Genomic DNA, 227732 nt, shown 5'->3' on the forward strand with positions numbered 1-227732 from the left:
ATCGTGCCGTGGTCACCGTGGTCCATGGCGACAGGATATGACCTGGTGTTTCCGGTCAGACGGCCTGGGTGGCCGCAGCGACGCGTTCGGTGCGCAGGGCGTCGTACCAGCGGTCGTCGACCGGGGGAAGGCTGGGCACGTCCAGGTGGAGGCGCAGCAGCAGATCGGCGATCTGGGGGTTGCGGGCCATCACCGGGCCGTGCATGTAGGTGCCGAAGATGGTGTCGCGCCAGGCGCCCTCGGTGCCGTCGCCGGTGCCGTTCCCGTTGCCGAAGCGAACCTTCGCGAAGGGGCGCACCCCGGGGCCGAGCTGCGTGACGCCCTGGTGGTTCTCGAAGCCGGTCAGCTGGGGCAGCCCGAGGCGTTCGTCGACGTCGCCGAGGACGTCGCCGACGCAGCGGGCTCCGGTGCCGCGGACGCTGATGACGTCGAGGAGGCCGAGGCCGGCTTCGCGCTCGCCGAGGTCGTTGATGAACTCGCGGCCCAGGATCTGGTAGCCGGCGCAGACGGAGAAGATGATCGCGCCGGATTCGGCGGCCTTGGTGAGGCCGCCGTCGCGGCGCAGGCGTTCGGCGGCCAGGCGCTGGGGGCGGTCCTCGCCGCCGCCGATGAGGTAGATGTCGCCGGTGGTGGGGACGGGCTGGTCGGAGCGGACGTCGACGCGTTCGACGGTGAGTCCGCGCTGGCGGGCCCGGCGTTCGACGACCAGGACGTTCCCCTGGTCGCCGTAGGTGCTGAGCAGGTCGGGGTAGACCCAGACCAGGCGCAGGCTTGAGGCGGTCATGGTGTGCTGGCCTTCCTTGGTGTCTGTCCGGTGTCAGTTGCCGACGACGCGGCGCAGGTCCTGGAACGCCGTGTAGTTGGCGATCGCCTCGATGCGGCCGGGGGGCAGGCTGCGGATGGCTTCGGCGGCGGTCTCGTAGACCTGGAAGTTCTGGCCGGCGACCTCCAGGCGTACGGCCAGGTCCAGGCGGCGGTCGCCGATGACGGCGATGGGGTGGCCGCTGAGCCGGGTGTAATCGACGTCCCACAGCCAGGAGGTGTCGGTGCCGTCGGCGCCACGGGCGTTGACGCCGAGGATGACGGGGGCGGGGGCCGGGTCGATGAGGGAGAAGGTTTCCAGCCAGCCGGCGGGGTTCTTGGCGAGCAGGAGCCGGATGTCGCGGCCCTCGTACTGGACGACGTCGTAGCGGCCGGCGACGGCGGCCACGGACTGCATGCGCTGGAGGGCGACCTGGGGGGAGATCCCGAAGGTGGCGGCGACGGCGGCGGCGGAGGTGGCGTTGGCCTTGTTGGCGCGGCCGGGGAGCTGGAGCTGGATGGGCCAGGAGGCGCCGTGCGGGTCGAGGACGCTGTCGCCGGACAGCACCCAGGTGGGGGTGGGGCGGCCGAAGCCGCAGCCGGCGCACTTCCAGTTGGTGTCGTCGGGGCGCTGGAGCACGCCGCCGCACGAGGGGCAGGACCAGGCGTCGTCCTTCCATGCCTGGCCGGCGGCGACCCATACGACGTTGGGGGACGAGGACGCGGCCCACACGATGAGGGGGTCGTCCGCGTTGGCGATGATGGTGGCCTTGCTGCCCTGGAGTCCTTCGCGCCAGTGCTCGGCCATCATGCGGGTCTCGGCGGCGCGGTCGAGCTGGTCGCGGGAGAGGTTGAGCAGGGCGATCGCTTTGGGGTTGACGTCCTGGGCGACGGTGATGAGGTACTTCTCGTCGACCTCCAGGGCTCCGAAGCGGGCGTCGGCGCCGCCGGAGAGGGCGGAGGTGATCCCGGCGGGCATGTTGGCGCCGAGGGCGTTGGAGACGACTTCGCCGCCAGCGCGCAGGGCCTCGGCGACCAGTCGGGTGGTGGTGGTTTTGCCGTTGGTCGCGGAGATCAGGACCACGTCCAGATGTCCGGCGAGCCGGGACAGCAGTTCGGGGTCGAATTTCAGGGCTACGCGCCCACCGATCACCGATCCGCTTCCGCGGCCGGCGGCGCGCGATACGGCGGCTGCTGCCTTGCCCGCCGTCACGGCCAGCCTGGCCCGTGGTGACAGCGGCGTGCTCTCTGACATCGTCCTGGCTCCTCCTTGCCCTAGACCGATGACCAGCCTATCGAGGTCTGTGGCGGGGCTCGCACCGCATCCGGTCAAGTGTGCGGCGTGGCGGGTGGGTTCTCGGTGCACTGGGTGGCTTTCACCCGTTTGCCCGGATGAAGTGATCATTACCATTTGTGGGCTTTAGGCTAATGGCAGTGAAGGGAGTGCTGGTGATTCTGTCGGTTTCCTGGGTGGTTCTGCTCGCGGTGCTGATGCTGGTGTTTTTCCGTAAGGACGGGCTGAAGCCGGTGCACGCGGTGGTGTGCGCGCTGTTCGGTTTCTATCTGTCGGGGACGGTGATCGCGCCGAGTATTACGGCGGGGGGTCAGTCGCTGGCTTCGCTGCTGGGGGGTCTGTCGCTGTAGGGGCGGCGGGGCGGGTCAGGTCGGGAGGACGGTGTGGGGGTCGTCGAGGATGGGCTGCCAGGCGAGCTCGGCGGCGCCCACCAGGCTGTTGTGGTCGAGGGTGCAGGGCTGGATGGTGGCGTTGCTGTCCTTGCCCCACAGGCTGTGGTCGCGGACGGCGGCGCGCAGCCGGGCGGGGGCGGCCTCCAGGAGCCATCGGTGCAGGCCGCCGAGGATGATGCGGTCGGGGTTGAGGATGTTGACGAGGCCGGCCAGGCCCTGGCCGAGGCGGTCGGTGACGGCGTGGGTGGCGGCGCGTACGGCGGGGTCGGTGCGGTATTCGGTGTGGATCAGGTCGCGGGCCTGGTCGAGGAGGGAGCCTTCGGGTCCCGGGGTGCGGCCGGCGGCGTCGAGGAGGGCGAGGGGGTCGGTTTCGACGTCGAGACAGCCTCGGCTGCCGCACTGGCAGGGGCGGCCGGCGGGGTCGACGGTGAGGTGGCCGACTTCGAGGGCGAGTCCGGCGCTTCCGGTGTGCAGGCGGCCGTCCAGGACGAGGGCGCCGCCGACGCCGCGGTGGCCGGTGGCGACGCACAGCAGGTGGCGGGCGCCGTGGCCGGCGCCGTGCCGGTGTTCGGCGAGGGCTCCGAGGTTGACGTCGTTTCCGCAGTGGCCGTCGTGGGCGAGTCCGGCGTCGGCCAGGCAGCGGTTGAAGATGTCGCGGACCGGGGCGCCGACGGGCCAGGCCAGGTGCAGGGGGCCGCGGGCGGTGCCCTCGGGTTCGGCGACGGCCGAGGGGACGGCGAGTCCGGCGCCGACGCAGCGCCGGCCGCTGGTGGCGAGGAGTTCGGCGCCGGCGGCGACGAGTTCGCCGATGACCTGGGCGGGGTCGGCGTCCACGGTCTGGCAGGCGGGGGTGGTGGCGACGATGGTGCCGCCCAGGGCGACGAGGGCGGCGCGGTAGCCGTCGGCGTGTACTTGGGCGGCGAGCACGACGGGGCCGTTGTCGGCGACGGACAGCCGGTGGGAGGGGCGGCCCTGGGCGCCGGCGGGGGCGCCGGGGCGGGCGTCGACGGTGATCAGTCCGAGGGTCTGGAGTTCGGCGGCGACGGCGCCGGCGGTGGCGCGGGTGACGCCGAGTTCGGTGGTGAGGACGGCGCGGGTGGGGGCGCGGCCGGTGTGGACGAGCTGGAGGGCGGGGCCGAGCGCGTTGCGGCCGCGTTCCAGCCTTGTACGAGAGCGGGTCACGTCCCTATTCTGACTTTGTGCCATCGATGAACAAATTCAGGGCCGGGTCGGTTCGCGGAATCGGCCGTGCGGGCGGCGGGGATCGGGCGGCGGATCCGGCGCTGCGCCAACTGCGGTACGCGCTCACGGCGTTCTTCGCGGTGGATGGTTTTGTGTTCGCGGGCTGGGTGGTGCGGATCCCGGCGGTGAAGGAGCAGACGGGGGCGTCGGCGAGCGCGCTGGGGCTCGCGCTGCTGGGGGTGTCGGCGGGCGCGGTGGTGACGATGACGCTGACGGGGCGGTTGTGTCAGCGGCTGGGGAATCATCCGGTGACGGTGGCCGCGGCGTTGCTGCTGTCGTTGAGTGTGGTGCTGCCCGCGCATGCTCATTCGGCGGTGGCGCTGGGGGTGATGCTGCTGGTGTTCGGGGCGGGGTTCGGGGGCATGAATGTGGCGGTGAACAGTGCGGCGGTGGATCTGGTCGCGGCGCTGGGGCGGCCGGTGATGCCCGGTTTTCACGCGGCGTTCTCGCTGGGCGGGATGGTGGGCGCGGGGGCCGGGGGGCTGGTTGCGGGGTCGTTGTCGCCGGCCTGGCATCTGTCGGCTCTGTCGCTGACCGGCGTGCTGGTGACGGTGGTGGCGGGGCGTACGCTGCTGGCGCATCCGGCGCCGCGCGCGCCGGAGTCGGCGGCGGAGACCGGGCCGGTGGAGCGGGGCGGGGCGGCGGCGGATGGCCGGGTGGGGTGGCTGGTCGTGGTGCTGGGGGTGGTGGCGGCGTGCACGGCGTACGGGGAGGGCGCGCTGGCCGACTGGAGCGCGCTGCATCTGCGGGAGACGCTGCTGGCGAGCGAGGGGCTGGCGGCGGCCGGGTATGCGGTGTTCGCGCTGGCGATGACGGTGGGGCGGCTGTCGGGCACGTGGCTGCTGCTGCGGCTGGGGCAGACCCGGGCGATGGTGGCGGGTGGCTCGGTGGCGGCGGCGGGGATGCTGGTGGCGGCGCTGGCGCCGTCGGTGTGGCCGGCGCTGGTGGGTTTTGTGGTGACGGGTCTGGGGCTGGCGAACATCTTTCCGGTGGCGATCGGTCAGGCGGGTTCGCTGGCGGGGCCGCGTGGGGTGGCGGCGGCGTCGACGGTGGGGTACGGCGGGATGCTGCTGGGTCCGGTGGCGATCGGGTTTCTCGCCGAGTGGTTCTCGCTGGCGGCGGCCCTGACCTCGGTGGCGGTGCTGTCGGCGACGGCGGCGGTCATCGCGTACGGGATGCGGGGCTCCGCGCCGGCGGTTCCCTGACCGGCGCGGGGGCCGGGCGGGTTCGCGGGCGGGGCGGCGGGGCCGGGCACCCACCGTGGCGGGCTCCGTGCCGGGTGGGTGCCCGTCGTACGGGCGGGTGCGGTGGTTATTCCTTGCGGGGCGGGGCGTCGGCGGGGCCGGCCGGTTCGGTGTCGGGGCCGGGCGCGGGGTCGGTGCGGTCCAGGGCGGCCAGGGCGCGGCGGGCGGCGGGGTGGTTGCGGACGATGCCGGCCAGGGTGGTGGAGCCGCGGGTGATCTGGGCGAACGCGTTCCAGGCGGGGCGGAAGCCGATGAGGGCGGTGTGCAGCAGCCGGTGGCGGGGGCCGAAGATGCCGATCATGCGGCGGCCGACGCCCATTTCGGCGCCGAGGCCGGACTTGATGGCGAAGGTGTAGTTGAGGGCCTGGCGGCGGGCGTCCACGGCGTCGGCCGCGTCCGCGATCCGGACGGCCCACTGGCCGGCGAGGCGGCCGGAGCGCAGGGCGAAGGAGATGCCTTCGCGGGTCCACGGCTCCAGCAGGCCGGCGGCGTCGCCGCAGACCAGGACGCGGCCCCGGGAGAGCGGGGAGTCGTCGCCACGGCAGCGGGTGAGATGGCCGGAGGAGATGGCGGGTTCGAAGCCGGACAGGCCGAGCCGGGCGGTGAAGTCCTCCAGGTAGCGGCGGGTGGCGGCGCCGTCGCCCCGGGCGGAGATGACGCCGACGGTGAGGGTGTCGCCCTTGGGGAAGACCCAGCCGTACGAGCCGGGCAGCGGGCCCCAGTCGATCAGGGCGCGGCCGGCCCAGTCGGCGGCGACCTCGGGCGGGACCGGGATCTCGGCTTCCAGGCCGAGGTCGACGGATTCGAGGCGGACTCCGACGTGGGCTCCTATCCGGCTGGCGCTGCCGTCGGCGCCGACGACGGAGCGGGCCAGGATCGTCTCGCCGCCGGCCAGGATGACGGCGACGGTGCGCCGGTCGGGGACGGCGGGGCCGTGCTGTTCGACGCGGGAGACGGCGGCCTTGGTGCGCAGTTCGGCGCCGGCCCGGAGGGCGGCGTCGACGAGGCGCTGGTCGAATTCGGCGCGGTTGACGAGGCCGAAGAGCATCCGCTTGGAGCGGCGGGTGCGGGAGAGTTTGCCGTTGAGGGAGAAGGTGACGGCGTGCACGCGGTCGAGCAGGGGCAGTTCGAAGCCGGGGGGCAGGGCGTCGCGGGTGGGGCCGATGATGCCGCCGCCGCAGGTCTTGTAGCGGGGTAGTTCGGCCTTCTCCAGGAGCAGTACCCGCCGCCCGGCTTCGGCGGCGGCGCGGGCGGCGGAGGCTCCGCCGGGGCCGGCTCCGACGACGACGACGTCCCACACCACTGTGTTCTGGGCTCCGCTCTCGCTGCTCACGCTGTCCGCTGCTCCCGCTGCCTGTCCGTTCCGTCCTCGGGTTGGCATCCTACGGTCCCGGGTGCGGGGTGGATCGCTGTGGGATGATCGGCTGTCATTCCCGGTCAGGTTCGCGGCCCGGGCGTGCCGGGGTTGGTGCGCGGGTGGCGGCGCACAGCTCAAGGAGCTTTTTATGCAGCACTCTTCCCCCCTGTCGCAGTCGCCGTCGCCGTCCGGTTCGCATGCGGGCATCGCGGCGTCGGTGGCGGGGCTGATGCCCGCGGCGCGCGAGGAGCTGGCGCAGTTGGTGGCGTTCCGGTCGGTGGCCGATCCGGAGCAGTTCCCGGTGAGCGAGTGCGAGGGGGCGGCGCGGTGGGTGGCGGACGCGCTGCGCGCGGAGGGCTTCTCGGATGTGCGGCTGCTGGACACGCCGGACGGCACCCAGTCGGTGTACGGGCTGCTGCCCGGTCCGCAGGGGGCGCCGACGGTGCTGCTCTACGCGCATTACGACGTGCAGCCGCCGTTGGAGGTCAGTGCGTGGACCTCGCCGCCGTTCACCCTGACGGAGCGGGCGGGGCGCTGGTACGGGCGGGGGGCGGCGGACTGCAAGGGCGGGGTGCTGATGCATCTGCTGGCGCTGCGGGCGCTGGCGGCGAACGGTGGGGTGCCGGTGACGGTCAAGGTCATCGTGGAGGGTTCGGAGGAGCAGGGCACCGGTGGGCTTGAGCGGTACGCGGAGCAGCATCCGGAGCTGCTGGTGGCGGACGCGATCGTGATCGGGGACACGGGGAACGTGCGGGCCGGGGAGCCGACGGTGACGGCGGTGCTGCGCGGGATGTCGATGGTGCGGGTGCGGGTGGACACGCTGGAGGGGAATCTGCACTCGGGGGCGTTCGGCGGGGCGGCGCCGGACGCGCTGGCGGCGTTGATCCGGATGCTGGATTCGCTGCGGGCGGCGGATGGTTCGACGGTGGTGGACGGTCTGGACGGGTCGGGGGTGTGGCCGGGTACGGCGTACGCGGAGGATGCGTTCCGGGCGGATGCCGGGGTGTTGGAGGGGGTGGAGCTGATCGGGTCCGGGGCGGTGGCGGACCGGCTGTGGGCGCGGCCGGCGGTGACGGTGCTGGGGATCGACTGCCCGCCGGTGGTGGGGGCGACGCCGTCGGTGCAGGCCAGTGCGCGGGCGCTGGTGAGTCTGCGGGTGCCGCCGGGGGTGGACGCGGGTGAGGGGGCGCGGCTGCTGGCGGAGCATCTGCGGGCGCGGGCGCCGTGGGGTGCGCGGGTGAGTGTGGATCCGGCGGGTGAGGGCCAGGGGTTCATGGCGGACACCTCCTCCCCCGCGTACGCGGCGATGGCGGACGCGATGCGGGCCGCCTACGCGGGTGCGGAGATGGCGGTGGTGGGGCAGGGCGGTTCGATTCCGCTGACGGCGACGCTGGCGGGGCTGTACCCGGAGGCGGAGATTCTGCTGATCGGGCTGAGTGACGCGGCGGCGCGGATCCATGCGGTGGACGAGAGCGTGGATCCGCTGGAGTTGGAGCGGATGGCGGTGGCCGAGGCGCTGTTCGTCCAGGGGTACGCGGCTCAGGTGGCGGAGAAGGCTGCGGGGGCGTAGCGCGGTCGGGGTGCCGTCGTCGGGCCGGTCAGTGGTGCTGCTGGTGGGCCCGGCGGCGGTACAGGGCGATGGCGCCGGTGAGGGCGGCCAGGGTGAGGGCGGCGCCGGTGAGCAGGATGGGGGTGTGGTCGCGTTGGGAGCCGCCGGTGCCGGCCTGGGAGCCCAGGGTGGGGAGGGTGGTGGAGCTGGCGGTGGGGGTGGTGGTCGCTGGGGTGCTGCTGGGGCTTGGGGTGGGGGTGGGGGTGGGGCTTGGGGTGGCCGCGGCGGCGGCGGTGTTGTCGATGGTGAGGGTGGTGCGGCCGTTCTGGCTGCCGCAGGTGAAGGTGACGTCGAAGGTGGTGCCGGGGCGGGCGGCGGGGTTGACGGTGGTGCGGGCGCTCTGGGCCTGGCCGGGGGTGCCGAGGCTAATGGGGTCGAAGACGCCGGATTCGGCGTGGGCTTCGTCGCCGGTGCAGCCGGTGGCGGTGAGGGTGATGGTGCCGCCGGGCCGGACGGTCTGCGGGGAGATGCTGAAGGCGAAGGAGCCGTTGTCCTGGGCGGGGAGGGGGGCGGCTGCGCTGAGGGCTATAGCGGTGAGCGCGGTGACGGCGAGGGTGGTCAGTGGTGGGGTCATGGGGGCTCCCTGGCTGCGGTGACGGGTTTCCGGTGCCGTGTGGTGGGTGAGGCTAGGCGGGGTGCGGGGCGTTCGGCCATGCGGATGGGGTGAACGGGTCACGGGTGCGGCCGTTCGGGTCAGTGCGCGCCGGTGAGGGTGGCGTACGCGACGACGTTGCCGGTGTAGCCGGTGCCGGGGTGGTAGCTGCCGCCGCAGGTGAGGACGCGCAGTTCGGGGTGTCCGGTGGCGGCGTAGACGCGTTCGGGGAGGGCGTCCTTGTCGTACACGGCGATGTCGTAGACGGTGAAGTCGAGGGTGGTGCCGTCCTCGCGGGTGATGGTGATGGTCTCGCCGGTGGTGAGGGCGCCGAGGGTGTAGAAGACGGCGGGTCCGGCGGCGGTGTCGACGTGTCCGGTGAGCACGGCGGTGCCCTGGGCGCCGGGGGCGGGGGCGTCGGTGTACCAGCCGGCGAGGTGGCCGGCGTCGGGGGGTGGGGCCTGGAGCCAGCCGTCGGGGTCCAGGCCGACCGGGGTGATGGGGGCGTCGACGCCGAGGGCGGGGATGGTGACCCGGGTGGGGGTGGCGGCCGGCTGGGGCGGGTGGGCGGGCTGTGCGGTGCCGCTGTCGGTGCGGTGGTGGGGGGCGGGCTGGGGCGGGCCGCCGGCGCCGGTGGCCTGGTACATCAGCTGGAGGCCGAGGACCAGGGCGCAGCCGAGGGCGGCGGCGGCCAGCCGGGTGCCCCAGGTGTCGTGGTCGTGGGGCTGCTGCTGGGTGGATAGGTGCATGGCGGTTCACCGTTGGTGGGGGTCTCCCCCGGTGTGGGGCCGTCAGGCACACGGTAGGGCGCGGGTGGCGGGTTCGCGATTCGGCGGGGTGCGGGGTCAGTGGCCGACCGGGACACCGGCTTCCAGGTTGAGGGGGCGGCCCTGGGTGCGGGCGTGCAGGGCCCAGCGCAGGCGGTCGAGGCGGTTGGGGGAGAGCAGGGTCCGGGCTTCGTCCTCGGTGGTGAAGCGCCAGGCGCGCAGTTCGTCGGGGGGCAGTTGGATGGTGCGGATCTGGTCGGGGGTCAGCCGGCGGCCGTCGAAGAGCAGGCGCAGGCCGCCGGGGCGCGGGGGGTGTGGTGGTTCCCAGTCGACGATGAGGAGGTCGGGTGGGTGGGGCAGGCGCAGGCCGAGTTCTTCGGCGACTTCGCGGAGGGCGGCGCGGGCGGGTGGTTCGCCGGCTTCGACGATGCCGCCGGGGAATTCCCAGCCGGGTTTGTAGGTGGGGTCGACCAGGAGGAAGCGGTCCTGGTCGTCGAAGAGGAGCATGCCAGCGGCGAGGGTTTCGGCGCGGGGTGGCGGGGTCTGGACGATGGGGCAGGCGCCCTGGTCGCGGCTGATGGCGTCGGCGATGGCTTCGGCGGTGCGGCGGGGGGTGTGGTGGTGGGTGTCGATGGTGTGGGCGTCGTGGGTGAGCCAGGGCAGTGCGGTGGTGTAGTGGGGTAGTTGGGTGAGGTGCCAGCGGCGGGTGGAGTCGCCGTCGGTGGTGGCGAGGTGGTTGATCCGGGCGCGCAGGAACGTTTCTTCAAGGTGTAGCAGGAAGTGCCGTACCGCGATCCCCCGGGCGGCCAGGCCGCCGAAGATCTCGTCCCGGTGCTCCTGGTGCAGCAGGGTCATCGGGACGATGAGCGGCCCCGGGATCTCGGACAGCAGCGCGGCGGCGGTGTCCACCAGCAGCCGGCGCCAGGACGGCAGTTCGCTCACGTCGTCGACCTGGGCCAGCCGCTCCTTGGGGAGCGTGGCGCGCAGGCTGGCGCCGACCGGCTCCGGTTCGAAGAGCCGGCTGCCCGGCAGCAGGTCGGTCAGTTCGCGTGCGGCCGTGGTCTTGCCGGCACCGAATGCGCCGTTCAGCCAGATGATCACGGATCCCCCTCCTTTTTCGCCCGTGAGTCAGTTGCCCGCTTGTCCCGGTATCAAAAACGTGTCCGAGCCGCTGTGGCAGACGGCGGCGGCGCCGACCAGGCCCGCGTCGGTGCCCAGTTGGGCCGGGAGCACGTCGATGCCCCGGACGAAGGGCAAGGTGGCGTAGGTGTGAAGGGCCCGGCGCAGTGGGGTGAACAGCACCTCGCCGGCCTGGCTGACGCCGCCGCCGATGACGACGACGTCGAGTTCGACCAGGGTGGCGGTGGCGGCGATGCCGGCCGCGAGGGCGCGGGCGGAGCGTTCGAAGGCGGCCAGTGCCACGGGGTGTCCGGTGCGGGCGTCGGCCGCGACGGCGGTGGCGGTGGGTTCGGTGCCGGGGGCGGGTCGCCAGCCGGATTCGGTGGCCCAGCGGGCGATGTTGGTGCCGCTGGCGATGCGTTCGACGCAGCCGCGGCTGCCGCAGGGGCACGGGTCGCCGTCGAGGTCGACGCTGATGTGGCCGATGTGGCCCGCGTTTCCGGTGGGGCCCGGGCGGAGTCTGCCGTCCAGGATCAGTCCGCCGCCGACGCCGGTGGAGACCACCATGCACAGGGCGTTGTCGTGGTGGCGGGCGGCACCGCGCCAGTGTTCGCCGGCGGCGATGGCGGAGCCGTCGCCGAGCAGGGTGACCGGCAGGGCGCCGGTGGTCTCGCGGATGCCCGCCACGAGGGGGAAGTCGCGCCAGGCGGGGATGTTGACGGGGCTGACGGTGCCGGTGCGGGCGTCGACGGGGCCCGCGCTGCCGATGCCGATGGCGCGGACGCGGTGCCAGCGCTCGTCCGCCATCAAGGTGCTGAGCGTGCCGGTGACGGCGGCCAGTACCCGCCGGGCGTCCTCCCGGGCGGGGGTGGGGCGCTGGGCGCGGGCCAGCAGGGTGCCGTCGCCGTCCACGAGGGCCGCCGCGACTTTGGTGCCGCCGATGTCCACGGCTGCGACAAGATCCAGGTCCATGGGGTGGAAGCCTGTCCGGAACGGGGCGGGTTGTCCAGTGCGGGGCCGCTCTGGGGGCGGCGGGGAGCCTCGGTGCGGGTGTCCGCCTTGGGGCCGAGGGACGGCCCCAAGGCGGGGACGCAGACGGGGAGACGGGACCGGGAACCAGGCCGGAGACACGCCGGGCAGGACCGGCAAGGGATCGGAGGCCACCGGCCAGAGGCAGGAGCAGGACAGGAGTCGGGCCCCCGAGGCGCAGGCTGGGGGCAGGCCGGAGACACCCCAGGCACGGCTGGCAAGGGGTCGGCGGTCAGATGGGTACGGGTCAGACCGGAGGCGGGCCAGGGGCGGCCGGCAAAGGGCCGGAGGTCACCGGGCACGGGAGCGGGCCGGGGCCGGGGCGGGGGCGGGCCGGGTGGCCGGCGAGAGGCTGGCGGCCAGCCGAGCACGGGGCAGGCCAGGAGCGGGGGCGGGATGGAAGCCGGCAAGGGTCGGCGATCAGTCGGGTACGGGGACACACCAGGGGCGGGCCGGAGGCAGGTCAGGGTGGTCGGCAAGGGGGCGGGGGTCGGGGTGTTCCGGGGGGTTGTTTCGTGCTGGAGTCCGGGGTTGTTACGGGGTGGGGCGTCCCAGGGTGTGCAGGGTGGTGGGGTCGGCTCCCGTGGTGGTGGTGAGTTCGGTGGTGTCGATGGCGCCGCAGTGCCAGCCGCGCAGGAGGAAGCCGGCCAGGGCGCGGGCGGTGGCGGGTTCGTCGAGGACCGTGCCGTCGGTGTCGGCGGCCAGGTAGGCGGCCAGGCGGCGGGCGGCGGCGGGCAGTCCCTGGCGGTAGAAGGTGTAGACGGCGGCGTAGCGGGTGGGCAGGTGGCCGGGGTGCATGTCCCAGCCTTGGTAGTAGGCGCGGGCCAGGGAGCGGTGGACGAGGGCGTGGTGGTGGCGCCAGGCGTGGTGGACCTGGGTGGTGTCGCCGGTGGGCAGGAGGTTGGTGGAGCCGTCGGACAGCCGTACGCCGGTGCCGGCCGCGGCGGCTTGCATCACGGCTTTGGCGTGGTCGGCGGCGGGGTGGTCCAGGGCCTGGTGGGCGGCGCTGACGGAGCAGGCGGCGCTGTAGTCGAAGGTGCCGTAGTGCAGGGCCTCGACCCGGGTGGGGGCGGCGGCGATCAGGCGGGCGACGGTGGCGCGGCCGTCGGCGCCGATGATGGCCTGGGTGGTCTCGATCTGGATCTCGAAGGTGAGGCGGCCCGGGGGCAGTCCGGTGGCCTGCTCGAACGCTTCGCACAGCCGGGCCATGGCGGTGACCTGTTGGGGGTGGGAGACCTTGGGGAGGGTCAGGCGCAGTTCGGCGGGGAGCGGGCCGGCGTCCAGGAGGGCGCTGAGGAAGAGGTCGAGGGTGCGGATGGCCCGTTCGCGTACCGGTGCTTCCAGGCTTTTGAAGCGGATGCCGATGGAGGGCGGGGCGGTGCCGTGGCGCAGGGCGGTGGTGAGGTGGGTGGCGGCGCGCAGTGCGGTGGCGTCCTCTTCGGGGTCGGGGCGGTGGCCGTAGCCGTCCTCGAAGTCGATGCGGAGGTCTTCGACGGGCTCGTGGGCGAGTTTGGTGCGGACCCGGTGGTAGATGTCGGCGGCGAGGTGGTCGGGCAGGCCCAGGACGGCGGCGAAGGCGGCCGGGTCGGGGGCGTGTTGGTCCAGCAGGGCGAGGGCGGTGGTGCCCCAGGCCGGGGCGGTGCCGGGTTCGAAGCGGTCGGCGGGTACGTAGACGGTGTGGACGGGTTGCCGGGTGGTCGCTTCGCCGGGGTAGTGCCGGGCCAGGTGGGCGTCGACGCCGGCGAGGGCGGCGGCGATCTCGCGGCCGGTGGCGGCGGGGATGCTGGTACGGGCCTGGCTGTGGTCCATCGACGGCTCCTCCGGCCCGCTGTTCAACATTTCGTTGAACGAAGCTAACCGGCGCGGGCCGGGAAGACAACGGCGCCCGCCGTACGGCGGGCGCCGGGAGGCCGGGGCCGGGTCAGCTCTTGCGGGCCTTGATTTCCTCGGTGAGCTTGGGGAGTACCTCGAAGAGGTCGCCGACCACGCCGTAGTCGACGAGTTCGAAGATGGGGGCCTCGGAGTCCTTGTTGACCGCGACGATGGTCTTGGAGGTCTGCATGCCGGCCCGGTGCTGGATCGCGCCGGAGATGCCGGCGGCGATGTACAGCTGGGGGGAGACGCTCTTGCCGGTCTGGCCGACCTGGTGGGAGTGCGGGTACCAGCCGGCGTCGACGGCGGCGCGGGAGGCGCCGACGGCCGCGCCGAGGGAGTCGGCGAGGGCCTCGATGACGGCGAAGTTCTCGGCGCCGCCGACGCCGCGGCCACCGGAGACGACGATGGCCGCTTCGGTGAGCTCGGGGCGTCCGGTGGACTCGCGCGGGGTGCGGGAGGTGACCTTGGTGCCGGTGGCGGCGGCGCTGAAGGTCACGGTGAGGGGTTCGGCGGTGCCGGCGGCGGGGGCGACCTCGGGGGTGGCGGAGTTGGGCTTGACGGTGATGACCGGGGTGCCCTGGGTGACGCGGGAGGTGGTGGTGTAGGCGGCGGCGAAGACCGACTGGGTGGCGAGGGGGCCCTGGTCGTCGGTGGTCAGGTCGACGGCGTCGGTGATGATGCCGGAGCCGAGGCGTACCGCGAGCCTGGCGGCGATCTCCTTGCCCTCGGGTGAGGAGGGCAGCAGGACGGCGGCGGGGCGTACCGCTTCGTGGGCGGCCTGGAGGGCGTCGACCTTGGGGACGATGGCGTAGTCGGCGAACTCGGGGGCGTCGGCGGTCAGGACGCGGACGGCGCCGTGTTCGGCGAGTACGGGGAGGGCGGTGTCGGCGCCGGTGCCCAGGAAGACGGCGACGGGGTCGCCGAGGCGGCGGGCGAGGGTGAGCAGTTCGAGGGTGGGCTTGCGGACGGCGCCGTCGAGGTGGTCGACATGGACGAGGACTTCAGCCATGGTGATGTCTCCTGCGGAGGGTGCGTGCGGCGTGCGGTGGGGCGGGCGGCGGTCAGATGAACTTCTGGCCGGCGAGGAAGCCCGCGAGTCGCGCGGCGCCCTCGCCCTCGTCGGTGACGATCTCGCCCGCGGTGCGCGCCGGGCGCTCGGTGGCGGAGGTGACCTCGGTGCGGGCGCCGGTCAGGCCGACCTCGGCGGCGTCGAGGTCGAGGTCTTCCAGGTCCAGGGCTTCGACGGGCTTCTTCTTGGCGGCCATGATGCCCTTGAAGGAGGGGTAGCGGGCCTCGCCGGACTGGTCGGTGACGGAGACGACGGCGGGCAGCTGGGCGCTGAGGTGCTCGGTGGCGGTGTCGCCGTCGCGGCGGCCGGTGACGGTGCCGGCGGCCACGGTGAGTTCGGACAGCAGGGTGGCCTGGGGGACGGCGAGGCGTTCGGCGAGCATGGCGGGCAGGACGCCCATGGCGCCGTCGGTGGAGGCCATGCCGCAGATGACGAGGTCGTAGCCGATGTGCTCGATGGCCTTGGCCAGGACGAGGGAGGTGGCGAGCGCGTCGCTGCCGTGCAGGTCGTCGTCCTCGACGTGGACGGCCTTGTCGGCGCCCATGGACAGGGCCTTGCGCAGGGCGTCGGCGGCGTCCTCGGGGCCGACGGTGAGGACGGTGATCTCGGCTTCGTCTCCGGCCTCGCGGGTGCTCTCGGCGATCTGGAGGGCCTGTTCGACGGCGTATTCGTCGAGTTCGGACAGCAGGCCGTCGACGTCCTCGCGGTCCAGTGTCCAGTCTTCGGCGAAGTGCCGGTCACCGGTGGCGTCGGGCACGTACTTCACACAGACAACGATCCTCAGGCTCACGCCCGGCTCCTTAGATCACCCGGTTGTTACTGGTCAGTAAACCCAGCCTATATGCCGCCATCAAGCATGCCGCAATGTGACCTGCGCTACCCGCCGGTGCGGCCGGTGGCCGGTCCGCCCGGCGGCCCGCCCCCCGCGCCGCTCACCGCCTCGCCCAGCGCGGCGATGACGTCGGCCTTGCGGGGCAGCCCGGTCGCGCGGCGCACGGTGTGCCCGGCGGCGTCCAGGACCAGTACGGTGGGGGTGGCGGTGACGCGCAGGGCGCGGACGGTCTCCAGGTGGGCCTCGGCGTCGATCTCCAGATGGAGTACGCCGGGCACCATGGCGGCGACCTGTGCCAGGACACGTCGGGTGGCGGCGCAGGGCCGGCAGAAGGCGCTGGAGAAGTGCACCAGGGTGGCCCGCTCCCCCAGCGGTCCCGGGACGCCGAGCGCGGCGGCCGTCAGCGGCGGCCCGGGGTGCTCGCGGCCGTTCATCGTCACTCTCCGTCCGCTCAGGTCGATGGCCCGGGCTAGCCAATCACACCGGTATCGGGGCACTATCTGCGGATGCCGGAAGTTACGGCAGCGTAGGTTGTGCGCGGTCACCGCGATCGCACGAATGAAGGGTCCCGCATGGCAGAGCTCGTCTACCCGCCGGTCATCGCCGCCGCCAGGACGATGTTCAAGGCGCTCGATCTGCGCCTGGACGTCGTCGGCAGCGAGCATGTGCCGACCTCCGGGGGTGCCGTGCTGGTCAGTAACCACATCGGATATCTGGACTTTGTCTTCGCCGGGTTCGCGGCCAGGCCGTCCAAGCGGCTGGTGCGGTTCATGGCGAAGGACTCGGTGTTCCGGCACAAGGTCTCCGGCCCGCTGATGCGGGGCATGAAGCACATCCCGGTGGACCGCAAGCAGGGCGAGCACGCGTTCAACCACGCGCTCCAGTCGCTGCGGGCCGGGGAGATCGTGGGGATGTTCCCCGAGGCGACGATATCGACGTCGTTCACGCTGAAGAAGTTCAAGTCGGGCGCGGTACGGATGGCGCAGGAGGCCCAGGTGCCGCTGCTGCCGGTGGCGCTGTGGGGCACCCAGCGGGTGTGGACCAAGGGCCGCAAGCGGGATCTGCGCCGGCGGCACTATCCGGTGACGATCCGGATCGGGAAGCCGATGACGGCCGACCCCGGCGAGTCGCCGCTGTCGCTGACCGAGCGGCTGCGGGAGCGGGTGCAGGAACTGCTGGAGACGGCCCAGGCGGCGTATCCGGAGGGGCCGCGCGGCCCGGAGGACACGTGGTGGCTGCCGGCGCATCTGGGCGGTACGGCGCCGGCGCCGCGGCAGGCGTAGGAAGGTGCGCGCGCCTGCCCGGGCGGATGGCCCGGGCAGGCGGGTGGCGGGCGCGGCGGGGGTGCCGTTCGGCGGGCTCAGCGGGCCATTTCCTCGCGCAGGGCGGCCAGGAAGCCGTCGACGTCCCCCTCGGTGGTGTCGAAGGAGCACATCCAGCGAACGTCGCCGGCGGACTCGTCCCAGAAGTAGAAGCGGTAGCGCTTGCGCAGCCGGTCGCTGACCTCGCGCGGCAGCCGGGCGAAGACGGCGTTGGCCTGGACCGGGTGGAGGATCTCCACGCCGTCGACCTCGCGGACGCCGGCGGCCAGCTTGGCGGCCATGGCGTTGGCGTGCCGGGCGCTGCGCAGCCACAGGTCGCCGGCCAGCAGTGCCTCGAACTGGACGGACACGAAGCGCATCTTGGAGGCGAGCTGGAGGGACAGCTTGCGCAGGTGCCGCATGGCGCGCACCTTGTCCGGGGCGAGGACGACGACGGCCTCGCCGTACAGCAGGCCGTTCTTGGTGCCGCCGAAGGAGAGGACGTCGATGCCGGCGTCGGTGGTGAGGGCGCGCAGGGGGACGTCGAGGGCGGCGGCGGCGTTGGCGAGCCGGGCGCCGTCGAGGTGGACGGTCATGCCGCGCTCGTGGGCGTGGTCGGTGATGGCGCGCAGTTCGTCCGGGGTGTAGAGGGTGCCCAGTTCGGTGCTCTGGGCGAGCGAGACGACCTGGGGCATGGCGCGGTGTTCGTCGTCCCAGCCGTGTGCCTCGCGGTCGATGAGGGCGGGGGTGAGTTTGCCGTCGGGGGTGGGGACGGTGAGGAGTTTGATGCCGCCGACGCGTTCGGGGGCGCCGCCCTCGTCGACGTGGATGTGGGCGGTGTCGGCGGTGATGACGGCGCCCCAGCGGTCGGTGAGGGCCTGGAGGGCGACGACGTTGGCGCCGGTGCCGTTGAAGACCGGGTAGGTCTCGGCGCGGGGGCCGAAGTGGCCGCGCAGCACGTCCTGGAGGTGGCGGGTGTAGTCGTCGTCGCCGTAGGCGCCCTGGTGGCCGCCGTTGGCCAGCGCGAGGGCGGCGAGGATTTCGGGGTGGGTGCCGGCGTAGTTGTCGCTGGCGAAGCCGCGGACGGTGGGGTCGTGGTGGCGGCGGGCGTCGGTGCCGGTGTTATCGGTGTCGGTCGGTGTCACGGCTGGGGGGTGAGCCACTGGCGGGTTCCGTTCACTTCCTCGGTGGGCCGGCTCCATTGGCCGCTGATGGCCTCGGCGAGGTCGGTGACGTCGGTGAAGCCGGGGAATGTGGCGTCCGGGCGCTCGGCGCGCAGCGCGTCGTGCACCAGGGCCTTGACGATCAGGACGGTGGCGGCGGCCGGGGGCCGGCCGCTGTCGGTGGCGGCGCCGGCCTTGCGGAAGCCGTCGGCCAGGGCCAGGGTCCATGCCTCGGCGGCGGCCTTGGCGGCGGCGTAGGCGGCGTTTCCGGCGGTGGGGCGGGTGGCGCCGGCCGCGGAGACGAGGATGTAGCGGCCGTTGCCGCTGCGGGCCAGGGCGCCCTCGAAGGCGAGGGAGGTGTGCTGGACGGTACGGATCAGCAGGTTGTGCAGCACGTCCCAGTCGGCGAGATCGGTGTCGGCGAAGGAAGCCGAGCCTCGCCAGCCGCCGACGAGGTGCACCAGGCCGTCGACCCGCCCGTACTCCTTCTCGGTTCTGGCGGCCCACTGGCGGGCGGTGTCCAGGTGGAGGAGGTCGACGGTGTCGCCGGTGACGGTGGCTCCGCCGTGGGCGAAGCGGGCGGCGTCCACGGCCTGGGCGAGGCGCTGGGGGTCGGCGTCGGCGGCCACCACGGTGGCGCCGGCCCGGGCCAGGCGCAGCAGGGTGGCGGCGCCGGCCGGTCCGGCGGCGCCGGCGACGGCGACGACCGCGCCGTCCAGGGGTCCGGTGGGCTTCGCTGCGGTGGTGTCGGTCATCGTCCCTCGCCTCCTCGGTGCTCTTTCATCATGGCGCGGCGGCGGGTCAGGCCGCCTGCCGGGCGGGGGTGTCCGCGGTGATGCCCCGGGTGGATTCGATCACCTTGCGGAGCTTTTTGGCCAGCGCCTCGTAGAAGAGGCTGAGCGGGAACTCGTCGGGCAGGACGTCGTCGACGAGTTTGCGCGGGGGCTGGGTGAGGTCGAGGGCCTCGGGTCCCTTGGCCCAGGTGGAGCCGGGGTGCGGGGCGAGGTAGCCGGAGACCAGTTCGTACGCCTTGAACCAGTGGACGATCTTGGGGCGGTCGATGCCGAGCCGGTAGAGGGTCTCGATCTCCTCGCGCAGCCGGACGGTGAGTGCGCGGGCGTGGTCCCAGTCGATGTGCAGCCGGTTGTCGGTCCACCGGAGCGCGCCGTTCTGGTGGAGGTAGGCGAACAGCAACTGGCCGCCGAGGCCGTCGTAGTTGCGGTTGCGGGCGCCGGTGACGGGGAAGCGGAAGATGCGGTCCAGCAGGACGGCGTACTGGACGTCGCGGGCCTGCGGCAGGCCGTCGCGTTCCAGTTGGACGGCTTCGTGGAAGGCGGTGAGGTCGCAGCGCAGTTCCTCCAGGCCGTACATCCAGAAGGGCTGGCGCTGTTTGATCATGAAGGGGTCGAACGGGAGGTCGCCGTGGCTGTGGGTGCGGTCGTGGATCATGTCCCACAGGACGAAGGTGTGCTGGGTGCGTGCCTGGTCGGTGAGCAGGCCCTGGGCGTCCTCGGGGAGGGTGAGGCTGGTGACCTCGCCGGCGGCGGCGATGACCTTGCGGAAGCGGGCGGCTTCGCGGTCGCAGAAGATGCCGCCCCAGCTGAAGCGTTCGGGGGCCTCGCGGACGGCGATGGTCTCGGGGAACAGGACGGCGGAGTTGGTGTCGTAGCCGGGGGTGAAGTCCTCGAAGGTGATGCCGAGGAACATCGGGTTGTCGTAGCGGGTGCGTTCCAGTTCGGCGAGCCACTGCGGCCATACGACGCGGACCACGACGGCTTCGAGGTTGCGGTCGGGGTTGCCGTTCTGGGTGTACATGGGGAACAGCACCAGGTGCTGGAGGCCGTCGGCGCGGTGGGCGGCGGGGGTGAAGGCGAGCAGTGAGTCGAGGAAGTCGGGGGTGCCGAAGCCTTCGGCGGCCCAGCGGCGCAGGTCGGCCTCCAGGGCGCGGTGGTAGGCGGCGTCGTGCGGCAGCAGGGGGGAGAGCGCGCGCAGTTCGGTGACGACGCGGTCCACTTCGCGTTCGACGGCGGCGCGGGTGGGGGCGTCCTCGGCGTCGAAGTCGATGGATCCGTCGGATGCCTGGGCGGGCCGGATGGCTTCGACGGCCTGCTTGAGCCGGGGCCAGGCGGGGTGGTCCACGACGCGGGCGGCCGGGGTGGGCGGATACCCGTCGGCGGTGGTGGGGGCCAGGGTTTCCGGCATGATCACTCCTCCACAAAAGATCCTCGCGTACTCGAACCGTATCCGGGGAAGGTCTGTCGATCAAGCCGAGATTCCGGAAAATATGCGGTGCATGGACGTTTAATCCGAAGCTTTTCCTGTCCTTGGGGCGGTAGTACGGGTCTCGCGCGGTGTTCAGCCGGGCGTCACCGGGCGCCGCTACGGTGGCCCCATGTCACTCATGATCGTCGGGCACCGCGGGCTGATGGGCGCGGAGCCGGAGAACACCCTGCGATCCTTCGTCCGTGCCGAGCGGGAGGGCGTGGACGCCATCGAACTGGATCTGCATCTGAGCAAGGACGGCGCGCTGGTGGTGATGCACGACGCCGACGTGGACCGCACCACCGACGGCAGCGGGGCCATCGCCGACTTCACCGCCGACGCGCTGCGCGAGCTGGACGCCGGGCTCGGGGAGCGGGTGCCGCTCTTCGAGGAGGTGACCGAGGCGGTCACGCTGCCCTTGCAGGCGGAGATCAAGGACCCGGCGGCGGCGACGGCGCTGGCCGCGGTGATCACCGCACGCGGGCTGGCCGACCGGGTGCGGGTGATCTCCTTCCACGACGAGGCGCTGCGCACCGTACGCCGGCTGCTGCCCGAGCAGTCCATCGGGCTGGTCACGGGCCGCTCCACGGGCACCGCCGCCGGGCGGGCCCGGGAGCTGGGCGCGGACCTGGTCTCGGCGGAGCTGCCGCATCTCACCGAGGAAGCGGTGGCGGGGTGCCGGGCGGCGGGCATCGACGTGATCAGCTGGACGGTCAACACCGACGAGGACCTGGCACGGGTGCGGCGGCTGGGCCTGGACGGGGTGGTGACCGACCGGCTGGAGATCGTGACGGAGCTGCTCAGCCGCCGAGCGGCTTGACCAGCAGTTCGAACTCCAGGCCGGGGCGGCGCGGGATGCCGAAGCGCTCGTCGCCGTACGGGAACGGGGCGCGCTCCCCCGTCCTGGTGTAGCCGCGCCGCTCGTACCAGGCGATGAGGTCGGCGCGGGCGGAGATCACCTGCATCTCCATCCGCGCCACCCGCCAGGTGGCGCGGGCGGTCTCCTCGGCACGGGCCAGCACGGCCGCGCCGATGCCGGTGCCCTGGGCGGTGGGGCGCACGGCGAACATGCCGAAGTAGGCGGCGCCGGGGCTGTGGCCGTCGGGGGCGGGGCGGTGCTGGAGGTGGCAGCAGGCCAGCAGGGGCTCGGACGTGCCGCCGGCGGGGTTCGTGGGGTCCGCGGGGTCCGGGCGGCCGGCGGTCAGCACCAGGCCGGCGGGGTCGCGGATGGTCTCCCGTACGCCCTCGGGGTCGGTGCGCTGCCCGTCCAGCAGATCGGCCTCGGTGGTCCAGCCGGCGCGGCTGGCCTCGCCCCGGTAGGCGGATTCGACCAGGGCGACGAGGGCGGGCACATCGGCCTCGGTCGCCGTTTTGAAGACCAGTTCGGCTGCTGCTGTCACAGCGGACCATGGTACGCGCGCCGCGCCGCGCGCTCCCTCGCGCTTCCGTGCGCCGTGGTATTCGGGGCGGGCGCGGGCAGAAGCGGGGGGCGGACATCGGGAGGGGTGGGATGCACGAGGGGCCGGTGGTGGTGGGGTGGCTGTTGGTGGCGCTGTGCGGGGGCACCGGGCTGTACTGCCTCTACCGTGCCGGGGCGGGGCCGGGGCGGGGCGCCGGGCGGTCCGCCGGGGTCGAGGGGGCGATGGGCGTGGGCATGGCGGTGATGGCCGTGCCGGGGGTGGGAGCGGCGGCGCCGGGGCAGGCGTACGTGGTGTTCTTCGGGGTGCTGGCGGTGCGGGCCGCGCTGCTGCGGGCCCGGCCGGCGCATCGGGCGCACCATGTGGTGGAGGCGCTGGCCATGGTCCACATGGGCCTGGCGATGCTCGGGCCGGCGGGGGCCGGCGGGCACGGGGCGGGTGGGGTGCCGCTGCTGACCGGGGTGCTGGCGGGGTACTTCGCGCTGTACGCGCTGCGGACCGGGGCGCGGGTGGTGCCGGCCGCGGACCGTGCCGTATCCGGTGGCGGGGGCGGTGCGGAGCGGTCTCCCGAGGTGGCGCAGGGGTGCCGGGTGGCGCTGTCGCTGGGGATGCTGGTGATGCTGGTGTCCATGTGAGGCCCGTGGCAGGCGGACGGGGCCCGCCGGGGCTTCGTGGGGCAGGATCGGGGGCATGGCGATCACGGGTGTGCTTTTCGACTTCTCCGGGACTTTGATGCGGATCGAGCCGGCCGAGCGGTGGCTGCGCACGGTCCTGGGGCGGGCCGGGGTGGTGTTGCCGGCCGACGAGGTGGGCCGGCTCGCCGCCGCGCTGGAGGAGGCGGGGGCGCTGCCGGGTGGCGGGGCGCCGCGTGAGGTGCCCGCGGAGCTTGCGGGGCTGTGGCGGGAGCGGGACCGGGATCCGGCCGGTCACCGCGCGCTGTACACGGGGCTGGCGCGGCGGGTACCCCTGCCGCTGCCCGCGCTGTACGACGCGCTGTACGAGCGGCACATGGAGCCGGAGGCGTGGCGCCCGTACCCCGATACGGAGCGGGTGCTGGCCGGGCTGCGCGAGCGCGGGGTGCGGGTGGCGGTGGTGAGCAACATCGGCTGGGATCTGCGGCCGGTGCTGCGGGAGCACGGTCTGGCGCGGTATGTGGACACCTGTGTGCTGTCCTTCGAGCACCGCCTGGTGAAGCCGGATCCACGGCTGTTCGAGATCGCGTGTGCCGAGTTGGGCCTGCCGCCGCAGCGCACCGTGATGGTCGGGGACGACCCGCGGGCGGACGGGGGTGCGACGGCGGTGGGGTGCGCGCTGCATCTGGTGCGGCATCTGCCGGTTGCCGAGCGTCCCGACGATCTGCTGCCGGTGCTGGATCTGGTGGGCTGATGCCGGATGGTGGTATCGGGCGGTCCCCCGCGCCGCCCGATACCACCGGCCGGTGCCGGACAGGACTCCGCCGCCGGGGCGGAGGTCCGGCGTCCTCGCTGAGTATATTGGCTGTGAGCCAGTCAACGGGAGTCCAGCATGTCGCCTCGTCGCGCATCGGTCAATGAAGAGTTGCGCCGGCGCTCACGGGAACGGCTGCTCCAGGCGGCTGCGGAGCTGTTCGGGGAACATGGTTACGAGGCCACCACCTTGGGGGACATCGCTCAGCGGGCGGGTGCGGCCCGCGGCCTGGTGTCGTACTACTTTCCCGGGAAGCGGGAGTTGTTGCAGACGGCGGTGCACCGGCAGATGCATCTGGCGCTGGCCGCCGCGCTGGAGCGCGATCCGGTGCCCGGTGACGATGTGCGGGGCGGCCGGGAGTCGCTGGCGCGGGCGATCGACGCGATCCTGGGGCTGGCGGCCGAGCGGCCGGTGCTGATGCGGGCGCACATGGCGCATCTGTTGCAGCAGGAGGGGTTCGTCCAGTGTGCCGAGCAGCAGCGGCTCGCGGCGCTGCTGTCCCGGACGATGGTGCGGTACGGGGCGGCGGATCCGGAGACGGAGTACCGGATGCTGCGGGCGCTGCTGATGGGGGCGGTGGTGGCGATGCTGCTGCCGGGGGCGCCGATGCCGGGGCACCGGCTGCGGGCGGAGTTGTTCGGGCGGTACGGGCTGGGCTGGGAGCTGGGGTGCCCGCCGGGCGGGGGTCCGCCCGGCGGGGTGCTCATGTCAGCGCGTGGTGAGGGGGCTCACCAGTAGCTGGGCTGGGTCTGGGCGTTGAGTTCGGTGAGTTTGACGCCGCGCGCGCCGTTGGTGCGAGGGTCGTCGATGCGCAGAACGTCCAGGCCCTGCTGGTCGTTGGAGTAGATGTAGCCGTTGTAGTAGTAGGCGGACCAGGAGCCGCCGAAGGTGAGGGTGCCGGCGTTGACCGGCCCGCGGTCGAAGTAGCCGATTTCCCTCGGGTTGCCGGAGTCGGTGAACTCCCAGATGGACACGCCGCCCTGGTACCAGGACTGGACCATGATGTCGCGGCCTCGCACCGGGATGAGGGAGCCGTTGTGGGCGACGCAGTTCTCGGTGTCGGACTGGTGGCGCGGGATCTTGAAGTAGCTCTGGAACTCCAGCCGTCGCCCGTCGCCCCTGCCGGTGATGTGGTAAATGCCGTTGGCGCCGTACTCGTCGCCGATGCGGGCGTTGCAGGTGGCGGCACCGCCGCCGCCGAGTTCATCGGCGAAGACGACCTTCTTGCCGTCCTGGCTGAAGGTGGCCGAGTGCCAGAAGGCGAAGTGCTCGGCGTCCTGGACCCTGTCGATGACGCGCGGCTTGGCGGGCTGGGAGATGTCCATCAGGATCCCGTCGCCCATGCAGGCGCCGGCGGCGAGCTTGATCTTCGGGTAGACGGTGATGTCGTGGCAGCCGGAGGTGGCGCTGCCGCGCGGGCTGCCGGGGAAGCCGCCGTCGGGGAAGAGCACTTCGAACCTGGAGACCTCGGCGCGTTCGGGTGCGTCGCGCGGCACCTTCACGATGGAGATGCCGTTGTGGGGCGGCTGGCAGTCGGGGAAGGAGGCGTCGGGGTAGTACGAGGAGACGTAGAGGTAGATGTTCTTGCCGTCCGGCACCAGGGTGTTGGTGTGGGAGCCGCAGAACGTCTCGACGGCGGCGACGTACTTGGGGTTGCGCTTGTCGCTGATGTCGAAGATCCGGATGCCTTCCCAGGACTCCTTGATGGTGGCCGACTGGGCGACGCTGGTGCAGGAGTCGTCGCTGCGTGAGGAGTCGACGGACAGGAAGAGCAGGTTGCCGCTGACGGAGATGTCGCCCTGGCCGCCGGGGCACAGCACTTCGGCGACGATCCTGGGCTTGCTGGGGCGGGAGATGTCGTGGATGACGAAGCCGTCGTAGTTGCCGGCGAAGGCGTAGTCGCCCTGGAAGGAGATGTCCGAGTTGGTGGCCCGCAGCGCGTTCTTGGGCAGGTTGGCCACGTGGGTGACGTTGCGGCTGGTGACGATCTCGCCGACGCCGGGTATCTCGGCGGTGCCGTCGGTGGTTTCCGCGCCGCGGGGCTGGTCGGCGGTGATCTCCTGCGCTGCCGCGGGTTCGTCGCCGGCGTCGGGGGTGGCCAGGGCCGTTCCGCTGAGGGCGTAGGTGGCCAGCAGCCCGGTGAGGGCCGCCATGGTCACGCCGAGCCGCCTGCGTCGCACGCGGGGTCTGTGCAACGATGTCACTGGAATCCTCCCTGGATCCGTCCGGTGTTACGTGGGGTTGACCGGTTCACGGATCTCATCAGTATCTCGGTGTGCATGTACAGATCAATATGGGAAACAGATCATTCATCTTTCCGTATTGGCTGATGATGCACTCGCGCATCAGGAGGACTCTGTGTCAACTCTTCGCTTCCGCCGCCCTGTCGCGGCTGCCGCGTCCCTGGCCGCAGTGCTGGCCCTGACGGCGCTGACCGGCTGCACCGGCGGCGGGGCCGCCGCCGGCGACACCGGGAGCGGGGGCGAGGCGTCGGTGATCCAGCCGGGGCGGCCCGGCGAGGAGGCGCGGACCATCTCCCCGCAGGAGGCGCGCGAGGCCGCCGGCGAGGGCAGCGCGCCGAACGCCGCCGACCACGCCTTCATGACGATGATGATCGAGCACCACGAACAGGCCGTCGAGATGACCGGGCTCGCCGAGGAGTTCGCCGAGGAGGGCGCGGTACGGCGGATCGCCGGCCGGATCGCGGCCGGGCAGGAGCCGGAGATCGAGGCGATGCGGGCCTGGCTGCTGCGCAACCCGGACGCGGACGCGGACGCGGAGGCATCGGGCGGCGGGCACGGCGGGCACGGGGCGCACGGGGCGCAGATGCCCGGGATGGCGAGCGAGGCGGACCTGGCACGGCTGCGGGCGGCGCGCGGCGCCGAGTTCGACGCGCTCTTCCTTGAGCTGATGATCGCTCACCACGAGGGGGCGGTGATCATGGCGGCGGAGGTCTCCGCACAGGGCAATGACCGGACGGCACTGGAGATGGCGGCGGAGATCGGCGCCGCGCAGCGGGTGGAGATCGCCCGGATGGAGGCGATTCGCTAGGTCGTCTCTTTGGATTTTCGTGGATCAGGCCGCGTTGTCGGATGCGGTGCGTCGCGAGGCGCCGGGGTGTCCTTGGGGCGGTGTCCTTCGGGCAGTCCGGCAACGCGGCGCGGCTCCCCCGGACTTCGGCCGGGAGGTGCCCCCTGCGCCAGGCGACGCGGGCCAGGCGGGATTTGTCAGACAGGACCTAGCGGGCGCGTTCGCGGGCCGCTGCCGTCAGGACGGCGTCCAGGAGGCCGGGGAACAGCGCCTCCAGGTCGGCGCGGCGCAGGGCGTTCAGCTTGGCGGTGCCCCGGTAGGTCTGCTGGATCAGCCCCGCCTCGCGCAGCACCCGGAAGTGGTGGGTGGTGGTCGACTTGCTCACCGGCAGGTCGATGTCCGAGCAGGACAGTTCGGCGCCGGCCCCGGCGGCGGCGAGCTGGTGCAGGACGGACAGCCGCAGCGGGTCGGCGAGGGCCTGGAGCACCTGGTCGAGCCGGATCCGCTCGCGGTCGGGGTGCTCCAGGGTGCGGCCGACGGCGCCGGCGGGCGCGGGGGCGGGGCTCGGCGGGTTCATGCCCACATCATACGAGCGCCATCGTACTTTGATGGGCCTCGTACTACGATGGTCGCCGTACTACTGCCGTGCCTGTCCGCGCACCCTCTTGAGGAGCCTGCCGTGAGCGCCCTGTTCGAGCCTTTCACCCTGCGGTCGCTGACCCTGCCCAACCGCGTCTGGATGGCCCCGATGTGCCAGTACTCCGCCCCGGTCGCCGGGCCGGACACCGGCACCGCGCAGGACTGGCACCGGGTGCACTACGGCGCCCGGGCGGCCGGCGGCGCCGGGCTCGTCCTGCTGGAGGCCACCGCCGTCACCCCCGAGGGCCGGATCAGCCCGGCCGATCTGGGGCTGTGGAACGACCGCCAGGAGGCGGCCCTGCGCCCGCTGACCGCCTTCATCAAGGAACGCGGCGCGGTTCCCGGGATTCAGCTCGGACATGCCGGGCGGAAGGCGAGCGCCGACCGCCCCTGGCTCGGGGGCGGCCCGCTGGCGGCGGAGCGGGGCGGCTGGCAGCCGCTCGCCCCCTCCCCGCTGGCCTTCGACGAGCACTACCCGGTGCCCACCGAGCTGACCACCGGGCAGCTCGCGGAGATCACCGCCCGGTTCGCCGACGCGGCCCGGCGGGCGCTGGCGGCCGGCTTCGAGGTGGTCGAGGTGCACGGTGCGCACGGCTATCTGCTGGGTGAGTTCCTGTCCCCGTTCAGCAACCGGCGCACCGACGCGTACGGCGGCGACTTCGCGGGCCGTACCCGGTTCGCCCTGGAGGTGGTGGACGCGGTGCGCGCGGTGTGGCCGGCCCAGCTGCCGGTGTTCTTCCGGATCTCGGCGACCGACTGGCTGGAGCAGGGCGGCTGGGACGGGGAGGACACCGTACGGTTCGCCCGGCTGCTGCTCGAACACGGGGTGGATCTCCTGGACGTCTCCAGCGGCGGCAACGCGGCCGGGGCACGGATCCCCACCGGACCCGGCTACCAGGTGCCGTTCGCGGCCCAAGTGAAGGCCGGGACGGCCCTGCCGGTGGCCGCCGTGGGGCTGATCACCGAGCCCGAGCAGGCCGAGAAGATCCTGGTGAACGGGGAGGCCGACGCCGTACTGCTGGGCCGGGAGCTGCTGCGCGACCCGCACTGGGCGCACCGGGCGGCCCGCGCGCTGGGGGTGAGCCACCCTGGGGTGCCGCCGCAGTATCTGCGGGCGATGTGAACCCCTCGTACGGATGTACGGGGAGGTCCGGGTCCGGCACGGGCTGTCGGTGCCGGACAGTAGGGTAACGGACCGTGGCAGCACGACCGTTGAATGAGATTGTGGAAGCCGGCTGGGCCAAGGCCCTGGAACCGGTGGCCGACCGGATCGCCGCGATGGGCGATTTCCTGCGCGCGGAGATCGCCCAGGGGCGGACCTATCTGCCCGCCGGGCAGCATGTCCTGCGGGCCTTCAGCCAGCCGTTCGATGAGGTGCGGGTGCTCATCGTGGGCCAGGACCCGTATCCGACGCCCGGGCACGCGGTGGGGCTGAGCTTCTCGGTGGCTCCGGAGGTCCGGCCGCTGCCGGGCTCGCTGGAGAACATCTTCCGGGAACTGCACACCGATCTGGGCGCGCCCCGGCCCGCCAACGGCGATCTCACGCCCTGGACACGGCAGGGGGTGCTGCTGCTGAACCGGGCCCTGACCACGGCGCCGCGCAGCCCCGGCGCGCACCGCGGCAAGGGCTGGGAGGAGGTCACCGAGCAGGCCATCCGGGCGCTGGCGTCTCGCGGCACGCCGCTGGTGGCGATCCTGTGGGGCCGCGACGCCCGTAATCTGCGCCCGCTGCTGGGCGCGGTGCCGAGCGTGGAGTCGGCGCACCCCTCCCCCATGTCGGCGGACCGTGGCTTCTTCAACTCCCGGCCGTTCAGCCGGGCCAACGCGCTGCTGGCCGAGCAGGGCGCGCGGCCGGTGGACTGGACGCTGTCGTGAGCGGCCCCGCCGGGGGCTGGGTGCTGGGGGTGGACTCGGGCGGCTCCGGGCTGCGGATCGCGCTGGCCAAGGTGACCGGCGCCGGGGAGGTGGTGCCGGGCCCCCCGCCGGTCACGGACGGGCCGGTGCGCACCACCGGTTCGGGGATCGATGCCGAGCAGTTCCTCGAACGGGTGCTGCCGGCCGGCCGGGTGCTGCTGGAGCGGGCGGGGGCCGGGGCGGCGGCGCGGATCGCGGCGGTGTGCGTGGGCGCGGCGGGGATGGCCTCGTTGGGCGATGGGCTGCGGGAGCGGCTGCCGGGCGCGCTCGCGGCGGAGTTCGGGGTACGGCGCTGGGCGCTGGCGGCGGACGCGGTCACCGGGTATGCGGGGGCGCTGGGTGAACGGCCGGGCGTGGTGGTGGCGGCGGGCACCGGGATGATCGCGCTGGGCACCGACCTGAGCGGCTGGCGGCGGGCGGACGGCTGGGGCCATCTGCTGGGCGACGGTGGCGGCGGGGCCTGGATCGGGCAGCGCGGGCTGAGCGCGGCGCTGCGGGCGTTCGACGGGCGGGCCGGGGGCTCGGCGGTGCTGCTGGCGCGCGCGGAGCGGATGTTCGGGCCGGCCGGGGGGCTGCCGGGGGCGCTGTATCCCCGGGAGGACCGGGCGGCGGTGCTGGCGTCCTTCGCGCCGCAGGTGGCGGCGTGCGCCGGTGCGGACGAGGTGGCGGCCGGGATCATGGCGGCGGCGGCCGGGGAAATCGCCCGCTCGGCGGCGGCGGTGGCCCCGGCGGGCGGCGAGGTGGCGCTGACCGGGGGGCTGTTCCGGATCGGGGAGCCGCTGCTGGGGCCGCTGCGCGCGGAGCTGGGGCGGCTGCTGCCGCACTCCCGGCCGGTGGTGGCGGACGGGGACCCGCTGGCCGGGGCGCTGCTGATCGCGGCCCGGATCGCGGTCGGCGGGCTGCGGCTGCCATCCGATCGGGGGTTGCTGGTCCTGGGTTGACCGGGTCACACGCAGGCGCGGGATTTTTCCGGACAAACTCCAAGGGGGCGCCCCCGGCCGAACAGCCAAGCACATCAAGGCATTAACATGCGGCGACATGAGCTCCCCCACTGGGCACGGGACCGGCCTGCCCGTACGAATGCCGAGACCACGTCAGCCCGGACGTCACCGCCGCCCGGAGCCCGTCAGCGCGCCCGAGGGCGCGCCGGTGCTGGTGCTCGCGGTGCCCGGTACGCCGTCGGCGGCCGGCCGTGGCATCGCCGAGGAAGTGACCAGCATCGCCCGTTCCGAGCTGCCCGGGCTCGATGCCCGGGTGGGTTTTGTGGAGGGCGCCGACGAGGACGGGGAGTTCCCGTCGCTGCGCCAGGTGCTGGCGCGGGTGGCGGCCGAGCGTGATGACGCCGAGCAGCAGCCGGCGGCCGTGGTCGTACCGCTGCTGGCGGGGCCGGACAGTGCCCAGCTGCGCGGAATCCGGCAGGCGGTGCTCAGCAGTGGGTCCGGGGCCGAGCTGACGGATGTGCTGGGGCCGCATCCGCTGCTGGCCGAGGGCGTGCACGTGCGGCTGTCGGAGGCCGATCTGGCTCGCGCGGACCGGGCCCGGCTGTTCACGGTGGCGACCGCGGCGGACGGGATCATCCTGGCCACCGTGGGCGGCGAGGAGGCCGTGCAGGCGGCCGGGATCACCGGGATGCTGCTGTCGGCGCGGCTGGCGGTGCCGGTGCTGGCCGCGGCGCTGGACAAGGCGGGCTCGGTGGCGGATGTGGCGGCTCAGCTGATCGAGGCGGGTTCGCAGCAACTGGCGCTGGCGCCGTGCCTGATCGGGCCGGAGGTGCCGGACGGGCTGCTGGCGGCTGCGGCCGAGGAGGCGGGCTGTGCGATGGCCGAGCCGCTGGGCGCGTATCCGGCGATCGGCAGGCTCGTGCTGTCGGCGTACTCCGCCAAGCTCGGCATTCCGCTGCGGGACTCCCAGGGGGCCTCCGCGCTGTGAGGCGGGGCGGCGCGGCTGCCACACTGGTGCCATGACGATGGTGCGACCGGTCGCCGCTGCCCTGGTGTTCGATCTCGACGGCACGCTGGTGGACAGCGAGCCGCACTACTACGAGGCGAACCGCCGGGTGCTGGCCGGGCAGGGGGTGCGTGATTTCAGCTGGGAGCGGTACACGCGCTACATCGGCATCGGGGCGCTGGACGCGCTGGTGGCCCAGCGGGACCGGTACGGGATCGCCGCCCCGGCGCGGGAGTTGATGGCGGAGCAGGACCGGGTGTATCTGGAGCTGATCCGGGGCGGCATCCGGGTGTTTCCGCAGATGGCGCGGCTGGTGGAGCTGGCGTACGCGGCGGGGTTGCCGATGGCGGTGGCCTCCGGTTCGTCCCGGGTGGCGATCGACGCGGCGCTGGCGGGGAGCGCGGTGGGCGCGCTGCTGCCGGTGCGGGTGTCGGCCGATGAGGTGCCCCGGGGGAAGCCGGAGCCGGATGTGTTCCGGGCGGCGGCGCGGCGGCTGGGGGTGCCGGCCGAGGTGTGTGTGGTGGTGGAGGACGCGGCCCCGGGGGTGACGGCGGCGCTGCGGGCGGGGATGCGGTGTGTCGCGGTGCCTTCGGCGCTGCGGGCGCCGGACGAGCCGGTGTTCGCGGCGGCGGGGCTGTGTTTTCCCGGTGGTCAGAGCACTTTTGACGCCGACAAGACCCTGGAGTGGGTGCTGGCCGGCCGGTGAGCGGCCGGTGTGAGCCCCCGCCGCCGGAGGACCCGGGCCGCGTCCTTGTGGCCGCGGGCCGTGGCGGGTGCGACGGCTGCGTGGACGCGGGCCCCGCCCGGTCCGTGCCGGGCCGGGCGGGGGCGTTGGGGTATGGGGTATGGGTGACGGGGAGTCAGTCCGGTTCGCGCACGGTGATGGCGGCGGCCGGGCAGACGGCGGCGGCCTCCCGTACGGCGGGGCGCTGGGCGGTGTCCGGTTCGGCGGTGAGGAGTTCGACGATGCCGTCGTCCTCGCGCTGGTCGAAGACCTCGGGGGCGACCAGGACGCACTGGCCGGCGCCGCAGCACCGGGATTCGTCCACGCTGATCTTCATGCCGCCGCTGCCTCCCAGGCCACCGGGACTTCCCGCAGCCCGCCCACCAGCAGGCCCTCCACCCGGTGCAGTTCGCCGGCGGGGACGGCGAGACGGAGGGTGGGCAGTGTGCGGAGCAGGACCTCAAGGGTGACCTGGAGTTCGGTGCGGGCCAGGCTCTGGCCCAGGCAGGCGTGCGGTCCGGCGCCGAAGGTCAGATGGGGGTTGGGGCTGCGGGTCAGGTCCATCGACCCGGGGTCGGTGAACATCCGCTCGTCGCGGTTGGCGGCGGGCATGGAGCAGACGACGGTGGTGCCGCTGGGCAGCGGCGCGCCGTCGATCTCGATGTCCTCGGTGAGGTAACGGCGGATGCCGAAGCCGAGGTTGGCGTCGAAGCGCAGCGCCTCGTCGACGGCGGTGCGGACCAGGCCGGGATCGGCGAGCAGTTGTTCCCAGCGGGTGCGGTCGGCCAGCAGCAGGGCGATCATCTTGCCGATCATGTTGGCGGTCGTCTCGTGTCCGGCGACGAGCAGTCCCATGCCGGTGGCGACCAGTTCGTCGTCGGACAGGCCGCCGTCGTCCTCGGTGCGGCCGTCGCGGATCAGCATGCCGAGCAGGTCGTCGCCGGGGTCGGCTCGTACGGCCGCGAGGTGGGCGGTCATGTACCGGGTGAACTCGGCCTGGGAGGTCCGGGATTGTTCGGCCGTGTAGCGGGTGACGTTGAGGAAGGCGTCGGACCAGTGGGAGAACCGGTCCCGGTCGGCCGCCGGTACGCCGAGGATGTCGCAGATCACGAAGACCGGCAGCGGGAAGCCGAGGGCGGCCTTGAGGTCGGCGGGGTGGCCGTTCTTGACCATGGTGTCGACGAGGGCTTCGGCCGTGGCGACCATGCCGGGGCGCAGCGCGGTCATGCGTTTGGCGGTGAAGTATTTGCCGACCCGGCGCCGCCAGCGCTGGTGGTCCTCGCCGCGGTCGGGGATGGCCAGTGCGCCGGTGTCTCCGTCTGCGGCGGGGCCGCCGGCGCCCTCGGGGGCGACCCTGGCGGCGCCGGGGTCGGTGGCGCCGGGGCGGGTGAAGCGGGGGTCGGACAGGACGCTTTTGACGTGCTCGTAGCGGGTCAGATAGGCGGCCTTGTCACCGCTGGGGAGTTCGGCGGTGGCCACCGGACAGCCGCGCCGCAGGGCTTCCCAGGCGGCGGGCGCCTCCAGGGGGGTGTCGCCGGTCAGCGGCAGCCGTACGGTCTGTTCCTGTTGATCCGTCATGGGGGGGGCTCCTCCGTACGTGGTGGGGAGCGAACGCGATCCGGCCCGGGCAGGCGTTCACGGTACGCAACGGTATCGACACTGTGCATGATGCATCAAGAGTGCATGATGCACTTCTCGTGCATGGCGCATTTTCGCCGTAAGGTGGTCGCCACACAGTCGTTCGGACCACGGGGGGAGGCCGGCGTGGATGCCCGTCGGGCGGGGGAAGAGATCGAACGGGAGATGCTGATCCTGACGCGCCACCGGGAGATGGGCACCCCGCGCGGGGTGCGGGCCGGGGCGGCGCTGGACCGTAGCGCGTATGTGCTGCTCAGCCGGCTGGAGGCCCAGGGCCCGATGTCGATACCGGAGTTCGTGGACGCCTTCGGCCTGGCCGCCTCCACCTTCACCCGGCAGACCTCGGCGCTGCTGAGCCACGGGCTGGTGGAGCGGAGCCTGGATCCGGACGGCGGGACGGCCAGGAAGTTCCGGGTCACCGCGGAGGGCCGGGCCAAGCTGGCCGCGCAGCGCGAGGAGATCATCGGCGGGCTGGCGGCGGTGCTGGCCGACTGGCCGCCGGAGCGGCTGTCCCGGTTCATCGACGATCTGCGCCGGTTCAACACGGACATCGAACACCGCACCGGCCGCCCCTGGCCGCGTACCTCCTAGAGGGAGCCGCCCGCGCGGTGGGTGCGGATGATCAGGTAGATCAGGTACGGGGCGCCCAGCACGCCGGTGATCACGCCCACCGGGTAGCGGGTGCCGAAGGCGAACTGGCCGCAGAAATCGGCGACCAGTACCAGGAGCGCGCCCACCAGGGCGGAGGGCAGCAGCAGCGATCCGCCCGGGCCGACCAGGCGGGCCGCGATGGGTCCGGACAGGAAGGCGACGAAGGCGATCGGTCCGGCGGCGGCGGTGGCGAAGGCGATGAGGCCGACCGCGGCGACGATGGCGAGGATCCTGGTCCGTTCGACCCGTACGCCGAGCGCGGCGGCGGTGTCGTCGCCCAACTGCATCGTGGACAGGGCGCGGGTGTGGCCCAGCAGGAGGGGGCCCAGGACGGCCAGGGCGATCAGGACCGGTACCACCTCCGTCCAGGACGAGCCGTTGAGGCTGCCGGTCAGCCAGCGCATCGCCTCCTGGAGGTCCCACTCCCCCGCCCGGCTGAGGATGTAGGCGGTCATGCTCTCCAGCATGGCGGCGATGCCGATGCCGATCAGGATGAGCCGGGAGCCGGCCACCCCGTCCTTGAAGGACAGGGTGTAGACGGCGAGGGCGACCACCAGGCCGCCGGCGATGGCGAAGACGGAGACCCCGACCTCGCTGAGGGAGAGGACCACGATCGCGAAGGCGGCGGCGGCGCTCGCCCCGGAGCTGATGCCGATGATGTCGGGGCTGGCGAGGGGGTTGCGCAGCATGGTCTGGAAGGTGACGCCGGCCAGGCCGAAACAGGTGCCGACGAGCACGGCGAGCACCGCCCGGGGCAGCCGGAGGCGGCCGACGGTGAAGGAGGCGCCGGGTACCTGTTCGCCGAGGATCACCTTGATGACCGCGCCGGGCGGGTAGAAGGTCTGGCCGAACATCAAGGTGATGGCGAAGGCGGTGACCACGAGCGCCGCCAGGGCGGCGATGATGACGCGCCGCCGGTTCGCGCGGCGGGTCCGGCCCTCGGCCATGGCCAAAAGGGTCACAGGGCTCGTACTTTCTGTCGGCGGACGATGTAGATGAAGAACGGGGCGCCGAGCAGGGCGGTGATGATGCCGACGTCGATCTCGGAGGGGCGGTTGACGATCCGGCCGACGACATCGGCGGCGGTCAGCAGTGCCGCGCCGAGCAGCGCGGACAGCGGCAGCAGCCAGCGGTGGTCCACGCCCACCAGCAGGCGGCACATGTGGGGCACCACCAGGCCGACGAAGGCGATGGGGCCGGCCACGGCGGTGGCGGCGCCGCACAGCAGCACGGCTCCGACGGCGGCTGCTGCCCGGGTGAGCGCGACCTTCTCGCCGAGGCCCGCCGCCAGTTCGTCGCCGAGGGCGAGGGAGTTCAGGCCGCGGGCCGAGGCCAGGCAGATGAGGAACCCGACGGCGAGGAAGGGCAGTATCTGGCCGATCTTGTCGAACGAGGCGCCGCCGACCCCGCCGATCTGCCACATCCGGAAGGTGCTGGCGATGTCGTTGCGCGGCAGCAGGACGGCGGTGACCAGCGAGGCGAGCGCGGCCGAGACGGCGGCGCCGGACAGCGCGAGCTTGAGCGGGGTGGGGCCGCCCCGGCCCAGTGATCCGACGGTGTGGACGAACAGGGCGGTGGCGGCGGCGCCCGCGATGGCGACCCAGATGTAGCTGGTGGGCGAGGTGAGGCCGAAGTAGGCGATGCCGGTGACCACGGCGAGGGAGGCGCCCATGGTGACGCCGAGGATGCCGGGATCGGCCAGCGGGTTGCGGGTCACGCCCTGCATGACGGCGCCGGCCAGGGCGAGGGCGGCGCCGACGGTCATGGCCAGCAGGGTGCGCGGCACCCGTTTCTTGACGGCGGCCTCGCTGAGGGTGCTCTCGGCGCCGCCGAGTCCGGCGACGATGTCGGACCAGCCCACGTCGCGCGCGCCCAGGGCCACCGAGGCGGCGGTCACGGCGAGCAGGACGGCGAGGGCGGCGAGGATCCACAGGCCCCGGACATGGGCCGGACGCCGAGCGGGGTCGGCGTCCGGCGGGTTCCGGGTGGCGGCGGCGGTCATTCCACCTTGTCCGCGGCATCGGCGAGCAGGGCGACGTAGTCCTCCAGGACCCAGGCGATGGACAGCGGGGTCGGGTTGGCGGCGGTGGCCAGCGGGGTGCTGCCGGGCAGGAACGCCGTCGAGCCACGTTCGACGGCGGGGATCTTCGACAGCAGCGGGTCGCCTTCCAGGATGCGGATCAGCTCGCCGTCCTCGTCGCCGTATCCGGTGATGATGTCCACGTCGTCGAAGAGCTGGGCCTGTTCGGCGCTCTGGGTGAGGGCGAACTGGTCGGTGCCGGCGGATGCCTCGGCGATGCTGTCGGGGATTTGCAGGCCCAGGTCCTCGAAGAAGAGGGTGCGGGTGTCGTGCGCCGTGTAGAAGCCGACCTGGCTGACGTCGGTGGGGTCGATGTGGGTCATGAACATCACCGACTTGCCGGCCAGCTGCGGGTAGCCGGCCACGGTGTCGGCGATCTCCGCCTCCAGGTCGGCGATGAGCGCGTCGCCCTCGGCGGCCAGGCCGATCCCCTGGCTGTTCAGCTTGATGATGTCCCGCCAGGAGGTGGCCCAGGGGGCGTCCGGGTAGGCGACGACGGGGGCGATGTCGCTGAGCGTGTCGTAGTCGCGCTGGGTGAGCCCGGAGTAGGAGGCGAGGATCACATCGGGCTGGGTGTCGGCGACCGCCTCGAAGTCGATGCCGTCGTTCTCGTCGAACAGCACCGGGATGTCCGCGCCGAGTTCGTCGAGCTTCTCCTTGACCCACGGCAGCACGCCGTCGCCGTCGTCGTCGCCGAAGTTGGCGGCGGCCATGCCGACCGGGACGACGCCCAGCGCGAGGGGCACCTCGTGGTTGGCCCAGGCGACGGTGGCGACCCGTTCCGGCTTCTCGGGGATGGTGGTGGTGCCCAGGGCGTGCTCGATGGTGAGCGGGAAGGCGCCGTTGGCGGTGTTCTCGCCGCCCTTGGTGGCGCCGTCCGCGCCGTCCGAGTCGTCCGTGGAGCCGGCGCAGCCGCTGAGACCCATCGCGAGGGCCGCTGCCGCGGCCACCGCCCACATCCGGTATGAACGCATGGCGAAGACACTCCACTTCCCAGAAACTTAGGTATGCCTTACCTATGTTACGTGAGTGTCCCGGGGGAACGACCACGGGGTCGGCCGCCTGGTGGGCGGCCGACCCCGGGCCGGTTGCTCGGCTGTGCGACTCACAGCTCCTTGATGCGGATGTCCCGGTAGGAGATCACGTCCTCGGAACCGTGGACCTGGAGACCCAGGTAACCGGAGGCGTTGCGGCGACCGTTGCTGCCCGGGTCACCGCCGCGCGGCGGCTCGAAGACCAGACCGCGCACATTCTCGAACTCGTTGATCAGCACACCGTTGCGGTAGATCTCGTAGGACTGGCCGATCACCCGGATCTCGTAGTCGTTCCAGGTGCCCTTCGGGGTGACCCCGGCGCCGCCGAGACCGACCCGGTCGAAGCCGTAGATCGAACCGGTCTTGTACAGGTCACCGGTGGGCCGGTCGTAGATCTGCACCTCATGGCCGTAGTTGATCGCCACCCACTCGGGGCGGCTCTCCTCCGGGTGGCCGTGCACATCCGGGAACCGGACGAACACCCCGCCGTTGGTGAGCAGATCGCCGGGTGCGTCGTCGCGCCACTGGAGCTTCAGCGAGAAGTTCTCGTACTGGCGCTCCGGGAACCACAGCATGCCCATGCCGCCCACCTGGGGGTTGCTGGTCATCGCCGCGCCCTGGGAGAGTCCGAAGGCGCCGCCGCCGACGTGCTGCCAGCGCTCGAAGCTCTCGGGCGTGCCGTCGAACAGGCTGCGGTAGCCCTCGGTGTTGCCCGGGGTGCCGATGCCGGAGTCCCGGGCGGCCTGCTTGATCAGCCCGGCCTCGCGCTCGTCGATGACGCCCTCGTCCAGCAGCTGGCCGACGACGGTGTCCACGTGCTTGAGGAACAGGGCGTGCGAGGACCAGTCCTTCTCGTCCTCGATCCGCTCGTTGATCCGGCAGCGGGTCTCGGTGATCCGGTTCGGTACCCCGGTGTCCACCTCGCCGACGAACACCGTGCGGCGCTCGTCGAACTCGGCGCAGTTGGGGGCGGGCACCCCGCCGCCACGGGCGACGGTGAAGGTGACCTGCTGGGCCTGCGAGGTGTTGCCGGCGTGGTCGGTGGCCCGGTAGGAGACGGTGTGCCGGCCGACCCGTTCCACGATCACCGGCTTCGTGTACTCCAGGTAGGGCCCGGCGTCCAGCGAGTACTCCACCTTGGCCACGCCCGACTGGGTGTCGGTGGCAGCCACGGTCACCCGGGCGTAACCGAGGTAGGCGCCGGAGGAGTTGAGATTGCCGGTCACCGAGGCGGAGACCTCGGGTGCGGTGGTGTCCTCCTCGACGATCTCCACCACGGTGAACTCCACGCTGCGCTCCGGCGATACGTTGCCGGCCCGGTCGGTTGCCCGGTAGCGCAGGACGTGGGTGCCGAGTTCGTGGATCATCACCGGCCCGGTGTACTCCTGCCAGGCCCCGGCCGTACCGAGCGCGTACTCGATGGAGTTGACGCCGGAGCCGGTGTCGGAGGCGGTCACGGTGACGGTGGCCATGCCGAGGTAGTTGCCGCTGCCGTCCTGCTCACCGCTGACCGTGGCCGAGGTTTCCGGCGGGTCGGTGTCGTCGGTGGGGGGTTCGGCCACCGTGAACTCCACGGTGCCCGGCACCGACACGTTGCCGGCCACGTCGGTGGCGCGGTAGCGCAGCAGATGGTCGCCGACCCGGTCCACCACGATGGGGTCGGTGTAGGGCTGCCACTCGCCTTCGGTGCCCTCGGCGAACTCGACGCTCGCCACGCCGGATCCGGTGTCGGTGGCCTTGAGGGTCACGGTGGCGGAGCCGAGGTAGGCGCCGTCGTCATTGCGTACGCCGTCCACCGTGGCGGTGACCTCGGGCGCGGTGGTGTCCTCGCCGTCGTCCTCCGTCACCACCAGGATGCCCTGCATGGCGCCGTGGCCCGGGATCGCGCAGTAGTAGCGGTAGACGCCGGGGGTGAGGACCACTTCGGCGGTGTGCAGCCCGGCGTTGTTGTCGATGGGGTTGGCGAGGATGTTGAGCGTGACGTCGCTGTTGTACTCGGGATTGCCGGTGTCGAAGGTGAGGGTGTGCGGCATGGCCACGGTGTTGCCGGTGGCCACGCTGTTCTCGAAGACGATGGTCGCCGGGCCGGCCACGGCGGTCCGCGGCGCCGAGGTGTAGGCGTCCATCCCCTCGTCGGCCGTCCAGGTGAGGGTCTGCTGCGCGACCGCCGCCGGCTGCGGATCCGGCCGGTCGCCGCCGAGTGCGGCGGCGGAGGTGAGGCCGAGCAGCAGTGCCAGCGAGGTCAGCAGCGCGGTCCACAGGGTACGGCTGCTCAGGCGCGTTCTCCGTCTCATCTACTCGCCCTTTCTGACCAGGTCGGCGGCGGCCGGGGTCGGCGGGCCGCCGGTGTAGGTCACCCGCCACAGAGCGGATTCGCTGTCGGAGTTGAAGAAGCCGCGGCCGTAGTCGAGGACGTACAGCGAGCCGTCGGGGGCGAACTTCCAGTCCATCAGATTGCGGATGCCGCCCTGGCCGACCGGGATGATCTCCTTCAGCGACTCGGCGTGGGTGGGCGGGGCGCCGGTGCCCAGGGTGTCGGGGTCCATGAGCACCGCGTGGCGGGGCTGGACGCCGTCGTAGTGGTCACCGATGAGCCATTTGCCGTCCCAGTAGCGCGGCCATTTGACCTCGCTGGCCCGGTTCTCGTCGTACCGGTAGAGCGGTCCGGTCATCGCGGCCTGGCCACCGCCCCTGGCCCAGGGCAGCCGGTAGAACTCCTGGTTCACGTCGTACGAGGGCACCCCGGCGGCGTTGCGCGGGTAGTCGGGGCCACCGCCGTTGGGGGCGTACCAGATCGAGACCGGGGTGACCGGGGGGAGCTTGACGAGGCCGTCGTTGTGCGGGGACTCGTTGCGCGGGGCGGAGCAGTCGTACCAGCCCAGCGGCTGGTCGGGGTTGGGCAGATTGCGGTCCCGGTAGGGCTGGTTGTTGCCCATGCAGAACGGCCAGCCGAAGTTGCCGGGTGCGGTGATCGGGGTGAACGACTCGTACTTGGCCGGGCCCCAGGTGGTGCTGGGCTGGGAGGCGTCGGGGCCGACCCAGCCGGCGTAGAGCACATCGGTCTGCCGGTCGACGAAGATCCGGGAGGGGTTGCGTACCCCCATCGCGTAGATCTCGCCGCGGGTCTTCCCGCCGCCCTCGGCGGTCTCGCGTCCGGTGAACAGATTGCCCGCCGGGAGGGTGTAGGTGCCGTCCTGCTCGGGGTGGATGCGCAGGATCTTGCCGTTGAGGTTGTTGGTGTTGCCGGAGGTGCGGCGGGCGTCGGCGAAGGAGGTGCCCGCGAACACCTGCCCGGGGTGGTTTCCGGAGTAACCGCCGGTGAATCCGGAGGAGTTGGTGTCACCGGTGGCGATGTAGAGGTTCTCCTTGGAGTCCCAGGCCATGCCGCCACCCGCGTGGCAGCAGCTGTGGATCTGCACCGGCCAGGCCAGCAGCACCTTCTCCGAGGACAGATCCAGCCGGCCGGTGGTGCGGTTGACCGTGAAGCGGGAGACCCGGCGTTCGCCGATCCGCCGCTCGCGGTCGATCTCCGAGTGCGGGGTCCAGTGCAGGTAGATCCAGCCGTTGGTGGCGAACCGGGGGTCCAGCTCGATGCCGAGCAGGCCCTCCTCGGTCTTGTTCAGCTCGCCGCCGCCGCCCCGGTTGCCGAAGATGGTCACCGAGCCGACCAGGGACGCCTTGCCGGTGCGCGGGTCGTAGACGTGGATCTCGCCCTCGCCCTTGCCGACGTCGGGGTTGTTCCAGTCGGTGACGACGGAGGAGCCTGCCGGGCCGCCGCCGCGGCCGATGTAGAAGATCCGGCCGTCCGGGGCGGCGACCAGGCCGTGCGGCTCGCCGATCTGGTCGTGCTGCCCGGGCTGGTTGGGCGGGGTCACCCGCTGCGCGGTGTAGTTGTCGGTGATGGTGGCCTGGCAGTCCCCACGGGCCACGCGGTTGGTCCAGGTGAGGGCGCCGCGCAGATGGTCGCGGAAGTCCGCCTCGGCCCAGGAGGCGACGGTGCCGCCCATGGCGGTGTAGAAGGACCGGCCGCCCGCGTAGTCCTGGCACCAGGAGATGGGGTGATCGGGGCCGTTGGCGGAGGCGCCCGGCCGGTAGTCGAGTTCGCGGACCCGGGCCACCGTGTGGACGTCGCCCGAGGGGTTGGTCTCCCAGTTGAGCCAGCGGTCCAGCCGGCTCCATTCCAGGGGGAGTTCGGCGGTCGCCGGGTGCACCCGGTCGCCGACCTCGACGGTGGCGCGCTGGGTGGCGCCGCCGCTGTCGTCGGTGGCGCGGGCGCCGATCAGCGCGCCGTACCAGTCGGAGTACGGTTCGGTGCGGGCCGCGTCGTGGACGCCGAGGAAGCCGCCGCCCGCCGAGAGGTATGCCTGAAGGCCCAGTTCCTGTTCGGGGTCCAGGACGTCGCCCGGACCGGTGAGGAAGACCACGGAGTTGAAGGTGCCCAGCCGGCGGCCGTCGGTGAACACCGAGGCGTCGGCCGTCGCCTCGACGGAGAACCGGGCCCTGGCGGGGCCGCTGCGCCCGATCGACTCGATCGCGGCGATGCCGGCGTCCACGGTCGGGGATTCCGCACCGGTGGAGGCGTGGAAGATGAGCACCCGTACGTCGTCGCCGCCCGGTGGCCGCGGCAGGTTGAGGGCCTGGGCCACGGACTCCGCGGAGGGCTGGGCGCTGGCCGGTGCCGCGTACATCGCTCCGGTCGCCATGACGCCGGACAGCAGGGCCGCTGCCCACACACGTAGGGGGCGGGGGCGGCGGAGCCGGCTCATCCGGCCGCCCACCGTGGATCTGCGCACCTGCTCCGAGTTTCTGGGACTGTGATGCGGTGTTCGCCGCATGTGCCACCCACTCTTCATTGGTTCGGTATCAGCGAGCAAGGTAGAGGCTTGTCGCTGTACCGCCAAGAGCTTTGGACCAATCTCGCGAAACTTTGTCATGATCTGGATAAAGTCCCGCTCGCGGGCTATGTTGTCCGGCGGCTCGTGCTCGAACCGGTGACAGTCGCAGGGAGTTGTGCCGATGGATGCCATGGCCGGCGGTAACGGAAGCAATCACACGGGCGAAAGCGGCGGGGGAGCGGCGGGAGGCCGTGGCCCGGGCCGGCGGGCGGTCTTCTGGGGCGCGGCGGCGGTGGCCGGCGCGGCCTCACTGACGGCCGCGGCCCCGGCCGCCGGGTCGGCGGCAGCGGCCGGTACGGTCACCGCCCGTACCGTACAGGCCAGAAGCCAGGTACGGTCCATGAAGCTCTACATCGAGCGGCTGCCGGACGGGCGGATGGGCTACGGCCTCCAGCCGGGGAAGGCGTCGGTTCCCGGCCCGCTGATCGAGATGGTCGAGGGCGACACGCTGCACATCGAGGTCGAGAACCTCATGAACGTGGACGCGAGTTTGCATGTGCACGGGGTGGACTACGAGATATCAAGCGACGGCACCCGGATGACCCGCTCCCATGTGCCGCCGGGTGGGAAGCGTACGTACACCTGGCGCTCGCACGCCCCCGGCCGCCGGTCGGACGGCACCTGGCGCCCGGGCAGCGCGGGCTACTGGCAGTATCACGACCACACGGTCGGCACCGACCACGGCACCGGCGGCGTGCGCAACGGCCTGTACGGGGCGCTGGTCGTGCGGCGCGCGGGCGATCTGCTGCCGGACCGGACGATCACCATCGTCTTCAACGACATGCTCACCAACCAGCAGCGGGTCGGCCCCGACTTCGAGGTGACGATGGGCGACCGGGTGGAGATCATCTCCATCACGCACGGCGAGCTTTACCACACCTTCCACATCCACGGGCACCGGTGGGCCGACAACCGCACCGGGTTGCTGAGCGGTCCCGAGGACAGCAGCCGGCTGGTGGACAACAAGATCACCGGGCCGGGTGACTCCTTCGGCTTCCAGATCATCGCGGGCGAGGGCGTGGGGCCCGGGGCGTGGATGTACCACTGCCATGTGCAGAGCCACTCGGACATGGGGATGGCCGGGCTGCTGCTGGTGAAACGGCCGGACGGCACGATCCCGGGGTACGACCACCATCATGTGGCGGCCGGGACGGGCGCCGACACCGGGGCGGCCGGCGCGGATGCCGGCGCCGGCGGTGCGGCGGACCACACCGGCCACTGACCGGTCCGGGCGGCGCCACCCGGATCAGTGGCCGGTGACGGGTGCCGCGCGTCACCGGCGCGACGTCGGTGGTCCGCGGCCGGACCCGGCCCGTACTCAGCCGGCGGCGTGGCCGTGCGGGCGGACCACCACCTTGAGGTGGGACGGGTCCGCCACCGGTGCCCGCAGCGCGTCGGCCGTCCGCTCCAGCGGGAACCGACCGGTGAGCAGCACCGCCAGATCGACCCGGCCATCGGCGGCCAGCCGCAGCGCGGTGGGAAAGGCGTGGGCGTAGCGGAACGCGGTGACCAGGTCGATCTCCCAGCGCTGGAGATGGGCCAGCGGCAGCCCGTCCGCACCGGGCGGCGCCTGCCCCACCAGCGTCGCCCGGGCGGCCGGCCGCAGGGTGCGGATGCCGTCGTGCAGCGCCGCCGGGTGGCCCGAGCACTCCACCAGCCGGTCGATGCCGGTCAGCTCCAGCGGCTCGTTCGCGGTGTTCAGCACCGCGGTCGCGCCGAGCGCACGGGCCCGCGCCAGCCGTACGTCCGCCACATCGGTGACGATCACCTCGGCCGCGCCGGCGGCGCGTGCCACCTGGGCGACCAGCAGCCCGATCGGGCCGGCCCCGGTGACCAGTACCCGCTGGCCGAAGGCGATCTCCGCCCGGCGCACCGCCCACACCGCGACCGCCAGCGGCTCGATCAGGGCGCCCAGTTCCAGCGGCAGGTGGTCGGGCAGCGGATGAACGCCCCGGGCGGGCGCAAGCAGATACTCCGCGAACGCGCCCGGGGTGGGCGGCGAGCCCAGGCAACCACCGTGCGGGCACAGGTGGTAACGGCCCGACCGGCACTCCGGGCAGTCCCCGCAGCCCACGGCCGGCTCGACCGCCACCCGGGTCCCGGGCGCGACGCCGGCGCCGGGGCCGGCGGCGACCACCGTGCCGGACGCCTCGTGGCCCAGCACGCTCGGCTCGCGCAGCACATTCTGGCCGTTGCGGCCCTGGGTGAAGTAGTGCAGATCGGAACCGCACACCCCCACCGCGTCGACCTCCACCAGCACCTGGTGGGGGCCGGGTGGCCGCAACGGCAGGTCGGCGATCCGCAGTTCACCGGGCGTGTGCAGGACGGCGGCGCGGTTGCGGGACGGCAGGGCGGGGCCGGTCACGGCTGCTCCTGAGTGCTGTCGACGGCGCTGACCGCCGCGAGGCCACCGGCGATCCGCAGGGCACCGGGTGGGCGCGACGGCAGGCCGGTGACGCACAGGTCGGCCGGCGCGGTCACGGGTCCTGCACCGTGCTGTCGAAGGTGCCATCCACCCCGAGCCGTCCGGCGACCGGCCGAGCGCCGCGCGGGGCCGGCGGCAGGTCGGCGATCCGCGGGGCGCCCGGCGCGGGCGCCGGACCGCACGGCCGGGGCGGTCACGGTTGCTCCGGGAGGCAGTCGGAAGCGCTGACCACCACGAGACCACCAGCGACCCGCCGCGCGCTGCACGGGTACAACGGCCGATCGGCGATCCGCGGGGCGCCCCGCGCGGGTGCGAGTGCGGGGCGGCGGGGGCGGGGCGGTCACGGCTGCTCCCCGGTGCTGTCGAAGGTGCCGTCCACCGTCAGGCCGCCGTCGACGGGGAGGACGGCGCCGGTGATGAAGGCGGCCCGCGGCGAGACGAGGAAGGCGATGGCGTCGGCGATCTCGGCCGGCTCGGCCAGCCGTCGCAGGGGGGTCCGCGCGAGCAGGGCGGCCTTGTCCAAGGTGCCGGCCTCCAGTCCGGAGCGGACCATCTCGGTGTTGACATAGCCGGGCGCGACGGCGTTGACGCGTACCCCGTACGGGCCCCACTCGGCGGCCAGGGTGCGGGTCAGCCCGACGATCCCGCTCTTGGCGGCGGCGTACGCGACGCGGCGCGGGATGCCGAAGGTGGAGCCGACCGAGGCGAGGTTCACCACGCTGCCGCCCGCGGCGCGCAGCGGGGCGAGCGCGGCCCGGGCGAGCAGGAAGCTGCCGCCGAGGTGGATGTCGAGATGGCGGCGCCAGGAGTCCAGCGGGAGGTCGGCGGCGGGGCCGCGTTCCAGGTTTCCTGCGGCGGCGATGACGGCGTCGATCCGGCCGGCCGGGCCGGCCGCCCGGTCGACGGCGGCCACGACCTCACTCTCGTCCGACACGTCGCAGGCAAGACCGAGATGGCCACCCGCGACCGGGTGGTGGGCATCGAGAGCGGCGGCGGCCCGCCGGGCCCCGGCGCCGTTGCGGTCCAGGACGGCGATCCGCCAGCCGAGCGCGGCGAGATGGTCGGCGGTGGCGGCGCCGATGCCCTGGGCGGCGCCGGAGATCACGGCGGTGCGCGGGACGGTCACGGGTCCTCGTTCTCCTTCGGGGGTGGCGCTCATGCGACGCCCGCCAGCTGGGCGAAGCGGGCCGCGACGGCGTCGGCGGACAGGCCGTGGGCGGTCAGCAGATAGTCGTTGGAGCCGGTCTCCACCCAGGTGTCGTCGATGGCGATCCGGTGGACCGGCAGCGGGCGGGGGCCGGCGGCGGTGACCTCGGCGACCATGCCGCCGAGGCCGCCGTAGGTGGAGTGTTCCTCGACGGTGACGACGTACGGCGCCGAGCCGATCAGCTCGATGAGGTCGCCGGCGGCGAACGGCTTGATCACCGGGGCGTGCAGCACCCGCGGATCGAGCCCGCGGGCGGCGAGCTGCTCGGCGGCCCGCAGCGTACGGGCGCTCTGAGCGCCGGTGGACACCAGCACCCCGTCCCCCTCCCGGCCCTCGCGCAGCACCCGCAGTCCGCCGGGGCGGACCGGGCCGCCGGGCAGGGCGGGGCCGGGGTCGCGGGTGAGCCGCAGGTAGACGGGCCCGTCGTGGTGGTGGGCCCAGCGGGTCAGCTCAGCGCACTCGGCGTCGTCGCCCGGGGCCAGGACCGTCATGCCCGGCATGGCCCGCATGATGGCGAGGTCGGCGTGGTCGTGGTGCGACTTGCCGGCCATGCCGAAGCACACGCCGGTGTAGGCGGCGGCGATCTTCACATTGGCGTCGGTCTGGGCGACCAGCATCCGGATCGGGTCCAGGGCGCGGTGGGAGAAGAACACGCCGAAGGAGGACAGCCAGGGCACCAGGCCGGTGGTGGCCAGTCCTGCGGCGACCCCGACGAGGTTCTGCTCGGCGATGCCCATCTGGAGGAAGCGGTCGGGGTGGGCGGCGGCGAACGCGTCGGCCTTGGTGCTGGTGGCCAGGTCGCCGTCGAGGACCACGGTGCGCGGGTCCTCGGTGCCCAGGGCGACGAGAGTGCTGCCCCAGGCTTCGCGCATGGATATGGAGGTGGTCACGCCGCTTCCCCTTTCCCGTGCAGTTCGGCGAGCGCGGCGGCGAGCTGGTCGTCGTCGGGCGCGCCGGTGTGCCAGCCGATGGTCATCTCCGCGAAGGAGACCCCGCGTCCCTTGCGGGTGGTGGCGAGGATCATGGTGGGCGGGTCGTCCGGTGCGGACTGCCGGGCCCGGTCGAAGGCATCCCGGATGGCGGCGATGTCGTGGCCGTCGATCTCCAGGACCCGCCAGCCGAGACCGGTGAAGGTGGCGCGCAGATCGGCGCCGGCCCAGGGGTCGCGGCGGTCGCCGCGGTCGCCCTCGGTGGGGGGCCAGCCGTACTGCTGGAGGCCGTTGTGGTCGAGGATCGCCACCAGGTGCCCGAGCCGGTAGCGCGGCGCCACGTGGGCGGCCTCCCAGGTCATGCCCTCCTGGAGTTCGCCGTCGCCGAGCAGGACGTAGGTGCGGGCGTCGGGGTTGGTACCGGGGCCGCCGAGCCGGGCGCCCAGTGCCATGCCGACGCCGGCCGACAGGCCCTGGCCGAGGGAGCCGGTGGACATCTCGACGCCGGGCAGCTTGGTCATGTCGGGGTGCATCTGGAGCCGGGTGCCGCCCCGGTCGAAGTCGGCGAGTTCGGCCTCGTCGAAGTAGCCGCGCATGGCGAGGACGACGTACAGGCCCAGCGCGCAGTGGCCCTTGGAGAGGATGAACCGGTCGCGGCCCGGGTCCCGGGGGCGGGTCGGGTCGGCGCGCAGTTCGTCGTGGTAGAGGGTGACGAGCAGATCGGCGGCGGACAGTGATCCGCCGACGTGGCCGGCTCCGGCGTGGTGCGCGGTGCGCAGGATCAGTTCGCGGGCCCGGGTCGCCAGGCGCCCCAGTTCCACGTCGGTGCGGTGGTGCCCGGGGGCGATGGGCGGCGGCCCCGCGGTGTGCGGTGTGCTCATGGTGCTGGTGCGGTCCTTCCTCGGTGCGGCGTCAGAGCTTGATGACGAACGTCTTGCTCTGGGTGTACGCGTTCAGGGCCTCGATGCCCTTCTCCCGGCCGTAGCCGGATTCCCGGAAGCCCCCGAAGGGCAGTTCGACCCCGCCGCCGGCGCCGAAGGCGTTGACGTACACCTGGCCGGCCTCGATGCCCCGGGCGGTGGTCAGGGCGCGGGTGATGTCGGCGGTCCACACCGCGCCCATCAGGGCGTACGGGGTGGCGTTGGCGATGCGTACCGCCTCGTCGGCGGTGTCGAAGGTCATGACCGCGAGGACGGGGCCGAAGACCTCTTCCTGGGCGATGCGGTCGGCGGGGTCGACGCCGTCGACGATGGTGGGGGCGTAGTAGGCGCCGGCGCCGAGGGCCGGGTCGTCGGGGGCCGTACCGCCGGTGACGATCCGTCCGGAGGTGAGGGTGTCCAGGTAGCCGGCGACCCTTTCCCGCTGTGTGCGGGAGACCAGCGGCCCGAGGTCCGGGTCGTCGGTGCCGGGGCCGATCCGTACCGCCGTGAAGGCGTCGGTCAGCCGGGCCAGCAGGGCGGCATGGGCGTCGCGGTGGACGATCAGCCGGGAGCCGGCCGAGCAGGTCTGGCCGGCGTTCTGGAGGATGCCCCGGGTGATCGCGGCGGCAGCGGCGTCGAGATCGGCGTCGGGGAAGACCACGTGGGCGGACTTGCCGCCCAGTTCGAGGGTGACGGGCACCACGCGGTCGGCGGCGGCGTGGGCGACGGCGGCGCCGGTGGCCGTGGAGCCGACGAAGCCGATGTGGCGCACGCCGGGGTGGGCGGTGAGGGCGGCGCCGGCCTCGGGGCCCCGGCCGGGCACCACGTTGATGACGCCGTCGGGGATCCCGGCCCGTGCGGCGAGTTCGGCGATGCGTACGGCGGTGCGCGGGGTCTCGTCGGCGGGTTTGACCACGGCGCAGTTGCCGGTGGCGATGGCGGGGGCGACGCCGCGGGCGAACAGCTGCATGGGGTAGTTCCAGGCGATGATGTGCCCGGTGACGCCGAAGGGTTCGCGGGTGGTGTACGCCTGGATGCCGGGCTGCACCGGGATGGACGCGCCGTGGTAGGTGTCGATGGCGTGCCCGTAGAACTGGAAGTAGCGGGCGCAGACGGCGGCGTCGGCACGGGCCTGGGAGAGCGGCTTGCCGGTGTCCCAGCTCTCCAGGTGGGCGAGGGTCTCGGCCTGGTCGGTGATGGCCTCGGCGAGCCGGGTCAGGGCGAGGGCGCGGTCGGCCACGGGGGTGGCGTACCAGGAGGGCTGGGCGGCCCGGGCGGCCTCGACGGCCAGGTCGATCTCGGCCGGGCCGGAACGGATCACCGTGCCCATCGAGGTGCCGTCGGCGGGGTCGGTGTTGTCGTAGGTGCGGGTGCCGTCGACGGGCCGGCCGCCGATGAACGCTGGGGTGTGCATGAGGTGCCTCGGGTGGGTGGGTGGATGTGGTGCGCGGGTCAGGCCGCGTCGGCCTCGGTGTACAGATCGCGGTCCCTGGTCTCCGGGCCGCGCAGGGTGGTGAACAGGCTGATCGCGATGGCGGTGATCATCAGCGCGGCGACCGGGAGCCAGCTGCCGGTGGCCCAGGTGATGAGGGCCGAGCAGACGAGTGGGCCGGTGCCGCCGATCACGGAGGCCAGCTCACGGCCGAGGGTGACCCCGGCGTAGCGGTAGCGGCTGCCGAAGAGTTCGGGGAGCAGCGCGGCCTGGGCGCTGACCGAGCCCTCGGCGGCGAAGACGAAGGCGAGGATCATCACCAGGGTGATGAGGACGGGGCTGCCGGTGTCGAGCATCGCGAAGGCGGGGATGGGCAGCAGCAGCATGCCGGTGGCGGCGGCGGTGTAGGCGGGGCGGCGGCCCAGGATGTCGGAGAGCCAGCCGAAGAAGTAGGCGGCGGCCATGCCGAAGAGGGCGCCGATGAGGAGGGCGCGGGTGAAGACGCCCTTCTCGACGTCGACCTCGGAGACCAGGTAGCTGCCGATGAAGACCTGGTAGATGTAGGAGTTGAGGCTGACGCCGGCGACCATGGCGAAGACCCGCAGCACGTTGTGGCGGCTGTTGACCCACACGTCGCGGATCGGCGAGACGGGCTTGGCCGCCGGGCCGGTGTCCTGCTGGTCGGCGGTCTCGGTGAAGACCTTGGAGTCGTTCAGCTTGCGGCGCAGCACATAGGCGAGGACGGTGACGGCGATGGAGCTGAAGAACACCAGCCGCCAGCCGTAGCTCAGCAGCGCGTCGTCGGGCATCTGCTGCACCAGCAGCCATACCGCCGCGCCGAGCGCCGTGCCGCCGGAGGCGCCGACCCACACCAGGGCGGCGGTGCGGCCGCGTTTGCCGCGGGGTGCCGTCTCGGTGAGCAGGACGGTGCCGCCGGCCATCTCGGCGCCGGCGCCGAAGCCCTGGAGGCAGCGCAGTACGACGAGCAGGATCGGGGCGAGGATGCCGATGGCGTGGTAGGTGGGGAGCAGGCCGATCAGGAAGGTGGCGATGCCCATCAGGTAGAGCGTGACGACCAGGACCCACTTGCGGCCGAGGCGGTCGCCGTAGCGGGAGAAGAACAGGCCGCCGAGGGGGCGGGCGAGGAAGCCGACGGCGTAGGCGCCGAAGCTGGCGAGGTAGCCGACGGCGGGGCTGACGTCGGGGAAGAACACCTCGTTGAAGACGAGGGCGGAGGCGGTGCCGTAGATGACGAAGTCGTACTGTTCGAGGGCGGTGCCTATCAGGCCGGCCCAGCGGGAGCGGCGCAGATTGGTGTGTTCCTCGGCCGAGAACTCCTGGGCCGGTCCTTCGCCGGTGCCGGCTCTCGGAGACGGGATGGTCGACATGGTGCTTCTCCTTTGAAGCGGGGCGGCTCTGTACGGGGACACCGGTGGGGCGGTGGGCGGTCGGTCGGCCGGTGGGGACGGGGCGCGGACGGGGATTACCGGTCGGGGATTACCGGTCGGGGTTTACCGGTCGGGAGCGGTGCCGCAGGACTCGTCGGGATCGAAGCGGGTCGGCAGTTCGACGGTGCGCGGGGGCCCGCCCGCGAGGGCGTCGAGCAGCAGATCGGCACCGATCCGGCCGATCTCGGTGACATCGCGCCGGATGGTGGCCAGCGCGGGCCGCAGGAAGGCGGCCATGGGTGCGTCGTCGCAGGCGACCAGGGACAGGTCCCGGGGCACCTCGTACGGGAGTTCGGCCAGCGCCGACAGGACGCCGACCAGCAGCTGGTTGGAGCCGGCGATCAGGGCCGAGGGCGGGGCGTCGCCGCTCAGCAGCTCGTGGGTGGCGCGGGCGCCGTGCTCCTTGGTGTAACTCCCGCTGATGGCCCGGACGGTGACCTGGGGAAGTTCGGCGGCGACCGCGTGCAGGGCGCGTTCGCGCTCCCGGGAGGGCCGAGTGTGCGGCGAGCCGCCGACCAGGCCGATGGAGCGGTGTCCCAGGGCGGCCAAGTGCCGTACCGCCTCGGTGAGTCCGGCGGCGTGGTCGAAGCGTACGGCGGGCACGGCGGGCAGATCGGGGATGTCGCGGTCGAGCAGCACGATCGGCACCCCGGCCCGGGAGAGCAGGTCGACGGTCTCCGGGTTGCGCTCGTCGGTGACCGCCACCAGCAGCCCGTCCACCCGGTGCTGGGCGAGGCGGCGCAGATGTTCGGTCTCCAGCTCCGGGTCGTGCAGGGAGCTCATCATGAACAGGGTGTAGCCGTGCTCGCGCAGCCGGGTCTCGGCGGCGTGCGCGATCTCGGCCAGTAGCGGGTTGCGGATGTCGCTGATGACGAAGCCGATGGTGCGGGTGGCGCCGGTACGGATGCTCTGGGCGGCGATGTCCGGGACGTAGCCCAGTTCGTCGATCGCCTTCATCACCTTGCGGCGCATGCGGTCGCTGACGTCCGGGTGGCCGGAGACGACGCGGGAGACGGAGGACACCGCCACGCCGGCGTGTTCGGCGACCTCGCGGATCGCCACCCGTTGGGGGCGGCTGCCGCGCATGCCGAAGCTGGGGTCGGCCGGCATCGTCACTCCCCCAGGTCCAGACGGTGGCGGGCGATGTAGTCCGCGTCCAGCTCCCAGCCGAGGCCGGGGGCGTCGGTGAGTTGCAGCCGGCCGTCGACCAGTTGCCGCCGGGTGGCTATGAGATGCCACCAGAAGGGGTCGCGGTCGGGGTGGAAGCACTCGGCGTAGGTGCCGTGCGGCTGGCCGGCCAGCAGATGGGCGGAGACCTGGGGCTCCTCGTGGTGGCCCATCGCGATGTCGTAGGAGGCGGCGATGGCGGCGGTACGGCGCCAGGCGGTAGGCCCGCCCGACCAGGAGGCGTCGAAGTTACAGACGTCGATCGCGCCGGCCTCCATCAGATCGCGGCAGCCGCTGGGGCTGTACTCGCTCTGACCGGCGGCGACCGGTATCCGGGTACGCAGCCGGACGTCGCGCAGCGCGCGGCGGTCGTTGTGCCAGCGGACCGGCTCCTCGAACCAGCGGATGTCGAGGTCCTCCACCCGCCAGGCGAACTCCAGGGCCTGCTGGACCGTATAGCCCTGGTTGGCGTCCACGGTGATGATGAAGTCGTCGCCGGCGGCCTCGCGGGCGGCGGCCACCCGCTTGGCGTCGGTCTCCGGGGTGGCGCCGCCGACCTTGAACTTCATGCCGGCCAGGCCGCGTTCCTTGTAGAAGGCGATCTCGTCCTCGATGGCGCCCAGCGGCTCCCCGTAGTAGCCGCCGATGGCCATCAGGGGTATCTCGCGGCGGAAGCCGCCCCACAGCCGGTGCAGCGGCATCCGCAGAGCCTTGCCGACGGCGTCCCAGACGGCGGTGTCGACGCCGGCCAGGGCCACCAGGCCGAGCCGGCGGTTGCGCAGGATGTCGTACGTGACGGGGTAGGCGAGGTCCCAGCAGCGCTCGGTGGCGAACGCGTCCTCGCCGACGAGCCGGGGTTCGATCTCGCGCTTGACGATGGCGGCGATCTCGGCGAGGTCACCGTCCTCGTCGCCGACGTACGCCTCTCCGACGATGCCCTCGCTGGTGCGCAGCCGGGTGATGAGGGTGGCCCGGTGGGTCATCCGGTAGAAGCTGCCCTTGAACTCCCGGGCGAGCGGGGCGCGGACGGCCTCCACCTCGATGCCGGTGATGGTGAGTCCGGACGCCGGGAGGGGCGGGGCCGCCGGGGTGGTGGTCGAGAGCGTCATCGATACTCCTGGAAACGATTCTGGAATCGATTCCAGAACTTATGAACGACCTCCGAGCCGTGTCAAGAGTGCGGACAGCGTCAATCGCCGGCGGGCGCCGGGAAGGGGCGGAAGGGGGCGGGGAAGGGGCGGGGAGGGGGCGGGGAGGAGGGGCGCGGCGGCGCGGTCAGCGCACCAGGACCAGCCCGCACCCGTACGCGCGGCCGTGCCCGATGCCCCGGGTCAGGGTTGCCACGAATGCGGCGGGGTCCGTCACCGTCAGGCTGCCCCTGACTTCCGCCCGGACCAGTCGCAGGCCCTTGTGCGGGGCGGTGCTGGAGACGCGCGGCAGCATGCGTACGGCCAACTGGTCGGGGTGCGCGTCGGCGCCGAGCCGGGTCACGCCGTCGGGGGCGACGGGGGGTTCACCGGCCGGTTGCAGACGGCGGGTGAACCAGGACTTCACATGGTCGGGGCGGGTGTGGGCCACCCGCGCGCCACGGGTCCGCCGTTCCGAGGCGTCCGGTGCGGGAGGGAGGCTGCGGACGGGATTGATCACCGTACGGAAGTCCACGGTGTCGCCGGCCCCGAAGGTGCGGTCGAGGGTCAGCATGGCGGGCTTTTCGGCCAGGGCCGCCCGTGGGACAGCGCTCCAGTCCCCCGGCACCTGCGACTGCACGACGAGGGAGAGCCGGGCCTCGCGGAGGTTCAGCGTCCAGGTGGAGAGGATGCCCATCTGGGCTCGGGCGTCCCGGCTGCCGTCGTCGACCCAGCCCCGGAAGCCGCTCATCACCGTACGGTGCATGTCCTGGGCGTCGATCAGCGTCTTGGCGGCGTAGGGGTGCCTGGCGTCCAGCGTCAGCAGGGTCTGGGTGGCGACGAACCGGGCGGTGCCGGTGCGGGGGTCGGTCACGGGATGATGTCCCAATCGTGGGCCTGCGGATCGACGGTGACGCGAATCCGGGTCTCCCAGCGGGCGGTGTGCCGCGCGCCCGTGGCGTGGAAGTGCACCGGCTGGTCCATGAGCGGTCCGGTGCCGGGCACCGGGCTCCGGCTCTCGATCCAGGCCCACGGCCGGCGGTCCCGCGCGCGCGGCGGCGCCTCGGAGCAGGCGGGCAGCAGCGCGGCGGCGGTGAGGACTTCGGTGAGGGTGCCCTCCCGGATGCCCAGCGCAAGCTGGCCGGACGGCGGGCACGACTTCCGGCCCAGCCACAGCAGCCGCTTGGGGTGTTCCAGGGCGTGGGCGATTCGCTCCAGCAGTTCCCGATCCTCGTGCTGGAGGCCCACCAGAAAGGCGGCGTCGGAGAGGTACCAGCGCTCGGTGATCAGCGCGTTGCGGCGCAGCTCGGCGGAGACGAGGGTGCCGGAGAGCGGATCGGCGGAGATCTTCTTCGGGGCTCCGTACCACTCGTCGAGCTCGGGGTGGCCGAAGGTGTTCCCGCTCCACGCCTCGATCGCCGGGGCCGCGGCGGCGGCGCGCCGGTGGTCGGTGGCCAGGTCACGGGGGCGCAACGGATAACGGCCGGCGCCGACCGTGTGGTAGTCGCGCACCGGCTTGCCCGGGTGGTCGGCCCGTACGCCGAAGAGCAGGGGTTTCAGCTCGGCCAGCGGGTCCTGCTCCGCGCCGTCCTTCGGCGGCAGCTCGCGGGGCAGGCCGAGGGCGGCGGCGCACAGCCCGATCACGCCCGACTTCGTGGGCCTGCTGTGGGTGTCGCGGCGCCCGAATCGGCTGGCCGCGCCCCAGGACTGGAGCGGGGCGGCGAGCCGGATGAGCAGCACCTGGCTCACGGGGTCAGCCCCTCGATGTCCGTCACGTCGGACAGGCCGGGCGCCGCCAGCTCCCGCAGTACGGCGTCGATCTGCGGGTCGTAGGTCAGCACCCGGGCGGTGCGCAGATCGGGGCGGCGCTCGCCGACGAAGAGGTGATGCCGCAGCAGCCGGCGGACGGCGGCGGGGGCGGCCGGGCCGTCGCCGGCGGCGCCCGGGAGGCTTTCCACGATGGGGAGTTGGAAGGCGGCGGCGTAGTTGTAGGGGCGGTCGCCCTCGAAGGCGAGGACGAGGGCGGGAAGTGAGCCGGTGGAGGCCGTGGAGTTCTTCTTGGCCTCGGGGAACGCCTCCACGAAGGCGTTGACGAACTCCTTCTCGGCGCAGCGGCCGGTCTCCTCGGCCTCGCCCTCGGACATTCCCGCGGCGCGCAGATTCCTGCGCAGTTGTACGCGGTCGAGGACGGCGTGCCGGTAGAAGGTGCCGGAGATCAGCGACTGATAGCCCGTCATGCCGGCGCCGGCGTCGTCGGCGGAGTCGAGGAAGTCCAGGGCGTTGCGCCTGCGGTGCAGCTTGGCGTCGTCGGCCGCCGCGTAGAAGTCGTCGACCTGCTCGGCCTCCTGGACGGAGAAGGCGTGGCTGCTCTGGACGGCGCCGTCCACGTTGGGCGAGTCGGCGATCTCGGCCAGGAACCGGCCGTACAGCGCGATGTCGATGGCGTCGCGCGGAGCGATGGCGAACAGGACGGCGTCGCGGTGGTTCTTGGGCAGGGCCGGCAGCGCGACCTCCGTGGGCTCGCCCTCCTCCCCCGGCTCCGGGTCGGTTTTCCGGCTGCCCTTGCGGCCGGTCTTCTTCGTCGTCTCCTCCTGGGCCTGGAGATAGCCGTCCCGCCAGGTGCGCAACTCGTCCGCGTGCTCGCTGATATGGGCGGCAATCCTGGTGCCGGTGTCGGCCGGGGCGAAGAGGAGCACCTTGGTCAGCTGGGCCACCGTCTTCTTGGCCCGGTCGCCGAATTTGAGACCGGTGGCCTCGATGACCGCGCGGGCCGTGACGATGGCCTCTTCGCGGTCCCAGCCGTGCGCGGCCTCCAGGGACTTGGCGGTGATCAGCGCCCATTCCCGGGTACGGAGCCCGGTGCTGCGGCCGGCCAGGGCGCCGACTCCGGCGTTGGCCCGGTCGCGGGCGTGTACGCGTTCGGCGCGGCGGCGGGCCTGACTGGTGATCATATGACGTTCGACGCCACCGTAGACCAGGCTCTTGGGCGAGCCGTTCTCGTCGCGCACGGGGAGCACGGCGACCAGGGTCTCCAGCAGATGCAGGGAGAGGAATTGGCTTCGGGGTGCCTCGGTCACGTGCTCAGGTCCTTCCGTGTCGGCTGCCCGCCCGGGCCGCCCGGGCCGTTGCGGCTCCGCGCGCGCGGGTGGTGGAAGTCCACCGACCACTGGTAGGCGACGCGGGCCTTGCGGTCGTGCCACCGGGTCAGGTCATCGGTGAGCTGGACCCAGGAGGGCGGCGGCTGCTCGCAGGATCGCAGCCGGGTGATGGTGTGCTGGAGATGGCGCCAGGGGATGCGGCGGCTCGCGACCACCCGGGCGAGGAGCCGCTGGGCGCCGGGGTTGTCGGGGCCACGCCCGGTGCCGTCGCCGATTCTGCGCGCGGCGGCGCCGAGGCTGCCCGTCCCGTAGGAGGGAACCGACCGGCCCTGGTGGTAGATGCCGAACAGGAAGGCGACCTTTTCGTAGATCTCGCGATGCTCGTCGGGGCCGTACCAGCCGGCCCGGATGTGGGTGTCGGTGGGCTTGGGCCGGCGCAACTCGGCGAGCCTGCCGTACTCCCGGTCGCGTACCAGGGTGGTGAGCCAGGCCGTGAGCTGCTCGCCGCCCGGGTGGTCCGGGGCGGGCCCGGTCGGCTCGGTCATGGTGCGGTCTCCCCTCGGAGTTCGGCGGGGGCCCTGGGCGCGGCCATGTCATCGGAGAAGCGCAGCTCCGCGCGGGCCCGGGCGTACAGCCCCTGGTCGTTCAGCGGGAGGGAGTCGAGCCGGTTACGGAGGAAGTCCTCGGCCAGCTCGCGGAGTTCGGCGGCGTAGTCGAGGAGGGAGCGAGGTACGGGCACGCCGCGTACGGTCTCGTCGAGCAGCAGGTCGAACGGGGCCTCGGCGGCCGGCCAGAACTCCGTACGGGCGTCGAACCGGGCCCGCTGGGCGGTGGCGTCGGCGGGCTTCGGGTTGGGGTAGACGATCTTCCATGCCACATGGGCGGCGCGTTTGAGTGCGAGGGCCACGTACTCGGCGACCTCCGAGCCGCGCCGGGACGCCTCGCAGAGCGCGGCGCCCCGGCTCGGGGCGTACGGGAAGTGGCCGTCCGTCCACGCGATGGGGATGGTCTTGTTGGCGATGAGCCCGACGGCCCACAGCAGGCAGGGCGGGCCGCCGGGATCGCGCGGGAACGGAAGGTCGCGCAGCCGCCCGAACAGTCCCGTGTCGGCCTCCATCGCGGCGCTGTAGAGGGCGTGCGCGTCGCGCCACAGGGATCGGGTGGGGGACGGCCACAGGGGCGCGATGTGCCCGTTGAGCTTCTTCGCCGGGACGGCGTCCTCAAGATCGCGGTCGGGGTCGAGGGTGAGAAGCTCGCCCGCGCCCATCAGCACCCGGTCGACGAGGACGGACTTCCCGTCGGCCGAGGTGAGCGGGCGCAGCAGTACGGAACGGCCGAGGTAGCTGTGCAGATCCGCCGGCCCGGAGGTGGCGCGGCCGGGCGGCTTCACGGTGAAACCCCGGCGCTCGAAGTCGCCGCTGGTCCAGGAGTGGTTGAACCGGCCCGGCGCCTGACCGGCGGGCGGGTAGAGGTTCAGCCGGAGCGTGTCCGCGACGGTGCGGCCCTGCACGACAACCCGGATCCGGCCCTGGAGCCGGCCGGCGGCGAGATTGGTCAGCTTGGGCCCGAGCGTTGCCTTCCCGGATATCCGGGCCCGGCCGGCCAGCCCGTAGACGTGCTGGGTCAGCAGCGCGCGGAAGGCTTCGGCGGCCGGGAGGGGGTCGGAGTGCTCCAGGTGATGATGATCGAAGAACTGGCTGTAGTCGCCGACATGTTCGAATACGAGCTGGGCGGGCCCAGCCCCGAGTTCGTCGAGGTAGGGGGCCAGTTGGCTGTTCTGCCCGAGCGGCTGCTCCGGGTGGAACAGATCCCACTCATCGGCGGACTGCTCGACCAGCCACTCCACGACCCCATCGAGCCCGCGCTTGTCGGCGACCCAGGCAACCCAGTCCTCGGTGGAGGTGGGGTACACCTCGGCGGCGAAGCAGATGCCCAACAGATACTCGACGACGGCGACACCCTCGCCCGGAGTGGCACAGGTGAGCCCACTCAACTCCTCGGCCCGGCGGAACACATCGACCAGGGACAGCTCAGAGGCAACGCCGTGGAGGGAGACGGCAGACACACAGGGCTGCCACCGAGGATCCCAGGAGGGACGCCTCTCCACCGGAGTACGAACATCGGGCAAACGCGCGTACCGCTCTCTGCGTCGCGGGAACCACCTAGAGTGACTCCCGCGACGCTAGCAGTAAGTGGCCGGCCCCGTGGGCGGTTTGCCGAAACTCCGGCACTCACTGCTGGGGCCGGCGCCACATCATGATGGTGAGGGTGAGGCGGGCGTCCCGTCGGCGGGACTCGGTGGGGGCCATGACGGAGGTGAGGGCGACGGCGGTCAGGGCCGCCGTGTAGGCCGAGACGCTGACGGAGATCAGGGCGGGGGCGTCGAGGAGGAGCGCGGGCATGGTGATCCTTCCGGAGTCTGCCCGGGGGCCTTTCGCCCGGGCCGTATCCACACCATGGCGGGCGAATGCCCAGGTCAGCGACCTGCCGACCACGCCGGCGGTGGCCCCTGACGCAGGTCACGGACCCCAAGGTTAACTCCGGACTCACTTGTGAAGGAATTGTGAAAATGGCACAGTTGGACCATGTCGGTCACGAGGCGCGAGAAGAGTTCGGTCGTCTGCTGGAGGCCCTGCGGCAGCGGGCCGTTGGCATGGGGGCAGGGGGTGGGAGTGTCGCGGGCTGTGCGGAGGTGGCGGGGGTGAGTCGAGGGACCGTCAGGGCGTGGTGCGAGGGCCGGTCGGTTCCGAAGGACGAGAACACCGCCGGTGTGCAGCGCTTGGTGGTGTTCCTGCGTCGGGAGGCCGGGGAGCCGGCGGAGTTTGACGATGGGTGGCGTCGGGTGTTCGAAGCCGCTCAGCGGGGGAGGAACGGGCGTCTGGGTGTCCGAGGGGGGCCGACCGAGGAGCAGCGGAAGAGGCTGGCTCCCTTCGGGGCCGAGGACTTCGCGACGCGGACTCTTCTCCATCGGCGGGCAGAACTCAGGCGCATGGACAGCTTCGTGCAGGGCGAAGCGGAGGGTGCTCCCGCGTATCTGTGGTGGCAAGCGGCGCCGGGGGCCGGCAAGTCCGTTCTGCTGGCCCGGTTTGTGGAGCGGTCGCTTCCGAAGGCGGATGTCGTGGGGTGCTTCTGCTCACGATCCAAGGGAATGGACAACGTCCGCCACTTTGTCCAGCACATGACGCAGCAGTTGATCGCGCTGTGTGGCCCGCACCGCCCTGCTGAGCCTTCTCTCCAGGCGTTGTACCGCGCCGCGGCCATCCGGGCGGCTGACAAGGAACGCCGGCTGATCGTCGTGGTGGATGGCCTGGAGGAGGACCGGCCGGACGGGGTCAGTATCGCTGCCCAGCTGCCCGGGAGGGCCGGGGCGGGCCGCTGGAGGGAGGCGTTGCGGGTCATCGTGGCCAGTCGGCCGACTGCCGGGCCACCCGCCGACGTACCGGTCGGACACCCGCTGCGCCGGCCCGAGTGCGTGCGGCTCCTCCGCGCCTTCGGGGACCCCGAGGAGCAGCCGCAACAGCCGGACTTCGCGGCGGTCGTCGTCGCGCTGCTGGCGGTTGCCGGGAGTGGTCTTCGGCCGGCGGACCTCGCCGAATTGGCGGGGGTGGACCTTTCGGCGGTCGACGCGTTGGTGAAGGCGGACCCGAACCGGCGTTTCGTACCGGATGACGTCAACCCCGGGAGTTACCTGCTCAGCGATGATCGGCCGCGTACCGTACCGGAGGCGGACCGGGGCGACGCGTTGCGGCGGCTGCGGGGGTGGGCACGGACTTGGGCGGCGCGGGGGTGGCCCGAAGGCACTCCGCCGTTTCTGCTCTCGCGCTGCCCGGGGCTGTTGCACGGTGACGAGTTGGCGCGTCTTGTGGTGGACCAGCAGCGGCAGGTGCGGATGATGGCGCAGGGGCGGTCCGACGAGTTGCTGGGGCAGTTGTCCCTGGTGCCGGTCGGGGAAGTGGACGATCTCGGGATGGCCGCCGAACTGGCGTGTGCCAAGGCGTTGCTGGCCCGGCGGGTGCGTCCGGCGGATCCGGCGTTCGTCCGGCTGTTCACGCTTGCCGGGGAGGTGCCCCGGGCCCGCGGTCAGGCGCTGGCCGCTCCGAGGGCGGCCGACCGGGCGGTGCGGCTGACCGAGATCGCCGTGACGCTGGCCCCGGCCGGGGGTACGGAGGCCGGTGAGATCGCGCGGGAGGCCGTCGAGTGGACCCGGCGGGCGGCGGCGACCATGTCACCGGCGCCGGAGTTGATCCGGGCGGCGCTCGCGCTGTCCGCGTGTGGTCTGCACGAGGCGGGGTCCTCGATGCTGCGGGCCGTTGGCGCCGGTCCGGCCACGGGGTGGGAGTCGTGGGTGCGCGTCGCGCAGGCGCTCGACGCGGGGGGCAGCAGCCGCAGGGTGGATGCGATGGCGGAGCAGGCGGAAGCGTTGAGTGACGGTGACGATCCGGTCGAGCGGGGGCTGGCCCTGGAGATCTGGGGCGCGTTGGCCGGGGACCGGCCCGAGTACCGGGATCGGATCGAGGAGTTCTGCGCCGAGCTGGTGCCGGCCTCGGATCTGACGGAGGTCGATCTTCTGGCGCGGGCGGCCCTGGCGTTGACGCCGACCCGGGAGCGGAGGGCTCACGGGCTGGCCTCGGCAGCCGGGCAGGGGTTGCTCGATCTGCTCGCCGCGCCGGGGGCGCGGGCGGACCTGGAGTTCTCCACGACGCCGACGCTCGTCGTGCTGGCGCTGCTCGGTCTGCGGCGGGACGCGGCGCGCGTCGCGGGCATTCTGGACGCGCTGGGCACCGAGGGCGTGCGGTGGAGCGGCCCGCCGGTGGCCCCGGAGGTGCGACGGGATGCCGGGCTCGCCGATGTCGAGCGGGCGTTGCGCAGGCATCCGGCGCGCGGCCGACGGCTTCTCCTCGATGCCTTTGCCGCCCGCTCATCGGCCCCGGAGGCGGTGGCCGGCACGGAGGGGTGGGGGCTGCCGTTGGCCGGGGTGCTCGCGACGGCGGGCCATTCCGAGGAGGCCGGGGCGCTCGCCGGGCGGTCGCGGGAGCCGGCCCAGCTGGCCGGGGCGCTCGCCACCGTGTCGGTGGCCTGCGCGGTGGGTGGGCACTCCGCCGCTGCCGCACGCCATGCCCACGGCGCCGCCGACTGGGCAAGGCAATGCAGCGACCCGGCCGTCCGGGGGCTGATCGCGCAGGCATTCGCGTATGCCGGTGAGGTCGAGTCGGCTCAGGAGTGGGCGAGTTGGGAGCGAGCAAGGGGCAGGGGGCGGAATCGGGTCGAGCGCATGCGGACAGCTGTGGCGGTGGGCATCGCTCCGTACGCTCCCGTGGTCTCGACCCACATCGTCGACGAGCGGCTCGCGGACGTGATGCGGCTGGTACAGGCGGGCCGCGGGAAGGGATTGCTGCCTGTCGTTGCCGAGTTGCTGCTCACCCTGCCCGATGCCCGGCGGCCCAGTATCGGTGTGCGCGCCGGGATCGCGGCGAGTGGTATCGGTGTTGAGGAGAACATCACGGGGTGCGATCCGCATGCAGTCCTCACGCACGCGCTGCTCGAAGCGAGCGGGTTGTTTCCCGAGTTGCCGCCGCTGCGAGACAGACTGGGCGTCTGGGAGCGGTACATGGCCGCGACGCCGCTCCCCGGGCAGCAACTGCCGGTCGCGGAGTGGGCCGTGCTGTGTGCCTTTCGTGGCGAGGTCGGCGTGGCGCGGGAGGTGGCCGGGCGGGGGCGTACTGCGGGTGAGCGGGCGGCGGCGCTCGCTGCGGTGGCTGCGTACCTCGCGGACGTACCGGTGGTCGTTCCGGCCGCCGAGGGCTGGGCCGTGCAGGAGACACCGGTGCTGCGTTTCCTCGCGTTGGCCCGCGCGCTGCGGCCGGACGGGGCCCGTGACAACGAGCGGGCGTGCGGGCTCGTCCGGGAGGTACTGGCGGGCGAGCACTGGTGGTACGCGCTTGCGCTGCTGCCCCGGCTGGCGCCGGACGCGGTCGAGCCGCTGCGGGAGCTGGCCCGCCTGCACACCGGTTCGTGATGCGGCTCAGGCGTAGCAGCTCAGGGGTTTGCCGCCGTTGTAGGTGACCATGTCGGTCAGTGCCGCCACCGCGTCGATGCGGGCTCCGGGGGCGGCGCCGGCCAGTTCGGCGTAGGCGCGGTGCAGGTTGCCCACGATGCGTTCGGCGTCGAGCAGGTCGCGGTAGGGCCCGAGGTCGGTCTCGCGGGCGGCTTCCAGCGGGGTGAGGCCCGCCTCGTGGCCGCGGCGGGCGACGTCCTGGACGAAGTGCAGATAGCCGCTGACCTGGTCGATGACCTCGGGGCCGCACACCGGGCCGTGGCCGGGCACGATCGTCGTGGGGTTCAGGGCACGCAGCGTCTCCATCGCCCGCAGCGCGCCGCTGATGGAGCCCTGGAGGAGGAAGGGGGTGCCGCCGTTGAACAGCAGGTCGCCGCTGAAGAGCAGTTCGCGGTCGGGGATCCACATCACGGAGTCGTTGGTGGTGTGGGCCGGGGTGCCGATGTGGCTGACCCGGCAGGCGAGATCGTCGATGTAGACGGTGACTTCGTCCCGGTAGGTGAGGAACGGCGGCGCGAGTTCGATGTCGCCCCAGTCGACGTCGGTCCAGAACGGCGCGGACCGTGGCCTGCCCCATTCCAGCAGGGACTGGCGGACACCGTCGTGGGCGACAATGGTGGCGCCCCCGAACAGGTAGTTGCCGAACGTGTGATCGCCGTGGTGGTGGGTGTTGATCAGCGTCCGCACGGGTTGGTCGGTGACGGTGGCGATGGTGTCGAGGTAGGCGCGGGTGCGGGACTCGGTGGAGCAGGCGTCGACACTGACCACCCCGGTGCGGCCCACCAGGAAGCCGGTGTTGTTGATCCACCAGGAGCCATCGGGCTGGATGTAGGCGTAGATGTTCTCGCTCACCTCCCGCAGACGGGCCGCCGTGATCGCGGTCCGCGGGTGTGGATGGGCCGAACTCATCGCATCACCTTCCTGTTCCGTCGTTCAGCGGGTCCAGGGTACGGGGCGGGCCGGTCGTTCGGTGGGCCGTTGCGAGGAGCCGGCGCAGGGCGGTGTGGGCGGGTGGGCCCCAGGTGGTCTTGCCACCGGGGCGGCCGTGGCGGCCGGCCTCTCCGATGCAGATGCCGTCGAGGGCCCGCAGCAGTGCCCAGCCCCGGGCGCGGCGCAGGGTGGCGGTGTCCGGGACCGGCCGGTAGGCGGCGTGGAAGCGGTCGGCGGCGCCGTCGGGGAGCAGGATCCAGGCGGCGGAGAGGTCGCAGGCCGGATCGCCCGTGCAGAGGTCGCCGAAGTCGATCACGCCGCAGAAGGTGCCGTCCGCGGTGAGGATGTTGGCCGGGTGCAGGTCGCCGTGGAGCCACACTGCCGGGCCACTCCAGCGGGGGGCGGCGACGGCGTCCGCCCAGACGGCGCGGACGGCGTCCGGGTCGGGGATCACCCCCAGCTCGATCGCCGAGGTCAGCTTCCGGGCGAAGCTCTCCTCGCTGTCGGCCAGCGGCCCGCCCCGGCCGCGGCCGGTGGGCGCCCCGTCGGGGGCGGGGCGGTGCAGGGCGGTGAGGAAGCCGGCCAGGGCGTCGGCGGACTCCGCGCCACGGGTGGCGGGGGCCCGGTCGGCGGGTTCGCCCGGGATCCAGGTGGTGACGATCCAGGGCCTGGGGAACCGCCTGGAGGGCTCGCCGAGGCGCTGCGGGACGGGGATCGGCAGCGGCAGGTGGGGGGCGAGGGTGGGCAGCCAGGCGTGTTCCTTGCGCAGCAGGGCGTCGGCGGACCGCGTCGCCCAGGGCAGCCGGACGGCGAGGTCCGCGCCGAGTCGCCACAGCTGGTTGTCCCAGCCGCGCGCGCCGAGCCGCAGGGGCCGGTCGGCCAGGTCGGGGTGCTGGTCACGCAGCAGGTCCCGGATCAGTTCGCCGGTGATCTCGATCTCGGTGGGGGTCATGTGCGGCAACGGTAGTCGCGCGGCGGCGCCCGGTGCTCCTGTGCGGTGGGCACAGGAGCACCGGGCGCCGGTTGCGTGTGAGGGCTTGTCTCAGTAAGCGCTGTTGACGTTGTCCATCGAGCCGTAGCGGGCGGCGGCGTAGTTGCAGGCCGCGACGATGTTGGCCACCGGGTCGTAGATGTCGGTGCTGGTGCCGTCGACGTGGTACTGCTCGAAGGTCGGGTCGATCACCTGGAGCAGGCCCTTGGAGGGGATGTTCTTGTGGGCGTTGGAGTCCCACATGTTGATCGTGTGCGGGTCGCCGCTGGATTCGCGCAGCAGGTTGCTCTTGATGCCCTGGTAGCTGCCGGGGATGCCGTTCGCCTTCATCACGTCCAGCGCCTCGTTGATCCACTGGTCGATCTGGGCATCGGAGGCCGGCTGGGCCTTCGGCTGGTCCTTGCGGTCGATAACGACCAGGGTGCCATCCGCGTTGTACTGGGCGCCACGGCCCTTGTCGGTCTGTGCGGGGGACGCCGCCTCGGCGGACGCGTCCTGCGTCGCGCCCGAGTCCGCGGTGGGGGTGTCGCCACCGCTGGTGTCGGTGCTGCCGCTGTCGGTGGTGGCGGAGTCGGTGCCGCCGGTGTCGCCGGTGGTCAGGGACTTGCCGGTGGCGGCGCTCTCGGTGTGCAGGGAGAAGGCCGCGGGAGCGCTCGTGCTCACCGCGGTGGGGGCGACGGCCGACGCGTGCGGGTCGGCCGTGGCGCCCGGGGCGTGGACGAGGGACAGGGCCGCGGCCCCGGCGGTCACGATGCCGGCCACAGCAGCCGTGCGGGTCCGGATGCGGGAAACGCCATGGGTGGCGGTCATGCAGAAACACCTCGATCCTCGGGAGAGCGGGAGGAAAGCCGCGAAATGCGGCCGACCGCCACACTGCCCGGGCCCTGCCCTGCGAGGCAAGGAAGGCACCTGCGACCACGCCTCGTAGGAGCCGATCCCCTCACCCCCCGCCGACCGCCCCCGACGCGCCCCGACCGGCTCCTATCCCGCATCGGATGTGACCGCCGTCTCGTGCCGCACCCCACATCCCGGCCCCCGCCGCGTCACCCACCGCCAGCGCGCGACCACGGTGCCTTTCCGCCCCGGCCGGGGGACGTCGCCTTCGCCCAGCAGCCCCCCGCACCGGATCCTGGCGGTGCGGGGTGTCCTGTCCGCGATCCTCGCCCGGCACCTGCTCCCCGGGCACAGCGGCGAACACCTCGTCCGGCTGCTCGCCCACGCCCTGGGCTCCGGCCCCCGGCGGCTCCGGTGCCCCCACCCCCTGCCACGGCACCGGCTGTGGGGCCCGGGCCGCTGAAGGCGCGCTCTTCGTCCGGTTGTGCCACCCCGACAGCGCTCGGACCCGTTACGGACAGGGGCAGCTGGTGGCCCTGCACGAGGCCCTCCGCGCCCTCCTCGCCCGCACTCCCCCGCAGCGGCTGTGGGAGCGTTGGGGTGAGCACACCGCCACCGGCGCCGCCCCCGACCTCATCAGGTTAGGCTTACCTAACCAACAGGAAGGGCGTCATGAGCAACTTCGTCACGCATCGTGGGCAGGTGCTGCGCACCGAGCAGCTCAGCGCGCATGTCATCCGGGTCGTGCTCGGTGGTGAGGGACTGCGGGGCTTCGCGGTGGGACCGTACAGCGACAGCTACGTGAAGCTGGTGTTCGGTCAGCCGGGGGTGGTCTATCCCGAGCCCTTCGACGTGGCGGAGATCCGCCGGACGCTGCCGCGCGACCAGTGGCCCACCACCCGTACGTACACCGTGCGGCACTTCGACCCCCAGGGGCCCGAGCTCACCATCGACTTCGTCCACCACGGCGACAGCGGGCTGGCCGGTCCGTGGGCGGCTGCCGCGCGGCCCGGGGATCAGCTGGCCCTGCTCGGGCCCGGCGGCGCCTACGCGCCCGACCCGACCGCCGACTGGCATCTGCTGGTCGGTGACGAGAGCGCGCTGCCCGCCATCGCCGCCTCCGTCGAGCGGCTTCCGCGGGGAGCGGTGGCCCGGGTGCTCATCGAGATCGACGGGCCGGGTGACGAGCTGAAACTGAACCCGCCCGCCGGTGATGTCGATGTCGTCTGGGTGGACCGGCGCGCCGGGCGGTACGGTCTCGCGCTGGTCGAGGCGGTCACCTCCCTGGCGCTGCCGCCCGGGCGAGGGCACGCGTTCGTCCACGGCGAGGCGAACTGGGTGAAGGAGCTGCGCCGGCATCTGCGGCACGAGCGGGGCATGACGCCCCAGCAGCTGTCCATCTCCGGGTACTGGCGGCGCGGCCACGACGAGGACGGCTGGCAGGCGGCCAAGGCCGAGTTCAATCAGCGGGTGCTTCAGGAGCAGGAGCAGCAGCAGGAGCCAGCGGGCTCCTAGGGCGGCGTACGGCGGCGCGTACCACGGCCGGGCTCAGCAGGGTGGACAGCGGGGCGCTGAGCGTGGCCGCCTCGCCCAGGACGCGCCGCAGCTCCGGATCGGTGTGGGCCGCGCGTTCCAGGCGCCGGCCCAGGCGGTCGCGTACGGCCGCCGCCCGGCGCGAGCCGGGGCCGGTCGCGCCGGGGTGCAGTACGTCGGCGCCGGTCGCCAGCCGCCAGGCGCCGGTCGCCGCGCGGGCGATGGCACGTTGGATGTGGCGGGTGGAGCCGGTGGGGTGGGGGGACGCGGACAGGGTGTCGGCCAGCGCCGTCACCGCCGCGGCGGTGACGGTCATGCCGAAGCCGAAGGTGGGGTTGGTGGTGAGCACCGCGTCGCCGATCACCAGGAAACCGGCGGGCCAGTGCCGCATGCGCTCGTAGTAGCGGCGGCGGTTGGCGGTGTGCCGGTAGCCGCGGATCGGGCCGGCGGGGGTGGCGGTCAGCAGCCGGTCGGCGATCACCGGGTGGGACAGGGACCGGGCGTACGCCAGGAACCCGTCGTGATCCAGGGGTGGTTCGGCGCCCCTGGTGCCGGAGAGCGAGATCAGCCACCGGCCGCCCTCGATCGGGAAGATCACCCCGGCGCGGGCCGGGCGGTGCCGGCTGGGTCCCGGCTGGATGCCGACCGGCGGAAGGCCGGTCCGGGCCGTGGGGGGTGCCAGGACCGGCAGCGAGGCGTAGGCGACACCGGCGTCGACGGTGACCTCCCGTACGGAGGGCAGTCCCAGGGCGGTGAGCAGGGTGGGTGTGCGGGAGGTGCGGCCGGTGGCGTCGACGGTCAGGGTGGCCGCGTAGCGCCGGGTGGTGCCGTCGCGGTGCCGGGCGATGGCCCCGGTGACGCGCTGCCGGGTGCCGGTCAGTTCGCGGAGTTGGGCGCCGGGGACGAGGGTGATGCCGTCGGTGGCCCGGGCGCGTTCGCGGATCGTCCACTCCAGCAGGGGCCGGCCGCACAGCAGGGCGAAGTGTCCGGGCGGTGCCCCGGGCTGCGGGCCGTGGTCGCCGAAGCTCATGACGTCGGCCAGGTGGATGCGGTGGGCTCCGGCGGCGGACAGCCGGGCGAGGGTGCCGGGGAGCAGGGCCTCGATGTGCCGGCAGCCGGCGGGCAGCAGGAGATGGCCGTGGTGGGACTGGGGGGTGCCCGCGCGGTGGGTGGCGCCGGTGGGCAGCCGGTCCTGGTCGAGGACGGTGACGGTGGCGTAGTGGGGGCGCAGCGCGACGGCGGTGAGCAGGCCGGCCACCGATGCGCCGAGGACCAGGGCGTGCTCGTTCTTCATCGCGGCTGCCAGTGCGGCAGGCGCGCGGCGCGGGGGTCGGGGAGGCCGAGTTGGTGGAGCCGGTCGAGGGGGGCGAAGGGGTGGATGCCGAGTCCGGCGAGGTTGTAGGTGGCGGTGTAGCTCAGCCGGGGGCTGCGGTGGGTGCGGCGCAGGGCGCGGCGGCCCAGCGTCCGGGCGGTGGGGCCGGTGGCGGTGACGAGCCGGGCGGCGTCGTGGCTCATGACGGCGATGTGCCGGATCCAGGGCAGCCGTTCGGCCTGGTAGGCGGCCAGGGCGGCGTCGGTGCCGGGGGCGTGGGCGAGGTGGTGGGCGAGGGCGTGGGCGTCGCAGATGGCGGTGTTCATGCCCTGGGCGGCCAGCGAGTGGACGGCGTGGGCGGCTTCGCCGGCGAGGACGAGGCCGGGGGTGGTGAGGGTGGGTGCGGTGAAGCGGCGCAGGGTGAAGATCTGCCGGGTGGCGAGGGAGCCGGTGAGGCGTTCGGTGAGGGGGCGCAGGGCGGGGGTGTCGTGGTCGAGGGCGGTGGCCCAGGCGGTCATGGCGGCGTGGTCGGCGCCGCGTACCTCGTCGGGGTGGATCTGGACGTAGAGCCGGGTGCGGCCACCGGGCAGGGGGTAGACGAGGCGCAGTCCGCGGCGGGTGCGGTAGGCGGTGATGGCGCCGGGTTCGGGGGGTGCGCCGGGGAGTTCGAAGGCGAGCAGCCGGTGGGGGTAGGTGCGGGTGTCGGGGGTGATGCCGGCGGCGCGGCGCAGCCGGGAGGAGATGCCGTCGGCGGCGACGACCAGCGGGGCGGGTACGGGGTGGGTGCGGCCGTGCTGCCGGACGCGTACGCCGGTGACGCGGCCGGTGGGGTCGTGCAGCAGTGCTTCGGCGAGGGCGCCGCGGCGGAGTTCGACGTGGCCGGGCAGGGAGTGGGTGAGGGTCTTGAGGAGGGTGGGGTGATCGTGGCTGAGGAGGGTTCGGCGTCCGGCGGGGAGGCTGGTGTAGTCGAAGACCATGAGGGGGGTGGCGTCGGGGCCCCGGATGGTGAGGCGGGTGAGGGGGACGGCGCCGGCGGTGGTGAGGCGGTCGGTGATGCCCCAGTCGGTGAGGATGCGCAGGGCGGCGGGCTGGAGGACTTCGCCCTTGGCGATGGGGGCGGGGCGGCGTTGTTTGTCGAGGACGAGGGTGCGCAGGCCGAGGTCGCCCAGCGCGCGGGCGGTGGCGAGGCCGGCGGCGCCGGCGCCGCAGACGATGGCGTCCCAGGTGGTCATCCGGCGGCTCCCGGCACGGTGGTGCGGTGGTGGGCGGCCAGGGCGTTCAGGGCCAGGCCCTGGGCCATGAGGTGGTCGGGGTAGGCGAGGTGGTCCTTGAGGTACCAGCAGGTGGGGCCGGGTTCCCAGGTGCCGTCGGGGTGTTGGGCGGCGAGCAGCCAGTCGGCGCCGCGGGCGGCGGCGGTCCGGGCGGCCGGGTCGTCGGTGAGGTGGGTGAGGGCGTGTACGGCGCGGGCGGTTTCGTCGGTGGTGCCGGGGGCGGTGGCGGGGGCGGCGCCCCAGGAGCCGTCGGGGAGTTGGGCGGCGAGCAGCCAGGTGCGGGCGCGGGTGGCGAGGGGGGTGCGGGTGAGGCCCAGGCGGGCGCAGGTGTGCAGGACGGCGGCGGTGCCCGGGACCCCGCCCCGGTGCCACTGGGCTGGGTGGGAGCCGTCCGGGCGGGCGGTGCGGGTGAGCCGGCGCAGGGCGCGGCGTACGGTGCGGTCGGTGGTGGGGGTGCCGGTGGCGGTGAGGATGTCGATGGCCTGGGTGGTGGCGTGCGGGCAGTGCCGGTCGAGAGGACAGTGGGTGTCGCGGGTGAAGACGCTCCACGAGCCGCGGCGGTCCTGACGGGTTTTCAGCCAGCCGGCGCCCTCGCTCAGGGCCTGGCCGTGGCCGTGGGCGGCGGCGAGGGCGGCCAGCGCGGCGACGGTGTCGAGGACGTTGGGCCAGCCCTTGGCGCCCGACCAGGCCCAGCCGCCGGGTGGGCAGTCGAACAGCGGGAAGGGGGCGGTCTGCCGGCAGGCGAGCAGCCAGCGGGCGGCGAGCCGGACACGGGGGTCGGTGCGGTGTCCCGCGTGGCACAACGCTTCGGTGGTGACGGCGTGGCCGATGAGGTCGATGTCGCGTTCTTCCATGCCCTGCATGAGGACCCAGGAGCCGTCGCCGCGGGCGCCGGAGCGCAGATAGCGCACGGTGGCCCGGACGAGTTCGGGTGCGGTGCCGGCCAGGTGGACGGCGGTGGTGGCGAGGCCGGTGAGCCAGGGGTCGCTGCCGAGGGAGCCGACGGCTCCCTCCTGCCGCTCGCAGTCCTTGAGGACAGTGGTGGCCCGGGGGTCGGTGCGGGCGGCCAGCAGGCCGGGGCGCAGTTGGTGCTGGAGGAGGGTGAGGGCGGCGAACGGTGGTGCGGTGAAGGACAGCAGCTTCCGTGTCAGCGGGGTGGGCAGCAGCAGGAGTGCGGTGGGAACGCGGCGGATCGCGGTGGGTTCGGCCAGTCGGGCGACGGCCAGCAGCAGGCCGATGAGCTGCTGGACCATGGGGTCGGGCACGCCGTGGATGCCGCCGTGCCGGTGGAGGAGGGCCAGCCCGGCCCGTACCTCCTCGGTGGTACGTCCCGGGGCGGCGGCGTGCAGGGCGGCGAGCGCCAGCGCGGTGGGGATGAACTCGCTGGGTCCGGTGTCGGTGACGGGCCAGCCGCCGTCCGGGTTGCGGGTGCGCAGCAGCCAGTCGGTGCCGGCCCTGACCAGGGCGGCGGAGCGTTCCGGGTCGGCGGTGTGCAGGGCGAGGACGGCGGAGGCGGTGCCGGGGACGACGGCGGGTCGGGTGCCGTACCAGGTGCCGTCGGCATCGAGGGTGGTCAGCAGGGTGTGGGCGGCGGTGTCGAGGGCGGTGCGCAGCCGGGCGGCTCGGGCGGGGTGGGTGGCCATGGGTGCTCCCGGGCGGGTCAGCTGGTGCGCCGGCCGAGGTAGTCGATGAGGGCGAGGAGGGGGCCGCGGGCGGTGCCCCGGGTGTCGGCCTCGGCGAGGCAGGCGAGGCCGCGTTCGAGGTGGTGCTGGGATTCGCGTTCGGCGAAGCGTCGGCCGCCGGCTTGGTCGATGAGGGCGGCGGCGCGGTGCAGGCCCTCCTCGTCGATGGGGGGTGTGGTGAGGAGGTCGGCGAGTTCGGCGGCGGCGGGGGCCGGGGCGGCGAGGGCGGCCAGTACGGGGAGGGTCTTCTTGCCCTCGCGGATATCGGCGAGGACGGGTTTGCCGGTCTCCTCGGGGTCGCCCCAGATGCCGATGATGTCGTCGACGCACTGGAAGGCGAGGCCGAAGTGCCGGCCGGCCCGGCCGAAGGCGGCGACGGTACGGTGCGGGGCGCCGCCGAGGACGGCGCCGAGTTCGGCGGCGCAGCCGAGCAGCGAGCCGCTCTTGCCGGCGGCCATGGAGCGGTATTCGGGGAGGGTGACGGCGCCGGGTCCCTGCCAGGGGCGGCGGACGAAGGCGAGGTCCTGGGTCTGTCCGCCGACGAGTTCGGTCATGGCGCGGGCCAGGGTGCGCATCGCGCGCGGGGTGTGCGGGCTGTCGTGGCGGGCGAGGGCGGTGAAGGCGAGGGTGTGCAGGGCGTCGCCGGCGAGGATGGCGGTGGCGGCGCCGAAGGTTTTCCAGACGGTGGGGCGGCGGCGGCGCAGTTCGTCGCCGTCCATCATGTCGTCGTGGATGAGGGTGAAGTTGTGGACGAGTTCGACGGCGGCGGCGCCGGGCAGGGCGGTGTGCGGGGTGGCGCCGACGGAGGTGGCGGTGAGCAGGGTGAGGGCGGGGCGGATGGCTTTTCCGCCGCTGCCGTGGGTGGGGGTGCCGTCGGGGCGGCACCAGCCGAGGTGGTAGCCGATGGCGCGGCCGAGGTACGGGTCCAGGCTCGCGACGGCGGTGCGCAGTTCGGGTTCGATGAGGGTACGGGCCTGTTCGGTGACGGCGGTGGGCGGCGAGCTGCTGGTGGTCACGGCGTCAGGTCTCCTGGTCGGGGAGAGCGGGCGGGGGTGTGCGGACGGCGCGGGCGAACCAGCCGGTGAAGGCGATCAGGGTGCCGGCGCAGATGATCAGCCACGGGGTGTCGGGGCGGGTGTCGCCGGTGAGCAGGTCGGTGAGCAGGCCGAGAGTGATGGCGGCGGCGGTGATGGGCATGTGCATGGAGGCCCAGAAGGTGACGGCGTTGTTGTCCCCGGGGGTGGCGAGGGCGCCGTGGGTGAGACGGCGGGCGACCCACAGGGGGATGGGGCAGGTGGCGAGGATGGCGAGACCGGGGAGGACGGGGAGGGTGCCGGTGAGCAGCAGGGCGGCGGTGGCGGCGTAGGTGAGGGTCTGTCCGGTGAGGTAGAGGCGGATGAGGCCGCGGGGGCCGAGCGCCACGGCGAGGGTGCGTTTGCCGGTGCGGCGGTCGCCCTCGATGTCGGCGAGGTTCATGACGGACATCCGCAGGAACTGGAGGACGAAGACGATGGCGACGTAGGTGAGGGTGGCGGTGGTGGGGTCGCCGCCCTGGAGGCGGTGGGCGAGGAGCGGGCCGAGTCCGTACAGCACGGCGGCGCAGGCGATTTCGCCCAGTGCGTGGTAGTTGAGACGGGCGGGTGGGGCGGTGTAGAACCAGGCGGCGGCCACGATGGTGAGGGCCATGAGCCGCGAGGCGGTGTCGGGCATGGCGGCGGTGACGGCGACGGCGCCGAAGAGCAGGACGAAGGCGGCGCCGAGGCTGACCAGGGGTGGCAGCAGTCCGTCGACGAGGACGCGGCTGCCGCCGGTCCAGGAGGTGGGGGTGTGGTTGGCGCGGTCGGCTTCGAGGTCGAAGTACTCGTTGCAGTAGTGCGTCATGAGGTGGGCGGCCCAGCCGAAGAGCAGGGTGCCGGCGTACCAGGCCGGGGAGAAGGCGTGGCCCTCATGCTGGGCCGCGGTCACTCCGAGGCCGACCACCATCATGCTCTGGAACAGGAACTTCGGGCGCCCGAGCCGGATGAAGGCCGTCAGCCGGCCCGGGGTGGCGGGGGGTGCGGGGGCGTCGGCCGTCATGGGGCGCTCCTTGGCGGGGCCGGGACCGGGGGTGGGGCGTGGCCAGGCGGCGGTAGAGGGGGGTTTCGACGGTGCGGTGCAGCAGCCAGGCGGCGGCGAGGGTGCACGTGGCGTAGAGGGTGGTGACGGCGAGGGCGGTGGGCAGGGGGTGTCCGTCGCCGGGGGCGATGAGGAGTTCGTCGATGGTCAGGATGACGGGCCAGTGCACGAGGTAGATGGCGAAGGAGCGGTCGCCGAGGTACACCAGGGCGCGGTGGCGCAGCCAGGTTCTGCGGTGGTCGAGGTCGGCGGTGGCGGCGGCGAGGACGAGCAGGGCGAGGGGGACGGCGGTGATGGCGGCGGGGATGAAGGGGAAGGGCAGCAGGGGCAGGCCGGCGGCCAGGCTCACTACGGTGGCGGCGGTGGCGGCGGGGACGCCGATCCGGGAGCGGTGGCCGGCGCGCAGCAGGAGTGCGCACAGGGCGCCGAGGATGAACTCGGGGAGCCGGGCGACGGGCAGGACGTAGGAGATCCAGAACTGCCACTGGGGGACGTCGGCCTCGTCGATGGGCGGGCCGTGGAATTGCAGGGAGATGAGGGGGATGGTCCAGATCACGGCGAGGGTGGCGCCGGCGGCGGGCCACAGCCGGTGGGCGGGGACGCGGCGCAGCAGCGGCAGGATGAAGGGCAGCAGGGCGTAGCAGAAGATCTCGGCGGCGAGGGACCAGGTGACGATGTTGACGCCGGCGTTGTAGTCGCGGGTGGGGATCCAGGTGTTGACGAGGAAGAGGTTGGTGAGGGCGGGGAGGAGCGGGATGGGTCCGTCGCGGGGTTCGCCGGTGGCGGCGGCTCCGGTGAGGGTGAGGACGAGGAGGGTGGCGGCCCATACGACGGCGTGGTTGGGGTAGATGCGGGCGGCGCGGCGGCGCCAGAAGCGGGCCGGGGTGTCGCCCGGGCGGGCGGTCCAGGCGAGGACGAAGCCGGAGATGAGGAAGAAGCAGGAGACTCCGGTCATGCCGAGCGGGGCGAGCACTGTCGCGGCGTCGGCGAGGCGTTGATCGGCGAAGAGTCCGGTGAACAGCCAGGCGTGGACGAGGAAGACGGCGACGGCCCAGGGGAAGCGGAGTGCGGTGAGGGAGGGCAGGCGGTTCACAGATTGCCCCGGCGCGCCTGTTCGCGTTCGATGGCTTCGAAGAGGGCCTTGAAGTTGCCTTTGCCGAAGCCCTGGGAGCCGTGGCGTTCGATCATCTCGAAGAAGACGGTCGGCCGGTCCTGGACCGGCTTGGTGAAGATCTGGAGCAGGTAGCCGTCTTCGTCGCGGTCGACGAGGATGCGGTGCCGGCGGAGGGTCTCGACGGGGATGTGGGTGGCGCCGGCCCAGTGGCCGAGGCTGTCGTAGTAGGTGTCGGGGGTGTCGAGGAACTCGACGCCGGCGGCGCGCATGGTGGCCACGGCGGTGACGATGTCGTCGGTGGCGAGGGCGATGTGCTGGACGCCGGCGCCGCCGTAGAACTCCAGGTACTCGTCGATCTGGGATTTTTTCTTGCCGAGGGCGGGTTCGTTGATGGGGAATTTCACCTTGCGGGTGCCGTCCGCGACGACTTTCGACATGAGGGCGGAGTATTCGGTGGCGATGTCATCGCCGATGAACTCCTTCATGTTGGTGAAGCCGAGTGCGGTGTTGTAGAAGGCGACCCAGTCGTCCATCCTTCCGAGTTCGACATTGCCAACGCAATGGTCGATGGAGTGGAATACGGTGGGTGTGCCCGGGCCGGGGACGGGTGGGGTTGCGGTGTAGCCGGGGAGATAGGGGCCGCGGTAGCGGGCGCGTTCGATCAGGGTGTGCCGGGTCTCGCCGTAGGTGGCGATGGCGGCGTGCGTGACGTGGCCGTGCGCGTCGGCGGACTCCTGGGGTGATTGCAGTGGGACGGCGCCGTGTTCGGTGGCGTGGCGGTAGGCGGCGTGCACGTCGGGGACCTCAATGGCGAGGTCGATGACGCCGTCGCCGTGCCGGGCGATGTGCCGGGCGAGGAATTCGCCGTACTCGGTCTCGGGCCGGATGACCGAGGTGAAAACGAAGCGGGCGGTGCCGGCCGCCAGGACGTAACTGGCGGTTTCCCGGCTGCCGTTCTCGGGGCCCCGGTAGGCGATCCGGCGCATGCCGAAGGCGGTGGAATAGTAGTGGGCGGCCTGCTTCGCGTTGCCTACCGCGAACACGACCGCGTCGATTCCCAGCACAGGGAAAACATCGGCATCCCGTTGCACACAGACCCCCACTGTGTCGGATCGAACTGCTGAACCGTTCACACGATAGGGAGAGCGCAGGAACGGCGTCAATGAATGCTCAATAATGCGACTGAAATGCCCGTTGCACTGGGTTTGCCTTATGCATAGTGAGCGGGCCGGGGAAAGGAATTGCCGCTTTCCGGGGGCGGGCGAGGGGGCCCCGGGCGCCGGGGGTGAGCGTCCGCCGGTGGGCCCCGGGGGCTGGGGTATGGTGAACTTAGGCTTACCTAAGCTCACCCGAGGACATAAGGAACATCGATGCCGTCCACCTTCACCCGTGCGCGCCGCACCTCCCTGGTGCTGACCGCCGCCACCGCTGCCGCCGCCCTTGTGCTCAGCGGCTGTTCCTCGTCGGACGACAACGACAACGCGGACAAAGACTCCGCCGCCGACAAGTCATCCGGTCAGCCGGGGGCGTTCCCGGTGACCATCGACAGCGCGCTGGGCACGGCGGAGATCACCGAGCAGCCCGAACGGGTCGTCACCCTGGGGCAGGGTTCGGCGGAGACCTCCATAGCGCTGGGGCACACCCCGGTGGGCATCGAGAGCTACGCGTGGGGCAGTGACGACTCCGGCTATCTGCCGTGGATCCACGAGGCGGTGACCGAGGCGGGCGACGAGCTGCCGACGCAGTTCGCCGGGGCGGACGACATCGACTTCGAGGCCATCCTCGAACTGGAACCCGATGTGATCCTTGCGCCGTGGTCCGGCATCACCCAGGAGCAGTTCGACATCCTGTCGGACATCGCGCCGACCGTCGCGTACCCGGATCTGGCCTGGAGCACCGACTGGGACGAGCAGATCGAGATCATCGCGACCGCGCTGGGGCAGCCCGACGAGGCGCGGTCGCTGATCGACTCGATCGAGCAGCAACTGGCGGCAGCCGCGGCCACCCGGCCGCAGTACGCGGACGTCTCCTTCTCGTACATCTACACCGCAGGTCCCGGCACGCTGGGTGTGTTCCTGCCCGAGGAGCAGCGGGTGTCCATGGTGTCCCAGCTGGGGCTGACCGTCGATCCGGTGGTGAACACCTTCGAGGAGACAGAGGGGACGGACTCGGCGCTGATCGGTCTGGAGAACGCGGACAAGCTCGCCGACAGCGATCTGATCTTCACCTTCTACTCGGACGAGGAGACCCGGGCGACGATCGAGGCGCAGCCGCTGTACGCGGCGATTCCGGCGATCGAGCGCGGCTCGATCGTGGCGAGCAACGACAACCCGTTCGTGACGGCGTCCTCGATCATCAACCCGCTGACCGTGCCGTGGGTGATCGACCGTTATCTGCCGCTGATCGACGAGGCCGTCGCCACCCTCGACGACTGACGCTCAAGAAGCGGTTCGCCCACGTGACTTCTGTTGATGTGCGCCCCCGTCCGGGCGGTGCCGGCCCCGAGCGGGCCGGCACCGCCCGGCGGGTGTTGGTGCTGGTGTCGGCGGTGGCGGTGCTGGTACTCGCGGTGCTCGCGAGCATCTCCTTCGGCAGCCGGCCGACCTCGTTCGGCGATGTGCTCGACGTACTGTCGGGTGACGCCGATCCCTTTGTCACCACGGTGGTCGAGAGCCGCTATCCGCGGACCGCGCTGGGCATCCTGGCCGGTCTGTGTCTGGCGGTGGGCGGCACCCTGATGCAGGGGCTGACCCGTAATCCGCTGGCCGACCCGGGGCTGCTCGGCATCAACGCGGGGGCGGCGGCGGCCCTGGTCGCGGCGACGGCGGTGCTGGGTTCGACGGCGGGTACGGGCACGGTGTGGTGGGCGCTGGCGGGTGCGCTGGCGGCCGGAGTGCTGGTACAGGGCATCGGTTCGGCGGGCGGCGGGTCCGGGGTGGTGCGGCTGGTGCTGGCCGGGGCGGTGGTCTCGGCGGTGCTGTACGCGTTCATCCAGGCGGTGACGCTCAGCATGCCGGAGGTCTTCGACAGCTACCGCTACTGGGTCGTGGGATCGCTGGGCGGGCGGGACTTCGCGGTGTTCCGGTCGGTGCTGCCGTTCGCGGTGGCCGGGTTCGCGCTGGCGCTGCTGCTGGGTCCGGGCCTCAATTCGCTGGCGCTCGGCGATGAGGCGGCGATCTCGCTGGGGGCCAATCCGCTGCTGATCCGTACCGGTTCGCTGGTGGCCGCGACGGTGCTGAGCGCGGCGGCCACGGCGGCGGTGGGGCCGATCGCGTTCGTGGGTCTGGCGGTGCCGCACATCGTACGGGCGCTGGTCGGGGTCGATTTCCGGCTCCAGATCGCGCTGGCGGCGCTGGCCGGGCCGGCGCTGCTGCTGGCGGCCGATGTGGTGGGGCGGGTGATCATGCGCCCGCAGGAACTCATGGTGGGTGTGGTGACGGCGTTCGTGGGGGCGCCGGTGCTGTTGTACGCGGTGCGCAGGATGAAGGGGAACGCATGACGGGGGTGACGGCCCCGGTGCGGCCGGCGCGGGACGGTCGCGGCGCGGCGGGGGCGGTGGTGCCGCCGGGCGGGATGCTGCGGATCGGCCGGGTGCTGGCGCTGCCGGTGCGCGGCCGGTCCGTGCTGATCGCGCTGGTGCTGGTGGTGGCGATCCTGGGGGCGGCGGTGGCCACGTTGACCATGGGCCGGCTCGGGATCGGGCTCGGCCGGCTGCCGGAGGCGCTGCTGGGCGGGGCGGACGGCAAGGAGGCGTTCGTCCTGGAGCGGCTGCGCGGGCCCCGGCTGGTGGTGGGGGTGGGGACCGGTGCGGCGCTGGGGCTTTCCGGGGCGCTGTTCCAGTCGGTGACGCGCAATCCGCTGGGCTCCCCCGATGTGATCGGGCTGGGCGCGGGGGCCGGGGCGGGCGCCGCGGTGGCCGCGCTGTTCTTCCCCGGGGTGCTGCCGGTGCCGGTGGGCGCGCTGGCGGGGGCGGCGGTGGCGATGGTGCTGGTGTATGTGTCGACCGGCACCGGGTTCCGCAATCCGGGGCGGCTGATCGTGGCCGGCATCGGGGTGGCGGCGATCGCGCTGGCGTTCACCCAGTATGTGGTCTATGTGATGGAGCGGGAGGCGGCCACGGTGCTGGCCGCCTATGTCAACGGTTCGCTGGCGGCCCGGGCCTGGCACCATGCGGCGACGATCTGGCTGGTGCTGGCGGTGGTGGTGCCGCTGACCGTGCTGGTGGCGCGGCGTCTTGAGATCTCGGAGATGGGTGACGAGCTGGCCCAGGGGCTCGGCGCGGAGCCGAAGAACACCCGGGTGGCGGCGGTGGTGCTGTCGGTGGTGCTGGCGGCGGGGGCGGTGAGCGTGGCGGGGCCGATCTCGTTCATCGCGCTGACGGCGCCGCAGATCGCCCGCCGGCTGACCGGCGGGAGCGGGGCGCATCTGACGCTGTCGGCGCTGATGGGGGCGCTGCTGCTGGTGGTGGCGGATCTGGCGGCGCAGCAGTTGCCGACCGCCACCAGTCTGCCGGTGGGTATTTACACGATGGCCCTGGGCGGTGTGTACCTGGGTTATCTGCTGGTGCGCGAGTGGCAAAGGAAGAGACTGTGAGCAAGCGGGCGGTGGCCGGGCCGGGCGGGAAGGGGCTGAGCGCGCGGGAGGTGACCATTGCGTACGGCGGCGGGGCCCCGGTGGTGCGGGACCTCAGCCTGGAGCTGCCGCACGGCGGGCTGACGATGATCATCGGCCCGAACGGCTGCGGCAAGTCGACGCTGCTGAAGGCGCTGGCGCGGGCGGTGAAGCCGGATCGCGGGCAGGTGCTGCTGCACGGCGCGGACATCCACGCGCTGCGCGGCAAGGAGGTGGCCCGGCAGGTGGCGCTGCTGCCGCAGTCGCCGCTGGCGCCGGAGGGGATCAGCGTACGGGGGCTGGTGGCGCGCGGTCGCTATCCGCATCACACGCTGCTGCGGCAGTGGTCGCCGGACGACGAGTCGGCGATCGGGTTCGCGCTGGAGCGCACCGGGCTGAGTGAGCTGGCGCAGGCGCAGGCGGGTGAGCTGTCGGGGGGGCAGCGGCAGCGGGCGTGGATCGCGATGGTGCTGGCGCAGCAGACGGAGTTGCTGCTGCTGGATGAGCCGACGACCTATCTGGACATCGCGCATCAGTACGATCTGCTGGAGCTGTGCGCGGAGTTGCACCGGGAGGGGCGCACGATCGTGGCGGTGCTGCACGATCTGAATCAGGCGGCGCGGTTCGCCACGCATCTGGTGGTGATGAACGCCGGGCGGGTGGTGGCGCAGGGGCCGCCGGACGAGGTGATGACCGCCGAACTGGTGCGAGAGGTATTCGGACTTCGGTGCGACATCGTGCCGGATCCGCGGACCGGGACGCCGATGGTGGTGCCGCACGAGCGGGTGCGCGGCGACGGGCCACGGCAGCCGGCGGGGCACCGGCCGGCCTGATCACGGGCCGGCGGCGGCCCCGGTGTCCGTACCCTCTCCCCCGGCCTCCTCGGTGCGGCGGGTACGGTCCCGGGCGGCGGCGGCGATATTGCGGGTCATGCCGCCGAAGACCAGGTGGTGGAAGGGGGCGACGCTCCACCAGTAGAGGTGGCCCAGCAGACCGTGCGGGTGGAAGACCGCCCGCTGGCGGTAGACCGTACCGCGTTCGTCCCGGTCCACCATCAGCTCCAGCCAGGCCAGCCCGGGCAGTCGCATCTCGGCGCGCAGCCGCAGCAGGCGGCCCCGCTGGATCTCCTCCACCCGCCAGAAGTCCAGGGCGTCACCGGCCCGCAGCCGGACCGGGTCGCGGCGGCCCCGGTGCAGCCCGGCACCGCCGGCCAGCCGGTCCAGCCAGCCACGGGCGGCCCAGGCCAGCGGGAAGGAGTACCAGCCGCTGTCCCCGCCGATGCTCTCGATGACGTCCCACAGCGCCTGCTCACTGGCCCGGGTGACGCGTTCGCGGCGGTCGGTGTAGAGGCTGCCGCCGGCCCAGCCGGGGTCGGTCGGCAGCGGGTTGCCGGGAGCCCTGGGGGTGGCGGCGGAGGTCCAGCGGGTGGCGACGGCCGCCTCGCGGACCCGTTGGAGTGCCAGTGCCAGGGCGCGGTCCAGGCCGGTGAGGCCCGCCGGGGGATCGGGCACCAGGCGCTCGATGTCGTGTTCGCGGCACACACCCTCGTACCGCAGGGATTCCGTCAGCGGCCTGGCGATGGGCCCGGGGACGGGGGTGACCAGACCGACCCAATGGCTGGACAGGCCCGGGGTGAACACCGGGACGGACACGATCAGCCGGCGGGGCAGGCCCGCCACCCGGGCGTAGTGCCGCATCATCGCGCGATAGGTGACCACGTCGGGTCCCCCGATGTCGAAGCCGCGGTTCACCCCTGCGGGGAGGGCGGCGCAGCCGACGAGATAGTGCAGGACATCGCGTACGGCGATGGGCTGCACCCGGGTGTCGACCCAGCGGGGGGTGACCATCACCGGCAGCCGTTCGGTGAGGTAGCGGAGCATCTCGAAGGAGGCGGATCCGGAGCCCAGGATGACGGCGGCGCGCAGCACGGCGGTGGGCACCCCGCTGCCGAGCAGGATGCGGCCCACCTCGGCGCGGGAGCGCAGATGGGGTGACAGGTCCCGCTCCGGGACCCCCGGGGGGATCGGACCGCCGAGGTAGATCAGCCTGCGGGTGCCGGCCCGCCGGGCCTCGGCGGCGAAGATCCGGGCGGCGCGGCGGTCGGTGGCCTCGAAGCCGGGTCCGCCGCCCAGGGCGTGGACGAGGTAGTAGGCGATGCCGGTGTCGCGGAGGGCGGCGCGGACGGAGGCCGGGTCGGTGACGTCGCCGCGGACGATCTCCACCTCACCGGCCCATGGGTGGTCCCGCAGCTTGTCGGGTGTTCTGGCCAGGGCGCGCACCCGGTAGCCGGCGGCGAGCAGTGCGGGCACCAGCCGGCCACCGATGTAGCCGGTGGCTCCGGTGACCAGGACGCGGACGCCGTCGCCGGGGTGGGTGGGGTTCACCGGCGCGGACCGGCTGTCGCCGGTGCGTCGCGGATGCCGATCACCGGGCCGGGCCGCGGTGCGGTGCGGTGCATGTGTCCTCTGTTCCGTGGGGGACCTGGTGGTGGTCACTCTTCCCGGTCCGGTGGCCGGTGGGCCTCGGCGCGGGGCAGATGGAGCACATGTGACCGTGGGCGGGCCGGGCACCCACCCATGGTCATATGTTCTGATTCGACGGACGGATAGTCGGGTTTCGGGTCCGGGTAGAGGCTGCGGGACAACGGGCGCCTTCGTGCGCGCCCGAGGCGCTTTCACGGAAGGCCAGACCGCGGTGACCCAGCCGTTCCAGCTGCCCGACTTCTACACGCCGTATCCCGCCCGGCTCAATCCCCATCTCGAACAGGCCCGGGAGCATTCGCGCGCCTGGGCCCGCGAGATGGGGATGCTGGAGGGGTCGGGGGTGTGGGAGCAGCGGGATCTCGACGCCCATGACTACGCGCTGCTGTGCGCGTACACCCATCCCGACGCCTCCGCCGAGATGCTGAATCTGGTGACGGACTGGTACGTGTGGGTGTTCTTCTTCGACGACCACTTTCTGGAGATATTCAAGCGTTCGCAGGACCGGGAGGGCGGCAAGTCCTATCTGGACCGGATGCCGGCCTTCATGCCGCTGGATCCGGCGGCGGCCGTACCCGAGCCCGTCAACCCGGTGGAGGCGGGCCTGAAGGATCTGTGGGCCCGTACCGTGCCGGAGCGCTCGCCGCAGTGGCGGGCGCGGTTCGCGGAGAGCACCGAGCATCTGCTCAACGAATCCCTGTGGGAACTGTCGAACATCAACGCCCATCGGATCGCCAATCCGGTGGAGTACATCGAGATGCGCCGCAAGGTCGGCGGGGCGCCCTGGTCCGCCGGGCTGATCGAGCACGCGGCGCATGCCGAGGTGCCGGCGGCGGTGGAACGGTCCCGGCCGCTGCTGGTGCTGCGGGACGCCTTCTCGGACGCGGTGCATCTGCGCAACGACCTCTTCTCCTATCAGCGGGAGGTGGAGGACGAGGGCGAGCTGAGCAACGGGGTGCTGGTGCTGGAGACCTTTCTGGGCTGCACCACCCAGGAGGCGGCCGAGGCGGTCAACGATCTGCTGACCTCGCGCTTGCAGCAGTTCGAGCACACCACCCTCACCGAACTGGCCCCGCTGTTCGCCGAGCACGGGCTGAGCCCGCAGGAGTGCGCGGCGGTGCTGGCCTATGTGAAGGGGCTCCAGGACTGGCAGTCCGGCGGGCACGAGTGGCATCTGCGCTCCAGCCGCTACATGAACGAGGGCGCCATCGGCAGCGGTGCTCCGGGCGGCGGGGCAGCCCTGTTCGGGCCGAGCGGGCTCGGCACCTCGGCGGCGCTGCCGGGCGGGGTGCGCACCACCGCGCGCGCCGAGCGGGGCCGGGCCAGACGGCACGCGCACCGGCCGTACCAGGAGAGCGGTCCGCTGCCGCTGCCCGACTTCGTGATGCCGTTCCGCACCACGCTCAGTCCGCATCTGGAGGCGTCGCGGCGGCACATCCTTCAGTGGTCGCACGCGATGGGGCTGCTGGAGCCGCAGCCCGGGGTGCCCGGCTCGTACATCTGGGACGAGGACAAGCTGATCGCGTTCGACTTCCCGCTGTGCGCGGCCGGGATCCATCCGGACGCCACCGCCGAGCAGCTGAACCTCACCTCAGGCTGGCTGACCTGGGGCACCTACGCGGACGACTACTTCCCGGCGGTGTTCGGGCGCGGCCGGGATCTGCTGAGCGCCCGGGCGTGCGCGCAGCGGCTGACCGCCCTGATGCCGGTGGACGACGACAGCGTGCCGCCCATCCCGGCGAACGCCCTGGAGCGGTCGCTGGCCGATCTGTGGCGGCGCACCGCCGGGCCGCTGGACCCCGCGCACCGGGCGGCGTTCCGGACCACCATCTGCGACATGGTGGGCAGTTGGCTGTGGGAGCTGGACAACCAGGCGTTCCACCGGGTGCCCGACCCGGTGGACTACATCGAGATGCGGCGCAAGACCTTCGGCTCGGATCTGACGATGTCACTGGCCCGGCTGGCGCACGGCAACCGGGTGCCGCCGCAGATCTACCGCAGCGGGCCGATGCGCTCGCTGGAGAACGCCGCGGCCGACTACGCCTGCCTGATGAACGATGTCTTCTCGTACCAGAAGGAGATCCAGTTCGAGGGCGAGGTCCACAACGGCATTCTGGTCGTGCAGAACTTCTTCGACTGCGACCGGGACACCGCGCTGCGCATCGTGGATGATCTGATGACCGGCCGGATGCGGCAGTTCCAGCATGTTGCCGCGCGGGAACTGCCGGTGCTGTACGACGATTTCGCGCTGTCGGACGAGGCCCGCGAGGTGCTGGCGGGCTATGTGCGGGAGCTGGAGCACTGGCTGGCCGGGATTCTGATCTGGCATCAGGGCTGCCACCGGTACGACGAGGCGGAGTTGCGCCGGCCGCCGGGGGCCGGGCGGCTGCTGTCGGCCGGACCGCTGGGGCTCGGCACCTCGGCGGCCCGGCTGTTCACCGGCGTCCGGGCGGCGGCACCGGTGCCGGGCTGATCACCGCGCCGTACACCCGGTGCTGCTCCCCGGCCGGCGGGGAGCGGCACCGGTGGCGGCGGCTCAGTGGAACTGCTGCTCCTCGGTGGAGCCGCGCAGCGCGGTGGTCTCCGAGGCGGGGTTGAGGGCGGTGGCCACCTGGTCGAAGTAGCCGGTGCCGACCTCGCGCTGATGGCGCACGGCCGTGAAGCCGCGCCGCTGGGCGGCGAACTCGCGCTCCTGGAGGTCCACGTAGGCGGTCATGCCGTGCTCGGCGTAGCGGTGCGCCAGGTCGAACATGGCGTGGTTGAGGGAGTGGAAGCCGGCCAGGGTGATGAACTGGAAGCGGTAGCCCATGGCGCCCAGTTCGCGCTGGAACTTGGCGATCTGGTCCTCGTCCAGGGCCGCCCGCCAGTTGAAGGAGGGCGAGCAGTTGTAGGCGAGCATCCGGTCAGGGTGCCGGGCGTGGATGGCCTCGGCGAACTCGCGGGCCTGGCCGAGGTCGGGGGTGCCGGTCTCCATCCACAGCAGGTCGGCGTACGGGGCGTAGGCCAGGCCGCGGGCGATGGCCGATGCCATGCCGGGGCGCAGCCGGTGGAAGCCCTCGGCGGTGCGTTCGCCGGTGCAGAAGCGGGCGTCGCGCTCGTCGGTGTCGCTGGTGATGAGGCTGGCGGCCAGCGCGTCGGTGCGGGCCACCACGAGGGTGGGCACGTCGGCGATGTCGGCGGCGAGCCGGGCGGCGTTGAGGGTGCGGATGTGCGCGGAGGTGGGGACCAGGACCTTGCCGCCGAGGTGGCCGCACTTCTTCTCGCTGGCGAGTTGGTCCTCGTAGTGGATGCCGGCCGCGCCGGCCTCGATGAGGGCCTTGGTGAGTTCGAAGGCGTTGAGCGGCCCGCCGAATCCGGCCTCGGCGTCGGCGATGACGGGCACCAGCCAGTCGGTGAGGTCGCCGGCTCCCTCGGCGGTGGCGATCTGATCGGCGCGCAGCAGGGCGTTGTTGATCCGGCGCACCACGGTGGGCACGGAGTTGGCGGGGTAGAGGCTCTGGTCGGGGTAGGTGTGGCCGGCCTGGTTGGCGTCCGCGGCGACCTGCCAGCCGGACAGGTACACGGCCTGGAGCCCGGCCTTGACCATCTGGACGGCCTGGCCGCCGGTGAGGGCGCCGAGCGCGTGGAGGTAGTCGTTCTCGTGCAGTGCGTGCCACAGCCGGTCGGCGCCGCGCCGGGCGAGGGTGTGTTCCTCGCGGACGGAGCCGGACAGCCGGATCACGTCGTCGGCGGTGTAGGTGCGTTCGATGCCCTGCCAGCGTGGGTCGGTGGCCCAGTGGTGGGCGAGGTCCTCGGCTGCGGTACGGGGCTGCTGGTGCTGCTGCTGTGTCATGAGGGTGCTCTCCCGGTGTCGCGAAGGGTGTGGACGCGATGCGTCCCGCGCATGGAAGGGGTGTGGTGCGGCCCGCCGTGCCGGTGCCGGTGGGATCGGCGTGGGTGTGGCCGGCGGTCGGCCGGGCGAGGAGCGCCCCGGCGGGCCACGGCACGACTATGGCAGTGGCACTGAGTGCCAACAACCCTGGCCGCGTGCCAAGTTCTGCGAATCTTCGACCACCCTTCGGCCAATGCCGCCAAGGCCGTTACGGGACTGGCCCGCCGTGCCATCCGCCGCGATACTGGCGAGTAGCTTCGAAGGGGGTCATCGATGACCAAGGTCTACGCCGGTGCGCGGCTGCGGCTGCTGCGACGCGAACGCGGCCTGACGCAGGCCGAGCTGGCGAGGGCACTGTCGATCTCGCCGAGCTACCTCAATCAGATGGAGCACGATTCACGACCGCTGACCGTTCCCGTACTGCTGCGGCTGAGCGAGGCGTTCGGGGTGGATCCCGGTTTCTTCTCCCAGCGGGAGAGCGCCCGGCTGCTGGTGGATCTGACGGAGACACTGGCCCAGGAGGTGCACGGGGGCCGGGTGAGCGCCGAGGAGCTGGCGCGGCTGGCGCAGGAACAGCCGGCGGTGGCCGCGCTGCTGGTCGAGTACGGGCGGCGCAACACCGCGCTCGCCGAGCGGCTGGCGGAGCACTCCGGCGGCGGGGCCGCGGCCGGGGCGCCGCAGCTGCCGCTCTCGCCGCACGAGGAGATCCGGGAGTTCTTCTACCGGCGGCAGAACTATCTGCACGAACTGGATGGGGCCGCAGAGGAGTTGGCGGGGAAGCTCGGGATCCGGCCGGGCGAGGCGCTGCCGGTGCTTGCGGCGCGTCTGGAGGAGCGGCACGGGGTGCGGCTGGCGGACGGCTGCGAGGTGCTGCACCGCTACGACCCGGCGCGCCGGGTGCTGCGGCTGTCGGGGCGGCTGCGGCCGGGGCAGCGGGCGTTCCGGATGGCCACGCAGGTGGCGCTGCTGGAGTACCCGAGGGAGCTGTCCGCGCTCGCCTCGCAGGATTTCGCGGCGGACACCGACGCGTGGGCGCTGGCCAGGATCGGGGTGGCGCACTATTTCGCGGCGGCGCTGCTGCTGCCGTACCGCATGTTCCACGGGGCGGCGGAGGAACTGCGGTACGACATCGAGCGGCTGACGGACCGATTCGGCCTGGGTTACGAGACGGTGTGCCACCGGTTGAGCACCTTGCAGCGCCCGCGCCGGCGCGGGGTGCCGTTCTCCTTCGTCCGGGTGGACCGGGCCGGGAACATGTCCAAGCGGCAGTCGGCCACCGGTTTTCACTTCTCGCGGGCGGGTGGCACCTGCCCGCTGTGGAATGTGTACGAGTCGTTCGCGGCGCCGGGCCGGATCCATGTGCAGATCGCGGCGATGCCGGACGGCCGGCGCTATCTGTGGACGGCCCGGACGGTGACCCGGCAGCAGGGCGGCTGGGGCGAGCCGGGCAAGACCTTCGCGATCGGCCTGGGCTGTGAACTGCGGCACGCGGGGCGGCTGGTGTACTCCGACGGTCTCGATCTGTCCCAGTCGGCGGCGGCCACCCCGGTGGGGATGGGCTGCCGGGTCTGTGAGCGGCTGGACTGCCCGCAGCGGGCGGTGCCGCCGCTGGGGCGGCGGCTGGCCTTCGACGAGCACAGCAGCACCTTTGTGCCGTATCCGGTGGCGGAAAAACCCGGCGCCTGACATTTCGATAAACATATATTCGAGTTTCGCTGATTTATCCGATGCCGCACTCTCAGGGAAATTAAAGAATCCCCTCAGTGGAATCAAAGAGTCCGGTGCCTAATGTTTTCCTCACTCCGCTCTCGACAGCTCCGGCCGAAATCCGGCCGGGTGGCACGTGATGAGGAAAGGGCACATGGTGTCGGCAAAAGTCTCCGGTACGAACATCGGAATTGTCAGCAGAAAGCGGGAAGCCCGGCCGGCTCCCGGCGAACCGGCCGTCTACCGGTCCGCTCCCCCGGCCCGGGCACGCACCCTGCTCGATGTACTGCGGGAGACCGTCACCCGATGGCCCGGCGCCATCGCCCTCGACGACGGAGACACCCCGCTCAGCTACCGCGAACTCGACCGGCGGGTGACCGAGGTGGCCACCCGGCTGCACCGGGCCGGGATCGGGGCCGGCGACCGGGTGGGGGTACGCATCCCCTCCGGCGGCGCCGACCTGTACGTGGGGCTGCTCGGCGTACTGGCCGCCGGCGCCGCCTACGTCCCCGTCGATGCCGAGGATCCCACCGAGCGGGCCGAACTGGTGTGGCGCGAGGCCGGGGTGTGCGCCGTACTCGGCCCCGGCGCCCGGCCCACCGCCGTACCCGGCACGGAACCGGCCGGCACCCCGCGCCCGCCCGAGCCCGCCGACGACGCCTGGATCATCTTCACCTCGGGCTCCACCGGAAAGCCCAAAGGGGTGGCGGTCACCCACCGTTCGGCCGCCGCGTTCGCCGACGCCGAGGCCGCGCTCTTCGTGCCCGATGCCCCGATCGGCCCCGGCGACCGGGTGCTCGCCGGGCTCTCGGTCGGCTTCGACGCCTCCTGCGAGGAGATGTGGCTGGCCTGGCGGCACGGCGCCACGCTGGTGCCCGCGCCGCGCGCCCTGGTCCGTACCGGCGCAGAACTCGGCCCCTGGCTCGCCGAGCGGCGCATCACCGTGGTCTCCACGGTGCCCACCCTGGCGGCCCTGTGGTCGGCGCAGCTGCTCGCCGGGGTACGGCTGCTGATCGTCGGCGGAGAACCCTGCCCACCGGAGGTGGTGCGGCGCTTCGCCCGCGACGGGCGCGAGGTGTGGAACACCTACGGCCCCACCGAAACCACCGTGGTGGCCTGCGCCGCCCGGCTGCGCGAGGGCGAGCCGGTACGCATCGGGCTGCCCCTGGACGGCTGGGAGCTGGCGGTGCTCGGCGCCGACGGAAAGCCGGTGCGCTGCGGGGAGAGCGGCGAACTGGTCATCGCGGGCGTGGGCCTGGGCCGCTATCTGGACCAGGACAAGGACGCGGAGCGGTTCGCCCCGCTGCCCGCGCTGGGCTGGCCGCGCGCCTACCGCAGCGGCGACCTGGTCCGGGCCACCCCCCAGGGACTGGAGTTCACCGGCCGGGCGGACGACCAGATCAAGATCGGCGGACGCCGGGTGGAACTCGGCGAACTCGACGCCGCGCTGCTCGCCCTGCCGCAGATCGCCGCCGCCACCACGATGGTGCGCCGCACCCCCGGCGGACTCGACGTCCTGGTCGGCTATCTGGTGCCGGCCGACGGCGACCCGGCGCACTTCGACCGCGCGGACGCGCTGCGCCGGCTGCGGGAAACGCTGCCCGCCGCGCTGGTCCCCCGGCTCGCCGTCCTGCCGCGCTTCCCCGTCAAGAGTTCGGGCAAGGTGGACCGCGCCGCGCTGCCCTGGCCGCTGCCCGCCGAGCCGGCCGGCACCACCGCGCCCGGGCCGGAGCACAGCGACCCGGTCACCCGCCGGCTGCTCGCGCTGTGGAGCGAACTGCTGGGCACCCGGGTGAGCCCCGGCGACGACTTCTTCGACCTGGGCGGCACCTCGCTGGCCGCCGCCCGGCTGATCTCCGCGCTGCGCGCGCACCACCCCCAGGTCTCCGTCGCCGACCTCTACCGGCACCCCACCCCCGCCGCGCTGCGCCTCGTCCTCACCGAAACCCCCGGCGCCCCGGAGCCCGGGGGCGAACCGGACCCGCCCCGTACCCCCCGCGCGGCGGGCTGGGTCCAGCTCGCCGCCCAGCCGCTGCTGCACACCATCGGCGGACTGCGCTGGCTGCTGGCCGTGGCGCTGGCCGGCAACATCCTGCTGGCCGCCGGATACCAGGGCTGGCTGCCCACCCTGTCGTGGTGGCTGCTGATCCCGGCGTACGCCCTGCTGTTCACCCTGCCCGGCAAGGTACTGCTCGCGGTCGCCGGGGTCCGGGCGCTGCGCGGTCGCCGGTTCGCCCCCGGTGAACTGCGGCGCGGCGGCGGCGCCCATCTGCGGCTGTGGGCGGCGGAGCGGCTGGTGGCCGCGCTGGGCATCGCCACCCTCACCGGAACCCCCATGGCCGGCTGGTACGCCCGGCTGCTGGGCTGCCGGGTGGGACGGCGGGTGGATCTGCGCACGCTGCCGCCGGTCACCGGCCTTGGCACCTTCGGCGACGGCTGCGCCGTGGAGCCCGAGGCGGATCTGGCGGGCTGGTGGCTGGACGGCGAGGTGGTACGGGTGGGGGCCGTCGCGGTGGGGGCCGGCGCCCGGGTGGGGGCCCGGGTCACCCTGCTGCCCGGCGCGGAGGTCGGCGCGGGCGCCGAAGTGCTGCCCGGCTCCAGCGTGGCGGGGCGGATCCCGGACGGCGAGTGCTGGGGCGGCTCCCCCGCCGCACGGCGGCCGGAGCAGTCCCGGTGGCCGAGCCGGGGCACGGACCGCTCGCGCGGCTGGGCGTTCGTCTACGCGCTGACCCCGGGGCTGCGGGCGCTGCTGCTGTGGGTGGCCTGGGTGCCCTCGCTGGTACTGGCGTACGCGGTGCCCGCCACCGGCGGGATCGCCGCGCTGGCGCTGCGGCTCCCCGTGCTGGTGGTGCTCGGCGTGCTGTGCCACGCCCTGTTCATCACCGGGGCGGTACGGCTCGCGGGCCGGGCGCTGCGGCCCGGCACGCACCGGGTGGACAGCGTGCCGGGCTGGGCGGCCTGGCTGGTGCACGACCTGATGGACGCCTCGCGGCGCACCCTGTTCCCGCTGTACGCCTCGCTGTTCACCCCGGTGTGGCTGCGGATGCAGGGGGCGCGGATCGGGCGCGGGGTGGAGGCGTCCACCGTGCTGGCGCTGCCACGGCTGCTGCGGGTGCGGGACGCGGCGTTCCTGGCCGACCAGGTGCTGGCCGCGCCGTACGAACTGCGCGGCGGCTGGCTGCGGCTGGGGGTGAGCCGGGTCGGCGAGCGGGCGTTCGTGGGCAACTCGGGTCTGGTGGGGCCCGGGCGGCGGGTGGCGGACGGGGCGCTGATCGGCGTGCTGACGGATGCTCCGGAGCGGGTGCCGGCCGGCTCGTCGTGGCTGGGCAATCCGGCGATGCGGCTGCGTCGGGTGGCCGAGCCGCACGAGGTGACGCGCACCTACGCTCCGCCGCCCGCGCTGCGGGTGGCGCGGGCGGCGGTGGAGCTGTGCCGGGCCGTGCCGTTGCTGCTGGCGGGGCTGCTGCGGCTCGGGGTGCTGGCGATGCTGCTGCTGGTGTGGAGCGTGGGGTCGCCGTGGCTGCTGCTGGTGGTGTGCGGACCGCTGCTGTGGGCGGCCGGGCTGGTGGCGGGGGCGGTGACGACGGCGGCCAAGTGGCTGTTGATGGGACGGTTCCGGCCGGGCCGGCATCCGTTGTGGAGCGCCTTCGTGTGGCGCAACGAGCTGTACGACTGCTTCGTGGAGGTGCTGGCGGTGCCGTGGCTGGTGCAGCCGGCGACCGGTACGCCGCTGCTGAACTGGTGGCTGCGCAGCCTGGGGGTGCGGGTGGGGCCCGGTGTGTGGTGCGAGTCGCACTGGCTGCCGGAGCCGGATCTGGTGCGGCTGGGCGCGGGGGCGAACGTGAACCGTGGCTGCGTGCTCCAGACGCATCTGTTCCACGACCGGGTGATGCGTCTCGATCCGGTGGCGGTCGGCGCGGGGGCCACGGTGGGGCCGCACAGCATCGCGCTGCCGGGCAGTGAGATCGGCGCTGGGGCCTCGGTGGGCGCCGCGTCGCTGGTGATGGCGGCCGAGCGGGTGCCGGGCGGCGGGCGCTGGCAGGGCAATCCGGTACGGCGCGAGGGCGCGGCGGTGCCGGTGGCCGGCTGAGGAGCGCCCCGCCGGGCCCCGGGCCGGCGGGCGAAGCGCGCGGGGGCATGGCACTTGCCGGACCGGATGGCGCGCCGCGCGGTGCGCCCGAACCGGTCCACCGGATGGCCGAGATGGTGTCGCACGGTGCGGCGGTGGGTGACCCGGGTGCCCTGGCTGCCCGGCGGGCCCGCGATGTCGCGGGCGCCGGGCGGTGACGGCGGCGACCCGGGGAACCCGGGCGGTGGAGTTCGCGCTCGCCCGTCGGCAGGGCCCCGGGGACCTCCTGCGGTACGGGGAGTTCCGTCACCTTTCCCGGGCGGAGGAATCCCCGTCCACGGGAGCGGCGTTACGGTTCGGGCAGGTTCCCGTGGCGGCGCGGGCACGGGGCCCGGCGAGCGGAATACTGCCGCGGGCGGGGCGGTCGGTTGGGCGTGGAGGCGAGCGGCGCGGTGGCCGTCGTGCCGGGCGGGCCGGCGGCGGCACCCGCACCCCGGTGGTGGCGGTGACGGTGGGGCTGTTGTCCCACGGTGCCCGGCCGGGCACCGTCGCGCTCAAGCGGCGCCACCGCCGAGGAGGAGCGCTGAAGCGGCCGGGGCCCGCTCAGTGCTCGGCGGCCGGGGCCGGGGCCGTGGCGGTCGCCGGCACCGGCACCGCTGCCGGGTCGGGGCGGGTGGGCAGCACCTCGGTGACGTAGTCCGCCGCCGTCGCGGTCATCCCCACATCGCGCTGGGCCCGCTCGGACAGCAGCAGCCGGTGCTCCAGCAGTTCGTGGTAGAGCTGCGCGGTGTCGATCTGGCCGCGCAGTTCCAGGGGGACGGCGCGCACCGCCGGGCGGAAGACGTCGCGCACCCAGCGGTGCGCCAGTACCTCGGGCCGCGCGCCCAGCGGATCGCCGGGGGCGTAGTCCTCCTGGCCGGCCATCCAGGTCTCCAGGTCGTTCAGCAGGCTGCGGGCCTGGTTCTCCTCGGCGTCCAGACCGGTCAGCCGCAGCAGCTGCCGCTGGTGGTGCCCGGCGTCCACCACCTTCGGCAGGAACGCCACCTTGTCGCCGTCGGGCGAGCGCTGGATCTGCATCTCGGCGACATCGAAGCCCAGCTCGTTCAGCCGGCGGATCCGGCGGTCGATGTAGTGCCGCTTGTCGCGCGGGTAGACGGAGGTACGGGTCAGCTCGTGCCACAGCTCCCCGTACCGCTCCACGATGGCCAGGCCGAACTCCACCGGGTCGACCGCCGGGTGCAGGCTGCCGCCCGCCTCCAGGTCCATCAGCTCCCCGGCGATGTTCACCTGGGCGACCTCGATGTCGTAGGCGCGCTGACCGTCGGTCAGCCGGGGCTGGATCTGCCCGGTCTCGGCGTCCACCAGATAGGCGGCGTAGGCGCCGGCGTCCCGCCGGAAGAGGGTGTTGGACAGCGAGCAGTCGCCCCAGGCGAAGCCGCTCAGATGCAGCCGCACCAGCAGCACCGCGAGCGCGTCCAGCAGCCGCTTGATGGTGTCGGGGCGCATCGTCGTCTCGAACATCGAGCGGTAGGGCAGTGAGCCCTTCAGCTGCCGGGTGATGAGCACCGGCTCCAGGGGTTCGCCGGCCGCGCCGGTGCGGCCGGTGACCACGGCGAGCGGGTCGACCGCCGGGACGGCGAGCCGGTCCAGGTCGCGCAGCAGGGCGTACTCGCGGACCGCCGCCCACTCCCCCACCTCCTTGACGGCGACGACCTCCTCGCCGGCCCGGGCGAACCGCACCACATGCCGGGAGATGCCGCGCGGCAGGGCCACCAGGTGCTTCTCCGGCCAGTGCTCCAGCGGGATGTCCCACGGCAGGTCGAGCAGGGTGGCCGGGTGCGAGGGGTCGGTGGCGGTGATCCGGAGGTCCATGGACCCAGTGTGCGGCAGTGGACCGGGCGCACGGCGCGCTGACCCCGCATCGTGGACACAGCCGGGGGAATGTGCGGTGGCCTGGTTGCATGGGGTTGGGAAAGAGAATCACGACCCCTACCGGCAGGGAGATGACCCGATGACGGGGCAGGCACAGATCGGTGTGACGGGACTCGCGGTGATGGGGCGCAATCTGGCGCGCAACCTCGCCCGGCACGGCCATACGGTGGCGGTGCACAATCGGACGGCGGCCAGAACCCGGGCGCTGGTGGCGGAGTTCGGCCACGAGGGTGACTTCGTGCCGGCCGAGTCGGCCGCCGACTTCGTCGCGGCGCTGGAGCGCCCGCGCAAGCTGGTGATCATGGTGAAGGCGGGCGAGGCCACCGACGCGGTGATCGACGAGTTCGCGCCGCTGCTCGAACCCGGCGATGTGATCGTGGACGGCGGGAACGCGCACTTCGCGGACACCCGGCGGCGCGAGGCGGCGCTGCGCGAGCGCGGGCTGCACTTCGTGGGCTGCGGCATCTCCGGCGGCGAGGAGGGCGCCCTGCACGGCCCGTCCATCATGCCGGGCGGCTCCGCCGAGTCCTACGAGACGCTGGGTCCGCTGCTGGAGTCGATCGCCGCCCGGGTGGACGGCGAGCCGTGCTGCACCCACATCGGCCCGGACGGGGCCGGACACTTCGTCAAGATGGTCCACAACGGCATCGAGTACGCCGACATGCAGCTGATCGCCGAGGCGTACGACCTGCTGCGCCGGGTGGCCGGCTACGAGCCCGGGCAGATCGCCGAGGTGTTCCGCACCTGGAACGCGGGGCGGCTCGACTCCTATCTGATCGAGATCACCGCCGAGGTGCTGGCGCACACCGACGCGGCAACCGGGCGGCCGTTCGTGGATGTGGTGGCCGACGCGGCGGAGCAGAAGGGCACCGGGCGGTGGACCGTACAGATCGCCCTGGATCTGGGGGTGCCGGTGTCCGGCATCGCGGAGGCGGTGTTCGCCCGTTCGCTGTCGGGGCACGGGGCGCTGCGCGAGGCGGCGCAGCGCCTGCCCGGGCCCAAGCGGCCCGAGCTGCACCCCGATGACGCGGCGCAGTTCGCCGACCATGTGGAGGCGGCGCTGTACGCGTCGAAGATCGTGGCGTACGCGCAGGGCTGGCATCAGATCACGGCGGGCAGCCAGGAGTACGGCTGGGAGATCGACCCGGGGGCGGTGGCGGCGATCTGGCGCGGCGGCTGCATCATCCGGGCCCGGTTCCTGGACGAGATCCGCGCGGCGTACGCGGGCGGCCGGCCGCCGGTGACGCTGCTGGCGGACGACACCTTCCGGGAGGCGCTGGAGCGGGCGCAGAACGCCTGGCGGCATGTGGTGGCCACGGCCGCGCAGCTGGGGGTGCCGGCGCCGGGGTTCTCGGCGGCGCTGGCGTACTACGACGCGCTGCGCGCCGAGCGGCTGCCGGCGGCGCTGGTGCAGGGCCAGCGGGACTTCTTCGGGGCGCACACCTATCGGCGCACCGACCGGGAGGGCTCGTTCCACACGCTGTGGGGCCAGGACCGCTCGGAGGTCGGGGCCTGACGGTTGCGGGGCGGGGCGGGCGGCCGGTGTGGTCGCCCGCCCCGCCCCGCCCCGCCGCGTACGGGTCAGGCGGCCCGGCGGTAGCTGCTGCCGTCGCGGGCGCGGGTGAGCAGGCCGGCTTCCACCAGATAGCGGCGCAGCGCGGGGGCGTCGTCGTGGACGGTGTGCAGCGCGGCGTTGATCTCCTGCTCCCGGTAGGAGCGGTCCGGTTCGAAAAGGGTGCCGGCGAGGTGGTGGAGCAGTTGTTCGCGGCGGGCGGCCTTGCGCGGGATGGCGATCAGCCGGCCGCGGGCGAACAGGGCCGTGACGTCATGGGCAGTCATGGCCGGAAGGGTGGCAGCGCCCCGCCGCGTCGGCAACCTGTTTTGCGCCCGCCCGCGCCGGCGGTGTACTGGGGGGATGCCGCAGGAGGACGCGCCGCAGTGGGTGCCGCCGATGCTGGCGGTGGAGGGTGAGCCGCCCACCGGTGGCTGGGGGTACGAGTTCAAGTGGGACGGCTACCGCTGCTGTCTGCGGATCGGGGCGGACGGGGCGGTGCGGGCCACCAGCCGGGCGGGCAACGACTTCACCGGCCGCTATCCGGAGCTGGCGGAGATCGACGCCGGGCCGGCCGTGCTGGACGGGGAGATCGTGTCGCTGGACACGGCGGGGCGGCCGGACTTCGGGTTGTTGCAGCGGCGGGCGCAGCCGCCGTACCCGCCGGTGATGTTCTTCGCCTTCGACGTGCTGTGGCACGGTGGGCACCTGCTGCTGGATCAGCCGTACGAGCGGCGGCGGGCGGTGCTGGAGTCGCTGGCTCCGCCGTCCGGGCCACGGCTGGCGGTGCCGCCGTACTATCGGGGGCCGGCGGCGCGCCCGGGCGAACTGCTGGAGGTGGCGCGGGCGAACGGCCTGGAGGGGCTGGTCGCCAAACGGCTCGACTCCCCGTACCGGCCGGGCCGCCGCTCCCGGCTGTGGGTGAAGAGGCCGCTGATCCGTACCCAGGAGGTGGTGGTCGGCGGCTGGGCACCGGGGGCCGGGGCGCGGGGCGGGTCGATCGGTTCGCTGCTGGTGGGCGCGTACGACGCGGGGGGCGGGTTGCGCTATCTGGGGCGGGTGGGCTCGGGGTTCACCCGGGGGATGCTGGCCGAACTGCTGGGGCTGCTGGAGCCGCTGGCCAGGGCGGGGTCGCCGTTCGCGGACCCGGTGCCCGCCGCACACGCGCGCCGGGTCCACTGGGTGGACCCGGCGCTGGTGGGTGAGGCCGCCTACCGGGCCTGGACCCGGGACGGGCGGCTGCGGCAGCCGTCGTGGCGCGGGCTGCGCCCGGACAAGGCACCGGGTGAGGTGACCGTGTCCTTGGGGCCCGGCTGACGGATCCCGCCCGGCCCTATCCGCCCCACGGGCCCCAGCCGCCGCTCACTCCTTGACGGAGCCGGCGTTGGCGCCGCGGATGAAGTAGCGCTGGAAGCAGAAGAACAGGATGGCCACCGGGATGGTGGACAGCGCCGCCGCCGCCAGCTTCAGGGGGTACTGTCCGCCGCCGCCCAGGCCGCCGGAGACCAGCCGGGCCAGGCCGGTGGTGAGGGTCTCGTACTGCCCCGACTGGGTGGAGATCAGGAAGTGGGTGAACTCGTTCCACGAGCCCTGGAAGGACAGGATGGTGACGGTGATCAGCGCCGGCCTGGACATCGGCAGGACCACCGACCAGAAGATCCGGAACACCCCGGCGCCATCGATCCGGGCGGCCTCCTCGACCTCCCTGGGGATGGATTCGAAGAACTGCTTCATGATGAAGATGCCCGCGCAGTCCACCAGCAGCGGGATGATCATGCCGGCGTAGGTGTCGAACATCCCGAAGGTGGACAGCACCAGGAACCGGGGGATCATCAGCACCACGCCGGGCACCGCCATCACCGCGATCAGCAGGACGAACAACAGCCGGCGGCCCGGGAACCTCAGCCGGGCCAGGGCGTAGCCCGCCATCGAGTCGAACAGCACCCGGCTGACCGTCACCACGATGGTGATGACGGCCGAGTTGCCCAGCCAGCGCAGGAACGGCACCGTCTCGTGGGATTCGCTGAGCCCGAACAGCCGCTGGTAGGCGGCGTTGGTCGGGGTGGTGGGCCACAGGGACAGCGGGTTGGCGGCGGCGTCCGGGTTGGTCTTGAAGCTGGTGACCACCTGGATGACGAACGGCATGACATACAGCGAGGCCAGGCCGATGACGAGGGTGTAGCCCAGCACCCGCCAGACGATGTGGGTACGTCCCAGTACCGGCCGTTCGGCGGTGGTACGGGGCCGGCGGGCGGCGCGGCGCGGCGGGCGGGACCTCTGCTCGGGTGCAGGTCCCGGTGCCGGTGCCACGGGCCCGGCCGGGGTGGTCGTGGTCATCGCTGCCTCCCTTGGCGCGGGGTGCGTTCGCGCAGCAGCCAGCGCTGGGCTCCGGTGAGCGCGAGGATGATCGCGAAGAGGATGAAGGCGATGGCCGCGCCCTGCCCGTAGTCGGCATTCTTGAAGGCCGACTGGTAGGACATGAACGCCGGGGTGAGGGTGGTGTTGCCGGGGGCGCCCTGGCCCATCACGTACACCATGTCGAAGACCTGCCAGCTGCCGATGAGGGCGAGCGTGAGCACCAGGAACAGTACCGGGCGCAGCGCGGGCAGGGTGACGTGGCGCAGCAGTTGGCGGCGGTTGACGCCGTCCAGGGCGGCGGCCTCCTCCAGTTCGCGGGGGATGTCCTGGAGCGCGGCCAGGAAGATCAGCATGAAGGTGCCGGAGGTGGTCCAGGTGGCGAGCAGGATCATCGTGGACATCGCCACCGAGGGTCCTGAAAGCCACTCGAACCAGGACAGGCCCATGAAGCCGTGGTCGGCGAGCAGCCCGGAGGGGTGGTCGGGGTCGACCAGGCCGAGGTTGCCGAGGGTCACCCACACCACGCCGCGTGGGTCGGCGAACCAGTTGGGGCCCTTGATGCCGATCCAGGAGAGCAGGCTGTTGATGGCGCCGCTGCCCTGGAAGAGGAAGAGAAAGATGGTGGAGACCGCGATGGAGCTGGTCACCGAGGGGAAGTAGAAGGTGGTGCGCAGCAGGGAACGGCCGCGCAGCATCCGCTGGTTGACGATCATGGCCAGGGTGAGGCCCAGGCCGGTGGAGAGCGGGACGAACAGCAGGACGTAGTAGGCGTTGTTGCGCAGCGAGGTGGCGAACAGCGTGCGGTCCAGGCCGTCCTGGGTGAGGAGATCGCGGTAGTTGTCCAGGCCGACGAAGGTGGCCTGCCCCCCGGTGAAGGGGTTCGACTGGCCGTTCCAGTCCAGCAGGCTCACCCACAGCGCCATCACGATGGGCAGCGCCAGAAAGAGCCCGAGGACCAGGACCGCGGGGCTGACGAACAGCCAGCCCCACGGACCCTGGCGACCGCGCAGTGCGGGCTTGTGCATCAGTTGCCCGCTCCCAGGGCCGCCTCACCGTAGCTCTGGAGATCCGCGAGGATCTTGGCCGGGTCAGCGGTCTTGAGGGCTTCGAGGTCGGTGTTGAACTGGGACAGGATGCGGTCGAAGCCGCCCACGGTCACGGGGCCCTGGACCCAGTCGCCGGTGGCGCCCCAGGCGTCGATGCCGGGGTGGGCGGCGAGGTGTTCGGCGGCGGCGGACTCGCGGGAGGGGACGGCGCCGAACGCTTCGCCCAGGGCGAGCTGCTGCTCGGGCTGGGTGAGGAACTCGACCAGTTCGACGGCGGCGTCGCGGTGCGCGCTCTTGGTGGCGACGCCCCAGCAGTTGGTGAAGGCGAGGGTGCCCTCGCCGGCCGGGCCCTGCGGGAGCGGCAGCACGGTGTAGTCGATGTCGGGGAAGTCGTTCTCCAGCGCGCCGGCCAGCCAGGAGCCCTCGATGGTCATGGCGGCGTCGCCCTTGCCGAACGCCTCGCCGGCCCAGCCGGCGTCGACGTCCTTGGCGAACTTCCAGCTGCCGTCCTTGAGCATGCCCTGGACGTATTCGAGCGCCTGGAGGTTCTCGGGGCTGTCGGCGGTCATCTCGCTCTGGGTGGGGTCGGTGATCCAGCCGCCGGCCTGCTTCATGAAGGCGCCGAGCCGCTGGTACTCGCTGCTGGTGACCAGGCCGGTGACCGATCCGCCGGTGAGTTCGGCGGCGACCCGCTCAAGGTCGTCCCAGTTCTGCGGGTAGTCGTCGGCGGTGAGTCCGGCGTCCGCCCACAGGTCGTTGTTGACGATCAGGCCGAGCGAGGAGGTGTCCTTGGGGACGCAGACCAGCTGGTCCTCGTAGGTGAAGGACTGGCGCAGCGAGGGAGAGAAGTCCTCGACGTCGCTGATCTGGTCGCCGTAGGGGTAGAGGGAGCCACCGGCGGCGTAGTTGGCGAACTGGTGGGTCTCGACGTAGAAGACGTCCGGCGGGTTGTTGCCGGCGAATGCCTGGCCGAGCTGCTGGTTGAGGTCCTGGGCGACCTGGACGTCGACCTTGTTACCGGAGGCCGCCTCGTAGGCGGCGGTGGCGGCCTTGACGGCGGCGGTCTCGGCGTCGCCGGAGGTGCCGATGAGGACGGTCAGCTCCTGCTTGCCGCCGGTCTTCTGCTCGGTGTCCCCGCCGCCGAAGCTGGAGGAGCAGCCGGCGGTGGCGAGCAGGGCTATGCCCGAGGTGAGGGCGATCCAGGTGGTGCGTCTTGTGGCCATGGGTCTCTCCGTTGAGGTTGCGGCTCGATCGTAGAAAACTTCAGATGAGTCGGATGAGTCAGGAAGTGTCGGATATGTCACAGGGGTGGTCGGGGCGGAGCGGTGGACTCGCGGATCACCAGTTCGGGCTGGAGCAGGATGTGCTCGGGCTCCCGGCCGGGGTCGGCGATCCGGGCCAGCAGCAGCCGGACGCACTCGGCGCCGACCTCGTCCATCGGCTGGGTCAGGGAGGTGAGCCCGGGTGCCACATGGGCGGCGGCCGGTGAGTCGTCGAAGCCGGTCACGGACACCTCCTCGCCCGGGGTGAGGCCGCGTTCGCGCAGCGCGCGGTAGCAGCCCAGCGCCAGGGTGTCGGAGACGGCGACGATCGCGGTGACGCCCGTGTCCAGCAGCCGCAGTGCGACGGTCCGGGCGGCGTCCACGTCGTCGATGCTCTCGGCGCGCAGCCCGCGCACCGGCAGCCGGTGCCGGCCCATCGCGGTCTTCCAGCCGGAGGCGCGGTCATCGCCGGCGCCGGAGCCGCGCGGCCAGCCGAGGAAGGCGATCTTGCGGTGTCCCAGCTCGGCCAGGTGGTCCACGGCCCGCTCCACGCCGGTGGTGCCGTCCACGTCCACCCAGTCGCCGATCTGCCGATCGGACCACATCCGCCCGAAGGCGGCGAAGGGGATGCCGTGCTTCTCCAGCCATGCCTGCCGGCGGTCACCGCGGGTGGTGTCACTGAGCACGAAGCCGTCGACGCTGTAGTCGTCCACCAGCTCCTGGTACGGGGTCAGCAGTCGGGAGCCGACCGGCACCGCGAACAGCAGAATCCGGTGGCCCGCCGCCTCGGCGGTCTGGGTCAGCGCGTGCAGGAAGCGGTCCATGACCGGCGTGGAGCGGTCCACCTCCACCGACTGCACGCCGTAGCCGATCAGCCGGCTGGAGCGGGTGCGCAGCGTCTGGGCGGCTCGGTGCGGGCGGTAGCCCATGGCGTCGATGGCCTGCCGTACCCGCTCCAGCGTCTCGGGCCGCAAGAGTTCGGGGGCGTTGATCGCGTTGGACACGGTCTGCGGGGATACCCCGGCCCGGCGGGCGACCATGGCGAGCGTCACACCTCCCGACTTGCCTGCCGTCCGGCTGGGCGTACGCGCCATCGCTGCCTCCTGAACACTGCTCCTGGTGGGATTGGAGCGATCCAGACGGATTGCCGCAGCGGTGAACTGCATCTACATTTCTTGGAACGCTCCAATGACTGAGAAGATTGGTATCCGCGCTGATGAGTGTCAAGTCCTCGGCGATAACGAACGAGCCGCAGGCCAACCCCGCCGCCCCGGCGGGCATGCAGCCTTTCCTGCACGACGCCTGCGTCACGCTGTACGCGCCGAGCTTCGCCGTCTCCCGCCCCGACGGGCAGCTGCGGCGCGGGGCGGACGGCTTCTACCACAGCGACCGCCGGGCGCTCTCCCGGCTTGAGGTGACCGTCGACGGGGTGCCGCTGGCGCCGGTCGGCGGCGGTCTGGAGGGCGCGGACACCGCGCGGTTCCGATCGGTGCTGCGCGGTGTGGCCCAGTCCATGGCCGACCCGGCGGTCACCCTGGAGCGGCTGCGCTCGCTGGCGCCCGGTGAGCTCACCGAGTCCTTCGAGATCGCCAATCACGGCTCCAAGTCGGCCCTGGTACGGGTGCTGATCGCCGCCGGCACCGACCTGGCCGCCATGGACCGGGTCAAGTCGGGCGAGGTGACCACCCCCGTACCGCCCCGGGTCGAGGGCCGCGCCCTGGTGTGGGAGGGGGATGCGCTGACCGTGACGCTGACCGCCGCGCCCGCGCCGGACGCGGTGAGCCCCGAGGGCGTGCTGCGCTACGAGGTGGCGCTGGCGCCCGGGGAGCGCTGGGACGCCGAGCTGGTGTGCATCGCCAAGGAGAGCACCCCGCCGCCGTTCTCCGCGCCGGCCCCGGGCACCGCACCGTGGCCGCGGCCCGAGGTGCGCAGCGCGGACCGGGCACTGGATTCCTGGCTGGGCCAGTCGCACCAGGATCTGCAACGGCTGCTGCTGAGCGATCCGCGGGCCCCCGAGGATGTGTTCGTGGCCGCCGGGGCCCCCTGGTTCGCCACCCTCTTCGGCCGGGACTCGCTGTGGGCGGCGCGGATGCTGCTGCCGCTGGGCACCGACCTGGCGGCCAGCACCCTGCGGGTGCTCGCCCGCCGGCAGGGCACGGCCACCGTGCCGCTGTCCCAGGAGCAGCCGGGCAAGATCCTGCACGAGGTGCGGCGCGAGGCGCTGACCATTCCCAAGGAGGGCGTGGTGCTGCCGCCGCTGTACTACGGCACGGTGGACGCCACCCCGCTGTGGGTGACCACGCTGCACGACGCGTGGCGCTGGGGTCTGGCCGAGGAGCAGGTGGCGGCGCTGCTGCCGCACGCCGAGTCGGCGCTGGCCTGGATGAGCGACCACGGCGACGCGGACGGCGACGGCTTCCTGGAGTACATCGACACCACCGGGCAGGGCCTTGCCAACCAGGGCTGGAAGGACTCCGGCGACTCGATCCGGTTCCGGGACGGCCGGCAGGCGACCGCACCGATCGCGCTGAGCGAGGTGCAGGGTTACGCGTACGAGGCGGCCATCGGCGGCGCCGCGCTGCTGCGGGCCTTCGGGCGGCCGGGCGCGGACCGCTGGGAGGAGTGGGCCGACCGGCTCAAGGTGCGGTTCCGGGAGCGGTTCTGGGTGTCGGACGCGCGCGGCGCGTACCCGGCGATCGCCCTGGACGGCGACAAGCGGCCGGTGGATTCGGTGACCTCGCAGTTCGGTCATCTGCTGGGCACCGGGCTGCTGGATCACGAGGAGAGCGCGCTGCTGGCGGCGCGGCTGGGCGGCGCGGATCTCGACTCCGGGTTCGGGCTGCGGACCTACAGCACCGAGATGGGCGGCTTCAACCCGCTGGGCTATCACGTGGGTTCGGTGTGGCCGCACGACACGGCGATCGCGGTGCACGGGCTGACCCGGGCCGGTTTCCCGGCACAGGCCACCTCGCTGGCGGCGGGTCTGGTGCGGGCGGCGGACGCGTTCGACGCGCGGCTGCCGGAACTGTTCGCGGGCTGGGGCAGTGAGGTGAGTGTCCGTCCGCTCCCCTACCCGGCGTCCTGCCGGCCGCAGGCGTGGGCGGCGGCCTCCTCCGTTCAGGTACTGGCCTCGGTGCTGGGGCTGACGGCGGATGTGCCCGGCGGCACACTCACGGTGGCGCCCCGGGTGGGTGAGGCGTTCCGGCCGCTGCGGGCGGCGGGGCTGCGGATCGCCGGTGAGCCGCTGGAGATCGCGGTGGCCGCCGACGGCACCACCGAGGTGCGCGGACCGCGGGGGATCGAGATCCGGCACGGCTGAGCGACGGCGTACACCGGGCCCCTACCGCGCGGTAGGGGCCCGGTGTGCGGTGTGCGTGCGGATCAGTGCGCGGTGTCGGTGTGCCACACCGTGTCGCCGGACGCGGTGCGGATGGAGACATCGCCGTCGCTGCCGATGACCAGGGCGGCGCCGGGGTGGCCTGCGGTACCCAGCCGCCACACGGAGTCGCCGGTGGGGCCGTTGAGCACCAGATCACCGTCCTGGGTGAAGGTGCCGCCGGCCACCGCCGGATTGGTGTTGTCCGAGGCCCACACCTGCCGCTCGTGCTCGTCGCGGATGACGAAGTTGCCGCTCTCCAGCCGGAAGCGGGCCTTGTAGGAGCTGATCACCTCCCCGCGGCGCAGCGCGATGTCGCCGTGCAGCACCTGGTCGTGGGGCGGGTCGCCGCCGATCGGTACCTGACCGTCCGCCAGTTCGCGCAGTGCGGTCAGTGAGGGGGTGAAGGCGTAGACGGCGCCCTCGGTGCGGACGAACCGCTGGAAGGTCAGCGGGCACACTCCGCCGTCGGGGCCGGCCGGGAAGGAGACGTCGGTGGGCTGGCCGATGAGCGGGTCGCGGCCCACCCGGTCACGGCGTTCGGGGAAGTTGTCGGCGTCCACCCAGTTGGACTGGACGAATTCGTACTGGGCGACGAGATCGGACTGGTAACAGATGAAGACCAGGCCGCGCGGGGCGTCGGCGCGCTGGGCGGGGGTGCCGTCCGGATCGTAGGGGCGGCCGTACGGGATGGAGCGGCGCATCAGCCGGCGGCCGTCCAGCATGCCCTTCTCCTCGACGACGGTGGGTGATTCGCGGCGGGGCAGCAGCCCGTCGCGTGGGTTGGTCTTGCGCAGATGCGAGAAGAGCGGGGTGGTACGGCCCTCCAGGTCGTCGGCGAAGCTGATGTCGTTGTCGATGTCGGCGCAGGGTGGGGTGGCCACGTCCCTCTCGGGGCATTTGGCGACGGGCGCGCCGGAGGGCCAGCGGCCCACCAGGCGGGAGGCGACCCACTCCTTGGTGGTCTCCTCGGGGACCGCGCCGGCCTCCTTGAGGGCGTCCAGATTGTGCTCGATCTGTCCCCACCACCCGGGCACGTCCTGGGCGAGACGGCGGACCACCTGGAAGGAGCCGTTGCGCATCCAGGCCGGCAGCCCGGCCGGGTAGCGGTGGTCGGGGCTCAGGCCGACGACGAACTCGCCGGGGGTGATCAGCCGGGTGCCGGGTTTGGTGCGGTGGTAGTCGGGGCGCTCGGGGTCCTCCTCGTCGAAGTCCCGTACGCCGGGCTGGCTGATGCCGTCCCTGAAGCCGAAGTGCTCGTGCCCGTAGCGCTGTTCCTTGAGGGTGTTGCCCTCCTGTTCGTGGACGACGGCCACGTGCTGGGCGGCCATCCAGGCGCGCTCCTCCTCCAGGGCGGCCCGCAGGTCGCGGTGCCGGTCGGCGGCGAGGGTGAGCACCACGTGGATGGGGTGCTGGTCCTCGGCGCCGAACAGCCACCGGCCGGGGTCGCTGTCGCCGGTGTCGCCGGTGATCTCCTTGCGCCGGGCGGGACCCTGGGCGAACGCCTGCTGGGTGGTGCCCTCGGGGATGTCGGTGAGCGGGGTGCCGCCGAGGAGTTCGGTGAGGCCGTCGTAGGTGAAGGCGACGCCGCGCCACACGGCGGTGAGGTCGGCCGGGTCCTCGCCCGCCGCGTACCGGCGGGCCCGGCTGAAGGCGGAGTTGAACGCGGCGACGTCCTTGGTGGTGGCGATCCGCCGGGTGAGCTTGCGCAGCCAGATCCTGGCACGGTGCCGGTCCTTGAACTTCGCGAAGACCAACTGGACATGGTCCTTCTTGAAGCCGGCGAGCACATCGCCCTGGATGTCGGCGGACAGCCGCAGCGGCAGCTGGGGTTCGTCGGAGGTGTGCTGCTCGGGGATGCCGCCGGCCGTGTCGGTCGTGCCGGCCGTGCCGGGGGTACTGCTGGGGCGGGTGGACGAGTGGACCATCGGCTCTCCGGGGATGGACGGGTCCGACGCATCGGAGTGGGTTCCTGGTGTGCGCCAGCGAACCTATCCACCGGGTGCTGCCCATGAGTGGTTTTGCGGGCTGTGTCCACTCGTCCGTGGGAATGACGCGTCAGACGGCCCCGGTGAGGGTGGCCACCACGGCCGGGTACCAGCGGTCGGCGATCTTACGGGTACCGGAGTCGTTGGGGTGGACGCCGTCGGTGGTGTCGGTGGCGGTGGAGAAGCCGGTCCACTGGTCGACGACGGTGATCGGGGAGGCGGCGGTGGACAGGCCGGCGGCCCAGGCGGGGATGGCGTTGTTCAGGTCGACGACGCCGGGGCCGCAGTAGGCGCAGCCGCTGGGGTTCATCGGCAGGATCTGGGCGACCAGGATCCGCATACGGGGGTTGGAGGCGCGCATCTGGCCGATGAGTTTGGTGTAGGCGGCGAGGATGGTGGCGGTGGGCCGGGCGCTCCAGACGTCGTTGGTACCCAGGTGCATGAGGACGACGTCGGGGGTAGTGGCGGCGAGCCAGCCGGGCAGCAGGTTCTGGTCGGCGATGCCGGTGGCGAGAAAGCCGCCGTGGCCCTCGTGTTCGCCGTCGTGGGGGAAGCCGCAGCCCTGGGGTGCCTGGGTGCCGACGAAGTCGATGTCGGTGTGGCCGGCGTTGGTCAGGTCCCGCCACAGCAGGGCGCGCCAGCAGCCGGGGGAACCGGTGATGGAGTCGCCCAGCGGCATGATCCGGGTGGCGGCGGCGGTGGGGGCGGGCTCGGGGGCCGTCGTGGCCCGGGCGGGGCCGGCGTGGGCGAGGGTGAGGCCCAGCAGGGCGAGGGCGACGGCGAGGATCAGCGCGTACCGGGGTGCGGTGCGGGCGGTGTGGGGGTACATGCGGGCGGCTCCCGTGGGTCGGGTCGGCCGGGCAGGCGGCGGTGCCGCGGGTCCCGGTGCAGCCCCCACCGTTGGACCTTCCCATGGTGCCCGAGGAAGCGGGGTGGGGGAAGACGGCGCGGTGTTCACAGGGTGAGGGTGGTGGTGGCGCCGTCGGGCCAGCGGGCGGTGACGGTCCGTTCGCCGGTGTCGGCGTCAGCGTCGGCGTCGGGCTGGGTGAGGGTGGGTGGGGTGGGGGGTGCGGTGTCGGGGCCGGGGTTGCCGAGGTAGAGGGCGACGGCGTGCAGATGGCCGTACGGCAGGGGCGCGGCGGTGAGGTGCGGGGTGGCGCTGTGCGGGCCGAAGGCGTTGGTGTGGCGGTCGCGGTGCAGGGCGGGGGTGCCGTCTGCGGGGCGCAGGGCGAACAGTGCACTGGTCAGGCCGTCGGGGCGGCGGACGAGGGCGTGGTGGGCGGTGGTGTGGCCGGCCGGGGGTGCGGCGGCGGCGAGGGCGTGGCCGCCGATGCGCAGCCGCAGCGGGGGCCCGTCGCCGGGGTCCTCGGGGGTGATCCGTACCAGCCGGATCTCCCAGGGGCCGCGCAGCAGGGCGGCGGTGGTGATCCAGGGGCCGGCCGGCCAGTGGTCGCGGTCGGCGGCCTGTGGGGTGCCGTCGGCGGGCGGTGGCCAGTGGGCGCGGTGCCGGGAGATGCCGATGCCCTCGGACAGGGCCACGCGTTCGAAGGGGGTGCGCTGGGAGGGGGTGCCGTCCTCGGTGAGCAGGGCGACGTGGGCGTCGTGCAGTTGGTCGAGGTCGGCGCGGTGGTGGTGCCGGGCGTCGCCGTCGCGGGTGTGCGCCTGGGGGTCCGGATGCGATGCGGTGGCCGGCGCGCGGTGCGGGGCGAGTTCGGGTGCGGTGTGGGTGGTGTAGCCGTACCGGGCGTAGAACGGGTCGTCCCGGGCGGGCCGGTCGGGCGGGGTGTGGTCGGTGCCGTGGTTGGCGACGCGGACGATGCCGTCCACGCGGGTGCCGGAGGCGATCCAGCCGGGGGCGGTGAGGGTGCGGACGAAGTCGCCGCGTTCGACGGGCAGCGGCTCTTCGGCGGCGGTCCACAGCGGGTGGTCGGCGGGCAGCAGCAGGGTGGCAAAGGCCTTGGACGCCCAGTAGGGCGAGGCGGGCCCGGAGTAGTGCTGCCGGATCCGCGGGAAGGGGTGGTGCCAGCCGAGGCTGAGCAGGCCGTTCGGCGTGGTGGCGCCGTGCTCCAGGAAGTGCCGCACCATGCCGGAGGCGGCCCGCCGGGCGAGTCCTGGGTGGAGCGCGGGAACGTTGAAGAGGGCGCCGGCCGCGAAGGGCGCGGCGGCGGCGAACCGGTAGGTGAGGGAGCGGCCCTGGAGGAGCGGGGAGCCGTTGGCGGCGAGCAGATGGGCGGCGTCGTCGAGGAAGGCGGCCAGCCGGTGCCGGTAGCGGTCGGTGCGGTCGGGGTCGGCGTGACCGGCGGCGATGCGGGAGTACCACAGCGGGTACAGGTGCATGGCCCAGCCGTTGTAGTGGTCGTAGTTGCGCAGGTGTCCCGGGGCGCGGGTGCCGTCGCTGTACCAGCCGCCGCCGGCGTACCACTGCTCGGTGACGTCGATGGCGTGGTCGATGTCGCCGGGGGCGTGCGGGGCGCCGGCCGAGCGCAGGAAGGCGCTGACGACCGCGCGGAACCAGACCCAGTTGTTGGGGGGTACGGCGGCGCCGCACACCTCGTACAGCCAGTCGACGGCGTGTTCGCGTACCGGGGCGGGCAGCCGGTCCCACAGCAGGGGGCGGGTCTCGTGCAGGGCGATGGCGAGGGAGGCGGCCTCGACGCGGGCCTGCGGCAGTTCGGCGGGGCGCGGCCAGCGGTGCGGGGAGGTGGGGTCGGTGCCGGTGGCCAGGCCCTGGGCGTACGGGGCGAGGGTGCGTTCGGCCAGCCGTGGGTCGGTGGTGCCGGCGGCGCGGAAGGCGGCGAGCAGGAAGGTGCGGGCGAAGCCTTCGAGGCCGTCGCTGTGGGGTCCTGATCCGCTGGGCGGTCCGGGCAGGTTGATGAGGGAGTCGCCGGGGCCGGCGTGCGGGCGGACGGCGGCGAGCAGGGTGTCGGCGGTGTGTTCCCAGTGGGCCCGGGTCCAGCCGGTGTACGGGGAGCGGGTGAAGTCGGGTGCGGGGGCCGGGGTGGGGGTGGGGGTGGGGGTGGTCACTTGAGGCTCCCTTCGGCCATGCCGGCGCGCCAGCGGCGCTGGAGGGGGATGAACAGGGCGAGCAGCGGGAGGGTGGCGACGGCGGAGCCGACGACGACCATGCGGGTGTAGTCGGGGTTCTGGCCGACGGCGGAGTTCCAGGTGAACAGGCCCTGGCCGAGGGTGAAGAGGTCGTTGTCGGTGATCATCACCAGCGGGAGGAAGAAGTTGTTCCAGATGCCGATGAACTGGATGAGGAAGATGGTGAGCGCGCCGGGGGCCATCAGGCGCAGGCCGACCTGGAAGAAGGTGCGGATCTCGCCGGCGCCGTCGAGGCGGGCGGCTTCCAGGAGTTCGCCGGGTATCGCGCCCGAGGAGTAGGCGCGGGCGAGGTAGACGCCGAAGGGGTTGACCATGACGGGGATGAGGACCGACCACATGGTATCGGTGAGCTGGAAGTTCGACATCATCAGATAGAGCGGTACGACGATGGCGGTGTTGGGGATGAGGACGCCGGCGATGACCAGGGCGTACCACTTCTCCTTGGCGCGGAAGTCGAACTTGTCGAAGGCGTAGCCGGCGGCGACCGACAGCAGGGTGGCCGCGGCGGCACCGCCGAGTGCGTAGATCGCGGTGTTGAGGATCCAGCGGGCGAAGATGCCGTCGTCCTGGCGGAAGAGGTCGGCGATGTTGTCCAGGACGTGGAAGCCTGCGGAGGGGGAGAAACCGTTGGAGCCGTACAGCTCGGGGAGGGTCTTGGTGACGCCGAACAGCAGCCAGATCAGCGGCATCAGGGTGTAGAGCGCGGCGATGGCGACCAGGGTGGTGGCGGTGGCGCGGCCCGTCCAGCGGCTGCCGGTGGTGCGGGGCGTGGTCATGACGCGCTCCTGCGGTGGGCGAGTTTGGTGACGGTGAAGGAGAGCAGGCCGGCGAGCACGGCGATCAGGACGGAGACGGTGGCCGCGTAGTGGTAGTCGTTGGAGTTGAACGCGGCGGCGTAGGCCAGCATGTTGGGGGTCCAGGTGCTGGTGACGGTGCTGTTGCCGGCGCTCTGCACGATCTGTGGCTCGGTGAAGAGCTGGAGCGAGCCGATGATGGTGAAGAGGGTGACGACGAACAGGGCGGCCCGGATCTGCGGGAGTTTGACGCTGATGGCGGTGCGGATCTCGCCGGCGCCGTCGATGTGGGCGGCTTCCACGGTGGAGCGGGGGACGGCGCGCAGGGCGACGTAGATCAGGACCACGTTGAAGCCGAGTGACTGCCACACGGCGATGTTGACCAGCGACAGCATCACGGTGTTGCCGCCGAGGAGGTCGACGTCGGCGCCGAAGGTTTCCAGGGCGTCGATGATGGGGCTGAGCCCCGGGGTGTAGAGGTAGACCCACACGATGGCGGCGATGAGTCCGGGCACGATGTGCGGCAGGAACAGCACGGTGTGGAAGAAGCGGCGGGCGGCGGTGAGGGCGCTGTCCAGCAGCAGTGCGAGGGCGGCGGCCAGGGCGATCACGAGGGGGACGTAGATCAGGCCGTAGAGCAGCACCCGGCCGGTGCCGGTGAGGAAGGTGGTGTCGGTGAGGGCGCGGGTGTAGTTGTCCAGGCCGGCGAAGACCCGTTGCGGGCCGTCCCAGCCGATGCCGGTGAACTTCTCCCGGTAGAGGCTGAGGCCGAGCGCGTACAGCATCGGCGCGATGTAGGTGAGGGTGAAGAGCGCGAAGAACGGGCCGAGCAGCCACAGGACGGGGCCGGGGCGGCGGCTGCGGGTGGCGGCCCGGTTCCGGGCGGGCGGGGCGGTGGTGGCCATGGCGGTCCCTGGGAGGGTGGGGTTCGGGGCGGTCATCGCGGGAGGGTGAAGCCGCGCTGGCGGAGCTGGCCGATGGTGGCGTCCTGCCAGCGGGCCAGGGCGGTGCGGATGCCTTCGGGGCGGCCGATCCACACGGTCGCCTCGTCGACGAGCCGGGCGAAGCCGTCGGTCATGTCGGGGCCCCATTCCCAGGCCGGGTCGACGGTGGCGGCGGCGGCTTCGGCGGCGGCCGGCAGATTCATGCCCGCGACATAGGGGTTGGCCCGCTCGATGGCGGTGCCCCAGTGTTCGGTGAGGGTGGTGTTGGCCGGATAGGAGGTGTTGACCTGGGCGACGGCCTCCACGGCCTCGGGGGAGGTGGAGACCCAGCGGATGAATTCCAGGGCCTCCTCGGGGTGGGCGGCGCCGCGCGGCAGGGCGAGGGAGGAGCCGCCGTAGTTGCCGCTGGCCGGGCCCTCGGGCCAGGCGGGGAGCGGGGCGGCGCCCCATCGGCCGGCCAGGTCGGGGGCGAAGCGCTGGATGTTGGCGGCGGTCCAGGGTGCGGCGAGCACGGCGAGTGAGGTGCCCTGCTGGAGCTGGGTGACGTGCTGTTCGGCGAAGGTGGGCCGGGCGGTGACGAGTCCGTCGGCGATGAGGGATTCCCAGTAGCCGGCGAAGCGGCGGCTGGCCTCGTCGGTGGCGTCGACCTGCCAGTGCCCGGTGCCGGAGTCGAACCAGCGGGCGCCGGACTGCCAGGCGAGGCCGGCCAGCAGGGCGGCGTCGTTGGTACCGAAGTTGGTGAGGGTGACGCCGGGGTGTTCGGCGGCCACGGTCTCGGCGGTGGCGCGGAATTCGTCCCAGGTGGCGGGCGGGGTGAGTCCGTACTCGGCGAACAGGTCGGTGCGGTAGAACATCACGGTGGGGCCGATGTTCATGGGGAGGCCGTAGACGTGGCCGCCCAGGGCCACCTGCTGCCAGGCCCAGGCGGGATATTGGCTCTCCAGTTCGCCGATGCCGAAGGGGTCCAGCGGCTGGAGGACCTGCTGGGTGACGAAGCCGGGCAGCTGCGGGTATTCGACGGCCACCACGTCCGGGGCCTTGCCGGCCTTGACGGCGTTGAACATCTTCGAGTAGCCGCCGGCGGTGCCGGCCGGCACCTTCTCGAAGGTGACCTTGATGTCGTCGTGGGTGGCGTTGAACCGGTCGGCCAGTTCCTGGGATCCGGAGGTCCACGACCAGTAGGTGAGGGTGACGGGCCGGTCCCCGGTGGAGCCGGGGAGTGCGCAGGAGGCGAGCAGCAGCGCCGCCACCAGGAGCGGAACGAGGCGTGGGGCACGACGACTTCGGCGTTGGGACACGGCGGCGGCTCCTTGGGTGACGTGTGCCACTGCACCCTGGACCAGAAGCGACAAGCCGTCAATAGAAAAGAACAGATTCGTTCATAAGCAACCATGGGCATCAAGTAAGCTCCAGATACGACCAGGAAGGGATGGGCACATGCTGGTGGAACAACGTCAGGAGCTGCTGCTCCGGGAACTGCGGGACACCGGCGCGGTGCGAGTGGCCGAACTCGCCGCGCGCTTCGGGGTCTCGGCCGGCACCGTCCGCCGCGACATCGCCGAACTCGCCGAGCTGGGGCGGCTGACCAAGGTGCGCGGCGGCGCCGTGCCGGTGCAGCGTGCCGCGTCACCCGCGGCTGCCGCCGACAGCGGGACGGCGCAGCGGCCGGCGGCGGATCCGCACCGGCCCACCATCGGGCTGCTGGTGCCCTCGGCCACCTACTACTACCCCCGGGTGGTGGCGGGGGTACGGGAGGTGGCGGCGCGCTACGGGGCCAGGATCGTCATCGGGCTGAGCGACTACGCCCAGCCCCGGGACGAGCGGCAGATCGAGGAGCTGTGCGCCTCCGGCGCGGACGGGCTGCTGGTGGCCTCCACCGGCGGGCACACCGTACCGCCACCGGTGCTGGCGCGGCTTCGGGCGAAGGGGCGGCCGTTCGTCCTGCTGGAGCGGCGGCCCCTGGAGCCCGATGACCCGAGCGAGTTCGTGGTCTCCGACCACGCCACCGGGGCGGCGCGCGCCGTGCGGCATCTGCGGGACCTGGGCCACGAACGGGTCGCGCTGTTCACCGCGGGCAGCCCCACCGCGCCGCTGGTGCGCGAGGGGTACCAGCGGGCGGTGCGGCAGCTGGGGCTGGACCCCGGCGCGCCGGTGGCCGGCGCGGACGAACCCGCCTCGGGCAGCCCCGCCGCCGTGGCGCGCTACGACGCCTTCATCGAGGAGTGCCGCGCGCGCGGCGCCCGGGCGGCGCTGGTGCACTCCGACCAGGACGCGATCGAACTGCTCCAGCGGCTGCGGGCGAAGGGGCTGCGCACCCCGGACGACCTGGCGCTGATCGCCTACGACGACGAGATCGCCGCGCTGGCCGAGGTGCCGCTCAGCGCGGTGGCGCCGCCCAAGCGGCAGTTGGGCGAGCAGGCGGCACACCTGCTGCTCGACCGCCTCGCGGCGGACCGCGAACTGGCCCCGCGCCAGATGGTGCTCCAGCCGCAGCTCACCGTCCGGGAGTCCTGCGGGGCGTTGGGGGCTGCCTGAGGTATCCCGCCCGGCTCGCGACGCCCAGGCCGTGTCCGTCGGATCGTCGTGGATCAGGCCGCGGCGTCAGATGCGGTGCATCGCAAGGCGGATGATCTCGCTCGAACCGGGTCGTACGCGCGAGATGCGACAACGCGGCGAGGTTCCCCCAGCCCTCGGCCGGGAGGTGCCCCCTGCACCGGGCGCCGCGAGCCTGACCGGCGCTGTCCGTCGGACAGCCTCCCGACGCCGGGTCTTGACGGGGTACCGGGCGTCATGAAGTGTGCGGGTAAGCGTTTACTGCTCGCTCTTGACGTCTGATGGATGTTTCTGGCGCATCGCCGCGCCATGAAGGAGTGTGAGACTCCCATGACCATCCCCCCGATACCCCGCCGCACCGTGCTCGCCGCCGCCGGCACCGCCGCGTTCGCCTCCCAGCTGACCGGCGGCTTCGGCCCGGCCGCCACCGCGGCGCACGCCGCCGCGCCCGCCGACGGCGGCGGCGCCCCGGAGCCCGCCGAGATCCGCTGGCTGGAGGACGGCGCGCTGGGCGCCGCCCCCGGCTCCACCTTCGGCACCGCCTGGCCCCAGGGCGCCCTGCCCGCCGACCAGCCGTTCGCGCTGCGCACCGCCGACGGCGCCCCCGTACCCGTACAGAGCTGGGCCACCGCGCGCTGGCCGGACGGCTCCCTCAAGTGGTCGGCGCACACGGCCGGCCGTCAACTGCCCGCCGCCGGCCACTATGTGCTCGCCCCCGGCTCCCCCGCCACCGGCGACCACCGGGTACGGGTCACCGAGACCGGCGCCTCCTTCACCGTCGACACCGGGGTGCTGCGGGCCGTCGTGCCCAAGCGCGGCGACCGGCTGGTCACCTCCCTGACCAGGGGCGGCACCGAGATCGCCCGGGACGGCGAACTGCTGGTGCTGCGCCAGGCGTCGCTCGCCGAGGCCGACGCCGGCCGGGAGAGCTGGGAGCGGTACACCGGGCGGGTGAGCGAGGCGGTGCTGGAGCAGAGCGGACCGGTGCGCGCGGTACTGAAGCTCTCCGGGAAGCACCGCGGCGGCGGCCGTGAGTGGCTGCCGTTCACCGTACGGCTGTACTTCTGGGCCGGCGCGGAATCGTTTCGGCTGATGCACACCTTCGTCTTCGACGGCGATCAGGACACCGACTTCATCCGCGGCCTCGGGGTACGGTTCGCGGTGCCGATGCGGGACGCCGGCTACGACCGGCACATCCGGATCGCCGGGGCGGACGACGGGTTTCTGCGCGAGGCCGTCAAGGGGATCACCGGGCTGCGCCGCGACCCGGGCGCGGCGGTGCGGGCGGCGCAGGTGCGCGGCGAGCGGCTGCCGGACCCGGCGACGTGGGCGCAGACGGTGACCGGCCGGCTCCATCTGATCCCCGAGTGGGGCGATCACACCCTCGCGCAGCTGAGCCCGGACGGCTTCACGCTGCGCAAGCGCACCGGGGACGGGCACGGCTGGATCTCCTCCGGCGCGGGCACCCGGGCGGCCGGGTTCGGGTATGTGGGCGGGGTGAGTGGTGGACTGTCCTTCGGGCTGCGGGACTTCTGGGAGCGCTACCCGGCGCAGCTGGACATCCGGGGCGCGGCCTCGGAGGTGGCGTCGGCGACGGTGTGGCTGTATTCGCCGCTGGCCGAGCCGATGGATCTGCGCTTCTACCACGACGGGATGGGCCAGGACAGCTACCCGGAGCAGTTGGAGGGCCTGGAGATCACGTACGAGGACTACGAGCCGGGGTTCGGCACGCCGTACGGGATCGCGCGCACCAGTGAGCTGATGTTCTGGGTGAACGCGGCCACCCCGCCGATCGCGGAGCTGACGGCGCAGCGGCGGGCGCTGCGCACGCCCCCGCAGCTGGCGGCGTCGCCCGGCACGCTGCACCGGGCGGGGGTGTTCGGCGACTGGTCGCTGCCGGACCGCTCGACCGCGCCGAAGCGGGAGATCGAGGATCACCTGGACTTCCTCTTCGACCACTACCGGGGTCAGGTGGAGAGCCGGCGCTGGTACGGCTTCTGGGACTACGGGGATGTGATGCACTCCTACGACGTGGACCGGCGTCAGTGGCGGTACGACGTGGGGGGCTACGCGTGGGACAACTCGGAGCTGTCCACGGATCTGTGGCTGTGGTACGCGTATCTGCGTTCGGGGCGGGCCGACATCTTCCGGTTCGCGGAGGCGATGACCCGGCACACCGGGGAGGTGGATGTCTACCATCTGGGCCAGTGGGCGGGGCTCGGGACCCGGCACGGGGTGCAGCACTTCGCGGACAGTGCCAAGCAGCAGCGGATCTCGACGGCCGCCAACCGGCGCTTCTACTACTACCTGACCGCCGATGAGCGGGTGGGTGATCAGATGGCGTCGCTGCACGACAGTGAGCGCACCTTCCTGGTGCTGGATCCGATCCGGAAGATCCGTACCGAGGAGTACGTGCCCGATCCGCGGGCGCTGGCGATCGGCTTCGGCACCAGCTGGAGCGGGCTCGCGGCGGCGTGGCTGACCGAGTGGGAGCGGCGCGGGCCGAACTGGGAGTCCTCGCGGGACAAGCTGCTCAACACGATGCGCACGATCGCGGCGACGCCCAACGGCTTTGTGACCGGTGAGGGGCGGTACGACCTGGAGACGGGGCGGTTCGCGCCGGCTCCGGAGCCGCGGGTGAGTGTGTCGCACCTGTCGGCGGTGTTCGGGCTGGTGGAGATCTGTAGCGAGCTGATCTCCAGCGTGCACATGCCGGAGTTCGACGCGGCGTGGTTGCAGTACTGCCGGCTGTACAACGGCACGGCGGATCAGCAGCGGGCGGAGACCGGGGCCTCGTTCGGGAACCTCAATCTCCGGCAGGCGCACTCCCGGCTGACCGCGTACGCGGCGGTGCGCACCGGGGACGAGGCGCTTGCCGCGCGGGCCTGGCGGGAGTTCTACACGAGCTCGGACGGCTATCTGCCGTCGCTGCCGTGGCGGTCGGAGGAGATCGCGGGGCCCGAGGTGCTCAATCCGGGCGGCGAGGCGGTGTGGGTGTCGACGAATGCGACGGCCCAGTACGGCCTCGCCGCGATCCAGAATCTGGCGCTGCTGGGTGACCGGGTGCCCGGGGCGTCCTGAGCGGGGGCTGAAGGGGCTGAAGGGGCTGGAGCTGAAGGGGCTGAAGGGCTAAACGGACTGCCGGTGGCGTTTGCCGCCGATCCGGAAGGCGTGGATGGCCAGTCCCTGTCCGCCGGCGGTCCGAGTGGCCTCCTCCCAGGTGAGGGCGCGGGGGCCGGCGGCGAACAGCGGACCGCTGGCGCGGTCGGAGATGAGGGCGGTCAGGAGAGTGACGGCGCGGTCGGAGAGCGGGATGTCGCCGCCGTCGGGGAGGTTCGCGGCGCGGGAGGCGGCCTCGGGTCTGATCCGTCCGGTGCCGAGGTCGATGTCCGGCACTTCGAGGGACAGCAGATCCATCACCCGCACCTCGCTCTCCCACAGCAGCTGCCACAGCGCGCGGTGCACGATGTCAATGGATTCATCGTCGAGGAGGGCCGTCAGCCGGTCGGGGGTGACGGATTCTGCGGTGGTCGTCATGGCCACGCAGTATCCACCCTTTGACCATGGCCCGTACAGAAGTGCGATCGGTTTGTGACAGGGTGATCGACGGCCGGAGACGAGGCGTGTCCATTGCCGTGGCATTGCTCCCTCTTTACCCGGCTGAACTAAGGTGCGATCACCGGGGGTATCGCGACACCCCACGGGGTGAGAGAGACGAGGTGACCCCATGGGCCAGATCGGACCCACGCATCTGTTGATCGTCGCCTTGGTGGTGGTGGTCGTCTTCGGTTCGAAGCGGCTGCCGGACACCGCCCGGGCGCTCGGGAAGTCACTGCGGATCCTCAAGAGCGAGGCCGCCGCGATGAAGACGGACGAGGAGCGGTACCAGCCGGAGCCGCAGCCGGCCCAGACCGTGCAGCCGGCCCAGCGGCTCGATTCCGGGCAGCCGCAGGAGGCCGCCGCCCAGCAGGCCCAGCAGCAGCCGCCCGTGAGTTCATAAGATCTTCGCATCATCGCGCCCCGCGTGCCGTCCCCGGCCCGCGGGGCGCTTCGTGTGTTGCGCCCGATGACGGGCGTATGAAACCGCCCCCGGACGGCACCGGGGTGTCTTGACCCCTTATCGGCGGCTGGCTACGTTCACCCGCATGCGGATCCCTGATCGGTTCACCCGGCGGCGCGCCGTGGACCTGATGCGCGTCGCCACCGCGATCTGTCGCTGTCGCTGACGCCGGCGCCGCCGTTTCCGTACCTCCGGACCGCACCCCGCGCGCACAGGCCCCTCCGCCCTGCCCCGCGCCGCGCCGCCCTGCCCCCGCGCGGCCCTGCCCGGCGCCGCGCGCCCGCTCGCCCACCCCCATGTGCCGTGCCGAAAGGTGTGCCGATGCCTTCGCCCCCGTCCCCCTCCCCCTCCCCCGTGCCGCTGTCCGTGCTCGATCTGGTGCCGGTCGTCTCCGGCTCCACCTCGGGGCAGGCGCTGCGGCGCACCGTCGAGCTGGCCCGGCGGGCGGAGGCCGCGGGCTATCACCGGTACTGGCTCGCCGAGCACCATCTGGCCGCGGGGGTGGCGAGTTCGGCGCCGGAACTGGTGATCGGGCTGGTGGCGGGCGCCACCGAACGCATCCGGGTGGGCTCGGCGGCGGTGCAGCTGGGCCATCACACGGCGCTGTCGGTGGTGGAGCGGTTCGGCACGCTGGACGCGCTGTATCCCGGCCGGATCGATCTGGGCCTGGGCCGCTCGGGGCACCGCAGCGGGCCGGTGGCGGTGCCGGCACCGGTGGCGGTTCCGGTGCGGGAGGCCCGGTGGGTGGACGGCGTACTGATCCCGCCGCCGTTCCATCCAGGCGCGCTGCTGGAGTCGCCGCACTTCGCGGCGCAGCAGGCGCTGTTGCGGCTGCCCGGCGCCGGTGCGCCGGACTATCCGGCGCACGTGGACGAGATCCGGGCGCTGCTGGCGGGTACCTACCGCTCCCCGCAGGGCGTCGAGGCGCACGCGGTGCCGGGTGAGGGCGCGGATCTCCAGCTGTGGGTGCTGGGTTCCAGCGCCGGGGAGAGCGCCCGGGTGGCGGGTGAGCGGGGGCTGCCGTTCGCGGCCAACTACCACGTGAGCCCCGGCACCGTCGTGGAGACGGTCCGGGCGTACCGGGACGCCTTCCGTCCCTCGGCCCACCTGGCGCGCCCGCATGTGGTGGTGTCGGCGGACGTGGTGGTGGGCCCGGACGACGGCACGGCGCGGCGGCTGGCGTCCGGCTACGGGCTGTGGGTGCGCGGCATCCGTACCGGGCGCGGCGCGATCCCGTTCCCGACGCCGGAGGAGGCGGCCGGCCACCGGTGGAGCGAGGCGGACCGGGCGCTGGTGGCGGACCGGGTGGACACCCAACTGGTGGGCTCGCCGCAGACGGTGGTGGAGCGGCTGCGGCGGCTGCGCGCGCTGACGGACGCCGATGAGCTGCTGATCACCACGATCACCCATGACCACACCGCCCGGGTGCGCTCGTACGAGTTGCTGGCGGAAGCCTGGCAGCGCGGCGGCGCGGCGTGAGCGGCCCCGGGCCTGCCGCCCCGGCCTCGGTGGAACTGCGCGCGGTGACGAGGGAGTTCGGGCACGGCGGGGGTACCCACCGGGTGCTGAACGGGCTCGGTCTGCGGATCGCGGCCGGAGAGACGGTGGCGTTGCTCGGCCCGTCCGGGTCCGGCAAGTCCACGGTGCTGCGGCTGATCGCGGGCCTGGACCGGCCCACCTCGGGGGCGGTGCTGGTGGACGGCGCCCCGGTGCGGCAGATGCACCGGCGGGCGGCGGTGGTCTTCCAGGATCCGCGGCTGATGGGCTGGCGGTCGCTGGCGTCCAATGTGGCCTTCGGGCTGCCGCCGCGCACCCCGAAGGCGCTGCGGGCCAAGGAGGTGGCGCACTGGCTGGAGGTGGTGGGGCTGGCCGGCTTCGCCCGGCACCGCCCCGGTCAGGTCTCCGGCGGGATGGCGCAGCGGGCGGCGCTGGCCCGCGCGCTGGCCCGGCGGCCCGGGGTGCTGCTGCTGGACGAGCCGTTCGCCGCGCTGGACGCGCTGACCCGGCTGCGGATGCAGGATCTGCTGGACACCGTTCAGCGCGATCAGGGCACCACGGTGCTGCTGGTCACCCATGACGTGGACGAGGCGCTGCGGCTGGCCGACCGGGTCGTGCTGCTGGGCCCGCATCCCGATCTGCCGCTGCCGGCGCCCCGGCCGCGGGCGCATGACGATCCGTCACTGCCCGCGCTGCGCGGCGAACTGCTGCGCAGGCTGGGTGTGACCTTTGCTGCCGATACTTCCGATGCTTCCGAGGCCCTTGAGGAACGTGTGCGATGAGAACCACCGGTATACGGATCACCGCCCTGTTCGCCCTGTCGGCGCTGCTGCTCAGCGGCTGCGTGGCGGGAGGTGAGGACACCGGCCGCCGGGCCGGCGCCGAGGGGTCGGTCGAGCTGCGGCTGGACTGGGCGTACTACAACCCGCAGTCGCTGGTGATCAAGGAACAGGGCTGGCTGGAGGAGGAGCTGGCGCAGCAGGGGGTGACGGTCAGCTGGCAGCAGTCGCTGGGCAGCAACAAGGCGAACGAGAACCTGCGCTCCGATGTCATCGACTTCGGTTCGACGGCCGGTACCCCGGCGCTGCTGGCCCGGGCCAATGGCACCGGGCTGCGCACGGTGAGCGTGTACAGCCAGCCGGAGTGGTCGGCGCTGGTGGTGGGCGCGGATTCGCCGATCGAGGAGGTCGGTGAGCTGAGGGGCCGGCAGATCGCCGCGACCAAGGGCACCGACCCGTACTTCTTCCTGCTCCAGGCGCTGGCGGAGGCGGGCCTTTCCGCCTCGGACGTCACCATCGTCAATCTCCAGCACGCGGACGGCCGGACCGCGCTGGAGCGGGGCGATGTGGATGCCTGGGCGGGCCTGGACCCGTATACGGCGCGGAGCGAGATCGAGGCGGGTTCGCGGCTGATCTACCGCAATCTCGACTTCAACTCCTACGGCTTCCTCAATGTCTCCGAGGAGTTCCTGGCGGACCGTCCCGAGCTGGTGCAGGTGGTGGTCGATGTGTACGAGCGGGCCAGGGAGTGGATTCTGGCGCATCCGCGCGAGGCGGTGGGGATTCTGGCGCAGGCGGCGGGCATCACCGAGGAGGTGGCGGAGCGGCAGTTGCTGGAGCGCACCCGGCTGGATCTGTCGCCGGTGCCCGGGGAGGCGCAGCGGGCGGTGCTGGAGCGGATCGCGCCGCTGCTGGTGGCGGAGCACCAGGTACGCGGCCGGCCGGAGGTGGAGCAGGCGCTCGCGACGCTGTTCGCGCCGGAGTTCGCCGAGCGGGCCGGCCGGTGAGGGGACCGGCCGGCCGGCTGGGGCGGGCGGCGGCCGGTCTGCTGCTGCCCCTCGGGCTGCTGGCGCTGTGGCAGTGGGCGGCGTACTCGGGCGTGTACTCGCGCGGTCAGCTGCCGGCCCCCTCGGCGGTGCTGGCGGCGGCCGGCGAGCTGCTGGGGCGCGGGGAGTTGCAGCATCACATCGCCGTCAGTGTGCAGCGGGTGCTGTGGGGGTTCGCGCTGGGGACCTGCGCCGGGGTGCTGCTGGGCGGCCTGGTGGGTGCGTCCCGGCCGGCCCGGGCGGTGCTGGCGCCGACCGTGGGCGCGGTCCGGGCGGTGCCGTCGCTGGCGTGGGTGCCACTGCTGTTGCTGTGGCTGGGCATCGGGGAGACCCCGAAGCTGACGCTGGTGGCGATCGGCGCGTTCTTCCCGGTGTACACGACCGTGTCGGCGGCGCTGGACCACGCCGACCCGCGGCTGGTCGAACTGGGGCGGGCGTACGGGCGCGGCGGCCCGGCGCTGCTGGTGGGGGTGCTGCTGCCGGCGGCGGCGCCGTCCATCGTGTCGGGGCTGCGGCTGGGGCTCGCGCAGAGCTGGCTGTTCCTGGTGGCGGCCGAGCTGATCGCGTCCTCGATGGGGCTCGGTTTTCTGCTGATCGACAGTCAGAACACCGGCCGTACCGACATTCTGCTGCTGGCGATCGTGACGCTGGCGCTGCTGGGCAAGGCCACCGACGCGCTGCTGGGCGTGGCCGAGCAGCGCGTGAAGCTCCGCTGGTCCTGACGTGCGCGCCCGTCCCCGGGCCGGGGGCGGGCGCGCGGGCGGACCGGCTCAGGTGCGGGCCAGCGGGGCGGCGCGGGTCAGGGCCGAGGAGAACTGGTCCAGTACATGGTCCAGCGGTTCGGCGGTCGCCGGGTCGACGGTGACCGTGCCGCCCGGCCCGGTGGTGATGTGCCGGTCCAGCACGAACCAGCCCTGGGTGATGTGCGCGGCGCCCATCGCGGAGAGCACCGGGCGCAGCGCGTAGTCGATGGCCAGGACGTGGGCGGTGGTGCCGCCGGTGGCCAGCGGCAGCACGGTCTTGCCGGTGAGCGCGTACTGCGGGAGCAGGTCGAGCAGGGATTTGAGCAGCCCGGAGTAGGCGGCCTTGTAGACGGGGGTGCCGACGACGACGCCGTCCGCGTCGCGCAGCAGTTCGGCGACCCGTTCGATCGCGGGGTGGGTGGGGTCGGCGCCGGTAAGGGCGTGGGGCGGCAGCGACCGGGCGTCCAGGGGTATGACGTGGTGGCCCTGGTGGGTGAGCCGGGCGTCGAGGTGGCGCAGCAGGCGGACGGTGCGGGAGGTGGGTGAGGGGCTGCCGGAGATGGACAGGACCGTGGCCATGGCGGGGTTTCCCTCTCAGGAGGCGGGGGCGAAGGGGATTTCGGCGCGGGCCGGGTCGGCGTCGGGCGCGGTGTGCGGGTGGCGCCACAGGCCGCGGGCGGCGAGCAGCGGCAGGACGCCCTCGCCGAACCAGTACGCCTCTTCCAGGTGGGGGTAGCCGGAGAGGACGAACTCGTCGATGCCCAGCCGGTGGTACTCCTCGATCCGGTCGGCGACCTCGGCGTGGCTGCCGACCAGGGCGGTGCCTGCGCCGCCGCGCACCAGGCCGATGCCGGCCCACAGGTTGGGGTGGATCTCCAGGTTGTCGCGGCGCCCGCCGTGCAGTGCGAGCATGCGCTTTTGGCCCTCCGACTCGCTGCGGCCCAGGCCCTCCTGGACGGCGCGCACGGTGTGCTGGTCGAAGCCGTCCAGCAGCCGGGCGGCTTCGGACCAGGCGGCGTCGGCGGTGTCGCGGCTGATGACGTGCAGCCGGATGCCGAAGCGCAGGGTACGGCCGCGGGCGGCGGCCCGGTCCCGTACCCGGGCGATCTTCTCGGCCACCTGGGCGGGGGGTTCGCCCCAGGTGAGATAGACGTCCACGTGGCGGGCGGCGATGTCCAGGGCGATGGGCGAGGAGCCGCCGAAGTACACCTCGGGCACCGGGTCGGGTCCCCGGGTGAGACGGGCCTGCTCCACCCGCAGGTGGTCGCCCGTGTGGTCGACGGTGTCGCCCTGCCACAGGCGGCGCACGATGGTGAGGAATTCGCCGGTGCGGGCGTAGCGGGCGTCCTTGTCGAGGAAGTCGCCGTAGGCGCGCTGCTCGGCGCTCTCGCCGCCGGTGACGACGTTGAGCAGCAGCCGGCCGTCGGTCTGCCGCTGATAGGTGGCGGCCATCTGGGCGGCCAGCGTCGGGGAGACGAAGCCGGGCCGGAAGGCCACCAGGAACTTCAGCCGTTCGGTGTGCCTGCTGACCATGGCGGTGGTGAGCCAGGCGTCCTCGCACCAGGCGCCGGTGGGGGTGAGCGCGCCGATGAAGCCGAGGTCCTCGGCGGCCCGGGCGATCTGGGTGAGGTACGGGACGGAGGGGGCCCGTACCCCGCCGGCCGTGGTCACGGCGGTTCCGTGGCCGCCGCCGACGACATGGCGGCTGTCGCCGCTGGTGGGCAGGAACCAGTGGAAGGTCAGGGGCACGGAGTTCTCCGATCGTGGCGCGGGGGTGCGGCGGTGGTCACAGCAGGCCGTGGTTGGGGGGCGGGGTGCCGTTCAGCCGGTGGCGGCCCAGGTGCTGGATCTTCCAGCGGGCCGGGTCGTGCAGGGTGTGGGTGCGGGCGTCGCGCCAGTGACGGTGCAGATTGAGGGAGTTGAGCGCGGAGCGGGTGCCGGACACCTCGAAGACGGCGTCGGCGAGGGCGACGGCGGTGGCACCGGCGTGCGCCTTGGCGGCGGCGACGGCCAGTGAGGCGTGGGCGGCGCTGTCCTCGGTCAGGCCGGCCCGGGCGGTGTCGACGGCCCGGGCGGCGGTGGTCAGCAGGGCCTCGGCGGCGCGCAGTTGGAGGTCGAGTTCGCCGAACCGCTGGATGAGCAGGGGGTCTTCGGCGGCGGTCGCGGCGCCGCTCTCGAACCAGGGGCGGCTCTTGGTGCGCACGAAGGTGACGGCCTCGGCCAGGGCGCCGGCGGCGATGCCGGTGTCGATGGCGGCGTGCAGGAGTTGGGCGAGGGCGCCGTGCAGCTGCGGTCCGGCGAAGGTGAGATGGTGCGGCACGATGCGATCGGCGGGAACCCGTACCCGCTCCAGCCGTACGGTGCCGCTCGCGGTGGTGCGCTGGCCCATGCCGTCCCAGTCGTCGACGACGGTCAGCCCGGGGGCGTCGTGGGGCACATAGGCGACGTGCAGGGCGCCGTCCGGGCCGCCGGCCCTGGCCAGTACCGGGATCCAGTGGGCGAACAGGGCGCCGGTGGAGTAGTGCTTGACACCGGTGAGGAGTTGGCCGCCGTCGCCGTCCTCGGGGTCGGGCTCCAAGGTGGTGCGGATGTCCTGGAGATGCCGGGTGCCGGCCTCGGACTGGGCGTTGCCGAACCGGCGGCCGGCCAGTACCTGGGCGTGGAAGAAGTCCCGCTGGGCCTGGGTGCCCTGTTGGCGCAGGACGTTGACGTACACGAAGTGGCTCTGCGGGATCTGCGCCAGGCTGGGGTCGGCGGCGGCCAGCAGCCGGAAGATCTCGGCGAGGGTGACCGCCCGTACGTCGGCGCCGCCGTGTTCGGCCGGCACGGTGACGGCCAGCAGTCCGGCGGCGGACAGCCGGTTGAGCTCGGCGCGGGGCAGGAGCCGTTCGGCGTCCCGGCGGGCGGCGGTGGCGCGGAACTCGGCGGCGAGGTCCGCGGCGGTGGCCAGCGCCTCGGCGTCGTCCTTGATGACATGGGCGGGGACGGGGGCAGGGGGGTGCCCGGGCATGCGGGGGCTCCTCGCGGACGGCGGGCGCGCGACAGGGCACGCCCGGGGAGGGCGGAGGCGGGGCGGGTGAGGTGGCGGTGACGGTGTGGCCGGGACCGGGGTGCGGGGGCACCGCGCGGCCGGGCGTCAGTGGATCAGTGGTGGATCCGACAGATGGCGCCGGCGACGCGGGCGAAGTCCACGCAGCGACGGCGGGTCAGGATCTGAACACCAGGCATAGCAGGATGCAAGCATGTTCGACGCAATGACGTCAATGGGACATTCGCCATCCGGGACCGGTCCGAGCGGTTCGGTATGGCGGGAGGAACTGGGTTACTTCACAGTGCCCCATCCGTACCCGGAATAGCGCTTTGGTGCCCGCCCTTGATGACCGGTGAACCCGGTGGGACCGGGCGGTCCCGTCCGCTCCCACCCAACGCACCACCGTGAGAGGGGACCTTGGTGTCCATGCGAGACGCGTCATCGGCGGGCGGCGGACCGGGCGGCGGGCTCGGCCGCCGGGGCTGGGCCATGCTGCTGGTGCTGTGCGGGGCGATCTTCCTGGAGGGCCTGGACATCGGCATGCTCAATGTGGCGCTGCCGGCGATCCGGGCGGATCTGGGGCTGAGCACCGGGGAACTCCAGTGGGTGATGAGCGCCTATGTGCTCGGGTACGGCGGGTTCATGCTGCTGGGCGGGCGGGCCGCCGACCTGTTCGGGCGGCGGCAGATGTTCGTCGGCTGGCTGGTGGTGTTCGCTGCGTTCTCGGGGCTCGGCGGCTTCGCGCAGGACGCGCCGACCCTGGTGCTGGCCCGGTTCGTCAGCGGGGTGGCGGCGGCGTTCATGACACCGGCGGGTCTGTCGATCATCACCACCGGCTATCCGCGCGGGCCGCGCCGCAATCTGGCGCTGCTCATCTACTCGGGGACCGGTGCCGCCGGGTTCTCGCTCGGGCTGGTCTTCGGCGGGCTGCTGACCTCGGCCGGCTGGCGGATGGTGTTCTTCGCCCCGGTCGGCCTGGCGCTGGCGATCCTGGCCGCCGCCGTACCGCTCATCCCGCGCTCACCGCGTCCGCCGCGCGCCGCCGGGCAGCGGGTGGACTGGCCGGGGGCGGTCGCGGTGACCGGCGGGATCGTGCTGCTGGTGGTCACCGTGGAACGGGCCGCCCATGTGCCGCTCGCCGTCACCGGGGGCACGCTGGCGCTGTCCGCGCTGCTGCTGTGGGGCTTCGTGGCTATCGAGCGGCGCAGCGTGGCCCCGCTGGTGCGGCTGGGCATCCTGCGCTCGGTGACGCTGGTACGGGCCAATGTCGCGGCGCTGCTGTTCGCGGGCGCGTTCTTCGGGTTCCAGTTCATCGCCGTGCTTTACCTCCAGGAGCTGCGCGAGTGGTCCACCCTGAAGACCAGCTTCGCGCTGCTGGCCACGGGCTGCGACGTGCTGCTGGCCCCCACGGTGGTCCCCTGGCTGGTGAAACGTTTCGGCACCGCGCGGGTGATCGTGGCCGGGCTGCTGGCCGCGGTGCCGGCGTACGGGCTGTTCCTGCGGATCGGCTTCGACACCACGTACGCGGCGATGTTCCCGACGATGGTGCTGGTGGGGATCGCCTTCGCGCTGGTGTACGGGCCGCTGACGATCGTGGCCACCGATGACATCGCGGAGCACGAGCAGGGGCTGGCCGGCGGGCTGCTGTACACCTCGTTCCAGTTCGGCGCGGCGCTGGGACTGTCGGCGGTGACGGCGGTGAACATCGCGGCCACGGCCGGGCCGCAGCCGCAGCCGCAGCAGATCCTGGACGGCTACCGGGCGGCGCTGCTGGTGCCGCTGGTCGCGGTGCTGATCGCCACGGCGGTGGCCGCCACCGGGGTGCGGCGGCGGCAGCGGGTGCCGTCGTCAGTGGTCGGCTGAGGCGGGGGCGCCGCCGGGCTTGCGGGCCTCGATCAGGAAGCGGGTGGCGTGGGCGGTGAAGGGGCCCTCGGCCCGGATCCGCTCGTGCAGGCGGCGCAGGGCCGGGCGGTGCCGCTCGACGGTGAAACCGGGGACGATCCAGATCACCTTGCGCAGGAACCAGACGACGGCGCCGATGTCGTGGAAGACGGTGCGCAGCGAGGCGGTGCGCAGGTCCACCACCCGCAGCCCGGCCGCCTCGGCGGCGGACCGGGCGGCGTCCGGCTCCCGGCCGCTGGGCCCGGGCTGGGGGCCGAGGAAGAACTCGGTCAGCTCGCCGACGCTGTGCGGGCCGACCTCCTGGGCGAGGTAGGAGCCGCCGGGGCGCAGGACGCGGGCGATCCCCGGCCAGTCGGTGCGTACCGGGTGCCGGGCGGTCACCAGGTCGAAGGTGGCGTCGGCGAACGGCAGGGCGCCGTCCTCGCCCGGCGCCACCACGCTCACCCCGCGCGGGCCGAGCCGGGCGGCGGCGAGGGCGGCGTTGGGCGGCCAGGACTCGGTGACGGCCATGTGCGGCGGCAGCACGGGGGCTTCGGCCAGCACCTCGCCACCACCGGTGTCGAGGTCCAGCGCGGCCCCGACCGTGGCCAGCCGGCCGGCCAGCAGCCGGGCGTACCCCCAGGGGGGCCGCTCCTCGGTCGCCCGCCCGTCCAGCCAGGAGAAGTCCCACCCCTCGACGGAGGCGGCCCCGGCCTCCTCCACGAGCGCGTTGAAGTCCTGCTCCCCTGTCGCCATGCGCGCCACCCTGTCAGCGCCGCGCCCCACACCGCCACCGGATATCGCCGGGCGGCGGGGGCAGGATGAGGCGGATGGAGACCGAACAGGCGCGCGAGGCGGCGGCCCGGTGGGTGGCGGAGTACGGCCGGGCGCTGCCCGGCTTCGCGGGGGCCTTTCTCGGTGGCTCGGTCATCTGGCGCGCGCCGGGTGAGCCGCTGCCGGTCACCTCTGACGTCGATGTGTATGTGGTCACCGACGCAGTGCCCCGACCGGAAAAACCCGGCAAGTTCCGTTACCGGGGCGTGCTGCTTGAAGTGTCGCTGGAGTCGTGGGAACAGTTGTGGCCACCCGCCGCGGTGCGGGGCGCGTACCACCTCGCGGGCCCGTTCCGGGGTGGCACCCCGGTCGATACGGTGCTGGCCGATCCCACCGGGCGGCTGGCCGCACTGCGCACGGCCGTGACGGCCTCCTTCGACCATCCGGACGCGATACGGCTGCGGTGCGCGGACGCGGAGCGGCGGATCGTGGCGGGTATGACGGCCCGGCCGTCGGACCTGCCGTGGCCGGAGCGGGTGCTGCGCTGGCTGTTCCCGGCCACCGTCGGCACGCATGTGCTGCTGGTGGCCGGGCTGCGCAATCCGACCATCCGTACCCGGTTCGCGGCGGTCCGGGAGCTGCTGTACGCGCACGGCATGCCGGAGGTGCACCACGAACTGCTGGAGCAGCTGGGCTGCGCGCAGTGGTCACCGCACCAGGTGCGGCGGCATCTCGCGGCCCTGGAGAAGGTCTTCGACGCGACCGGGCCCCTGCTGCGTACCCCGGTCCCCTTCGCGTCCGATCTGGGCACGGCGGCCCGGCCGGTGGCGATCGGGGGGAGTGCGGAGCTGATCGTGCGGGGGCTGCATCGGGAGGCTGTTTTCTGGATTGTGGTGACCTATGCGCGTTGTCTGACCGTGCTCGACCGGGATGCGCCGGATCGGGTCCGTCAGTTCGAGGCGCCGTTCGGGGTCTTGCTCGACGATCTGGGGATCGGTTCGTCCGTTGAGCTGGAGGGGCGGTCGGCGCGGGTCTTGGGATATCTGGGCCGGCTGCGGGAGGCTGCGGAGGCGATCATGGCCGACCGACGGTAGGAGCGAGATGTCCGGCACCGAGGCCCAGGGGTCCCCCGATACGCTGCCGCGCCGGCGCCGGCAGCTGATTCTGGCGGTCTGCTGCATGTCGTTGCTGATCGTCTCCCTGGACATCACGGCGCTGAATGTGGCACTGCCCTCGCTGGGGCGGCAACTGGGCGCCGATGTGTCGGGGCTTCAGTGGACGGTGGACGCGTACACCCTGGTGCTGGCGTCGTTCCTGATGCTGTCGGGGTCGATGGCGGACCGGCTGGGGCGGCGGCGGGTGTTCAGCCTGGGGCTGATCGTCTTCACCTCGGGTTCGCTGCTGTGTGCGCTGGCGCCGAGCCTGGGCTGGCTGATCGTCTTCCGGATGCTTCAGGCGCTGGGCGGTTCGATGCTCAACCCGGTGGCCATGTCGATCATCAGAAACACCTTCCACGATCCGAAGGAGCTGGCGCGCGCCATCGGGATGTGGGGCGGGGTGGTGGGGATCTCCATGGCGGCCGGGCCGATCGTCGGCGGCGCGCTTGTGCAGTTGTTCGACTGGCGGGCGGTGTTCTGGATCAATATCCCGGTGGGGATCACCGCGCTGGTGCTCACCCGGCGCTTCGTTCCGGAGTCGCGGGCGCCCCGGGTGCGCCGGATCGATCCGGTCGGGCAGTTGCTGGTGATCGTGCTGCTGGGCACGCTGACGTTCGGCATCATCGAGGGTGGGCGCGGCGAGTGGACCAGTGCGCCGATCGTGGGCTGTTTCGTGGTGGCCGCGCTCTCGCTGCCGGTGCTGGTGCGGTACGAGTCGCGGCGGGTGGATCCGCTGCTGGATCCGGGGTTCTTCCGCAGTGCGCCGTTCAGCGGGGCGAGCGCGATCGCGGTGAGCGCGTTCGCGGCGCTGAGCGGTTTTCTGTTTCTCAATACGCTCTATCTCCAGGATCAGCGGCAGCTGTCGGCGCTGGAGGCGGGCACGTATCTGCTGCCGATGGCGGGGGTGACGCTGGTGCTGGCGCCGGTGTCGGGCCGGCTGATCAACCGGTTCGGGTCGCGGCTGCCGCTGCTGCTGGCCGGGATCGCGCTCACCGTGAGCGGACTCATGTTCGCGGCCTGGGACGCGGAGGGCGACAACGCGCGGCTGTTCACCGCCTATGTGCTGTTCGGGATCGGTTTCGGTCTGGTGAACGCGCCGATCACCAATACCGCCGTGACCGGGATGCCGCGCGCCCAGGCGGGGGTGGCCGCGGGCATCGCCTCGACCAGCCGGCAGGTGGGTTCGGCGCTGGGGGTGGCGATGGTGGGTACGGCGCTGGCTTCGGGTTCGCGGGTCGCCGGGTGGTGGATCATCACCGTCTGCGCGGTGCTGGTGCTGGTGATCGGGCTGCTGACCAGCGGGCGCTGGGCGCAGCGGTCGGCCGGGCGGGCTGCGGAGCGGCTGGCGATGAGGGGGGAGCGGCCGGAAGGGCTGTGAGGGGTCGTTCTCCGGCGCATCCCCTGAAGCCCCGAAACATTCGGGTCATCATTTCAAGCTACTATCCGTTTCCATCATGGCCAGGCATCCGGCGATGAAGGGAGCACGGAGATAGCACTACGCATTTGGCTCAGCAGCGCGGGGACCGCCAGCACCCAGGTGATGCGCATGTTGCGCGAAAACCCCGACGCCGCCGCCGTACGGATCTACGGCACCAATATCAGTGAGACCGCGCCCGCGCTGACCGCCTGTGATGTGGGCGAGGTCGAACCTTATCGAGTCAACAATCACGATTACGCCGAATTCGCCCTGGACTTCTGCCGGCGGCACGGTATCGATGTGCTGATACCACCGCGCCGGCTGGACGCTCTCGCCGGGCGGGCCGAGGACTTCGCGCGGATCGGCACCCGGCTGATGTGTTCTCCGCCGGCGGCGGTGGCCGTCCTCACCAGCAAGAGCCGTACGTACGAGGCGGCCAGGGCGGCGGGCATCGAGGTGCCCGAGTGGCGGGTGGTGCGCGACGCCGACCAACTGCGTACCGCTGTCGAGGAGCTGGCCCGGCCCGGGGAGAGTCTGTGCATCAAACCGGCCGGCGAGTTCTCGGCCTTCGGATTCCGGATCTTCGACGACCGGCCGCTGCGGCTGCGGGATCTGCTGGAGGCGCCCCGGCCGCTGGTTTCGGTGACCGCTGTCGCCGATGCCCTGAAAAGGGCGGCGGACGAGGACGAAAAAGTGCCCTCGTTCATCGTGATGCCCTATTTGGACGGACCCGAGGTGAGCGTGGACACCCTGTCCGCGCCGGGTGGCCGGATACTGACCGCCATTCCCCGGGCCAAGGAGGGGCGTTACCGGCTGCTGCTGGATGATCCGGAACCGGCCCGTATCGCCGGTGAGCTGGTGGAGCATTTCCGGCTCGCCTATCTCGCCAATGTGCAACTGCGCCGGCTGCGGGGCCGGCCGGTGCTGCTGGAGGCGAATCCACGGCCCTCGGCCGGCATCTACCAGACGGCCTTCACCGGGGTGAATCTGCCCTGGGCGGCCGTGCGGCTGCTGCTGCACGGTGCGCCGGGGAAGCTGCCGGCGCCACGGCTCGGCGGCCGGATCGCGGTCACCGAGACCGCGGCCGAGGTGGAGAACGCCGCGGCCGTCCCGGTTTAGCGGAGAACGCGGTACCCGACCGCCAAGCTCGGTCCCGGGCTTGGCGGCCTTCCCAGGAGCATGACGGGCCGGAAACGGGTAGAGGGAAAGATGTCATGCACATGACTCTTGGCGTTTCCCCCCCACAAGGAGGCACCCGATGTCCTTCCGGCCCTTCCGGCCCTTCCGCTCGGCGGCACGGGCCATGGTCACCGCCGTGGTGGCCGTGCTCGCCCTCACCGCCGCACCCGCCACCGCCACCGCCACCACCGCGCGGGCGGACGGCCCCACGGCAGCCGCCCGCGTCCTCACCTATGACGCCAGCGGCTCCGCCGAGTTCGCGAGCGCCGTCACCGCCGGCGTCGCGGTGTGGAACGAGAGCGTCGTCAATGTACGCCTCACCCCGGTCGCCGCCGGGCAGAGCGCCAACATCCGCATCATCGCCGACAACGGCTGGCCGCGCGCCCTGCGCACCAGCCTGGGCAACGGCATCGTCTACATGGGCCGGGAAGCGGTCGGCTACAACACCACCCGGATCGCCGCCCACGAGCTGGGCCACATCCTGGGCCTGCCCGACATCAAGCCCGGCCCCTGCTCCAGCCTGATGTCCGGCTCGACCGCCGGCACCGCGTGCACCAACCCCTACCCCAACGCCTCCGAACGGGCCACCGTCGAGAACTACTTCGCCGGCAGCCTCGCCGCCACCGGGCAGCTGCCCGGCCGTCAGCTGTTCACCGACTGACCCGCCGGCCTCACGGCGCCGGCGCGGTGGTCCCCCGGGGAGTGAACCGGGCCGCCGGGGACCACCGCCCGGCCACCGGCCGGCCGTCGATCAGCTCCAGCACCGAGGCCGCCACCAGCGTCCCGAACCGGTGCACATCCACCGTCATGGTGGTGAACGGCGGCGAGGTCAGCCGGCACATCGCGGAGTCGTCCCAGGCCACCAGCGACAGCTCGGCCGGCACCGCGATCCCCGCCGCCTTCGCCACGCCGAGCCCGGCGATCGCCATCACGTCGTTGTCGTACAGGATCGCGGTGGGCCGGCGCGCGGCGGCACCGCGCAGCAGCTCGGCGGTCAGCCGCTCCCCCGCCGGCGCCGAGTAGTCACCCTCCACCAGCACCGGCTCGATGCCCGCCGCCGCGCACTCGGCGCGCATGGTGTCGCTGCGCACCTGGGTGTGCAGCAGTTCGGCCGGCCCGGTGACCCGGGCGATCCGCCGGTGCCCCAGCGCCAGCAGCCGCTCCAGCGCCTCCCGGGTCGCCCCCGCCGCGTCCGTGGACACGGCGGGGATGCCCGGCACCTCCCGCAGCCCGCCCGCGATCACCGTCGGGGTGCCCAGCTCGCGCAGCACGGCGGGGCGGCGGTCGGTGGTGGTCACATTGACCAGCACCACCGCCGCCACCAGTCCGCGCTCGGCCCAGCGCCGGTGGGTGGCGATCTCCTCGTCCTGGTGCCGCACGATGTGCAGCAGCAGGGAGTGGCCGCGCTCGGCCAGCGATTCCTCGATCCCGGCGATGAACTCCATGAAGAAGGGTTCGGTGCCGAGCAGTCGGGCCGGCCTGGCGAGCACCAGGCCGACGGCTTCGGTGGTGCGCACTCAGCCCCGCACCGCCACCCCGTGCAGCGAGTTGACCGAGGACAGCACATCGGGGCCGGTGAACAGCCCCGGGTCCACGGTCGCCGTGGTGGTCACGGTGAAGGTGTGGCTCTCCCCCGCGAGCAGTGTCACCAGTTGGTCGTCCACCTCGGCGTCCGGTGCCACCCGGTCGGCCAGCACCGCGATGTCCCGGGCGAAGGAGGCGGCCCGCACCGTCACCCGGTACCCACCGGGAGCCGCGCCCGCCGTCGCGCTGAGGGCGGCCGGATCGTAGCCGAGGCCGGGATCGGCGCCGAAGGTGTGCACCGTACGCACCGCGCCCGCCGTCGCCACCAGTACCTCCCGCTCCGGGTCCGCCGGGGCCGTCAGGGCGGCGTCCGGTATGACGGTGAGGGCCGAACGTGCCGCCACCCGCAGGGAGATCGTATCGGTGGCCAGCACCTCACCGGTGAACGACCGCCGTTCCAGGCGCAGCCGGGCCTGCCACTCCTCCCCCGTGTCGTTGACGGCGACCAGGGCGGTGCCGCTGTCCCTGGGCTGTACGGTGAGCAGCCGGGGGGCGAAGGCCCGGCGCAGCGCGTACCACAGCGGCTTGCGGCGCTCCTCGGAGTCGACGGCGGCCCAGGAGACCACCGGCCAGCAGTCGTTCAGCTGCCACACCAGGGTGCCGGCGGTGCGCGGCCACCAGGAGCGGAAGTGCTCGATGCCGAAGGCGACGGCGCGGGCCTGGTTGAGCTGGGTGGCCCAGTGCCAGTCGGCGAAGCGTTCGGGGTGCGGCAGATGGGCGGCGAGGCCGCGCTCCAGCTTGCCGTTGCCGTCCTCGGCCTTCTGGTGCAGCAGCAGCGCGGGCGAGGTCGGGGTGAGCGGCTCCGCGTCGTGGATCCAGGTGGTGAGGGTGGACCAGTTCGGCGGGCCCTGGAAGCCGAACTCGGAGCAGAAGCGCGGGATGTGGTCGAGGTAGGTGGTGTAGTCCTTGCGGTTCCACACCTCCCATTCGTGGCGGGTGCCGTGGTCGGCCTCGTTCGGGTGCACCACATCCACGTGTGCGCGGGGGTTGTACGGGCTGCCGTCGGAGTACGGGCGGGTGGGGTCGAGTTCGGCGAGCAGCGCGGGGAACAGCTCGGTGTAGTAGCGCAGTCCCCAGGTGCGCCCCGCCAGGCGTTCCTGCCAGCCCCAGTCGCGCCAGCCCCACAGGTTCTCGTTGCCGCCGTTCCACAGCGCGAGGGAGGGGTGCGGGGCGAGCCGGGTGATGTTCTCGCGGGCCTCGGCCTCGAACTCGCTCCACAGCGGCTCTTCTTCGGGGTAGGCGGCGCAGGCGAGCAGGAAGTCCTGCCACACCAGGATGCCGGCCTCGTCGCAGACCTCGTAGAAGTCATCCGTCTCGTAGATGCCGCCGCCCCACACCCGCAGCATGTTCATGTGGGCGTCCAGAGCCTGCTGTACGCGGCGCTCGATGCGGGGGCGGTCGACGCGGGTGAGGAAGTGGTCGTCGGGGATCCAGTTGGCGCCCTTGGCGAAGATCCGGGTGCCGTTGACCACGAAGGTGAAGGGGGTGCCGGTGGCGTCGGGGGTGGTGTCCACGGTGAGGGTGCGGAAGCCGATCCGCCGTTCGTACGCGTCGAGTTCGCCGCCGTCCTCGCCCTCCCCCGCGGCGGCGAGGGAGATGTGCAGGTCGTACAGCGGCTGGTCGCCGTAGCCGGCCGGCCACCACAGCCGGGGGTGCGGGACCTCGACGGTGACGGTGGCGGTGTCCGCGCCGGCCGGGACGACGGTGCGCGCGTGGTGGCCGCCGACCGTGGCGGTGAGGGTGAGGTCGGTGGCGGCTTCCAGCCCTGAGCGTTCGATGACCGCGTGTACCTCGGCGCGCCCGGTGCCGTCCTCGGTGACGGTGATCAGCGGGCGTACCTCGGCGAGCCGGGCGGTGTGCCAGCGTTCGAGGCGGACCGGCTTCCAGATGCCGGCGGTCTGGAGGTCGGGGCCCCAGTCCCAGCCGAAGCTGCACGCCATCTTGCGGACCAGGTTGTAGGGGTGGAGGTTGGTGTGCGGGCGGGGCTCGATGCGCTCGGCGATCTCCTCGGCGTACTCCAGGGCGGAGCGGAAGGTGACGGCGAGTTCCTGCGGTGCGCCGGTGAGCAGGGCGCGGATGTCGAAGCGGTGGCCGCGGTGCATGTTGGCGGTCTCGCCGAGGCGGTGGGTGTCGAGGGTGAGGGTGGCGACGGTGTCCAGGCCCTCGAAGACGAGGTCGACCCGTTCGGTGGGGGCGGCGGGCTCGGTGTGCAGGGTGGTGGCGTAGCGCCAGTGGGCGCGGTGCGCCCAGGTCAGCTGCTCCTCGGCGCGGTCCAGGTAGGGATCGGGGATGAGCCCGGCGGCGAGCAGGTCGAGATGGGCACTGCCGGGCACCTGGGCGGGGATGGTGCGGCCGGTGATGTTCTCGGGTACGGGGCCGCCGGCCGCCGTGAGCTGCCAGCCGTCGTGCAGCGGGTGGCGGGACATCGGGTTCACCATGCGGACACTCCCCAGTGAGTGGTGTGGCTGGCCGGGCCCTTGATTGTTTCTCAGCCAAATTAAGTAAGTCAACAGGAGAAGAATCGGCCGCACGGCGGCCGGAACCACCGCGGGCCGTCCGGCGGCAGCGGTCAGCCGAAGTGCTGCCATTCGCCGGTGTGATGGTCATAGGCCCGGTGCAGATCCTCCGGGGCGATCTCCCCGGGTTCCCCGGTCAGCGACCGGCCGCGTACCTCCGGGTCGGGGGCGGCCTCCGCCAGCAGCCGGGTGTAGGAGTGCCGGGGGGCGAGGATCACCTCGTCCGCCGGGCCGCGTTCGACGATCCGGCCCCGGTGCATCACCAGGATGTCGTCGCTGAAGTGCCGGGCGGTGGCCAGATCGTGGGTGATGTACAGGACGGCGAGGTGGTCCTCGCGTTGCAGCCGGGCCAGCAGATTGAGCACGCCGAGCCGGATGGAGACATCCAGCATCGACACCGGCTCGTCGGCGATGACCACCTGGGCGCCGGGCGCCAGGGCGCGGGCGATGGCCACCCGCTGACGCTGGCCGCCCGACAGCTCGTGCGGGCGGCGCGGCGCGTACGCGGGGGCCGGGCGCAGATTGACCCGCTCCAGCAGCGCGTACGCCGCCGCTCTGGTCTGCTCCCGGCCACGGGCCCGGCCGTGCAGCTTCAGCGGCCGGGTGAGGTGGTGCTCGATGGTGTGAAAGGGGTTGAGGGAGGCGAAGGGGTCCTGGAAGACCAGCTGGACGTGGTCGCGGTAGGCGCGCTCGGGTACTTCGGCGCCGTCCGGGCCGGTGACGGTGATCCGCCCGCCGGTGGGCCTCTCCAGCCGGGCGATCAGCTTGGCCACCGTGGACTTGCCGGAACCCGAGGCGCCGACCAGGGCCGTGGTGCGGCCCGGGCGCAGGGTGAAGGAGACATGGTCGACGGCGCGCAGCGTGGAGTGCCGCAGCCCGGACCGTACCGGATAGTCCTTGACCAGGCCGTCGACCTCAAGGGTGGTCATCGCGCGGCTCCTTCGGGGTCGGTGTCGCCGCCGCGCACGAAGGCGCCGCGCTCGGAGGTGAGGGAGGGGAAGGAGTCCAGCAGCTGCCGGGTGTAGGGGTGGGCGGGGGCGTGGTACATCCGCTCGGCGGGGGCGTACTCGACGATCTCGCCGTCGCGCATGACGGCGATGTGGTCGCTCAGCTCCAGCAGCAGCGGCAGATCGTGGGTGATGAAGACGACGGCGAAGCCGAGTTCGTCGCGCAGCCGGATGATCTCGCGCAGGATGCCGCGCTGGACGACCACGTCGAGGGCGGTGGTCGGTTCGTCCATGATCATCACCTGTGGGTCGAGCAGCATGGCCATGGCGATCATGACCCGCTGGCGCATGCCGCCGGAGAGCTCGTGCGGGAAGGAACCGAGCCGGGCCGGGTCGACGCCGACCAGGGTGAGGACCTCGGCGCAGCGGGTACGGCGCTGCCCGGCGGTCATGCCGGGGCGGTGGGTGGTGAGGACGTCGTCCAGTTGCTCGTGGACGGAGATCACCGGGTTGAGGGAGTTCATGGCGCCCTGGAAGACCATGGAGAGCTTGTTCCAGCGGAAGGCGCGCAGTTCCTCCTTGTCCAGGGCCAGCAGGTCGATGTCGGTGCCGGAGCGGTCGTGGAAGACGACGGAGCCGGCGCTGACCTCGGCGGGCGGGCGGTGCAGCCGGTTGATCGCGTAGGCGAGGGTGGTCTTGCCGCAGCCCGACTCCCCGGCCAGGCCGAGGATTTCGCCACGCCGCAGGGTGAGGGAGACATCGCGCACGGCGTGTACGGGGTCGGCGGTGCGGTAGACGACGTCCAGTGCGGTGATGGTGAGGACCGCGTCCGGGTCGCGGGGCCCGGCCGGCGCGGTGGCGGCGGCGGTGTGGTCGGCGACCCGGACGGTGCCGCCGCCGGCGGCCTTGGGCAGCCGCAGCTTGGGATTGATGATCTCGTCGATGCTGAAGTTGATGAGGGACAGGCCGCAGCCGAAGAGCGCGATGACCAGGCCGGGTGGCACGAACCACCACCATGCCTCGTACTGGAGCGCGAAGCCGTTCTGGGCGAAGTAGAGCATCGAGCCCAGGGTGTGGGTGTTGGCGGCGCCCAGGCCCAGGAAGGACAGGCCGGCCTCGGCGAGGATCGCGGCGATCACGGCGAAGACGAACTGGGAGGCGATCAGCGGCAGCAGATTGGGCAGGATCTCGACGGTGACGATCCGCCAGCGCCGCTCACCGGCCACCCGGGCGGCCAGGATGTAGTCGCGGCTGCGCAGCGAGAGGGTCTGGGCGCGCAGCACCCGGGCGGCGGCGGCCCAGCCGGTGATCACCAGGACCACGGCCAGGGTCCACCAGCCGCGCTGTTCGCGGGGGACGAAGCCGGCGATGACGATGACCAGCGGCAGTCCCGGGATGACCAGCATGACGTTGGAGAACAGCGAGAAGCTCTCGTCCACGACGCCGCCCAGATAGGCGCCGATGACGCCGAAGAGGGCGGACAGCACGGTGGCGCCGATGCCCACCGCGAGGCCGATCTGGAGCGAGCCGCGGGTGGCGTGGGCGAGTTGGGCCAGGACGTCCTGGCCGGTCTGGGTGGTGCCCAGCCAGTGGTCGGCGGAGGGCGGGGTGCGGCCCATGTTGTCGACGGCGTCGGGGTCGCCGAGCAGCAGCGGGCCGATGACGCCGAACAGTCCGATGGCCGCCACGAGGCCGACGCCGATGCCGAGCCGGGCGGACCAGCCGGGCAGCAGGGCACGCCAGCCGCTGCGGGCGGGGGCGCCGCCCGGTGCGGGGAGGGTGGTGGTGCTCGCCATGTCTGCTCCTCTCCTCTTCCTCTTCCTCTTCCTCGTCAGGCGGTGACGCGGGTGCGCGGGTCGATGAAGCCGTACAGCAGATCGACGATCAGATTGGCGGCGAGTACGGCGACGGTGATGACCAGGAAGATGCCCTGCATCAGGGCGTAGTCGCTGTTCTCGACGGCCTGGAGCAGCTTGGAGCCGATGCCCGGGTAGGAGAAGACCTGTTCGGTGATGATCGAGCCGGAGACGACGAAGCCCAGCGAGATGGCGAATCCGGCGAGGGAGGGCAGGACGGCGTTGCGGGCGGCGTACCGGGTCATGATGCGGCGGTCGCGCAGGCCCTTGGCGTGGGCGGTGAGGATGTAGTCCTCGGAGCCGGTGGCCACCATCATGTTGCGCATGCCCAGCAGCCAGCCGCCGACGGAGGAGATGACGATGGTGAGGGCGGGCAGGGTGCCGTGGTAGAGGGCCGAGCCGATGAAGTCGGTGTTCCAGCCGGTGGCCAGGTAGGTGTCGTAGCCGCCGAAGAGCGGGAACCACTGGAGGGTGGAGGAGAAGATCAGGACCAGGATGAGGGCGAGCCAGAAGTAGGGGACGGCGGCCAGCACGGTGGTGGCCGGCACGAGGGAGTCCAGCCAGCTGCCGCGCCGCCAGCCGGCGATCATGCCGAGGGTGACGCCGAGCGCGAAGGAGAGCAGGGTGGCGATGCCGACCAGGACGACGGTCCAGGGCAGGGACTGCCCGATGACCTCGGTGACCTGGGCCGGGAAGGCGCTGACCGAGACGCCGAGTTCGCCGCGGAACACATTGCCGAGGTAGGAGGCGTACTGCTGCCACAGGGGTTCACCGGTGTCGGTGCCCAGCAGCAGCTCGTACGATCTGCGGGCCGAGGGGTCCACCGTGCCGCCGCGCTGCTGGAGTTTGGCCAGCAGGGTGTCGACGGGGTTGCCCGGCATGAGCCGCGGGATGAAGAAGTTCAGGGTCAGCGCCGCCCACAGGGCGACGAGGTAGAAGCCGAGCTTGCGGGCGTAGTACCTCACCGTGTGCCGCCAATCGCCGTGTGTGGTGGGGTCACTCGCCGCCGGCCGGCTTGAGGTTCAGATAGATCTGCGAGTTGTCGGGGCGCTGCCACACGGCGGGGAAGGCGTACAGGTCCTCCGGGGAGGGCCAGCCGGTGAACTTGCGGGCGTTGTACTCGCTGGTGGTGCCGCCGACCAGGACCGGGATGTAGGGCATGTCGGCTTCCAGCCGGGTCTGGATGGTGTCGAAGTGCGGCTGGCGGGCGGCGGTGTCGGTGGGGTTGATCTGCTTGAGGGCGTCGAGGGCGGCGTTCACCTCGGGGTTGTCGTAGCGGGCGAAGTTGGGGTTGGCGACCTCCCCGACGGGGGCGGTGTTCTCGCCGTGGAAGAAGTAGTTGTAGGAGTAGTACGGGTCGGGGGACGGTCCGGGGTAGAGCGAGTCGAAGACCAGGTCGTAGTCGCCGCGGCCCCGGGCGTCGGACCATTCGTTCCAGGAGGACTGCTCGACGGTCAGCTCGATGCCGGCCTCCTTCAGCTGCTGGGTCATGGTGTTGGCGGCGGTGATGGTGTCGGTCCAGCCGGTGACGACCCGCACGGACAGGGCGAGTTTCTGGCCGTCCTTGGCGTAGATGCCGTCGCCGCCCCTGGTCCAGCCGGCGTCCTCCAGGATCTGGATGGCGTGGTCGGGGTGGGCCTCCATGGGGGCGATGCGGTCGGTGAGCTGCTCGGAGATGATGGCGTCGTCGCGGCCGGGCAGGGCGAAGCCGGGGGAGATCTCGCTGGCGGTGTTCTCGTAGGCGAGGGTGTTGAGCTGGGTGCGGTCGATGGCGTGGTAGATGGCCTGGCGCACGGCGGGGTCGGTCTGCGGTCCGGTGCAGCCCAGTTCGGTGTCGGAGCAGGTGAACAGGGCGATCTGGAAGATGTGGGTGGTGATGCCCTGGTAGCCGGGGTAGTTCTTGTCGATGTTGTGGATGTCGGGGACCGGGCCGGTCTGGAAGTCGATCTGGCCGGCGGCCAGGGCGGCGGCGCCGGCCTGGTTGCCGGAGAGGGAGACGAACCGGAGGTTCTTCAGGGCGGGTTCGCCGTCCCAGTAGGTGGGATTGGCGGTCAGGGTGAATGCCTGGGGCTTGAAGTCGCCCAGCACGAAGGGGCCGGTGCCGACCGGGTCCTGGACGGTGTTCTGGGCGGGATCGTCGAACTCGCCCCAGATGTGTTCGGGGACGATCCACAGCTTGCCGAGCACGGTGGGGGCGTCCAGGTAGGCGGGTTCGGCGAAGCGCACCACGAGGTGGTTGTCGTCGATGACTTCACTCTCGCCGTCGAAGCCGATGGTGTTCATGGTCTGGTGGGTGCGGACCATGTCGAAAGTGAAGGCGACGTCGTGGGCGGTGAAGGGTTCGCCGTCGGACCAGGTGGCGTTCTCCCGGGTGGTGATGGAGAGTTCGGTGCCGGTCTCGTTCCAGGAGTACTCGGTGCCCAGGCGCGGGACGGGGTCGTCGTCGCGCACCAGGTTGAAGAAGAACAGCGGTTCGAAGATGTTGCCGGGGCCCTCGATCATGGTGGGGGCGTAGGGGTTGAAGTTCCGCTGGTAGTCGCCCGCCTGGCCGGTGTAGGCGACCAGGGTGTCCGCCGGGCCCGAGTTTCCGCCGCCGCTTCCGCTGCCGCCCGATCCGCAGCCTGCGGCGAGCATGGCCGCCGCCGCTGCCCCGACAACCGCCGTACGGGTACGTCGCCACCTCGCGTGCTGGGTCATCTTCGATCCTCTCGGCCTGCCCCGTCGTTGGGGCTCGGTGGGCCTGGACACGTCGCCCGGGTGGGTAGGATTGTTCAGTCGCCGAATTAAGGAAGTCAACCCTCCGGCAGGACGAACATCCGCCGTGGGAAGGACACATACACTCGGCAGGCCCAGCGCAGGAGGAAGTCAGTGAGCGGACCGGCCGGGGCCACCCCGCACGCCAGCAGCAGGGCGGCCGTACTGGATGTGATCAGGGCCGCCGGAACCATCAGCCGGGTCGGCCTGGTCGGGGCCACCGGCTTCACCGGCGCCACCATATCCACCGTGGTGCGCCGGCTGATCGACGACGGACTGGTGGTGGAGAGCGGGCACGCCGAGTCCACCGGCGGCAAACGGCGGGTGCTGCTCCAGCTGAATCTCTCCGCGCGGTACGCGCTCGGGGTCCATCTGGACCACGACGGAATCACCTATGTGCTGACCGATCTGGGCGGCTCGGTGGTGGCGCGGATCTCCCGGGCGGGGGTGGGGATCGAGGAACCCCGGTCGCTGGTGGAGCGGATGGCGGCCGAGAGCGCGGCGCTGGTCGAGGGCGCCGGGATCGAGCGCTCCCGGGTGCTGGGGCTCGGCCTGGTGGCGCCGGGCCCGCTCAACCAGGCGCGCGGGCTGCGGCTGATGCAGCCGGCGATCCGGCACTGGGGCGACTTCCCGATGGAGTCCGAGCTGGAGCGGGCCACCGGTCTGCCGGTGGTGCTGGACAACGACGCCACCGCCGCCGCGCTGGGCGAGCACTGGTCGGGACAGGCGGGCGGCGGGGCCTTCGCCGCGCTGTACATGGGCGCCGGGATCGGCGCCGGGCTGCTGCTGGGCGGGGTCGCCTATCGCGGCCCGAGCGGCAACGCCGGGGAAATCGGGCACATTCCGCTGGCGGCGGACGGGCCCGAGTGCTGGTGCGGGGCCCGGGGGTGCACCGAGGCACTGGCCGGTCCCGGCGCGGTGGTGGAGGCGGCGCGCGCCGATCCCGTACTGGCCCGCTCGGCGGGACTGACCGACGGCGCGGGGCGCGGGCGGCGGACGGCGGACTTCGCGGCGGTGACCCGGGCGGCGCACCGCGGCGATCCGGGGGCGCGGGCGCTGCTGGAGCGCTCGGCGCGCTATCTGGCGCTGGCGGCGCGGACGCTGGCCAACATCGTGGACCTGGAGGAGCTGGTGCTCACCGGTCCCGGTCTGGCCATCGCCGGATCCATCTATCTTCCGGTGGTTCGCGAAGAGCTGGAGCGGTCATTCTTCTCCCGGGCGAGCCACCCGGTGACGGTGCGGCTGTCCCGGATGGCGGCCACCGCGCCGGCCATCGGCGCCGCCGCGATGATGCTCCAGTCCGAACTGGTGCCGCTGCGCGAGGGGATGCGGCTGCCGGAGAATCTGGCCTCGGCCGAACCGGCGACGGCGGCGGTGCCGCGGACGGGCTGACCGGCCCCGCACCGTACCGATGATCCGGCAAGCGATCGGCGCTCGATTGCAGTATCAACATTATTTCCGTCCGCAAAGCTTGGGGCAGCACTCGACAGCCTGTACCCAATCACCCCCTTTCTATCCACGAAAGGGTTAACTTCCCGGCACTTTTACATGGGTCCTACATCTCGCGGGGACACCCTTCCTCGTCCAGACAATCACCGTCGCAAAGACGGAACCCATGAAGTGGAGGGCCGGGGTGGAGAACTCCGACACGGTCACAACGTGTCCGTTCGACTTCGCCGAGGGCCTGGAGTTCGACCCGCTGCTGCGCCGGCTGATGACCGAGGCGCCCATCTCGCGCATCACGATGGCATACGGGCAGGGCGAAGCCTGGCTGGTGACCCGGTACGAGGATGTGCGCACCGTCACCACCGACCGCAGGTTCAGCCGGGCCGCCGTCATCGGCCGGGACTTCCCGAGGATGACACCGAACCCCATCGTGCAGTCGGAATCGATCAACCTGCTCGACCCGCCGCAGAGCAGCCGGCTGCGCCGGCTGGTCGCGCAGGCGTTCACCAACCCCAAGATCGAGGCCATGCGGCCGGCCACCCAGCGGATCGTGGACTCGCTGCTGGACACCATGGCCGAACACGGCCCCCCCGCCGATCTGGTGAAGCATCTGTCCAACGAACTGCCGATGACCACCATCTGCGAGGTCCTCGACATCCCCGAGGAGGACCGCCCGGAGCTGCGGCGCTGCGCCATCGCCATGATGGCGATCGGGTCCACCACCAAGGAGGCCGCGGTCGCCGCCAAGGCCCACCTGCGCTCCTACTTCCACGAGCTGACCATCGCCCGGCGCGCCGCCCCGGGCGATGACCTCATCAGCAATCTGGCCACGGCCCGGGACGGCGGTGAGGTGCTGGACGAGAAGGAACTCGCCGTCATGGCCATGGTCTTGATGATGACCGGCCACGACACCAGCACCTATCAGCTCTCCAACATCAGCTACACCCTGCTCACCCACCCCGAGCAGCGCGCCAAACTCCAGGCCAGGCCCGAGCTGTTGCCCACCGCCATGGAGGAGCTGCTGCGGTACATCCCGTTCCGCAAGGGGGTCGGCATCCCGCGGATCGCCACCGAGGACGTCGAGGTCGGCGGGGTGCTGATCAGGGCCAACGAGACGGTGCATGTCTCCTACCTCGCCGCCAACCGCGACACCAAGCGGTTCGAGCGGCCCGATGTGCTGGACGTGGAGCGCCCGCCCACCCCGCACATGACCTTCGGCTGGGGCGCCCACCACTGCATCGGGTCCCCGCTGGCGATCATGGAGCTCCAGGTCGCCATCGGCACCCTGCTGCGCCGGTTCCCCGAGCTGCGGCTGGCCGTACCCGCCGAAGAAGTGCCGTGGAACACCGAGTCCATCTGGCGCTACCCCCACGAACTCCCTGTCGCCTGGTGACAGGGCACACCCACCACCACGAACCAGCCATCGACGCCGCGGTGCTCCGTCAGCAACCCGCCGTGGCACGGGAGGGGAACATGGCAACGCTCTGCAAGCCGTCCATCGCGGTACCCGACAACATCATCACCATGGAGGAGACACTGGAGCTGGCGCGCACCCTGCACGCCGGCCACGCGCAACTCCCCCTGGTGCTGCGGCTGATCGGCAACACCGGAGTACAGACCCGGCACCTCGTACAGCCGATCGAGGAAACGCTCAAGCACCCCGGCTTCGAGGACCGCAACAAGGTCTACGAGGCCGAGGCCAAGGCCCGGGTCCCCCAGGTGGTGCGCGACGCCCTGGCCAACGCCGAACTGGCCGCCGAGGACATCGACATGATCGTCTATGTCTCCTGCACCGGCTTCATGATGCCGTCCATGACGGCCTATCTCATCAACACGATGGGCTTCCGCGACGACACCCGGCAGCTGCCCATCGCCCAGTTGGGCTGCGCGGCCGGCGGCGCGGCCATCAACCGCGCCCATGACTTCTGCCTGGCCTACCCCGGGTCCAATGTGCTCATCGTGGCCTGCGAGTTCTGCTCGCTGTGCTACCAGCCGGTGGACATCGGGGTCGGTTCGCTGCTGTCCAACGGCCTGTTCGGGGACGCGGTGGCGGCGGCCGTGGTGCGCGGCGAGGGCGGCACCGGGATGAGCCTGGAGCGCAACGGCTCGCATCTGGTGCCGCAGACCGAGGACTGGATCTCGTACGCGGTCCGGGGCACCGGCTTCCACTTCCAGCTGGACAAGCGGGTCCCGGGCACCATGAGCATGCTGGCCCCGGCGCTGCGCGAGCTGTCCGAGCGGCACAGCTGGGACGTCGGTGGGCTCGACTTCTACATCGTGCACGCCGGCGGCCCCCGGATCCTCAACGACCTCAGTCAGTATCTGGGGCTCGACCAGGAGACGTTCGCACACAGCCGGGCCACCCTGACCGAGCGCGGCAACATCGCCTCCTGCGTCGTCTTCGACGCGCTGGGCAGGTTGTTCGACGAGGGCAAGATGGTCGAGGGCGCCCGGGGGCTGATCGCCGGGTTCGGGCCCGGGATCACCGCCGAGATGGCGCTGGGCGGCTGGCGCGATCCGGCCCAGGTGCCGGCGCACGGGCTGCGGGCCGCCGTACCGCGCGGGCGGCCGGCCCAGGCCGCCGAGCGGGCCGCGGTCTGAGCGCACCGAGAACGGATGGCACCGGCCGGCCCCGGGTACGGGGCCGGCCGGTGTGCCGTACTCAGGCGGAGGGGGCGCCGGCCGCGAAGAAGCCCTTCACCACGACGTCCGTGTGGGTCGGGAAGGCGAGCGGGACCGGCTTCCACAGCACCAGCCACTCGGTGGCCTCGGCGGTGGGCGCGGACGGCGGCAGCTCCATCAGCGGGCGGGCCGGCAGCAGCCCGAAGACATTGACGGTGCCCCGGGCGCTGAGCGCCCCGTACAGCGTGATGTCCGCCGCCTCGGCGCGCAGCCCGGTCTCCTCGTACAGCTCGCGCACCGCCGCCTGCTGCCAGGTCTCGCCGATCTCCACATAGCCGCCCGGCAGCGCCAGCTCACCCCTGGCCGGCTCGATGTCCCGGCGCACCACGATCAGCCCGCGCTGTCCCGCCGCGCCGGTGACCGGCTGAAGGGTGACCGCGACCGGCAGCGGGTTCGCCCAGCTGGTCTCGCCACAGCCGGGGCAGTCGCGCGGCCAGCCGGCGTCGGGGGCGAACGGCGTCCCACAGAAGGGGCAGTGCGTCACCCTTCGGTGCAAGGTGTAGGTCATCGCGCTGCTCCCGCCCCTTCGCTGCTCCGGTGCACCGACCCTAGCAATGCCGGGCGCCGTGGTGATCATCCCGGGGCGGGCGGTCAGCGGCGCAGGGCACGGCGCTGTACGGACTCCAGCGGGCCGTGGGAGAAGTACCGCAGCCACAGCCTGGCGCCGGCCACCAGCAGCAGGGCGACCGTCGCCCACAGGCCCATGATCCACCAGGGGCCGTGGTCCGCCAGCCGGGTGGCGAGGCCCAGCCCGATGCCGTAGCAGGCCAGCATGGTCAGCAGGTTCTGGGCGACGTAGCAGGACAGGGCGGTGCGTCCGACGGCGGTGAGGCTCCGTACGAGCTGCCCGGGTGCCCGGTCGGTGGCGCGGGCGGCGTGGCGGGCGGCGTGGCGGTCCAGGAGCACGCCGATCAGCCCGAGGTAGCCGAGCGCCAGCACGGGGGCGGCCACGTAGCGGCTCGCGAAGAACAGGTCGCCGGAGACGGCGCCGGTGGCCACGGTGAGCGGGACGCCGGCGCCCAGGCCCCAGAGCATCAGCCGGCGGCGGATGCGTCGGCCCGGGGCGTCGGGGGCGAAGGCTCCGGCGCGGTACAGCCGCACGCCGAGGAGGAAGAGGAACAGCAGCAGGCCGAAGGAGAGCACCGGCTCCAGGCGCAGCACCGGGAAGTGCTCCAGCCGGAAGGCGACCTGGTCGAGGTAGCCGCCCTCGGCGTACAGGGCCACTACCCGCTCGTCGGGGCCGCCGCTGCCGCCGCCGTCCGGGGCGGCGGGCTCGGCCAGCAGCGCGAGGGTGAGCAGCGCGATCACCGTCAGATGCGCGATACCCGCCCAGCGCCACACCCGGTGCCGGGCCCCGGCGGAGCGGGTCAGCAGCCAGGCCACCAGCAGGGAGACCACGGCGTACCCCATGAGCACGTCCCAGGCGAAGATCAGGACGAAGTGCACCAGGCCCTCGGCGAACAGGAACAGGGCGCGGCGCGGGTAGCGGCCCGGCCAGGGTTCGCCCCGCCGCCGCGCGGAGTCGAACTGGATGGCGAGTCCGACGCCGAAGAGGAGGGTGAGCAGCGCCAGGAACTTGCCGTCGGCCAGCAGCCGGAAGCCGGTTTCGGCGAGGGCGGCGGCGCTGGGATCGGAGAACACCTTGGGGGTGCCGAGGCCGCCGGTCAGGATGCCCCATTCGGCGCCGGGGGCGGCGAAGATCCAGACGTTGGTCATCAGGGTGCCGAGAATGGCCACCCCGCGCAGCACGTCCAGCAGCGGCAGCCGGCCGCCCGGCACTCCGCCGGGTGCGGTGCCGCGCCCCGCGGTCAGCGGCACGGCCGGCCCTGCGGTCTCGCTCAATGTCCTCAACTCCCCGCTCGTGATGGCCGTTCGCCACCATCGTCGGGGGCGCGGGCGGGGTCGTCGGTCGTCCCGGAAGCCGAGATCGGGCTACATCCTTCGACGGACCGGCCCCCGCCGAAGGGGCGGGGGCCGGCGGGATGTTCGCAGGTCAGGCGGTGTGCAGGGTCAGCCCGTAGGCGGACAGGATCGGCCGGATGGGGTAGAAGACGGACGAGCCGCCGCTGGAGCAGTTGCCGGCGGCACCGGAGGTGACGCCCTGGGCCTGGTCGCCGCTGATGAACGAGCCGCCGGAGTCACCGCCCTCGGCGCACGCGGTGGAGTTGGTCATCCCGTACACGATGTTGCCGTTGCCGTAGTTCACGGTCACGTTCTTGGCGCCGATGGTGCCGCAGCGCCAGCCGGTGGTGGAGCCGGAGCGGCACACGGAGGCGCCGGTGGGGGCCTCGTTGGAGCCGCGGACCAGGGCGTCGGAGACGGTGCCCCAGCCGAGGACGACCGGGACGGTCCACCAGCCGTGGCCGGTGCGGACCCAGGCGTGGTCGCCGCCGGGCCAGGAGCGGCCGGCGAAGTTGCCCATCAGGCTGCGGTCCCAGCCGTAGACCTCGGCGGAGCCGGAGCCGCAGTGGCCGGCGGTGATGAAGCCGCCGTGCACCGAGAAGCCGATGGAACAGCGGACGTTGCCCGTGTAGTACGGGTCACCGCCGACCACGCCGGCGGCGGAGGTGGTGTACGCCTCCTCCACGGTGCGCACCGTCACCGGTATGGACTGGGTGGCTTCGGCCTCGGCGATGAACTCGGTGACCCGGTTGGTGTGCTCCGAGCCGGCCACCACGTCGACGACGATCTCGTTGTCCTGGACGTCGGCGTACCAGCTGGACACGCCGGCCGGGGCCGTCAGCTCGTCCAGGGCGGCGAGGGAGGCGTCGAGGGCGTCCTGGCTGTGGGTGACGCGTTCGGTGGCGGCGCCGGTGGACTCCACCGCGCGCTCGGCGGAGGCGGTGGTGACGGCGACGACCAGGGTGCCGGTCGCGGCGTCGATCCAGCTGCCGGCGTAGGCGTCGCCGGCCGCTTCCTGGGCGGCCTCATCGGTGGCCATGGCTTCGGCCTCGGTGGCCAGCCGGTCGATGGCCTGTTCCGGGGTGAGCCCGAGGTCGCGCTGAAGGGCCTCGATCAGGGCCGGTTCGGCGACCGGGTCGCTGCCGACGGCCGGGCTGGAGGTGTCGGCCGCGACGGCGGCGCCGCCGACGCCGGCGGTCAGGACCATCAGGGCAGCCGCGCCCAGAGTGACGGAACGGGTGCGTCTCATTGCAGGGCTCCTTGGATGTGCTCTACCGAAATGGGGCGGTACAGGGCAACGAAGCGATGCAGTGTGAGAGCGCTCTCACTCACGGGCAGGACATTAGACGTGCCCGATCGACATGTCCAGACCAATCACGGTGCACTGCCCACGGGTGAACTCAGGTGCGCCCAAAGGTCGTTGACCGCTGCCCGTCCGGCCCGGTTGGCTCCGACGGTGGAGGAGGAGGGACCGTACCCGACCAGCTGGATCCGCGGATCGCGCACCACCCTCGTGCCCTCAAGACGGATGCCGCCGCCGCTCTCGCGCAGCCGCAGCGGGGCGAGATGGTCCAGGGCGGCCCGGAAGCCGGTGGCCCACACGATGACATCGGCCCGCTCCCGGCGGCCGTCCGCCCACTGCGCCCCGTCCGCCGTGAGCCGCTCGAACATCGGGTGCCGGCGCAGCACCCCGGACGCGCGGGCCGCGCGCATCGCCTCGGTCATCGGCAGTCCGGTCACCGAGACCACGCTGCGCGGCGGCAGGCCCTGGCGTACCCGCTGCTCGACCTGGGCGACCGCCTCGCGGCCCTGCACCTCGCCGAAGGTGTCCTCGCGGAAGAGCGGCGGGCGGCGGGTCACCCACAGGGTGCCGGCGGCGACCTCGGAGATCTCCAGCAGATGCTGGACGGCGGAGGTGCCGCCGCCGACCACGATCACCCGCAGGCCGGCGAAGGGCTCGGGCCCCGGGTACTGGGCGGTGTGCAGCTGGCGGCCGGTGAAGTCGGCCATGCCGGGCAGGCGGGGCCAGAACGGGCGGTCCCAGGTGCCGGTGGCGTTGATCAGGGCGCGGGTGTGCCAGCTGCCGGACGGGCTCTCCACCCGCAGCGCTCCCCCGCCGGCGTCGCGGACGGCGGTGACGTCCACCGGGCGGCGGACCGGCAGCTCGAAGGCGCGCTCGTAGGCGGCGAAGTACTCCCCGATGACCTCGGCGGACGGCCGGTCGGGGTCGGCCCCGGTCAGCTCCATGCCGGGCAGCGCGTGCATGCCGTGCACCCGGCCGTAGGTCAGGGTGGGCCAGCGGAACTGCCAGGCGCCGCCGGGGCGCGGGGAGTGGTCCAGGACCACGTACTCGGTGCCGGGGGCGAACCCCCGGCGGCGCAGATGGTAGGCCGCCGCCAGCCCCGCCTGTCCCGCCCCGACGACCACGACCGCCATGTTGTTCATGCTTCACCCAACACCGGGCGGGTGCCGGGGCTTCCCGCACGGGGTTCCATGGAGGGGTGGAGTGCGTGTTCTGCCGCATTGTGCGGGGTGAGGCCGCCGCCGACTTCGTGTACGAGGACGCGGCGGTGGTCGCGTTCCTGGATGCCCGGCCGCTGTTCGAGGGTCATGTGCTGGTGGTGCCCCGGGAGCATCTGCCGACGCTGCCGGAGCTGCCGACCGGACTGCTGGGCCCGTACTACGCGGTGGTACGGGCGCTGGCGGGCGCGGTGCCGGCGGCGATGGGGGCCGAGGGCTCCTTCGTGGCGGCCAACAACCGGGTGAGTCAGTCGGTGCCGCACTTCCACACCCATGTGGTGCCCCGGCGCCGCAAGGACGGGTTGCGGGGGTTCTTCTGGCCGCGTGGCCGCTACCGGGACGCGGCGCGCGCCGCCGAGGTGGCGGGGCTGGTGCGGGCGGCGCTCAGTGCGGGTGGTGCGGGTGATGCGGGTGATGCGGGGTGAGGATGTCGTCGAGTGCGTAGCCCACCGGTTCCTCCAGCTGGGCGTAGCCGCAGCCGGCGGGGTCACGGTCGGGGCGCCAGCGGCGGAACCGCGTGGTGTGCCGGAACCGGTCGCCCTGCATGTGGTCGTACTTCACCTCGCAGACCCGCTCGGGGCGCAGCGGCAGCCAGCTCAGGTCCTTGGTGCCGCTCCAGCGGCTGGGTGCGCCGGGCATCCGGGCGTGCTCGTGGGCCTGCTCGTCGGCCCAGTCGGCCCAGGGGTGGCCCTGGACGGAGTCCATCAGCAGCGGCGTGAGTTCGGTCATCAGCTCGGTGCGGCGCTGGGCGGTGAAGGAGGCGCAGACCCCGACGTGCTGGAGGTGTCCGGTGGCGTCGTACAGGCCGAGCAGCAGCGAGCCGACGCCCTCGCCGCTCTTGTGGCGGCGTACCCCGGCGACGACGCAGTCGGCGGTGCGTTCGTGCTTGATCTTGACCATGACGCGTTCGCCGGGGCGGTAGGTGAGGTCGAGCGGCTTGGCGACGATGCCGTCCAGGCCGGCACCCTCGTACCGCTCGTACCACTGGCGGGCCAGCTCCTGGTCGCGGGTGGCCGGGGCGATGAAGACCGGCCGGTGGGTGTGGCGCAGTGCGGTGGTGAGGGCGGTGCGGCGCTCGGTGAGGGGGGTGTCGAGCAGGGCGTCGGCGCCGAGGGCGAGCAGGTCGAAGGCGACGAACGAGGCGGGGGTGCGTTCGGCGAGCATGCGGACCCGGGAGTCGGCGGGGTGGATGCGTTCCAGCAGGGCGTCGAAGTCGAGCCGGCCGGCCCGGGCGATGACGATCTCGCCGTCGAGCACGCAGCGCTCGGGGAGGGCGTCGCGCAGCCCTTCCGCGAGCTCCGGGAAGTAGCGGGTGAGCGGCTTTCCGGTGCGGGAGCCGATCTCGATCTCGGGGCCGTCCCGGAAGACGATGGCGCGGAAGCCGTCCCACTTGGCCTCGTAGTGCATGCCGGCGGGGATCTTCGCGGCGGGCTTGGCGAGCATGGGGCTGACGGGGGGCATCACCGGAAGGTCCATGGTGGGATTGTCCGGCCGGTGGCGGCGCGGCGCCCGTCGGCGGGCGCCCGGCGGTGGGTGGGCTTAGCGTGGCGGCATGGGCAAGGCCATGGAGATCACGGTCGGTGACCGGACGGTGCGGTTGTCCAATCCGGACAAGGTGTACTTCCCCGAGCGCGGGTTCACCAAGCTGGATGTGGCCCAGTACTACATCGCGGTGGGGGCCGGGGTACTGCGGGCGCTGCGGGACCGGCCCACGACACTGGAGCGGTACCCGGACGGGGTGGGCGGCGAGTCGTTCTACCAGAAGCGGGCGCCGAAGAATCTGCCGGAGTGGATTCCGACCGGGCGGATCTCCTTCCCCAGCGGACGGCACGCGGACGAGATCGCGCCCACCGAGCCGGCCGCGGTGGTGTGGGCGGCGAATCTGGGCGCGCTGACCTTTCATCCGTGGCCGGTGCGGCGCGGGGACACCGAGCATCCGGACGAGCTGCGGATCGATCTCGATCCGCAGCCGGGCACGGAGTACGCGGACGCGGTGCGCACCGCGCTGGAGCTGCGCGGGCTGCTGGCGGAGTGGGGTCTGGTCGGGTGGCCGAAGACCTCGGGCGGGCGCGGGCTGCATGTGTTCGTCCCGATCGCGCCGGAGTGGACGTTTCCGCAGGTGCGGCGGGCGGCGATCGCGGTGGGGCGGGAGCTGGAGCGACGGGATCCGGCGGGGGTGACCACGGCGTGGTGGAAGGAGGAGCGGGGCGCGAAGATCTTTGTGGACTACAACCAGATGGCGCGGGACCGGACGATCGCCAGCGCGTACTCGGTACGGCCGCGTCCGTATGCCCCGGTCTCGGCGCCGCTGCGCTGGGAGGAGGTGCCGGACGCGGTGCCGCGGGACTTCGATCTGGCGACCATGCCCGCGCGCTTCGCCGAGCTGGGCGATGTGCACGCGGACATGGAGCGGCAGGTGTGCCGGCTGGAGACGGCGCTGGAGATGGCGGCGCGTGATGAGCGTGATCACGGCCTGGGGGATCTGCCGTACCCGCCGGAGCATCCCAAGGTGAAGGGCGAGCCGAAGCGGGTGCAGCCCAGCCGGGCCAGGAAGGACGGCGGGTAGGCCGTCCGGGCCGGATGCGGTCAGGCGATGCGGGCCAGGTCGGCGGCCCGCACCTCGTGGTGCAGGGGGCGGCCGGCCGCATAGCGTTCGAGTTCGCCGAGGACCACGTCGGCCAGCCGGTGGAGTTCGCCGCCCTGCGCACCGGCCAGGTGCGGGGTGAGCCACACGTTCTCCAGGGTGTAGAGCGGGGAGTCGGGCGGCAGGACCTCCGGTTCGGTGACGTCGATGACGGCGTCGATGCGGCCGGTGGCCAGTTCGGCGATGAGCGCGTCCTGGTCGATGAGGGAGCCGCGGGCGGTGTTGACGAGGACGGCGCCGTCGCGCAGCAGGCCCAGGCGGCGGGCGTCCAGGAGGTGGCGGGTCTCGGGGATGGCGGGGGCGTGCACGCTCACCAGGTCGCTGACCCGCAGCAGTTCGTCCAGCGGCAGCAGCCGGGCGCCCAGCTCGCGGGCGGTGCCCGCGTCGAGGTAGGGGTCGGCGAGGACCACCTCGAAGGAGAAGCCGCGCAGCAGGTCGGCCACCCGGCGGCCGATCCGGGAGGCGCCGATCAGCCCGATGACGCGGTCGTGGTTGCCGATGCCGGGGAACTCGCGCAGGACGTCGACGTAGCGGCGCCGTTCGCGGTAGAGGGCGGCGGCGGCGCGTACCCGCTTGAGGGCGAGCAGGATGACGGCCAGGGTGTACTCGGCGACGGGTTCGGCGTTGGCCTGGGCGGCGGTGGAGACCACGATGCCGCGCTCCCAGCAGGCGGGGCTCACATGGCCCTTGACGGATCCGGCGGCGTGCAGCACGGCGCGCAGCCGGGGGGCGGCGGCGAGGGCGGCGGCGTCCAGCACCGGGGAGTTCCAGCCGGTGATCAGCACTTCGGTGCCGGCCAGCACCGAACGGGCGGCGGGCGAGGTGAAGTCGGTCAGGGGCTCGCCGTCCACCACATCGGCGAGCTTCCGCAGCCGGGCCCACTGCCCGGGGCGGAACAGCCGGTCGGGCAGATCGGGGGCCATGGCGAGGGCGGCCCGGGGGAATTGGTGCGTCACGCGTTCTCCAGACGAGGGGGTGGGGTAACCGGTTTCCATATCACCGTGCGGCTGAGCGGCACGGGGTCTTGGCAGGGCAAGGTAACGTTGGGCCGTGGCAACCAGTGGCGCACAGAAGCCGGTTTCCTCCCGGCGCAGCACAATCCGCGATGTGGCCCGGCAGGCGGGGGTCTCGGTGGCGACGGTCTCCCGGGTGCTCGCCGACAACTATCCCGTGACCCATGCCACTCGGGCGCGCGTGCTGCGCGCGGTCCGCCAGCTGGACTATGTGGCCAACGCCCATGCCAAGGCGCTGGCGGGCAGCGGGATGGAGACGGTCGCGCTCGTCCTGGAGGACATCACCTGGTCGGCGTTCGCGCTGATCGGCGCGGGCGTGGAGAAGGAGACGGCGCGGCGCGGCCGGCTGTGTCTGGTGTGCACCACGCAGGGCGACCGGCAGCGGGAACTGGCGGTGGTGAATCTGATGCGCCAGCAGCACGCGGCGGCGGTGATCCTGGTGGGCGGCAGCAAGTACACCGAGGAGTACCGGGAGCGGATGGGGCAGTTCGCCCGCTCGCTGGACGCGGTGGGGTCCCGGCTGGTGCTGTGCGGGCGTCCGCCGCTGGCGGAGGATCTGCCGGTCACCATGGTGGAGTACGACAACGAGGGCGGGGCGTTCGCGGCCACCGCGCATCTGCTGTCGGCGGGGCACCGGCGGGTGCTGTTCCTGGGTGGGCAGCCCGGTTACTCCACGGCGGAGGCCCGGCTGGCGGGTTACCGCCGGGCGCTGGTCTCGATGGGGATCGCGGAGGATCCGGAGCTGGTGCGGCACGGTGACTTCTCCCGGGAGGCGGGCCAGGCGGGGGTACGGGACGCGCTGACCGCCGGGGTGGAGTTCACGGCCGTGTTCGCGGCCACCGACATGGTGGCGCTGGGTGCGCTGGAGGCGTTGCGCGCGGCGGGCCTGGAGGTGCCGCGCGAGGTGTCGCTGGTGGGCTTCGACGACATTCCGCTGGCCAGGGAGTTGACGCCGCGGCTGACGACGGTCCACGTGCCGTACGAGGAGTTGGGGCGGACGGCGGCGCGGCTGGTGCTGGACCGGCGGGACGGGGCGGTCGGCGCCGAGGACGGGGTGCTGCTGAGCACCCATGTGACGATCCGGGAGTCGACGGCACCGCCGCCTCCGCCCGGGGCGCGCCGGCTCAGCGGGGGGCGGCGGGGGTGAGGGTGACATGGTCGAACTCGGCGGTGTGCGGGGTGTACGGGTCGGCGCCGCAGACAATCAGTCCGGCGTAGCAGGGGGCGTCGCCGAAGGCGTCGATGGTGCCCTCGCCGATCGGGGTCCAGTGGGTGCCGTCGTCGGATGACTGCGCGGTGAAGCGGTTGGCCGCGCGGGTCAGGCGCAGCCACCGTGGCAGCGGTCCGGCGGCGGTGGGCCCGTCGGTGGTGGTGAGCGGAGCGGCGACGCGGGTGCGGCGGATGAACTGCTGCCGGTCGCCGGTGAGGATGACCCCGGCCAGGTGGTCGAAGGGCGACAGCGTCTTGGTGATGACGAGTCCGGCCCGGTCCTGGGGTCCGGCGCCGGGGCGGGCGGTCAGCCGGGCGGTGAGGGTGCCGTCGCCGGTGAGCGGGTGGTGGGCGTAGTGCGGGCCCATGCCCTGCCCGATGACATCGAGTCCGGGGCCGGTGCCGCGCAGGGTGAAGGTGCCGGTGGTCCGGTTGTGGTGGGTGCTGCCCGGGGTGCGGACCAGGAGCACGCCCCGGTTGCCGAGGACGCGTTCGTCGGGGACCGTGTCGCCGAGGTCCTGGGCGTGCCAGGGGGCGGGCGGGGCGGTGCCGATCTCCAGGGTGAGGGTGGCGTGGTCCTGGCCGGTGGCGTTGCGGGCGGTGATGTCGAGGGTGAAGGTGCCGGTGCGGGTGGGGGTGCCGTGCAGGAGTCCGGTGCCGGGGTCGAGGGTGAGTCCGGGCGGCAGCCCCCGGGCGGTGAAGGTGTGCGGGTCGGCGGTGGCCGCGAAGCGGTGGGAGTAACCGGTTTCTGAGGTGGCGTGGAGCCGTTCGGGGGCGGTGAGCCGGGGCGGCGGCGGGGTGGGCATGACGGCGCGGGCGGGGGCGGAGGCCGGCCCTTCCGCGCTGCTGGTGGTCACGGCGACGGTGTAGTGGTAGGTGGTGCCGGGGTGTCCGGTGGGGTCGGTGTGGCGGCGTTCGGCGCCGAAGCAGCCGGGTTCGGCGGCGCGGGTGAGCACCCGGTAGGGCCCGCCGGGGCGTTCGGCGCGGCGCACGGTGTAGCGGGCGGCCGGGTCGGTGGTGGTCCAGGTGAGTTCGATGGCGCTGCCGGTGGCCAGGGCGCGGGGTGCGGCGGGGGTGCCGGCCGGCGGCGGGGTGGCGGTGCCGGTGAGGGTGACCTGGTCGAAGACGGCGGTGGTGGTCTGGGCGTACGGGGCGGGGACCCCCAGCACCGAGCAGACCGCGAGCCCGGCGCGCAGCCGGCGGGGCAGGCGCGCGGTGGTGCGGCCCGCTTCGGTCCAGTCGGTGCCGTTGCCGGAGAGGTGACCGGTGAGGGTGTCGCCGCGGCGGGTGATCCGGATCCAGTACGGGGCGCGCAGCCGGTAGCCGTCGCCGGCGGCCTCGGTGTACGGGGCGGGCAGCGGGGTCGCGGAGTGCGGCAGGGTGCCGAGTTCGGACAGCGGGAAGCCGGCGTCGGTGGTGATGGCCCGGACCTGGGTGGGTGGCACCGGGTACCGTCCGCTGCCGGTGGCGGGCGTGCCGGCCGTGGTGCGGGTGGTCCACACCGCGCTCCAGGCGTGCAGCGGCAGGCCCTTGACGAGCAGGGCGGCGAACGGGGCGCGGTCGCCGGTGTCCTCGCGCAGCATCACTCCGGCGATGGCGTACTGCGAGCTGACGGGGTGGACGAGCCGGGCGGTGAGGGTGCCGTCGCCGTCCAGGGCGGCGTGGGTGAAGTGGAAGTCGTCGCGGGTGCCGCCGATGTCGGTGCCGGCCGCCTCCACGGTGAAGCCGGTCCCGTCGTGCCGGACCGATCCGGGGATGGCGACGGGGCCGATGTCCTGGCCGGTCCAGGGGGTGGGCAGGCCGGCGGTGCCGGCGATCGGCAGCGAGGGCGCGCCGGTGCCGGCCGGGCCGGTGGCGGTGACCGTGTAGTGGTAGCGGCGGCCGGCGGTGACGGTGCGGTCGGTCCAGGTGGTGCCGGTGGCGGTGCCGATCCGGCGGTAGGGGCCGTCGGGGTGGTCGGCGCGGTGCAGGGTGTAGCCGGTGGCGTCGGTGCCGGTGGCCGGGTCGAGGGAGCCGACCCAGGCCAGGGTGAGGGTGTGGTCGCGGCCGGGGTGCGCGGCGAGCCCGTACGGGGCGGCGGGCGGTTCGGCCCGGCCGGCCGGCGGCTGCTCGGCGTCGGGGTCGCGGGCGAAGGCGAGGGTGCCCCAGCCGGTGTGGTCGTCGTCGGTGCCCTCGATGACCCGGCCGCCGTCCGGGCCGCGCAGCAGCACCCGTTCGGTGTGCGGGGCGGGCAGGGCACGGCGCGCGGTGTAGTGCGCGTGGACCATCTCGTGGATGGGCCGGAACTGCCCCCGGTTGCCGGTGGCGAGCGCGGTCTTGAGGTACTTGCCGGTGCGGTCCAGGTGGGGGGTGAAGGGGACGGTGTCGTCGCCGAGGTTGTAGCGGGCGGTGTACTCGAAGCCGGCCAGGATGCGGTTGCCGGCGTGCCCGTACAGGTCGACGCCCTGGTGCCAGGCGACCTCGGCGGTGTCCGACAGCAGGCCGGCGGCGAGTTGGGCGTACGCCTGGCTGCGGCCGGATTCCTGGCCCTGGCCCGCCTCGTTGACGATGAGATGGGTGATCCGGGCGTTGCCGGCGCCGTGCGCGGCGTAGCGGACGGCGTCCTCGAAGAGGTTCCGGTCCTCGCAGAAGACGCCGAGGGCGATGACGGTGCGCAGCGCTGCGGCGTCCCAGTTGCCGTTGGCGAACTGGGCACAGCCGCTGATGGACGGGTACCACACGGTGCGGAAGGACTCCTCGCAGGCGTGGCGGGCCGCCGCCGGCCAGCCGTCGTAGCCGGTGTGCCGCAGCAGTTCGGCGGCGTTGAGGAGCTTGAAGCCCTGGAGCCCGGCGCCGAGTTGGCCGTCCGCGCCGGTGATGGCGGTGAGGGTGGTGGACCAGATGTCGAGGATGTCGCGGGCGAGGTCGGCGTGCCGGCGCTCGCCGGTGAGGGCCCACAACAGGGCGTGCTGGTACGCGGCGCCGGCGTCCTCGGCCGCCTCGCTCATGTGGTTGGCGGGGCCGCGCCCCCAGGAGGTGATCCCTCCGGTGTTGCGCGGGGTGTAGCCGGGTGCGGAGCGGGGGTGGGCGGCCAGGGCACGGAAGCCGTCGTGCACGGGTCCGGTGCCGGTGGCGATGGCGCGCCGCATCCGGTCGAGGTCGGCGGTGGTGTGCAGCAGTCCGGGGTGGACGAAGCCGCCGCCGGTGGCGGGCGGGGAGGGGGTGGCCGCCCGTGCCGGCGCCTCGCCGGCCGTGGCGGAGGCGGTGGTGGCGGGCAGCAGGGCCGGGGTGAGGGGCGCGGCGGCGGTGGAGGCGAGGAGGGTGCGACGGCTCACCATGACGGTTTCACTCCTTGGCCGGGGTCACTTGAGGCTGCCGAGGGTCACCCCGGACTTCCAGTAGCGCTGCATCGCGACCATGAAGATGGCCAGCGGGATGATGGAGAGCAGGGAGCCGGTGAGGACGAGGGCGGACAGGTCGGTCTCGGCCTCGTCGCGTTTGGCGTTCCAGGCGTACAGGCCCAGGCTCAGGGTCCAGCGGTCCTCGCCGCGCAGCATGGTGAGCGGCAGGAAGAACTGGTTCCAGTTCTGTACGAAGGAGAGCAGGAAGACGGTGGCGCCGCCGGTGGTCATCAGCCGGGTGACGATCTGGAAGAAGATCCGCACCTCGCCGGCGCCGTCCAGCCGGGCGGCCTCCAGGAGTTCCTCGGGCACCGCCCCGTCCACGTACACCTTGGCGAGGTAGACGGAGAACGGGCTGATGAAGGAGGGGATGAGGACGGCCCACACGGTGTCCACCAGGCCGACCCGGGCGAACAGCAGATACAGCGGCAGGGTGAGCATCGCGTAGGGGATGAGGAAGGAGCCGATGACGGCGCCGAGCGCGAGGCGGCGGCCGGGGAAGGAGAACCGGGACAGGGAGTAGCCGGCGGCCACCGAGATGAGGGTGCAGACGATGGCGCCGCCGCCCGCGTACAGCAGGGAGTTGAGCAGCCAGCGGAAGAAGATGCCGTCGTTGTAGGTGAAGACCTGCCGGAGGTTGTCGACGAGGTTGAAGTCGGCGAACCACAGGCCGCCGCTGTACAGCAGATCGCGCTGGTTCTTGGTGGCGGAGACCACCAGCCACCACACGGGGGCGATGGAGTAGAGGGTGAGGAGCGCCAGGCCGACGAGGACCATGACGCGGGAGGACTTCGAGGTCCGGTGGCCGACGGGCAGGCCGTCCTGCGGGGTCGGCCGGGTTTTCGCGGTCATGGCTGGGGCCTGTTCGTGAGCTTGTAGAAGAGGAAGGAGATCAGGCCGACGATGAGCGCCAGGATGATCGACAGGGCTGCCGCGTAGTGGTAGTTGTTGCTGTCGAACGCCTGGTAATAGATCATCAGGATCGGTGTGAAGCTCTTGGAGACGGTTTCCGGGGCGACTTGGCGGAAGAGCAGCGGCTCGTTGAAGATCTGGAGCATGCCGATGATCGAGAGCATGCCGGTGAGCACGAGGGCGCCGCGTACGTAAGGCACCTTGATGGACAGGGCGATGCGCAGCTCGGAGGCGCCGTCGACGCGGGCGGCGTCGAAGATCTCCCGGGGTACGGCCTGCAACGCCCCGTAGATGATCAGCATGTTGAAGCCGATCCCGTTCCAGGTGAGCAGATTGCCCAGGGAGATCCAGATCATCTCGGACGCGTAGAAGTTGGCGGGGATGCCGATCGCGTCGAAGAAGTCGGTGAGCGGGCCGAGCCGGGGGCTGTAGAGGTACATCCAGATCAGCGCGGCGACGATGCCGGGGATCATGTACGGGATGAGGAAGGCCAGCCGGAAGCGGTGGGCGGTGCGCTGGGCGACGGCGTCCAGGAGCAGTGCCATGGTGAGGGCGAGGCCGAGCATGACGGGGATCTGGAAGCAGGCGAAGAGCAGCACCCGGCCCATGGAGGTCCAGAAGGCGCCGTCGCTCAGGCCGCGGGTGTAGTTGTCCAGGCCGGCGAAGACGGTCTCCTGGCCGCCGATGCCGAGGCCCGAGGTCTGTTTGGCGAACAGGCTTTCCCATACCGCGTAGCCCAGCGGTATGACGAAGATGAAGAGAAAGCCGATGAAGAAGGGGGCCGCGAAGCCGGCGCCCTTGAGGGCGCGGAGGGTCTGCCAGCGGGGTGTCCGGCGGGGACCGCTGCGGCGTGCCGCCACCGCGGTCCCCGTCGGCTCCGCCGCCTTGGTGGCGGTGGTCGTCATCTGGGGTGTGCCTGCCGTTTCCTGGTTATTCGACGACGTTGATGCCCTGCTGGCGCAGATCGTTGACGGTCCACTGCTGCATGTGGTCGAGGATCGAGGTCACCGTGATCTCACCGTTCATGGCCTTGCCCCACTGGTCGGCCAGCTCCTCGTACATGGCGCGGGAGTTGGGGCCGTAGATCCAGCCCTCGGCGAAGTTGCCGGCGCCCAGGATGACGGGGACGGTCTCCTCGGCGTGCTCACCGAACAGCTGCTCGGGGACCAGCGCGTCCAGGTACGGCTCGGGGTCGGCGACCGCCGGGTACCAGCCGGAGCCGCCGTCCGGGCGGGCCATGGCCGACACCGGTTCCGGGTCGGTGGCCAGCCAGACGGCGGCCTGGACGGCCTGTTCCTTGTGCTCGCACAGGGACGGCACCACGAAGCCGGAGGTGTCGGCGGCGGACAGCGCCGGATCGGTGCCCGCGGGGCCCACGTTGGGGGCGGGCTGCCACTGGCCGAGGGAGGCGTCCATGTTGCGCTGGTGGCCGGACAGCTGCCAGGTGGAGAGCTGGCGCATGGCGATCCGGCCCTGGTCGTACTCCTGCATCATGGCGGCGTACTCGGCGTAGGAGATCCGCTCGACCAGGTCCTCGTCGAGCAGTTGCTGCATGATGTCGGAGGCCCAGCGGGAGGCGTCGTCGGTGAAGTTGATCCTCCAGGCGTCGCCCTCGACGGAGTACCAGCGGGCGCCGGCCTGCCAGGCGGTGTTCATCCAGGTGGAGGGGTCCTCGCCGGCGAGGTTGAAGATGTGGATGCCGTCCTCGCGCAGCTCCTTGCCGATCTCGATGGCCTCTTCCCAGGTGGTGGGGTACTCCAGGCCGCGCTCCTCGAAGATCGGGGCGTAGTAGGCGGTGAAGATGGGCTGGCGCTGGTTGGGCACCCCGTAGACGGCGTCGGCGATGCTCATCGCGTCGATGGCGCCGGCGGCGAACTTGTCGGTGTCCGGCTCCAGGTACTCACCTATGTCGGCGATGATGCCCTGGGCGAGCAGGCCGCCGCCCTGCCGGTTGTCGGTCTGCGCCAGACAGGCGGTGCCGGACGGGTTGCCGGCCTCGTGGGCGTTGTTGAGGTTGTTGGCCATGTCGCCGGCCGGGACGTTGACCAGCTTGACCTGGATGTCCTCGTGGGCCGCGTTGAACGCCTCGACGGACGGCTTGCTGCCGTCCTTGTCGCTCCACAGCTCGATGGTAACCGGTTTCCCATCGGCCGTGCCGGAGTCGGATCCGGACCCCGATCCGCCACAGGCGACCACGGTGAGGGCCAGTGAGGCCGCCGTGCCGCTGAGCAGCCAACGCCGCTGCGCGCTGTTCATGCAGTGCTCTCCTTTGAGTGTGCTGAGGACTCGGGTGACCGGCCCGGGGCGGGCCGGTGGCCGGGAGCGACGGGCTCGCGGCGCTGATCGAGGTAAACGGTTACCCGCCACTCATGGCAAAGCGGCGGGGTGCCGAGGGCAGCCCGAAGGGCCGGCGCGGAGGTGGTGGGGCGCGCTGTCGGGTGGCTCATCGGGCTGTCCTTTCGCTGGTCGTTCGACGGTGCTGGTAAGCGTTTCCTAGAAAACGTTTTCTCGATGGGCCTCGCTGTCCGCTCTCCAGGTCGTCCGTCGTGGGTCGGCCGCCGGCTCCCCCGGCGTGAGGCGCCGTACGGCTGCTGGGGAGCACGGGCCGGGCGCCGTACCGGGGGTGGCGGGTCGGCCCCGCCCCCGGGGTGGCTGAATGCCGTGTCAGGGCTGCACTTGATGCACCGGCACGTTAAGCGCACGAAACCGCCGCGTCAATGGCCGGGACAGAACTTGTCGCGGGCCGGCCGGATCAGGCGGGGGTGGGCGGGGCGGTGGCGGTGATGATCCCGGCCGCGCGGGTCAGCTCCGCGGGCGACAGGTCCGCGCGCGCCGACAGCCGCAGCCGGGAGATCCCGTCCGGGACCGAGGGCGGCCGGAAGCAGCCCACCGCGAGGCCGGCCCGGCGGCAGTCCGCCGCCCAGCGCACCGCCGCCGCCGGCGCGGGGGCGCGTACCGACACCACCGCCGCGTCGGGGCGGGCGGCGGTGAGGCCGGCGGCCGTCAGCCGCCGGTGCAGCTCGCGGGCCGCCTCCCCGGCCCGGGCCGCGCGCCGCGGCTCGCGGCGCAGCAGCCGCAGCGCGCCCAGCGCGGCCCCGGCGGCGGCCGGGGCGAGACCGGTGTCGAAGATGAAGGTGCGGGCCGTGTTGATGAGATGGTCGATCACCCCGGCCGGGCCCAGGACCGCGCCGCCCTGCGACCCCAGGGCCTTGGAGAGGGTGACGGTGGCCACCACGTCCGGGGCGCCCGCCAGGCCGGCCAGGGCGGGTGCTCCCCGCCCGCCGTCCCCCACCACGCCGAAGCCGTGCGCGTCGTCCAGTACGAGTGCGGCGCCGTGCGTACGGGCGGCTGCCGCCAGTTCGGGCAGCGGCGCAAGGTTGCCGTCGACCGAGAAGACGGTGTCGCTGACGGCCAGCGCGCGCGGCGGCGCCGGGGCGCGTTCCGCCAGGGCCTTGGCCATCGAGGCGGGGTCGGCGTGCGCGGCCACCGCGACATGGGCCCGGGACAGCCGGCACCCGTCGATCAGCGAGGCGTGGTTGGCGGCGTCGGAGACGATGAGGGCGTCGCGGCCGGCGAGTGCGGTGAGCGCGGCCAGGTTCGCCGCATAGCCGCTGGAGAACACCAGGGCGCGTTCGAAGCCGGTGAACTCCGCCAGCTCCGCCTCCAGTTCGGCGTGCAGCGCGGTGCTGCCGCTGACCAGCCGCGAGCCGGTGGCACCCGCGCCCCAGCGGCGCGCCGCTGCGGTGGCCGCCGCGATGACCTCGGGGTGCCGGGCCAGTCCCAGATAGTCGTTGCCCGCGAGGTCCAGCACCCCGTCGGCCCCGTCCCCCTCCCCCGCCGCCCGGGGCCGCAGCTCACGGATCAGGCCACCGCGGCTGCGCCGCTCGCGCTCCGCGTCGATCCAGCCGAACGGCCCCTCGGTCGCCCCGGTCACCGCCACACCACCCCGTACTCGACAACCCCACGACGCTATCCGGCGATGACGCTCCGAAGAGGTGTGGTGACCGTACACAGTCGGATCGGCGGCTGTGTACCCTTCTGCCCTGGCCCGGTCCCGGCCGGTGGACCAGGATCGGTTCATGGACCTGCTGAACATCCTGGTGGACAAGGGCCTGCGCCGCGAAGCACCCACCCGTGCCGAGGCGTTGGCCGTACTGGCGACCTCCGACGACGAACTGCTGGACGTGGTGTCCGCGGCGGGCAAGGTACGCCGCGCGTGGTTCGGGCGGCGGGTCAAGCTCAACTACCTGGTGAATCTGAAGTCGGGGCTGTGCCCGGAGGACTGCTCCTACTGTTCCCAGCGGCTGGGTTCGAAGGCGGAGATCCTCAAGTACACCTGGCTGAAGCCGGCTGAGACGGTTGCGGCGGCGAACGCCGGGGTGGCGGGCGGGGCGCGCCGGGTGTGCCTGGTGGCCAGCGGCCGGGGCCCGACCGACCGGGATGTGGACCGGGTCTCGGAGGCCATCGCGGCGATCCGCGCGGAGCACGGCACGGGGGTGGAGGTGTGCGCGTGTCTGGGGCTGCTCTCCGAGGGGCAGGCGGCACGGCTGCGGACGGCGGGCGCCGACGCGTACAACCACAATCTCAACACCTCCGAGGGCGCGTACCGGGACATCTGCACGACGCACGAGTTCGCCGACCGGACGGGTACGGTGCGGCAGGCGCGGGCGGGTGGCCTCTCGCCGTGTTCGGGGCTGATCGCGGGGATGGGCGAGAGCGACGAGGATCTGGTGGCGGTGGCCTTCGCGCTGCGCGAGCTGGAGGTCGACTCGGTGCCGGTGAACTTCCTGATCCCCTTCGAGGGCACCCCGCTGGCCGGTGAGTGGCAGCTGACGCCGCAGCGGGCGCTGCGCATTCTGGCGATGGTCCGGTTCGTCTGCCAGGACGCGGAGGTACGGGTCGCGGGCGGCCGGGAGTTGCATCTGCGTACGCTTCAGCCGCTGGCTCTGCACATCGCGAACTCGATCTTTCTGGGCGACTATCTGACCAGCGAGGGACAGTCGGGGCGGGCCGATCTGGAGATGATCGCCGACGCGGGCTTCGAGGTGGAGGGCGCGGACGCCGACGCCGGTGCGGGCGGCGCGCAGTCGCCGGTCGCGGTGCGCCGCCGGGGCGCCGGCACCGAGCTGCCGCCCAATGCCTGACGCGGCGGCCGGGGCGGCCCGGCTGCTCGCGCTGGACCGGCGGCATGTGTGGCACCCGTACGGTCCGATGCCGGGGCGCGGCGTCCCGCTGCTGGTGGAGTCGGCGCAGGGGGTGCGGCTGCGGCTGGCCGGGCCGGCGGGCGAGGGCGGACGGCGGGAGCTGATCGATGGGATGTCCTCGTGGTGGTCGGCCATTCACGGCTACCGCCACCCGGTCCTCGACGCCGCCGCCCAGGGGCAGTTGGGGCGGATGAGCCATGTGATGTTCGGCGGGCTGACGCATGAGCCCGCCGTACGGCTGGCCGCCCGGCTGGTGGAGATCTCCCCCGCGCCGCTGGCCCATGTGTTTCTCGCCGACTCCGGTTCGGTGGCGGTGGAGGTCGCGCTGAAGATGTGCCTCCAGTACTGGCGGTCGCTCGGGCGGCCCGCCAAACGCCGGCTGCTGACCTGGCGCGGCGGCTACCACGGGGACACCTGGCACGCCATGTCGGTGTGCGACCCGGAGGGCGGCATGCACGAGCTGTGGTCGGGGGCGCTGCCGGAGCAGGTGTTCGCGCCGCAGCCGCCGGCCGGTTTCGGGGCGGCGCCGGACGAGGAGTACGCGGCGGGGCTGCGCGCGCTGATCGCCGAACACGCGGACGAACTGGCTGCGGTGGTGGTCGAGCCGGTCGTGCAGGGCGCGGGCGGCATGCGCTTCCACTCCCCCGGGTATCTGCGGGTGCTGCGGGAGGCGTGCGACGCGCACGGGGTGCTGCTGGTCTTCGACGAGATCGCCACCGGCTTCGGCCGCACGGGAGAGCTGTTCGCGGCGGACCACGCGGGGGTGGCGCCCGATGTGATGTGTGTGGGCAAGGCGCTGACGGGCGGTTATCTGACGCTGGCGGCGACGCTGTGTACGGAGCGGGTGGCCGACGGCATCTCGCGCGGTGCGGTGCCGGTGCTCGCGCACGGTCCGACCTTCATGGGCAATCCGCTGGCCTGCGCGGTGGCGGACGCCTCCATCGGGCTGCTCCTCGGGCAGGACTGGCGGGGCGAGGTGCGCCGGATCGAGGCGGGGCTGCGTACCGGCGTGGCGGCGGCGGCCGGCGTGCCGGGGGTGCGGGACGTGCGGGTGCTGGGGGCGATCGGCGTCGTCCAGCTGGACCACGAGGTCGATGTGGCGGCGGCGACCAAGGCGGCGGTTCGGGCCGGGGTGTGGCTGCGGCCGTTCCGGGATCTTCTGTACACCATGCCGCCGTACATCACGGACGACGCGGACCTGGCGCGGATCTGTGCGGCGGTGGTGTCCGCGGCCCGGGCCGGATGACCGGTCGGGCGGGAGCGAGAGGGAGCGAGAGGGAGCGTGGCAGCGATGGGGAAGGTGCTGGTCGTCACCGGGACGGGGACCGGGGTCGGCAAGACGGTGGTGACCGCCGTGCTGGCCGCCCGGGCGCTGGCGGCGGGCCGGCGGGTGGCGGTGCTCAAGCCGGTGCAGACCGGCGAGCCGGAGGGCGCGCCGGGGGACGCGGCGGAAGTCGTACGGCTGGCGGGGCCGCTGACCGCCCGTGAACTCGCCCGGTACCCGGCCCCGTTGGCGCCCGCCACGGCGGCCGGGCTGGCGGGGCTGCCGCCGGTGCGGCCGGCGGAGATGGCCAAGGCCGCGCTCGACCTGGCGGCCGGCCATGACCTGGTGCTGGTGGAGGGGGCGGGCGGGCTGCTGGTGCGCTTCGACGACATGGGCGCCACCCTGGCCGACGCGGCGGCGCTGCTGGACGCCCCGGTGCTGGTGGTCGCCCGGGCGGGTCTTGGCACCCTCAACGACGCCGCGCTGACGGCGGAGGCGCTGCGGGCCCGGGGCCTGCGCTGCCCGGGCCTGGTCATCGGCTCCTGGCCCGCCGGTCCGGACCTGGCCGCCCGCTGCAATCTGGCCGATCTGCCGGCGGTGACCGGTGCCCCGCTCCTGGGCCGCGTCCCGCAGGCCGCGGCAGCCCTCCCCCCGGCGGTATTCCGCCACCGGGCACAACGCTGGCTCGACGCCGACCCGTGGTGACGGGATGCCGTCGCTCAGAGCCACCTTCCCCAGCCGAAGGTGAACAGGGAGGAGCGACGCGGCGCGTCGAGGCCGCGACGGTCACGCCGGAGCAGGGCGGTGAGCGTGACCAGGAACAACGCGGCGAAGGCCCCCGCCACCACGACACCCGCCGTCGGGCTCACCGTGAGAGCGGCGACGACGACGGCATCACCGTGACGGCCGGGCCCGCATGAGCCTCCACCGGCTCGGCGTGAAAGCGGGCGCGCAACACCGCGCGGTCCGCACCGAGATCGCGGTGGTAGCGCTCACGGGCCGCCTTCGGGTCCGCCCGGTTGCCCTCCGGCCAGTTCTGGATCAGCGTCCTCCTCCCCCCTGCCCGCATTCTCATCGCGATCGGGTCGACACGTACTGTGATAGAACTTTGAACAATCCAAAGATCTTCCCGGAAACTCTTGTCCCCGCGGCGCCCCGCCGCTTAGCATCGCCGCACTGTTCGAATCGATTCGACGAATCGATTCGAAGTGTGCACGCAGGCAGGGTCCGTGGAGGAGCGGGATGGCAACGATCAAGGATGTCGCCGAGCGGGCGGGGGTGGCCCCCAGCACCGTCTCCTATGTGCTCAGCGGGTCCCGCAAGATCTCCGAGGAGACCCAGAACGCGGTGCGCACCGCCATCCGCGAACTCGGCTACCACCCGCGCGCCAGCGCCCGCGCGCTGCGCAGCGCCCGCAGCGATGTGCTGGTGCTGGCCGTCCCCCGGGAGACCGGCAAGTACCGGGCGATGGACGGCCGGTTCGCCATCGAGTTCAGCGACGCCGCCCGGGGCCACGGTTACGACGTCCTCATGATGACCGACCAGGACGGCGTCGGCGGGCTGCGCCGGATCGCCCGCAGCGGGCTGGCCGACGCCGCCGTGCTGATGGCCGTCCAGGTACAGGACCCGCGCGTGGCCGCGCTGCGCGAGCTGAACTTCCCCACCGCCCTGCTCGGCCACGGCAGCGAGCAGGACGAGGCCGATGTCCCCTGGGTTGACCTCGACTGGGAGGCGGCGGTCGCCCTGGCCGTACGGGAGACGGCCGCCGCCGGGCATCGGCGGATCGTGTTCCTGTCCTCCGCCGACCACGAGATCGAGGCCCGCCGCGGTTACGCCATGCACGGCCTGGACGGCGCTCGCGCCGCCGCCGCGCAGACCGGCGCCGACGTACGGATCCAGCACTCCAGCGGCGACCCCGAGGTGCTGGCCAAGCGGCTGCGCGAAGTGCTGCTGGTCGAGCCGGCGCAGCGGCCCACCGCCCTGGTCGTCCAGCACCTGATCCTGCTCCCCGAACTGCTGCGGGAGCTGGCCGATCTCGGCCTGGACGTACCCGGGGAGCTGAGCGTGATCCTGGTCGGCACCCTCCCCGACGAGCCGAGCATGGCGGGCTTTCCCCGGATCGAACTCCCGGTGGGGCAGATGTCCGCCGCCGTGGCCGAGCTGGCCGTGGCGGCGATCGCCGCGCGTGGCGCCGGCCCCGGGCCCGGGGGCGAACCGGCCCCCGAGGAGTCCCATCAGCTCATCACCCCCGTCATGGCCGAGGGAGCGGTGATCACCCCGCCCTGACCCCGCCCCCGGGACCCCGCGCCCGGCCGGCCGGCCCCTTTTCCTTCTCAACGTTGCGAACGGAAAACACCACCATGGGAAGACCCCGCAGACGGATACCCGTCTCCGCGCTCGCCCTCACGCTCGCCGGCGCCACCGTCGCCGGCGGGCTCACGGCCTGCGCGGCACAGCCCGACCCCGGTACGGTCACGGTCCTGAACTCCGCGACCGACACCAACGAACACAGCGCCAACCAGGACTTCTTCGACCGGTGCGCCGCGCCGCTCGGGCTGAAGGTCAAGCAGATCAGCGTGCCGGCCGATCAGGTCGCCACCAAGGCGTTGCGGATGGCCTCCTCCGACTCCCTCCCCGACATTCTGGAGCTGGACGGCTCCGAGCTGGCGCAGTTCGCCGGGACCGACGGCCTGCGCCCGCTGGCCGAGACCGGTTTCGACGCCGAGGGGTTCTCGGACAGCGCCGCCTCGCTGGGCTCCTACGACGGGGTGCAGTACGGGGTGGCCCGGTCCGTCAACTCGCTCGCCCTGATCTACAACACCAGGATGCTGGCCGACGCCGGGCTCCAGCCGCCCACCACCTGGGACGAGTTGCGCACCACGGCGGCGGCGCTCACCTCGGGCAACACCTACGGCATGGCGTTCAGCGCCAGCCCCAACGCGGACGGCGTCTATCAGTTCCTGCCGTTCTTCTGGTCGGCCGGCGGTGACGAGGCGCGGCTCGCCGAGGGCACCGGCGGTCAGCAGGCGCTCCAGCTGTGGAAGGACCTGGTCGACGACGGCTCCGTGTCGCGCTCCGTCGTCAACTGGAATCAGCAGGATGTGAACGACCAATTCATCTCGGGTCGGACCGCGATGATGGTCAACGGACCCTGGCAGGTGCCGGTGCTCAGCGCACAGGACTCCGTGGACTGGGCGGTGGCCTCCATCCCGGTGCCGCGGGCCGGACAGGACCCGGTGCCGCCGATCGGCGGCACCGTGATGACGGTGCCCAAGAACAGCGACCCGGAGCGCGAGCACAACGCCGGGGCGATCCTCAACTGCCTCAACTCCGAGGAGAACCAGCTGGCCTGGGGCGAGCGGGTGAACAACGTACCGACCCGCGCGGACGCCGCGCAGGCGTACCGGGAGCAGAACCCCAAGCTGGCACCGTTCGCCGATCTGGTGGCCACCGCCCGCTCGCGTACCGCCCAGGTGGGCACCCGCTGGCCGGTGGTGGGTGACGCGCTGGCCGGCGCCTTCCAGTCGGTACTGACCGGCCGGTCCTCCCCGGAGCAGGCGCTCGCCCGGGCCGCGCAGCAGGCCGGGGAGTGAGACGACGATGACGACGAGCACCGTGACCGCGGACCCGACCCCCGACCCCGTGGCGCCGGCGGCGTCCGCCCGTACCGCGTACCGCTCCGCAGCGCGGCGGCGCCGGGTGTACCAGTGGCTGTTCATCGCCCCCGCGATGCTCTATCTGCTGGCCTTCTTCGGCTTCCCGCTGCTGCGCAACGTCCTGATGAGCTTTCAGGAGTTCACCCCGCGGACCTACTTCACCGGCGAGGCACCGTTCAACGGCCTGGAGAACTGGCGCGCGGTCTTCTCCAACGAGCTGTTCGGCAACGCCCTGTGGCAGACCCTGCTCTTCACGATCGGTTCGCTGATCGGGCAGTTCACCATCGGCCTCGCCCTGGCGGTGTTCTTCACCCGGCGCTTCCCGCTGTCCGGCGTGGTGCGCGCGGTGCTGCTGCTGCCGTGGCTGGTGCCGATGGTGGTCTCCGCCGTGGTGTGGCGGCGGATCATGGACGAGGACCACGGCGTTCTCAACAGCTTCCTCCAGACGCTGCACCTCACCGGTGACGGCGGCGTGCCGTGGCTGTCCAGCCCGAGCGTGGCGCTGCTGTCGGCGGTGCTGGTCAACATCTGGATCGGCATCCCCTTCAACATGGTGATTCTGTACGGGGGTCTCCAGGAGATTCCACGGGAGGTGCACGAGGCGGCGGCGCTGGACGGGGCGGGCCCCTGGCGTACGTTCCGCAGCGTCACCCTGCCGATGCTGCGGCCGGTGGTGACGGTGGTGCTGGTGCTGGGCTTCATGTCGACGATCAAGGTGCTGGATCTGATCCTGGCGCTGACCGGCGGCGGCCCGGCGGACTCCACGCAGACGCTGGGCACCATGACGTACCAGTTGTCCTTCCTCCAGCTCGACTTCGGTCAGGGCGCCGTGGTGGGCAATGTCCTCATTTTGATCAGCGCTGTGTTCGCGGTGCTGTATCTGCGGGTCAACCGGGCCAACTCCGGCCGGGGGAAGTGATCGACGATGACGACGACGCTGACGACGAGAGCCGGGAAGGCCGGGAGAACCGGCACGACCGGGAAGCGGAGCTGGCGCTCCACGGTCTTCGCGCTGCTGATCCTGGCCGTGATGCTGTTCCCGGTGTACTGGATGGTCTCCACCGCCTTGCAGCCGCATTCCAGCATCGCCTCGACAAAGCTGGTGCCGACCTCGCCCAGCCTGGAGAACTTCCGGGCGGCCTTCGACACCCAGGGCGGCTCGCTGCTGACCTCGCTGGTGGTGTCGCTGGGCGCGGTGGTGGTGTGTCTGGCGCTGGCGGCGCCGGCCGCGTACGGGCTGGCGCAGTTCGGGCTGCGCGGCAGCCGGGGCATCGTGTTCGGCACCCTGATCACCCAGATGGTGCCGGGCATCGTGGTGGCGAACGCCCTGTACAGCGCGTACGCCGAGCTGGGCCTGGTGAACTCGTACGCGGGCCTGATCCTGGCGGACGCCTCGCTGGGGCTGCCGTTCGCGATCGTGCTGCTGCGGGCGTTCATGGTGTCGATCCCGTCCGAGGTGATCGAGGCGGCGATGGTGGACGGGGCCAACCGGTTCACCGCGTTCGTGCGGATCGTGCTGCCGATGAGCCGCAACGCGCTGATCACCGCCGGTCTTTTCGCCTTCCTCTTCGCCTGGGCCGATTTCATCTTCGCGCTGACCCTGAACACCACCGACGATGTGAAGCCGGTGACGCTGGGTATCTATCAGTTCATCGGCGCCCATGTCAGCGACTGGGGCGCGGTGATGGCCACCGCCGTCCTCTCCGCGATTCCCGCCGCGATCCTGCTGGTGGTGGCGCAGAAGTACATCGCCGCCGGCATCTCCGGAGGCTCGATCAAGTGACCCCGGATTCCCTTGCCCACTCCCCCGTCCTCGTCCGCCCGCTTCACCGAGGGATGTCTCCCGCATGACTGCCACCCCTGAACTCCCCGCGTTCCCGCCCGGGTTCTTCTTCGGTGCGGCCACCGCCGGCTATCAGATCGAGGGCGCCCACGATGTGGGCGGCCGGGGCCCGTCCATCTGGGACACCTACTGCCGCACCACCGGCAAGGTGGCGAACGGCGACACGGGGGACATCGCCTGCGATCACTACCACCGCTACCGCGAGGATGTGGCGCTGCTGAAGGAGCTGGGGGTGGACAGCTACCGCTTCTCCATCGCCTGGCCCCGGATCCAGCCCACCGGCTCCGGCCCGGCCAACGCCGAGGGGCTGGACTTCTACGACCGGCTGGTCGATGAGCTGCTGGCCGCCGGGATCGCGCCGGCCGCCACGCTCTACCACTGGGATCTGCCGCAGGCGCTGGAGGACCGGGGCGGCTGGCGGGTACGGGAGACGGCGCAGCGGTTCGCCGACTACACGGCGCTGGTGGCGGAGCGGCTGGTGGACCGGGTGCCGCGCTGGATCACCCTCAACGAGCCGTTCTGCAGCGCGTTCGTGGGGTACGCGATCGGCCGGCACGCGCCCGGCGCCCGCGAGGGGCACGGCGCGCTGGCGGCGGCCCACCATCTGCTGCTGGGCCACGGCCTGGCCGTCCGGGCGCTGCGCGCCGCCGGTGCCACCGAGGTCGGGATCACCCTCAACCCGGACCGGCTGCTGCCCGCCACCGGCTCGGAGGCGGACGCCGGCGCGGTGCGGCGGGCCGAGACGCTCCACAACGAGGTGTGGTTCGATCCGCTGTTCGCGGGCCGCTATCCGCTGCACGAGGCGGAGACCTGGGGGGAGTTGGCCCCCGGGCCGGACAGCTACCGGCGGGACGGCGATCTGATCACCATCGGTGCCCCGCTGGACTTCACCGGCATCAACTACTACCGCCCGATCACGGTGACCGACGCCCCGTACCGGGACCCGGACCCGGCGACCCGTACCGCCGCCGACATCCGGGTCGCGGAGACCTGGCGGGACGATGTGCGGCACACCACCATGGGCTGGCCGGTGGTGCCGCACACCTTCACCGATCTGCTGGTGGATCTGCGGCGGCGCTATCCTGAGCTGCCGCCGGTGATCATCACCGAGAACGGTTCGGCGGAGGCCGATGTGGTGTCCTCCGACGGTCAGGTCCACGACGCCGACCGGGTGTCGTATCTGGCGGGGCATCTGGCGGCGGTGGCGGATGCCGTCGCGGCGGGGGTGGAGGTACGCGGCTACTACGTCTGGTCGCTGCTCGACAACTTCGAGTGGGCCTACGGCTACGACCAGCGTTTCGGCATCGTCCGGGTGGACTACGACACCCTGGAACGCCTCCCCAAGGACAGCTACCGCTGGTATCAGGCGCTGATCGCCGCACACCGGGCCGCGACCCCGTAACCCCGTAACCCCGTGACAACCCCACGACGGCACCACCGCACGAGCAGCATTCGCATCCCGAGAAGCAGGAGACGCAGTGAAGTTCACCGATGGCTACTGGCTGACGCGAGAGGGCGTGAAGCTGTCCTACGCCACCGAGGTCGCCGACGCTGTGGCCGGGGACGCCGAGCTCACCCTCTACGCCCCGGTACGGCATGTGGAGCGCCGGGGCCACACCCTCAACAGCGCTCTGCTGACGGTGGAGTGCTCCGCTCCCGCCGAGGGCGTGATCGCGGTGCGCTCCACGCACCACGCCGGATCCGCCGAGCGCGGCCCCGAGTTCGCGCTGCACACGGGGGCGGCGGACGGGCCGGGGAAGGTCGTCAGGGACGGCTCGGTACTCGAACTCTCCAGCGGGCCGCTGGCGCTGCGGGTGGACTCGCAGGGGCCGTGGCGGCTGGACTTCGTGGCCGACGGCCGGGTGCTGACCTCGGCGGAGAAGCGCGGCACCGGCTTCGCCGTCACCGATGACGGCCGGCATTACGCCCTGGGGCAGCTGACCCTGGGGGTCGGTGAGCTGGTGTACGGGCTGGGTGAGCGGTTCACGCCGTTCACCAAGAACGGCCAGACCGTGGACATCTGGCAGGCGGACGGCGGCACCGCCAGCGAACAGGCGTACAAGAACATCCCGTTCTACCTCACCAATCGGGGCTACGGCGTCTTCGTGCGGCACCCGGGCAAGGTCTCCTACGAGATCGCCTCGGAGTCGGTGGGCCAGGTCCAGTTCAGCGTCGAGGACCAGTCGATCGAGTATCTGGTGATCTACGGTCCCACCCCCAAGGAGATCCTGGACCGCTTCACCGCGCTGACCGGGCGCCCCGCGCTGCCGCCGGCCTGGTCGTTCGGCCTGTGGCTGTCCACCTCCTTCACCACCGACTACGACGAGGCGACCGTCAACCGCTTCGTGTCGGGCATGGCGGAGCGTCAGATCCCGCTGAGTGTCTTCCACTTCGACTGCTTCTGGATGAAGGAGTACCAGTGGTGCGACTTCACCTGGGACCCGGATGTCTTTCCGGACCCGGAGGGCATGCTGCGCCGGCTCAAGGACGACCAGGGGCTGCGGATCTGCGTGTGGATCAACCCGTACATCGGGCAGAAGTCGCCGCTGTTCGCCGAGGCCAAACGGCTGGGCCATCTGGTGAAGAAGGCCAATGGCGATGTGTGGCAGTGGGATCTGTGGCAGGCCGGGATGGCGCTGGTGGACTTCACCAGCCCGGCGGGGCGCAGCTGGTACCAGGACAAGCTGCGCGGGCTGCTGGGGCAGGGCGTGGACTGCTTCAAGACGGACTTCGGGGAGCGGATCCCCACCGATGTGGTGTGGCACGACGGCTCCGACCCGCAGCGGATGCACAACTACTACACGCAGATCTACAACGAGGCCGTCTTCGAGGTGCTGACCGAGGCGCGCGGGGAGGGCGAGGCGGTGCTGTTCGCGCGCTCGGCGACGGCCGGCGGGCAGCAGTTCCCGGTGCACTGGGGCGGCGACTGCGAGTCGACGTTCAGCGCGATGGCGGAGTCGCTGCGCGGTGGCCTGTCGCTGGGCCTGTCCGGCTTCGGTTTCTGGAGCCACGACATCGGCGGCTTCGAGGGCACCCCGACGCCGGAGGTCTTCAAGCGCTGGGCACAGTTCGGGCTGCTGTCCTCGCACAGCCGGCTGCACGGCTCCAACTCCTACCGGGTGCCGTGGGACTACGACGAGGAGGCGGTGACCGTCACCCGGGACTTCACCCGGCTCAAGCACCGGCTCATGCCGTATCTCTTCGAGGCGGGGCGGCAGGCCCATGAGCGCGGTACGCCGGTGATGCGGGCGATGGTGCTGGAGTTCCCGCAGGATCCGGCCACCCACACGCTGGACCGCCAGTACATGCTGGGCGGGGATCTGCTGGTGGCGCCGGTGCTGGCGGAGGGCGGCGAGGTCGAGTACTACGTACCGGCCGGTACCTGGACGCATCTGCTGACCGGCGAGCCGGTCCGGGGCCCGGGGTGGCGGCGGGACCGCTTCGGCTTCGACTCGCTGCCGCTGCTGGCCAGGCCCGGATCCGTCATCCCACTGGGTGACGCCGAGCGGGCGGCGGAGGGCGTCGGGTACGACTGGGCGGACGGGGTGACGCTGCGGGTGCATTCCCCGGCGGACGGGGTGGAGACGGTGACGGCGCTGCCGGCGCCGGACGGCTCCACGGCGGTCACCTTCCGTACCCGGCGGGACGGCGACACGGTGACGGTGGCGGCGGAGCCGGCCCCCGGTACGGAGCTGGGCCGCTGGCAGGTGCAGCTGGCGGGGCCGGCGGGGTACGCGGAGCCGGTGCCGGTCGCGGCGGGCGCGGCCTCGGTGACGGTGCGGGTGCCGGCGGCCGGCTGAGGCCGGCGGCCCGGCCGGGGCGGGCCCCTCATGGGCCCGCCCCGGCCGGCGCAGGCATGACCGGGCCCGGGGCGGGCACCCGGGGCGGGTTCGTTTCCCACCCGTGGTGCCGAGGAGTGGTGGTCCGGTGAGTGCGAGAACGCAGGAGCTGGCGCACACCGTCGTGGAACGGTGCGGCCAGACGTACGCGGAGCAGGCCGGGGTCCGGCTGCGGGACACGCCGGCGGCGCTGTACCAGGTGCTGGTGCTGTCGCATCTGCTGTCCGCGCGGATCAGGGCCGAGGTGGCGGTGGCCGCCGCACGGGCGCTGTTCGACGCGGGGCTGCGGACCCCGGCGCGGATGGCGCGGGCGAGCTGGCAGCAGCGGGTCGACGCGCTGGGCGTAGGGCACTACCGGCGCTACGACGAGCGGACCGCCACCCAGCTGGGCAACGGGGCACGGCTGCTGCTGGACCGGTACGGCGGGGATCTGCGGCGGCTGCGCGGTCCGGGCGAGGGGCCGGGGGACGTGGCCGACCGGCTGCGGGGGTTTCCCGGCATCGGCCCGCTGGGGGCGGCGATCTTTCTGCGCGAGGTGCAGGGGGTGTGGCCGCAGTACGCGCCCTTCATCGACGGCAAGGCGCTGGACGGCGCGGAGCGGGTGGGGCTGCCGCGATCGCCGGCGGCGCTGAACCGGCTGGTGCGGCAGGAGGAACTGCCACGGCTGACGGCCGGGCTGGTGCGGGTGGCGCTCAGCAAGGGCCTGGCCGAGGAGGTACGTTCGCTGGCGCGTGGCTGAGGATGCGCGCCGTGCGGCGGGTTTTCACGCTGGGCCGTCCGGGGACCCACAGCGGGGCATGCATGCCACGGTGCGCGGGAGGATGGATGAGCGGGATCGACGCGGGCGAGCTGGACACGCTGTGGACGGAGTTCCGGGGTGTGGTGAACATGACCTCGCACGAGCTGACCGCCTGGCTGCGGAGCGCAGGCAGCGATCCGGCCCGGGCACGCGGGCGGCGGGTCCTGGCCATTCTGCACAAGCGGCAGGTCGACGTGACCCTGGACGACATCCGGCTGATGCGCGAGGTCCTGGCCACGGTCCGCGCCGGCGCCGGCGTCCCGGCCGGGAGCGCGGGCGACCGCCGCTACCGCCTGATGACCCTGGGCCACGACCCGCTGCGCTGACCGAACCGACCCGGCCCGGCGGTGGGTGAAAGGCGGCCGGGGGGCGGCCCACCGCGCCGCGGCCGGAGCCGACCGGAACCTCGGGGACGACGGGGCCTCACGGGGGCTTCCGCCGCGACCGTGGCCGGCGGCACCACTGCGGCCGGCCCGGGAGAACCCCCCCGCACGTGGCGCCCGGAGATACCGACCGACCGCCGCGTCGCCGCCGCCGCCGAGAGGTGTCACGGCCGGCAAGCACCCCCGGCGGGCCGCCGGCACATTCCCGGCCCACGGCCCGGCACGCCACGGCGGTCCGTCCGGGGCCGTGGACGGGCCGTGCCCAGCGGCACGGCCGCATCGCCACGCCCGTCGCGTCGTCACAGCCGGTACACCCGGCGCGCGGTGTTCGTGAAGATCGCGGCTCGTTCCGCTGTGCTCAGCTCGCCGGTCAGGGTGGCGGTCGTCGTGATGACCCGGTCGTAGTCGGCGGCCAGGGTGCACACCGGCCAGTCCGAGCCGAACATCAGGCGGTCCGGCCCGAAGGCGTCCAGCGCGGTGTCCACGTACGGCCGCAGGTCTTCGGTCGTCCAGTGCCGCCAGTCGGCCTCGGTGACCAGACCCGACAGCTTGGCGGTGGTGTTGGGCAGCGCGGCGAATCGCCGCAGCCGGCCGGCCCAGGGTTCCCACTCCCCCGCCGCGATCGGCGGCTTGCCCAGGTGGTCCAGGACAAAGGTCAGTTCGGGGCGCAGTCGCGCGGCGTGGGTGGCCGTGGTGAGTTGGTGGTCCAGGATCACCAGGTCGTACGCCAGCCCGGCCGCCGCCACCGCTGCCAGGCCGCGCTGGACGTCGGGGCGCAGCAGCCACCGCGGGTCGGGCTCGCCCTGCACCTGGTGGCGGATGCCCGACAGCCGTTCCCCGCCGGGGAGTTCCCGTAACGCGGCGAGGGTGTCGGCGACGGCCGGGGCGCGCAGTTCGGTCCAGCCGACCACGCCTGCCACCAGCCCGCCGTCGGCCCGGCCGGCCGCCAGGGCCAGCAGTTCCGGGGTCTCCTGCGGCACGGTGACGGTCTGCACCAGTACGGTGCCGGTCACCCCGGCCCGGCTCGCCTGCGGCGCCAGCTCGGGAAGCGTGAAGTTCCGGCGGATCGGGGCCAGTTCGGCGGCGGACAGCCATTCCTGGTCGCGAGCGGCGAGGTCCCACACATGGTGGTGGGCGTCGATCACGGTCACCGCCCCTGTCCTGCGCCCGCGTCCGGTACCGGCGCGTCCTGGGGCAGCAGCCCTTCCGCGCGCAGTTCGGCCCACAGCCCGTCCGGCACCGGATGCCGGAACATCGCCGCCGCGTCCCGTACCTCATCGGCCGAGCGCGCGCCGACCAGCACGCCGGCGACGGCGGGATGCCCCAGCGGGAAGCGCAGCGCGGCGGCGCGCAGGGGTACGCCGTGCCGGGCGGCGATGTCCTTGATCCGCAGGGCCCGGCGCAGCAGCGGCTCGGGGGCCGGGTGGTAGTCGTACGAGGCGCCCGGCCGGGGGTCGGCGAGCAGCCCGCTGTTGAACACGCCGCCGATGATGACGGCGACGCCGCGCGCTGCCGCGGCCGGCAACAGGGTGCCGAGCCCGTCCTGGTCGAGGAGGGTGTAGCGGCCGGCCAGCAGCACCACATCGAGGTCGGTGTCGGTGACGAAACGGGCGGGCATCGCGGACTGGTTCATGCCGACGCCGATGGCGTCGATCACGCCCTCGGCGCGCAGCCGTTCCAGTGCGGGGTACGCCTCGGTGAGCGCCTGTCGCTCGTGGTCGTCGGGGTCGTGGAGGAGCACGAGGTCGGCGCGGTCCAGGCCGAGGCGGTCCAGGCTGGCCTCCAGGGCTCTGCGTACACCGTCCGCGGTGAAGTCCCACTGGCGGCGATGGGTGGCCGGGACGCCGGGGAAGCCGGCCGCGCCGTCGTGGCCGGCCGCCGCCGTCTCGACCCCGCGCGGGACCAGCAGCCGGCCGACCTTGGTGGACAGCGTGAACTCGGCACGCGGCCGGCCCGCGAGCGCCGCGCCCAGCCGGCGTTCGGAGAGGCCGAGCCCGTAGTGCGGCGCCGTGTCGAAGGCACGGATGCCGAGCTCCCAGGCGGTGTCCACGGTCCGCCGCGCCTGCTCCTCGCTCACGGGGGCGCCGAGGCCGGCCAGTGGGGCGCCGCCGAGGGAGAGTTCGCTGAAGGTGATGCCGCTGCGGCCAAGTCGCCGCCGGCGCGGTGTCATGCGGGCCGGTCCGTGGCGCTGTCCGGGCGCGGTCGTGGGCGGGGGCGCAGGCCGGCCATGCCGCCGTCGACGGCGAGCGCCGTACCGGTGACGGAGCCGGCGGCGGGTGAGGCCAGGTAGGCGATGGCGGCGGCCACTTCGTCGGTGCTGACCAGTCGGCCCATGGGCTGCCGGGCCAGCAGCGCGGCGCGTTCGGCGACGGGGTCCTCGGCGGCCGACAGCAGCCGGCCGACCCAGGGGGTGTCGGCGGTGCCGGGGTTGACGCAGTTGACGCGGATGCCGTCGGCGAGATGGTCGGCGGCCATCGCCAGGGTGAGGGAGAGGACGGCGCCCTTGCTCGCCGAGTACGCGGCGCGCTGGGGCAGTCCGGCGGTGGCGGCGATGGAGCAGGTGTTGACGACGGCGGCGTGGGCGGAGTCGCGCAGCAGGGGCAGGGCGGCGCGGGTGGTGCGGACGATGCCCAGCACATTGATGTCGAAGACCCGGTGCCATTCCTCGTCGGTGTTGTCCTCGACGGTGCCGATCGCGCCGATGCCGGCGTTGTTGACGAGGATGTCGAGGCCGCCGAGTTCGGCGCCCGCCGCCGCGACGGCGGACCGTACCGAGGCGTCGTCGCCGAGGTCGGCACGCAGGCTGCGCAGGGGCTCGCCGGCCTGGCCCGGGTCGAGGTCAAGTACGGCAACGGCGGCGCCACGGGCGGCGAGCAGCCGGGCGGTGGCCAACCCGATGCCGGAGCCGCCGCCGGTGACCAGGGCGCGCAGTCCGGCGAGTTCGCCGGGGCCGCTCATCGGGCGGTCCGTTCGGTGGCCCCGGGGTGGTGGGGCGGGGTGCGCGGGGCCGTGGCCAGGAGCATCGGCGGACCTTCCGGGTCGGCGAAGTCGGCGGTGCGGACAGCTGCGTTGAAACCTTAAAAGCCGCCCCGGCCCGGCACAAGATCCAGGTCTGCCCAGGGTGTCCGCACCGGCGTGGGCCGTTGATCACCCACCTCGGAACATTTGGTAAGCCTTACCTCATATATTGTCGTAGTCCCGTCACTGCCCAGGTGTGCCGGGCTGCTCAGTCCACCCGTACGACAGGACGCCCATGCGAGTCATCACCCGCGGACTCATCGCGGTACTTGCGCTCACCCCGCTGCTGACCGGTTGCTTCGCGTCGGGAGGAAGCGCATCGGACACGGATGGCGCGGCCGGCTCACCGGGCCGGCTGCGGGTCGCCCTCGCGATCCCGCCGGTACAGGCCCTCTCCCCGTACAGCAACGACGCGACCGTACTGAGCAAGCTCGCCGTCGCCGAGGGGCTCACGGCGCTGGACGAGAGCGGCGCCGCCGCCCCCGCGCTGGCCCGCTCCTGGACCCAGCAGGACGCCACCACCTGGAGCTTCGAACTGCGCGAGGCGACCTTCCAGGACGGCACCGAGGTCACCGCCGAGTCGGTCGTGGGCGCCCTCGACCACGCCAACGCCGCCGAGCTCAAGCCCCGGGTCCTCAGCGATGTCACCCTGACCGCCGCCGCCACGGGCGAGCGCACCGTCACCATCACCACCGACACCCCGGACCCCGTCCTGCCGCTGCGGCTGGCCAGCCCCGCGCTCGGCATCCTCTCCCCCGCCGCGTACGGGGCGGACGGCACGGTCAGCCCCATCGGCACCGGAACCGGCCCCTTCGAGATCACCGGCCTCACCGGAAAGACCGCCGCCACCCTCGACCGTTACGACGGCTACTGGGGCGGTACGGCGGCGGCGCCCGGCATCGATGTCAGCTGGATCGCCGACGGCACCGCCCGGGCGAGCGCCCTGCGCAGCGGGGAGGTCGACATCGCCGAGTGGATACCCACCGCCCAGGCCGGTCTCCTGGACGAGGACACCCGGCACGAAGTGCCCTCGGTGCGCACCGACAGCCTGATCCTGAACTCCGGCGACGGCCTCTTCACCGACCCGGCGCTGCGGGCCGCCGCCCGGGCGGCCGTGGACGGCTCCGCCCTCGTCGGCTCCGTCTTCGGCGGCTACGCCGACCCCGCGCAGGGCCTGTTCGGACCCGCCGTCCCGTGGGCCGCCGACCACCGGGTCGAGGTGACCGGGCGGGTCACGGCCGCCACCCCCGCCGAGGTCGGCGCCCGGACCGAGGGACGCACCCTGCGGCTGGCCACCTACACCAACCGCGCCGAACTCCCCGAGGCGGCCACCGTGCTCCAGCAGCAGTTGGAGCAGGCCGGGTTCACCGTGCGGCAGGACGTGCGCGAGTACACCCAGATGGAGGCCGACCTCCTGGCGGGCAAGTACGACGCCCTCGTCTTCTCCCGGGTGACGCTGCTGGACACCGGCGACGCCGTCGCGTATCTCGCGAGCGACTTCACCAGCGACGGGGTCTACAACATGGCGGGGCTGCGGGATGCCGAGGTGGACCGCGCCATCGGCGAGGCGGCGGCCGAGAGCGACACCGAGCAGCGGCAGCGGGGCGTCATGCGGGCCGAGGCGGAGATCCTGCGCACCGACACCGTCGTGCCGCTGGTCCACGAGAAGGTGGTGCAGGGCATCAGCACCCGGGTCGAGGGCGTGCTGCTCGACCCGCGCGAGCGCTCCCTGATCACCGTCGACACCCGGGTGAAGTAGCGGCGGATGCGTGGTGCGAGGGGGGACGCCGGGCCCGGCCGGGCACGCCGGCGCGCGGGGGCCGGCCGGATCGCCGCGGGGGCGCTGCTGCTGGCGGCGGTCTCCCTGCTGCCCTGGCTGTCCGGGAGCGACCCCGCGCTGACCGTGCTGCGGGCGCGTTCGGCCGACCAGGACCCGACGCCGGCGCAGCTGGCGACGGTACGGGAGCAGCTGGGCCTGGACGCCGGCCCGTTCGCGCATCTCGCGCAGTGGCTGGGCGGGCTGCCGCGCGGCGACGCGGGCGTCTCGTGGGTGTCGGGCGAACCGGTCCTGCCCGAGGTACTGACCGCCTTCGCGGTCTCCTTCACCCTCATGACGGGTGCCCTGGTGGTCACGCTCGCCGTGGCGGCGCTGGTGAGCGCCCGTACCCTGCGGCTCGGCTCCCGGCGGCGGCTGCGGCACGGCGGCGCGGGCACCGGCGCCGCCGCGCTCGCCGCGCTGCCCAAGTTTCTGCTCGCCTCGCTCCTGGCGACGGTGTTCGGCGTCTGGCTCGGCTGGTTCCCGTCCAGCGGCTGGCAGGGACCGCAGTCGATGGTGCTGCCCGCGCTCGCGCTCGGCCTGCCGTCCGGGGCGATGATCGGCGGACTGCTCGACCAGGCGCTGCCCGCCGCGTTCAACGAGCCCTGGGCACGTACCTGTCACTCCCTGGGGTACCCGCCCCGGCTCGTCGCCCGCCGCGCGCTGCGCCGCACGCTGTCCGGCGTGCTCCCCCAACTGCTGCCGACCGTCGTCGCCCTGGTCGGCGGCGCCGTCGCCGTGGAGAAGATCTTCAACATCCCGGGGCTCGGCCGGCTCTCCCTCGACGCCGCGCTGGCCCAGGATCTGCCGCCGTTGCAGACCGCGACGCTGTTCCTCGTGCTGCTCGGGGTCGGCGCCGGACTGCTGATCCAGGCCCTGCGCCGGGCCCTCCTCGGCGCCGCCCTGCGGGACGGGGCCCTGCCCGCGCTGCACGCGCCGCCCCTGCCCCGGCACCGGATCCAGCGCCCCCTCGCCGTGCTGTGTGCCCTGGTCCTGCTGACGGTGGTGGTGGCGGGCCTGCTGCGCGACCCGCTGTACGTGGACACCGCCGCCCGGCTGCTGCCGCCCTCCGTGGCCCACCCGCTGGGCACCGACTCGCTCGGCCGTGATCTGCTGGCCCGGCTGGGCCACGGCGCGCTGCGCACGACGGGTGTCGCCCTCGTGGTGGCCGCGGTGTGCGCCGTCACCGGGCTGCTGCTGGGCCTGGCGGCTCGGCTGAGCGCGGGTCTGACCGAGGTGATGTCGACGCTGCCCGCGGTCGTCGCCGGGCTGCTCACCACCGCGCTGACCGGACCGTCGGTGGGGGGCGCGGCGCTGGCGGTGTGCCTGGTCGGCTGGACCCCCTACGCCGCGCAGACCGCGGCGCTGCTCGAACAGGAACGGGCGTCGGGGCATCTGCTGGCGTCCGTCTCCTTCGGCGCGGGGCCGCTGCACCGGCTGCGCCGCCACTACCTGCCGGCGGTGCTGCCCGCCGTACTGCGCAACGCCGTGCTGCGGCTGCCCACCACGGTCCTGGTGCTGGCCTCCCTCGGCTTCCTCGGCCTGGGCGAGCAGCCGCCGACTCCGGAGTGGGGCCGGCTGCTGTCCGAGGGCCAGCCGTATCTGGAGCTGGCGCCCTGGACGGTGCTCGGCCCGGCCTGCGCACTCGTCCTGCTGTCCGTACTCGCCGTGTCGGGCACCGCGTCCGCACGGGTCAACGGCGCCCGGCGCCGGCCCGCCGGCGGGGCCCCGGCCACCCCGGACGGCCGCCCGGAGGGCCGCCCCGCCCCCGAGCCGGTCGCCGTCCGCTGATCACGGGGCCACAGCCGGCCGGGCCCACGCCACGGGCGCGCGTCGTCCACCGGGCAGCCGGGGTGCGGCCGGCCGGTCCGGCGTCGTCGGGTGAACGCGGGGCGGCGGCGTGGTGCCGGGCGACGGCGGGCTCAGTCGCCGGCCGCACCGCTGGGGTTGGGGGCGGGTACGGTGCCGGGGCCCGGTCGGCGCACCGCTTCCGGGGCCCGGGCGATCGATCGCCACCAGGGGTCGGGGGCGGGCGGGTGGGCCGGTTCGAAGGAGCCGCCTGGCCGGGGCACCACCAGGGGTACCCCGTGCCGCTCGCACTCGGCGGCGGTGCGCTCGGCGGGTTCGTCCCACGGGTGCAGCGCCAGGTTGAAGGTGCCCCAGTGGATGGGCAGCAGCACCCCGGGCTCGCCGGCCGGCCCCGCCAGGTCGCGGTGCGCGCGTACCCCTTCTTCCGGGGTCATGTGGATGTCGGGCCAGTACTCGGCGCTGTAGGCGCCGATCTGCATCATCGTGGCGTGGAACGGGCCGAGTTCGGCGCCGATCTTCGCGAAGCCGGGGAAGTAGCCGGTGTCGCCGCTGTGGAAGATCCGGTGCCGCGGCCCGGTGACCGCCCAGGACGCCCACAGGGTCAGCCCGGTGTTGCGGACCCCCCGGCCGCAGAAGTGCTGCCCCGGGGTGGCGGTCAGGGTCAGCTCGCCGGCCGTCGTGGACTCCCACCAGTCCAGTTCGGTGATCCGGTCGGCCGGCACCCCCCAGTGCTCCAGATGGGCGCCGACCCCCAGCGGTACGGCGAAGGGCGCGCCGGTGGCGATCAGCGCCTTCACGGTGGGCATGTCGAGGTGGTCGTAGTGGTCGTGGGAGATGACCACCGCGTCCAGCGGCCCGAGTTCGGCCAGCGGCAGCGGGGCCGGGTGCAGCCGGCGGGGGCCGGCGAAGCCGACGGGTGAGCAGCGCTCGCCCCACACCGGGTCGAACAGCACCCGGTGTCCGTCGATCTCGGCGAGCACGGTGGCGTGGCCCAGCCAGGTCAGCCGCAGCCCGGACTGCGGCGCCGGGGCGGCTTCGCCGGAAGCGGCCGGGGCGAAGGCGGGGCGGGCCAGCGGGGGTACGGCGGTGGGGCGGCGGCGCAGCCGGTCGGCGCGGCGGGTGAAGTCCCGGGCCATCCGGAGCGGGGAGCTGGGGGTGCCGGCGCCGACCGGGCGCTCGTTGCGGAAGGCCCCGTCGCGGAACTGCGGTGAGCGTCGGATCCTGGCGAGCCGTTCGCCGGTCGGGTCGGCGCCGAAGGACTCGGGTCGCACCCTGCCGACCACGGCGGCGGACAGGGCTTTGGGCCCCGGCCGGCTGGTTGAGGGTGTTTCGGACACGATGACCTCCTCGGCAAGCCTTTCGTCACTGTAACCGAACGGGGTGTCGAGGCGGTTGCCGTCCTTTCGGCCGCCGCGGGCGGACGGAAAAATCGATCTCCCGGCTGACCCGGGCGCCGGGGGGCGACCGTAGGGTGACCGGCATGGATCGCATCCGGGCCGTCAGACGCCGTTTTCCGATCAACGCCGATGGCGGCTGGGCCGTACTGCTGTTGCTGGTGGGCGGGTGGCACATCATGGTGGATCCGGAGGTACGGCACACCGCGGCGGTCGTGGTGGCGCTGGTGATCGCGGGGATCGTGTCGGCGGCCGTGGCGCTGCGCCGCCGGAGCCCGGAGAAGGCGCTGCTGCTGGCGCTGCTGGTGTGCGTGGTGCAAATCGTGCTGGGCTTCGGGCCGCTGACCACGATGTTCGCCGTGTTCGTGGCGATAGCGACCGCCGCCAGCCAAGGTGCCCCCTGGGCGGCGTGGCTGGCGCTGGTCGGCGGTCTGGCGACGGCGCTGCTGGCGGCGGTGGTGAACGCGCTCACCGAGTCCGATCCGGTGCACATGGCGCTCGGGGCGGCGGTGTGGCTGTCAGTGCCGTTCACGCTGAGCTGGGCGCTGGGCAATCGGGCCCGGTTCCGGCGCCGCTACCGCAGGCAGCTCGCCGAACGCGCCGCGTCCCAGGAGCGTCTTGACGCCACCTGCCGGCGGGCGGCGCTGGTCGCCACGCGGGTGGAGATCTGCCGCGAGATGTACGACATCACCGGCCACCGGCTGGCGGGCATGGTGGTGCAGGCGGACGCCGCCGGGCGGGTGCTGTCCCGGGCGCCGGAGCAGACCGGTCGGGCGCTGGAGGCGATATCGGACGCGGGGCGCGTCTCGGCGCACGAGCTGCGGCAGACGGGGGTGCTGCTGCGGCAGGCGGAGTGAACGGCGGCCCTGGTGGTCACAGGGCGTAGGCCGGCTGTTCCTCTTCCGGGTCGGCGCGGACCACGTCCAGGCGGGGGTCGGCGATGAGTTGGTCGATGACGTGCGGGGCCGCGGCGATGCCGGCCCAGTGCGGGTCGATGTCGGCGGCGACGCACCAGGCGCGGTCGGCCGGCCAGACGAACGCGGGATCCGGCATCGCGAACCGGGGCTGCCCGGGCCACATGGGCGCCGCACCCCAGTCCTCGGCCCGGGAGAGCGGGCCGCGGAACAACAGATAGGCGCGGTGGGGCACTTCGACCTTCGGCCCCTCCAGCACCTCGGGGGGAAAGGCCGGCGCGACCGGCGGGGGCGACTGCGGGGTGCCGTCGTCGCTGACGGAGAGAACGACCATCGAGCCGTCGGCCGAGCCGTGGAGATCGCCGTACCCCTCCCACAGGCAGAAGTAGCACTCCTCGGGGGTACGGGTGTGCCCGGCCAGCACGTCGAAGAGGACGCGCAGTCGTTCGGTCTCGGTCAGCTCGGAGTTGTCCCGGGCCTCGTTCTCGTGCTGTCCTTCGAAGGCGGGGTCGGGCAGGAAGCGCAGCCTGGCGTGGGCGGCGAAGCCGGCCGGGCCGAAGCTCACCAGGCGTTGCCAGGGGAGGTCGCTCGACACGATCCAGTCGGCGGGTGTCAGGTCGGAACAGGGTGTCAGGGGCACGGGCCCCAGGGTAGGAAGCCGGGCCCGGGCCGTCGAACGGTTTAGCCGGACGAGGCCGGCCCGGGGCGCCGGTCCCAGCGGGCTCAGTGGGTGGGGGTCGGCGCGCCGCGCAGTCCGGTCCTGGCCGGCTCGGGGCGGTGCACGCCGCGCGGGCGGTAGCCCAGCAGGTCGGCGTGGCCGGTGAGGTCGGCCAGCAGCCAGGTGATGGCCAGCCACATCTCGGTGCCCTGGAGTCCGGGGGCGCGGCCCGGGCCCGTACCGTCCGGGGAGGGGCCGAAGGCGAAGCCGCGGTCGGGGTGCCACTGGTCCAGGGTGCGGTCCAGCCGGGCGGCGGCCCAGCGCCGGATCTCCTCGGCGCGGTGCGGGCTCTGCCGCCCCGCCAGCCACAGGGGGTGGGCCACGTCGAGGACATGGCAGGCGTTGTCGCGGCCCGGGCCGAACCAGCGCGGGTCGCGGGCGTGGTCGAGCACCGTGTCAATCACCCGTTCGGGGTGGGGTATGGGGACCCCGAACTGGGCGAAGGAGCCCCGGGTGAGGCGGTAGTAGCCGTTGACGACCTGGAGCCGCCCGTGCTCCGGCCGGGGGCTGCCCCACATGCCGGTGAACGGGTCCACGCGGGTGAGCAGCCAGCCGAACAGGGCCTCCAGGGCGCCGGGCCCGGCCGGTTCGGTGCCGTGGGCGAGGTTCCAGTGGGCGGCGGTGGCCACCGCGTCCACCCAGCTGCCGGCGTGCCAGGCCAGCTCGTCCCAGGGCTGGTCGGCCAGCCGCTCCAGCAACTGCCCGGCGGAGAGCCCGGCCACCGTGCGCACCGGGTGGGCGAAGGAACTCCCCAGCAGATCGAGCGCGTAGCCCACGGACAGGATGTGGTACAGCGCCGCCCCGTCGTCGACGAAGCCGTCCGGGCCGGCTGCGGCGAGCGGGCGGCCGTGTTCCGGCACCAGACCGGTGGCCGGGTCCTGGAGCCCGCGCAGCAGTGCGATGTGCTCTTGGGCGGGCAGTTGGCCGGGGGCGGTGCCCAGCAGCAGGTCGGCGATCTCAACGGCGTCGCAGTGCGCGCGTACGGTCGGCTCGGCCTCGGGCCGGTCCCGGTAGGCCGTGCCGTCCCAGGCCCGGGCCAGAATGCCGGGCGCCTGGGCGCGGACGGTGGCCGCGAAGCGGGTCAGGCGCTCCTGCGGTCCGGCCTCGCGCGAGGCTCCGGACCGCTTGGAGCCGGCCGCTTTCGCACCGCCCTGGTCGCGGCGGTCGCGGATGAAGCGGGCGGGGTTGCCGCCGACCATGGCCCACTCCGGTACGTCGCGGGTGACCACGGCGCCCGCCCCGATGACGCAGTGGTCGCCGATGGTGACCCCGTCCAGGATCACCACGTTCGAGCCGATCCACACGTCGTCGCCGACGGTGATGCCTTGGCTGGTGGTGGCCTGCCGGTGGATGCGGGTCTCCGGCGCGGTGGAGTGGTTGAAGCCCAGCAGGGAGGTGTGGGCGCCGATCCGGACCGCCTCGCCGAGGGTGACGGTGCCCCGCACAGTGGTGAAGGGGTTGAAGGTGCAGTCGGCGCCGGTGGTGACGGTGCCGGTGAGATAGGCGTGGGCGGCGATGTACGAGCCGTCCCCCAGCCGCAGTCGGTCGGGGTGCACGGCGGCGCGCTCCGAGACGAAGCAGCGCTCGCCGATCTCGGCGGTGCCGGCCTCGGTCAGCCGCCGCTGTCGCTCGCGCTGCGCGGCGCGCTGTTCCGGGGTGGCCTCCGCCTCGAAGAACCAGGGAAGGAAGTCGAGCCGGTCGTCGTCGGGTTGCTGCATGGAGTGGGCCTCACCTGGGGTGCACGGAGCGAGTGAATCGCTTCAAACGCTAGGGGTGTCTTCAAAGTAGCGCCGTCCGCCCGAAGCGCGGGCCGGGCGGCGTTACGGCGAAGACACCCCTGGGCGTACCCCGGGCGCGGGGCAAGGAGTCGCCGGTCAGTCGGCGCTGCCGAACGCCGCGTCGAAGGAGGCGGCCGGCGGCGGGTAGTCGTAGGCGCGCAGCCGTGCCAGGGCCTCGGGGGCGCCGGCCAGCCGGTCCATCCCGGCGTCCTCCCACTCCACCGAGATGGGACCCTCGTAGCCGATGGAGCCCAGCATCCGGAAGACGTCCTCCCAGGCGACATCGCCGTGCCCGGCGGAGACGAAGTCCCAGCCGCGCCGCGGGTCGCCCCACGGCAGATGCGAGCCGAGCCGCCCGCTGCGTCCGTCGAGCCGCTTGCGGGCCTCCTTGCAGTCGACGTGGTAGATGCGGTCCCGGAAGTCGTACAGGAAGCCCGCCGGGTCCAGGTCCTGCCACACGAAGTGGCTGGGGTCGAAGTTGAGGCCGAACGCGGGGCGGTTGCCGATGGCGTCCAGGGTCTGCTTGGTGGTCCAGTAGTCGTAGGCGATCTCGCCGGGATGCACCTCGTGGGCGAACCGCACGCCCTCGGCGTCGAAGACGTCCAGGATCGGGTTCCAGCGCTCCGCGAAGTCGGCGTAGCCGCGCTCGATCATGCCGGGCGGCACCGGCGGGAACATGGCGACCAGGTGCCAGATCGGCGAGCCGGTGAAGCCGATCACCGTCCGAACCCCGAAGGCGGCGGCGGCCCGCGCGGTGTCGGCGATCTCGGCGGCGGCGCGCTGCCGTACGCCCTCGGGCTCGCCGTCGCCCCAGATCCGGGCGGGCAGGATGTTCCGGTGCCGCTCGTCGATGATGGCGTCGCACACGGCCTGGCCGACCAGATGGTTGGAGATCGCCCAGCACTTGAGGCCGTACTTGGCCAGCAGCGCGTGCCGGCCCTTGAGGTAACCGGGCTCCTTCAGCGCCCGGTCGACCTCGAAGTGGTCACCCCAGCAGGCGAGTTCCAGGCCGTCGTAGCCGAAGTCGCGGGCCAGCGAACAGACCTCCTCCAGGGGCAGGTCGGCCCACTGGCCGGTGAACAGGGTGAAGTCACGGGGCATGGTGGTTACTCCTGTCAACAGGTGCGGGGCGTACGGCGGCTCCGGTACGCCGAGGTGGTGCGCCGGTCGGTCAGTGGGGTGCGGGCGGGTAGCTGAAGAGGTGGTCGCTGATGAGCCGGGCGGCTCCGATGACCCCGGCCACCGGGCCGAGTTCGCCCAGGACGATGGGGAGGTTTCCGGTGGCCAGCGGCAGGGACTGCCGGTAGACCTGGGTGCGGATGGCGGCGAGCAGGGTGTGGCCAAGACCGGTCACCCCGCCCCCGATCACGACCAGCGCGGGGTTGAAGAAGCTGACCAGGGCGGCGATCACATCGCCGGTGCGCAGGCCGCCGAGCCGGATGAGTTCGAGGGCGGCGGTGTCGCCGGCCGCCGCGGCTGCGGCCACGTCGGCGGCGTCCAGGCTGCCGCGCCGCTCCAGCGCGGCGGCCAGCGCCGGGGAGTGGCCGCCGTGGGCGGCGCTCTCGGCGTCCAGGGCCAGGGCTGCGCCGCCGAAGTACGCCTCAAGACAGCCCCGGTTGCCGCAGGGGCAGGGGCGGCCGTCCTGTTCGACCTGGATGTGGCCGATGTCCCCGGCGCTGCCGGTGGCGCCGCGGTGCACCCGGCCGTCCACCACGATGCCGCAGCCGATGCCGGTGCCGATCTTGACGCAGATGAAGTCCTGTACGGAGTGGGCCACTCCGGCGTGCCGTTCGCCCAGCGCCATCAGGTTGACATCGTTGTCCACCATGACCGGGCAGCCCAGTTCCTGGCTGAGCGCCTCGCGGACCGGAAAGCCGTCCCAGCCGGGCATGATCGGCGGGGCCACCGGTATCCCCTCGGGGAAGCGCACCGGTCCCGGCAGACCGATACCGGCGCCGTCGAAGGCCGCTCCGCCGGTGGCGGCCCGCAGTTCGGCCGCCATGGCCAGGACCCGCTCCAGGACGGCAACCGGTCCCTCGCGTACGTCGACGGGCTGGGTGCGATGTCCCAGGATCTCCAGTTCGGGCCCGGTGACGGCGACATCGACCGAGGTGGCGCCCAGGTCGACGCCGAGGAACCGCAATTGTGGGGTCAGCCGCACATTGTGTGAGGGACGGCCACCCCGGGAGGCGGCCAGCCCGTCGGCGGCCACCAGTCCGGTGGCCAGCAGCCGGTCCAGCTCCACCGCCAGCCGGGAGCGGGAGAGTTCCACCTTCTCGCCGAGCTGGGCGCGCGAGGCCGGGCCGCCGTCGCGCAGCAGCCGCAGCAATCGCGCCTGGTGGACGTTCGCGGGCCGGGCCGTAATGCGTCTCACGCGCCCTCCCGCCGTCGTCGGCATCCGGTGCCCCGGACGGCGACGGGCCGCCGGGCTTCGCTGGGGAAACTAACAGTGAAGATGCGTGACGGGAAGAACTTCGGCAAAATCCGCACCACCTTTCTCCCGGGTCGGGACAAAGTCCGGGTGGGCGGAACCCATGACCGCCGTACGAATCGAACGAAGCGCCTAGACTGCCCGATCGAGGGACACCCCGTGGTGTCGCGCACCACCCTTCGTCACTTCTCTCCCGTCGGGACCGCCCCATGCGAAGCAGTACCCAGGTGCTCAAGCGCGCGGCCACCGCGTGGAAGCGCGAACCCACCGCGCCCACCCCGCGTCCGCCGCTGATCAGAGAGCTGTTGCTCCTGACCGTGCTCTATCTGGGGTACAAGCTCGGCAGACGCGCGGCGAACGGCCAGTTCACCGAGGCATACCGCAACGCCGAACGGGTCTGGGACTTCGAACGCGCCCTCCGGCTGCCCAGCGAGAGCTGGGTGCAGGAGGTGATGATGCACTTCGAGCCGGTGATCCGCGCCATCAACATCTACTACGCCACGGTCCACTTCCCGGCCACCGTCGCGTTCATCGCCTGGATGTACTGGCGCCGGCCCGGCTTCTACGTGTGGATCCGCTGGGTGCTGGTGTGGCTCACCGGCGCGGGCCTGGTGCTGCACCTGCTGGTGCCGCTGGCCCCGCCCCGGCTGTACAAGGTCACCGGACTGATCGACACCAGCGCGGTGTTCGGGCCCTCCGTGTACGCGAGCAAGCCCGATCCGAACTCGCTGGCCAACCAGTTCGCCGCCATGCCCTCGCTGCACGTGGGCTGGTCGATCGTGATCGCCGTCGGACTGATCGTGGCCACCCGCACCCGGTGGCGCTGGCTGTGGCTGCTGCATCCGCTGATCACCATCACCGCGGTGGTGTCCACCGGGCACCACTACTGGCTGGACGGCATGGTGGCCGCGGCGTTCCTCGGCATCATCCTGCTGGTGCTGCGCCCGCCCCACCGGACGGCCGCCGCCCGCGTACCGGCGACGTTCTCGCTGTGGCGGCCGGCCGCGGCGCGGGCGGGGACGCCGCCCCCCATGCCCGCCGCCGTACCGCACGGATCCGCCGGCGCGGAGCCCCCCGCTCCGCGGCCGGCGGACCTGGCCCACCGGGACCGCTGAGCCGGCCACCGGCAAAGTGGGTGGGGTACGTCGGGGTCAGCCCTTGACGCACACCACCTGCTTGAGCTTGGTCACTACCTCGACCAGATCCCGCTGGGCGTCGATCACCTGCTCGATCGGCTTGTAGGCGCCGGGGATCTCATCGACCACTCCGGCGTCCTTGCGGCACTCGACACCCTGGGTCTGGTCGGCCAGATCCTGCGCGGTGAACCGCTTCTTCGCCTGATTCCGGCTCATCCGCCGCCCCGCTCCGTGCGAGGCGGACTGGAAGGAGGCGGCGTTCCCCAGCCCCTTGACGATGTACGAACCGGTGCCCATCGAACCGGGGATGATCCCGTACTCCCCACTGCCGGCCCGGATCGCGCCCTTGCGGGTGACCAGCAGATCCACTCCGTCGTAGCGCTCCTCGGCCACGTAGTTGTGGTGGCACGAGATGACATCGCCGAAGGTGGGCTTCGCCTTCTTGAACTCCTTGATGATCACTGTGCGCAGCAGGCCCATCATCACCTCGCGATTGCGCCGGGCGTACTCCTGCGCCCAGAACAGATCGTGGCGGTAGGCGGCCATCTGCGGAGTGTCCGTGACAAAGACGGCCAGATCGCGGTCGGGCAGGTCCTGATTGTGCGGCAGTTTCTGGGCCTGTCCGATGTGGAACTCGGCCAGTTCCTTGCCGATGTTGCGGGATCCGGAGTGCAGCATGAGCCACACCGCATCATCCGTATCAACACACATCTCGATAAAATGATTTCCACCACCAAGGGAGCCCATCTGCAACCCGGCCCGCTCCCGGCGGAACCGCACCTGTTCGGCGATACCGTCGAAGCCGGCCCAGAACTCGTCCCAGCCCGCGCCGGGCAGGCCGTAGATCTTCGTCGGGTCCACCGGCTCCCGGTGCAGCTGGAAGCCGACCGGAATGGCCTCCTCGATGCGGGAGCGCAGCCCGGAAAGATCGCCGGGCAGGTCGTTCGCGGTGAGCGAGGTCCTCACCGCGGTCATGCCGCAGCCGATGTCCACACCCACCGCGGCCGGGCAGACCGCGTCGCGCATGGCGATCACCGAGCCGACCGTGGCACCCTTTCCGTAGTGCACGTCCGGCATCACGGCCAGCCCGGCGATCCACGGAAGTGTCGTCACATTCCGCAACTGACGCATTGCGCCGTCCTCGACAGTGGCCGGATCCGCCCACATCCGGATCGGCACCCGGGCGCCGGGCACCTCGGAGTAAGCCATCATTTCCCCCAATCGCCGTAGTGATGATCGGATTTCATTGTCGCGGCGGCACCCGGTTCACCGGCAACCGGTTTTGTGCGCCCCGGGGCGGGGCAACAGACTCCCCTTGTGATGTCGGAGAGCGGACCTCTATGGTTGAGCCGCCACAACCGCCTTGATCAGAACGTGATCTGATGACGCGTCACCCGATCAGGCCAAGGAGGGATCCGCCCATGGCCACTCATGGACGTCACCGCCGCTACAAGCCCAGCACGGTCTCCCGCGCGTCGCTGACCGTCACCGCGGGCGGCGCCGGGCTCGCGCTGCCGCTGATCAGCGCCGCCGGCGCCGAGGCCGCCTCGGTGGAGACCTGGGACAAGGTCGCCGAGTGCGAGAGCAGCGGCCGGTGGGACATCGACACGGGCAACGGCTACTTCGGCGGGCTCCAGTTCAAGCAGAGCACCTGGGAGGCGTTCGGCGGCACGGCATACGCGGCCCGCGCCGATCAGGCCACCAAGGACCAGCAGATAGCGATCGCCGAGAAGGTGCTGGACGGCCAGGGCCCCGGCGCCTGGCCCACCTGCTCCACCCGGGCCGGCCTCACCCGGGACGGGGGTGCCCCGCAGATCTCCCCGGACGGCGGCGCCGCCGAGCGTACGGAGGAGCGCGCCGAGCCGGACCCGACGCCCGCGCCCGCGCCCGCCGCCGGCACCCAGACCCAGGCGGCCGGCCAGGTCCGCACCGACACCGCCGATCCGTACCGGGTGGTCCGCGGCGACACGCTCTCCGCGATCGCCCGCACCCATCAGGTGGACGGCGGCTGGCAGTCGCTCTACGACCTCAACCGTGAGGTCATCGGTGGCAACCCCGATCTGATCTATCCGGGCCAGCGGCTGTCGCTGGCCGGCGGCGGCGCCACCGAGGCGCCGGAGCGGGCCCGCGAGACCCCGCCCGAGCAGGCGGCCGAGCCCGCCCCGGCCCCCGCCCCGGCCCCCACCCCGGAGCCCGCGCCCGCGCCCGCGCCCGAGGCGTCGAGCGGCTACTCGGCCCCGGTGGACGCGTCCACCGGTACGGCCTACCGCACCACCGGCAGCCTGTGGTCGCGCGGCTATCACACCGGGGTCGACTTCCCGGTCGCCACCGGCACCTCGGTCAAGTCGGTCGCCCAGGGCACCGTGGTGTCGGCCGGCTGGGCGGGCTCCTTCGGCTACGAGGTGATCGTCAAGCACGCCGACGGCAAATACAGCCAGTACGCGCATCTGTCGCAGATCTCGGTGTCCACCGGCCAGCCGGTCAGCGGCGGCCAGCAACTGGGCCGGGCGGGCTCCACCGGCAATTCCACCGGGCCGCATCTGCACTTCGAGATCCGCACCGGACAGGGCTTCGGCACCGATATCGACCCCGTCGGCTATCTGCGGAACAACGGCGTCTCACTGTGAGGCATTCCCCAGGGTGCCGGTGTGCCGCCGCGCACCGGCACCCTGGGAAACCGGACAGATGCTCCAGTAACCACCCAGAATGAGGAAGTCACCGTTCCGTTTTCTTCCCTCCGCACCCACCGGGTCAGTACCCTCGTCACTCCGAGGCCAATTCCGGCATATGCAGGAGACATTGGAGACGTCGATGGAACGACCCGCCTGGGCGCCGCAGGGCATCGATCTGTCCGTGCCGAGTGTTTCCCGTATGTATGACTTCTACCTCGGCGGTTCGCACAACTTCGAAGCGGACCGAATCGCCGCCCGGGCGGCCATCAAGGCGTTTCCGGGGCTCCCCAAAATCATGCAGACCAATCGCGCCTTCATGCGGCGGGCGGTACGCCACGCCGTGTCCGCCGGAGTCACCCAGTTCCTCGACATCGGCTCCGGCATACCCACCTTCGGCGGCGTCCACGAGATCGCCCGGGCCGCCGACGACCGCGCCACCGTGGTCCATGTCGACAACGACCCGGTCGCCGTCGCCCACAGCCGGGCCGTCCTCCAGGGGCAGGACGGTACGGGGGTGGTCGCCGCCGACTTCCGCGACCCCGCCGCCATCCTGCGCAGCGAACCGGTGCGCCGGCTGATCGACTTCGACCGCCCGGTGGCCGTGCTGCTGGTGGCGCTGCTGCACTTCGTCGAGGACCGCGACCAGCCGGCGGCGGCCATCGCCCGGCTGCGCGAAGCCCTCGCGCCCGGCAGCCTGCTGGTGCTCAGCCACGCCTCCACCGATACCGGGCCCCGTACCGCCGAGCAGGGCGCCCGGATCTCCGAGGTCTACCGGCGCGGCGGTGCCAGCCTGGTGCTGCGCTCGCGCGAGCGGATCCTGCCGTTCTTCGAGGGGTTCGAGCTGCTGGAGCCGGGGCTGGTCGCGCTCCCCGACTGGCGCCCGGACGAACCCGTCGACGAGGACGATCCGGTCGTCTACACGGGTCTCGCCGGGGTGGGGCGCGTCGCGTGAGCACTCCGCAGGCCGGCCCGCCCGCCGGCCCCCACGAGCCCGACGTACCCGCCGACGGGTTGCGCCGCTTCGCGCGGATCTGGTGCCGCGCCGTCTATCCGGGGACCACCACGTCGCTGACCCGGCCCGAGTTCGAGGAGTTGCTGCTGGGGCTGGCCGGCACGCTGGCCGGCGCGCTGCGTGCCCGGCCCTTCGATCCGGCGCCGGGCCGCGAGGTCGGCGAGGCGCTGGTCGCGGCGCACTGCACCGGCCCGGACTCGCTGCCCCGGGTGCTCGGGGTGCTGGACGCCTATCTGCTGCTGTACTGCGTGGACGCCGCCGAGTTGCCCGTCGACGAGGCGCGCTCGCGCTGCACCCGGCTCCAGCACGCGATGGCGGCCGGGTTCTCCCGCGCGCTCCAGGCCCGTACCCGCAGCGAGCAGGAGGCTCTGTCGCAGGCCGCGATCAACGCCCAGCGGGAGATCGGCGCGGCGCTGCACGAGAGCGAGGCCCGGTTCCGCGCGGTGTTCTCGGAGGCCGGTCTTGGCATCGGCATCTCCGACATGGACGGCAACATCCTGGACATCAACGGGTCGCTGGTGCGGATGTTCGGTGGCTCCGAGTATCACGTGCGCAGCCGCAATGTGCTGGAGCTCAGCCACCCGGAGGACTCCCCCGAGGTGTGGCGGATGCAGAACGAGCTGATGCGCGGGGAGCGTGAGCACTACCAGGCGGAGAAGCCGTACCACCGCTCGGACGGCACCGTGCTGTGGACGAATCTGACGGTGTCGCTGCTGCGGGACGCACAGGGCCGGCCGCAGTACATGCTGGCGATGGTGGAGGACGTGACCGAGCGCCGGCTGTTCCAGTTGCGGCTGCGCTATCAGGCCACCCATGACGCGCTGACCGATCTGCCCAACCGGGCGCTGTTCTTCGAGCGGCTGGAGCAGGCGCTGGCCCCGGGGTCGGCGGTCGGCCGGATCGGCCTGTGCTATCTGGATCTGGACGGTTTCAAGGCGGTCAACGATTCCCTGGGGCACGCGGTCGGCGACCAGTTGCTGATCGCGGTGGCCGAGCGGCTGGCGAGCCGGATCAGCGGGCCCGGGCGGCTGCTGGCGCGCATCGGCGGGGACGAGTTCGTGGCGCTGGTGACCGATCCGGTGTCGCCGGCCGCCGTCACCGAGGTGGCCGAGCGGGCGCTGGCCGCGCTGGCCGCGCCGGTGGAGGTGGCCGGGCGGGAGCTGCTGGTGCGCGCCAGCATCGGGGTGGTGGAGGGTGCCACCGGCGAGCTGAGCTCCTCGGAGGTGCTGCGCAGTGCGGACATCACCATGTACCGGGCGAAGGCGGAGGGCGGCAATCGGTACGCGCTGGCCGACCCGGACCGGGACGCGCGGGCGATCAGCCGGCACCATCTGACGCATCATCTGCCGGCGGCGCTCAAGGGCAGTGAGTTCTTCATCGAGTACCAGCCGCTGATCACCATGAGCGACGGTTCGCTGGAGGGGGCGGAGGCGCTGGTGCGCTGGAGCCATCCGCGGCACGGGGTGCTGGGCCCGGACCGGTTCATTCCGCTGGCGGAGCACACCGGGCTGATCGTGCCGCTGGGCCGGTGGGTGCTCAAGGAGGCGGTGCGGCAGGCGTGCGAGTGGCAGGTGCGGGGCATCGGCGGGGCGCGTCCGCTGCGGGTGAACGTGAATCTGTCGCCGCGTCAGCTGCACCATCCGGAGCTGGTGGAGGACACGGTGGCGGTGCTGGAGGAGGCGGGGCTGCCGCCGAGTTCGCTGTGTCTTGAGGTGACGGAGTCGGCGATGGTCTCGGCGGACGAGCAGGAGCTGAAGCCGCTGCGGCAGTTGGCGGAGCTGGGGGTGGGGATCGCGCTGGACGATTTCGGCACCGGCTACTCCAATCTGGCCAATCTGCGGTATCTGCCGGCCAGCACGCTGAAGCTGGACCGGTCCTTCACCCAGGGGTTGCAGCATCAGCCGGCGGATCCGGTGGATCTGAAGATCGTGGAGTCGATCGTGTCGCTGGCGCACACGCTTGAGCTGTCGGTGACGGTGGAGGGGGTGGAGACCCAGAGCCAGGCGCGGCAGTTGCGGGAGCTGGGCTGTGATTCGGCGCAGGGCTGGTACTACGCGCGCCCGGGGCCGCCGGAGCGGCTGCCGGAGGCGGTCTGACCGCGCCCGGGCGGCCGGGTGGGCTTCCGCTCGTTCCCGTTCGGTTCGCTCCTGTTCGGTTCACTCCCGTTCGATCACCAGCCGGCGCGGTGCGGCGGGGTGCGGGGCGGGCAGTCGCAGCGGGGCGGCCCCGGGGGTCCAGGAGCCGAGGACGGCGGGCGTGGTGGCCCCGGTGGCGGAGGGCAGGGTGCCGGGCAGGCCGTGCGCGCCGAGGAAGCCGAGGAGGGCGAAGAGATACGCCTCCTTGGCCTGGGCGGGCAGTCCGTGGTCGGCGCTGGTGCTGACCAGCGCGGGCGCGGCGCGGCGGCGGATGCGGTCCATCAGGGCGGGGTTGCGGACCCCGCCGCCGGCCACCACCAGTTCGGTCAGCCGGTGGGTGCGGCAGGCGGTGGCCACCAGTTGTGCGGTGAGTTCGGTGAGGGTGGCCACCAGGTCGTCGCCGGCCGGATCGCCGGGCCGCAGCAGGGCGTCGAGATAGCCGGGGTGGAAGAGTTCCTTGCCGGTGGATTTGGGCGCCGGCAGCCGGTAGTACGGCTCGGCCAGCAGCCGCTCCAGCAGCCCGGCGTCGACCCGGCCGCGGGCGGCCCGTACCCCGCCGGTGTCCATGTGTTCCGCTCCCCGGCTGTGGGCCGTGACGACCGCGTCGATCAGCGCGTTGGCCGGTCCGAGGTCGTACGCGATCACCTGGCGCGGCGCGTGCGGCGGTCCCGGGACGGTGATGTTGGCGATCCCGCCGAGGTTGAGGGCGCCGCGCCGGGTGCCGTCGCCGAGCAGCCACAGCGCGTCCAGCAGGGAGACCAGTGGGGCGCCCTGGCCGCCCCGGGCGATGTCGGCGGTGCGCAGGTCGGAGAGCACCGGCAGACCGGTGGCGTGGGCGATCCAGGCGGCGGAGCCCAGTTGCAGGGTGCCCAGCGCCCGGCCGTCGTCCACCCAGTGGTAGACGGTCTGGCCGTGCGAGGCCACCAGGTCGGCGGCGCCGCCGGTGAGTCGGGTGTTGGCGCGGGCGGCCACCGCGCCGAAGAACTGCCCCAGCTCGGTGTCGAGCCGGCACACCTGGGCCAGGTCCGCCCGGGCGGGCGGCAGGACGGCGGCGATCGCTTCCCGCAGCGGGGCGGGGAACGGTTCGCTGTGCAGTCCGAGCGGGCGCAGCGCGATGGTGTGGGGATCGGTGAGGCGCAGGTGGGCGGCGGCCACGTCGACGGCGTCGTACGAGGTGCCGCTGAGCATGCCGAGTACGGTCTGGGTCCGGGCGGGGTCCATGGCGGTCATGGTGCCGGAAATCCGGTGCGGAGGGCAGTGCGGCCCTCGGTAGGATTGCGGGGACTCAGCAGCAGTTCTCGTCACGTTGCGTGACTGATCCACTTCTCACCATTGGAGCATCCGAGGATGACCCGACACCTCATCACCAGTGCGCTGCCGTACATCAACGGGATCAAGCACCTGGGGAACATGGTCGGCTCGATGCTCCCGGCGGATGTGTACTCCCGCTATCTGCGGCAGCGCGGCCACGAGGTGCTGTACATCTGTGCCACCGATGAGCACGGCACCCCGGCGGAGCTGGCGGCCAAGGCGGCGGGGCTGCCGGTCGCCGAGTTCTGCGCGCGGCAGCACGAGGCGCAGAAGGCGGTGTACGACGGCTTCGGTCTGTCCTTCGACTACTTCGGGCGGACCTCATCGGCGCAGAACATCGAGATCACCCAGCACTTCGCGCGCCGGCTGAAGGCCAATGGCTTCATCGAGGAGCGCTCCACCCGCCAGGTGTACTCGCTGGCCGATGAGCGGTTCCTCCCGGACCGCTACATCGTGGGCACCTGCCCGTTCTGCGGTTACGAGGCGGCGCGCGGCGACCAGTGCGAGAACTGCACCCGGGTGCTGGACCCCACCGATCTGCTGAACCCGCGCTCGGCGGTCTCCGGCAGCACCGAGCTGGAGATCCGCGAGACCGCGCATCTGTTCCTGCTCCAGTCGAAGCTGGAGGGCGAGGTGGAGGCGTTCGTCGAGGAGGCGGGCAAGGAGTGGCCGGTGCTGGCGTCCTCGATCGCCCGCAAGTGGCTGACGGAGGGGCTGCACGACCGGGCGATCACCCGCGATCTGGAGTGGGGGGTGCCGGTGCCGGCCGACACCTGGCCGGAGCTGGCCGCCGAGGGCAAGGTCTTCTACGTGTGGTTCGACGCGCCGATCGGCTACATCGGCGCCACCAAGGAGTGGGCGGACGCGGCCGGGGACGGCGAGGTGCGCGACTGGCGCTCGTGGTGGTTCGGCACCGGCGAGGAGGCGGCCGGCTCGGTGCGGTACACCGAGTTCATGGCGAAGGACAACGTCCCCTTCCACACGGTGATGTTCCCGGCCACCGAGCTGGGCACCCGGGAGCCGTGGAAGAAGGTCGACTACGTCAAGGCGTTCAACTGGCTGACGTACTACGGCGGCAAGTTCTCCACCTCGCAGAACCGCGGCATCTTCGTCGACGACGCCCTGGAGCTGCTGCCCGCCGACTACTGGCGGTACTTCCTGATGGCGAGCGCCCCCGAGTCGGACGACGCGTCGTTCTCCTGGGAGCACTTCTCCGCGATCGTCAACAAGGACCTGGCGGACACCCTGGGCAACTTCGTCAACCGGGTGCTGACGTTCTCGCGCAAGCGGTTCGGCGACGCGGTGCCGGCCGGGCACGCCGCCGGTGAGGCCGAGGCGAAGCTGGGCGCCGAGGTGGCCCGGCTGCTCGCGGAGTACGAGGAGCACCTGGAGGCGCTCCAGTTCCGCAAGGCGGCGTTCGCGCTGCGCGCGCTGTGGAGCGCGGGCAACTCCTACCTGGAGGAGAAGGCGCCGTGGCTGGAGATCAAGACCGATCCGGAGGGGGCGGCGCTGACGCTGCGCACCGCGATGAATCTGATCCAGCTGTACGCGGTGGTCTCCGAGCCGATCATCCCGGCCTCCGCCGCCGTGCTGCGGTCGGTGTTCGGCACGGTGGACGCCGGGACCTGGGTGACGCCGGAGCGGGCCGCCGCGCTGGACGCGGTCCCGGCGGGCACCGCGTTCACCGTGCCGCCGGTGCTGTTCGCGAAGATCACCGAGGATGATCTGGCGGGTTACCGGGAGCGCTTCGGCGGCGCGCCGGAGTAGTCCGGCAGCGGCAAGGACGGTACGCGCCGCCCGCCGGCCCCGGGAGCACCGGTGGCCGGCGGGCGGCGCCGTGTCATGGGCGGGCGGCGGAGCGCTCCTGCGCCCGTACGTCGTCGGCCGGCCGTGGCCCGCGGGCGTCGATGAGGTGCTGGATGAGGGTCACCAGGACCTGGGTGGCGGAGGCGGACTGCCGGGCGTCGCACAGCACGATCGGCACCTGCGGGTTGAGGTCCATGGCGGCCCGGATCTCCGGGACGGCGTAGCGGTGGGCGCCGTCGAACTCGTTGACGGCGACGATGAAGCCGACGCCGCGCCGCTCGAAGAAGTCCACGGCGGGGAAGCTCTCCTCAAGGCGGCGGGTGTCGGCGAGCACCACGGCGCCCAGCGCGCCGTGGCACAGCTCGTTCCACATGAACCAGAACCGCTCCTGCCCGGGGGTGCCGAAGAGATACAGCACGTGGTCGTTGCTCAGGGTGATCCGGCCGAAGTCCATGGCGACGGTGGTGGAGGTCTTGCGTTCGATGCCCTCCAGGCTGTCGGTCCCGGCGCTCACCTGGGTGAGGATCTCCTCGGTGCTGAGTGGTTCGATCTCGCTGACGGCGCCGACAAAGGTGGTCTTGCCGACTCCGAAGCCGCCCGCGATGAGGATCTTCACCGCCGTGGGGAAGGGGTCACAGCCGTTTGCGGAGTCCATGCAGGACCGCCTCCAACAGGTCTTTGCCGATGGGTTGGTGGGGCTGGAGTTCGGGGGCCCGGGTGGTCACCGCGCCGCGTTCCAGCAGGTCGGACAGCAGCACCTTGGCGATGGTGACGGGCAGCCGGACGTGCGCGGCGAGCTCGGCGACCGAGAGCGGGGTGCGGCACAGTGCCAGCAGCTGGTCGTGCTCGGGAGCCGCCGGGCCGCGTACGTCCGCGCCGGTGGCCCGTACCAGGGTCAGCAGATCCAGCTCGGCGGCGGGCCTGGTGCGACCGCCGCTGGCGGTGAAGGGGCGCACCAGGGCGCCGGCGTCGTCGTCGAGCCAGGGCTGCGGCAGGGGTTCTGGCATCGGGTCACTGTCCCGCCGGCTGCCGGGGCGGGGTGGACAGCGCCGGGCGCACGCTCTTGACCAGCATGGCCATCTCGTAGCCGAGGACGGCGGGGTCGGCCTGCCGGTCGGCGATGACGGCCAGGCAGGCGCCGGTGCCGGCGCTGGAGACGAACAGCAGGGTGTGGTCGAGCTCGACCACGACCTGGCGTACCTCGCCCGAATCCCCGAAGCGGGTGCCTGCGGTGCGGGCGAGCCCGTACAGGCCGGCGGCGAGGGCGGCCAGCTGGTCGGCGCCGGTCCGCTCCAGGCCGTGGGCGGCGGTCACCAGGCCGTCGATGGACAGCAGCACGGCGCTGTGCGCGTGCGGCACCCGGTCGACGAGTCCGGTCAGCAGCCAGGACAGATCGGTGTCCGCCCGGTCCAGGGGCGCTTCGCTCACCATGGTCGTGTCGTTCTCCTCGGGGGTTGTCGGGGGTTGTCAGGAGGTGTCGTCGACGTGGCGCCGTCCGCCCGGAGGGCGGCCCCGCGGTGTCCGGTGCGGGGGGCACCTCCCGGCCATGGGGTATCCCCTGCTCGAAGAGCTTGGGGAGGGGCTACTTGGGCGTCTCGACAGCTCTGCTTCCCAGGTCCCTCAACAGAGCAGGGACGGAGCGAAGCGGAGTGCGGCGAGGTTCCCCCAGGCCCTTGGGGCCCTGGGAGGTGCCCCCGGTTCCAGGCATCGCGGGGCAGGCGGGACTCTGACGACACCCCCTAGTGCTCGTCGGGTTCTTCGGCGAGGCTGGTGCCGCGCCGGAAGGCGGCCATCAGGCCGGGGTCGGGTTCGGGGTCCGGCTCGGGCGCGCGCTCGGCGGCGAGGGAGGCGGCCAGGCCGGGGACGGGCGGGGTGATGTCGCGCAGTTGTGGTACGAGGTGCTGCTGGCGTCTGCGGCGCGGCAGTTGGGGGCGGGTGGGGGGCGCGGAGCAGGCGTGCGGGGCGGTGGTGCGGGTGGTCACGGTGGTGGGGATCACCGGCTCGGCGGGGGCGGCGCGGCGGCGCGGCGGTCCTGGCACGAACTGGCCCTCGGATTCGTTGCCCAGCAGTTCGTCGGGGAGGACGAGGACGGCCTGGACGCCGCCGTAGATGTTGCTCTGGAGCTGGACGACGATGTCGTGGCGGCGGGCGAGGGTGGAGACGACGAACAGGCCCACCCGGCCGTCTTCGAGGAGTTCGGCGACGTCGAGGGGTTCGGCGCCGGCCAGGACGGCGTTCATCCGGCTCGCTTCGGCGTCGGTCATGCCCAGGCCGCGGTCCTCGACCTCGATGGCGAGGCCGGCGGTGACCCGCTGGACGCGGAGCAGGACCCGGGTCTGGGGGGCGGAGTACAGGGTGGCGTTCTCGACGAGTTCGGCCAGCAGATGGATGACGTCGGCGACGGCGTGGCCGCGTACGGTGCCCTCGATGGGGGGCACCAGCTTGACCCGGGTGTACTGCTCGACCTCGGCGATGCACGAGCGCAGCACTTCGGTGAGGGCGACGGGGCGGGTCCATTGCCGTCGGGAGACGGCGCCGCCGAGGACGGCGAGGTTCTCGGCGTGCCGGCGGATGCGGGTGGCGAGGTGGTCGATGTGGAAGAGGCCCTTGAGCAGATCCGGGTCCTCCACCTCGTGTTCGAGTTCGTCGAGGTGTTCCAGCTGGCGGTGGACGAAGGTCTGCATGCGGCGGGCGAGGTTGACGAAGACCTCGATCTTCTCGGCGCTGCCTGCGGCGCCGCCGGGGGTGAGGGCGAGGGCCCGGGCGACGGCGGCCTCGGCGGCGTGCCGGTGGGCGTCGATCTCGTGGCCGAGGGCGGCGAGGCTGTCGGGCAGCGGATCGGGGGCGGCGGGCGGGGTACCGGTGTCGTCGTCGGCGCCGGTGGCGGCGTCGGCCCGGCGGTGGGTTCCCCGGGGGGGCGGGGCGGCGAGTTCGGCTCGGTGCCGGGCGAGCCGGCGGGCGAGGGCGGCGTGCCGGGCGGCCTGGATCCGTGCCTCGCCGGCGGCGGTGGCGGCGGCTGCGGCGAGCACGGCGCCGGCGCACAAGGCGGCGGCGACGAGTAAGGGGGCGGGTTGGGTCAGGCGCTGGACGGCGAGGAGCGCGGCGGCGCCGATGGCGGCGACCAGCGCGGCGGGCAGCACGGCCAGGCGCAGCAGTCGGCCCCGCGCGGGGTGGGGCCGTGGCGGGGCGGCGGAGGCGGGCCGGCCGCTTCCGGTGAGCGCCCGTTGGCTGCTGGGTTCGGGCATCGGCGTCCTTCGGATTCTCGTGGGCGGAGGATGGCCACCGCGAACGAGTGGCTCTGGGTGCCGGTGCCCACGCTAAGCGTCAACTGACCACGTACTGCCCCCGATATGAGCAATCGCCACCCCTCGCCAGCTCCCAACGAGTGAATACCGAAGGCCCACGATTGACCCCCTGCGAGTGAGCGGGGCGAAAGGGGTGGCGCCCGGTGATCACCGCCGAAATCGGGGAGACGGCGAAGGACCTCGCCTCTACGATGGGCCGATGGCATCGATCAAGCAGGTCCAGGTCACCTTCGACTGCGCCGAGCCCGCGCGCGTCGCCCGCTTCTGGTCCGAGGTGCTGGGATATGTCGCGCCGCCGCCGGAGGGGTTCGCCACCTGGGAGGATTTCGATCGCGCGCAGCCGCCCGGGGCGCCGGGTCCGGCGTTCGCGTCCTGTGCCGATCCCTCGGGGGCGGGCCCGCGGCTGTACTTCCAGCGCGTTCCGGAGGGCAAGGTCGTCAAGAATCGGGTCCATCTCGATGTGCGGGCCGGCGCCGGTCTGGTGGGGGAAGAGCGGCTGGCCGCGCTGGAGGCCGAATGCGCGCGGCTGCTCCCGCTCGGAGCGGTACGCGGGCAACTGCTGCTCGCCGACGGGGTCAACGAGTCGTGCCTGGGGATGCAGGACATCGAGGGCAACGAGTTCTGTCTCGACTGACGCGGCCGAGGGGGCTCAGAGGCGTTGGCCGGTCAGGCCGGAGACCCGCAGCGTGATGTTCAGGCGGCCGGTGAGGCCGAGGGCCGGCGGGGAGGTGCCGGGGTGGGTGCGGGGGACGGCGTGGTGGGCGAGGCGGGAGGCGGCGCCGAAGACGAAGGCGTCGCCGCTGCGCAGTTCCGTGTCACGCCAGGGCCTGCCCCGGGTCTCGGTGTTGCCGAAGCGGAAGACGCAGCTGTCGCCCAGGCTCAGCGAGACCACGGGGGCGGGCGAGCGTTCGTCGCTGTCGCGGTGCATGCCCATCGCGGCGTCCGCGTCGTAGAAGTTGATCAGCGCGATGTCGTACGGCGCCTCGGCCGGTGGCAGTCCCGCGGCGGCGACCGCCCGGCGGGCCAGCTCTCCCAGCCCGGGCGGGAACGGCTTCACCGGGGCCCCGTCGCCGTCCACCACGGTGCGCGCGTACCCGTAGGGGTACCAATGCCACCCCAGGCTCAGCTGGCGTACCGACATCTGGCCGCCGCGCGGCATCCGGACCGTGCGCAGCCCGGCCGGTGGCCTCGCCCAGCGGCGGCAGTCGGCCAGCAGGCCGCGGTGCTCGTCGAGGCCGAGCCAGCCGGGCAGATGGACGGCGCCGGGCGCGATCTCGGCCGGCGGGCGTGCGAACAGCTCTGCGTCCATCGGACCGCCGGGCCCGTTACTTCTCGCGGATGACGATGAAGTCGGCCAGCGCCACGAGCTGTTCCCGGACCTGCTGGGGCATGTCCAGGCCGTCCAGGGCGCGCAGTGCGGTGTCGTGCTGGCGGCGGGCCTCGTCCGCGGTCCACTGCCGGCCGCCGGCCTCCTCGATCAGGGCGGCGCGGGCGGCGAACTCGGCCTCGTCGAAGTCGGCGAACTCTTCCGCGCTCTTCTTCGCGTCGGCCGTCAGCAGCGCGGTCAGCTGCCGGGCCGCGCCGCCGGAGGCGGCCACGGCGGCGGCGACCGGCAAGGACTTCTTGCGCTGCCGCAGATCGCTCCAGGTCTGCTTGCCGGTGGCGGCCGGGTCGCCCCAGATGCCCAGCAGGTCATCCACCGCCTGGAAGGCGAGCCCCAGATGCTGGCCATAGGTCTCCAGCGCGTCGGCGGTGGCGTCGTCCGCACCGCCGAGCACCGCGCCGATGGAGGCGGCGCAGGCGAGCAGGGCACCGGTCTTGTTGCCCTCCATCTCCAGGCATTCGGCGACCGAGACGAACTCCCGGTGTTCGAAGGAGATGTCCTGGGCCTGGCCGTCGATGAGCTTGCGGGAGGCGACGGCCAGCCGGCGGGCGGCGCGCGCCGCGCCCGTACCGCCGGCCTCCAGCAGCACCTCGTGGGAGATGGCGAACAGCGCGTCACCGACCAGGATGGCCTGGGCGGGGCCGTGCACCTTCCAGACGGTGTCGCGGTGCCGGCGCTGCTCGTCGCCGTCCATCAGATCGTCGTGCAGCAGGGAGAAGTTGTGCACCAGCTCGACCGCGACGGCCCCCGGCACGCCGGTCTGCGGGGTGGCGCCGGCCGCCTCCGCGGAGAGCAGGGCCAGCGCCGGGCGGACCGCCTTGCCGCCGTCACTCGCGGACTCCTGGCCGTGGGCGTCGATCCAGCCGAAGTGGTACGCGGCCACCGTGTTCATGGGCGGGGCCAGCCGGTCGACGGCGGCGCGCAGCGCGGGGGTGGTGAGGGTACGCCCGCGTTCCAGCAGGGCGTTGACCGCGGTGTCTCTCATGGGGTTCTGTTCTCCAGTGCTGCGGATGTCGCGGGTGTAGCGGTGAGCGGGTGTCAGGTCCTCCTGGTGATGGACCCTCGCGGAGCGTTCCGCAGTGGTTCCGGCCCGGGGCCGGCGGATACCCCCCGGTGCTGCCTCGCTCGCCGGGTATCCGGCATCGAGCGTACCTGGGGCCCGGACCGGACCGGTCCCGCTTCCCCGGAGCCGGTCACGCCGTCGCGGCCCGGGCGGCGGCCAGGCCGCTGCGTACGGCGCCCTCCATGGTGGCGGGCCAGCCGGTGGCGGTCCAGGCGCCGGCCAGGAACAGGCCGCGGGCGGCGGTACCGGCCGGCGGGCGCAGCCGGGCGGTGCCGGGGGCCGGGGCGAAGGTGGCGGTGCGCTCCCGGGTGACGAAGAAGTCCAGCACCCGGGCGCGGGCGGCGCCGGGGAGCAGCCGTTCCAGTTCGGGGAGGTAGCGCTTGCGCAGCACCTTGGCGGGGAGGTCGATCTCCTCCCCGGCGGCGGACTGGGACAGTGCCAGGTACTGGCCGCCGCCGGTGAGCCCGGAGGGGGTGGTGCGGTCGAAGACCCACTGCACGGGGCTGCCGAGCGCGGCGAAGAACGGGGCGCGCAGCACGGGGCGGTCGTACACCACGTGCACGTTGAGGATCGGCGCGTCGTCCAGGGCGAGCAGCCGGTCGGGGTCGGGCAGGGCGCCGGGCGGCAGCAGGCCGTGGGTCTCGCGCTGGGGTACGGCCAGCACGACCACGTCGGCGGTCAGGGTGTGCGGGGTGTCGTCGCGGCCGGTGATCGCGGCCTGCCAGCCGCCGTTCCCCTCCTCCGGGTGGTCGGCGCGGCGCAGTGCGCGGGCCTTGGTGGCGAGCAGGGTGCGTACTCCGGCCCGGTCCAGGGCGGCGGCGGCGAGGGTGTCGTGGAGGCGGCCCAGGGGCACTTCGGGGATGCCGATGTCGGCGGCGCCGGGCGCGGTGAGCAGTCCGGTGCGGAAGACCTTGGCGGCCAGCGCGAGGGAGACGTCGTGGGCGCGGGCGTTGAGGGTGGCGACGCCGACCAGGTCCCACAGGGCGTCGATGGTGGCCTGGTTCTGGCCGTGCCGGTGCAGCCAGTGGCCGAAGCTCTCGGTGTCCAGCGCCGGGTCGGCGGGGTCCAGGCGGCGCAGCGCGAGGGCGGCGCGGCCGACGGTGGCGCGTTCGGCGAGGGTGAGGTGCGGGTAGCGGGCCAGTCCGGCGGCCAGGTGCAGGGGTACGGGGGCGGCGCTGCGGCGCAGCCGGCCGACCTCGCGGGTGTCGGCGTGCAGGACGGGGACATCCATCCGGCGCTGCACGGGGGCGAGCGCGGTGCCGCCGATCCGGCGCAGAAAGCCCTGGTAGGCGGTGCAGCAGCGCAGGTAGACGTGCTGGCCGTTGTCGACGGTGAGGGGTCCGGCGGGGCTGTCGCGGGGGAAGGAGAAGGCGAGGCCGCCGAGCCGGGGGCGGGCCTCGGTCAGGGTGACGGACAGTCCGCGGTCGGCGAGGGCGAGCGCGGCGGTGGTGCCGGCCAGGCCGCCGCCGATGACCAGGGCGCTGGTCACGGGTGGGCCTGCCGGGCGATGCGCCGGGCGTCGAGGCCGGCGAGGCCGCGCACCGCGACCAGGGCCTTCTCGGGTGCGGGCAGCGCGACCCGGCCGCGCAGTACGGCTGCGGGGTCCTCGGCGATGCGGTCCAGCAGCCGGTGGTAGATGCCGGCCATGGCGGCGACGCAGGCGCCGGAACGGCGGTCCAGCATGGGCAGCAGTTTGAATCCCTCGGCGAACAGTTCACGGGCGCGCTGGATCTGGAAGCGGACCAGGGCGTTGAAGTCGCCGCCGGCCGCCGCCGGGTAGTGGCGCAGTTCCTGGGCCGTCTCGGGGCAGGCGAACTTCCGCAGGTCCTCGGCGGGCAGATAGACGCGGCCGTTGCCGGCGTCCTCGCGCACGTCGCGCAGGATGTTGGTGAGCTGGAGGGCCAGGCCCAGGGTGTCGGCGTACTCGGGGGCGCGGGCGGCGCCCCGTACGCCGGGTATGGTGCCGAAGACGCCGAGCGAGAGCCGGCCGATGGCGCCGGCCACGCAGCGGCAGTAGAAGCGCAGATCGTCCCAGTTCTCGTAGGTGTGGCCGCGGACGTCCATCAGGACCCCGTCGATGAGTTCGTCGAGGCCGCCCAGCGGGATGGGGAAGGTGGCGGCGGCGTGCGCCAGGGCGAGGGCGACCGGGTCGGTGGCGTCGTCGGGGACGGTGCCGGCGCGTACCTGGTCGAGCAGGGCGCGGCACTCCAGCAGCCGGGTCTGCTTGGTCGCCGGGTCCAGGGTGCCGTCGCCGATGTCGTCGACGCGGCGGGCGAAGGCGTACAGGGCGGACAGGGCGCGGCGCTGCGGGGTCGGCAGCAGCCGGATGCCGTAGGCGAAGTTTCTCGCCTGCCGGCCGGTGATGGTCTCGCAGTAGTGGTACGAGGCCAGCACGGTGGAGGGCAGGGGCGGGTGGTTTCTCACGGGGTCTTCACGGAGTACTACCCTCACGTCCCTCGTCGCAGTGTCGTTCCCGCCGCGTACAGCAGGCCGCTCTTGGTGGGTTTCGGCGCTGATGCCAGGACGTCGTAGCCGGCGTCGGCGATGGCCTGGGCCGCCGCCCTGCCGCCGCCGACGAATCCGGCGAGCAGCAGCCGCAGCCGCCCGTGGACGCTGCCCACCAGGGGGGCGCCCTCATCGAGCAGCCTACGTGCCCGTTCGGTTCCGCAGGCCACCAGGGTGCGCACCGAGGCGGACGCGGTGGGGGCGGCGAGGTCGGCCTCGGTGACGTGGAAGCGCCGCATGTCCTGCTGCGGGAGGTAGATGCGGTCGCGGGCGAGGTCCTCGGCGACGTCCTGGAGGTGTTCGACGAGCTGAAGGGCGGTGCAGATGGCGTCCGAGCGGCGCACCCGCTCGGGGGTGGCGGTGCCGGTGATGCCCAGGACCAGCCGGCCCACGGGGTTGGCGGAGTACGCGCAGTAGTCGAGAAGCTGCTCGTGGTCGGCGTAGCGGGTCACCCGCTGGTCGATGCGGTTGGCCTCGATGAGGTCGAGGAAGGGCTGGGGGGTGAGCCCGGTGCGGCGCACGGTGGGGATGAGGGCGCGCAGCAGGGGGTGGCGGGGCGGGGTGGCGCCGTGGGCGCTGGCGAAAACGCGGTGCAGGTCGGTTTCGAGGGCGTCCAGCAGCGGCAGCGGCTCGTCGGCCAGGGCCGGGTCGTCGATACCCAGCGCGCGGGCGTCGGCGCCGCCGGGGGCGAGGTCGCGGTCGCCGATGTCGTCGACAAGCCGGGCGTAGCCGTAGACCGCCATCAGGTCCTGGCGCCAGGCGCGGGGGACGAAGGCGGGGGCCACGGGGAAGTTCTCGTGCGCGGCTTTGGAGAGCACCGCGCGGGTGGGCTCGTCGGTGGCCTTGGCCGTCGTCATATCCGTCTTTCTACCGTGGGGTGCGCATGGCCGCGGCCCCGGACACGCGGTCCGGGGCCGCGGCCGTGCGGCTACTTGCCGGTCTCTTCTTCGTATGCCTTCATGACCGGCTCGGTGGGGCCGTCCATGACGAGTTCGCCCTTCTCCAGCCACAGCACCCGGTCGCAGGTGGACCGGATGGACTTGTTGTTGTGGCTGACGAGGAAGACGGTGCCGGCTTCCTTGCGCAGTTCCCGGATGCGTTCCTCGGAGCGGCGCTGGAACTTCTTGTCGCCGGTGGCGAGCGCCTCGTCGATCATCAGGACGTCGTGGTCCTTGGCGGCGGCGATGGAGAACCGCAGCCGGGCGGACATCCCCGAGGAGTAGGTGCGCATGGGCAGGCTGATGAAGTCGCCCTTGTCGTTGATCCCGGAGAACTCGACGATGCTCTGGTAGCGCTCCTTGATCTGCTCGCGGGTCATCCCCATGGCGAGCCCGCCGAGCACCACATTGCGTTCACCCGTGAGGTCGTTCATCAGGGCGGCGTTGACGCCCAGCAGGGAGGGCTGGCCGTCGGTGTAGACCTTGCCGCGCTCGGGGGGCAGCAGCCCGGCGATGGCGCGCAGCAGGGTGGACTTGCCGGAGCCGTTGGAGCCGATGAGGCCGATGGCCTCGCCCCGGTAGGCGGTGAAGGTCACCCCGCGCACGGCGTGCACCTCGCGGACCCGGGAGGAGGGTTCGCGGCGGATGATGCGGCGCAGCGCGGCGGTGGCGTTGCCCTTGTTGCCGCCGCCGTAGACGCGGTAGACGATGTGCACGTCGTCGGCGATGACGGTGGGGACCCGTTCCAGCTCGTCCGCCGGGAGGGGGGTGGGCAGGGGGGTTGGGTTCTCAGCCACGGCCGTACCGCTCCTCCGCCTTCCAGAAGTACACGAAGCCCCCGATGCCGAACAGGATCGCCCAGCCCAGTGCGTAGGCCCAGGTGAGGCCGGGGACGCCACTGTACTGGGGGCTGTCGATCAGGGCGTAGCGGATCAGGTCCATGTAGACCGCCGCCGGGTTGGCCTCCAGGACGTCGGCGGCCCACAGCGGGACTTTGTCGCTGTCCTCGATCATGGCCCGCAGCGGGAACATGACACCCGAGGCGTACATCCAGGTGCGCAGCACGAACGGCATCAGCTGGGCCATGTCCGGGGTGTGGCTGCCGAGCCGGGCGAAGATCATGGCCAGGCCGGCGTTGAAGAAGAACTGGAGGAACAGGGCCGGGAAGATCAGCAGCCAGGTCCAGGTCGGGCGGTGTCCGAAACTCATGGTGATGGCCGCGAGCACGATCATCGAGTAGAGCAGTTGCTGGAGCTGCTGGAGGGAGAAGGCGATCGGAAGGGAGGCCCGGGGGAAGTGCAGAGCACGGACCATGCCAAGATTGCCCGAGATGGACTTGACTCCCGACATGACCGAATTCTGGGTGAAGGCGAAGACGAAGACACCTGCCACCAGGAACGGGACGTAATTGCGGACGCCCATTCCGCGGTCGACCTGAAGGATCATCCCGAAGATCAGGAAGTACACCGCGGCGTTCAGCAGGGGCGTGGCCACCTGCCACACCTGGCCGAGTTTCGCCTGGCTGTACTGGGCGGCGAGCTTGGCCCGGGAGAAGGCGGTGATGAAATGCCGCCTGGCCCACAGCTGCCGTACATAGGCGGGCAGGGAGGGCCTGGCGCCGCTGACGGCCAGACCGTGTCTGGCCGCCAGTTCTGCCAGCGGAACGGCGCGTGGGGGCGCGCTGGCGCGCGTGGTCTCACTCAACGTTGAAACTTTCGTCCTCGCAGGGCACAGCCGTATGGGATCCGGGGGTGATCCGGCCCCTGGATGGTCTCAGACCCGAGCTTGTCAGATGACGGGAGGTCGGCCCAGCCGGGTCAGGCGCCATACCGTACGCCACCGCATCGGCCGCCGGGACCCGGCGGGGGTACGCCAGCCCTCGGCGAATCCGCCGAACCACGCCTTCAGCGCGGTCCACGAGGGCCGGCGCAGCAGGGTGAGGAGCAGCCAGACCCCCAGATAGACCGGGATCAGCGGCAGCGGCAGATTGCGCCGTGCCAGCCAGACCCGGTTCCTGGCCACCATACGGTGGTAGTGCGCGTGCCGGGAGGGGGCGGTGGTGGGGTGGTGCAGCACCAGATCGGCCCGGTAGTCGATCTGCCAGCCGGCGTCCAGGGCCCGCCAGGCCAGGTCGGTCTCCTCGTGGGCGTAGAAGAAGTCGTCGGGGAGCCCGCCGACCTGGGCGAACACCTGGGTGCGCACCGCGTTGGCGCCGCCGAGGAAGGTGGTGACCCGCGAAGAGCGCAGCGGGTCGGAGGCGCGCAGCCGGGGCACGTGGCGGCGCTGGGTGACGCCGGTGTCGGGGTCGGCGATGCGGAAACTCACGATGCCCAGCTGCGGGTCGGCGGCGAACGCCTCCCGTACGGCTTCGGCGGTGCCGGCGTCGGGCAGGCGCCCGTCGTCGTCGAGGAACAGCAGGATGTCCACGTCGCCGCCGCCGGGGCCGAACGCCTCGATGCCCACGTTGCGCCCGCCGGGGATGCCCAGGTTCTCCGGGAGTTCCACGCAGCGCACCCCGTCGGGCAGCCCGCTGACCGGGGCGCCGTTGCCGACCACCACGGTCCGTACGGGGGCGCCGTCCTGGCCGGCCACCGAGTCCAGCAGCGCGCGCAGCTCCGCGGGCCGGGTGCCCATGGTGATGATGACGGCCCCCACCGTCAGCTGCGCGGTGCCCACGGCGGTCACCGCAGCCTGCTGGAGGCCAGGATGGACACCAGGTGCAACAGGGTCTGGACGACGGCGATGGCGGCCAGCACGGCCACCCCGAGCCGGGTGAAGAACAGGTCGCCGCGTACCAGGTCGAGTACGGCGACGGCCAGGATCAGCAGCGACGCCTCGACGCCGCCGACCAGCCGGTGGAACTTCAGCGCGGCGGCGGCCTTGCGGGCCAGCGCGAGACCGGCGGAGCGGGGTGCGGCTGCCTCGTCCTTGACGGCGGGCAGTCCGCTGCGGGCGCGGGCCACGTCCACCAGGTCGGTCTCGGCCTTGATCAGGATGGCGCCCAGCGCGGCGACGGTGCCGATGAAGGCCCACAGCCAGTTGGCGGCACTTCCCTCGACGGCGAAGACGTCGGCGGCCCGTACCCCGAAGCCGACCAGCAGCGCGGCCTCGGCCAGGTAGTGGCCGACCCGGTCCAGGTAGACGCCGGTGATGGAGGTCTTGGCGCGCCAGCGGGCGACCTCGCCGTCCACGCAGTCCAGCAGCAGATAGAGCTGGATGAGCAGGGCGGCCAGCAGCGCGCCCGCGATGCCCGGCACCAGCAGGACGGCGCCGGCCGCGACGCCGGCGACGACCATGAGGTACGTCAGCTGGTTGGGGGTTATCCGGGTGTTGACCAGGTGCCGGGTCCAGCGCAGCGAGATCTCCCGCATGTACAGGCGCCCGGCCCAGTGCTCTCCGCTGCGCCGGTCCTTGACCCCTTCGGGGTGCACGACCGGGCGGAGTTCAGCTACTGATGGTTTTGACATAGTCGGCGTAACGGTCCCGGATCTCGTCGGTGGTCAGGTCGAGGTGTTCGAGGATGGTGTAGCGGCCCGGCCGGGTCTGCGGAGCGAACTCCACGGCCCGGACGAACTCTTCGGTGGTGAAGCCGATCTCGTCGGGGAGTACGGGCAGCCCGTGGCGCCGCAGCACCTCGGCGATCAGCGCGCCCTCCTCGACGGCGCCGCGCAGATGCATGGCGAAGGCGGCGCCGAGGCCCACCTGTTCGCCGTGCTGCGCGGAGCGGTGCGGGTGGAGCAGGTCCAGGGCGTGGGAGATCTCGTGGCAGGCGCCGGAGGAGGGCCGGCTGTGGCCGGCGATGGACATGGCGATACCGGAGAGCACCAGGCCCTCGGAGAGCACGGTGAGGAAGCCGTCGTCGCCGCAGCCGGCCGGGTGCCGCAGCACCGCCTGGCCGGCCTGCCGGGCCATGGCGGCGGCCAGTCCGTCGATCTGTTCGCCGGTCTCGCGGTGGGAGAGTTCCCAGTCGGCGATGGCGGAGATGTTGGACAGGACGTCGCCGATGCCGGAGCGGACGAAGCGCACCGGGGCGTTCCGGATGACGTCGAGGTCCACCACGATGGCGATGGGGGTGGGCACCCCGTAGGAGCCGCGCCCGGCGTCGTTGTCGAGGATGGAGATCGGGGAGCACAGGCCGTCGTGGGCGAGGTTGGTGGCGACGGCGACCATGGGCAGTCCGACCCGGGCCGAGGCGTACTTGGCGGCGTCGATGATCTTGCCGCCGCCGAGGCCGACCACGGCGTCGTAGTGCCCGGCCCGCATGGCGTCGCCGAGCGCCACCGCGTCGTCCAGGGTGCCGCCGGCCACCTCGTACCAGTCGGCGCCCGGCAGATCGGCTTCCAGACGCTCGCGCAGGGCGGCGCCCGAGCCGTTGCTGATGGCGACCGCGAGCCGGCCGGACGGGGAGACCCGCTGGTCGGCGAGGAGGCCAGCGAGGTTGTCCAGGGCGCCGGCCCGGATGTCGACGGAGACGGGTGAGGGGATCAGCCGGGTCAGTAGTGGCATGCGATCTCCCGTCCCCGGGCGAGGTCGTCGTGGTTGTCGATCTCGACCCAGCTGACCTCGCCGATGGGCGTGGTGGAGACGGTGATGCCGCGGTCGGCCAGTTCCTGGTAGCCGTCCTCGTAGTACAGCTGGGGGTCGCGCTCGTAGGTGACGCGCAGCGCGTCGGCGAGGTCGGCGGCGGCGCCCGGTTCGATGAGGGTGACGCCGATGTACTCGCCGGTGGCCTCACCGGGCGGCATGAGCTTGGTGATCCGCCGCACCGCGCCGGCGTCGTCGGTGACGACCTTCATCTCCTCGTCGGCGAGCTTCTTGACGGTGTCCAGCGCCAGGATGATCCGCCGGCCGGGGCCGCGGGCGGCGAGCAGGGTCTTCTCGACGGAGGCGGGGTGCACGGTGTCCCCGTTGGCGAGGATCACGCCCTCGGCGATGATGTCGCGGGCGCACCACAGGGAGTAGGCGTTGTTCCACTCCTCGGCCTTGTCGTTCTCGACCAGGGTGAGCTTGACGCCGTAGCGGCGCTCCAGGTCGGCCTTGCGCTCGTGGACGGCTTCCTTGCGGTAGCCGACGACGATCGCGGCGTCGGTGAGGCCGACCTCGGCGAAGTTGGCGAGGGTGAGGTCGAGGACGGTTCTGGAGTCCGCCGACCCGGGTGCGACGACCGGCACCAGGGCCTTGGGCAGGGTGTCGGTGTAGGGGCGCAGACGCCGTCCGGCGCCGGCGGCCAGCACGAGACCGATCATGCGGGTTCTCCTGTCTCATCGTGTACGGCGGGTGCGGCGGAGGAGATCCAGAAGCGGATGCTCTCCGCCAGCACCAGCAGCGCGAGGGCCCCGGCGAGGGCCGTCAGCGCGAGGGTGAAGTGGTCGGTGCCGGCGAACGCGACGGCGGCGGCGACCACCAGCAGGGTGCGGCCCTCGTGTCCGCCGGCCGCCCGCACCAGGGCGCGCGGGGGCGCGCCGGCGCCGCCGCGCAGCCGGTAGACGGTGTCGTAGTGGTGGTAGGCGACCGCGGCCAGCAGCCCGAAGGCGGCGGGCAGGGCACCGAAGCTGTCGCTGCGGGCGGCGAGGATCAGTACCGCGCCGTACTCCCCCAAGCGGAACAGCGGAGGCAGCAGCCAGTCCAGCGGCCGGGTCAGCGGCGCGGCGGCGGCCCGGCCGGCACACACCGCGTACAGGGCGGCTGCCGCGAGCGCACCCCAGCTGCCGCCGGCCCCGGGGAGCAGAAGTATCCCGAGCAGCGCGACGGTGCCGAGCCCGGCCCACAGCGGGGCGGCCAGGGTGCCGGTGGCGCCGGGCAGCGGCAGGCGGGCGACGGTCTCGGCGAGGGGGCCGTTGTCCGTCAGGCCGGCGAGGGCGCTCGCCGCGCGCTCGCCACCGGTGGTCCTGCGGCGGGAGCGCAGCAGGCGGCCCGCCGTGGTGTAGCAGGCGGCGAAGCCACCGGCGGCCAGCAGGACGATCAGGGTGATGCGCGGGGTGGTGAGGGCGGTGAGGACGGCGATCAGGGCCCAGCGTTCGCCGATGGGCAGCACGATCATCCGGCGGGCCCACACCGTCCAGCCGATGGAGTCGAGCCGGCCGGACAGTGCGGCGGCGGGGCTGGCGGGGGTGCCGGAACCGCCGCCGGTGGCGGCGGTGTTGGCCTCGTTGAAGGAGAAGTCGACGATGTGGCGGCAGGTCTGGAGGATCATGGCGCCCAGCGCGAGCGCCCACACGTCGTCGCCGCCGCGCGCCGCGCCGAGGGCGAGCCCGGCGTAGTAGGCGTACTCCTTGGCGCGGTCGAAGGTGGCGTCCAGCCAGGCGCCGAGGGTGGAGTACTTGAGGGCGTAGCGGGCGAGCTGGCCGTCGGCGCAGTCCAGGACGAAGGAGAACAGCAGCAGCGCGCCGGCGGCGACGAAGCCCCCACGGGTGCCGGTGGCGGCGCAGCCGGCCGCGATGAGCGCGGTGAGCAGCGAGGCGGTGGTGACCTGGTTGGGGGTCAGTCCGCGCCGGGCGCACCAGCGGGCCAGGTAGCGGGAGTAGGGGCTGATGAAGTGGGTGGTGAAGAAGCCGTCGCGGGACTTGACGGCGGAGCGCAGCCGGACCGCTTCCTCGTCGGTGCCGGCGATGGCGGCGGCGGCCGTGGCGCGTTCGGTGTCGGTGCGGGGCACGGCGGCGGTGAGGGTGCCGAGTTCGGGGCGGTGCACGGGGCAGCCGGCCTCGGTGAGCCGCTCGGCGAGGGTGTCGACGAGGACGTCCGGGTCCTGGTGGGTGGTGGTGGAGCCGGTGGCGGCGGGCACCTGGGCGGCCGTACGCTCGACGGCGGCGCTCAGCGCGCCGCGGGCGGGTCCGGTGACGGTGAGCGCGCCGGGGACGGCGGCGGCGGCGAAGCGCGGGTCGGTGAGGGCGAGGCGCAGGCTGTGCCGGTGTCCGGCGAAGCGCGGGTCGACCAGGGCGACGCGTTCACCGGGTGGCAGGTCGGCGAGGGCGGTGCCGAGCGCGGTGGTGCTGTCGGCCACCGTGACGGTGAATCCCAGCGCGGTCAGGTCGGCTCCGAGCACAGACCCGGGAACGGGCGGACCGGTGAGGATCGCGGTCGACAGCTGAACTCACTCCTTGAGGGGGCAGAACCCGCTTGTGTACGGGCTGCACGAGGGCTGAGATTATCCGATCGCCATCGTGCGGCAAGCATGGCGTCGTGGCCAGGAAACCCCGAGTTCATCCAGGAGGCAAAACCGGCGCCGGTGATGACATTACGCGACGGTGCGGCTACGGTGCGCGCGGCGGGTGGCGGGCCGGATAGGCTGACGATCATGACCTGGCTGATCACCGGCGGGGCCGGTTACATCGGGGCGCATGTGGTGCACGCCATGACGGCGGCGGGCGAGCGGGTGGTGGTGCTTGACGACTTCTCCACCGGCCAGGACGACCGGCTGCCCAAGGGGGTGCCGGTGGGCCGGGGTTCGGTGCTCGACCGGCCGCTGCTGGAGCGGGTGCTGGCCGATTACGGGGTCACCGGGGTGGTGCATCTGGCGGCGCGCAAGCAGCCCGGGGAGTCGGTGGAGCAGCCGCTGGGGTACTACCGCGACAACGTGTACGGGCTGACGGTGCTGCTGGAGGCGGTGGCGGCGGCCGGGGTGGGGCGGTTCGTCTTCTCGTCCTCGGCGGCGGTGTACGGCACCCCGGAGGTGGAGCTGGTGACGGAGGACACTCCGTGTGTGCCGGTGAATCCGTACGGGGAGACGAAGCTGGCCGGTGAGTGGCTGGTGCGGGCGGCGGGGCGGGCGCACGGCATCGCGACGGCCAATCTGCGGTACTTCAATGTGGCGGGGGCGCGGGAGCCGGCGCTGGCGGACACCGGGGAGTTCAACATCATCCCGATGTTCTTCGGTCGGCTGACGCGCGGTGAGGCCCCGTTGATCTTCGGTGACGACTATCCGACGCCGGACGGTACGGGGGTGCGGGACTACGTCCATGTCGCGGATCTGGCGGACGCGCATCTGGCGGCGGCCCGGGCGCTGTCCGAGCCGGGCCGGGATCTGACGGTGAACATCGGTACCGGGGTGGGGGCGTCGGTGCGGGAGATCGCCGATCTGGTCGCCGGGGTCACGGGGTTGACGAAGCCGGCGCCGAAGGTGGTGGCGCGGCGGCCGGGCGATCCGGCGAAGGTGGTGGCGTCGGTGGCGCGGGCGCGTGAGCTGCTGGGATTCACCGCCTCGTACACGCTGCCTCAGATGGTGTCCTCGGCCTGGGACGGCTGGCGCTTCCACCATCCGAACACGTAGCAGTCGGTCAGGGAAATCCGCAGGTCAGAGCACATGACAACGGTGTTCACCGTCGCGTTGCACATACCCCCCTCCCGTAGTTCACTGGGCGCTTGGAACGCTTGCTGAGCGGCGGCCCGCCGGGCTGCCACGGGATGTGCGGAGGGTCGGTTCATGGGTGCGGGACACAGTCACGGGGGATCGTCCGGTCACGGGCACGGCCATGGCACGGCCGGCGCCGCGTACCGGGGGCGGCTGCGGATCGCGCTGCTGATCGCGGTGGTACTGCTGATCGCCGAGCTGATCGGCGCCTGGCTGACCAATTCGCTGGCGCTGCTGGCGGACGCGGGGCATGTGGCCACCGACGCGGTGGGCATCGGGCTGGCGCTGCTGGCGATCCATGTGGCGAACCGGCCCACCAGTGAGCGCCGTACCTTCGGGCTGGCCCGGGTGGAGATCCTGGCGGCGCTGGTCAACTGCGTACTGCTGCTGGGGGTGGGCGGCTACATCCTGTACGAGGCCGTCGATCGGCTGCGGGAGCCGGCCGAGGTGCCGGGCGGGCTGACGATCGTCTTCGGTGTGACGGGGCTGCTGCTGAATCTGCTGTCGCTGTCGCTGCTGATGCGCGGGCAGCGGGAGTCGCTGAATGTGCGCGGCGCGTTCCTGGAGGTGCTGGCGGACACCCTGGGCTCGGTGGCGGTGGTGGTGGCGGCGCTGGTGATCCTGACCACCGGCTGGCAGCGGGCGGACACGGTCGCCTCGCTGGCCATCGCGCTGATGATCGTGCCCAGGACCGTGAAGCTGGCCCGGGAGGCGCTGGAGGTGCTGCTGGAGGCGGCGCCGAAGGATGTGGACATCGCGGCGGTGCGGCGGCACATCATGGATCTGCCGGGGGTGACGGATCTGCATGATCTTCATGTGTGGACCATCACATCGGGCATGCCGGTGCTGTCGGCGCATGTGGTGGTGACCCAGGAGACGCTGGACGCGGTGGGGCACGAGCGGATGCTGCACGAGTTGCAGGGGTGTCTGGGTGAGCACTTCGACGTGGAGCACTGCACGTTCCAGCTGGAACCGCACGGGCATGCGGCTCATGAGCCCCGGCTGTGCCACTGAGTCAAGGGGGCGTCGCGGCCCGGGATAACCTCGCAGGAAGTACGCGATAAGCCCGAGAAGGTGGCCATGCCCGACAGCAAGGACGTAAGTGTGGATCCGATCATGCTGGAGCTGGTCGACGAGGCGGGCCGGACGATCGGCACGGCGGAGAAGGTCGCCGCCCATCAGGCGCCGGGGCAGTTGCACCGGGCGTTCTCGGTGTTCCTCTTCGATCCGGCGGGGCGGCTGCTGCTCCAGCGCCGGGCGCTGGAGAAGTACCACTCCCCCGGTGTGTGGTCCAACACCTGCTGCGGGCATCCGCTGCCGGGGGAGCCCCCGTTCGTGGCGGCGGCGCGGCGTACGGCGGAGGAGCTGGGGGTGACTCCGGTGCTGCTGCGGGAGGCGGGCACGGTGCGCTACAACCATCCGGATCCGCTGTCGGGTCTGGTGGAGCAGGAGTTCAATCATCTGTTCGCCGGGGTGCTGGAGCAGGAGGTGCGGCCCGATCCGGCGGAGGTGGCGCAGACCGCGCTGGTGACGCCGCGGGAGTTGGCGGAGCGGCATGAGCGGGTGCCGTTCTCGGCGTGGTTCATGACGGTGCTGGACGCGGCGCGTCCGGCGATCCGGGCGGTGACGGGGCCGGCCGCCGGCTGGTGAGGCGGTGAGCCTTACGGGTCGCCCCGGACCGTCGCTCAGTACTGGTCGCAGGGCAGCTCGGCCCAGATGATCTTTCCGCCGGCGGCGGTGGCGTCCACGCCGCAGGTGCCGCCGGTCTCCTGCGCGATGATCTTCACCAGCAGCAGTCCGCGACCGCTGGTGTGCTCGGCTCTGGCCTCCAGGGCCTTGGGCCGGTACGGATGTCCGTCCTCGACGGCGAGCCGTACCCGGCCGGGGGTGAGGGTGATCTCGACGCCGATCTGCGGGGTGAGCAGGGCGGCGTGCCGTACCGCGTTGGTGACCAGTTCGGACACGATGAGCAGCAGTGAGCCCATCCGGTCGGCGCTCACCGGGGTCTGCCGGCGGTGCAGGAGGTCGCGCACCGCGTGCCGGATCAGGGGTACGGAGGCGTCCACCGGGGCGGCGGTGAGGCGCCAGGTGCCCGGCTCGCCGGACGCGGCGGGTGCGGTGGGGTGCGGCGCGGCACCCGATCGGCTGTCCATCCTTCTGAGTGTTGGCATGTGCCAGCGCGGCATGACCGAATGATCGCAATTCATAAGATCTCCAGCGCCATTTGACTGCTTCTCTTCAGCTGAGATTGCTTTACGACAAAACCCGGCCATCACTCGACCGGCCGGGCGCATCGTTGTGCAAAGACCCCAATGAAATACCCCAAAGCACCATCAAAGCGACCAAGACCGCTTGCCGTCACTATTTCGGCGACTGTTCGACGGTCAAGGAGGGCAAGGTCCCCGCGACCCATTCCCCCTGGCTTTTGGAGGGCTGCTTTCATGGCTCTGCCGCAAGGCCCCCTGGAGCACCGTTATCGGGGAGAACACCCCGTACGGACCCTCGCGTATCTCTTCCGCGACGACCGGGCCCGGCTGCTGGTCGCCGTGCTCGCGTTCGGCGTCAAGCACTCTCCGGTCTGGCTGCTGCCGCTGGTCACCGCGAACATCATCGACATCGTGGTGGAGCAGCGCCCGATCTCCGACCTCGCCTCCAACATCGCCGTCCTGACGGTGGTCCTGGCACTCAACTATCCGATGCACCTGCTCTACATCCGCTGCCTGTACGGCAGCGTCCGCCGCACCGGCACCGGGCTGCGCTCCGCCCTGTGCCGGCGCATGCAGGAGCTGTCCATCGGCTATCACTCCCGGGTCAGCGCCAGCGCGCTCCAGACCAAGGTCATCCGCGATGTGGAGAACATCGAGACCTCCGTCCAGCAGAGCTCCGACAACGGCCTGAACGCCATCATGACGCTGGCCGGCGGCCTCGCCGTGATCGGGCTGCGGGTGCCCGCCGCCCTGCCCGCGTTCTTGATCGTGGTCCCCGCCGCCGCGCTGCTGGTCCAGCGGCTGCGGGCCCGGTTGCGTTCGCACAACGCCCGCTATCGCCGGGAGGTCGAACAACTGTCCTCACGCGTCGGCGAGATGACCTCGCTCATCCCGGTCACCCGCGCCCACGGCCTGGAGCGCACCGCGGTGGCCCGGGTGGACGGCTCGCTGCGCCAGGTGCTGTCCGCCGGACTGCGGCTGGACATGCTCAACGGCCACTTCGGGGCGCTCGCCTGGATCCTGCTGCAAGCACTGGGCATCGGCTGTCTGGCGGGCGCGGCGGTGGTCGCCTACTACGCCTGGCTGCCGATGACCCCCGGGGACGTGGTGATGCTCTCCACGTTCTTCACCACCCTCACCGCCTCCATGACCGTGCTGATGAGCCTGACCCCGATCATCACCAAGGGGCTCGAATCGGTGCGCTCCCTGGGCGAGGTGCTCCAGGCCCCCGACCTGGAGGTCAACGACGGCAAGGAGCGGATCCAGACGGTCGGCGGCCGGATCAGCTTCGAGCGGGTGGGCTTCCGCTACGACACGGAGGGGCAGCCGGCCGTGACCGGCTTCAATCTCTCCGTGCCACCGGGCGAGACCATCGCGTTGGTGGGAGCCTCCGGCGCGGGCAAATCCACCATCCTCAACCTGCTGATCGGCTTCATCCGGCCGGTCTCGGGGCGGATCATGCTGGACGGCCGGGACATGGCCACCCTGGACCTGCGCAGCTACCGGCGGTTCCTGTCGGTGGTGCCGCAGGAGTCGGTGCTCTTCGAGGGCACCATCCGGGAGAACGTCGGCTACGGGCTGGACACGGTGGACGACGAACTGGTGCGCCGGGCCCTGCGGGACGCCAACGCCCTGGAGTTCGTCGAACGGCTCCCCGGCGGCATGGAAACCGTCGTCGGCGAGCGCGGCGCCCGGCTCTCCGGCGGACAGCGCCAGCGCCTGGCCATCGCCAGGGCGCTGATCCGAGATCCGCGCATCCTGGTGCTCGACGAGGCCACCTCCGCCCTGGACACCCGCTCCGAGGCACTCGTGCAGGAGGCCATGAACCGGCTGATGCGCGGCCGTACGGTCTTCGTGGTCGCCCACCGGCTGTCCACCATCCGCCGCGCGGACCGCATCGTGGTGATGGACCAGGGCAAGGTGCTGGAAATCGGCAGCCACGAGGAACTCATGCGCGGCGGGGGGGCGTACGCGCGGCTCCAGAAGAACCAGCTGGGCTGAGCCGGACCGGCCGGGCGGCCGGTGGCCGGGGTGGCGGGTGGACCGCCGCCCCGGCCGCCGCCGCCCGCGCGGCCGGCCGGCGCCCTCCCCCTACAGCGGCTCGCTCTCCACCAGCTCCTCCCCCTCCACCCGCAGCCAGCGGGTGATGCCGATCTCCCGCAGGAACGGCAGATCGTGGCCGGCGACCAGCAGCGCGCCCCGGTAGCCCTCCAGCGCCGCCGTCAGCCGCCGCACGCTCGCCAGGTCCAGATTGTTGGTCGGCTCGTCCAGCAGCAGCAGCTGCGGGGCGGGCTCGGCCAGCAGCAGCGCCGCGAGGGAGGCGCGGAACCGCTCGCCCCCGGAGAGGGTGCCGGCGCTCTGGTCCGCCCGGCCGGCCCGGAACAGAAAGCGCGCCAGCTGGGCGCGGATGTGCTGCCCGTCCGCCTGCGGCGCCAGCCGCCGGGCGTTCTGGTAGACACTCAGCTCCGGATCCAGCACATCAAGGCGCTGCGGCAGATAGCGCAGCGGAACATGCACGACCGCCTCGCCGGCGCGCGGATCCAGCTCCCCGGTGATGGTGCGCAGCAAGGTGGTCTTGCCCGAGCCGTTGCCGCCGGTCAGGGCGATCCGCTCGGGGCCGAGCACCTGGAGGTCGGCCCGGGCGCCGTGCCGGGGCAGCAGTTCGCTCAGGGTCAGCACCCGGCGGCGGGCGGGCACCTCGGTGGCCGGCAGCTCGACCCGGATCTCCGTGTCCTCCCGGACGGCGGCCTCGGCCTCCGCCAGCCGCTCCCTGGCCCCGGCCAGCCGGTCCTCGTGCAGGCCGCGGGTACGTGCCGCGGTCTGCTGGGCCTGCCGTTTGCGGCCACCCACCAGGATCTTGGGCAGGCTGCCGCTCTGCCCCGCCCTGCGGCCGGCCGCCGCCCGGCGGGCCAGCTTCTCCTGGGCCTCGATCAGTTCGCGTTTCTGGCGGCGTACATCGGACTCGGCGGCGCGCACCATCCGTTCGGCGGCCTCCTGTTCGACGGCGACCGCCGCCTCGTAGCCGGAGAGGTTGCCGCCGAACCGGATCACCTCGCCGGCCCGCAGGTCGGCGATCTCGTCGACCCGTTCCAGCAGTTCCCGGTCGTGGCTGACCACCACCAGGACCCCGCGCCAGGCGTCGACGGCCGCGTACAGCCGGTGCCGGGCGGCGAGGTCCAGGTTGTTGGTGGGCTCGTCCAGCAGCAGCACGGCGGGGCGGCGCAGCAGCAGTGCGGCCAGCCGCAGCAGGACGCTCTGGCCGCCGGAGAGCTCGCCCACCGTACGGTCCAGGCCGACGTCGGCCAGGCCGAGTTCGTCCAGGACGGCCAGGGTGCGTTCCTCGATGTCCCAGTCGTCGCCGACGGCCGCGAAGTGCTCGGGCGCGGCGTCGCCGGATTCGATGGCGTGCAGGGCGGCACGGGCCGCGGAGATGCCCAGCACCTCGGCGACCGGCAGGCCGGTGTCCAGGGTGAGGTTCTGCGGCAGGTAGCCGATGTCGCCGGCGGCGTGTACGGTGCCGGCCGCCGGTTCGAGTTCGCCGGCGATCAGCTTGAGCAGGGTGGACTTGCCGGAGCCGTTCACGCCGATGAGCCCGGTGCGGCCGGGGCCAAGGGCGAGGTCGAGGCCGTCGAAGACGGTGGTGCCGTCGGGCCAGCCGAACGTCAGCCGGTGGCAGGTGATGTGCGGGGTGGTGGGGGCCATGCCGGTCTCCCGGTGTTCGTGGATGAGCGGGGTTTCACGACTCATCGGGACACCGGGGCCCGGCAGGACCGTCGATGGAGGATCGGGCGAGTGGGTGGCGTGATCTTGGGGGCCGCTCACTTCCGAGGTCGACACGTGACGCGGCGCGCCGTACAGCAGGGTGCTGCCGTACGGGCCGGCGGACTCACGGTGTCCCGGACCTCAGATGCGCAACGGCCTCTCCCATCGCCGACGACAAGGCCACCCCCGAGGGTACGGGGGTCGGCCGGGGCCGGGCAACCGTATTTCCGCCCGGGCGCTGGTCAGCCGTTCTTGCGGGCGGCCTGGCGGGCGAGGCGGGCGGCGAGGCGCTCGTCGAACTTGCGGGCCTCACTGTCCAGCCCGTTCATGAACATGCCCAGCTCCTCCTGGGCCTTCTGCCCCTCGGGGCCGAGCCCGTCCACCTCCATGACCTTCAGGAAGCGCAGCACCGGCTGGAGCACGTCGTCGTGGTGGATGCGCATGTTGTAGATGCCGCCGAGTGCCATCCGGGCGGCGGCGCGCTCGAAGCCGGGGATGCCGTGACCGGGCATCCGGAAGTTGACCACCACGTCGCGGACCGCGCACATGGTGCGGTCGGGGGCCAGCTCGAAGGCGGCGCGCAGCAGATTGCGGTAGAAGACCATGTGCAGGTTCTCGTCGGTCGCGATCCGGGACAGCATGCGGTCACAGACGGGGTCGCCCGAGTGGTGTCCGGTGTTGCGGTGCGAGATACGGGTGGCCAGCTCCTGGAAGGCCACGTAGGAGACCGAGTGGAGCATGGACTCGGGGTGGTCGAACTCGAAGCCCTCGGACATGTGCTGCATCCGGAAGTTCTCCAGCTGCACCGGGTCCACGGCGCGGGTGGTGAGCAGGTAGTCCCGCATCACGATGCCGTGCCGGCCCTCCTCGGCGGTCCAGCGGTGCACCCAGGTGCCCCAGGCGCCGTCGCGGCCGAAGAGCGTGGCTATCTCGTGGTGGTAGCTGGGGAGGTTGTCCTCGGTGAGGAGGTTGACCACCAGGGCGGTGCGGCCCACGTCGGTGACCTTCGACTGGTCGGGCGCCCACGGCTCGCCGCCCAGCGGCCCATCGAAGTTGCGCCCGTCGCTCCAGGGCACGTACTCGTGCGGCATCCAGTCCTTGGCCACCGCGAGATGGCGGTTGAGCTCCTTCTCGACGACTTCCTCCAGGGCGAAGAGCAGCCGGGCGTCGGTCCACGTGTCCTTGACGGAGATGTGGTCGGGGCTCAGTGTCACGGGGGCTCCAGAGCGACGGGATCACGGGTGTACCTACGAGACCGTAGGTTACGGCACCGTAAGTTATTTTCCTTCCTCGTGACAAGCTCGGTGACCATCCGTTCATATGTGGTGACTTATTGACGTATGACAGAGGGCGAGGGCCCGGGAAACGCTCCCGGGCCCTCGCCCTCGATGGTGGTACGCCGGTGGATCCGGCCGTGGTCAGCGGCCCCGGCCGCCCCGGTTGCCGCCCTGCTTCCCGCCGCCGAGCAGCCCGGCGCGGCGCAGCGCGTCGGCCATGGCGCCGCCCGCCGGCGGCTGGGCGGACCCGCCGCCCCGGCCGTCCCTGTCCCGGCCGTCCCGGCCGTCCCGGCCGCCGCGCCGCTGCTGCTCGCCCTGGCCGCCGCGCCGGTCGCGCTGGCGCGGGGCGCCGCCCCCCTCCCGCTCGGCCCGGCCGCCGCCGCCCGCCGGCCGCTCCTCGTCCAGCCGCAGGGTCAGCGAGATCCGCTGCCGCTTCACATCCACGTCGAGCACCTTGACCCGGACGATGTCGCCCGGCTTGACCACCTCGCGCGGATCGGAGACGAACTTGGCGGACATCGCGGAGACATGCACCAGGCCGTCCTGGTGCACCCCGACGTCGACGAAGGCGCCGAAGGCGGCGACATTGGAGACCACCCCCTCCAGGACCATGCCGGGCTCCAGGTCGCCGATCTTCTCCACGCCCTCCTTGAAACGGGCGGCCCTGAACTCGGGGCGCGGGTCGCGGCCCGGCTTCTCCAGCTCACCGATGATGTCGGTGACGGTGGGCAGTCCGAAGGTGTCGTCCACATAGTCGGCGGGCTTCAGCGCGCGCAGCGCGGCCCCGTCCCCGATCAGCGCGGTGACCTCCTTGCCGCTCTCGCGGACGATGCGCCGCACCACCGGGTACGCCTCGGGGTGCACCGCCGAGGCGTCCAGCGGGTCCTCGCCGTCCCGGATCCGCAGGAAGCCCGCGCACTGCTCGAACGCCTTGGGACCCAGCCGGGAGACGTCCTTGAGCGCCCGGCGGCTGTGGAAGGGCCCGTTGGTGTCGCGGTGCGCGACGATCAGCTTGGCGAGGGTGCCGGAGATGCCGGAGACCCGGGACAGCAGTGGTACGGAGGCGGTGTTGACGTCGACACCGACGCCGTTCACGCAGTCCTCGACCACCGCGTCCAGCGAGCGGGAGAGCTTCACCTCGGACAGGTCGTGCTGGTACTGGCCCACCCCGATGGAGCGCGGGTCGATCTTCACCAGCTCGGCGAGCGGGTCCTGGAGCCGCCGGGCGATGGAGACGGCGCCGCGCAGCGACACGTCCAGCTCCGGCAGTTCCTCGCCGGCGTAGGCGGAGGCGGAGTAGACGGAGGCGCCGGCCTCGGAGACCACCATCTTGGTGACCTTGGCCGGGGCGAGGGCGGCGATGAGTTCGCCGGCCAGCTTGTCGGTCTCGCGCGAGGCGGTGCCGTTGCCGATCGCGATGAGTTCCACGCCGTGTTCGGTGACCAGGGTGCCCAGCCGGGCCAGCGCCTCGGTCCAGTTGCGGCGCGGGGCGTGCGGGTAGATCGTGTCGGTGGCCGCGACCTTGCCGGTGGCGTCGACCACGGCGACCTTCACGCCGGTGCGCAGCCCCGGGTCCAGACCCATGGTGGCGCGGGTGCCGGCCGGGGCGGCGAGCAGCAGGTCACGCAGGTTGGCGGCGAAGACGTCGACGGCCTCGTCCTCGGCGGCGGTACGCAGCCGGGTGCGCAGGTCGATGCCGAGGTGGACGAGGATGCGGGTGCGCCAGGACCAGCGGACGGTCTCGGCGAGCCAGGCGTCGGCCGGGCGGCCCCGGTCGCTGATGCCGAACCGGTGGGCGATGGCCCGCTCGTACGCGCTGGGCCCGTCCTGCGGTGCGGCGGCACCGGCGGGCTCGGGGTCCAGGGTGAGATCGAGGATCTCCTCCTTCTCGCCGCGCAGCATGGCCAGCACCCGGTGCGAGGGCAGCTTGGTGAAGGGTTCGGCGAAGTCGAAGTAGTCGGCGAACTTGGCGCCGGCCTCCTCCTTGCCCTCGCGGACCTTGGCCGCCACCCGGCCGGTGGTCCACATCTTCTCGCGCAGTTCGCCCAGCAGGTCGGCGTCCTCGCCGAAGCGTTCGGTGAGGATGGCGCGGGCGCCGGTGAGCGCGGCGGCCTCGTCGGGGACGCCCTTGGCCTCGTCGGTGAACGCGGCGGCGGCCGTGGCCGGATCGGTGGTGGGGTCGGCCAGCAGCGCGTCGGCCAGCGGCTCCAGACCGGCCTCGCGGGCGATCTGTGCCTTGGTGCGGCGTTTGGGCTTGTAGGGCAGGTAGATGTCTTCGAGTCTGGCCTTGGTCTCGGCGGCGTTGATCCGCGCTTCCAGGGCGTCATCGAGCTTGCCCTGGCCGCGGATGGACTCCAGGATCGCCGCGCGGCGCTCCTCCAGCTCGCGCAGATAGCGCAGCCGTTCCTCCAGGGCGCGCAGCTGGGCGTCGTCCAGCATGCCGGTGGCTTCCTTGCGGTAGCGGGCGATGAACGGCACCGTGGAGCCGCCGTCCAGCAGCCCCACGGCGGACGTCACCTGCCCCTCCCGTACGCCCAGTTCCTCGGCGATCCTGCTCTCGATGGACCTGCCCGGCACGGACTGTGTCACGTCTCACGCTCCGCTTTCCCGGCGCGCTCTGCGCCGCGCTGTGCATTGTGGCAGGCGGCACGGACACTCGGGCCGCCTGCCACGCGCGGGGCGCTGAACCGTTTTACGACACGGCCGCCTCGGGGGTTCTGGTCTCCTCCTCGGGTGCGGCGAGGCGCTGTTGCAGTCTCTCGCCCTCGATGTCGACGTCCGGCAGGGCCCGCTCCAGCCAGGAGGGCAGCCACCAGGCGGAGGTGCCGAGCAGGCCGAGGACGGCGGGCACGATGGTCATCCGGACCACGAAGGCGTCGAAGAAGACGGCGATGGCCAGGCCGAGTCCGATCATCTTGACCATGGGTTCGCTGGAGCCGACGAAGCCGGCGAAGACACTGATCATGATGATGGCGGCGGCGGTGACGACCCGGGCGCCGTGCCGGAATCCGGTGACGACGGCTTCGGTGGCGGGCTGCCCGTGGACGTACGCCTCGCGCATCCGGGTGACGAGGAACACCTCGTAGTCCATGGCGAGTCCGAAGACCACCCCGATGAGGAAGATCGGCATCAGGCTCATCACCGGGCCGGTCTCGTGCACGCCGAACAGGCCGCCCAGCCAGCCCCACTGGAAGACGGCGACGACCGCGCCGAGGGCGGCCAGGACGGACAGCAGGAAGCCGAGTGCGGCTTTGAGGGGCACCAGCAGGGAGCGGAAGACGAGGATCAGCAGGAGGAAGGCGAGGCCCACGACGAGGGCCAGGTAGGGCAGCAGGGCGTCATTCAGCTTCTGGGAGACGTCGATGCCCATGGCGGTCTGGCCGGTGACCAGCAAGGTGGCGCCGGTGTCGGCGGTGAGTTGGCCGGCGCCGCCCCGGATGGCGGCCACCAGGTCCTCGGTCTCGGTGCTGAGCGGCTTGGAGGCGGGGATCACGGTGAGGATGGCGGTGCTGCCGTCCTCGCTGGGCATCGGCCCGGTGACGACGGCGACGTCGTCGAGGGATTCGATGGTGGCCCTGGCACGTTCGGCGGCGTCGGTGGCGCCGCCGGCGGCGTCCTCGCCGTCGACGACGACCAGCAGGGGGCCGTTGAAGCCGGCGCCGAAGGATTCGGCGAGCAGGTCGTAGGCGCGGCGCTGGGTGGTGTCGGTGGGCTTGGTGCCGTCGTCGGGAAGGCCGAGTTCCATCCTGGCGACGGGCAGGGCGAGGGCGCCCAGGCCGACGACGGCGACCAGCAGGACGGCCAGCGGGCGGCGCAGGACGAAGCGGGCCCAGCGGGTGCCCAGGTTGGGGCGGTCCGCGCCTTCCGCCGCCGGGCCGGCCGGGGCGGCCGGGGCGGCCGGTGCGGCCGGTGCGGCGGACCCGCGGGCCTTCCGGGGCAGTATCCGGTCCCCGGCGAAGCCGAACAGGGCGGGGATCATGGTGAGGGCGATGAGGACGGCGACCACCACCGAACCGGCGGCGGCCAGGCCCATCTTGGTGAGGATGGGGATGTTGACCACGGCGAGCCCGGCGAGCGCGATGATCACGGTGAGCCCGGCGAAGACCACGGCGGAGCCCGCGGTGCCCAGCGCCCGGCCGGCGGCCTCCCGGTGCGGGTGGCCCTCGGCGAGTTCGGCACGGTAGCGCGAGACGATGAACAGGGCGTAGTCGATGCCCACGGCGAGGCCGAGCATCATCGCCAGGATGGGGGTGGTGCCGTCGAGGCCGAGGGTGGCGGTGAGCGCGGTGATGGTGGCGACGGCGACGCCGACCCCGATCAGCGCGGTGAGCAGCGGCAGTCCGGCGGAGACCAGGGAGCCGAGGGTGATGACGAGGACGACGGCGGCCACGGCGACGCCGATGACCTCGGTGATGCCGGTGGCGGGGATCTCCTGGAGGGCGTCGCCGCCGATCTCCACGGTGAGCCCGGCGGCACGGCCGGCGTCGGCGGCGCCCTCCAGCGCCTCGCGGTCGGCGTCGTCCAGTTCCAGGCCCTTGACCAGGTAGGAGACCTGGGCGTAAGCGGTGGTGCCGTCCTGGCTGACGGCCTGCGACGCGTACGGGTCGGCGACGTCGGCGACCTGGTCGGAGCCGGTGCGCAGGTCGGCGACCAGGTCCTGGACGGCGGCCCGGTGGGCGGGGTCGGTGATGAGTTCGCCCTCGGGGGCGCGGATCACGACGCGGGCGGTGGCGCCGTCGGCGCCGGAGCCGGGGTAGCGCTCGTTCAGCAGGTCGAACGCCTGTTGGGCCTCGGTTCCCGGGATGGTGAACTCGGTGGATCCCGGCTCGGAGTTGGCGGCGGCGCCCGCGCCGGCCAGGCCCAGCAGCACCACCCACAGCGCCACGATCCAGCGCCGTCGCACAAAGGAGAAGCGGCCCATTTTATAGAGAAATGTCGCCATGATGCGGGGTCTCCTGATCAAGCATGGGGCGTGATAGGGGTTTTGTGGCGAGCGGTGCCGTCCCGGCGGCCATCGGGGGTGCCGGCCGGGTGGGTGGGGCGGGGACTTGGGGTCGGGTCAGGGGCGGGGGTGGTCCGGTGCGTGCAGCAGGGCGGGCAGCACGACGGATTCCAGGAAGTGCTCCAGGTAGGGGGCGTCCGCGTAGTCGTCCTCGATCAGCGGGCGGGCGAGCAGGGCGCCGAGCACGGCGTGGACGACGTAGCCGAGGGCGGGGTTGTCCGGGTCCACCTCGCCGCGCTCCACCCCGCGGGCGAGTGCCCGGTCGAGCACCGCGCTCTCCGGGCGGATCAGCAGCTCGCGCATGGCCAGGCGCAGGTCCTCGTCGTGCCGGGCGGTGTGGGTGATGGCCTGGAGCAGTTCGGTGTCCTCGTAGGCCGCCACCCCGGCCCGGCGGGTCATCTCGCGCAGGTCGCCGGCCAGGGTGCCGGTGTCGATGTCCTCGATGTCGAACGGTTTGCCGTGGCGCAGCGCGGCGATGACCAGCTGGCCCTTGGTTCCCCACTGGCGGTAGAGGGTGGCCTTGCTGGATTTGGTGCGGGCCGCGATGGCGTCCATGGTCAGCGCGTCGTAGCCGCGCTCCCGCAGCAGTTCGAGCACGGCCTCGTACAGCTCGGCCTCGCGCTCGGGGGTGATCTTGCTGCGGGGTGTCCGACGGGTGGATGCCTCGGTGGTCTGGCCCGTCATCCGGCCCCCAGTCGATCGAAACGGTGTCGTACAGATGAGAGCGTAGGACACGGGCTCATCGAAACGCAAGCGGATCGATACGAGCCCGTTTCCATGTACATTTCAGCGACGTAACATGCCTGCATGGGACTCGACATCACCGCACCGGGACCGCGCGAGAGCCGCAAGCTGCGCACCCGGCAGGAGTTGCTGCGCCGCGGGCTCGAACTGTTCCGGGACCGGGGGTACGCCGCCACCACGATCGGGGACATCGCCCACCGGGCGGGGGTCTCCGAGCGCACGTTCTTCCGCTACTTCGCCAGCAAGGAGGAGCTGGTCCTCCAGCCGCTCCAGGAGATCTCCGAACTCTTCTTCGCCGAGGCGGAACGCCGCCCGCCGCACGAGCCGCCGCTGACCGTGCTGCGCGAGGCCGGCCGGCACGTCATGGAGAGCACGGCCGGCGAGCCGCTGGAAACCATGCTGTCGGCCTTTCGGCTGATCTGCGCCGAGCCGGAACTGCGCGCCGCCCAGCTGGCGCACTCCGCCGCCGGGCACCAGCGGATGGCCGCCGCACTGGCCCGCCGGGAGCGCACCGCCCCCGGGGACCAGCGGCCCGCACTGCTGGTGGGGGCGTATGTGGTGGCGTCGGCGCTGGCCGCCCAGGCGTGGACCCTGCACGGCGACGGCTCACTGGCCGCGCTCCAGCACTCCACCGACGAACACCTGCGGCAGATGCCCGCCGCCCTGGCCGACAGCTGGGCGGGCTGACCGCGCCGACGGAGGCGAACGGGCCGGGTCAGCGGGCGGCGG

At 72.7% G+C, this 227732-nt stretch carries 192 protein-coding genes (1 of these 192 running past the window's edge); 73 read left to right on the top strand and 119 right to left on the bottom strand.

Translation table 11 applies throughout. The features are described 5' to 3' along the window. Positions 1-55: 55 nt before the first annotated feature. Together AC5WRL_RS17580 and AC5WRL_RS17585 are read right to left on the bottom strand one after the other, a co-directional pair. Positions 56-784: a type 1 glutamine amidotransferase gene (locus AC5WRL_RS17580; protein WP_496089507.1), complete on the bottom strand. Its 729-nt coding sequence runs from the start codon at positions 782-784 to the stop codon at positions 56-58. A gap of 33 nt (positions 785-817) precedes the next feature. Further along, positions 818-2056 carry a DUF1727 domain-containing protein gene (locus AC5WRL_RS17585; RefSeq protein ID WP_496089508.1) on the bottom strand — a complete coding sequence of 413 codons (1239 nt, stop codon included), beginning with the start codon at positions 2054-2056 and terminating at the stop codon, positions 818-820. A 194-nt stretch (positions 2057-2250) separates the two neighbouring features. Here AC5WRL_RS17585 and AC5WRL_RS17590 point away from each other — a divergent pair, with 194 nt between their 5' ends. Continuing rightward, complete coding sequence (locus AC5WRL_RS17590; RefSeq protein ID WP_496089728.1) at positions 2251-2445, top strand: DUF2304 domain-containing protein; 195 nt, start codon at positions 2251-2253, stop codon at positions 2443-2445. Positions 2446-2460: 15 nt separating this feature from the next. Here AC5WRL_RS17590 and AC5WRL_RS17595 read toward each other — a convergent pair whose 3' ends face one another. Beyond that, entirely contained in the window at positions 2461-3693 is a 1233-nt protein-coding gene (locus AC5WRL_RS17595; protein ID WP_496089509.1) for an ROK family protein, read from the bottom strand. Between AC5WRL_RS17595 and AC5WRL_RS17600 the strand changes: the two genes are divergently transcribed. Continuing rightward, positions 3687-4934 (top strand): MFS transporter, encoded by a 1248-nt coding sequence (locus AC5WRL_RS17600; RefSeq protein WP_496089510.1) that lies wholly within the window; start codon positions 3687-3689, stop codon positions 4932-4934. The two genes, AC5WRL_RS17595 and AC5WRL_RS17600, sit on opposite strands and share 7 nt — an antisense overlap. A gap of 106 nt (positions 4935-5040) precedes the next feature. Here AC5WRL_RS17600 and AC5WRL_RS17605 read toward each other — a convergent pair whose 3' ends face one another. Continuing rightward, positions 5041-6306: a geranylgeranyl reductase family protein gene (locus tag AC5WRL_RS17605; protein ID WP_496089511.1), complete on the bottom strand. Its 1266-nt coding sequence runs from the start codon at positions 6304-6306 to the stop codon at positions 5041-5043. Positions 6307-6478: 172 nt separating this feature from the next. Here AC5WRL_RS17605 and AC5WRL_RS17610 point away from each other — a divergent pair, with 172 nt between their 5' ends. Beyond that, positions 6479-7900 carry a dipeptidase gene (locus tag AC5WRL_RS17610; RefSeq protein ID WP_496089512.1) on the top strand — a complete coding sequence of 474 codons (1422 nt, stop codon included), beginning with the start codon at positions 6479-6481 and terminating at the stop codon, positions 7898-7900. 28 nt (positions 7901-7928) lie between these two features. Here AC5WRL_RS17610 and AC5WRL_RS17615 read toward each other — a convergent pair whose 3' ends face one another. The 8 genes from AC5WRL_RS17615 to AC5WRL_RS17650 all read right to left on the bottom strand — a co-directional run bounded on the left by AC5WRL_RS17615 (position 7929) and on the right by AC5WRL_RS17650 (position 15656). Beyond that, the gene (locus tag AC5WRL_RS17615) at positions 7929-8513 is read right to left on the bottom strand and encodes a hypothetical protein (protein WP_496089513.1); all 585 of its coding nucleotides are present in this window, start codon (positions 8511-8513) and stop codon (positions 7929-7931) included. A 119-nt stretch (positions 8514-8632) separates the two neighbouring features. After that, positions 8633-9280: a class F sortase gene (locus AC5WRL_RS17620; protein ID WP_496089514.1), complete on the bottom strand. Its 648-nt coding sequence runs from the start codon at positions 9278-9280 to the stop codon at positions 8633-8635. Positions 9281-9376: 96 nt separating this feature from the next. Next, entirely contained in the window at positions 9377-10399 is a 1023-nt protein-coding gene (locus tag AC5WRL_RS17625; protein WP_496089515.1) for an NUDIX hydrolase, read from the bottom strand. A 27-nt stretch (positions 10400-10426) separates the two neighbouring features. Further along, positions 10427-11389, bottom strand: a complete 963-nt coding sequence (locus AC5WRL_RS17630; RefSeq protein ID WP_496089516.1) for an ROK family protein — start codon at positions 11387-11389, stop codon at positions 10427-10429. 591 nt (positions 11390-11980) lie between these two features. Continuing rightward, positions 11981-13255 carry a DUF6986 family protein gene (locus AC5WRL_RS17635; RefSeq protein WP_496089517.1) on the bottom strand — a complete coding sequence of 425 codons (1275 nt, stop codon included), beginning with the start codon at positions 13253-13255 and terminating at the stop codon, positions 11981-11983. Positions 13256-13367: 112 nt separating this feature from the next. Beyond that, positions 13368-14330 (bottom strand): electron transfer flavoprotein subunit alpha/FixB family protein, encoded by a 963-nt coding sequence (locus AC5WRL_RS17640; protein ID WP_496089518.1) that lies wholly within the window; start codon positions 14328-14330, stop codon positions 13368-13370. Positions 14331-14382: 52 nt separating this feature from the next. Then, positions 14383-15180, bottom strand: a complete 798-nt coding sequence (locus AC5WRL_RS17645) for an electron transfer flavoprotein subunit beta/FixA family protein (protein WP_496089519.1) — start codon at positions 15178-15180, stop codon at positions 14383-14385. An 86-nt stretch (positions 15181-15266) separates the two neighbouring features. Continuing rightward, complete coding sequence (locus tag AC5WRL_RS17650; protein WP_496089520.1) at positions 15267-15656, bottom strand: thioredoxin family protein; 390 nt, start codon at positions 15654-15656, stop codon at positions 15267-15269. A 138-nt stretch (positions 15657-15794) separates the two neighbouring features. Here AC5WRL_RS17650 and AC5WRL_RS17655 point away from each other — a divergent pair, with 138 nt between their 5' ends. Beyond that, a complete protein-coding gene (locus AC5WRL_RS17655) occupies positions 15795-16505 on the top strand; it encodes a lysophospholipid acyltransferase family protein (protein WP_496089521.1) in 711 nt (236 codons plus the stop codon). A 77-nt stretch (positions 16506-16582) separates the two neighbouring features. Here AC5WRL_RS17655 and AC5WRL_RS17660 read toward each other — a convergent pair whose 3' ends face one another. Genes AC5WRL_RS17660 through AC5WRL_RS17670 form a run of 3 tightly spaced genes read right to left on the bottom strand, consistent with a single transcriptional unit; the run spans position 16583 to position 19888 of the window. Further along, positions 16583-17668 carry a threonine aldolase family protein gene (locus tag AC5WRL_RS17660; protein ID WP_496089522.1) on the bottom strand — a complete coding sequence of 362 codons (1086 nt, stop codon included), beginning with the start codon at positions 17666-17668 and terminating at the stop codon, positions 16583-16585. After that, the gene (locus tag AC5WRL_RS17665) at positions 17665-18441 is read right to left on the bottom strand and encodes an SDR family NAD(P)-dependent oxidoreductase (RefSeq protein ID WP_496089523.1); all 777 of its coding nucleotides are present in this window, start codon (positions 18439-18441) and stop codon (positions 17665-17667) included. Before AC5WRL_RS17665 ends, AC5WRL_RS17660 begins: the two co-directional genes overlap by 4 nt. Positions 18442-18487: 46 nt before the next feature. After that, positions 18488-19888 carry a DUF6421 family protein gene (locus tag AC5WRL_RS17670; RefSeq protein WP_496089524.1) on the bottom strand — a complete coding sequence of 467 codons (1401 nt, stop codon included), beginning with the start codon at positions 19886-19888 and terminating at the stop codon, positions 18488-18490. A gap of 190 nt (positions 19889-20078) precedes the next feature. Between AC5WRL_RS17670 and AC5WRL_RS17675 the strand changes: the two genes are divergently transcribed. Next, complete coding sequence (locus tag AC5WRL_RS17675; RefSeq protein WP_496089525.1) at positions 20079-20768, top strand: glycerophosphodiester phosphodiesterase; 690 nt, start codon at positions 20079-20081, stop codon at positions 20766-20768. On the opposite strand, the gene AC5WRL_RS17680 is transcribed toward AC5WRL_RS17675, so the two are convergent. Further along, positions 20749-21348: a GNAT family N-acetyltransferase gene (locus AC5WRL_RS17680; protein WP_496089526.1), complete on the bottom strand. Its 600-nt coding sequence runs from the start codon at positions 21346-21348 to the stop codon at positions 20749-20751. The genes AC5WRL_RS17675 and AC5WRL_RS17680 overlap by 20 nt on opposite strands. Before the next feature lie 110 nt (positions 21349-21458). Here AC5WRL_RS17680 and AC5WRL_RS17685 point away from each other — a divergent pair, with 110 nt between their 5' ends. The 3 genes from AC5WRL_RS17685 (at position 21459) to AC5WRL_RS17695 (ending at position 23550) form a co-directional block, all read left to right on the top strand. Then, positions 21459-22001, top strand: coding sequence for a DUF5134 domain-containing protein (locus AC5WRL_RS17685; RefSeq protein ID WP_496089527.1), 543 nt, complete (start codon positions 21459-21461; stop codon positions 21999-22001). 55 nt (positions 22002-22056) lie between these two features. Continuing rightward, positions 22057-22752: an HAD family hydrolase gene (locus tag AC5WRL_RS17690; RefSeq protein WP_496089528.1), complete on the top strand. Its 696-nt coding sequence runs from the start codon at positions 22057-22059 to the stop codon at positions 22750-22752. A 138-nt stretch (positions 22753-22890) separates the two neighbouring features. Next, positions 22891-23550 (top strand): TetR/AcrR family transcriptional regulator, encoded by a 660-nt coding sequence (locus tag AC5WRL_RS17695; RefSeq protein ID WP_496089529.1) that lies wholly within the window; start codon positions 22891-22893, stop codon positions 23548-23550. Here AC5WRL_RS17695 and AC5WRL_RS17700 read toward each other — a convergent pair. Beyond that, a complete protein-coding gene (locus tag AC5WRL_RS17700) occupies positions 23541-24992 on the bottom strand; it encodes an LVIVD repeat-containing protein (RefSeq protein WP_496089530.1) in 1452 nt (483 codons plus the stop codon). The genes AC5WRL_RS17695 and AC5WRL_RS17700 overlap by 10 nt on opposite strands. 178 nt (positions 24993-25170) lie before the next feature. Between AC5WRL_RS17700 and AC5WRL_RS17705 the strand changes: the two genes are divergently transcribed. Next, entirely contained in the window at positions 25171-25863 is a 693-nt protein-coding gene (locus AC5WRL_RS17705; RefSeq protein ID WP_496089531.1) for a DUF305 domain-containing protein, read from the top strand. Between the two features lie 187 nt (positions 25864-26050). Here the strand turns inward: AC5WRL_RS17705 and AC5WRL_RS17710 are convergent, their stop codons facing one another. Continuing rightward, positions 26051-26419, bottom strand: coding sequence for an ArsR/SmtB family transcription factor (locus AC5WRL_RS17710; protein WP_496089532.1), 369 nt, complete (start codon positions 26417-26419; stop codon positions 26051-26053). Positions 26420-26521: 102 nt separating this feature from the next. Between AC5WRL_RS17710 and AC5WRL_RS17715 the strand changes: the two genes are divergently transcribed. The 5 genes from AC5WRL_RS17715 to AC5WRL_RS17735 all read left to right on the top strand — a co-directional run bounded on the left by AC5WRL_RS17715 (position 26522) and on the right by AC5WRL_RS17735 (position 31048). After that, positions 26522-27604 carry an NADH:flavin oxidoreductase/NADH oxidase gene (locus AC5WRL_RS17715; RefSeq protein ID WP_496089533.1) on the top strand — a complete coding sequence of 361 codons (1083 nt, stop codon included), beginning with the start codon at positions 26522-26524 and terminating at the stop codon, positions 27602-27604. A 74-nt stretch (positions 27605-27678) separates the two neighbouring features. Next, positions 27679-28356, top strand: coding sequence for a uracil-DNA glycosylase (locus AC5WRL_RS17720; protein WP_496089534.1), 678 nt, complete (start codon positions 27679-27681; stop codon positions 28354-28356). Then, positions 28353-29336 (top strand): BadF/BadG/BcrA/BcrD ATPase family protein, encoded by a 984-nt coding sequence (locus tag AC5WRL_RS17725; protein WP_496089535.1) that lies wholly within the window; start codon positions 28353-28355, stop codon positions 29334-29336. The genes AC5WRL_RS17720 and AC5WRL_RS17725 overlap by 4 nt, the downstream gene beginning before the upstream one ends. Before the next feature lie 97 nt (positions 29337-29433). Continuing rightward, entirely contained in the window at positions 29434-30324 is an 891-nt protein-coding gene (locus AC5WRL_RS17730) for a sirohydrochlorin chelatase (protein ID WP_496089536.1), read from the top strand. Between the two features lie 31 nt (positions 30325-30355). Beyond that, the gene (locus AC5WRL_RS17735; RefSeq protein ID WP_496089537.1) at positions 30356-31048 is read left to right on the top strand and encodes an HAD family hydrolase; all 693 of its coding nucleotides are present in this window, start codon (positions 30356-30358) and stop codon (positions 31046-31048) included. Between the two features lie 154 nt (positions 31049-31202). Here AC5WRL_RS17735 and AC5WRL_RS17740 read toward each other — a convergent pair whose 3' ends face one another. Beyond that, positions 31203-31403 carry a ferredoxin gene (locus tag AC5WRL_RS17740; RefSeq protein WP_496089538.1) on the bottom strand — a complete coding sequence of 67 codons (201 nt, stop codon included), beginning with the start codon at positions 31401-31403 and terminating at the stop codon, positions 31203-31205. Then, positions 31400-32644, bottom strand: coding sequence for a cytochrome P450 (locus AC5WRL_RS17745; protein ID WP_496089539.1), 1245 nt, complete (start codon positions 32642-32644; stop codon positions 31400-31402). The genes AC5WRL_RS17740 and AC5WRL_RS17745 overlap by 4 nt, the downstream gene beginning before the upstream one ends. A gap of 186 nt (positions 32645-32830) precedes the next feature. Here AC5WRL_RS17745 and AC5WRL_RS17750 point away from each other — a divergent pair, with 186 nt between their 5' ends. Then, complete coding sequence (locus AC5WRL_RS17750) at positions 32831-33295, top strand: MarR family winged helix-turn-helix transcriptional regulator (RefSeq protein ID WP_496089540.1); 465 nt, start codon at positions 32831-32833, stop codon at positions 33293-33295. Here the strand turns inward: AC5WRL_RS17750 and AC5WRL_RS17755 are convergent. From AC5WRL_RS17755 to AC5WRL_RS17775, 5 genes are all read right to left on the bottom strand, one after another. Then, positions 33292-34302: a FecCD family ABC transporter permease gene (locus AC5WRL_RS17755; protein WP_496089541.1), complete on the bottom strand. Its 1011-nt coding sequence runs from the start codon at positions 34300-34302 to the stop codon at positions 33292-33294. The two genes, AC5WRL_RS17750 and AC5WRL_RS17755, sit on opposite strands and share 4 nt — an antisense overlap. A gap of 11 nt (positions 34303-34313) precedes the next feature. Then, complete coding sequence (locus AC5WRL_RS17760; protein WP_496089542.1) at positions 34314-35357, bottom strand: FecCD family ABC transporter permease; 1044 nt, start codon at positions 35355-35357, stop codon at positions 34314-34316. Continuing rightward, positions 35354-36409, bottom strand: a complete 1056-nt coding sequence (locus AC5WRL_RS17765; protein WP_496089543.1) for an iron-siderophore ABC transporter substrate-binding protein — start codon at positions 36407-36409, stop codon at positions 35354-35356. Before AC5WRL_RS17765 ends, AC5WRL_RS17760 begins: the two co-directional genes overlap by 4 nt. 131 nt (positions 36410-36540) lie before the next feature. Further along, positions 36541-38763, bottom strand: coding sequence for an OmpL47-type beta-barrel domain-containing protein (locus AC5WRL_RS17770; protein WP_496089544.1), 2223 nt, complete (start codon positions 38761-38763; stop codon positions 36541-36543). Further along, complete coding sequence (locus AC5WRL_RS17775; RefSeq protein ID WP_496089545.1) at positions 38764-41172, bottom strand: ThuA domain-containing protein; 2409 nt, start codon at positions 41170-41172, stop codon at positions 38764-38766. A gap of 322 nt (positions 41173-41494) precedes the next feature. Between AC5WRL_RS17775 and AC5WRL_RS17780 the strand changes: the two genes are divergently transcribed. Then, complete coding sequence (locus AC5WRL_RS17780; RefSeq protein ID WP_496089729.1) at positions 41495-42586, top strand: multicopper oxidase domain-containing protein; 1092 nt, start codon at positions 41495-41497, stop codon at positions 42584-42586. 96 nt (positions 42587-42682) lie between these two features. Here the strand turns inward: AC5WRL_RS17780 and AC5WRL_RS17785 are convergent, their stop codons facing one another. The 14 genes from AC5WRL_RS17785 to AC5WRL_RS17850 all read right to left on the bottom strand — a co-directional run bounded on the left by AC5WRL_RS17785 (position 42683) and on the right by AC5WRL_RS17850 (position 57519). Beyond that, complete coding sequence (locus tag AC5WRL_RS17785) at positions 42683-43729, bottom strand: NAD(P)-dependent alcohol dehydrogenase (protein WP_496089546.1); 1047 nt, start codon at positions 43727-43729, stop codon at positions 42683-42685. Positions 43730-44129: 400 nt separating this feature from the next. Next, a complete protein-coding gene (locus AC5WRL_RS17790) occupies positions 44130-44915 on the bottom strand; it encodes an SDR family NAD(P)-dependent oxidoreductase (RefSeq protein ID WP_496089547.1) in 786 nt (261 codons plus the stop codon). Positions 44916-44944: 29 nt separating this feature from the next. Next, on the bottom strand, positions 44945-45886 hold the full coding sequence (locus AC5WRL_RS17795) for a transketolase family protein (protein WP_496089548.1): 942 nt from the start codon (positions 45884-45886) through the stop codon (positions 44945-44947). Then, entirely contained in the window at positions 45883-46806 is a 924-nt protein-coding gene (locus AC5WRL_RS17800) for a transketolase (RefSeq protein ID WP_496089549.1), read from the bottom strand. The genes AC5WRL_RS17795 and AC5WRL_RS17800 overlap by 4 nt, the downstream gene beginning before the upstream one ends. Before the next feature lie 31 nt (positions 46807-46837). Next, the gene (locus AC5WRL_RS17805; protein ID WP_496089550.1) at positions 46838-48259 is read right to left on the bottom strand and encodes an aldehyde dehydrogenase family protein; all 1422 of its coding nucleotides are present in this window, start codon (positions 48257-48259) and stop codon (positions 46838-46840) included. Positions 48260-48297: 38 nt separating this feature from the next. Next, positions 48298-49665 carry an MFS transporter gene (locus AC5WRL_RS17810; RefSeq protein ID WP_496089551.1) on the bottom strand — a complete coding sequence of 456 codons (1368 nt, stop codon included), beginning with the start codon at positions 49663-49665 and terminating at the stop codon, positions 48298-48300. 123 nt (positions 49666-49788) lie between these two features. Further along, the gene (locus AC5WRL_RS17815) at positions 49789-50835 is read right to left on the bottom strand and encodes a LacI family DNA-binding transcriptional regulator (RefSeq protein WP_496089552.1); all 1047 of its coding nucleotides are present in this window, start codon (positions 50833-50835) and stop codon (positions 49789-49791) included. Positions 50836-50837: 2 nt separating this feature from the next. Beyond that, positions 50838-52001 carry a mandelate racemase/muconate lactonizing enzyme family protein gene (locus AC5WRL_RS17820; protein WP_496089553.1) on the bottom strand — a complete coding sequence of 388 codons (1164 nt, stop codon included), beginning with the start codon at positions 51999-52001 and terminating at the stop codon, positions 50838-50840. A 166-nt stretch (positions 52002-52167) separates the two neighbouring features. Further along, positions 52168-52893, bottom strand: a complete 726-nt coding sequence (locus AC5WRL_RS17825) for a type I-E CRISPR-associated protein Cas6/Cse3/CasE (protein WP_496089554.1) — start codon at positions 52891-52893, stop codon at positions 52168-52170. Beyond that, positions 52890-53768, bottom strand: a complete 879-nt coding sequence (gene cas5e, locus AC5WRL_RS17830; protein ID WP_496089555.1) for a type I-E CRISPR-associated protein Cas5/CasD — start codon at positions 53766-53768, stop codon at positions 52890-52892. Before cas5e ends, AC5WRL_RS17825 begins: the two co-directional genes overlap by 4 nt. After that, positions 53765-55096: a type I-E CRISPR-associated protein Cas7/Cse4/CasC gene (locus AC5WRL_RS17835; protein WP_496089556.1), complete on the bottom strand. Its 1332-nt coding sequence runs from the start codon at positions 55094-55096 to the stop codon at positions 53765-53767. The genes cas5e and AC5WRL_RS17835 overlap by 4 nt, the downstream gene beginning before the upstream one ends. Next, positions 55093-55662: a type I-E CRISPR-associated protein Cse2/CasB gene (gene casB / locus AC5WRL_RS17840; protein ID WP_496089557.1), complete on the bottom strand. Its 570-nt coding sequence runs from the start codon at positions 55660-55662 to the stop codon at positions 55093-55095. The genes AC5WRL_RS17835 and casB overlap by 4 nt, the downstream gene beginning before the upstream one ends. Next, positions 55659-57182 carry a type I-E CRISPR-associated protein Cse1/CasA gene (locus AC5WRL_RS17845; RefSeq protein WP_496089558.1) on the bottom strand — a complete coding sequence of 508 codons (1524 nt, stop codon included), beginning with the start codon at positions 57180-57182 and terminating at the stop codon, positions 55659-55661. Before AC5WRL_RS17845 ends, casB begins: the two co-directional genes overlap by 4 nt. A 166-nt stretch (positions 57183-57348) precedes the next feature. Continuing rightward, positions 57349-57519 carry a hypothetical protein gene (locus tag AC5WRL_RS17850; RefSeq protein WP_496089559.1) on the bottom strand — a complete coding sequence of 57 codons (171 nt, stop codon included), beginning with the start codon at positions 57517-57519 and terminating at the stop codon, positions 57349-57351. 746 nt (positions 57520-58265) lie between these two features. On the opposite strand from AC5WRL_RS17850, the gene AC5WRL_RS17855 reads away from it, so the two are divergent. Beyond that, complete coding sequence (locus AC5WRL_RS17855; protein WP_496089560.1) at positions 58266-61133, top strand: hypothetical protein; 2868 nt, start codon at positions 58266-58268, stop codon at positions 61131-61133. 6 nt (positions 61134-61139) lie between these two features. Here AC5WRL_RS17855 and AC5WRL_RS17860 read toward each other — a convergent pair whose 3' ends face one another. The 3 genes from AC5WRL_RS17860 to AC5WRL_RS17870 all read right to left on the bottom strand — a co-directional run bounded on the left by AC5WRL_RS17860 (position 61140) and on the right by AC5WRL_RS17870 (position 63903). After that, complete coding sequence (locus tag AC5WRL_RS17860; protein ID WP_496089561.1) at positions 61140-62081, bottom strand: MBL fold metallo-hydrolase; 942 nt, start codon at positions 62079-62081, stop codon at positions 61140-61142. Positions 62082-62085: 4 nt separating this feature from the next. Further along, complete coding sequence (locus tag AC5WRL_RS17865; protein ID WP_496089562.1) at positions 62086-63054, bottom strand: aminoglycoside phosphotransferase family protein; 969 nt, start codon at positions 63052-63054, stop codon at positions 62086-62088. A 90-nt stretch (positions 63055-63144) separates the two neighbouring features. Continuing rightward, positions 63145-63903 carry a transglycosylase SLT domain-containing protein gene (locus AC5WRL_RS17870; protein ID WP_496089563.1) on the bottom strand — a complete coding sequence of 253 codons (759 nt, stop codon included), beginning with the start codon at positions 63901-63903 and terminating at the stop codon, positions 63145-63147. 325 nt (positions 63904-64228) lie between these two features. On the opposite strand from AC5WRL_RS17870, the gene AC5WRL_RS17875 reads away from it, so the two are divergent. Then, positions 64229-64390 (top strand): hypothetical protein, encoded by a 162-nt coding sequence (locus tag AC5WRL_RS17875; protein ID WP_496089564.1) that lies wholly within the window; start codon positions 64229-64231, stop codon positions 64388-64390. Between the two features lie 209 nt (positions 64391-64599). Beyond that, on the top strand, positions 64600-65442 hold the full coding sequence (locus tag AC5WRL_RS17880) for a siderophore-interacting protein (protein ID WP_496089565.1): 843 nt from the start codon (positions 64600-64602) through the stop codon (positions 65440-65442). On the opposite strand, the gene AC5WRL_RS17885 is transcribed toward AC5WRL_RS17880, so the two are convergent. From AC5WRL_RS17885 to hppD, 7 genes are read right to left on the bottom strand one after another with little or no spacing between them, the layout of a single operon-like run. Next, a complete protein-coding gene (locus AC5WRL_RS17885; protein WP_496089566.1) occupies positions 65387-66754 on the bottom strand; it encodes an FAD-dependent oxidoreductase in 1368 nt (455 codons plus the stop codon). The two genes, AC5WRL_RS17880 and AC5WRL_RS17885, sit on opposite strands and share 56 nt — an antisense overlap. Then, on the bottom strand, positions 66751-68004 hold the full coding sequence (locus tag AC5WRL_RS17890; protein ID WP_496089567.1) for an FAD-dependent oxidoreductase: 1254 nt from the start codon (positions 68002-68004) through the stop codon (positions 66751-66753). The genes AC5WRL_RS17885 and AC5WRL_RS17890 overlap by 4 nt, the downstream gene beginning before the upstream one ends. Further along, on the bottom strand, positions 68001-69686 hold the full coding sequence (locus tag AC5WRL_RS17895) for a prenyltransferase/squalene oxidase repeat-containing protein (RefSeq protein ID WP_496089568.1): 1686 nt from the start codon (positions 69684-69686) through the stop codon (positions 68001-68003). Before AC5WRL_RS17895 ends, AC5WRL_RS17890 begins: the two co-directional genes overlap by 4 nt. Before the next feature lie 17 nt (positions 69687-69703). Further along, complete coding sequence (locus AC5WRL_RS17900; RefSeq protein ID WP_496089569.1) at positions 69704-70741, bottom strand: polyprenyl synthetase family protein; 1038 nt, start codon at positions 70739-70741, stop codon at positions 69704-69706. A gap of 4 nt (positions 70742-70745) precedes the next feature. Further along, a complete protein-coding gene (locus AC5WRL_RS17905; RefSeq protein ID WP_496089570.1) occupies positions 70746-71690 on the bottom strand; it encodes a prenyltransferase in 945 nt (314 codons plus the stop codon). Continuing rightward, the gene (locus tag AC5WRL_RS17910) at positions 71671-72933 is read right to left on the bottom strand and encodes an acyltransferase family protein (protein ID WP_496089571.1); all 1263 of its coding nucleotides are present in this window, start codon (positions 72931-72933) and stop codon (positions 71671-71673) included. The genes AC5WRL_RS17905 and AC5WRL_RS17910 overlap by 20 nt, the downstream gene beginning before the upstream one ends. Next, a complete protein-coding gene (hppD, locus tag AC5WRL_RS17915; protein ID WP_496089572.1) occupies positions 72930-74018 on the bottom strand; it encodes a 4-hydroxyphenylpyruvate dioxygenase in 1089 nt (362 codons plus the stop codon). The genes AC5WRL_RS17910 and hppD overlap by 4 nt, the downstream gene beginning before the upstream one ends. A 306-nt stretch (positions 74019-74324) precedes the next feature. On the opposite strand from hppD, the gene AC5WRL_RS17920 reads away from it, so the two are divergent. From AC5WRL_RS17920 to AC5WRL_RS17935, 4 genes are read left to right on the top strand one after another with little or no spacing between them, the layout of a single operon-like run. After that, entirely contained in the window at positions 74325-75389 is a 1065-nt protein-coding gene (locus AC5WRL_RS17920) for an iron-siderophore ABC transporter substrate-binding protein (RefSeq protein WP_496089573.1), read from the top strand. A 23-nt stretch (positions 75390-75412) separates the two neighbouring features. Then, entirely contained in the window at positions 75413-76453 is a 1041-nt protein-coding gene (locus AC5WRL_RS17925; RefSeq protein WP_496089574.1) for a FecCD family ABC transporter permease, read from the top strand. Further along, complete coding sequence (locus AC5WRL_RS17930) at positions 76450-77547, top strand: FecCD family ABC transporter permease (RefSeq protein WP_496089575.1); 1098 nt, start codon at positions 76450-76452, stop codon at positions 77545-77547. Before AC5WRL_RS17925 ends, AC5WRL_RS17930 begins: the two co-directional genes overlap by 4 nt. Then, complete coding sequence (locus tag AC5WRL_RS17935; RefSeq protein ID WP_496089576.1) at positions 77544-78398, top strand: ABC transporter ATP-binding protein; 855 nt, start codon at positions 77544-77546, stop codon at positions 78396-78398. Before AC5WRL_RS17930 ends, AC5WRL_RS17935 begins: the two co-directional genes overlap by 4 nt. Here AC5WRL_RS17935 and AC5WRL_RS17940 read toward each other — a convergent pair whose 3' ends face one another. After that, positions 78399-79949, bottom strand: a complete 1551-nt coding sequence (locus AC5WRL_RS17940) for an SDR family oxidoreductase (RefSeq protein WP_496089577.1) — start codon at positions 79947-79949, stop codon at positions 78399-78401. Positions 79950-80259: 310 nt separating this feature from the next. Here AC5WRL_RS17940 and AC5WRL_RS17945 point away from each other — a divergent pair, with 310 nt between their 5' ends. Further along, positions 80260-82518 (top strand): family 2 encapsulin nanocompartment cargo protein terpene cyclase, encoded by a 2259-nt coding sequence (locus AC5WRL_RS17945; protein WP_496089578.1) that lies wholly within the window; start codon positions 80260-80262, stop codon positions 82516-82518. A gap of 63 nt (positions 82519-82581) precedes the next feature. Here the strand turns inward: AC5WRL_RS17945 and aceA are convergent, their stop codons facing one another. Further along, positions 82582-83877 carry an isocitrate lyase gene (gene aceA, locus AC5WRL_RS17950; RefSeq protein WP_496089579.1) on the bottom strand — a complete coding sequence of 432 codons (1296 nt, stop codon included), beginning with the start codon at positions 83875-83877 and terminating at the stop codon, positions 82582-82584. Positions 83878-84189: 312 nt separating this feature from the next. Between aceA and AC5WRL_RS17955 the strand changes: the two genes are divergently transcribed. Both AC5WRL_RS17955 and AC5WRL_RS17960 read left to right on the top strand, forming a co-directional pair. Further along, the gene (locus AC5WRL_RS17955; RefSeq protein ID WP_496089580.1) at positions 84190-85602 is read left to right on the top strand and encodes a short-chain fatty acyl-CoA regulator family protein; all 1413 of its coding nucleotides are present in this window, start codon (positions 84190-84192) and stop codon (positions 85600-85602) included. Between the two features lie 175 nt (positions 85603-85777). After that, positions 85778-89713 carry a Pls/PosA family non-ribosomal peptide synthetase gene (locus AC5WRL_RS17960; protein WP_496089581.1) on the top strand — a complete coding sequence of 1312 codons (3936 nt, stop codon included), beginning with the start codon at positions 85778-85780 and terminating at the stop codon, positions 89711-89713. Between the two features lie 582 nt (positions 89714-90295). On the opposite strand, the gene AC5WRL_RS17965 is transcribed toward AC5WRL_RS17960, so the two are convergent. Then, entirely contained in the window at positions 90296-91564 is a 1269-nt protein-coding gene (locus tag AC5WRL_RS17965) for a DUF4032 domain-containing protein (RefSeq protein WP_496089582.1), read from the bottom strand. 139 nt (positions 91565-91703) lie between these two features. Between AC5WRL_RS17965 and gnd the strand changes: the two genes are divergently transcribed. After that, positions 91704-93140, top strand: coding sequence for an NADP-dependent phosphogluconate dehydrogenase (gene gnd, locus AC5WRL_RS17970; protein ID WP_496089583.1), 1437 nt, complete (start codon positions 91704-91706; stop codon positions 93138-93140). 65 nt (positions 93141-93205) lie between these two features. Here gnd and AC5WRL_RS17975 read toward each other — a convergent pair whose 3' ends face one another. Continuing rightward, positions 93206-93463 carry a DUF2087 domain-containing protein gene (locus AC5WRL_RS17975; protein ID WP_496089584.1) on the bottom strand — a complete coding sequence of 86 codons (258 nt, stop codon included), beginning with the start codon at positions 93461-93463 and terminating at the stop codon, positions 93206-93208. Between the two features lie 76 nt (positions 93464-93539). On the opposite strand from AC5WRL_RS17975, the gene ligD (AC5WRL_RS17980) reads away from it, so the two are divergent. Then, positions 93540-94493, top strand: coding sequence for a non-homologous end-joining DNA ligase (gene ligD / locus AC5WRL_RS17980; RefSeq protein WP_496089585.1), 954 nt, complete (start codon positions 93540-93542; stop codon positions 94491-94493). 45 nt (positions 94494-94538) lie between these two features. Here the strand turns inward: ligD (AC5WRL_RS17980) and AC5WRL_RS17985 are convergent, their stop codons facing one another. From AC5WRL_RS17985 to AC5WRL_RS18000, 4 genes are all read right to left on the bottom strand, one after another. Continuing rightward, positions 94539-95513 carry a carbohydrate ABC transporter permease gene (locus AC5WRL_RS17985; protein ID WP_496089586.1) on the bottom strand — a complete coding sequence of 325 codons (975 nt, stop codon included), beginning with the start codon at positions 95511-95513 and terminating at the stop codon, positions 94539-94541. Next, complete coding sequence (locus tag AC5WRL_RS17990) at positions 95510-96559, bottom strand: carbohydrate ABC transporter permease (RefSeq protein ID WP_496089587.1); 1050 nt, start codon at positions 96557-96559, stop codon at positions 95510-95512. Before AC5WRL_RS17990 ends, AC5WRL_RS17985 begins: the two co-directional genes overlap by 4 nt. Then, positions 96559-97803 carry a sugar ABC transporter substrate-binding protein gene (locus tag AC5WRL_RS17995; RefSeq protein WP_496089588.1) on the bottom strand — a complete coding sequence of 415 codons (1245 nt, stop codon included), beginning with the start codon at positions 97801-97803 and terminating at the stop codon, positions 96559-96561. Before AC5WRL_RS17995 ends, AC5WRL_RS17990 begins: the two co-directional genes overlap by 1 nt. A 77-nt stretch (positions 97804-97880) precedes the next feature. Continuing rightward, the gene (locus AC5WRL_RS18000; protein ID WP_496089589.1) at positions 97881-98936 is read right to left on the bottom strand and encodes a LacI family DNA-binding transcriptional regulator; all 1056 of its coding nucleotides are present in this window, start codon (positions 98934-98936) and stop codon (positions 97881-97883) included. Between the two features lie 122 nt (positions 98937-99058). Here AC5WRL_RS18000 and AC5WRL_RS18005 point away from each other — a divergent pair, with 122 nt between their 5' ends. Next, the gene (locus AC5WRL_RS18005) at positions 99059-101161 is read left to right on the top strand and encodes an amylo-alpha-1,6-glucosidase (RefSeq protein ID WP_496089590.1); all 2103 of its coding nucleotides are present in this window, start codon (positions 99059-99061) and stop codon (positions 101159-101161) included. Positions 101162-101223: 62 nt separating this feature from the next. On the opposite strand, the gene AC5WRL_RS18010 is transcribed toward AC5WRL_RS18005, so the two are convergent. From AC5WRL_RS18010 to AC5WRL_RS18035, 6 genes are all read right to left on the bottom strand, one after another. Next, entirely contained in the window at positions 101224-103146 is a 1923-nt protein-coding gene (locus tag AC5WRL_RS18010; RefSeq protein ID WP_496089591.1) for a Dyp-type peroxidase, read from the bottom strand. A 130-nt stretch (positions 103147-103276) separates the two neighbouring features. After that, a complete protein-coding gene (locus AC5WRL_RS18015) occupies positions 103277-104035 on the bottom strand; it encodes an SGNH/GDSL hydrolase family protein (protein ID WP_496089592.1) in 759 nt (252 codons plus the stop codon). A 125-nt stretch (positions 104036-104160) separates the two neighbouring features. Then, a complete protein-coding gene (locus AC5WRL_RS18020; RefSeq protein ID WP_496089593.1) occupies positions 104161-106230 on the bottom strand; it encodes a DUF2264 domain-containing protein in 2070 nt (689 codons plus the stop codon). After that, complete coding sequence (locus AC5WRL_RS18025) at positions 106227-107087, bottom strand: carbohydrate ABC transporter permease (protein WP_496089594.1); 861 nt, start codon at positions 107085-107087, stop codon at positions 106227-106229. The genes AC5WRL_RS18020 and AC5WRL_RS18025 overlap by 4 nt, the downstream gene beginning before the upstream one ends. After that, a complete protein-coding gene (locus AC5WRL_RS18030) occupies positions 107084-108046 on the bottom strand; it encodes a carbohydrate ABC transporter permease (protein ID WP_496089595.1) in 963 nt (320 codons plus the stop codon). The genes AC5WRL_RS18025 and AC5WRL_RS18030 overlap by 4 nt, the downstream gene beginning before the upstream one ends. Further along, complete coding sequence (locus tag AC5WRL_RS18035) at positions 108043-109347, bottom strand: ABC transporter substrate-binding protein (protein ID WP_496089596.1); 1305 nt, start codon at positions 109345-109347, stop codon at positions 108043-108045. The genes AC5WRL_RS18030 and AC5WRL_RS18035 overlap by 4 nt, the downstream gene beginning before the upstream one ends. Before the next feature lie 139 nt (positions 109348-109486). On the opposite strand from AC5WRL_RS18035, the gene AC5WRL_RS18040 reads away from it, so the two are divergent. Further along, positions 109487-110584 (top strand): LacI family DNA-binding transcriptional regulator, encoded by a 1098-nt coding sequence (locus tag AC5WRL_RS18040; RefSeq protein ID WP_496089597.1) that lies wholly within the window; start codon positions 109487-109489, stop codon positions 110582-110584. 354 nt (positions 110585-110938) lie between these two features. Continuing rightward, positions 110939-113683 (top strand): exo-rhamnogalacturonan lyase family protein, encoded by a 2745-nt coding sequence (locus tag AC5WRL_RS18045; RefSeq protein WP_496089730.1) that lies wholly within the window; start codon positions 110939-110941, stop codon positions 113681-113683. 48 nt (positions 113684-113731) lie between these two features. Here the strand turns inward: AC5WRL_RS18045 and AC5WRL_RS18050 are convergent, their stop codons facing one another. After that, on the bottom strand, positions 113732-114139 hold the full coding sequence (locus tag AC5WRL_RS18050) for a site-specific integrase (RefSeq protein WP_496089598.1): 408 nt from the start codon (positions 114137-114139) through the stop codon (positions 113732-113734). Between the two features lie 190 nt (positions 114140-114329). Here AC5WRL_RS18050 and tatA point away from each other — a divergent pair, with 190 nt between their 5' ends. The 6 genes from tatA to AC5WRL_RS18080 all read left to right on the top strand — a co-directional run bounded on the left by tatA (position 114330) and on the right by AC5WRL_RS18080 (position 118706). Beyond that, a complete protein-coding gene (tatA, locus tag AC5WRL_RS18055) occupies positions 114330-114602 on the top strand; it encodes a Sec-independent protein translocase subunit TatA (protein WP_496089599.1) in 273 nt (90 codons plus the stop codon). 145 nt (positions 114603-114747) lie between these two features. Continuing rightward, positions 114748-114828, top strand: coding sequence for a putative leader peptide (locus tag AC5WRL_RS18060; RefSeq protein WP_496089731.1), 81 nt, complete (start codon positions 114748-114750; stop codon positions 114826-114828). A 155-nt stretch (positions 114829-114983) separates the two neighbouring features. Beyond that, positions 114984-116141, top strand: a complete 1158-nt coding sequence (locus tag AC5WRL_RS18065; protein ID WP_496089600.1) for an LLM class flavin-dependent oxidoreductase — start codon at positions 114984-114986, stop codon at positions 116139-116141. After that, on the top strand, positions 116138-116941 hold the full coding sequence (locus tag AC5WRL_RS18070) for an ABC transporter ATP-binding protein (RefSeq protein ID WP_496089601.1): 804 nt from the start codon (positions 116138-116140) through the stop codon (positions 116939-116941). Before AC5WRL_RS18065 ends, AC5WRL_RS18070 begins: the two co-directional genes overlap by 4 nt. Beyond that, complete coding sequence (locus AC5WRL_RS18075) at positions 116938-117945, top strand: aliphatic sulfonate ABC transporter substrate-binding protein (protein WP_496089602.1); 1008 nt, start codon at positions 116938-116940, stop codon at positions 117943-117945. Before AC5WRL_RS18070 ends, AC5WRL_RS18075 begins: the two co-directional genes overlap by 4 nt. Continuing rightward, on the top strand, positions 117942-118706 hold the full coding sequence (locus tag AC5WRL_RS18080) for an ABC transporter permease (protein WP_496089603.1): 765 nt from the start codon (positions 117942-117944) through the stop codon (positions 118704-118706). Before AC5WRL_RS18075 ends, AC5WRL_RS18080 begins: the two co-directional genes overlap by 4 nt. Before the next feature lie 48 nt (positions 118707-118754). Here AC5WRL_RS18080 and ssuE read toward each other — a convergent pair whose 3' ends face one another. Genes ssuE through AC5WRL_RS18095 form a run of 3 tightly spaced genes read right to left on the bottom strand, consistent with a single transcriptional unit; the run spans position 118755 to position 121737 of the window. Beyond that, the gene (gene ssuE, locus AC5WRL_RS18085; protein ID WP_496089604.1) at positions 118755-119306 is read right to left on the bottom strand and encodes an NADPH-dependent FMN reductase; all 552 of its coding nucleotides are present in this window, start codon (positions 119304-119306) and stop codon (positions 118755-118757) included. A 15-nt stretch (positions 119307-119321) separates the two neighbouring features. Then, complete coding sequence (locus tag AC5WRL_RS18090) at positions 119322-120476, bottom strand: LLM class flavin-dependent oxidoreductase (RefSeq protein ID WP_496089605.1); 1155 nt, start codon at positions 120474-120476, stop codon at positions 119322-119324. Positions 120477-120513: 37 nt separating this feature from the next. Then, on the bottom strand, positions 120514-121737 hold the full coding sequence (locus tag AC5WRL_RS18095) for an SfnB family sulfur acquisition oxidoreductase (RefSeq protein WP_496089606.1): 1224 nt from the start codon (positions 121735-121737) through the stop codon (positions 120514-120516). Positions 121738-122184: 447 nt separating this feature from the next. Here AC5WRL_RS18095 and AC5WRL_RS18100 point away from each other — a divergent pair, with 447 nt between their 5' ends. After that, positions 122185-123621 carry an MFS transporter gene (locus tag AC5WRL_RS18100; RefSeq protein ID WP_496089607.1) on the top strand — a complete coding sequence of 479 codons (1437 nt, stop codon included), beginning with the start codon at positions 122185-122187 and terminating at the stop codon, positions 123619-123621. Here AC5WRL_RS18100 and AC5WRL_RS18105 read toward each other — a convergent pair. Then, the gene (locus tag AC5WRL_RS18105; protein ID WP_496089608.1) at positions 123607-124395 is read right to left on the bottom strand and encodes a class I SAM-dependent methyltransferase; all 789 of its coding nucleotides are present in this window, start codon (positions 124393-124395) and stop codon (positions 123607-123609) included. The genes AC5WRL_RS18100 and AC5WRL_RS18105 overlap by 15 nt on opposite strands. Before the next feature lie 74 nt (positions 124396-124469). Between AC5WRL_RS18105 and AC5WRL_RS18110 the strand changes: the two genes are divergently transcribed. The 4 genes from AC5WRL_RS18110 to AC5WRL_RS18125 all read left to right on the top strand — a co-directional run bounded on the left by AC5WRL_RS18110 (position 124470) and on the right by AC5WRL_RS18125 (position 128827). After that, on the top strand, positions 124470-125507 hold the full coding sequence (locus AC5WRL_RS18110) for a hypothetical protein (protein ID WP_496089609.1): 1038 nt from the start codon (positions 124470-124472) through the stop codon (positions 125505-125507). A gap of 7 nt (positions 125508-125514) precedes the next feature. Further along, entirely contained in the window at positions 125515-126948 is a 1434-nt protein-coding gene (locus tag AC5WRL_RS18115; protein WP_496089610.1) for an MFS transporter, read from the top strand. A 123-nt stretch (positions 126949-127071) separates the two neighbouring features. Beyond that, on the top strand, positions 127072-128106 hold the full coding sequence (locus tag AC5WRL_RS18120; protein WP_496089732.1) for an ATP-grasp domain-containing protein: 1035 nt from the start codon (positions 127072-127074) through the stop codon (positions 128104-128106). 184 nt (positions 128107-128290) lie between these two features. Next, complete coding sequence (locus tag AC5WRL_RS18125; RefSeq protein ID WP_496089733.1) at positions 128291-128827, top strand: snapalysin family zinc-dependent metalloprotease; 537 nt, start codon at positions 128291-128293, stop codon at positions 128825-128827. Between the two features lie 10 nt (positions 128828-128837). Here the strand turns inward: AC5WRL_RS18125 and AC5WRL_RS18130 are convergent, their stop codons facing one another. The 6 genes from AC5WRL_RS18130 to AC5WRL_RS18155 form a co-directional block, all read right to left on the bottom strand. Next, on the bottom strand, positions 128838-129683 hold the full coding sequence (locus AC5WRL_RS18130) for a LacI family DNA-binding transcriptional regulator (protein ID WP_496089611.1): 846 nt from the start codon (positions 129681-129683) through the stop codon (positions 128838-128840). Beyond that, the gene (locus tag AC5WRL_RS18135; protein WP_496089612.1) at positions 129684-132188 is read right to left on the bottom strand and encodes a glycoside hydrolase family 2 protein; all 2505 of its coding nucleotides are present in this window, start codon (positions 132186-132188) and stop codon (positions 129684-129686) included. Between the two features lie 131 nt (positions 132189-132319). After that, positions 132320-133195, bottom strand: a complete 876-nt coding sequence (locus AC5WRL_RS18140; protein WP_496089613.1) for an ABC transporter ATP-binding protein — start codon at positions 133193-133195, stop codon at positions 132320-132322. Beyond that, the gene (locus AC5WRL_RS18145) at positions 133192-135009 is read right to left on the bottom strand and encodes a dipeptide/oligopeptide/nickel ABC transporter permease/ATP-binding protein (protein ID WP_496089614.1); all 1818 of its coding nucleotides are present in this window, start codon (positions 135007-135009) and stop codon (positions 133192-133194) included. Before AC5WRL_RS18145 ends, AC5WRL_RS18140 begins: the two co-directional genes overlap by 4 nt. 35 nt (positions 135010-135044) lie before the next feature. Beyond that, the gene (locus AC5WRL_RS18150; RefSeq protein WP_496089615.1) at positions 135045-136034 is read right to left on the bottom strand and encodes an ABC transporter permease; all 990 of its coding nucleotides are present in this window, start codon (positions 136032-136034) and stop codon (positions 135045-135047) included. A gap of 31 nt (positions 136035-136065) precedes the next feature. Continuing rightward, a complete protein-coding gene (locus AC5WRL_RS18155) occupies positions 136066-137766 on the bottom strand; it encodes an ABC transporter substrate-binding protein (protein WP_496089616.1) in 1701 nt (566 codons plus the stop codon). Between the two features lie 171 nt (positions 137767-137937). Between AC5WRL_RS18155 and AC5WRL_RS18160 the strand changes: the two genes are divergently transcribed. From AC5WRL_RS18160 to AC5WRL_RS18170, 3 genes are all read left to right on the top strand, one after another. Next, a complete protein-coding gene (locus tag AC5WRL_RS18160) occupies positions 137938-139215 on the top strand; it encodes an ROK family transcriptional regulator (RefSeq protein ID WP_496089617.1) in 1278 nt (425 codons plus the stop codon). A 223-nt stretch (positions 139216-139438) separates the two neighbouring features. Continuing rightward, complete coding sequence (locus AC5WRL_RS18165; RefSeq protein ID WP_496089618.1) at positions 139439-140662, top strand: cytochrome P450; 1224 nt, start codon at positions 139439-139441, stop codon at positions 140660-140662. 80 nt (positions 140663-140742) lie between these two features. Next, positions 140743-141870 carry a type III polyketide synthase gene (locus AC5WRL_RS18170; RefSeq protein WP_496089619.1) on the top strand — a complete coding sequence of 376 codons (1128 nt, stop codon included), beginning with the start codon at positions 140743-140745 and terminating at the stop codon, positions 141868-141870. A gap of 61 nt (positions 141871-141931) precedes the next feature. On the opposite strand, the gene AC5WRL_RS18175 is transcribed toward AC5WRL_RS18170, so the two are convergent. From AC5WRL_RS18175 to AC5WRL_RS18190, 4 genes are all read right to left on the bottom strand, one after another. Next, positions 141932-142459, bottom strand: coding sequence for an NUDIX domain-containing protein (locus AC5WRL_RS18175; protein ID WP_496089620.1), 528 nt, complete (start codon positions 142457-142459; stop codon positions 141932-141934). A gap of 83 nt (positions 142460-142542) precedes the next feature. After that, complete coding sequence (locus AC5WRL_RS18180) at positions 142543-143793, bottom strand: DUF418 domain-containing protein (protein WP_496089621.1); 1251 nt, start codon at positions 143791-143793, stop codon at positions 142543-142545. Between the two features lie 151 nt (positions 143794-143944). Further along, positions 143945-145102 carry a S1 family peptidase gene (locus AC5WRL_RS18185; RefSeq protein ID WP_496089622.1) on the bottom strand — a complete coding sequence of 386 codons (1158 nt, stop codon included), beginning with the start codon at positions 145100-145102 and terminating at the stop codon, positions 143945-143947. A gap of 125 nt (positions 145103-145227) precedes the next feature. After that, on the bottom strand, positions 145228-146298 hold the full coding sequence (locus AC5WRL_RS18190) for an NAD(P)-binding domain-containing protein (RefSeq protein WP_496089623.1): 1071 nt from the start codon (positions 146296-146298) through the stop codon (positions 145228-145230). A 56-nt stretch (positions 146299-146354) separates the two neighbouring features. Here AC5WRL_RS18190 and AC5WRL_RS18195 point away from each other — a divergent pair, with 56 nt between their 5' ends. Next, entirely contained in the window at positions 146355-146798 is a 444-nt protein-coding gene (locus AC5WRL_RS18195; protein ID WP_496089624.1) for an HIT family protein, read from the top strand. Here AC5WRL_RS18195 and AC5WRL_RS18200 read toward each other — a convergent pair. Continuing rightward, positions 146758-147849, bottom strand: a complete 1092-nt coding sequence (locus tag AC5WRL_RS18200; RefSeq protein ID WP_496089625.1) for an ATP-dependent DNA ligase — start codon at positions 147847-147849, stop codon at positions 146758-146760. The two genes, AC5WRL_RS18195 and AC5WRL_RS18200, sit on opposite strands and share 41 nt — an antisense overlap. 76 nt (positions 147850-147925) lie before the next feature. On the opposite strand from AC5WRL_RS18200, the gene ligD (AC5WRL_RS18205) reads away from it, so the two are divergent. Beyond that, the gene (gene ligD / locus AC5WRL_RS18205) at positions 147926-148939 is read left to right on the top strand and encodes a non-homologous end-joining DNA ligase (protein WP_496089626.1); all 1014 of its coding nucleotides are present in this window, start codon (positions 147926-147928) and stop codon (positions 148937-148939) included. Positions 148940-148959: 20 nt separating this feature from the next. Here the strand turns inward: ligD (AC5WRL_RS18205) and AC5WRL_RS18210 are convergent, their stop codons facing one another. Continuing rightward, positions 148960-150012: a hydroxyacid dehydrogenase gene (locus AC5WRL_RS18210; protein WP_496089627.1), complete on the bottom strand. Its 1053-nt coding sequence runs from the start codon at positions 150010-150012 to the stop codon at positions 148960-148962. 112 nt (positions 150013-150124) lie between these two features. Here AC5WRL_RS18210 and AC5WRL_RS18215 point away from each other — a divergent pair, with 112 nt between their 5' ends. Then, complete coding sequence (locus AC5WRL_RS18215) at positions 150125-151177, top strand: LacI family DNA-binding transcriptional regulator (RefSeq protein ID WP_496089628.1); 1053 nt, start codon at positions 150125-150127, stop codon at positions 151175-151177. Here the strand turns inward: AC5WRL_RS18215 and AC5WRL_RS18220 are convergent. The 5 genes from AC5WRL_RS18220 to AC5WRL_RS18240 form a co-directional block, all read right to left on the bottom strand. Next, positions 151155-154556 (bottom strand): alginate lyase family protein, encoded by a 3402-nt coding sequence (locus tag AC5WRL_RS18220; RefSeq protein ID WP_496089629.1) that lies wholly within the window; start codon positions 154554-154556, stop codon positions 151155-151157. The genes AC5WRL_RS18215 and AC5WRL_RS18220 overlap by 23 nt on opposite strands. Positions 154557-154580: 24 nt before the next feature. After that, positions 154581-155471, bottom strand: a complete 891-nt coding sequence (locus AC5WRL_RS18225; protein WP_496089630.1) for a carbohydrate ABC transporter permease — start codon at positions 155469-155471, stop codon at positions 154581-154583. Then, complete coding sequence (locus AC5WRL_RS18230) at positions 155468-156436, bottom strand: carbohydrate ABC transporter permease (protein WP_496089631.1); 969 nt, start codon at positions 156434-156436, stop codon at positions 155468-155470. The genes AC5WRL_RS18225 and AC5WRL_RS18230 overlap by 4 nt, the downstream gene beginning before the upstream one ends. Positions 156437-156461: 25 nt before the next feature. Further along, the gene (locus AC5WRL_RS18235) at positions 156462-157787 is read right to left on the bottom strand and encodes an ABC transporter substrate-binding protein (RefSeq protein ID WP_496089632.1); all 1326 of its coding nucleotides are present in this window, start codon (positions 157785-157787) and stop codon (positions 156462-156464) included. 496 nt (positions 157788-158283) lie between these two features. Continuing rightward, positions 158284-159471 (bottom strand): aminotransferase class I/II-fold pyridoxal phosphate-dependent enzyme, encoded by a 1188-nt coding sequence (locus tag AC5WRL_RS18240; protein WP_496089633.1) that lies wholly within the window; start codon positions 159469-159471, stop codon positions 158284-158286. 139 nt (positions 159472-159610) lie between these two features. On the opposite strand from AC5WRL_RS18240, the gene bioB reads away from it, so the two are divergent. From bioB to bioD, 3 genes are read left to right on the top strand one after another with little or no spacing between them, the layout of a single operon-like run. After that, positions 159611-160675, top strand: coding sequence for a biotin synthase BioB (gene bioB, locus AC5WRL_RS18245; protein WP_496089634.1), 1065 nt, complete (start codon positions 159611-159613; stop codon positions 160673-160675). Beyond that, complete coding sequence (locus AC5WRL_RS18250; protein WP_496089635.1) at positions 160668-161981, top strand: adenosylmethionine--8-amino-7-oxononanoate transaminase; 1314 nt, start codon at positions 160668-160670, stop codon at positions 161979-161981. Before bioB ends, AC5WRL_RS18250 begins: the two co-directional genes overlap by 8 nt. Positions 161982-162026: 45 nt before the next feature. Beyond that, positions 162027-162704 (top strand): dethiobiotin synthase, encoded by a 678-nt coding sequence (bioD, locus tag AC5WRL_RS18255; protein ID WP_496089734.1) that lies wholly within the window; start codon positions 162027-162029, stop codon positions 162702-162704. A gap of 14 nt (positions 162705-162718) precedes the next feature. On the opposite strand, the gene AC5WRL_RS18260 is transcribed toward bioD, so the two are convergent. Then, positions 162719-162868, bottom strand: coding sequence for a hypothetical protein (locus AC5WRL_RS18260; protein WP_496089636.1), 150 nt, complete (start codon positions 162866-162868; stop codon positions 162719-162721). A 373-nt stretch (positions 162869-163241) separates the two neighbouring features. On the opposite strand from AC5WRL_RS18260, the gene AC5WRL_RS18265 reads away from it, so the two are divergent. The 8 genes from AC5WRL_RS18265 to AC5WRL_RS18300 all read left to right on the top strand — a co-directional run bounded on the left by AC5WRL_RS18265 (position 163242) and on the right by AC5WRL_RS18300 (position 172462). Continuing rightward, entirely contained in the window at positions 163242-164285 is a 1044-nt protein-coding gene (locus AC5WRL_RS18265; protein WP_496089637.1) for a LacI family DNA-binding transcriptional regulator, read from the top strand. 74 nt (positions 164286-164359) lie between these two features. After that, positions 164360-165592 (top strand): ABC transporter substrate-binding protein, encoded by a 1233-nt coding sequence (locus AC5WRL_RS18270; RefSeq protein ID WP_496089638.1) that lies wholly within the window; start codon positions 164360-164362, stop codon positions 165590-165592. A 7-nt stretch (positions 165593-165599) separates the two neighbouring features. Then, positions 165600-166574, top strand: a complete 975-nt coding sequence (locus AC5WRL_RS18275) for a carbohydrate ABC transporter permease (protein WP_496089639.1) — start codon at positions 165600-165602, stop codon at positions 166572-166574. A gap of 6 nt (positions 166575-166580) precedes the next feature. Further along, positions 166581-167438 (top strand): carbohydrate ABC transporter permease, encoded by an 858-nt coding sequence (locus AC5WRL_RS18280; protein WP_496089640.1) that lies wholly within the window; start codon positions 166581-166583, stop codon positions 167436-167438. Between the two features lie 64 nt (positions 167439-167502). Then, positions 167503-168900, top strand: coding sequence for a GH1 family beta-glucosidase (locus AC5WRL_RS18285; RefSeq protein ID WP_496089641.1), 1398 nt, complete (start codon positions 167503-167505; stop codon positions 168898-168900). Between the two features lie 76 nt (positions 168901-168976). Continuing rightward, positions 168977-171298, top strand: coding sequence for an alpha-xylosidase (yicI, locus tag AC5WRL_RS18290; RefSeq protein ID WP_496089642.1), 2322 nt, complete (start codon positions 168977-168979; stop codon positions 171296-171298). Positions 171299-171425: 127 nt separating this feature from the next. Further along, positions 171426-172076, top strand: a complete 651-nt coding sequence (locus tag AC5WRL_RS18295) for an HhH-GDP family DNA glycosylase (RefSeq protein ID WP_496089643.1) — start codon at positions 171426-171428, stop codon at positions 172074-172076. Between the two features lie 86 nt (positions 172077-172162). Continuing rightward, positions 172163-172462, top strand: a complete 300-nt coding sequence (locus tag AC5WRL_RS18300) for a DUF3140 domain-containing protein (RefSeq protein ID WP_496089644.1) — start codon at positions 172163-172165, stop codon at positions 172460-172462. A gap of 356 nt (positions 172463-172818) precedes the next feature. On the opposite strand, the gene AC5WRL_RS18305 is transcribed toward AC5WRL_RS18300, so the two are convergent. The 3 genes from AC5WRL_RS18305 to AC5WRL_RS18315 are packed head-to-tail and all read right to left on the bottom strand — an operon-like array spanning position 172819 to position 175477. Continuing rightward, a complete protein-coding gene (locus AC5WRL_RS18305) occupies positions 172819-173670 on the bottom strand; it encodes an amidohydrolase family protein (RefSeq protein ID WP_496089645.1) in 852 nt (283 codons plus the stop codon). Then, positions 173667-174689, bottom strand: coding sequence for an aldo/keto reductase (locus tag AC5WRL_RS18310; protein ID WP_496089646.1), 1023 nt, complete (start codon positions 174687-174689; stop codon positions 173667-173669). The genes AC5WRL_RS18305 and AC5WRL_RS18310 overlap by 4 nt, the downstream gene beginning before the upstream one ends. Further along, positions 174686-175477 carry an SDR family NAD(P)-dependent oxidoreductase gene (locus AC5WRL_RS18315; protein WP_496089647.1) on the bottom strand — a complete coding sequence of 264 codons (792 nt, stop codon included), beginning with the start codon at positions 175475-175477 and terminating at the stop codon, positions 174686-174688. Before AC5WRL_RS18315 ends, AC5WRL_RS18310 begins: the two co-directional genes overlap by 4 nt. Before the next feature lie 295 nt (positions 175478-175772). Between AC5WRL_RS18315 and AC5WRL_RS18320 the strand changes: the two genes are divergently transcribed. Both AC5WRL_RS18320 and AC5WRL_RS18325 read left to right on the top strand, forming a co-directional pair. Continuing rightward, on the top strand, positions 175773-177296 hold the full coding sequence (locus tag AC5WRL_RS18320) for an ABC transporter substrate-binding protein (RefSeq protein WP_496089648.1): 1524 nt from the start codon (positions 175773-175775) through the stop codon (positions 177294-177296). A gap of 6 nt (positions 177297-177302) precedes the next feature. Then, positions 177303-179144 carry an ABC transporter permease subunit gene (locus AC5WRL_RS18325; RefSeq protein ID WP_496089649.1) on the top strand — a complete coding sequence of 614 codons (1842 nt, stop codon included), beginning with the start codon at positions 177303-177305 and terminating at the stop codon, positions 179142-179144. Between the two features lie 131 nt (positions 179145-179275). On the opposite strand, the gene AC5WRL_RS18330 is transcribed toward AC5WRL_RS18325, so the two are convergent. After that, positions 179276-180457 carry an MBL fold metallo-hydrolase gene (locus AC5WRL_RS18330; protein ID WP_496089735.1) on the bottom strand — a complete coding sequence of 394 codons (1182 nt, stop codon included), beginning with the start codon at positions 180455-180457 and terminating at the stop codon, positions 179276-179278. Between the two features lie 185 nt (positions 180458-180642). Between AC5WRL_RS18330 and AC5WRL_RS18335 the strand changes: the two genes are divergently transcribed. Beyond that, positions 180643-181413, top strand: coding sequence for a DUF7134 domain-containing protein (locus tag AC5WRL_RS18335; RefSeq protein ID WP_496089650.1), 771 nt, complete (start codon positions 180643-180645; stop codon positions 181411-181413). 16 nt (positions 181414-181429) lie between these two features. Here the strand turns inward: AC5WRL_RS18335 and AC5WRL_RS18340 are convergent, their stop codons facing one another. The 4 genes from AC5WRL_RS18340 to AC5WRL_RS18355 form a co-directional block, all read right to left on the bottom strand. Next, positions 181430-182110, bottom strand: a complete 681-nt coding sequence (locus AC5WRL_RS18340) for a hypothetical protein (protein WP_496089651.1) — start codon at positions 182108-182110, stop codon at positions 181430-181432. An 83-nt stretch (positions 182111-182193) separates the two neighbouring features. Further along, positions 182194-183906 carry an acyltransferase gene (locus AC5WRL_RS18345; protein WP_496089652.1) on the bottom strand — a complete coding sequence of 571 codons (1713 nt, stop codon included), beginning with the start codon at positions 183904-183906 and terminating at the stop codon, positions 182194-182196. A gap of 156 nt (positions 183907-184062) precedes the next feature. Continuing rightward, entirely contained in the window at positions 184063-185067 is a 1005-nt protein-coding gene (locus tag AC5WRL_RS18350) for a sugar phosphate isomerase/epimerase family protein (protein ID WP_496089653.1), read from the bottom strand. Between the two features lie 70 nt (positions 185068-185137). After that, positions 185138-186331, bottom strand: a complete 1194-nt coding sequence (locus AC5WRL_RS18355) for an ROK family protein (RefSeq protein WP_496089736.1) — start codon at positions 186329-186331, stop codon at positions 185138-185140. A 275-nt stretch (positions 186332-186606) separates the two neighbouring features. Between AC5WRL_RS18355 and AC5WRL_RS18360 the strand changes: the two genes are divergently transcribed. Then, on the top strand, positions 186607-187512 hold the full coding sequence (locus tag AC5WRL_RS18360) for a phosphatase PAP2 family protein (RefSeq protein ID WP_496089654.1): 906 nt from the start codon (positions 186607-186609) through the stop codon (positions 187510-187512). Between the two features lie 36 nt (positions 187513-187548). Here AC5WRL_RS18360 and AC5WRL_RS18365 read toward each other — a convergent pair whose 3' ends face one another. Continuing rightward, positions 187549-188742 carry an RtcB family protein gene (locus AC5WRL_RS18365; RefSeq protein WP_496089737.1) on the bottom strand — a complete coding sequence of 398 codons (1194 nt, stop codon included), beginning with the start codon at positions 188740-188742 and terminating at the stop codon, positions 187549-187551. A 212-nt stretch (positions 188743-188954) separates the two neighbouring features. On the opposite strand from AC5WRL_RS18365, the gene AC5WRL_RS18370 reads away from it, so the two are divergent. From AC5WRL_RS18370 to AC5WRL_RS18380, 3 genes are all read left to right on the top strand, one after another. Next, a complete protein-coding gene (locus tag AC5WRL_RS18370; protein WP_496089655.1) occupies positions 188955-190160 on the top strand; it encodes a transglycosylase family protein in 1206 nt (401 codons plus the stop codon). Between the two features lie 184 nt (positions 190161-190344). After that, on the top strand, positions 190345-191157 hold the full coding sequence (locus AC5WRL_RS18375; protein WP_496089656.1) for an SAM-dependent methyltransferase: 813 nt from the start codon (positions 190345-190347) through the stop codon (positions 191155-191157). After that, the gene (locus tag AC5WRL_RS18380) at positions 191154-193313 is read left to right on the top strand and encodes a putative bifunctional diguanylate cyclase/phosphodiesterase (RefSeq protein WP_496089657.1); all 2160 of its coding nucleotides are present in this window, start codon (positions 191154-191156) and stop codon (positions 193311-193313) included. Before AC5WRL_RS18375 ends, AC5WRL_RS18380 begins: the two co-directional genes overlap by 4 nt. A 60-nt stretch (positions 193314-193373) precedes the next feature. Here the strand turns inward: AC5WRL_RS18380 and AC5WRL_RS18385 are convergent, their stop codons facing one another. Then, positions 193374-194582: an anhydro-N-acetylmuramic acid kinase gene (locus tag AC5WRL_RS18385; RefSeq protein WP_496089658.1), complete on the bottom strand. Its 1209-nt coding sequence runs from the start codon at positions 194580-194582 to the stop codon at positions 193374-193376. 117 nt (positions 194583-194699) lie between these two features. On the opposite strand from AC5WRL_RS18385, the gene metG reads away from it, so the two are divergent. After that, complete coding sequence (metG, locus tag AC5WRL_RS18390) at positions 194700-196430, top strand: methionine--tRNA ligase (RefSeq protein WP_496089659.1); 1731 nt, start codon at positions 194700-194702, stop codon at positions 196428-196430. A gap of 73 nt (positions 196431-196503) precedes the next feature. Here metG and AC5WRL_RS18395 read toward each other — a convergent pair whose 3' ends face one another. The 4 genes from AC5WRL_RS18395 to AC5WRL_RS18410 form a co-directional block, all read right to left on the bottom strand. Continuing rightward, positions 196504-197124 (bottom strand): GTP-binding protein, encoded by a 621-nt coding sequence (locus AC5WRL_RS18395; RefSeq protein ID WP_496089660.1) that lies wholly within the window; start codon positions 197122-197124, stop codon positions 196504-196506. Further along, a complete protein-coding gene (locus AC5WRL_RS18400) occupies positions 197102-197476 on the bottom strand; it encodes a DUF742 domain-containing protein (RefSeq protein ID WP_496089661.1) in 375 nt (124 codons plus the stop codon). Before AC5WRL_RS18400 ends, AC5WRL_RS18395 begins: the two co-directional genes overlap by 23 nt. A 4-nt stretch (positions 197477-197480) precedes the next feature. Continuing rightward, positions 197481-197900, bottom strand: coding sequence for a roadblock/LC7 domain-containing protein (locus AC5WRL_RS18405; RefSeq protein WP_496089662.1), 420 nt, complete (start codon positions 197898-197900; stop codon positions 197481-197483). Positions 197901-198208: 308 nt separating this feature from the next. Further along, entirely contained in the window at positions 198209-199714 is a 1506-nt protein-coding gene (locus AC5WRL_RS18410; protein WP_496089663.1) for a sensor histidine kinase, read from the bottom strand. Between the two features lie 259 nt (positions 199715-199973). Between AC5WRL_RS18410 and AC5WRL_RS18415 the strand changes: the two genes are divergently transcribed. After that, positions 199974-200408, top strand: a complete 435-nt coding sequence (locus tag AC5WRL_RS18415) for a VOC family protein (RefSeq protein WP_496089664.1) — start codon at positions 199974-199976, stop codon at positions 200406-200408. Positions 200409-200423: 15 nt separating this feature from the next. Here AC5WRL_RS18415 and AC5WRL_RS18420 read toward each other — a convergent pair whose 3' ends face one another. From AC5WRL_RS18420 to AC5WRL_RS18475, 12 genes are all read right to left on the bottom strand, one after another. After that, positions 200424-201083, bottom strand: coding sequence for an alpha-ketoglutarate-dependent dioxygenase AlkB family protein (locus tag AC5WRL_RS18420; protein WP_496089665.1), 660 nt, complete (start codon positions 201081-201083; stop codon positions 200424-200426). A gap of 16 nt (positions 201084-201099) precedes the next feature. Next, positions 201100-202143 carry a polyprenyl synthetase family protein gene (locus AC5WRL_RS18425; RefSeq protein ID WP_496089666.1) on the bottom strand — a complete coding sequence of 348 codons (1044 nt, stop codon included), beginning with the start codon at positions 202141-202143 and terminating at the stop codon, positions 201100-201102. 208 nt (positions 202144-202351) lie between these two features. After that, positions 202352-203710, bottom strand: coding sequence for a hydroxysqualene dehydroxylase HpnE (gene hpnE / locus AC5WRL_RS18430; RefSeq protein ID WP_496089667.1), 1359 nt, complete (start codon positions 203708-203710; stop codon positions 202352-202354). Next, positions 203707-204645, bottom strand: coding sequence for a presqualene diphosphate synthase HpnD (hpnD, locus tag AC5WRL_RS18435; protein ID WP_496089668.1), 939 nt, complete (start codon positions 204643-204645; stop codon positions 203707-203709). Before hpnD ends, hpnE begins: the two co-directional genes overlap by 4 nt. A gap of 23 nt (positions 204646-204668) precedes the next feature. Then, complete coding sequence (gene hpnC, locus AC5WRL_RS18440; RefSeq protein ID WP_496089669.1) at positions 204669-205583, bottom strand: squalene synthase HpnC; 915 nt, start codon at positions 205581-205583, stop codon at positions 204669-204671. 71 nt (positions 205584-205654) lie between these two features. After that, on the bottom strand, positions 205655-206461 hold the full coding sequence (locus tag AC5WRL_RS18445; RefSeq protein ID WP_496089670.1) for an ABC transporter ATP-binding protein: 807 nt from the start codon (positions 206459-206461) through the stop codon (positions 205655-205657). Next, positions 206454-207368 carry an ABC transporter permease gene (locus AC5WRL_RS18450; protein WP_496089671.1) on the bottom strand — a complete coding sequence of 305 codons (915 nt, stop codon included), beginning with the start codon at positions 207366-207368 and terminating at the stop codon, positions 206454-206456. Before AC5WRL_RS18450 ends, AC5WRL_RS18445 begins: the two co-directional genes overlap by 8 nt. A gap of 84 nt (positions 207369-207452) precedes the next feature. Beyond that, positions 207453-208325, bottom strand: a complete 873-nt coding sequence (locus AC5WRL_RS18455) for a glycosyltransferase family 2 protein (RefSeq protein WP_496089738.1) — start codon at positions 208323-208325, stop codon at positions 207453-207455. 20 nt (positions 208326-208345) lie between these two features. After that, positions 208346-209131: a CDP-alcohol phosphatidyltransferase family protein gene (locus tag AC5WRL_RS18460; protein WP_496089672.1), complete on the bottom strand. Its 786-nt coding sequence runs from the start codon at positions 209129-209131 to the stop codon at positions 208346-208348. Next, positions 209109-210170, bottom strand: coding sequence for an iron-containing alcohol dehydrogenase family protein (locus AC5WRL_RS18465; protein WP_496089673.1), 1062 nt, complete (start codon positions 210168-210170; stop codon positions 209109-209111). The genes AC5WRL_RS18460 and AC5WRL_RS18465 overlap by 23 nt, the downstream gene beginning before the upstream one ends. Continuing rightward, entirely contained in the window at positions 210158-210910 is a 753-nt protein-coding gene (locus AC5WRL_RS18470; protein ID WP_496089674.1) for a phosphocholine cytidylyltransferase family protein, read from the bottom strand. The genes AC5WRL_RS18465 and AC5WRL_RS18470 overlap by 13 nt, the downstream gene beginning before the upstream one ends. Further along, on the bottom strand, positions 210907-212748 hold the full coding sequence (locus AC5WRL_RS18475) for a DUF5941 domain-containing protein (protein WP_496089739.1): 1842 nt from the start codon (positions 212746-212748) through the stop codon (positions 210907-210909). Before AC5WRL_RS18475 ends, AC5WRL_RS18470 begins: the two co-directional genes overlap by 4 nt. 210 nt (positions 212749-212958) lie before the next feature. Here AC5WRL_RS18475 and galE point away from each other — a divergent pair, with 210 nt between their 5' ends. From galE to idi, 3 genes are all read left to right on the top strand, one after another. Beyond that, positions 212959-213930 (top strand): UDP-glucose 4-epimerase GalE, encoded by a 972-nt coding sequence (gene galE / locus AC5WRL_RS18480; RefSeq protein ID WP_496089675.1) that lies wholly within the window; start codon positions 212959-212961, stop codon positions 213928-213930. 153 nt (positions 213931-214083) lie between these two features. Continuing rightward, the gene (locus AC5WRL_RS18485) at positions 214084-215025 is read left to right on the top strand and encodes a cation diffusion facilitator family transporter (RefSeq protein ID WP_496089676.1); all 942 of its coding nucleotides are present in this window, start codon (positions 214084-214086) and stop codon (positions 215023-215025) included. A 66-nt stretch (positions 215026-215091) separates the two neighbouring features. Beyond that, positions 215092-215661: an isopentenyl-diphosphate Delta-isomerase gene (idi, locus tag AC5WRL_RS18490; protein ID WP_496089677.1), complete on the top strand. Its 570-nt coding sequence runs from the start codon at positions 215092-215094 to the stop codon at positions 215659-215661. Positions 215662-215696: 35 nt separating this feature from the next. On the opposite strand, the gene AC5WRL_RS18495 is transcribed toward idi, so the two are convergent. Next, on the bottom strand, positions 215697-216164 hold the full coding sequence (locus tag AC5WRL_RS18495; RefSeq protein WP_496089678.1) for an ATP-binding protein: 468 nt from the start codon (positions 216162-216164) through the stop codon (positions 215697-215699). A 288-nt stretch (positions 216165-216452) separates the two neighbouring features. On the opposite strand from AC5WRL_RS18495, the gene AC5WRL_RS18500 reads away from it, so the two are divergent. After that, complete coding sequence (locus AC5WRL_RS18500) at positions 216453-218219, top strand: ABC transporter ATP-binding protein (protein WP_496089679.1); 1767 nt, start codon at positions 216453-216455, stop codon at positions 218217-218219. A 90-nt stretch (positions 218220-218309) separates the two neighbouring features. On the opposite strand, the gene AC5WRL_RS18505 is transcribed toward AC5WRL_RS18500, so the two are convergent. The 5 genes from AC5WRL_RS18505 to AC5WRL_RS18525 all read right to left on the bottom strand — a co-directional run bounded on the left by AC5WRL_RS18505 (position 218310) and on the right by AC5WRL_RS18525 (position 226943). Then, positions 218310-219920, bottom strand: a complete 1611-nt coding sequence (locus AC5WRL_RS18505) for an ABC-F family ATP-binding cassette domain-containing protein (protein WP_496089740.1) — start codon at positions 219918-219920, stop codon at positions 218310-218312. A gap of 302 nt (positions 219921-220222) precedes the next feature. Further along, positions 220223-221194, bottom strand: coding sequence for an acyl-ACP desaturase (locus AC5WRL_RS18510; RefSeq protein ID WP_496089680.1), 972 nt, complete (start codon positions 221192-221194; stop codon positions 220223-220225). 204 nt (positions 221195-221398) lie between these two features. Continuing rightward, positions 221399-223846, bottom strand: a complete 2448-nt coding sequence (locus tag AC5WRL_RS18515; protein ID WP_496089681.1) for a Tex family protein — start codon at positions 223844-223846, stop codon at positions 221399-221401. A gap of 103 nt (positions 223847-223949) precedes the next feature. Further along, positions 223950-226199 carry an MMPL family transporter gene (locus AC5WRL_RS18520; RefSeq protein WP_496089682.1) on the bottom strand — a complete coding sequence of 750 codons (2250 nt, stop codon included), beginning with the start codon at positions 226197-226199 and terminating at the stop codon, positions 223950-223952. Positions 226200-226316: 117 nt separating this feature from the next. Beyond that, positions 226317-226943: a TetR/AcrR family transcriptional regulator gene (locus AC5WRL_RS18525; protein WP_496089683.1), complete on the bottom strand. Its 627-nt coding sequence runs from the start codon at positions 226941-226943 to the stop codon at positions 226317-226319. A 123-nt stretch (positions 226944-227066) separates the two neighbouring features. Here AC5WRL_RS18525 and AC5WRL_RS18530 point away from each other — a divergent pair, with 123 nt between their 5' ends. Continuing rightward, the gene (locus AC5WRL_RS18530) at positions 227067-227690 is read left to right on the top strand and encodes a TetR/AcrR family transcriptional regulator (protein WP_496089684.1); all 624 of its coding nucleotides are present in this window, start codon (positions 227067-227069) and stop codon (positions 227688-227690) included. Between the two features lie 28 nt (positions 227691-227718). Here AC5WRL_RS18530 and AC5WRL_RS18535 read toward each other — a convergent pair whose 3' ends face one another. Further along, positions 227719-227732: the end of a winged helix-turn-helix transcriptional regulator gene (locus AC5WRL_RS18535; RefSeq protein ID WP_496089685.1), read on the bottom strand. 370 nt of this gene lie beyond the right edge of the window; the window shows 14 of its 384 coding nt (coding positions 371-384); its start codon lies off the right edge, out of view — the gene reads right to left on this strand; its stop codon occupies positions 227719-227721.

Source organism: Streptomyces sp. NTD107 (genome assembly GCF_059510435.1).

Bases quoted from the DNA above. Each gene is read 5' to 3' on its own strand.
- AC5WRL_RS17580 (WP_496089507.1), bottom strand. From the start codon at position 784: ATGACCGCCTCAAGCCTGCGCCTGGTCTGGGTCTACCCCGACCTGCTC.
- AC5WRL_RS17585 (WP_496089508.1), bottom strand. From the start codon at position 2,056: ATGTCAGAGAGCACGCCGCTGTCACCACGGGCCAGGCTGGCCGTGACG.
- AC5WRL_RS17595 (WP_496089509.1), bottom strand. From the start codon at position 3,693: ATGGCACAAAGTCAGAATAGGGACGTGACCCGCTCTCGTACAAGGCTG.
- AC5WRL_RS17610 (WP_496089512.1), top strand. From the start codon at position 6,479: ATGCAGCACTCTTCCCCCCTGTCGCAGTCGCCGTCGCCGTCCGGTTCG.
- AC5WRL_RS17615 (WP_496089513.1), bottom strand. From the start codon at position 8,513: ATGACCCCACCACTGACCACCCTCGCCGTCACCGCGCTCACCGCTATA.
- AC5WRL_RS17620 (WP_496089514.1), bottom strand. From the start codon at position 9,280: ATGCACCTATCCACCCAGCAGCAGCCCCACGACCACGACACCTGGGGC.
- AC5WRL_RS17630 (WP_496089516.1), bottom strand. From the start codon at position 11,389: ATGGACCTGGATCTTGTCGCAGCCGTGGACATCGGCGGCACCAAAGTC.
- AC5WRL_RS17635 (WP_496089517.1), bottom strand. From the start codon at position 13,255: ATGGACCACAGCCAGGCCCGTACCAGCATCCCCGCCGCCACCGGCCGC.
- AC5WRL_RS17640 (WP_496089518.1), bottom strand. From the start codon at position 14,330: ATGGCTGAAGTCCTCGTCCATGTCGACCACCTCGACGGCGCCGTCCGC.
- AC5WRL_RS17650 (WP_496089520.1), bottom strand. From the start codon at position 15,656: ATGAACGGCCGCGAGCACCCCGGGCCGCCGCTGACGGCCGCCGCGCTC.
- AC5WRL_RS17655 (WP_496089521.1), top strand. From the start codon at position 15,795: ATGGCAGAGCTCGTCTACCCGCCGGTCATCGCCGCCGCCAGGACGATG.
- AC5WRL_RS17665 (WP_496089523.1), bottom strand. From the start codon at position 18,441: ATGACCGACACCACCGCAGCGAAGCCCACCGGACCCCTGGACGGCGCG.
- AC5WRL_RS17670 (WP_496089524.1), bottom strand. From the start codon at position 19,888: ATGCCGGAAACCCTGGCCCCCACCACCGCCGACGGGTATCCGCCCACC.
- AC5WRL_RS17675 (WP_496089525.1), top strand. From the start codon at position 20,079: ATGTCACTCATGATCGTCGGGCACCGCGGGCTGATGGGCGCGGAGCCG.
- AC5WRL_RS17685 (WP_496089527.1), top strand. From the start codon at position 21,459: ATGCACGAGGGGCCGGTGGTGGTGGGGTGGCTGTTGGTGGCGCTGTGC.
- AC5WRL_RS17690 (WP_496089528.1), top strand. From the start codon at position 22,057: ATGGCGATCACGGGTGTGCTTTTCGACTTCTCCGGGACTTTGATGCGG.
- AC5WRL_RS17695 (WP_496089529.1), top strand. From the start codon at position 22,891: ATGTCGCCTCGTCGCGCATCGGTCAATGAAGAGTTGCGCCGGCGCTCA.
- AC5WRL_RS17710 (WP_496089532.1), bottom strand. From the start codon at position 26,419: ATGAACCCGCCGAGCCCCGCCCCCGCGCCCGCCGGCGCCGTCGGCCGC.
- AC5WRL_RS17730 (WP_496089536.1), top strand. From the start codon at position 29,434: ATGAGCTCCCCCACTGGGCACGGGACCGGCCTGCCCGTACGAATGCCG.
- AC5WRL_RS17735 (WP_496089537.1), top strand. From the start codon at position 30,356: ATGACGATGGTGCGACCGGTCGCCGCTGCCCTGGTGTTCGATCTCGAC.
- AC5WRL_RS17740 (WP_496089538.1), bottom strand. From the start codon at position 31,403: ATGAAGATCAGCGTGGACGAATCCCGGTGCTGCGGCGCCGGCCAGTGC.
- AC5WRL_RS17745 (WP_496089539.1), bottom strand. From the start codon at position 32,644: ATGACGGATCAACAGGAACAGACCGTACGGCTGCCGCTGACCGGCGAC.
- AC5WRL_RS17755 (WP_496089541.1), bottom strand. From the start codon at position 34,302: ATGGCCGAGGGCCGGACCCGCCGCGCGAACCGGCGGCGCGTCATCATC.
- AC5WRL_RS17760 (WP_496089542.1), bottom strand. From the start codon at position 35,357: ATGACCGCCGCCGCCACCCGGAACCCGCCGGACGCCGACCCCGCTCGG.
- AC5WRL_RS17765 (WP_496089543.1), bottom strand. From the start codon at position 36,409: ATGCGTTCATACCGGATGTGGGCGGTGGCCGCGGCAGCGGCCCTCGCG.
- AC5WRL_RS17770 (WP_496089544.1), bottom strand. From the start codon at position 38,763: ATGAGACGGAGAACGCGCCTGAGCAGCCGTACCCTGTGGACCGCGCTG.
- AC5WRL_RS17775 (WP_496089545.1), bottom strand. From the start codon at position 41,172: ATGGCGACCGGAGCGATGTACGCGGCACCGGCCAGCGCCCAGCCCTCC.
- AC5WRL_RS17780 (WP_496089729.1), top strand. From the start codon at position 41,495: ATGGCCGGCGGTAACGGAAGCAATCACACGGGCGAAAGCGGCGGGGGA.
- AC5WRL_RS17800 (WP_496089549.1), bottom strand. From the start codon at position 46,806: ATGAGCACACCGCACACCGCGGGGCCGCCGCCCATCGCCCCCGGGCAC.
- AC5WRL_RS17805 (WP_496089550.1), bottom strand. From the start codon at position 48,259: ATGCACACCCCAGCGTTCATCGGCGGCCGGCCCGTCGACGGCACCCGC.
- AC5WRL_RS17810 (WP_496089551.1), bottom strand. From the start codon at position 49,665: ATGTCGACCATCCCGTCTCCGAGAGCCGGCACCGGCGAAGGACCGGCC.
- AC5WRL_RS17815 (WP_496089552.1), bottom strand. From the start codon at position 50,835: ATGCCGGCCGACCCCAGCTTCGGCATGCGCGGCAGCCGCCCCCAACGG.
- AC5WRL_RS17820 (WP_496089553.1), bottom strand. From the start codon at position 52,001: ATGACGCTCTCGACCACCACCCCGGCGGCCCCGCCCCTCCCGGCGTCC.
- casB (WP_496089557.1), bottom strand. From the start codon at position 55,662: ATGACCGAGCCGACCGGGCCCGCCCCGGACCACCCGGGCGGCGAGCAG.
- AC5WRL_RS17850 (WP_496089559.1), bottom strand. From the start codon at position 57,519: ATGCCCGCGCTCCTCCTCGACGCCCCCGCCCTGATCTCCGTCAGCGTC.
- AC5WRL_RS17855 (WP_496089560.1), top strand. From the start codon at position 58,266: ATGGACAACGTCCGCCACTTTGTCCAGCACATGACGCAGCAGTTGATC.
- AC5WRL_RS17860 (WP_496089561.1), bottom strand. From the start codon at position 62,081: ATGAGTTCGGCCCATCCACACCCGCGGACCGCGATCACGGCGGCCCGT.
- AC5WRL_RS17865 (WP_496089562.1), bottom strand. From the start codon at position 63,054: ATGACCCCCACCGAGATCGAGATCACCGGCGAACTGATCCGGGACCTG.
- AC5WRL_RS17870 (WP_496089563.1), bottom strand. From the start codon at position 63,903: ATGACCGCCACCCATGGCGTTTCCCGCATCCGGACCCGCACGGCTGCT.
- AC5WRL_RS17880 (WP_496089565.1), top strand. From the start codon at position 64,600: ATGAGCAACTTCGTCACGCATCGTGGGCAGGTGCTGCGCACCGAGCAG.
- AC5WRL_RS17885 (WP_496089566.1), bottom strand. From the start codon at position 66,754: ATGAAGAACGAGCACGCCCTGGTCCTCGGCGCATCGGTGGCCGGCCTG.
- AC5WRL_RS17890 (WP_496089567.1), bottom strand. From the start codon at position 68,004: ATGACCACCTGGGACGCCATCGTCTGCGGCGCCGGCGCCGCCGGCCTC.
- AC5WRL_RS17895 (WP_496089568.1), bottom strand. From the start codon at position 69,686: ATGGCCACCCACCCCGCCCGAGCCGCCCGGCTGCGCACCGCCCTCGAC.
- AC5WRL_RS17920 (WP_496089573.1), top strand. From the start codon at position 74,325: ATGCCGTCCACCTTCACCCGTGCGCGCCGCACCTCCCTGGTGCTGACC.
- AC5WRL_RS17930 (WP_496089575.1), top strand. From the start codon at position 76,450: ATGACGGGGGTGACGGCCCCGGTGCGGCCGGCGCGGGACGGTCGCGGC.
- aceA (WP_496089579.1), bottom strand. From the start codon at position 83,877: ATGACACAGCAGCAGCACCAGCAGCCCCGTACCGCAGCCGAGGACCTC.
- AC5WRL_RS17955 (WP_496089580.1), top strand. From the start codon at position 84,190: ATGACCAAGGTCTACGCCGGTGCGCGGCTGCGGCTGCTGCGACGCGAA.
- AC5WRL_RS17960 (WP_496089581.1), top strand. From the start codon at position 85,778: ATGGTGTCGGCAAAAGTCTCCGGTACGAACATCGGAATTGTCAGCAGA.
- AC5WRL_RS17965 (WP_496089582.1), bottom strand. From the start codon at position 91,564: ATGGACCTCCGGATCACCGCCACCGACCCCTCGCACCCGGCCACCCTG.
- gnd (WP_496089583.1), top strand. From the start codon at position 91,704: ATGACGGGGCAGGCACAGATCGGTGTGACGGGACTCGCGGTGATGGGG.
- AC5WRL_RS17975 (WP_496089584.1), bottom strand. From the start codon at position 93,463: ATGACTGCCCATGACGTCACGGCCCTGTTCGCCCGCGGCCGGCTGATC.
- ligD (WP_496089585.1), top strand. From the start codon at position 93,540: ATGCCGCAGGAGGACGCGCCGCAGTGGGTGCCGCCGATGCTGGCGGTG.
- AC5WRL_RS17985 (WP_496089586.1), bottom strand. From the start codon at position 95,513: ATGACCACGACCACCCCGGCCGGGCCCGTGGCACCGGCACCGGGACCT.
- AC5WRL_RS17990 (WP_496089587.1), bottom strand. From the start codon at position 96,559: ATGCACAAGCCCGCACTGCGCGGTCGCCAGGGTCCGTGGGGCTGGCTG.
- AC5WRL_RS17995 (WP_496089588.1), bottom strand. From the start codon at position 97,803: ATGGCCACAAGACGCACCACCTGGATCGCCCTCACCTCGGGCATAGCC.
- AC5WRL_RS18000 (WP_496089589.1), bottom strand. From the start codon at position 98,936: ATGGCGCGTACGCCCAGCCGGACGGCAGGCAAGTCGGGAGGTGTGACG.
- AC5WRL_RS18005 (WP_496089590.1), top strand. From the start codon at position 99,059: ATGAGTGTCAAGTCCTCGGCGATAACGAACGAGCCGCAGGCCAACCCC.
- AC5WRL_RS18010 (WP_496089591.1), bottom strand. From the start codon at position 103,146: ATGGTCCACTCGTCCACCCGCCCCAGCAGTACCCCCGGCACGGCCGGC.
- AC5WRL_RS18015 (WP_496089592.1), bottom strand. From the start codon at position 104,035: ATGTACCCCCACACCGCCCGCACCGCACCCCGGTACGCGCTGATCCTC.
- AC5WRL_RS18025 (WP_496089594.1), bottom strand. From the start codon at position 107,087: ATGACCACGCCCCGCACCACCGGCAGCCGCTGGACGGGCCGCGCCACC.
- AC5WRL_RS18030 (WP_496089595.1), bottom strand. From the start codon at position 108,046: ATGACCGCCCCGAACCCCACCCTCCCAGGGACCGCCATGGCCACCACC.
- AC5WRL_RS18040 (WP_496089597.1), top strand. From the start codon at position 109,487: ATGCTGGTGGAACAACGTCAGGAGCTGCTGCTCCGGGAACTGCGGGAC.
- AC5WRL_RS18050 (WP_496089598.1), bottom strand. From the start codon at position 114,139: ATGACGACCACCGCAGAATCCGTCACCCCCGACCGGCTGACGGCCCTC.
- tatA (WP_496089599.1), top strand. From the start codon at position 114,330: ATGGGCCAGATCGGACCCACGCATCTGTTGATCGTCGCCTTGGTGGTG.
- AC5WRL_RS18060 (WP_496089731.1), top strand. From the start codon at position 114,748: ATGCGGATCCCTGATCGGTTCACCCGGCGGCGCGCCGTGGACCTGATG.
- AC5WRL_RS18065 (WP_496089600.1), top strand. From the start codon at position 114,984: ATGCCTTCGCCCCCGTCCCCCTCCCCCTCCCCCGTGCCGCTGTCCGTG.
- AC5WRL_RS18075 (WP_496089602.1), top strand. From the start codon at position 116,938: ATGAGAACCACCGGTATACGGATCACCGCCCTGTTCGCCCTGTCGGCG.
- ssuE (WP_496089604.1), bottom strand. From the start codon at position 119,306: ATGGCCACGGTCCTGTCCATCTCCGGCAGCCCCTCACCCACCTCCCGC.
- AC5WRL_RS18095 (WP_496089606.1), bottom strand. From the start codon at position 121,737: ATGCCCGGGCACCCCCCTGCCCCCGTCCCCGCCCATGTCATCAAGGAC.
- AC5WRL_RS18100 (WP_496089607.1), top strand. From the start codon at position 122,185: ATGCGAGACGCGTCATCGGCGGGCGGCGGACCGGGCGGCGGGCTCGGC.
- AC5WRL_RS18105 (WP_496089608.1), bottom strand. From the start codon at position 124,395: ATGGCGACAGGGGAGCAGGACTTCAACGCGCTCGTGGAGGAGGCCGGG.
- AC5WRL_RS18110 (WP_496089609.1), top strand. From the start codon at position 124,470: ATGGAGACCGAACAGGCGCGCGAGGCGGCGGCCCGGTGGGTGGCGGAG.
- AC5WRL_RS18115 (WP_496089610.1), top strand. From the start codon at position 125,515: ATGTCCGGCACCGAGGCCCAGGGGTCCCCCGATACGCTGCCGCGCCGG.
- AC5WRL_RS18125 (WP_496089733.1), top strand. From the start codon at position 128,291: ATGGTCACCGCCGTGGTGGCCGTGCTCGCCCTCACCGCCGCACCCGCC.
- AC5WRL_RS18135 (WP_496089612.1), bottom strand. From the start codon at position 132,188: ATGGTGAACCCGATGTCCCGCCACCCGCTGCACGACGGCTGGCAGCTC.
- AC5WRL_RS18140 (WP_496089613.1), bottom strand. From the start codon at position 133,195: ATGACCACCCTTGAGGTCGACGGCCTGGTCAAGGACTATCCGGTACGG.
- AC5WRL_RS18145 (WP_496089614.1), bottom strand. From the start codon at position 135,009: ATGGCGAGCACCACCACCCTCCCCGCACCGGGCGGCGCCCCCGCCCGC.
- AC5WRL_RS18155 (WP_496089616.1), bottom strand. From the start codon at position 137,766: ATGACCCAGCACGCGAGGTGGCGACGTACCCGTACGGCGGTTGTCGGG.
- AC5WRL_RS18165 (WP_496089618.1), top strand. From the start codon at position 139,439: ATGAAGTGGAGGGCCGGGGTGGAGAACTCCGACACGGTCACAACGTGT.
- AC5WRL_RS18170 (WP_496089619.1), top strand. From the start codon at position 140,743: ATGGCAACGCTCTGCAAGCCGTCCATCGCGGTACCCGACAACATCATC.
- AC5WRL_RS18175 (WP_496089620.1), bottom strand. From the start codon at position 142,459: ATGACCTACACCTTGCACCGAAGGGTGACGCACTGCCCCTTCTGTGGG.
- AC5WRL_RS18185 (WP_496089622.1), bottom strand. From the start codon at position 145,102: ATGAGACGCACCCGTTCCGTCACTCTGGGCGCGGCTGCCCTGATGGTC.
- AC5WRL_RS18190 (WP_496089623.1), bottom strand. From the start codon at position 146,298: ATGAACAACATGGCGGTCGTGGTCGTCGGGGCGGGACAGGCGGGGCTG.
- AC5WRL_RS18200 (WP_496089625.1), bottom strand. From the start codon at position 147,849: ATGGACCTTCCGGTGATGCCCCCCGTCAGCCCCATGCTCGCCAAGCCC.
- ligD (WP_496089626.1), top strand. From the start codon at position 147,926: ATGGGCAAGGCCATGGAGATCACGGTCGGTGACCGGACGGTGCGGTTG.
- AC5WRL_RS18210 (WP_496089627.1), bottom strand. From the start codon at position 150,012: ATGGAAACCGGTTACCCCACCCCCTCGTCTGGAGAACGCGTGACGCAC.
- AC5WRL_RS18220 (WP_496089629.1), bottom strand. From the start codon at position 154,556: ATGGTGAGCCGTCGCACCCTCCTCGCCTCCACCGCCGCCGCGCCCCTC.
- AC5WRL_RS18225 (WP_496089630.1), bottom strand. From the start codon at position 155,471: ATGACCGCGAAAACCCGGCCGACCCCGCAGGACGGCCTGCCCGTCGGC.
- AC5WRL_RS18230 (WP_496089631.1), bottom strand. From the start codon at position 156,436: ATGACGACCACCGCCACCAAGGCGGCGGAGCCGACGGGGACCGCGGTG.
- AC5WRL_RS18235 (WP_496089632.1), bottom strand. From the start codon at position 157,787: ATGAACAGCGCGCAGCGGCGTTGGCTGCTCAGCGGCACGGCGGCCTCA.
- bioB (WP_496089634.1), top strand. From the start codon at position 159,611: ATGGACCTGCTGAACATCCTGGTGGACAAGGGCCTGCGCCGCGAAGCA.
- AC5WRL_RS18250 (WP_496089635.1), top strand. From the start codon at position 160,668: ATGCCTGACGCGGCGGCCGGGGCGGCCCGGCTGCTCGCGCTGGACCGG.
- bioD (WP_496089734.1), top strand. From the start codon at position 162,027: ATGGGGAAGGTGCTGGTCGTCACCGGGACGGGGACCGGGGTCGGCAAG.
- AC5WRL_RS18265 (WP_496089637.1), top strand. From the start codon at position 163,242: ATGGCAACGATCAAGGATGTCGCCGAGCGGGCGGGGGTGGCCCCCAGC.
- AC5WRL_RS18270 (WP_496089638.1), top strand. From the start codon at position 164,360: ATGGGAAGACCCCGCAGACGGATACCCGTCTCCGCGCTCGCCCTCACG.
- AC5WRL_RS18275 (WP_496089639.1), top strand. From the start codon at position 165,600: ATGACGACGAGCACCGTGACCGCGGACCCGACCCCCGACCCCGTGGCG.
- AC5WRL_RS18280 (WP_496089640.1), top strand. From the start codon at position 166,581: ATGACGACGACGCTGACGACGAGAGCCGGGAAGGCCGGGAGAACCGGC.
- AC5WRL_RS18285 (WP_496089641.1), top strand. From the start codon at position 167,503: ATGACTGCCACCCCTGAACTCCCCGCGTTCCCGCCCGGGTTCTTCTTC.
- AC5WRL_RS18300 (WP_496089644.1), top strand. From the start codon at position 172,163: ATGAGCGGGATCGACGCGGGCGAGCTGGACACGCTGTGGACGGAGTTC.
- AC5WRL_RS18310 (WP_496089646.1), bottom strand. From the start codon at position 174,689: ATGACACCGCGCCGGCGGCGACTTGGCCGCAGCGGCATCACCTTCAGC.
- AC5WRL_RS18315 (WP_496089647.1), bottom strand. From the start codon at position 175,477: ATGAGCGGCCCCGGCGAACTCGCCGGACTGCGCGCCCTGGTCACCGGC.
- AC5WRL_RS18320 (WP_496089648.1), top strand. From the start codon at position 175,773: ATGCGAGTCATCACCCGCGGACTCATCGCGGTACTTGCGCTCACCCCG.
- AC5WRL_RS18325 (WP_496089649.1), top strand. From the start codon at position 177,303: ATGCGTGGTGCGAGGGGGGACGCCGGGCCCGGCCGGGCACGCCGGCGC.
- AC5WRL_RS18335 (WP_496089650.1), top strand. From the start codon at position 180,643: ATGGATCGCATCCGGGCCGTCAGACGCCGTTTTCCGATCAACGCCGAT.
- AC5WRL_RS18345 (WP_496089652.1), bottom strand. From the start codon at position 183,906: ATGCAGCAACCCGACGACGACCGGCTCGACTTCCTTCCCTGGTTCTTC.
- AC5WRL_RS18350 (WP_496089653.1), bottom strand. From the start codon at position 185,067: ATGCCCCGTGACTTCACCCTGTTCACCGGCCAGTGGGCCGACCTGCCC.
- AC5WRL_RS18360 (WP_496089654.1), top strand. From the start codon at position 186,607: ATGCGAAGCAGTACCCAGGTGCTCAAGCGCGCGGCCACCGCGTGGAAG.
- AC5WRL_RS18365 (WP_496089737.1), bottom strand. From the start codon at position 188,742: ATGGCTTACTCCGAGGTGCCCGGCGCCCGGGTGCCGATCCGGATGTGG.
- AC5WRL_RS18370 (WP_496089655.1), top strand. From the start codon at position 188,955: ATGGCCACTCATGGACGTCACCGCCGCTACAAGCCCAGCACGGTCTCC.
- AC5WRL_RS18375 (WP_496089656.1), top strand. From the start codon at position 190,345: ATGGAACGACCCGCCTGGGCGCCGCAGGGCATCGATCTGTCCGTGCCG.
- AC5WRL_RS18385 (WP_496089658.1), bottom strand. From the start codon at position 194,582: ATGACCGCCATGGACCCCGCCCGGACCCAGACCGTACTCGGCATGCTC.
- metG (WP_496089659.1), top strand. From the start codon at position 194,700: ATGACCCGACACCTCATCACCAGTGCGCTGCCGTACATCAACGGGATC.
- AC5WRL_RS18395 (WP_496089660.1), bottom strand. From the start codon at position 197,124: ATGGACTCCGCAAACGGCTGTGACCCCTTCCCCACGGCGGTGAAGATC.
- AC5WRL_RS18400 (WP_496089661.1), bottom strand. From the start codon at position 197,476: ATGCCAGAACCCCTGCCGCAGCCCTGGCTCGACGACGACGCCGGCGCC.
- AC5WRL_RS18405 (WP_496089662.1), bottom strand. From the start codon at position 197,900: ATGGTGAGCGAAGCGCCCCTGGACCGGGCGGACACCGATCTGTCCTGG.
- AC5WRL_RS18410 (WP_496089663.1), bottom strand. From the start codon at position 199,714: ATGCCCGAACCCAGCAGCCAACGGGCGCTCACCGGAAGCGGCCGGCCC.
- AC5WRL_RS18415 (WP_496089664.1), top strand. From the start codon at position 199,974: ATGGCATCGATCAAGCAGGTCCAGGTCACCTTCGACTGCGCCGAGCCC.
- AC5WRL_RS18420 (WP_496089665.1), bottom strand. From the start codon at position 201,083: ATGGACGCAGAGCTGTTCGCACGCCCGCCGGCCGAGATCGCGCCCGGC.
- AC5WRL_RS18425 (WP_496089666.1), bottom strand. From the start codon at position 202,143: ATGAGAGACACCGCGGTCAACGCCCTGCTGGAACGCGGGCGTACCCTC.
- hpnC (WP_496089669.1), bottom strand. From the start codon at position 205,583: ATGACGACGGCCAAGGCCACCGACGAGCCCACCCGCGCGGTGCTCTCC.
- AC5WRL_RS18460 (WP_496089672.1), bottom strand. From the start codon at position 209,131: ATGTCAAAACCATCAGTAGCTGAACTCCGCCCGGTCGTGCACCCCGAA.
- AC5WRL_RS18465 (WP_496089673.1), bottom strand. From the start codon at position 210,170: ATGCCACTACTGACCCGGCTGATCCCCTCACCCGTCTCCGTCGACATC.
- AC5WRL_RS18470 (WP_496089674.1), bottom strand. From the start codon at position 210,910: ATGATCGGTCTCGTGCTGGCCGCCGGCGCCGGACGGCGTCTGCGCCCC.
- galE (WP_496089675.1), top strand. From the start codon at position 212,959: ATGACCTGGCTGATCACCGGCGGGGCCGGTTACATCGGGGCGCATGTG.
- AC5WRL_RS18485 (WP_496089676.1), top strand. From the start codon at position 214,084: ATGGGTGCGGGACACAGTCACGGGGGATCGTCCGGTCACGGGCACGGC.
- idi (WP_496089677.1), top strand. From the start codon at position 215,092: ATGCCCGACAGCAAGGACGTAAGTGTGGATCCGATCATGCTGGAGCTG.
- AC5WRL_RS18495 (WP_496089678.1), bottom strand. From the start codon at position 216,164: ATGGACAGCCGATCGGGTGCCGCGCCGCACCCCACCGCACCCGCCGCG.
- AC5WRL_RS18500 (WP_496089679.1), top strand. From the start codon at position 216,453: ATGGCTCTGCCGCAAGGCCCCCTGGAGCACCGTTATCGGGGAGAACAC.
- AC5WRL_RS18505 (WP_496089740.1), bottom strand. From the start codon at position 219,920: ATGGCCCCCACCACCCCGCACATCACCTGCCACCGGCTGACGTTCGGC.
- AC5WRL_RS18520 (WP_496089682.1), bottom strand. From the start codon at position 226,199: ATGGCGACATTTCTCTATAAAATGGGCCGCTTCTCCTTTGTGCGACGG.
- AC5WRL_RS18525 (WP_496089683.1), bottom strand. From the start codon at position 226,943: ATGACGGGCCAGACCACCGAGGCATCCACCCGTCGGACACCCCGCAGC.
- AC5WRL_RS18530 (WP_496089684.1), top strand. From the start codon at position 227,067: ATGGGACTCGACATCACCGCACCGGGACCGCGCGAGAGCCGCAAGCTG.